We start from the raw sequence: 226,201 nt of genomic DNA on the forward strand, positions 1-226,201 counted from the left end.
GGAGTTCGATCCACGAGTAAGAACAGCAATAGCTGAGTGCGACGTGGTAATCGTGAATGGAGAAGGCAGCATTCACCATTCTAATCGTAGGGCGAGGTCTCTGTCTCGGTTAGGTAAGCTGGCAAAATCAATGGGTAAGCCGGCTGTTTTGTTGAACTGTACCTTATTCAAGAATAAAAAAAGGCTGTACAAGGATCTGGCGTACTTTGATCAAATTTACGCTAGGGATTTGTATAGCGTGAAGGAAGCCGCACAAAACGGGTTGTCTATCGCCTATGCGCCGGATCTTACTTTTTTTTCTGACTTTGGTGTTGCCCCGAAAGAACATCAAGGAAATGACGTTGATGCTAGGGTTCTGGTTGGAGACAGCGTCATAGAAGAAGTTGCCAATGAACTGTCCGCCTTCGCGGCTCGGGGAAATGCCTGTTTTCTCGACATAGTACATGGCGGTGATGAAACCACATCAGTCGAAAGCCATGTGGAGCGAATGAGAGCGTCTGATTTGGTGGTTACTGGCAGGTTCCATACGGTTTGTTTTTGCCTCAATGCCGGAGTTCCGTTTGTTGCGCTGGAATCCAATACAAATAAAATCAGTAGCCTGTTAGATGACTGCTTGAAAGAACAGCGTAGGGTGATAACTGTTGATGAGTTAAAAAACCTGGCTGTGTCGGACTTTTTACATTTTACAGAGGGTGAAGTCGCAGCAATCTGCGCCTTCAAGGACAGGGCCCGAGCGGCATTTTCTGACATGCAATCTGATGTGTCCGACATGCTGTAGGCATCCAGCGCTTCTCTTGGCGGAGTTAACGGTAGCCCGATTGGTTAGAGGTTGGTCTGGTGATAAAGCATACAGCCGTGGCGATGTGTGCAAGAAGCTGATGTATGTCAGGGTCTCCAACCTTCATTGCCGTTAGCACTGCACCTAGCTTGGCTTCTGGCAAGGTCCGGCTCGATGCCGGAAACAGCGAAAAGACGAGCTATCGATCGGATTAGGGTGCTGGTTTTCGAAGCGAACTGGACACGCGCTCTAAGCATTGTTGTACATACTTGAGCATAGAGTGCCTTGATGACGGGTGTCGGAAACTGAGTAGACAATGATGATGCGGCTTGTTTTTTTGTATGAAGTGGGATGATACTTTGGCTTTATGTTGACGGCAATTGAATTGTGAGCCGGTCGTCGGATAAACATCTTTTTTCGACCCAAGCTTTTTCGGCGGTGAAGTCGTGTGGTATAGAACCGGGGTTCTCATGCCCCGACAAGGAGAATGACTGGAAAAAGTCAAATCCGTAGACTGTGATCTTTTTTGCTTCGCTACGGAGCAAAAAATCAATCAGCATGATGCCGGTGGAAGGTCTTGCGCTAAGCGCTTTTCGCAACTCGTAATTGTGGCTCGCGGGATAAAAGGCAAGTTTTCCAGAAGTCCATAACGGATAAGATAATTTGCGTCTTTTGTTTGACATCCAGATTACAAAATCCAAGTCCTCCATTACCTCTGAAGAGAGGCTGGGAGGTATGGAAGTGGCGAGCCAGGTGATTCTGCAACCTCTTCCCGTCTCGCCCAAGCCTGGTGCAGAGTTTATTCTTATGACAACATCGTGGCGATCTATTTCCTCGCCAAAATGTTGAGGCTGAGGGTGCTGTGCGTTGCCTACAATCGCAACATTTTTTCCTGAAAGATGCTCGTCGAGAACGCTTTGGGGTATACCGTTTCTTTCGATGTAAGCATCTGCCCATGGCTGCTCCACTCGCTTTTTAGCTAAGTGAAAGATGATATGCTTTAGCAATTTTTCCCTCCTTGCAGGCTACTAATTAACCCACGAGTCTAATAGAAAGCGCGAAAGTCTTGGATTGCCTGGAACACCGCGGGCGAGAACTCTGCACCAGGGATCGGGTCGAGCCGGTGATCGAGAATCTGCCACTGGCCGGCGCCGTCGATCACGGTGATCCGCGACGGCTCGATGATGCCGTAATCCAGGTAGCTGCTGGCCTGAACCCAGGGTTGGTCGATACCCGGGGTGAGCAGGTCGACGCCCTGGGCATAGTCGGATAGCGGGTTGGTGCAGCCGAGCGCATGGCGCATCAGCATCGGTGCCACGTCGAGATGGCTGGTCATGCCGTCGACCCTGCCGGGGTCGACGCCAGGGCCGTGCAAGATCATTGGGACGTGGGTCTGGGGCGCGGCGAAGTTGCTGTTGTGGCCCCAGTAGTTCTTGCCGAAGTCGTTGAACGACTGGCCATGATCGGCGGTGACTACCAGCAGGGTGTTATCCCACTCACCCCTGGCCTTGAGATCGTCGATCACCTCGCCGAGCAGGGTGTCGTCGTAGTGCACGGCATTGCGGTGGCGATTGAAGTAGGGCGTCGGGTCGGTATCCGGCCCCAGCTTCAGATAGTTCATATCCTGGACCGAAGGCTGATAAGGCTGTTCTGCATCAGCCGGTACGTCGTAGCCATGCGGGGCGTCGTAGAACAGCATGCCGAACCACGGCTGCGTATCTTTATGCTCCTGCTGCGATAGCCAGGCCAGCCAGTCGTCGGTCATCTGGCGGTCGCGGGCGGCGGGCGTCGGCCCCTGGGTGCGCAGACGCAGCGACTTGATCGAGGAGAAAATGGTGCGATCGAAGCCGATACCGTTGAGGCTGGCCGAGGCGAAGATGCCCATGGCGTAGCCCTGCTTCTGCATCTGCGTGATCAAAAGCGCCGGGGTCTGGGTATTGTCCAGATAGGCGTAGTAGTTGCCGGTCAGCCCGTAGAACAGGCTCATGGTGCCGTTGCGGGTGGCGTTGCCGCCGCTGAAGTGATCGAGATAGCGTCGGCCGCTGGCGTCGAGTGCGGCGTAGAGGTTGGGGGTGTTCTTGGGGCCATACTCATCGGCGCGCCAGGAGTCGATCAGCACCACCAGCACGTTGGGCGGCGAGTCGGCCTGGCAGCTCAGCGGATGCTTGGGCCAGTCGAGATTCTGAGCCTGCTTGCCGTCGATGTCGGCGCGTTCGGCGCGTGCCGCGCGCGGGTCGAGCCAGCCATGCTTCTCCATGAAGTCCTTGGCGGTGGCCGGGAACAGCAGCGGGTAGATGCCCACCTGCTGGGTGACGCTGCGCATGTAACGGGCATCCGCGATCAGGTGCACGACGTGGCTGCCGATCAGCGTCAGCAGAATCACGCCGCAGATCAGGCCCTTGGGCAGGCGGCGCCCGCGATCACCGATGATCACCCGCCGGGCGAGCCAGGCTTCCAGCGCCAGCGCCACCACGACACAGGCACCGACCACCAGCCAGGTGGAGGTGGTGAAGTCGAAGATCTCGCCATTCTTGTCGTTCAGGAACAGCGACACCATGAACAGGTTCACGTGGAAACGGTACTGGGCGTAGACCACCGTATCGAGTAGCAGCGCACACAGCCCCAGCGCGCCAAGCAGCGTGGCCGGTAGCCATAGCCAGCGCGACTTGAGCACCAACGCCAGTATGCCCAGCGGCAGCCAGCCGAGCAGCACCAGCATGCCGAAGTGCCCGATCCAGGTCAGGACCAGGTAGGCGATACCCATGGCATCGTGCGGCAGCGCCAGATAGGGGGTGTAGCGCAGGGCGACCAGCCACACCAGCGGTAGCTGCAACAGGGCGAAGACCAGCGTGGTACGCCAGCGGCGTCTCAGAGTGTCGTGCATGGGACTAACCTTGATCAGGAGCGTCGGCGCCGTGATAGCCATCGCAGATGGCGGCGAAGAGAGCGCTGGCGTTCGCGGTGGAGAAGCGCGTCAGGGAGCGTTCCAGACGTGCCAGGTTGCGCTGCTGCCAGGCCCCGGCCGGGCGTAGGCGGCAGCGGTCGAAATCTATCATCCATACCTTGTCGCGACCTGAAGCCGGGTCGGTCGATATCAGCAGGTTGCGTGCGTTGAGATCGACATGGTCGAGGCCAACGTCGTGGAAGCGCCGAATGACCCGCCCCACGTCATGCAGCAGCGCGGTCGCATCCGGATCCAGGCAGTCGGCCAGCGCACGCGAGTGCGCCAGTCGCTGGGTCAGCAGTGCCGCACGGTAGGTAGGACCCTGGCGGCAGACCAGCGCTGCCACCGGGGCCGGTACCGGCAGGCCGCGCTCGTAGAGCGCTAGGGTCAGGCGCATCTCGCGGAAGGCCCGGGTGCGCTCGAGGCCCTGCCATAGATAGCGCTGCTCATTGACGCGGGCGACCATGCCGCCGCGCCGATAGGGGCGCAGTACCCAGGCCTGGTCTTCCACCTGCAGGAACTGGCTCGCCCCACGTCCGGGGGCCGAGCCCACCACCAGCCCCTTGGCTTGCCACGCTGCTGGGTTCAGCCAGGCCGGGCCCGGGGCGGGCAGCAGCGCGTGATCGGGCTGAGCGAGGTATGCCGGATCGTATAAGATATGGGTGCCGCGGTGATGATACGTCGAAAGGGCCATGGCCGGATCCCGTTGGCGCCGCCATGTTCTGCCGGCGGTTTGACTGACGGCCAGGCGCCGTCCACTGTTCGTGCGGTATTGTAAAGGTTTTTGGGTGCCTTTGCCTGGTGTCAAGGCCAATGCTTAAGAAGCGCTCATTGTATTGACAGGGACAAGAGTAGGGATCTTGGCTTCCTAGTAATGTTTTTTTACCATAGGTTGCCAATTTCGTTCGCGCTGTTAGATGTAACAGGCGTTTATCAAGGAAATAGAAATGCCGGAAAGCATCTTTGAAACACCTGAAAAGCTGCTGAATATGCTCACTGCGACCCAGCGTGTAGTGTTGGTCGCCAGCAACCCTAACATCAGGAGGCGACATGTCAAAAGCGCGGGAATTACACCCGACTCGGTCGTGTTCAGCTTCAATAAATGTAGGCAGCTGCATAAGCTCCCCTTCGATACCCATCACTGTCTAATTCACCGATATGGTTATAAGACGGAGAATGGCGTTCGCGAAGAGGAGGTTCCTGGCTATCCACATAAACTGAGAGTTAGACTTTTTGAGCTTTTTGCGAAAAGCAGTGCTGCTTTTGTTTTAGGGGGGGAGGGAGATGTGGGAGGCGAGGGTGTTTCTCGAATACCGATGATTAACAGCCTCAACCTGCTTAAGGAATACCCGTTCGAGGCGTTACCCGAACGGGGCGGTGTTTCCTCTGGGTTTTACATGATTGCGCTTCTGGAAGAGCTCAAGCGTAATTTGGGCTTGGATTTTACAATTGTGCTGCTGGGCTTCACTGAGGGGGGCGGAGGTAGACAGTGGTACGGTCACGCATGGGATTTCGAGCGTCGTATGACCGCGCAGCTAGAAGGATTGGAAAAAATCGATGTCACGTCGAAGAAAAGTTAACGCTTACGTTTGATCGCTAACACTCCGCTCGCTCGCCATACAAGCTTTGCAACGTTGCATCGATTGCTAGAGTCGCTCGTGTCGCTGCTCTTGAGCTAGCCCTCACCGAAGCAATGCTGTTAGTGCAAGGACCGGCGGCTATGTCTTGCACGGTGGCTTTCGCTAGAATGTACGCTTTACCTAGCGGGAAGTCAGTCGACCACATGAAACACTCCCTCCCGGCACATCCTCGCCATATCGCCATTCTGCGCCTGTCGGCGCTGGGCGATGTGTGCAATCTGGTGCCCACGGTGCGTGCCCTGCAGCGCCAGTGGCCGGATGCGCGTATCACCTGGATCGTGGGCAAGACCGAGCACGCGCTGCTCGAGGGGCTCTCTGGTGTCGAGTTCGTGGTCTACGACAAGGCTACCGGCTTCGGCGGCATGCGCCAGATCTGGCGCCAACTGCGCGGCACGCGCTTCGACGTGTTGCTGCACATGCAGCAGGCGCTGCGAGCCAGCGCGCTGTCGCTGGGGCTTGAGTGTGACCTGCGCGTGGGCTACGACAAGGCGCGGGCCAAGGATTGGCAGCACTGGTTCACCCAGCGCCAGCTGGCGCCGCACCCGCGCGCCCACGTACTCGAATCGTTCATGGATTTCGCCCGTCTGCTGGGGGTCGAGGACACCTCGCTCGACTGGTCGCTGCCGATCCCCGACGCCGCCTATATCGAGGCCGCCCGCCTCAGCGGTGAAGCGCCCTATCTGGTGATCAGCCCTTGCGCCAATCCGCGGCTGCGCAATTTCCGCAACTGGTCGGCCGAAGGCTATGCCGCGGTGATCGCGCATGCCTGGGAGCGCCACGGCCTGGTCAGCGTGTTGAGCGGCGGCGGCAGCCCCCAGGAGCGCGAGATGGGCGAGCAGATTCGGCGTCTCTGCCCGCAGGTCGAGATCGTCGATGCGATTGGGCGTACCTCGCTCAAGGGACTCCTGGCGCTGCTCGATCGCGCCCGTGCCGTGATCGCGCCGGACTCCGGCCCGGTGCACATGGCCAACGCCTTGGGTACACCGACGCTGGGGCTCTACGCCACCACCAACCCGGATCGCGCCGCACCTTACTGCTGGCGTCGCCATGTGGTCGACCGCTATCCCGATGCGCTGGCGCACTATCTGCACCAGACTCCGGAGTCGGTGAACTGGGGCACCCGCGTGCGTCATGCCGATGCCATGAGCCTGATCACCCTCGATGACGTGGTTGGTCAACTGGATCGGCTGCTGGCGGAGACCGCGATGAATCGGGATGATGGCGGGATTCACCGGCCTGAGGATGGGCCGGCGACCCAGGACGACAGGGAGCCCAACGCATGAAAGTCGATCTTTCCCAGCTCGAGCACGCCCGTCTGCTGGTGGTCGGTGACGTGATGCTCGACCGCTACTGGCATGGCGGCACGTCGCGCATTTCGCCCGAGGCGCCGGTGCCGGTGGTCAAGGTGGAGGAGGCCGATGATCGCCCGGGCGGCGCGGCCAACGTGGCGCTCAATATCGCGGCATTGGGCGGGCGGGCGAGTCTCGCCGGCGTGGTCGGCGATGACGACAACGCCGAGCGTCTCGAGCGCGCGCTGGATGCCGCCAATGTGAGCACTCACTTCCAGCGTAGCCCCGAGGTGCCGACGATCACCAAGCTGCGGGTGATGAGCCGTAACCAGCAACTGATCCGTCTCGATTTCGAGAGCTCGCTGTGGAACGTCGATACCGCACCGCTCGGCGCCCAGGTCGAGCAGGCGCTGACCGAGGCCGACGTGGTGATTCTCTCCGACTACGGCAAGGGCAGCCTCAACCGGGTCGAGCAGTTGATCGCCACGGCACGGGCGGCGGGCAAGCGTGTGCTGGTGGACCCCAAGGGCGGCGACTTCACCCGCTACCGCGGCGCCAGCGTGATCACCCCCAATCTGGGCGAGTTCGAGGCGATCGTCGGCCCCTGCGCCAGTGATGCCGAGCTGGCCGAGAAGGGCGAGCGGCTGCGCGCCGAACTGGCGCTGGAAGCGCTGCTGGTGACCCGCAGCGAGCGTGGCATGACGCTGATCCGCGAGGGGTACGCGCCGCTGCATCTGCCGACCCATGCGCGGGAGGTCTACGACGTCACCGGGGCCGGCGACACCGTGATCGGCGTGCTGGGGCTGGCCCTGGCCGCCGGGCATGGTTTCGGCGAGGCGGTGATGCTGGCCAATCTGGCCGCCGGCCTGGTAGTGGCCAAGCCCGGCACCGCGGTGCTCTCGGTGGCCGAGCTCTACACCGCACTGCACGGCGACAAGCTGGCCGAATTCGGCGTGATCGCCGAAGCTCCCCTGATCGCAGCGGTGCGGGCAGCCCAGGCGCGTGGCGAGAAGGTGGTGATGACCAACGGCTGCTTCGACATTCTCCACGCCGGCCACGTGGCTTACCTGGAGCAGGCGCGCAAGCTCGGTGACCGGCTGATCGTAGCGGTCAACGACGACGCTTCGGTGGCCCGGCTCAAGGGGCCCAAGCGACCGATCAACACCCTGGCGAGACGCGCCCAGGTGCTGGCTGGGCTGGCCGCGGTCGACTGGGTGGTGGGCTTTGCCGAGGACACACCGGCGCGGCTGATCGAGGCGGTGCTGCCCGACCTGCTGGTCAAGGGCGGCGACTACCTGCCCGAGCAGATCGCCGGCGGTGCGGCGGTGGTCGCCAACGGCGGCGAGGTACGCGTGTTGGGGTTCGAGGATGGCGTCTCGACCACCACCATGATCGATACCATTCTCGACCGCGAGCGTTGAGCGGCGATGTCTCCCCGGCTGGCACGGCGGCTCTACTCGCTGCTGCTCTATCTGCTCGCACCGTTGATCTGGTGGCGGGTGTGGCGTGAGTGGCTGCCCACTCACCCGCGTCGCGAGCGGCTCGGCTACGTGCCCGCGGTGGGCGTTCACCGCTGTCTCTGGCTGCATGCGGCCTCGGTCGGCGAGGTGGTCACCGCCACCCCGCTGATTCGCGCCCTGCTCGATGACTATCCCGATCACGCCCTGATCGTCACCACCATGACCGCCACCGGGGCCCGGCAGCTGCAGCAGACCTTCGGCGACCGCGTGCGCCACCACTTCCTGCCGCTCGATTTCCCCGGTGCGACCCGGCGCTTCGTCGCGCGTATCAATCCGCGCCTGGCGATCATCGCCGAGACCGAGCTGTGGCCCAATCTGTTGGCGGCCTGTTACCGCCGCGGCGTGCCGGTGGCGGTGGCCAACGCGCGCCTCAGTCCAGGCGCCTTCCGGCTCTATCGGCGTCTCGGCGCGCTGTGTCGCGGCATGCTCGCGCCGCTCGACTGGGTCGGGGCTAAGTCGCAAAGCGATGCCGAGCGCTTCCGGGCCCTTGGTGCGCGTCCCGAGGCGGTGGCGATGACCGGTGCGCTCAAGTTCGATCTCAATGTCGACGAGAGCGTGCTGGCGGCCAGCCGGCGCCTGCGCCAGCGCTGGGGGCCGCGACCGGTCTGGATCGCTGGTTCCACCCACCCGGGCGAGGATGAGCAGGTGCTCGCCGCCCATGCCCAGGTGCGGCGCCATCTTCCCGAGGCGCTGCTGATCCTGGTGCCGCGTCATCCCCAGCGCTTCGAGGCCGTGGCCGAGCTGTGCGAGGCCGCCGGCGAGCGCCTGGTGCGGCTCAGTGCCGGCGCCCGGGTGGATGCCGAGACCACGCTGCTGCTGGGCGACACCATGGGCGATCTGATCAAGCTCTACGGTTGCGCCGATGTCGCTTTCGTCGGCGGCTCGCTGGTGACGGTCGGCGGCCACAACCTGCTCGAGCCCGCTGCCCTTGGCGTGGCGGTGGTGAGCGGGCCCCACCTCGACAACCTGCGTGAGATCGCCGACACCCTGGCCGAGCACGAGGCGCGCTGTGAAGTCGCCGATGGCGAGGCCCTGGGACAGGCGGTGGCGGTGCTGCTCGACGATGCCCCGCGGCGCGAGCGGCTGGGTGCTGCCGGCCGCCAGGTGGTCGCTGCCAACCGTGGTGCGCTCGCCGCTACGCGCCGGCGTCTCGCCGCCTACCTGACGGATACCGCCAGCAACAATTCTTGACGGCCATCGCGGGAATATTGCGCGGTGATGCTTGTCAGACGCTTGTCATGTCTGAAACCAACAATCGTCCCTGAACAAGAATCTTTGCCGGTGACCGCCGATGGATATCCGCTTCAAGAGCCGCAAGCTGCGCTTCTACAGCGCTGGTGCCGCGCGTCTGCTGATCCCCGATGCGTACTATCGTCGGCGTCTGGCGCAGTGGCTGGATGGCCTCTCCGAGCCGACGTGGCAGCGGCTCGCCTCACGCGTCGACTACTACAACCGCCTGGGGGAGGCGTTCGACCCCAGCGAGGGTGCGGTCGCCGTCGGTGACTTCCACTACGAGCGGCGTGGCGCCTACTATCTCGACGCCAAGCAGATCGTGCGCCACTTCGCGCCGCAGCATTGCTTCGATTACCGTTTCGGCGACGTCACCTGGGTGCCGGAGCGGCCCACGCTGGTCAAGAGCCGCCCGATCTGTCGCGCCACGCCGCCCAGCAATGCCAACGGGGTGCTGCTCAAGCTCAACAGCGTGCGTCATTTCCAGTTCGTCGATGACCGCCTGGCGTTTCGCGACAAGCGTTCGGGCGTGGTGTGGCGGGGCAAGTGTTTCCATGCGCATCGCGCCGCGGTGCTGCGGGAGTTCTGCGACCATCCACGCATGGATATCGGCCAGAGCAACCCCAAACGCCGCCATCAACGCGACTATCGGCCCTATCTGTCGATCCGTGAACAGCTGCGCTATCGCTACGTGCTGAGCCTCGAAGGCAAGGACGTGGCGACCAACCTCAAGTGGATTCTCGCCTCCAACTCCCTCTGCTTCATGCCGCCGCCGCGCTTCGAGACCTGGTTCATGGAGGGCACGCTCGAACCCTACGTGCACTATGTGCCGCTGGCGGAGGACTGCAGCGACATGGAAGCCCAGATGGCCTATTACGATGCCCACCCCGCCGAGGCCGAGGCGATCGTGCGCCGGGCCAACGCCCATGTTGCGCAGTTTCGCGACCCGCGCCAGGAGCTGCTGCTGGGGCTTTTGGTGATGCACAAGTATCTGGTGCTCTCGGGTCAGCTGGATCCCGCGAGCTCGAGGGTGGCCAGCCCGGCCTGGAACAGCTGGGCGTGCCGTCCGGCGAGTGCATTCAGGTCACGGTCGTAACCGCCACCGATCACCCCCGCCACGGGGATGCCTGCACGGCGACAGCGGGTGAGTACCAGGCGATCCCGCGCCAACAGACCCGCGTCGCTCAGACACAGATGCCCCAGGCGATCGTCGGTATGTACGTCGACCCCGGCGTCGTAGAGCACGCACTGCGGCGCGAACTGGGTGAGAGCCTGCTCGAGCGCTGCGCTCAATGCGGCGAGATAGGCGCCGTCGCCGGTGCCACGCGGCAGGGCCAGGTCGTGGTCGCTGCACTGCTTGGTGAAGGGGAAATTGTCGGCGCCGTGGAGCGAGAGGGTGAACACCCGTGATTCGTGGCGGAAGATCCAGGCCGTGCCGTCGCCCTGGTGCACGTCGCAGTCGACGATCAGCACACGTTCCAGACCGTGCACCGTGAGCAGATGACGTGCAGCGACCGCCAGGTCGTTGAGCAGACAGTAGCCGCTGGCGCGATCCGGGTAGGCGTGATGGGTGCCGCCGGGGGTGTTCAGGGCCAGACCCTCGCGCAGCGCCGCCTCCACCGTGGCCAGCGTGCCGCCGACCTCGAGCAGGGTGCGCGTCACCAGCGCCGGTGACCAGGGGAAGCCGCTGGGCGTGCGCCGCGACGGGCTGGTGTCGCCCAGGGCGAAGCGTTGCAGGTACTCCGGGGTGTGCACCCGCAGCAGCGAGTCGCTGGCTGCCGGGCCGGGGGTGAGCCAGCGTACCGCCGGGTGATGGTCGAAACCCTGTGCCGTCAGGTGTTCGCGCAGCACGCGGAACTTGGCCATGGGGAAAGGATGACGCTCTGGCCAGACGCAGCTGTAGCCCGGGTGATGGATGAGCGGCAGCGGGGCGAGAGGCCGGGTCACGGGTTGCGGCGTCCTGTCACTGGTGAGGCCATGGGGATCGATTACGATAGGGGCTCTTCGATTGCCGTGCGAGCGTTGCCATGCGAGTCACCGTCTACAGTGCCCAGCCCTACGACCGTCGTTTTCTCGACGCGGTCGGCGCCACCCAGTTTGCCGATGCCGGGATCGAGTGGCACTACCAGTCCGTCGCGCTGACCCGGCAGACGGTGGCGCTGGCGGCGGGCAGCGACGCGGTCTGCGTGTTCGTCAACGACGCCCTCGAAGCGGCCGTGCTCGAAGCCCTGGCCGCCCAGGGCGTGGGTGCCGTGGTGCTGCGCTGCGCCGGCTTCAACAACGTCGATCTGGTGGCCGCACGAAGACTCGGTATGTTCGTGGCGCGGGTGCCGGCCTACTCGCCGGAGGCGGTGGCCGAACACGCGCTGGCCATGATCATGACCCTCAACCGCAAGACCCACCGCGCCTACAACCGGGTGCGCGAGGGCAATTTCGCCCTCGACGGGCTGCTCGGGGTGACCCTGCACGGCAAGACCGCAGGCGTGGTCGGCAGCGGGCGCATCGGCCTGGCCATGGCGCGTATCCTGCACGGGCTGGGCTGCGAGGTGCTGGGTTACGATCCCGCCCCTGCGGCCGCCTTCGAGGCCTACGGCGAGAGCGTGCCGCTGGCGGCACTGCTGGCGCGTTCGGATATCGTCTCGCTGCACTGCCCGCTGAACGAGGCGACCCACCACCTGATCGACGCCGCCGCGCTGGACGGCATGAAGCCCGGTGCCATGCTGGTCAATACTTCGCGCGGGGCGCTGATCGATACCCCGGCGGTGATCGCCGCGCTGAAGTCGCGCCAGCTCGGCGCGCTGGCGATCGATGTCTACGAGCAGGAGAGCGAGCTGTTCTTCCGCGACCACTCGGCGGAGATCATCGAAGACGACGTCTTCGCCCGGCTGGCCAGCTTCCCCAATGTGCTGATCACCGGCCACCAGGGCTTCTTCACCGCCGAGGCGCTGGACGAGATCGCACAGGTCACCTGCGCCAATCTGGTCGCCTATGACCGCGATCTGGAGTGTCCCAATCGGCTCTGACTCGGTCTCAGCGGGTGAAGCGCTCCACCCCCGCGGCGGCGCCGAGCAGCAGCACGTCGGCCGGGCGCTTGGCGAACAGGCCGTTGGTGACCACGCCGACGATGGCATCGAGGGCCGCTTCCATCGCTTCCGGATCGTCGAACAGCTTGTCGTAGCCATCCAGAATGCGGTTGCCGTTGTCGGTCAGCACGCCGTCGCGGTAGACCGGCGTGATGCCGAGCTTGACCATCTCACGGGCGACGTAGGAGCGCGCCATGGGAATCACCTCGACCGGAAGCGGGAAGCCGCCGAGCACCTCGACCCGCTTGCTGGTATCGGCGATGCAGACGAAGCGCTCGGCGCAGGCGGCGACGATCTTCTCGCGGGTGAGCGCAGCACCGCCGCCCTTGATCATGCGCAGGCGGCCATCGACTTCGTCGGCACCATCCACATAGACCGGCACCGTGCCCACGTGGTTGAGTTCGAGCACGTCGATCCCGTTGGCCTTCAGGCGCTGCGCACTGGCCTCCGAGCTGGCCACGGCACCGCGAAAATCGTGGCGCCGTGCGGCGAGCAGGTCGATGAAGTGGTTGGCGGTGGAGCCGGTACCGATGCCGATCACCGCATCCGGCGTCAGCAGGCTATCGATGTCTTCGAGCGCCGCGGCGGCCACCGCGCGTTTGAGGTCGTCCTGGGTCATGTCGGCTCTGGCAGGCTGGCAAAAGAGAGCCGCCAGTATAGAGCAAGCCGCCTGCGCTGCCGATGGCGCTGACGCGCGGGGCGGGCATCTGTTAACGCTGGACGCTCGGGGCTGGCGTCTGTTAACAATGTCGATCCGCCACGTTCATCGCCGCCGCCGGGCTCTCCGCGGCGCGCTCAGGCAGCCACCCGTGGTGCGATACGCCAGGACACCTCAATGCTACTCGAAGACATCGTCAAGAAGATCCTCCAGGCCCGCGTCTACGAAGCGGCCCGGGAGACCCCCATTTCGCCCATGCCCTCGCTCTCGCGCCGTTTCGGCAATCGCATTCTGATCAAGCGCGAAGATCTGCAGCCGGTGTTCTCGTTCAAGATTCGCGGTGCCTACAACAAGATGGCGCAGCTCGACGAGACCCAGAAGGAGAAGGGTGTGATCGCCGCCTCGGCCGGTAATCACGCCCAGGGGCTGGCGATGGCGGCGCGCCAGATGGGTGTCAAGGCGGTGATCGTGATGCCCCGGGTGACACCCGAGATCAAGGTGGCCGCGGTGCGTGGCTGGGGCGCCAAGGTGGTACTCAAGGGAGACGCCTTCGGCGAGGCGCTGGCACACGCCAAGACGCTGATCGCCGAGCACGGCTACACCTATATTCCGCCCTATGACGACAACGACGTCATTGCCGGTCAGGGCACCGTGGCGATGGAGATCCTGCGCCAGCACTCCGGGCCGCTGGATGCGGTATTCGTGCCGGTGGGTGGCGGCGGGCTGCTGGCCGGGGTCGCTGCCTACATCAAGTATCTGCGCCCGGAGGTCAAGGTCTACGGCGTCGAGGCGGAGGATTCGGCCTGTCTCAAGGCGGCGCTGGAGGCCGGCGAACGGGTGGTGCTGGATCAGGTCGGCGTGTTCGCCGAGGGGGTGGCGGTGGCCCAGATCGGCGAGGCGCCGTTCGAGATCCTGCGCCACACCGTGGATGGCGTCATTACCGTCAACACCGACGAGATGTGCGCCGCGGTCAAGGACACCTTCGATGACACCCGCGCGGTCGCAGAGACTTCCGGGGCGCTGTCGCTGGCCGGGCTCAAGAAGTACGTGCAGCAGACCCAGGTGCGCGACCAGTCGCTGTTATGCATCAACTCCGGCGCCAACATCAATTTCGACCGGCTCCAGCATATCGCCGAGCGCACCGAACTCGGCGAGCAGCGCGAGGCGATTCTGGCGGTCGAGATCCCCGAGCGCCCGGGCAGCTTCAAGCAGTTCTGTCGCGCCATCGGGCGGCGTATGGTGACCGAGTTCAACTACCGCTACGCCGATGACGACCGCGCCCATATCTTCGTCGGTGTGCAGGTCAAGCCGGGTGGCGAGGATCGCGCCGAGGTGATCCAAAAGCTGCGCGACGCGGACTATCCGGTCGAGGATCTCACCGATAACGAACTGGCCAAGCTGCATATTCGCCACCTCGGCGGCGGCCGGCCCAAGGTCGATTTCTCGGAGGAGGTCTATCGCTTCGAGTTCCCCGAGCGTCCCGGTGCGCTGATGAACTTCCTGACCCATCTACCCGCCGACTGGAATATCTCGCTGTTCCACTACCGCAACCATGGCGCCGCCTACGGTCGCGTGCTGGTCGGGCTGCAGATGCCCAACGGTGACCGGGCCCACGCCGAGGAGCACTTCGATCGGATTGGCTACCGCTACTGGAAAGAGACCGACAATACCGCCTATCGGCTGTTCATGGCCTGAACGTCCCCGCGCGGTCCTGTTGCCTTCGCCATCGCTCACGCCGCGGGTCTCTGCATGAGGCCAGCGGCGTTTTCACGACGATGAAATAGCCTCTTTTTCGGGGTTAATTCGGGCTAAACCTTTTTCGGTAACAACCGATAATCTTCAGTAACGAAAAAGGGGGGTAGTCTGCCTGGCAAGCGTCTTGTCAAGCTTTTAGCCTGACCCTATAGTCGTGCGCGTCGCCGCGGGGGCGGAGACCGAACCGAATCTCTGGGAGTCGAAATGAAACGCAAGCCCGACCTGGTCATGGCACTGGTACTGATTTTCGGCGTGGGTGTGGTTGCGACGGGGTATGCGCAGACGCTGCTCGGCGCTTGAGGCTATATCAATACGGTAATACGGCGGGCACACCCGCGGGTCGTGCGCTCGCCGGTAGTAGCTGGTAGTAGCTGGTAGTAGATAGACCAGATCGACTCGATACACCCGATCAGTGATCGCCCGCCGGAGGGCACTGATCGCACGACGGCCGGTAGCGACTTGCGCGCTACCGGCCGTCGCCGTTTCTACCCTTGGTGCGGCTGCGGGCGGAGCACCTCGCGGTCGCTGACGATCGCATTCAGCGGTACGTCCCAGGCGGCCACGGGCAGCGCCGTCACCCGCTGGCAGGCGTGGGCCAGGCCGATCAGTCGTGGCGCCGGGCGGCGCAGGCGGGTGAAGGCGAAGGTGCGGTCGTAGAAGCCGCCGCCCATGCCGATACGCTCACCGGCCCCATCGTATCCCACCAGTGGCATCAGCACGGTATCGAGCGCCCAGGCCGGCAGCCGTCGTTGGCGTCTGGCACCGAAGCGGGTGTGTGGCTCGGCGATGCCGAAGCGGTTGCGGCGCATGCGTGTGTCGCTGTCGTAGCGCACGAACCACAGTCGGTTCTCGACCAGCGGGCGCAGCACCGGCAGGTAGACCTCGGCGCCACGCCGTCGCAGCCAGGCGATCAGCGGGGTGGGGTCGATTTCACCATCGTTGGGCAGATAGAGCGCCACACGGCGGGCGCGCTGGAGCTCCGGCAGCCGGCGCAGGCGCCGACACAGCGCGCGCGAGGCGATGCGCTGCTGGTGCGGGCTCAGCGCCCGGCGCGCACGGCGCAGGTCGCGCCGCAGGCGACGCCGATCGCCCGAGAGGGCAAGCGCGGTGGGTCCGTCAGCGGTGGACCCGTCATCGAGAGCGCTGGTGATCGACGTCGAAGACAAGAAGAGTTCCCCAGAGTGCCGCTGTCGTTCTGGCCCTTGAACCCATTGGTTCAAGGTGGGTGGCCGCAGGCAGGCCGTTAGGCTTTCCGTCGCGCGGACATGCACACGGGCCTGCCTAGCTATTGGCCCCCTGGGTACTGCGCATAGGCTCGAGGGACTTGTAACGACTGGCGCACACCCCAGGGAACGACTCTATCGTAGCAGAGGGGGCGGCGTTGCCCAATCGCAATCGCCGCCGGCGGGCTGGCGGCTCAACGGGAGGCGTTCGCCGTGTCGGTGCCGATACCGCTCAGGGCGCGCTCCAGGCGTTCACCCAGCTCGCTCAAGTTCTGCTCGCCGGCGCGGTTGGCATCCAGCGCGCTGAGCAGCTCGTGGGTGATGTTGAGCGCCGCCATGATCGCGATCTTCTCTGCGCCCAGCACCTTGCCGCGGGAGTGGATGCCATGCATGGCGCGATCGAGGTAGCGCGCGGCGCGCTTCAACTGCTCCTGCTCTTCCGGCGGGCAGGCGATCACGTAGGGTTTGCCCAAAAGGGTCACTTCGGTGGTCGGGCGAGACGTGTCGCTCATGGTTCGCTCCGGGGTGGGCCTTGAAGACCGATCGGGTAAAATGGGGGGATTCGCGGCGCCAGCGGCTATGCTGATGGCCGCCGGCGACGACGCTGGGGCTGCGGTCGCAGGCGCCGCTGGCCCTCGGCCGCCGCGATTGATCAGTCACTATAGAGAGCCGCCCACACCCGGTCAACGCGCTGCCGGCGCGGGCCGCAGGGCGGCCCGCCACCACGGATGCCGACATGTCGATCATCAACGAGCAACTCGATTTCTCCACCGTCGCCAATGTATTCCTGGCCCATGGCAGCCTGCAGTCACCGGCCTTCTTCGATGGGCGGCTGTGTGCCGAGCTGGCGCTCGAGGACCTGAGCGCCGAGCGCTGGCTGGAGGAGGTGAGCCTGGCGCTCAACGTCGAGCAGCCGGAGAGCCGCGAGGATGCCGACGTGCTGCTGGGCTGGCGGCGCCAGACCCTGGACGCGCTGGCCGCGGCAGAGCTCAACTTCGAGCCGCTGCTGCCCGACGAGTTGTTCTCGCTGGGCGAGCGTGCCCAGGGGCTCAAGGAGTGGGTGCAGGGCTTCACCGAAGTGGTCAACGAAGTCGATGGCGAGACCTACGAACGCTGGTCGAGCCCACTGCGAGAAGCGCTCGAGGATCTCGGCCAGCTGGCGGCGATCGAGGTCGAGATCGATGACGACCCGGAGAACGAGAACGATCTGTTCGCCCTCACCGAGCACGCGCGCATGGCAGCGATGCTGCTGTATACCGAGCAGCACCCCGGCCAGCCCCAGGTCGAGCAGAGCGAACAGGGCAGCTCGGCTGGCGCGGACACCACTGACGACGACTCGCAGACGCTGCACTGAGCCGCCCGCACGATCGCCACCCTGTACGATCGCAACACCGCACATGGAGAGAGCATGCCGACAGCCGCTGGTTTGACACAAGATGCCGTGACGACAGAGGACCTGCGCCCCGGGCCCGCCCCGATCACCCAGGAGGAGTATGCCGCCCGGCGCGAGCGCCTGATGGCCGAGCTGCCGCAGGACTCGGCGGTGCTGTTGCCCGGCGCCGTGCTCAAGACCCGCAATCACGACAGCGACTACGCCTTCCGCCAGCACAGCGACTTCCACTACCTGTGCGGTTTTCCCGAGCCGGATGCCTTGCTGGTGCTGCTGCCCGGCCGCGAGGCCGGTGAGTCGCTGCTGTTCTGCCAGGAGAAGGACCCCGAGAAAGAGGCCTGGACCGGCATCCGTATCGGCCCCGAGGGTGCGGTGCGCGACTACGGCATGGATCAGGCCTTCGACAATGCCAGTCGCGGCGATCTGGCCGATCTGCTGGAGGGGCGGCGCACGCTCTACCTGCCGCTGGCGGATACCCATGCCATGGCCCTGGCCGACGGCATCCGCGCCCGGCTGCAGGCGCGCGCGCGGCGCGGCGCGGCGGCCCCGAGCGGCTTCGTCGATGTCAGCGCGCTGATCCACGAGCTGCGCCTGACCAAGAGCGAGAGTGAGCTGGCGCTGATGCGCCATGCCGCCGAGATCAGCGCCCAGGCCCACTGCCGCGCCATGCGCGACAGCCGCCCGGGACGCTTCGAGTATCAGCTGCAGGCGTCGATCGAGCACGAGTTCGCCTGGCACGGCGCCCGCTCGCCCGCCTACGGCACCATCGTCGGCGGCGGCATCAACGCCTGTGTGCTGCACTATGTGGAGAATGACGCCCGGCTGGCCGACGGCGACCTGGTGTTGATCGATGCGGGTGCCGAGTTCGATCTCTACGCCGGCGACATCACCCGCACCTTTCCGGTCAACGGCCGCTTCAGCCAGGCCCAGCGCGCGCTCTACGACGTCGTCCTGGCGGCGGAGGCGCGCGCCGTGGCCGCGGTCGCACCGGGCACCACCCTGGACGCGATCCACGACGGCGTGGTGCGTGATCTCACCGCCGGGCTGCTGGCGCTGGGGCTGCTCGAGGGCGAACTCGACGCGTGCATCGAGACCAAGGCCTACCGACGCTTCTATCTCCACTCCACCTCGCACTGGCTGGGGCTGGATGTGCACGATGTCGGCAGCTACCGGGTCGATGGCGAGCCGCGCGCACTCGAGCCGGGCATGGTGCTGACCATCGAGCCGGGGCTCTACATCCCCGACGCCGAGGATATCCCCGCGGCCTATCGCGGCATCGGCATCCGCATCGAGGATGACGTGGTGGTGACCGCCGACGGTGGCGAGGTACTGACCGCCGGCGTGCCCAAGGCGGCCGACGAGATCGAAGCGCTGATGGCGGCGGCCCGGGCGTGAACAAGATGCCGGGGATCATTGGCCGGTGCGGAGGAGACGAGTGCCCATGAGTGAAGCGACGCAACCGGCGCAGGTCGATGTGGCGATCATCGGCGGCGGCCTGGTCGGCGCCAGTCTGGCCTGCGCGCTGGGCGAGCTGGCCCGCGAGCAGGGGCTGCGCATCGCCATCGTCGAGGCCCAGCCGCTGCCCGCCACCGATGCGGATCGTCCGCAGCCGAGTTTCGACGTGCGTGCCAGCGCCATCGCCTATGGCTCACGGCGCCATTTCGAACGTCTGGCGCTGTGGTCGGCGGCGGAGGGTGAGGGCATGGCGGCGCAGGCCGCGCCGATCCGCCATATCCACATCAGCGAGCGTGGCCGGCTGGGGGTGACCCGGCTGCACGCCGAGGACGTCGGCGCCGAGGCCCTGGGCTATGTGATTCCCAACGCCTGGATGGGCCGGGTGCTGCACCGCCGGCTCGCCGAGCTGCCACTCGACTGGCACTGTCCGGCCCGGGTCGAGGCGCTCGATGCCACGTCCGCCGGCTATCGGCTGACCCTGGACGACGGCCAGGTGGTGGAAGCCGGGCTGACCGTACTCGCTGATGGTGGCCGCTCCGGCCTCAAGGAGCGCCTGGGGATCGAGAGCGAGCACCACGCCTATGGCCAGAGTGCGCTGATCGCCACGGTCGAGACCAGCCGGGCGCATCAGGGCTGGGCCTTCGAGCGCTTCAGTGCCGACGGGCCGATCGCGCTGCTGCCGCTGTCGGGGCGGCGCATGACACTGGTGTGGACCTTCGAGCAGGGCGCCGAGCAGGCCGCGCTGGCGCTCTCCGATGATGCCTTCCTGGCGCGTCTGCAGCACGCCTTCGGCGACCGGGCCGGGCGCTTCCAGCGGGTCGGCCAGCGCCATGCCTATCCGCTGTCGCTGGTCACCGCGCGCGAGACGATTCGCCCCGGCCTGGCGGTGCTCGGCAACGCCGCCCATGCGCTGCACCCGGTGGCAGGGCAGGGCTTCAACCTGGCCCTGCGCGGGGTGATGGACCTGGCTGCCGAGATCAAAGGTGCCCTGGCCGAAGGGCGCGCCCCGGGGGACGCCAGCATGCTGGCGGCGTTCGAGGCGCGGCGCAGCGCCGACTATCGCCAGATCGTGCGCTTCAGTGATGGTCTGATCCGGCTGTTCGGCCTGACACATCCGCTGATGGGCCAGGCTCGCGGGCTCGGGCTCGGGGGGCTCAACGCCCTGGGGCCGCTCAAGCGGATGGTGGCCAGGCGGGCCATGGGCATAGAGAGATGACGACGAGCAAGGGAAACGCTGCATCAATGCCTGCGCTAGCGAATCGCTGTGTTGCGTGGTACTCGAGCACTCGCTTGACCCCCTGTCATGTCCCGTGCTCTGTGTTCCATGCGCCTTGCGCTTCATCTCGCGCGTCGATGTATTCAGCGTTTCCCAAGACGGGAGATCCGACATGACACAGCCAACCAACGACGTGTTGATCGTCGGCGGCGGGATGGTGGGCGCCACGCTGGCGCTGCTGCTGGGCGAGGCCGGCTGGCGGGTCGCGCTGTTCGATGCCGCGCCGGCCGTCGAACGGGCGACGCCGCCGGGCGAGGGCGCGCCGGCCCTGCGGGTGAGCGCGTTGACCGCCGCTTCGCAGCGCCTGTTGGCGTCGCTCGGCGTCTGGCCCTGGGTCGCCGCCCGGCGCGTCGCGCCCTATCGGCGTATGCAGGTATGGGATGGCGAGGGCGGCGGCGAGATCCACTTCGATGCCGACGATGTCGGCGTCGAGGCGCTGGGACACATCGTCGAGAACGAACTGCTGGTCGCCGGGCTCGAGGCGCGGCTCGAAGCGCTGCCCCAGGTCACCTGCCTACGTGGCGTGCGCCTGACCGGCTACACCCGCGAGGCGGGGCAGGCGGTGGTCACGCTGGACACCGGCGAGCAGTGGCGCGCGCCGCTGGTGGTGGGGGCCGATGGGGCCCACTCGCCACTGCGTAACCTGGCGGGTATCGCGCTGACCGCCCGCGACACCGGCCAGGCGGCGGTGGTCACCAGCGTGCGCTGCGCGCATGGTCATGCCGGCACCGCGCGTCAGGTCTTTCTGCCCAGCGGCCCGCTGGCATTTCTGCCGCTGGCGATCGAGGGGGGCGATGCTCACTGCTCGATCGTCTGGTCGACCACGCCGACGGAGGCGCGCCGGCTCACCGCTTTGGGTGAGCGCGAGGATGGGCGCGCGGCGCTGGCCGAGGCGCTCGAACGGGCCGTCGACGGGCGTCTGGGGCGGCTCGAGGTGATCGACGCCGCGCCTCATTTTCCCATCGTGCAGCGTCATGCCAGCGACTATGTCGCCGAGGGTCTGGCGCTGATCGGCGATGCCGCCCACACCCTGCATCCGCTGGCCGGGCAGGGGGTCAATCTGGGCCTGATGGACGCCGCGGTACTGGCCGAGGAGTGGGTGCGTGCGCGGCAGCGCGGGGCCGAGCCCGGCGATCCGCGCATTCTGGCGCGCTATGCGCGGCGTCGGCGGGGAGAGAACGCGGCGATGCTCGCCGCCATGCAGGGCTTTCAGCGGCTCTTCGGCAGCCGTCAGCCGGCGCTGCGGCTGGCGCGCAACTGGGGGCTCTCCGGGGTCGACCGGCTGCCGCTGCTCAAGCGGCTGTTGATCCGTCAGGCCCTGGGCGAGTATGGCGACGTGCCGCAGCGGTGCCGGTGAGCGGTCGCCGCCGCTCCGCTCGCGACTTGACGCTCCCCCTCGCCGCTCTTCTCGTACGCCCGGACCGCCGCTAGGCCGGCGGTCGGCTCATTTGGCGTTGCCGCTCTCGCTGCTGCCAGGCGTGGCCGGCACGCGGGCCGAGTGAACCACGTTGAGTGCCTTGAGCAGATTGAGCGCTTCGCTCAACTGGTAGTCGTTGGCGGCGATGGGCGTATCCGGAGCGTTGCGCTGTGCGCTCGGGTTGGCGTTCTGCAGATGGCCGCGCAGGTCGGATTCCCGCAGCTGGAAGCCCGGGGTGGCGTCGACCTCCAGCCGGCCGCGCACCACACGCACGTCCGGGGTGATGCCCTCGGCCTGGATCGAACGCCCGCTGGGGGTGTAGTAACGCGCGGTGGTCAGCTTGAGGCCGTCGCCGTTGCCCAGCGGCAGCACCTGCTGCACCGACCCCTTGCCGAAACTCTGGGTGCCCATCAGCACTGCCCGCTGCTGGTCCTGCAGCGCGCCGGCGACGATCTCCGCCGCCGAGGCGCTGCCGCCGTTGATCAGCACCACCAGCGGCACGTCCGGCGCCAGGGTGGCGGGGTGGGCGGTGAAGCGCATGTCGTCGTCGACCAGCCGGCCCTGGGTGTAGACGATCAGCCCGCTGGAGAGGAACTGGTCGGCGACCTCGGTGGCGCTGGAGAGTACGCCGCCGGGGTTGTTGCGCAGGTCCAGCACCAGCCCCCTGAGCGGGCCCTTGGCGGTGAGCGATTGGAGTGCCGCACGGGTCTGGTCGCCGGTTCGGCTCTGGAACTGGCTGATGCGTAAATAGCCGTAGCCGGGTTCGAGCTCGCGCTGAGTGACGCTCTCCGACTGGATCGCCTCGCGTTTCAAATCGAAGGTGCGTGGCGCCTGCTCGTTGTCGCGCAGGATGGTCAACTGGATCTGGCTGCCGGGCTCGCCGCGCATCAGGTCGACCGCCTCCTGCAGCGTCAGATTGTCGGTGGGCGTGCCGTCGATGGCGACGATACGGTCGCCGGGCTGGATCCCCGCCTTGGCCGCCGGGGTGTCGTCGAGGGGCGAGATCACCGTGAGCTGGTCATCGCGCAGCCCGACCTCGATGCCGACGCCGCTGAACTCGCCCTCGGTGGTTTCACGCAGCGCCTCGAAGGCGTCGGCATCCAGATACTCCGAGTGCGGATCGAGCTGGCTCAGCATGCCGTGCATGGCGTTGCGCAGCAGGGTCTTGTCGTCGACCTCCTCGACATAGGCGCGCTTGATGCGTTCGAAGACCTCGGCGAAGGTCTGCACGTCCTTGACCGGCAGGTCATCGTCGGCGGGCTGGCGTGTCGCGGCCGGCTCGGCGGCCAGCGTCGCCCCGGGCGTGGCGAAGGCCAGGCCCAGCGCGCAGGCGACAGGAGCGAGCCGCAGGCGACGGGCCAGGGTGTTCGGACGGGTGGGTGTCATGCGGTCTCCGCGACTCGAGCTGGATGAGGGGCCGCTGGCGCCGGCGGGGGCTGCCACCCGGCGCGACGTGGGTGCGGCTGGCCGGATGATGGAACGGCGTTTGATAACCCCAGCATAGCGTCTCCCGGGGCGGATGTTAACGCGCGTGAGCCGGGGTGGGCTCAGCGCTTGGCCATCCAGCGGTTGGGATTGATCGGGTCGCCGTTCTGGCGCACCTCGAAGTAGAGCGCGGGGCGGGCCTGGCCGCCGGTATCGCCCACCGCGCCCACGGTCTGGCCGTTGGCCACCTGCTGGCCGGGGTTGACCGTGAACTGCTGCAGATGGGCGTAGAGCGTGAGCACGCCGTCGCCGTGGTCGAGGATCAGCAGGTTGCCGAAGCCGCGCATCCAGTTGGCGAACACCACGCGCCCGGCATGCACCGCCTTGACCGCGCTGCCGGCGGCGGCACCGATCAGCACGCCGTTGCGATTGACCCCGTCGCCATCGCCATAGCCCGAGAGCAGGCGACCCTGCACCGGCCACGGCAGGTCGCCGCGGGTCTTGCGGATGGCGGTGGAGGGCGGCGGCTGCTTGAGCTTGGCCAGCTCCTCCTGCATGCGATCGAGCAGTCGCTCGACGTGGGCGCGATCCTGATTGAGATCCTCCAGCCGCGACTGCTCGCTGGCGTAGCGCGAGTCGAGCTTGTCGACCAGTGTCTGGCGCTCGCGCAGGCTGGCGGCCAGGCGTTCACGCTGCTGATCGAGATCGCGCTGCACCTGATCGAGCCGCTGGCGGCGCTGGTCGATCGCGGCGAGGTTCTGGTCGAGCTGATGGTTGAGATCGCGCAGTGTGTCGAGGCGTGCCTGGCGCGCCTGCGAGATGGCGTTGAGATAGTGCTGCAGACGGTCGACCTCGGCAGGGTCGTCCTGATTGAGCAGCAGCTTGAGCTGCGGCGTGGTGCCGAGGCGGTAGAGAGCATCGAACTGCTGGGCCAGGGCCTGGCGCTGGCGGTGGCGCTCGGCGTCCAGGGTCTGGCGCTGGGCGGTGAGCGTGGCGACCTGTTCGTCGAGGTCGTGGCGCTCGTCCTGAAGCGTGTCCATCCGCTGGTGGGTGGCGCCGATCGCGGTCTCCACCGTCTCCAGCTGGCTCTGGGCGTCGCCGCGCGCCGCCTGGGTCTGCTTGAGCTTGCCCTGCAGCGCCTCGATGTCGGTGGCCAGGCTATCGAGACGCGCGCGCGCCTCCTGCGGGTTGGCCTGCCCCCACACCTGGCCGGCCAGCAGCAGGCTGCCGGCCAGCAGGATCACCCCCAGCCGCTGACCACCGCGCGTCACGAGCGCCGGGGTCCTGCGGTGTCACGTCGCGCTGCCGCCATGCCCGCTTCAGGCCCCCTTGATCAGCACGTGGCCGGTCATCTCCTCGGGGACCGGCTGGCGCAAGAGATGCAGCAGCGTCGGTGCGAGGTCGCACAGGCGGCCATCCGCCTGCAGCTCGGCCGAGTCGTGATCCCGAGGCACGTAGACCAGCGGCACCATGAAGGTGGTGTGAGCGGTGTGCGGATTGCCGGTCTCGGGATCGGTCATCAGCTCGGCGTTACCGTGGTCGGCGGTGACCAGGCACTCGCCGCCGGCCTTCTGGATCGCCTCGACCACTCGGCCGAGACAGACGTCGACCGCTTCCACCGCCTTGGTGGCGGCGTCGAGATCGCCGGTGTGCCCGACCATGTCGCCGTTGGCGTAGTTGCAGATGATCAGGTCGTACTTGCCGCTCTCGATCGCGCCGACCAGGGTGTCGGTCAGTTCAAAGGCGCTCATCTCCGGCTTCTCGTCGTAGGTCCTGACATCCTTGGGCGAGGGGATCAGCTCGCGATCCTCGCCGTCGAACGGCTCCTCGCGGCCACCGGAGAAGAAGAAGGTGACGTGGGCGTACTTCTCGGTCTCGGCGATGCGCAGTTGCTTGAGCCCATGGCTTGCGGCCACTTCGCCCAGGGTGTTGACCAGATCCTTGGGCGGGAAGGCGACCGGAGTGTCGATGTCATCGGCGTACTGGGTCAACATCACCAGCCCATCGCCCGCGAGGGTCAGCCGCTCGCCGCGGTCGAAACCATCGAAATCCGGATTGACGAAGGCGCGGGTCAGCTCGCGGGCGCGGTCGGCACGGAAGTTGAGGAACAGCGCGGCGTCACCCTTGGCAATGGCGAGCTTGTCACCGTTCGGGCGTACCGCGGTGGCGCTGACGAACTCGTCGGTCTCGCCGCGCTCGTAGGCCGCTTCCAGACCCGCCTCGGCGCTCTCGGCGACCTGCTCGGCCTCGCCGAAGGCGATCAGGCGGTAGGCTTGTTCGACCCGATCCCAGCGGTTGTCGCGGTCCATGGCGTAGTAGCGGCCCACCAGCGAGGCGACGAAGCCGTTGTCGCTGCCGACCAGCTCGGCGAGCTTGGCGTTGGCGCGCTCGATCGAGGCACCGGCGCTCTTGGGCGCGGTGTCGCGGCCATCGGTGAAGGCGTGCAGGTAGATGCGCTTGGCGCCGCGGGCGGCGGCGAGCTCGGCCACCGCCAGCAGGTGATCTTCGTGGCTATGCACGCCACCCGGCGAGAGCAGGCCCATCAGATGCACGGCACGGTCGTTGGCGACTGCGTCGTCGATCGGCGTGGTCAGGGCCGCGATCTGGCCCAGCTCGTCGTCCTCGATCGCCTTGGTGATCCGGGTGAAGTCCTGGTAGACGATGCGCCCGGCGCCGATGTTCATGTGGCCGACCTCGGAGTTGCCCATCTGCCCCTCGGGCAGACCGACATAGGGACCATCGGTGTGGATCAGGGTGTTGGGGTAGTCGCGCTTGAGCCGATCCATTACCGGCGTCCTGGCCCTGGCGACCGCATTGGCGGTGCTATCGTCGTTCTGGCCATAGCCGTCGAGAATCAAGAGCGCCACGGGGCGCGGCGTGGATGTCTCTGTCATGACAAGCCTCGGTAAAATCGGATGAACGGAAAACACTCAGGGCGACGATACGCAGGGCGGCGGGCACGGCCACGCCCCGGCCTCGCAGCATAGCGCACCCGCGGCATCGGGTCAGCCTGCGTGCGCCTCGTCTCGGCTGCCGCCTCGTGTATAATGGCCGGCGCCCGAAAACGGGCCGTGAGGAAAGCGCTGAATAGATCGCCGAACCCGCGGAAAGGCACGGCGCACGGCACGCACAGAACGAGACATGACACGGTGTCAGGCGAGTTCTCGCGTACCGCGCAGCGCAGCCATTCGCGCGTGCAGGCGTTTATGCAGTCATTTTTGAGTGTCAGCCAGCGTGGTGCTTTTGCCTGGGTTCAGGTGCCGCGCCAGCGCATGGCCACGCGCGCCGGGAGCCGCGCCGCCGCGTCTTGCGGCCCGGTGCTTCCGGCCCCAGCATTCCCGCTTTGAGAGTGTCGGCAGACCCATGATCGATCAGTTGTTCGAATTCGTTGAAAATCATCCGCTGCTGGTCAGCGCCTTCCTGGTCGTACTGCTCGCGTGGCTGGCGTTCGAGGCCAAGCGTGGCAGCGCCTCCGGCGTCTCCACCAGCGAAGCGACCACGCTGATCAACCGCGAAGATGGCGTCGTCATCGATATCCGCGACAGCGCCGAGTTCAAGGCCGGCCATATCGCCGGCGCCAAGAACGTCCCCCAGGCCCGGCTCAAGGAGCGCCTGGGCCAGTTGGAGAAGCACAAGGACCAACCCGTGGTGGTGGTCTGCAAGCATGGCCAGAGCTCGGCGACCGCGGTCACCGAGCTGAGCCAGGCGGGCTTCTCGCGGGTCTACAAGCTCAAGGGCGGCATGGCCCAGTGGCAGGCCGACAGCCTGCCGGTGGTCAAGCGCTGAGCCGACCCGATACGCGCTCGTCGGCGGATGAGGGCGGCCCGTGCTAGCCAGCCGGGCCCGCTACCGACCGCGGGCCACACGCCAACCGCTCCGATCTAACCCAAAGGAAACGCACCATGGCGGAAGACAACAATCAGCAGGGCACGCAGGAACAGCCGCAGCTCCAGTTCTCCCTGCAGCGTATCTACGTGAAGGACATCTCGTTCGAGGCCCCGAACTCACCGCGCGTGTTCCAGCAGCCGTTCAAGCCCAAGGTCGGCCTCGATCTGGATACCACCAGCGAGTCGGTCGGTGAGGATCTCTACGAGGTCGTGGTCAAGGTGACGGCTCAGGTCTCCAACAACGAAGACGACGCCACCGCCTTCCTGGTCGAGGTCGAGCAGGCTGGCCTGTTCCGCATCTCGGGCCTCGACGGGGCGCAGCTCGACCACACCCTGGGCGCCTTCTGCCCCAACGTGCTCTTCCCCTATGCGCGGGAGTGCATCGATAGCCTGGTCGGGCGCGGCAGCTTCCCGCCGCTGATGCTGGCGCCGGTCAACTTCGAGGCGATGTACGCCCAGAAGCAGCAGCGCGCCGCCCAGGCCAGCGACACCACGCAGTAAGCGCGCCATGGCCATACCGCGCATTCATGTCGCCGCCGACTTCCGGGTCGGCGGCGACGTCGTTCTGCCCGAGGGCGCCGCGCGTCACGTGGCGCTGGTGCTGCGTCTGGGCGTGGGCGCCCCGCTCAAGCTTTTCGACGGTGCCGGGCTCGAGGCCCAGGCCAGCCTGATCGAAGCCGGGCGCAAGCGCGTCGTCGCGCGGATCGAGACGCTCGAACCCGGCCGCGGCGAGTCGCCGCTGGCGGTGCATCTGGGGCAGGCGATCTCCAAGGGCGACCGCATGGATTACGCGATCCAGAAAGCGGTGGAGCTGGGCGTGGCGGCGATCACCCCGCTCTACGTCGAGCGCGGCGACGTGCGCCTGAAGGGCGAACGCGAGGCCAAGAAGCTTGCCCACTGGCAGGGGGTGGCGGTCAGCGCCTGCGAACAGTGCGGGCGTGCCAGCATACCGCCGGTGCACCCGCCGCAGCCGCTGGAGGCCTGGCTCGGTGCCCGCGACGAGCAGCTGCGCCTGGTGCTCCACCCCGCCACCGACGACAGCTGGCGCCACGCGGATGCGCTCGATAGCGCCGCGCTGCTGATCGGCCCCGAAGGCGGTCTCACCGACGCCGAGGTCGCGGCCGCACGCCATGCCGGCTTCCAGCCCCTCACCCTCGGTCCGCGCATCCTGCGCACCGAAACCGCCCCGGTGGTGGCACTGACGCTGCTGCAGCATTACTTCGGCGATCTCTAGATTCGGTCTGAACACTGGCCACCCGTGGGACAGTCGGCGGCCGGCGGTGACGCGCATCCAGGGAGCATCGCCCCGGGCCCGGAGGCTCAAGACGTGGCGTGCTCGCGGCGATAGTCCCGCGGTGCCACGCCCATCACTTTCTTGAACTGACGCGAAAAATAGTAGGGATCGTCGTAGCCCAGGTCGGCGGCGATCTGGCCCACGCTGAGCGTGGTGACATCGAGCAGGTAGCAGGCGCGGCTGATCTTGAAGTGCTGGAACGCCTGCATCGGCGTCTGCCCGGTCTGGCGCTTGTACTCGCGGATGAACTGGCAGCGCGACAGCTCGCTGGTGGCGTCGACCAGGGTGGCGAGCTCCACCCGGCGGTCGAGGTGCGCCTGCAGCCAGGCGTTGACCCGGGAGACGTCCAGCGCCGCGTGGCGTGCGTCGCGCTGGTGGCGCACCAGGGCGATGTAGGTCAGCAGCGCCTTGAGCTGATTGGCGGCGTGGATCAGCGGCAGTGTGCGAAAGCGTGTCACCACCGACAGCAGCAGCTCCCACTCGGCGACGATCCGCGGATGGTGGCCGATCTTGATGCACACCTCGTCCTGCGGCTCGGCGATGGCATCGAAATAGTCCGCCGCCGCCGTGCCGCCCAGGTGCACCCAATAGATCGTCCACGGATCGCGCGGGTTGGCACGATAGCGATGCCCCCGCTGCGGGCGCAGCAGCAGCACGTCGCCGGCGCGCACCGGAGAGAGCTTACCCGCGCACTCCACCATTCCCGAACCCGCTTCACAGTAGATCAGCAGATGATCGCGCGGTGCCGACCGCTGCATATGGTGGCCGGCCGCGTGGGGGTATAAGCCGACCCCGTGGGGCAGGCACTCGCGGCACAGCGGGTGGGTCTCCAGCGCCGCGATCGCAGTCTGAGGGATCACCACCCGGCGTCCACTCAGCGGCAGCGGCCAGGGCGAGGTCTGGGCCGACAATGGTGGCAGGGACTGGCGCAACATTGTCCATCTCCCGGCAATTTACGCCATCTTATGGCCGCCAGGGGCGTGTTACACCTTAGCCATTGATCGAAGATCCCCTGCGCGACGGGGCTCGAGATCGCCCTCGCAGACGGACCGAGCGGCGCCGGCGGTGACACGCATGCCCTCCACGCCCACCCGCGCCAGCGCGGTTCGCCAGCGCTTCAGGAGCGGACCATGACCCTACGACTACCCCAACTGATCGCGGGCGCCTTCGCCCAGAGCGACAGCGAACACTGGATGGCGGTCACCGACCCCGCCACACAGCAGGTGCTGTGCGAGGCGCCAGCGGCGACCCCGGACGAGATCGAGCGCGCCGTGACCTCGGCGCGGGCGGCCTTCGAGCGCTGGCGCGAGGTGCCGGTGAGCGAGCGGGCGCGCTTGATGATGCGCTACCAGGCGCTGCTCAAGGCCCATCAGGAGGAGATCGCCGTGGGGCTCTCGCGGGAGACCGGCAAGACCTTCGAGGATGCCAAGGGCGATGTGTGGCGCGGGATCGAGGTGGTCGAGCAGGCCGCCAACGTGCCGGCGCTGATGATGGGCGAGACGCTGGGGAACGTGGCCCGCGGCATCGATACCCATTCGTGGACCCAGCCGCTGGGCGTGTGCGCGGGGATCACCCCGTTCAACTTCCCGGCGATGATCCCGCTGTGGATGTTTCCGCTGGCGATCGCCTGCGGCAACGCCTTCGTGCTCAAGCCGTCGGAGCAGGACCCGATGACCCCCAACCGGCTGGCCGAGCTGTTTCTCGAAGCCGGCGCGCCGCCGGACCTGCTGCAGGTGATCCATGGTGGCCGTGAGCAGGTCGATGCGCTGCTCACCCATCCGCAGATCGCAGCGGTCTCGTTCGTCGGCTCGGTGGCGGTGGGCCAGCACGTCTACCGCACCGCCACCGACCACCTCAAGCGCGCCCAGTGCTTCGCCGGGGCCAAGAACCATATGGTGGTGATGCCGGACGCCGACCCGAAGCAGGTGGTCAACGCGCTGGTGGGGGCCGCCTGCGGCGCCGCCGGTCAGCGCTGCATGGCGATCAGCGTGGCGGTGTTCGTCGGTAGCGCGCGGGAGTGCATCGAGCCGCTCACCGCCGCCTTCGCGGACCTGCGCCCCGGCGCCTGGGACGACCCCGACGCCGCCTATGGCCCACAGATCAGCCCCCAGGCCAAGGCGCGGATTCTCGACCTGATCGCCCGCGGCAAGGCGGAGGGCGCCACCTGCCGGCTCGATGGCAGCGACTGCCAGGTGGCCGGGCTGCCCGATGGCAACTGGGTGGGGCCGACGCTGTTCACCGAGGTCACCCCGAAGATGTCGATCTACCGCGAGGAGATCTTCGGCCCGGTGCTCTGCTGTCTCTGTGTCGACACCCTCGATGAGGCGATCGCGCTGGTCAACGAAAGTCCCTACGGCAACGGCACCTCGATATTCACCGCCAGTGGGGCGGCGGCGCGGCGCTACCAGCAGCAGGTCGAGGTGGGCCAGGTGGGCGTCAACGTACCGATTCCGGTGCCGCTGCCCTTCTTCAGCTTCACCGGCTGGAAGGGGTCGTTCTATGGCGATCAGCACGCCTACGGCAAGCAGGCGGTGCGCTTCTACACCGAGACCAAGACGGTCACCAGCCGCTGGTTCGAGGAGGAAGCCGTGGCCGGGCCCAATCTTTCCATACAGCTGCAGTGAGACGTCGCCACAACGGATGAGCCCGGCCCTGGGCGGACAGGTCAGGGCCTGGGGCAGATACGTGAGAACGAGAGAGACGGGTAGGTCAGGACGAGAGACGAATACGCCATCTCAGGGGAGAGCGGACGATGAATATCGCATTTTTCGGTGTCGGCAACATGGGCGGGCCCATGGCCGCCAATCTGATCCAGGCGGGCCATACGGTACGCGTCTTCGACCTGCTGCCGGCGCTGGTCGAGGCGGCGGTGGCCAGCGGCGCGACGGCCGCGGCCTCGCCGCGTGAGGCGGTCACCGGGGCCGAGGTGGTGATCAGCATGCTGCCCTCGGCGGCGGCGGCCCAGGGGCTCTATCTGGGCGATGGCGCGGCTGATGCCGGTATTCTGGACGCGATCGACCCGGCGGCGCTGATCGTCGACTGCTCCACCATCGATGCCGCCACCTCGCGGGCGCTGGCGGCGCGTGCCGACGAACTGGGGCGGGTGCTGATCGATGCCCCGGTCTCCGGCGGCGTGGGTGGGGCCCGCGCCGGCACCCTGACCTTCATCTGCGGCGGCCCGGCGGAAGCGGTCGAGCGCGCCCGGCCGCTGCTGGAGACGATGGGGCGCAACGTCTTCCACGCCGGCGACAGCGGTGCCGGGCAGACCGCCAAGATCTGCAACAACATGCTGCTGGGCATTCTCATGGCGGGTACTGCCGAGGCGCTGCAGCTCGGTGTCGACAATGGTCTCGATCCCGCCGTGCTCTCGGCGATCATGGCCGAGAGTTCCGGCAGCAACTGGGCGCTCAAGGTCTACAACCCCTGGCCCGGGGTGATGCCCGAGGCGCCGGCCAGCCATGACTATCAGGGGGGATTCGGTGTGGCGCTGATGAACAAGGATCTACGTCTGGCCCAGGAGGCCGCGCTGAGGAGCTGCTCGACCACGCCGCTGGGGGCGCTGGCCAAGAGTCTCTACGGCTTTCACGCCGCCGCCGGTGGCGAGGGTTACGACTTCTCCAGCATTCAACGCTTCTACGCCCGCGGGCATGAGCCATCGGGCCAGGCGTGAGTCGTGCCGATATTCGCGACGATACGCAGACGCCCCGGCGCGTGGCCGGGGCGTCTGTAGGCTGCCCGTATCGGGCACTGATGATGCCTGCCGGCCGGATCAGAACAGCAGGTAGACGACGCCGGCCAGGAGGAAGCCGACCATCGACTCCAGCGCCTGCTGCACGGTCCAGGTCATCAGCGTGGTCTTGACGTCCATGCCCAACAGCCGCCCCACCAGCCAGAAGCCGGAGTCGTTGACGTGGCCGGCGAACACCGAGCCGGCGGCGGTGGCGAGGGTGATCGCGACCACCTGCATGGCGGAGAAGTCGCCGCTGGCCACCGCCGGCGCCATCAGCCCGGCGGCGGTGACCAGCGCCACCGTGGCCGAACCCTGGGCCAGGCGCATGACCACCGCGACCAGATAGGCGGCGACGATCACCGGCATGCCCAGGTTGCTCATCGAATCGGAGAGCGCATCGCCGATACCCGAGGCCTGCAGCACCCCGCCGAACATGCCGCCGGCGCCGGTGATCAGGATCACCGAGCAGATCGGCCCCAGCGAGGAGTCGACGATCTTCTCCAGCGCGCTGCCACCTTCACCGCGGCGGCTGCCCAGCACGTAGATCGCCACCAATACCGAGATCAGCAGCGCGATCGGCGTCTCACCCAGCGAGGAGAGGAACTGGAACCAGGTGGCGTCGCTGTCGGCTACGCCGGCGGCGCGGGCGAAATCGAGCCCGGTATTGAGAAAGATCAGCGCCAGCGGCAGCAGCAGCAGCGCGATGACCGTGCCCACGCTGGGCGGATTCTCGATCGTGTCGTTGTCCTGGCCGCCGAACAGGCTGACTTCCAGCTTGAAGTCGAAGCGGCTGGCGGCGAAACGCCCCCACAGGTAACCCGAGAGGTACCACATCGGGAAGGCGATGAGGATCCCCACCAGCAGCACCAGGCCCAGGTTGGCGCCATAGAGCTCGGTGGCGGTGACCGGGCCGGGGTGGGGCGGCACGAACACGTGCATCACCGAGAAGGCCGCCGCCGCCGGCAGGGCGTAGAGCAGCACCGGGCCGCCGAGGCGCTTGGCCACCGCGAAGATGATCGGCAGCATCACGATCAGGCCGGCATCGAAGAAGATCGGAAAGCCCATGATCAGCGAGGCGATACCCAGCGCGAACGGCGCGCGGGACTCGCCGAACAGCGACACCATGCGTTCGGCCAGCACCTGGGCGCCGCCGGAGTGCTCCACCAGCTTGCCGAGCATGGCGCCGAAGCCGACCAGCAGCGCCACCGAGCCCAGCGTACCGGCGAAGCTGTCGGTCATGGTATCGACGATGGCGCCGGCGGGGATGCCGGTGGCAAAGGCGGTCAGCAGGCTGACCAGCACCAGGGTGGGGAAGGCGTGCAGATGAAAGCGAATGATCAGGACCAGTAGCAGGGCGATCGCGGCGGCGGCGATGCCGAGCAGCGGCCCGGCCGACAGGGTTTGCGTCCAGCCGTCCATTAGAGATACCTCCATGATGTGAAGCTTCAAAGTGGCACGAAGCGGGCAAGGACGACAGTCGACGATGGTCTTTATGTCAGATATTGAGTGATTAATGTCGGACAAATACGCGTATCGAAGGGCGAACACAGCGGTCGAGGATCGAACAGCGAAGGAGAAGGCGCCTCGGGTAGGCGGAGGGTGACGGACACACCGTGATGAATGCGAGGTTACCGATTTGAACAATCGGTCACCGCGACCAACACTGAAGGTCCGACTCCTCGGATGGACACCACGACATGTACCGTCGACTCTTTTACCTCCTCGTCCCCGTGACGCTGGCGCTGATTCTCGCCGTCGGCGTGGTCTGGCACCCCTGGCTCTGGCTGCTGCTGCTGTGGGTGCCGCTGGCGCTGATTGGCTGGCGCGATCTGCGCTCCACCGCCAACGTGCTCTACAACTACCCGCTGATCGGGCATCTGCGCTACATGCTCGAGTTCGTGCGCCCCGAGCTACGGCAGTACTTCTTCGAATCCGAGACCAGCGGGCGGCCCTTCTCCCGCGAGCAGCGCAACCTGATCAACGCCCGCGCCGATGGCACCGGCGATACCTCGCCCTTCGGCACCATCCGTGACGTCGATGCCGCCGGCTACAACTTCTCCTTCCACTCGATGGCGCCGCGCAAAGTGGCCGACGAGCAGCGCTTCATCACCATCGGCGGCCCCCAGTGCACGCGGCCCTACCGCTCGTCGCGCCTCAACATCTCGGCGATGAGCTTCGGCTCGCTCTCGGGCAACGCCATCGAGGCGATGAACCTGGGGGCCAAGCAGGGCGGCTTTGCCCACGATACCGGCGAGGGGGCGATCAGCCCCTACCATGAGAAGCACGGCGGCGACCTGATCTGGGAGCTGGGGACCGCCTACTTCGGCTGCCGCCACAAGAATGGCCGCTTCGATGCCGAGACCTTCCGCGACAAGGCGCGCCTCGAGCAGGTCAAGATGGTCGAGATCAAGATCTCCCAGGGGGCCAAGCCCTCTCACGGTGGGCTGCTGCCGGGGGCCAAGGTCAATCAGGAGATCGCCAGCACCCGCCAGATCGAGGCCGGCCAGGATTGTGCCTCGCCCCCCGGGCATCCGGAGTTCTCCAACCCGCGTGAACTGATGGCGTTCGTCGCCCAGCTGCGCGAGCTCTGCGATGGCAAGCCGGTGGGCATCAAACTGTGTCTCGGCGTGCGCCACGAGTTTCTGGGTATCTGCAAGGCGATGATCGAGACCGGCACGCTGGTCGATTTCATCGTCATCGATGGCGCCGAGGGCGGCACCGGTGCGGCGCCCCAGGAGTTCTCGGACCGCCTCGGTGTCTTCATCGACGAGGCGCTGCCGTTCGTCGACAACGCTCTGCGCGGCGCCGGGCTGCGTGACAAGATCCGCCTCGTCGCCAGCGGTAAGGTCGCCCTGGGCTACGACATGGTGGTCAAGACCGCGCTCGGCGCCGATATGTGCAACGCCGCGCGCCCGTTCATGTTTGCGGTCGGCTGTATCCAGGCCCGGCGCTGCCACACCAACAAGTGCCCCACGGGCGTGGCAACCCAGGACCCCAAGCGGGCGCGGGCGATCAACGTGCCGGAGAAGGCGGAGCGGGTGGCGCGCTACCACCGCGCAACCCTGGATGGCTTCGCCGCGATCACCGGTGCCATGGGGCTCGAGCGCTTCGATGCGCTGACTCCGGACCATATCCGCCACCGCAGCAGCTATGCGCCAGCGCGTGGCTATGCGGCGTTCGAGCTGCCGCGGCTGCAAGATGGCCAACTGCTGGGGGATGAGATTCCCGAGGCGTGGCAGGCCGACTGGCGCGCCGCCGCCGTCGACCACTTCTGAGCCAGCGTCACGGTAAGCACGTGGGGGCTATTGTGAAGGTCTCGGCGCGCAGGTCCTGGTGAACAGATCCTGGTGAGAAAGTTCTTGGCGCGAAGATCGGTACTCGGTGGAACTCTGGCTGTGGCGTAGGCTCTGAGGCTCGACCCCCACGATGACAAGCAGGAGACTATCGATGCGGCGCTTTCCCGGATTTGCCTATCTTGCCGAGACGCCCGATGCAGCGGGCGCAGGCTCGAGCGCCGAGGCCGACGCGCACCGCTGGCTGGAGGCGATCGACGACCCCGAGGCGCTGGCCTGGGTCGAGGCGCACAATCGCGATACCCTCGACGCCCTGGGCGGCCCTGAGCTCGATCACCTGACCGCCGAGCTGCGCGAGATCCTCGATGCCGACGATCGTATCCCCTTCGTGGTCAAGCGCGGCGAGCACTACTACAACTTCTGGCAGGATGCCGATCACCCCCGCGGGGTGTGGCGGCGGACCCACTGGACCTCCTACTGCCAGGCCAAGCCCGAGTGGGAAGTGCTGATCGATGTCGACGCCCTCAACGCTGCCGAGGGCGAGAGCTGGGTGTGGCATGGCGCGCGCTGCCTCGAGCCCGAGGCGCCGGCGGGCGTCTGGGAACGGGCGCTGGTGGCGCTCTCCCCGGGTGGCACCGATGCCGACGTGACCCGCGAGTTCGATCTCATCAACAAGCGCTGGGTCGAGGAGGGTTTTCAGCGGCCCGCGGCCAAGGGCGGTCTGAGCTGGATCGACCGTGACAGTGTCTACGTCTATACCGATTTCGGCCCCGATGCCGCGGGGCAGAGCGCGCTCACCAGCTCGGGGTATCCGCGCTGCGTCAAACGCTGGCGGCGGGGGCAGCCGCTGGCCGCGGCGGAGACGCTGTTCGAGGCGGCGGAGAGTGACCTGATGGCGATCGCCTTTCGCGATCGCACCCGCGGCTTCGAGCGCGACTTCATCCAGCACGCCCTGGCGTTCTACGAGCAGCGCTTGATCGAGCGGCTGCCCGATGGCACCCAGGTCCCGCTCGACCTGCCGCTTTCGGCCCAGGCCAGCGTGCACCGCGAGTGGCTGCTGGTGCTGCTGCGCGATGACTGGGCCCCGGCGGCGACGTGCTATCCCGGCGGGGCGCTGCTGGCGATCGACTACGCCGCGTTCAAGGCCGGTGCCCGTGATTTCCGCGTGCTCTTCACGCCGGATGCCCGGCGCTCGCTGGAGGGGTTCGAGTGGACCCGGCACTATCTGGTGCTGGATATTCTCGAAGACGTCAAACACCGCTTCGTGCGCCTCGAACCTCGCGCCGGGGCTGCATGGGCAAGCCTGGCGCTCGATACCCTACCGCCCACCGGCGAGGTGGGTCTCTCAGCGGTGGACGACGAGACCAGCGACGAGGTCTTCGTCGTGGTCACCGACTATCTGACGCCGACCACGCTGTCGCGCCTCGACCTGGCCCAGGCCGAGACCGCCAACGCGGGACCCAGCCCGATCAAGCAGGCACCGGCTCTCTTCGACGCCAGTGGCATGCGGGTCGAGCAGCGCTTCGCCACCAGCGACGATGGCACCCGCGTGCCCTATTTCCTGGTGCTGCCGGCGGGCATCGACGACGTTTCACGTGAAACAGCGCTGCCCACGCTGCTCTACGGCTATGGCGGGTTCGAAATCTCGCTCACGCCGCACTATGCCCCCGATGTGGGGCGCTGCTGGCTCGCCCGTGGCGGTGCCTATGCGGTGGCCAACATCCGGGGCGGCGGTGAATATGGCCCGCGCTGGCACCGTGCCGCGCTCAAGGCGGATCGCCACAAGGCGTTCGAGGATTTCGCCGCGGTGGCCGCGGACCTGGTCGCCAGCGGCGTGACCACACCGCGCCAGCTGGGCATCCAAGGCGGCTCCAACGGCGGCCTGCTGGTGGGCAACATGATCACCCGCTACCCGGATCACTTCGCCGCCGCGGTATGTGAAGTGCCGCTGCTCGACATGCGCCGCTACCACCAGCTGCTCGCCGGCGCTTCATGGATGGCCGAGTACGGCGATCCGGATAGCGACGACTGGGAACGCTTCCTGAAGGACTACTCGCCCTATCACAACCTGCGCGGGGGCGTGGACTATCCGGCGGTACTATTCACCACCTCGACCCGCGACGACCGCGTGCACCCCGGGCATGCGCGCAAGATGATGGCGAAGATGGAAGCGATGAACGTAGGCGATATCCACTACTATGAGAACACCGAAGGCGGCCACGGTGGCGCTGCGGACAGCGCCCAACGGGCGCGGTTGAGCGCGCTGGCCTGGCGTTTTCTGTGGCAGCGGCTGGGGGCGGACTAGGGCGCCGGTGTCTTGGTGCTGCGCGTGGCGCTCGGGCATACTGAGCGCCACGCTTCTCCCGTCCGGCCTGCCGGCGGGACACACCGACATGGAAGACCTCACCGATGAGTCAGAACACCGTCAAGCTGGGCGTGGTGATGGATCCCATCGCCGATATCGCCTACAAGAAGGACACCACCCTGGCACTGCTGTGGGCGGCCAAGGCCAAGGGCTGGTCGCTCTACTATCTCGAGCAGGAGGATCTCTACCTCTACGAGGGGCGCGCCATGGGCAGCGTGCGCACGCTCGATGTGCACCACGATCCGGATCACTGGTTCGACCTCGGCGAGCGCGAGGCGATGCCGCTGGGTGAGCTCGACGTGATCCTGATGCGCAAGGATCCGCCGGTGGACGGACACTTCCTCAACGCCGTGCACCTGCTGGCGTTCGCCGAGCGCGAGGGAACCCTGGTGGTCAACCCGACCCGGGCGCTATTCGAGTGCAACGAGAAGCTGTTCGCCCAGCAGTTCACCCACTGCATCCCGCCCAGTGTGGTCTCCGCCAATGCGGCGGTGCTGCGCGCCTTCCAGGCCGAGCATGGCGATACCATCTTCAAGCCGCTCGATGGCATGGGGGGCACCGGGATCTTTCATATCGGCCCCGAGGGGCGCAACCTCGGCGCGGTGATCGAGCAGCTCACCGAGCGCGGCCAGCGCCAGATCATGGCCCAGCGCTATCTGCCGGAGATCAAGGACGGCGACACCCGCATTCTGCTGGTCGACGGCGAGCCGGTGCCCTTTGGCCTGGCGCGCATTCCCAGTGCCGGCGAGACCCGCGGCAACCTGGCCGCTGGCGGTCGCGGGGTCTCCCGCGAGCTGACCGAGCGCGACTACTGGCTGGTGGAGCAGGTCAAGCCGGCGATCCGCGAGCGCGGGCTGCTGTTCGTCGGGCTCGACGTGATCGGCGACTACATCACCGAGATCAATGTCACCAGCCCGACCTGCGTCCGCGAGATCGACGACCAGCGCGGTACCGACATCCCCGGGCTGCTGATGGCCGCGATCGAGAAGCGTCTGGCTTGATTCCGCCGCGACACGACCCCATCTCGGCGTGTCCTGTCACGCCGCGTGGCCGTGAGCGACGCGCGGCTCCCGGTGCCGCTGCGACATCCGTCGCCCCGACGACAACGTCGGGATACGCGGGTGTTACACTGCAAGCTGACCTCAGGCGTGCCGGCAGGCCGGCGGCGCGCTGCGATTTCGACGGAGTCTCATGCAAAGCCTGAAACACTACTTCCTGATGGCGATGCCGCACCTGGAAGATCCCAATTTCGCCGGCACCCTGACCTATCTGTGCGATCACGATGACGATGGCACCCTGGGGGTGATCGTCAACCGGCCCTCCGAACTCACCCTCCAGGGGCTGTTCGAGCAGCTCGACATCGAGTCCGAGCCGGGGCCGCACAACGAGATCCTGGTCTACGACGGTGGCCCGACCTATCGCGACCGCGGGTTCATCCTGCATCGCGGCAGCGCCGACGAGTGGGACTCCAGCATCCAGGTGGCCGAGGACATCGCTCTGACGACCTCGATGGACATGCTCCAAGCGATCGCCCAGCGGCGTGGCCCGGAGCACTTTCTGGTCACCCTGGGCTGCGCCGGCTGGAAGGCTGGCCAGCTCGAGGACGAGCTCAAGCAAAACACCTGGCTGACGGTCGAAGGCGACGGCGACATCCTGTTCCGGCAACCGCCGGAGCAGCGCCTGGCGGCTGCCGCCGGGCGTCTCGGGGTCGACCTCAACCTGATGACCCGCGACGCCGGACATGCCTGATGACCTGCCTCGGCGGTAGCGCCAGCGACAAGCTCGGCCAACGTCTGGTGATGGCCTTCGACTACGGTACCCGGCGGATCGGTGTGGCGGTGGGCAACGAGATGCTGGGCTCGGCGAGCGGGCTCGACCCGCTGCCGGCGCGGGACGGCATTCCCGACTGGGCGCAGATCGAGCGACTGCTGGCGGAGTGGCAGCCGGACCTGCTGGTGGTGGGGCTACCGATCCATGACGACGGCAGCGAGTCCGAGATGAGCGTGCGGGCGCGCAAGTTCGGCAACCGCCTGCACGGGCGCTTCGGCAAGCCTGTCGAGATGTTCGATGAGCGCGGCACCACCCAGGCGGCCAAGCAGATCGCCGCCCAGGGTGGCCACCGCGGCAACTACCGCGACCGCGGTGTCGACGGCATCGCCGCGCAGCTCATCCTGGAGAACTGGTTCACCCGCGCGCAGGCGTGACACTGCATCCGGGTGTCACGCCTGCCGCTCGATCCCGCCTGTCTTAGAAGACCTTTCACAACCGCCAGACCACGTGGGCAGGGCGTCGCGAGGGCGCTGTGACCCCCTCCCTGGGCGCTACCTTTGCCATCCCTGGCAAAGGACCCTCGCTTTGTCCTGCCCCCGGCGCCCAGTGTCAGAAGGTTTGGACATGCGCTCTTATTGGGCCTTCAGCGCGCGATCGTCGACGCCGAAGGTCTCCGGCACGAACCAGCGCACTTCGCGCAGGTCGCGGGCGATCTCCTCTTCCACTTTGAGCAGATGGGCGAAGATTGCCATACGCATGGGGATGCCGTTGTCGGTCTGGCGGAAGATCGCCAGGCGCGGGTCGCCATTGAGATCGGTGGAGAGGTCGTTGGCACCGGGGCGGCTGTCCCGCGGCAGCGGGTGCATGACCACGGTGGTGGGGGAGCAGCGGCGGTCGAGGAAGCCGCGGTCGACCACGAAGTCGGCGGTCAGCTCGGTGAAGCTTTCGGTCATCTCGGCGGTGAAGCGCTCGCGCTGGATGCGCGTGGCGTAGATCACGTCGACATCGGCGAAATCCTCGGCCAGGCTTGGCCGGGTCTCGATCCGGTGCCCGCGGGAAGCCACCAGGTCGACCAGATGCTGCGGCATCTCCAGCCCCGGCGGCGACACCAGGGTGATGCGCAGGGGGGCGTAGAGCGAGAGCAGCTTGATCAGCGAGTGCACCGTGCGCCCATACTTGAGATCCCCGGTCAGCAGCAGATGCGCCCCCGCCAGCGGCTTGCCCAGCCGCGCGAACTCCTTGCTGATGGTATAGACGTCGAGCAGCGCCTGGCTGGGGTGCTCGCCGGGGCCGTCGCCACCGTTGATCACCGGCACCCGGGTCGCCTCGGCGAATTCCGCCACCGAGCCCTGCTCCGGGTGACGCATGACGATGGCGTCGACATAGCCGCCCATCACCCGGCTGGTGTCGTAGAGCGACTCGCCCTTGGCCATCGAGGAGAAGGTGAAGCCGGTGGTGTCGCAGACGCTGCCGCCGAGGCGACAGAAGGCGGCGTTGAAGCTGATTCGCGTGCGCGTGCTGGCCTCGAAGAAGAGGTTGCCGAGCACCGCCCCCTCCAGCACCCGCGTCACCTGGCGCCGCTGAGCGATCGGTTCCATGCGCTCGGCGAGGCGGATCAGATGATCCACGGCGTCGCGATTGAGAGAGTCGACGGAGAGCAGGTGCGGGGACATGGCGGACCTCACTGGCGGGTGGCGGTATCGGGGCCGGTCTGGCCGGGCGATAGTGTAGCGCCGAGGCTCTCCGGGATCATCCGTCGCGCGTCGCGGTGCCCGCCCCGCGCCTCAGGCCGGTGGTTCGCTGGGCGTCTTGCCGCCGAGTCTGGCGGTGATCTCGCGGGCGGTATCGGCGACCAGCGCGGCCAGCTTGGGCAGGCGCGAGTCGTCGATCCGTGCCACCGGGCCGGAGACCGAGATCGCCGCCAGCGGCAGGCCGCTCTCGTCGTGCAGGGTGGCGGCGACACAGTTGAGACCGATGGCGTGCTCCTCGCGGTCGACCGCATAGCCCTGGCGCCGGATCGTCTCCAACTGGGCGCGCAGCGTCTCCAGGTCGGTGAGGGTGTTGGGGGTCTCGCCTTCGAGGACGCGCCCCCCCATGACGCGCTCGAACTCCTGCTCGGGCATCCACGCCAGCAGCGCCTTGCCCACGCCCGAGGCGTGCAGCGGCGCGCGCGAGCCCAGGCGGGTGATCATGCGCATCATCTGTTGCGACTCGCTCTGGGCCAGATAGACCACCATGCCGTCGTCACGAATGCCCAGGTTGGCGGTCTCGCCGCTGAGTGCGGTGAGCCGGCGCAGGAAGGGGCGTGCGGTGGCGACGAAATCGCGCGCCTCGAGGAAGCTGTTGCCGATACGGAAGGTCTTGACGTCGATCCGCCACAGGCCGTTGGTGCCATCCTGGGTGATGAAGCCCTGCTGGTGCAGCGCCTGCAGCAGCCGGTGGGCGGTGGAAGGGGCGAGGCCGAGGGCATCGGCGACCTCCGAGAGCGCGAGCCCGTTGGGCGCGGCGGCCAGCGCTTCGAGGATGGTCAGACCGCGCACCAGCGACTGGCTGTGGCCGCCGGCGCTCTTGCCACCGGCGGCCGGGCGGCCGACCGCCCGGCGCTTCTCGCCGCTGCCGCCGGTAGCCCGTCGCTGGGCTGTCTCCGGCTCCTGCTGCTGGGTCGTGTCTTGCGCCGTGTCGCTCGCCCGCTGCCGCTTTTGTTCCGTCACCCGCTGCCGCTCTCGTGGTTGAGATTCGTGGTTGAGAAAGAGACCCGGCGCGTGCCATGGGGCAGCGCCGGGCATTGTTCAGGATAACCCGATCGATGGTGAGCTGTCTTTGCCGGCGGCTGGCGTCATGCGCTGATGCTGCGTGCCTCCAGGCGCAGCAGGGCGATCCGGTGGATCTGTGCGATGGCGGTATGGCGCTCCGCTTCCGGGGTCTGTTCCAGGCGCTGTGCGAAGGCGTCGAGAATGGCGTGGCGATCGAGACCGCGTACGGCGATCACGAAGGGAAAGCCGAAGCGCTCGCGATAGGCGGCGTTGAGCTGCTCGAAGCGGGCAAACTCCTCCGGGGTACACTGGTCGAGCCCGGCACCGGCCTGTTCGCGGCGGGAATCCGCGGTCAGGGTCGCGGCTACGGCGGCCTTGGCGGCCAGATCCGGGTGGGCCCGGATCAGTGCCAGCTGGGCCTCGGGGGAGGCGGCGTCGACCGGCTCGCGCAGCCGCGCGGCGAGTCCCGCGGGAGTGTCGTGGCGGTCATCGAGGCCGCTGTCCCAGGCGGCGGCGGCGATCCACGCCGAGTGTTCGTAGATATCGCCGTAGGTGGCGATGAAATCCTCGCGCGTGAGCTGGCTCGGGCGCGGGTGCAGACGATCCGGCATATGGGCTTTCCCTTGAATCTTGTATACGAACCGCTTTGAATGAAGTCACTGACAACGGGGCATATTCTGGTGGTCGTCTGACACGTCGACGAGCGCCGTACGGGTCAGATAGTGCCAAAGCTACCGCCAAGTGTCCGCGTCGATCCAGCCTTTCCCCTGCGATGGGCGGTGGGCGCGCGCCGGTGGCCCCCTTTTCTCCGCTCCCGATCGCGAGGCGTGCATGAGCGATACCGACTCTGGTTACCTGACCACCCACGTGCTGGACACCGCCCGCGGCTGCCCGGCCGCCGATCTGTGCATCGATCTCTACCGACTCGAGGGCGAGCGTCGCACCCGGCTGGCCAGGCTGAGGACCAATGCCGATGGGCGCAGTGATGCGCCCCTGCTGGCCGGCGCCGAGTTCCGCGCCGGCTGCTACGAGCTGATCTTCCAGGCCGGCGACTATCTCGCCGCCAGCGGTGCGCCCGGAGGGTTTCTCGGCGATATCCCGATCCGTTTCACGGTCGATGCCCCCGACGAGCACTATCACGTGCCGCTGCTGCTGTCGCCGTTCGGCTACTCGACCTACCGCGGCAGCTGAGTCGCCGCGACGTGGGCATCCCACCGCCCGGCCGATACAATCGCAAGGACGCACTCAGGGAGTCTGACAGCATGGGGAAACGCGCCGATGCCACTATGGCGGCGGGCCAGCCGCCTGCGGCCACGCCTGCGCGTCGTCGCAGGGCGGGCAAGGACGGCGATGGCGCGGAGCGCCACGAGGTCATCTACCAGTCGATCAGCGACGCCATCATCGAGCATCGCCTGAGGCCGGGGGCCCGACTCCGGGAGGATGCCCTGGCCGATGTCTTCGACATCAGCCGTACCGGTATCCGCAAGATTCTGCAGCGTCTCGCCCTCGAGGAGCTGGTGACCCTGACGCCGCGTCGTGGGGCCAGCGTGACGCGCCCCTCTGCTGATGAGGCCAAGGACGTCTTCGATGCCCGGCAGATGATCGAGTGCGGCCTGATGCCCGAGATCACCCGGCGTATCACCCGCGAGGATATCCGTGCCCTGCGCGACATGGCGACCCGCGAGCGCGAGGCGCTGCGCGCCGGCGAACAGAGTACAGCCATCAAGCTCTCGGCGGCCTTTCATGGCCATCTGGCGCGCCTGTCCGGCAATGCCACCCTGGCGGCTTTCGTCGAGCGCCTGTGCTCACGCTCTTCGCTGATTCTCGCCGTCTATGGCAATGCGGGCCATCTGGGCTGCGAGTCCCATGATCACGATGATCTGGTGGGCTATCTGGAAAAGGGTAACGGCGAACGCGCCCAGGCCTTCATGGGGCGCCACCTCAAGGCTATCGAGGCTTCGCTCTCCCTCCATGGCGAAGAGGATGAGACGCCGGATCTCTACACGATATTTTCGCGCTGACAGGCGATCTGCCGAGAGCGTCATCAACACGCCTCAAGATGCACAGCCCCCGCCGATGGCGGGGGCTTTTTTGTGGCGGGGGAGAGATGGCCCGGTCAGGTGGTGACCGCGTTCCGGTCGCTCTGTTTCCTCATCAGCAGATAGTAGATGCCTCCGCCCAGGGCGGCGCCAATCAGCCAGGCGTAGCCGCCCAGTACGTCCAGCGCCGGTACCCACACCGAGGAAATGGAGAACAGCGCGGCCAGGCCAAACGCTACCAGGGCTCGCCGGTTCCAGCCCTTCACATAATGATAGGCGCCGTCGGGGTCGCTGGAGAACATGTCCTGAATATCCAGCCGCTGGTGTCTCACCAGGTAGTAGTCGGCCACGATGATGCCGTAGAAGGGGGCGATCACCGCGCCGAGGGCATTGACGAAGCCGGGGATGCCGATATGGCTGATCACGGCGATCCACAGGGCGCCGACGAAGAAGGCGATCACTGCGGTGATCAGCCCGCCGATGCGAAAGCTGATCCGTCGGGGGAAGAGGTTGGCCAGGTCATAGGCCGGCGGAATGAAGTTGGCCACCAGGTTGATGCCAATGGTCGCGGCGAAGAAGGTGACCGCGGCCAGCAGCGTCAGCGGCAGCGAGTCGACCTGCTCGATTATCGCAGAGGGGTTGGTCAGCGGCTCGCCGAACAGCACCAGGGTGCCGGCGGTGATGATCAGGGCGATGAAGGAGAAGATGGCCACATTGAGCGGCAGGCCCAGCAGGTTGCCCAGCTTCATGTCGCGCTCGCTTTTGACGAAGCGCGAGAAGTCGCCGAAGTTGATCACTACCGCGGCGAAGTAGGCGATCATGGTGCCGGTGATGGTCAGGAAGGCGCCGATTGCGCTGCCCTGATAGTCGCTGCTGGTGCTGAAGACAGTGCTGATGGCGGGCAGCAGGTCGCTACCGGCTTGATACCAGACGATGATCATCAGCAGGACCATGACGGCATAGACCAGCGGTCCTGCCCAGTTGAGGAAGTGCTTGATCTTGTCGACACCCTGCCAGAACAGGGCGATCTGAAAGAGCCAGACGACCACGAACGACAGCCAGCCGATGGCCGACATGCCCAGCCATTGGCCACCCGGGTCGCCGAACAGCGCCGTCAGCAGCAGGGTCAGCGCCGTCGAGGCGAAGTAGGTCTGCACCCCGTACCAGAAGATGCCGATGATGGCGCGCAGCATGGCCGGCAGGTTGGCACCTCGGACGCCCATGCTGGCGCGGATCATCACCGGAAAGGGGATGCCGTATTTGACGCTGGGTCTGCCGCTCAGGTTGACCAGCCACATCACCACGAAGCCGGACAGAATGATCGCCGCCATCACGGCCCAGCCGTTGAGGCCATAGGAGATGAACAGCGAGGCGGCCAGGGTATAGCCGAACAGACTCTGGATGTCGTTCGCCCAGACATTGAAGATCTCGAACCAGCCCCAGCTGCGCTTGCTCTTCGCCAGGGGGGCCAGGTCGTCGTTGTATAGCGTCCGGTCGATATGCCGGATGTTCAATTCTTGATCGGTCATGATGAAGGCCCGTTGTCATTGTGATTCATGCCAGGCCCTGCGTTGCGGCGAGCCCGCTCCAGGAGGGCAACCTTACCCTCCCTGTCTTTAACCTTGATGTCGTGGCCTCAGCTGCAGAAGCGCTGGCATGGAGACCAGTACTTCATCAGCAGGAAGTAGGTCAGCCCAGCCGGAATCAGGCTGGCGTACCAGGAGACGGTGGAGAGACTGAAGGCCGCGATCACGCCTACCAGGGTAGCGATCACCGCTCCGAGGTTGACGCCGCGGTAGGGCCCGCTTTCGTCGTACAACTTGCCGAGATCCAGGGTGCGGCGGCGGATCAGATAGTAGTCGACCACCAGGATGGCGAAGATAGGGCCGAGAAAGGCGGAGTAGGTCTGCACGAACACCTGCAGGCCGGCGGCGGACTCATCCTTGACCAGTTCCCAGGGGAAAGTGGCAAAGGCCAGCAGACCGACGACCACCGTGGCCGTGCGGTACTTCAGCTTGAAGGTATCCATCAGCACATAGGTCGGCGGCACCACGTTGTTGAGCACGTTGGTGGTGACCTGGGCGAAGGCGATGAACAGCAGGGTGGTCATCAAAAGCGGCGTGTTGTCGACCGCATTGGCGAACACCTTGATGGGATCGGCGACGCCGGTGGCTTCGGAGACCATATAGCCGATCAGCCCCATGAACAGGGTACAGGGCAGGATCGACATGGCGTAGAGGGTGGTCAGAAGGCCCGGGCCGCTACCCTCCTTGTGCTCGCGGGAGTAGTCGCTGACGTTGAGCATCATGGTGCTGTAGATGCCCAGGAACAGCATGGTGGCACCCCAGAACGGCATGCCCCAGGAGCCGTCCATGGTCAGCATGCTGGTCGAGAGCTGGTCGCCGTAGCGCTGCACGGTGCTGTAGAACATGTAGACCAGCGAGGCCAGAATGAAGGCGCTGCCGATGTTCTCCAGCCATTTGATGCCCTGAAAGCCCGTCACCGACAGGGCGATCTGCAGGAACTGGAAGGCGATGAAGTAGAAGATCAGGTTGTCGAAGCCGAACAGGGTCGCCGAGACCATGTTCAGGGCGCCGGCACCGATCCAGCTCTGGAAGCCGTACCAGACGATGGCGGGCACCGCGCGTACCAGCCCCGGTAGCCGGGTGCCACTGAAGCCGAAGGCGCTGCGTGCCTGGACCATGAAGGGAATGCCGTACTTGTAGCCGGCGGCACCGTTCAACGCCAGTGCGATGCCGATCACGAAGCAGCCGATGGCGATGGCCAGCGTCGCCTGCACCAGGTTCAGCGTGCCGACCACGCTGGAGCCCATGGTGAAGGTACCGATCGACACGCAGCCGCCGAACCAGGCCAGCAGATAGGAGGTACGACCCATGATGCGGGTCTGCTGTGGGGCCAGCGATTCCTGGCCGGCGGCCTTGGTGGCCGTGTCGGATAGCCCGGCCGATAGAGTCTGGGCCGGGTTGGGGTCATGGCTCATGCTGTCGTCCTCGCAAGAAGGGGATCACTGTTGTTGTTGTCCCGGTCGGGAGCCGGGAGGACTCTTGCGGCGTGCTACTCGGGTTTTAGTTTTTGCTGTGACGCTATTTTTCGTGCTGACGGTGCGGCCCGGGGCGCGTTATGGATCGGCCCTCATGGCGTGTGTCACTCGCTCGGGGTCATGTGAGACAGGTGCTCGAAGCGCCCGGTGAAGGCCTTGGGGCGCGGGAAGGCCAGATCGCCGAACTTGCTGGTGCCCAGCCCCAGCCCCACCAGGGCCTCGCTGAGCTTGACCGCAGCGGTCACGCCCTCGACCACCGGCAGGCCGACGGCGTCGCTGATCTCAGCGGTCAGGTCGGCCATGCCGCCGCAGCCCAGTACGATAGCGCCGATACCATCTTCGTCACGGGCGCGGCGACACTCCGTGATGATGCGGTTGAGCGCCGCCTCGCCGTCATGCTCCAGGTCCAGCACTGGGATCTCGGCCGCGCGCACGCGGCGACAGTGGTGGCGAAAGCCATACTGGTCGAGCAGGTGCTCGGCGATGATGCCGGTGCGGCCCAGGGTGGTGACGATGGAGAAGCGGGTGCTGATCAGCGAGGCCATGTGAAAGGCCGCCTCGGCGATGCCGATGACCGGTGCTCGGGTCAGCTCGCGGGCGGCCAGCAGGCCTGGGTCGCCGAAACAGGCGATGATGTAGGCATCCACGCCCTCGCGCTCGCCGGCCATCACCTCCTCCAGCACGCCGACGGCGCTGATGGCCTCATCGAAGTGGCTCTCGATGGAGACCGGGCCACTCTTGGGGGTCGTGGCCACGATCTCGGTGCCCGGCGAAGCGATACGCGAAGCCGCTTCGCCGATGGTCGTGGTCATGCTGGCCGTGGTGTTGGGATTGATGACGCGAATCCGCATCGTGGCGTGACTCCTGAACGGCGCTCGACGGAGCAGCAGGGCATCGAGGCCTGGCGCATGGGCGGCAAGCTATAGTCTTTGTATACAAAAAATCTATGGGAGATTTTTTCGGAATGCAAGCAGGATAGGCTCGCCAATGGGTGCTAACGACACCTCTGTGGCGCCGAAAAGACTGTTTCTTAGGCCATGTCAGCAGGTTGGCGTTGTACTACAGACGATGCCCGGATGGTTTTTTCGTATACAGCGCCTGATGCAGTATCTGACAGCGAGGCAACAGGTTCGCATCAGTGCCTCATGGAGCAGGCTTGCAGAGTGAATGGATACAATTCATGTTGTTATTGTATTCATGGATATTCGTGTCGCCGACCACGCACCGGCATTGGACACGGGCACGAGAACAACAGGAATCCTGCAATGAATTCTCCCGCGCATGATGGCTATCCCCGCGATCTGATCGGCTACGGCCGCAACCCGCCCCAGGCCAACTGGCCCGGCCAGGCCCGCGTCGCGGTGCAGTTCGTGCTCAACTACGAAGAGGGCGCGGAGAACTGCGTGCTGCACGGCGATGCGCACTCCGAGCAGTTCCTCTCCGAGATCGCCGGGGCCGAGGCCTATCCCGATCGCCACCTGAGCATGGAGTCGATCTACGAGTACGGCTCTCGGGCCGGCGTATGGCGGGTGCTCAAGGAGTTCGAACGCCGCGGTCTGCCGCTGACGGTGTTCGGCGTGGCGATGGCGCTGGAGCGCAATCCGGAAGCCGCCCAGGCGTTCCGCGAGCTGGGCCACGAGGTGGCCTGCCACGGCTATCGCTGGATCCACTACCAGCATGTGCCGGAGGCAGTGGAGCGGGCGCACATGCAGCGCGCGCTGGCGATCTTCGAGTCGCTCTACGGCGAGCGCCCGCTGGGCTGGTATACCGGCCGCGATAGCCCCAATACCCGGCGGCTGCTGGTGGACGAGGGTGGTTTCCTCTACGACAGCGACTACTACGGCGACGATCTACCGTTCTGGAGCGATGTCGACGACAGCCAGGGGCGCAGCCAGCGCCATCTGATCGTGCCCTACACCCTGGACAGCAACGACATGCGCTTCGCCTCGCCCACCGGCTTCGATCATGGCGAGCCGTTCTTCCAGTATCTGCGTGACGCCTTCGACGTGCTCTATGCGGAGGGGGCCGAGACGCCCAAGATGCTCTCGATCGGCCTGCACTGCCGACTGATCGGGCGTCCCGGGCGCTTCCGCGCGCTGCAGCGCTTCCTCGATCATCTCGAGGCCCACGACCGGGTGTGGATAACCCGACGTGTGGATATCGCCCGCCACTGGGCCAGCCACCACCCGGCCTGAGCGCAGAGCGGGAGAGATCGTCGAGGGCAGCGTCTGGGGCGCTGGCATCGGTGATAGAGTGGCCGCAGCCATCGTCAGGGAACGCATGTATGCAGGGCCATATCGGGCGTCAGCTCCAGCAGCGCTTCGGCGAGCTGGCGCCGCAGGAGCGGCGCGTCGCCAGCTTCATTCTGGATCACTTCGAGGATCTCGCGATCTACAGCGCCGCCGACCTGGCGCGCCTCTCGGGGGTCTCCAAGGCCACCGTGACGCGGCTGTTCCGGCGTCTGGGCTACGCCGACTTCAAGGCGGTCAAGGCCCACGCCCGCGAGCTGCGCCATTTCGGTGTGCCGCTGGCGGCGGGCAGCGATGCCCTGGGTGAGGGTGCCGAGCGCTGTGCCCGGCACCTGGCCCGCGAGCAGGAGAATCTACAGCACTGCTTCGAGGGGCTCTCGGCGGCCAGCTTCGAAGCGGTGATCGGTGCGCTCGACAGCGCGCCGCGGCTGGCGGTGGTGGGGTATCGCAACAGCTATCCGCTGGCGCTGCATCTGCGCCAGCAGCTGCTGCAGTGCCGCCCCGGTGTGGCGCTGTGGCCGGCGCCCAACCAGTCGCTGGCCGAGGAGCTCGCCGAGCTCGATGCCGATGCGCTGGTGGTACTGTTCGGCTTTCGTCGCCGGCCGCGGGTGTTCGACGCCCTGGTCGAGACCCTGGCGGCGCGCGGACAACCCTGCCTGCTGATCGGCGATGCCACCACCGCGCGCTACGCCGAGCGTGTCACCTGGCGGTTGGCGTGTCCGCTGGACAGCGTCTCGGCCTTCGACAGCTACGCCGCGCCGATGAGCCTGATCTGCCTGCTGGCCAACGCCCTGCTGCACCGCCGGCTGGCATCGGGGCGGGCGCGGATCGATGGCATCACCGACCTCTATGAGTCACTCGACGAGCTGGCCCCCTGAAGGGCTGCCCGAACCCTGCGCCCGACTCACGAGCGCAGGCCGCTCTCGTATAGCGCCTAGCCCTGCCAGCCGGTGGCCTGGGCAAACAGCAGCAGGGCCACGGCGATCGCCACCCAGGCACCGAACAGCGGCAGGAAGAAGCGCACCCAGCGCTGCCACGGCACGCCGGCCAGCGCCAGGGTGGCCATGAAGTAGCCGGAGGTGGGGTAGAGAATGTTGCCGATACCGTCACCCAACTGATAGGCGAGGACCGCGGTCTGGCGGGTCACCCCGAGGAGATCCGAGAGCGGCGCCATGATCGGCATGGTCACCAGCGCCTGGCCGCTGCCGGAGGGCACCACGAAGTTGAAGCCGAGCTGGGCGAGATACATGCCCAGCGCCGAGAACAGCGTGGGCAGGCCGCCCACCGCGACCCCGAGGCCGTGGACCATGGTGTCGAGCACCTGGCCATCTTCCAGCACCACGGCCACGGCGCGCGCGATACCGGCGATCATGGCGCCGACCATGACGTCGCGGAAGCCCTCGTTGAAGCCTTCGCAGATGGCGTCGACCTTGAGCCCGGCGATCAGGCCGACGGCGATCCCCATGATGATGAACAGCCCCGCCATCTCGAGCATGAACCAGCCCTGCCCGAGCACGCCGTAGACCAGGATGGCGAAGAAGCCGAAGGCGGCCAGGATGGCGGCTTTCTGACGCCCGCTGGCGCGCGGCTTGTCGGCCTCCAGCGCATGCTGGTAGTGGTGACGTTTGTCGTGCTCGCCGGTGTCGTCAGCGAGCAGACTGGCGCTGGCATCGTCACGCACCCGGCGGGCGTAGCGCAGCACCCACACCACGGCCACCGCGAGCATGGCGATGAGCGCAACCAGGCGCAGACCGAAGCCCGAATAGAGCGGCAGGTGGGAGAGCTGCTGGCCGAGCCCGGTGTTGATCGGATTGAGCACCCCGGCGGTGAAGCCGACAGTGGTGGCACACAGCGCGACCGCGGCAGCCACTACCGAGTCGAAGCGCAGCGCGATCATCAGCGGCAGGATCACCGGCACATAGACCAGCGACAGCTCCTGGGTGCCGATCAGCGTGGCGATGACGGCGAACAGGGTCATCAGCACCGGAATCACCCACAGGCTGCGGCCGGCAAAGTGGCGCGTCAGGTTATCCACACCCAGTTCGATGATGCCGGTACGCCGCAGCACCGCGAACATGCCACCGATGATCAGGGTGAAGAACACCACCTGACCGGCACTCATCAGGCCGTTGGGGATCGCCAGCAGAAAATCGGTCAGCCCGGTCGGCGTGGCGGGCACGTAGTGGAACGAGGCCGGGTCGATGGTGGTGCGTCCCGCTGGCCCCGGCACGCGCTCGTAGACGCCGGCGGGGATCAGGTAGGTGGCGATGGCCGCGAGGACGATGAAGGGGAAAAGGATGGCGTAGATATGCGGGATGTGAAACGATCGTTTCTTATGCGAACGGTCAAGATCCGCCTCGGATGATGGGCTCATGGACGCTTCGTCTTCTCTGTCGTGTTGATGTTGTGATTGCCGGCCGAGCCGGCGGAGAGCGCGTGTCTGCGGGGTGTGATGCCATCCCCGTATTATCCTTGTGGTGATCCCTTGGGCCTGCGTGGGTCGCGGAGGCGCTCGGGTTTGATCGATAGTTTCACAACTCGATGGCCGCGAAAAGCCCTCTTCCGTTACGCTGGTTTCATTGCCGTTTCATCCGCGTTTCATTGATGTTTCATTGGCGTGTGCTGGCCCGGGTATCGCGCCCGAGCGCGACCCATTCGGGCGGCGCCGTGACTTCACCGAGGAGAACCCATGTCGCAACCTGACGCCCCCCGCAGCGCCCAGCCGCCACGCCGCTACTACGCCCCCCATGGCGGCCTGCCGCCGCAGAGCCAGCTGATCCATGACCGCGCGGTGTTCACCGAGGCCTATGCGGTGATCCCCAAGGGGGTGATGAGCGATATCGTCGTGAGCTACCTGCCGCATTGGGAGAAGACCCGCCTGTGGGTGTTGGCACGCCCGCTCTCCGGCTTCGCCGAAACCTTCTCCCAGAGCATCATGGAGGTCGCCCCCGGCGGCGGCAGCCAGCGCCCCGAGCTGGACCCGGAGGCCGAGGGGGTGCTGTTCGTGGTCGAAGGGGAGATGACCCTGACCCTGGCCGGCCAGGCGCATGTCATGACGCCGGGGGGCTACGCCTACCTGCCGCCGGGGTGCGACTGGCAGCTTCACAACCACGCCGCCGAGGCGGTGCGCTTTCACTGGATCCGCAAGGCCTACGAGGTGGTCGAGGGAATCGAGGTGCCGCCGGCCTTCGTCACCAACGAGCAGGAGATCGCACCGACGCCGATGCCGGATACCGACGGCCGCTGGGCGACCACGCGTTTCGTCGACCCCGCCGATCTGCGCCACGACATGCACGTCACCATCGTCACCTTCCAGCCGGGCGGGGTGATTCCGTTCGATGAGACCCATGTGATGGAGCACGGCCTCTACGTGCTGGAGGGGCGTGCGGTCTATCACCTCAATCAGGAGTGGGTCGAGGTCGAGGCCGGCGACTTCATGTGGCTACGCGCCTTCTGCCCGCAGTCCTGCTACGCCGGCGGGCCGGGGCCGTTCCGCTATCTGCTCTACAAGGACGTCAATCGACAGATGCCGCTGCGGCTATCGCGCCGCTGAGTCCAAGGCCCGGCGTCCATCACTTCAGCGCTCGCGGCCGAAGCGCGTCAGGCGGTAGGGCGCGAACGCCGGCAGGTCGTGCGCGGGTGATGCGGCGCTCGGGCCCGAGGTGGCGCTGGTGTCATCGCCTGAGCGCGCCAGGGCGGCGATCATCTCGGCGCTGATCGCCGCCTGGGTCAGCCCCAGGTGCTGGTGGCCGAACGCCAGCAGCACACGACCGCCGCGGGCGCGATCGATGATCGGCAGGGAGTCCGGCAGCGAGGGGCGAAAGCCCATCCAGGCGCTGGCATCGGTGATGTCGAGTTGATGCGTGAACAGCCCCTTGCTGAGGCGGTGTAGCTGCCAGGCACGCTCCAGGTTGGGCGGGCGTTCGAGCCCGGCGAACTCCACCGTGCCGGCCAGGCGCAGGCCGTCGGGCAGCGGTGTCATGATGAAGCGGCGCTCGAAGGCGGTGACCGCGAACGGCAGCTGCGCCTGCTCGCGGGGTAGCATCAGATGGTAGCCGCGCTCGGTGTCCAGCGGCACGCGGATGCCGGTCAGCGCCGCGGTGAGCGGCGCCGAGTGGGCGCCGCAGGCGATCAGCACGCGGGCGACCCGCAGCGTGCGCTGAGTGGTGGTCAGCGTCACGCCCTCCGTTGTGGTGTGGCCGTCGCTCACCCGCTCGCGGAGAAAACGCACGCCTTCGCGCCGGGCTGCCTCGGCCAGGGTTTCCACCACCCGCAGCGGATTGAGGAAGTGTCCGGTGGCGGGAAAGAAGAGCCCGCCCCGCAGGCGCGGCGAGAGCTCCGGTGCGGCGGCGTGAAGCGCAGCGGCATCCCAGCTCTCCACCGGCACCCCCTGGGCTCGGGTGCGCTTGGCCAGCGCCTCCAGCAGCGGCAGCGATGCCGGCTTCTCGTAGGCCAGGACCGACCCCTGCTGGTGCAGCAGCGTGCCGGCATCCACCGAGGCCAGCAGGCGCTGCCACGCGTCCAGGCTGGCGCCGTTGAGCGCGCTCAGTCCGGCCACGCTGGCGCGGTAGGGGGCCGCACGCAGGTTCCACAGCAGGCGCGCAAACCACGGCAGCCCGCGCGGCAGGTGGCGCCAGTCCAGGCGCAGCGGCCCCAGCGGGTCGAGCAGCATGCATGGCAGGCGCTTGAGGATGCTGGCATCGGCGATGGGGAAGACCTGCTCGGTGGCCAGGTGACCGGCGTTGCCGAAGGAGGCGCCCATGCCCGGCGGCTGGGGGTCGAGCACCAGCACACGCTGGCCCTGGCGCGCCAGGGCCAGCGCACAGCAGACGCCGACGACGCCCGCGCCGATCACGGCGATATCGGCATCCGACGAGGCCGGGGCGTCCAGCGAGTCGGAGGCGGTGGCGGTAGTGGGCATGGGCAGGCTTCTCGCGGTGGGTAGTTCGCCGACGACTCGTCCTGGCGAGCATCACGATGATGGTTTTGTAGATTGTATAAAATCAATATGCCCGACGTCTCGGCGCTTGTCGATCTCTCCCGCTGGGCATGGGTAAGCCAGCGCCCAGGGCCGCGGAAGGCGGGTGGCAGCGGGCGGTTGCCGGGAAAATGACGGCGCAGGGCACAGCCCGGTGCCCTGGCGTTAGGCGTTCATGCCTGGCTGGCCAGATTGCGCTCCAGCACCGCCACGATACCCTCGCAGGCGTCGAGGATATGCCGTTCGAGTACGCGACAGGCGCCCTTGACGTCACCCTGGCGGGCGAGATCGAGCAAGGCGTGGTGCTCGCGCTCGGCCTTTTCGATCTGGCGGGTGTAGAGCAGCTGCATGCGGATGTAGCGATCCGACTTGGTATTGAGCTGGCCGATCATCGCCAGCGCCTCGGGCAGCTCGGCGGGGGCGTAGAGGGCGCGATGAAAGGCGAAGTTGAAATCGCTCCAGTTGTCGATCTGGCTTCCGGCGTCCAGGGCGGCGTCGTAGTCGCTCAGGATCGCCTCGGCCTGGGCCAGGTCCGTCGGGGTCAGCCGCGGAATGGCGCGCTCGAGCACATAGCCCTCGACCAGTACGCGCAGATCGAACAGCTCGCGGATCTTGGCCACCGAGAGCTCGGTGGTGAAGGCGCCGCGGTGGGCGTGGAACTCGACCAGCCCCTCCGCTTCCAGGGTCAGCAGCGCCTCGCGCACCGGAATCCGGCTGACGCCGTAATCCTTGGCCAGGCCATCCTGCCGCAGCTGGGTACCGCCGGTGAACTCGCCGCCGAGAATGCGTCGCCGCAGGTCGTCGGCGACGTACTGGGCCCGGGTCTTGAATGGCATGATGTGAGGACTGTGTGGGGATTTTGCATATTGTGTACAAATGCCCCGATGGCGTCCATCCGCCGGCGGCGCTCGGGGGCGAAGGCCCGCGCTAGCGCGGGCCAAGGGGACGGTCAGAGCGGGCCTTGGCGCGGCAGAAGATCGCGCCGTTCGCTCGAACTCACTCGATGATATGGAACTGCTCGAGATAGTGCTGATTGAGTGTCAGCCCCAGGCCAGGGGTGGCGTCGTCCAGATCGAGCAGGCCATCGACCGGTGCCGGGTCGCCCTCGAACAGGTAGTAGAACAGCTCGTTGCCGATCTCGACATCGTGGACCGGGAAGAACTCCGCCATCGGTGAGGCCAGCGAGGCCATGGTCAGGTGATAGTTGTGCATCTGGCCGGCGTGGGGGATGACCGGCACGCAGAACGCCTCGGCCAGGGCGTTGATCTTGCGCGCCGCGGTGATGCCACCGACCCGGTTGGTGTCGTACTGGATTACCGCCACTGCGCGCTTCTCCAGCAGCTGGCGGAAGCCGTAGTGGGTGAATTCGTGCTCGCCGCCGGAGATCGGGATGCTGGTGAGCCGGTTGAGTTCGGCGTAGCCGTCGATATCGTCGGCGATCACCGGCTCTTCGACCCAGCGTGGCTGGAAGCGCTCGAGCCGCGGCAGCATGCGCTTGGCGTAGTCCAGGTTCCAGCCCATGTAGCAGTCGATCATCAGATCGACCTCCTCGCCGATCACCTCGCGCACCGCGGCTACCCGGTCGAGATTGGCGCGCATGCCCTCGGGGCCGTCGTTGGGGCCGTAGCCGCAGCGCATCTTCATCGCCTTGAAACCCTGGTCCAGATAGGACTGCGCCTCCTGCTGCATGCTGGCGAGATCGCGGCTGTAGAGCTTGGAGGCGTAGCAGGGGATCTTCTCCTTGGTACGCCCGCCGAGCAGCTTGAACACCGGCTGACCGCTCGCCTTGCCCATCAGATCCCAGAGCGCGATATCGACCCCGGAGATCGCCGCCATGCCGATGCCCTTGCGCCCCCAGGCGAGGGTGGCGCGGTACATGCGCTGCCACAGGTACTCGTAGTCGAACGGGTCCTGGCCGATCACCAGCGGCGCCAGATAGTGATCGATGATCGTCTTGGCCACCCTGGGTGCCAGAGCGACGTTGCCCAGCCCCACCAGACCGCTGTCGGTCTCCACCTCCACCGCGGTCCAGCCGTGGAAGCGGAAGGTGTCCATGGAGTCGCCCTTGTCCCACAGCTCGTCCATGGCGTTGGTGCAGAAGTGCGGCATGGGCGGCACGGTCTCGCCTTTCCATTCGAAGACGCGGGCGCGGACACGGGTGATTTTCATGGCGGCTCCTTAGGGGATGTCGAAAGGGGGGTGTCGAAAGGGGATGTCGAATATCTGGTACGCTGGTAGGCTTTCCAGACCAGTAGGGCGACAGTAAGCCGTGTTGCTGGGCCGCATCAAGCGCCGGCACGATGGTGCTAGACCTATGTCTAGTCCGTCCGGGCTCAGGCTATGCCGGGGCGGGCCCGATGCAGACACGGCCTGGAGCGGTGCAAGGCCGTGAGGCGTCGCGCTACGATATCACGCCTGTTTCAGAGACGAGTTCGATGCCCAACCCCGCTTTCGCCCATGAGAAGACGCTTCAGAGCAAGACCAAGAAAGCGCTCCTCGCCGACAAGCTGATCGACATGATCCTCACCGGATTGCTGCGGGATGGCGACGAGCTGCCCGGGGAGCGCGCGCTGTCGCAGCTATTCGGGGTCAGTCGCGAGACGGTGCGCGGCGCCATGGCGCGGCTCGAGGCCGCCGGGCTGATCGCCGTCGCCCATGGCAGCAAGACGCGGATCGTTGCCGGCGAGGCAGAGCTCGCGCGCTTTCGTGACGTGGTCCCGGCACAGCGTGCGGGCGAGTTCGACCCGCTCGACCTCGACAGCGTGTTCGAGAGCCGGGCGGTGGTGGAAGCGGCGATCGCCCGGCTGGCGGCGCGCCATATCGATGCCGAGGGTGTTGCCCAGCTCCGGCGGCTGCTCGAGGCGCAGCGTGAACTGTTCGCCTCGCCGGTGCACTTCCAGCTCTCGGATCAGCGCTTCCACAAGCTGATCTCGGCGCAGGCCCGCAACCCGATCCTGGCGCGCTACGCCGAAGAGCTCTACGCCTTCGGCCTGCCCCTGCGGCGTCAGGTGATGAACGAGCCGGCGGCCATTGCCCAGAGCTATCGCGAACACGGCGCGATCGTCGCGGCGCTCGCCGAAGGCGACCCCGAGGCGGCCGAGCGCGCCATGCTCACCCATCTGGAGAGCGTGCACCGCACCACGCGGGAGCAGCTCTCCGGCCGCCGCGACTGAGCCGTGCCGGCCCGGCGCCGTTTCAGTGCTTCAGGCAGTGCCCAGGGCAGCCGACCAGCGTGCATACCAGGCACGGAACTGGGCGTACTGGGTCTCGGCGTAGCGCTGCTGGGCCGGGGTGAGGGCGTCGCTCTCATTGAAGTGCAGGCGGTACTCGCTATCGCCGTTGAGCACCATCAGATGCTTGTAGTAGAGCACCAGATCGGCGCCCTCATCGAACGAGGAGAGCACGGCCAGCGCGCGCTCCAGCTCCAGTGCCAGGCGCCGCGCCTCGGGGTCACCGGTGGCGGCCTGGCGGCTGAGCTCGACCAGCTTGAGAACCTCCCGTGGCAGCGCGTTGCCGACCCCGGTGATGGCGCCGCTGGCGTTGCAGTCGACGAAGCCGTGCACCACCTGGGTGTCGACCCCCACCATCAGGCTGACGTCATCGTCCTGGGAGGTGATGTGCTCGGCGGCGTAACGCAGGTCCTCGGCGCCGCCGAACTCCTTGAAGCCGACCAGGTTGGGAAACGCCTCGCGCAGCGCGAAGAACAGCTCGGCGCGGGTGGCGAAGCCGTAGTAGGGGCTGTTGTAGATCACCGCCGGCAGCTCGGGGGCGGCGGCCAGGATCGCCGAGAAGTGCGCGCGCTGGGCGCTGCTGGAGGTACCGCGGGAGAGCACCCGGGGAATCACCATCAACCCTTGCGCGCCGACCTTGGCCGCATGCGCGGCGTGGGAGACCGCCTCCTTCGAATTGACCGCGCCGGTGCCGACGATGACGGGCACGCCGGCGGCGACCAGCCGCGCCACGCCCTCCTGGCGCTGGGCCTCGCTGAGCAGCGGCCAGTCGCCCATGGAGCCGCAGTAGACCACCGCGCGCATGCCGAGATCGACCAGCTCGCGCCCCTTGGCGACCAGGGCGTCATAGTCGGGTGTGCGCTCTGCGGTGCACGGGGTCATCAGCGCGGGGATGCAGCCGCTGAAAATGGAATCGCTCATGGTTGTCCTCTGGGATGTCGGTCAGGGGTGGGGCGTAGGCACCTAGGAGGCGGTGATGCCCCAGGCGAACGGATCGCTATCGCCGATCAGCAGGGTGGCATCGGCGGTGACATAGGCGTTGCCGGTGATGAAGGGCAGGATGCGATCGCCCTGCCATTCGTAGCGCCCTTCGAAGCGGCTGCCGGTGATGCTGGCCTGGACCCAGGTCTCGCCGGGGGCCAGCTTGCCGTCCGCCGCCAGGCAGGCCAGCTTGGCGCTGGTCCCGGTGCCGCAGGGGGAGCGGTCGTAGGCCTTGCCGGGGCAGAGCACGAAGTTGCGGCTGTCGGCTGGCGGGTTGCCGTGGGTGTCCGCGGCGAACAGCTCGATATGGTCGATGTGGCCACCGTTCTCGCCGGTGATGGACTGCGCGTCCAGCGCCTGGCGGATCGCCCAGGTAAAGGCCGTCAGCGCCTCCTCGTTGGCCAGCGTCAGCGCCTGGTCGTGCTCACCCACCAGGAAGAACCAGTTGCCGCCCCAGGCGATATCGCCATGCACCACGCCGTAGCCCGGCACCTCGACCGGTACGCGCTGGCGATAGCGGTAGGCGGGCACGTTGCCCACGGTGACCGCACCGTCGTCGTGGAGGATGGCGCTGACCTGCCCCACTGGGGTATCGATGCGATGGGTGCCCGGACTCAGCTTGCCGAGATGGTAAAGCGACGCCACCAGGCCGATGGTGCCGTGGCCGCACATGCCCAGGTAGCCTGTGTTGTTGAAGAAGATCACCCCGCAGCTGGCCTCCGGCGAGACCGGCTCGCAGTAGAGCGCCCCCACCAGCACGTCGTTGCCCCGCGGTTCGAGTAGACAGGCCCGCCGCCATTGATCGTGGTGCTCGCGCAGCAGATCGCGCTGGGCGGCCATGTCGCCGGTCAGCGCCGGGAAGCCCGACATCACCAGCCGGGTCGGCTCGCCGCCGGTGTGGGAGTCGATGACGTGGATACGCTGCATGGGGGCTCCCGTGCCGAGAGGGCGGTGATGGGTGGGGCAATGTTTGGATGATTTTATATTTTATACAATCACCGAGAAGATAAGGGAAGGGGATGGAAGCTCTAGGTCGTCAGGTCGTGGCAAGAACCGGCGGGGAGCCAGGCGCCGAGATGGGATCGGGAGGCGACAGCCATCGTCGGTAACGTGTCCCGGTGGCACGCTCAGAGGGTGTTGCTTTAGACGATAACTTGGGAAACCGGCGCGACGCGCGCGGCCTCATGGGGTAAAACCGGAGGCGGAACACGATCGTGAGTGATGACAGGAGCAGAGCAGATGCAGGAACTCAACGCGCAGCCGCTGACCGCAGCGGCCTTCGCGCCCTTCGGTGAGGTGATCGATGCCCGCGTCGGCGAGTCGTTCGCGATCAACGGGGGGCGTACCCAGCGCCACCATGCGCTGGCCAAGGTCGATATTCGTGATGCTGCGACGCCGCCGCTGATCAGTATCTTCGTCAGCCAGCCGGTGACGCTGCCGCTGGAGGTCGCACTGCTCGAGCGTCACCCGCTGGGCAGCCAGGCGTTCATGCCGCTGCACGAGGAGCGCTTCGTGGTCGTGGTGGCGCCACCGGGCGATGACATCGATCCGAGCGCGATTCGCGCCTTTGTCACCGACGGCCGCCAGGGGGTCAACTATCGGGCTGGCACCTGGCATGCGATCCACTCGGTGCTGGAGCGCGAAGGGGAGTTTCTGGTCGTCGATCGTGGCGGCGCCGACAATCTCGACGAGCGGGAGATGAACATTCGGATCGTGGTGCCGTGACGAGTCGGTCGCAGGCGATGAGCTAGGGTGCCCGTCAGGGGCACCCCAGCTCGTTGGCGTTGGCGTCAGACCGGTTTGCCGCCAACCGCCTTGGCCGGCATGTCGTCCTGCTCCATGCGTTCGCGTTCGTCGTCGATGATCTTGAGCGCCTGTTCCGGTGTCACCTTCGAGGCGGGCGTGACCAGGCTGACGACGACACCCACGATCAGCGCGACCAGCACGGCGGGGATGCTGGGATTGCCCCAGAACGCCGTCCAGCTGTCGACATTGATCACCGACAGCGAGGTCGCCGAGGCCGCCACCAGGGTAGCGATGGCCCCCTGCCAGGTGTAGCGCGGCCAGAAGCGTCCGAGCACGCCGCAGACGAACATCCCCGCCATCACCGTGGCGATCATGCTGGTGATATAGCTGATGACGTTGTTGGAGGTGAGCGCGAACAGCAGCGCCAGGCCGATGGTGACGACCAGCGCCAGCCGGGAGAGCCCCACGACCTTGCGCGCCGACGGCGTGTGGCCGGTGAACAGCACGTAGATATCGCGCAGCAGGATCGAGACCCCGGCGATGGCATCGGAGCTGGCGCTCGACATGGTCGCCGAAAGCCCCGCCACCAGCAGCAGCAGGCCCAGCCACAGCGGCAGGATCTCGGTGGCGAGGAACGGGAAGGCGAAGTTGCTGTTGTCCAGGTTCGGATTGAGCGCGTGGGTCGCCATGCCGATGATCGCCGGAATGACCGAGAAGAACAGATAGAGCACGCCGGTGATCACGAACGACTTGCGCACCGAGGCCACCGAGTTGCCGGAGTAGATGCGCTGGCGGTAGGAGGGTGTCGCCAGTACACCGACGGCGATGACGGCGGCGAGCGAGATGGCCGGTACCAGGCCGATCTTGCCGATCCCGAGGAAGGTGGTGGCGCTGGCATCCATGTGGGTGCCGAGGCCGGAGAAGCCGCCGACCTCGACCAGGGCGATGATCGCCATCACGATGAAGCCGACGAACAGCACCACCGCCTGCACGGTATCGGTCCAGACCACCGCCATGTAGCCGCCGATCACGCAGTAGATGCCGAAGCCCAGCGCGACCAGGATGCGTGCCGTGGTCAGGTCGATCCCCGCCATCCACGACAGGTAGAGGCCGCCGCCGAGGATATGCGCGCCGAGCCAGCCGATGCAGGCGATATAGATCAGCACCGCGACGACGTTACGCACCAGGCGATTGGCGCCGACATAGTAGGAGAGCTCCTCGCTCATGGTCATGAAGCGCAGGCGTCTCACCGGGGCGAACCAGAACGCCAGCAGCAGCACGCCGATCGCCCCGCCGATACCGTAGAGGGCCCCGGCCCAGCCGTTGGCGTAGCCGAAGCCGACCGCCCCCATGCTCGAACCGGTGCCGACCATGGTCGCCACGGTGGTGCCGATGGTCAGGAAGAGCGGCAGGCTGCGCCCGCCGAGCAGAAAGTCGTCACCGCTACCGCGGCTGTGGCGGGAAACCCAGCAGCCGAATGCGATCATCACGATCACGTAAGCGACGAAGGTGCCGAGGAAGACTTGGCTGTTCATGGCTACCTCTTATAATTGTCGTCCCGGTCGTTGCCGCGACCGGAGCAGTGTGAAATGTCATGTCCTGTGGGGTTTTTCACTGCGGTCGCGCCCTTGCCGGGGCGCGACCACCTTTCGTTACCGCTTTCTCATGTCTTTGCAGTGCCGGGAGGCTTGCCCAGAGAGGCCTCCGCTTGGGCGCTCGTCAGGCGCGGTCGGCGCGATAGCACTTGATATCCACCTCTACCTTGCAGTCGACCACCAGGTCCTGGACGCTGCAGATCCGCGCCGGCGGGTGGTCGCCGAAAACTTCCTTGAACACCTTGTTGAACGAGCTGAAGTAGCGCGCGTCGGTGAGCACGGCGGTGACGTGGACCACGTCTTCCACGCCGTAACCGGCCTCCTCGGCGATCTTCAGACAGTTGGCGAAGGCCAGCCGCGACTGCTCGACGATGCTGCCTTCGACCACTTCGCCGTCGGTCATCGGCGTCTGGCCGGAGACGAACAGCCAGCCACCCGCTTCGGTGGCGCGGGCGAAGGGCAGCTTCTGGCCGCCGGTGCCGACGCCGCCTTCGACGCCATAACGCTTGATGCTCATGGAAAATCTCCTCTCTGGGTCAGGGAAGACCCCGCGCGGCGCGCGGGGCCGATACGGGATATCAGGCGGTGGTGGGGCGCGAGGGGCGCGGCGATAGCTGCACCTCGCGTCGCAGCAGGCGTCCGGCGCGGGTGGCGCTGGCCTGGCCGTGGCGATAGCCGATTACGCCATTGACCACCACCAGCTCGATGCCGCTGGCCTTGGCGATCGGCGCGCTGTAGGTGGCGGTGTCCTCGAGCTTGTCGAGGTCGAGCAGCACCAGGTCGGCGAAGGCGCCGACACGAATCTCACCGCGGTCGGTCAGGCCGAAGTTGGCGGCGGAGAGCCCGGTCATCTTGCGAACCGCCTCGGTCAGCGGCAGCAGTTTCAGGTCGCGACTGTAGTGGGCGAGCACCCGCGGGAAGGCACCCCATAGCCGCGGGTGCGGATGCGGATCGTTGGGCAGCCCGTCGGAGCCCACCATCGATAGCGGATGCGCCAGCACCTGGCGCATATCCGCCTCGCTCATGTTGTGGTAGACCGCCCCGGCCGGCTGCAGCCGCCGGGCGGCCTCCAGCAGCGACAGTTCCCACTGCGCGGCGATCGTCTTCAGCGGCTGGCGCGCCATCTCGGGATGGGAGTCGGACCAGGTGATGAAGATCTCGATCTCGTCGGTGACCTGGCCCAGATCCAGCGTCGAGGAGCCGGCGGTGTAGGGGTAGCAGTCGCAGTGCACGCCGTGGCTGTGTGCCGCGGCATCCAGTTTGGCCAGCGCCAGGGGCGCGTTGCCCCAGTTGCCGGCACCGGCGCACTTGAGATGCGAGATCACCAGCGGCGCCTGGCCGTGGGTGGCGGTGGCGAAGGCTTCGTCCATCGCCGCCGGCAGCCCGGCGAACTCGTCGCGCAGATGCGTGGTGTAGACCCCGCCGGCGCGCCCCACCGCGGCGACCAGTGCATTCATCTCCGCGCTGGGGGCGTGGAAGGCGTTGCGGTAGGCGAGCCCCGAGGAGAGCCCCAGTGCGCCCTCGGCCAGGGCGGTCTCGAGCTGGGCGCGCATGGCCGCGATCTCGGCCGGGCTGGCGGGGCGGTCGAAGCGATCCATCACCTGGCTGCGCAGGCTGGTGTGGCCGATCAGCGCGGCGACGTTGACGCTGGGACGCGCCGTGGCCACCGCCTCGGCGTAGGCGGCGAAGGTGGGGTAGCGGAAATCCTCGGCGCGCCCGAGCAGGTTCATCGGGTCCGGTACCTCGCCGTCGAGGCTGACCGGGCTGGCGCTGATGCCGCAGTTGCCGACCACCACCGTGGTCACCCCCTGGGAGAGCTTGGGCAGCATCTCCGGGGTGCGGATGACATTGGTGTCGTCGTGGGTGTGGACGTCGATGAAGCCGGGGGTCAGGGTCAGCCCCTCAGCCGCGATCTCCTCGCGGCCGCGGGCCTCGGCCAGGTCGCCCACGGCGACGATACGCTCGCCGTCGACGGCGACATCGGCGACGAAGGCGTCGCGGCCGCTGCCATCGATGAGATTGGCGCGGCGGATCAGCAGGTCGTGCTGGTGTGACATGGTCGCTCCTGGCGGCTCAGTCGCCGAGCGGCTGGCGATTGTCGCCACCGCGATGGGCATCGAGGGTGATCTTGAGTCGCCGCAGCTTGTCGCGGGTCCGCGCCCGGTGGCGCAGCGCCAGGCCCAGCGCCAGCATGTCCACGGCGGCCATCATGGCGTAGCGTGACGACGACGGAAAATAGATGAAGTCGGTCTCCCGCGAGGCCAGCGGTAGCGCCAGGTCGGCGATGCCGGCCAGCGGCGAGGCCACCGCGGTGATCGCGATCACGCGTGCACCGTATTCGCGGGCCAGCTCGGCGGCATCGTTGATCTCGGGGGTGTAGCCGCTGGCCGAGAGCGCCACCACCACGTCTTCCGGCTCCAGGGTGGCGGCGACCATGCGCGGCAGCAGCGCCTGGGGATAGGCGCTGATCGCATAGCCCAGCCGCACCAGCCGGAACTGCAGCTCCTGGGCCATCACCGTGGAGCCGCCGCCAGCGCCGAAGACCAGAATCTGACGCGCGCCATCGAGCATCTCCACCGCGCCCTCGACGTCGGCCTGCTCCATCAGCGTGCGGTTGAGCGCCAGGGTCTGGGTGGCGCTGTCGTAGATCACGCCGAGGCCATCCTCCTCGTTCGCCTCCTGGATGAAGCGACGGCCGGCGGCCAGGGCGCGGGTCAGGCGGGTCTTGAGGTCGCGCACGTTACGGCACTCCACCGCCCGGGCGAAGCGGGTCACCGTGGCGTCGCTGACCCCGGCGCGAGCGGCGATCTCGCCGATGCTCGCCTCGGCGACGAAATCGATATCGTCGAAGATCAGTCCGGCGACCTTGCGCTCGGCGGCGCGCAGGCTGGGAAGACGGGCGGTGATCAACGATAGGATGTCGACCTGCTGGCTCACGAAGCTCTCCTTTGGCGGGGCCGGTCTCGGGCGGGAAATGCATGCCTGTTAGTTTCTATCCTAATTTCTGAATTCGTGAAAGTTATTTTCTTTTAACCTTCGTCGACAGCCAGCACCGGCCCCGTCCCGCCGGGGCGAAGCGCTCGCGGTCACAGTGACGAGGTCTTGAGAAACGCCTGCAGCCGCGCTGACTCTGGGGTCGAGAACAGCGTCGCCGGCGGGCCCTGCTCGGCGATGCGGCCGCCATCCATGAACACCACCTTGTCGGAGACATCGCGGGCGAAGCGCATCTCATGGGTGACCAGCACCATGGTCATGCCCTCCTGGGCGAGGCTGCGAATGGTCTCGAGCACCTCGCCGACCCGCTCCGGATCGAGCGCCGAGGTCGCCTCGTCGAACAGCATCACGCGGGGATTCATGGCGATGGCGCGGGCGATCGCGACCCGCTGCTGCTGGCCGCCGGAGAGCTGGGCGGGGCGATGATCGCGGCGCTCCCGCATGCCCACCCGCTCCAGCCAGTGGTCGGCCAGCTCCACCGCCTGGCGCCGGGACATGCCACGCACCCGGGTGAGGCCGAGGGTGACGTTGTCCAGCGCGCTCATGTGCGGAAACAGGTTGAACGCCTGGAACACCATGCCGGTCATCGCCCGCTGGCCGGCGATCTCGCGCTCGCTGGCGCGCACGCGCTGGCCGTTGCGCTGGCGATAGCCGATGCTCTCGCCGCCGATCCGCACCTCGCCCTGGTGGAACTCCTCGAGCAGATTGAGGCAGCGCAGCAGGGTGGTCTTGCCCGAACCGCTGGAGCCGATGATGGAGACTACCTCGCCCTCGTTCACCACGAGGTCGATGCCTTTGAGCACCTCGAGTTCGCCGAAGCGTTTGTGCAGCGCGCGCACTTCCACGATGGGAGTCATGTCGTTCTCCTGGCGGGGCGGTCGAGGCGCCGGCCGACGTAGCGTCCGACCTGCTCGATGGCGAAGTCGATCAGGAAATAGATCAGCCCCGCGAGCAGGTAGAACTGCATGTTGAGAAAATTGTTGCTGATGATCTGCTGGGTGGTGAGCAGCAGCTCGGCGACGCCGATCACGGAGAGCAGCGTGGACGCCTTGACCATCTCCACTGCGGCGGTGATCCAGGTCGGTAGCGCATAGCGCAGCGCCTGGGGGAACAGGATGTGGCGGAAGATGCCGCCGAAGGTGAGGCCGATGGCGCGGCCGGCTTCGATCTGCCCGCGCGGCAGCGCCTGCAGGGCGCCGCGCAGGATCTCGCCGACATGCGAGGCGCAGAACAGCGTCAGCGCCAGCACCCCGGCCTGGAAGGCGCCCAGATCGAGGCCCACGGCGGACGAGATATAGAAGGTGGCGAGCACCAGGACCAGCACCGGGGTACCACGGATGATGTCGATGTAGGCGCGCGCCGGCCAGCGCAGCGGCTTGATGCCGTAGGTCACGGCGACCCCGATCGCGATGCCCAGCAGGGTGCCCGCGACGATGGCCGAGAGTGAGACGCCGATGGTGACCGCGGTGCCCTGCAGCAGCGCATCCCGGTGGCTGAGCACCTGGTCGAAGAAGTAGTCCCACTGCATCTCAGTTCGCCTCCAGGACCAGGCGCTTTTCCAGCGCCCGCAGAATCAGCGTGATGGCGTAGCAGCAGACGATGTAGAGCAGCGAAGCGACCAGCCAGACCTCGATCACGCGGAAGGTCTCGGAGTTGATCTTGCGCGCATAGTAGGTCAGCTCCGGCACCGCGATGGTGGCGGCCAGCGAAGTGTCCTTGAACAGCGAGACGAAGTTGTTGCCGAACGCCGGCAGCGCGTTGCGGAACATGATCGGCAGCACGATATCGCGCTGGATGCGGGACCGGGTCAGGCCGATCGCCTGGCCCGCCTCGATCAGACCCGGTGGCACGCTCAGCAGCCCGGCACGGAAGACTTCGGCCATGTAGGCGCTGGTATAGAGCGACAGCGCGAGGATGAAGCTGTTGATCTTGTCCAGCGACAGCCCCAGCTGGGGCATGCCGAAGAACAGAAACAGCACGATCACCAGAATCGGCAGATTGCGCAGGGTCGAGATCCAGGCGAAGGCGAGGCCCGCGAGCCAGCGGCTCGGTGCCCGGGTGGCGAAGGCGACGACCAGACCCAGCAGCGAGCCGATCGCGATGGAGACCAGCGCCAGCAGCAGGCCCAGCCCGATACCGCTCAACAGCAGCGGCCACTGCGCCAGGATCGGGGCGAAGTTGAAGTGATAGCTCATGGCAGTTCATTCACCGGCGGTGATTCGAGGACCGGCCGCCGCGCCAGATGCCGGCGCGGCGGCCCCGGGGCTCAGCGCATCTCGCTGGGGAAACCGGTCTCGGGCGCCGGCGGACGCTCGCCGAACCACTGTTCGAAGGCCGCGGCATAACGCTCGAACTCGACCCCGTTCATCGCCTGTTCGAGGGTGGTGTTGACGAACTGCAGCCAGCGGGCGTCGTCCGGCGAGACCGCGCAGGCGTAGGACTGCGGGTTCCAGGCGTAGCCGGCGTCGGTATAGCGGCCGCTGTTGTTCTTCATGTACCACTTCAGCGTGGAGAGATCGGTGGCCACGGCGTCGGCGCGGTGGGAGTTGAGCGCCTGATAGATCAGGTTCTGGCTCTCGTACTGGTCCACCTTCGCCTCGGGCAGGGCCTGATGCACCATCTGCTCGGCGTAGACGTTCTGCAGCACCGCCACCGTGATGTCGCTGCCGGCCGCCTTGAGCGCGGGGTAGTCGGCGTAGTCTCCGCCGTCGAGCATCAGCAGGCCGACCCCTTCGCGGTAGTAGGGCACGGTGAACGCGACCTGCTGGGCCCGCGCCGCGGTCACGGTCATCGCCTGGCAGGAGATATCGACCTTGTTGGTCAGCAGGTTGGGAATGCGCGCATCGGAAGATTGATTGACGAAGCGCACCTTGCTGGGGTCGTTGAACAGCCCCTGGGCCAGGATATGACCGATATCGGCATCGAAGCCCACGGTCTGGCCATCCTGGGTGAAGTGCCAGGGCGGATTGGCGCTGCCGGTACCGACGATCAGCTCGCCGCGCGCCAGCACGTCCTGCAGGGTGTCGGCGTGCACGTCGGCGACGCTCAGGGAGGAGAGGGCAAATACCGAGATGGCGCCCAGCATCTTGTGGATCGTGGTCATGGGTAGGCTCACCTGTTGTTGATGTTGTTTGCGGCTGCTGGTGTGCGGCTGCGATCCGGTGTCCCTATTCGTTGTCGTCCGATATATCGGACGGTTGTCTGGTTTACCGGATAAATCTATACTGCGCGCATTCCCGTCCGCCGCGCAAGAGGGGCGTATCCAGGCGATCACCGCCTGGATACCATGGCCTCTCATGCCGGCCAGCCATGAGGCGATATGCGTCAACCCACGACATCGACGTCCCGGGCGCGCGGCGTCGACCGCGTCATCTCGCTGTGCGAGCAGCTCCATCTGCATCGCGAACCGATGACGCCCAAGGAGCTGATGGCGGCGACCGGCGCGCCGCGCTCCAGCGTCTACGAGCTGATCAATCTGCTCAGCGAGGCCGGCTGGCTGGAGACCGGCAGCGACGGACGCATCTTCTTCGGCCGCGCGATGCACTACTTCGGTCTCGACTACGCCGACCACAACGATCTGCTGCGCCGGGCGCGGCCGGTGATGCGCCAACTCTCGGCGCGCTTCGACGAGACCACGCAGCTGTGCATGCTCGACGGCGACAAGTACACCGTCATGCTCAACGAGAATGGCGCGCGGCCGTTTCGGATCAGTTCCGAGGTCGGGGTCAAGGTGCCGATCCCCTGGACCGCCTCGGGGCGCGTACTGCTCGGCGGCATGCCGCGGGAGGCGATCCTGGGGCTGGTGCCGGAGGCCGATTTCGTGCTGCCCAGCGGTGAGCAGATCGATATCGACGCGTTTCTCGCCGAGATCGAACACACGCGCCAGCGCGGCTATGCGCTCACCGAAGGGCTGGTGGACAGCTTTGCCTGCTGCATGGCGGTACCCATTCACGAAGGCGATACCGTCGCCCGGGCGACGCTCTGTTTCACCGTGGGGCGCAATGCCGATCAGGCACGCCGCGAGGCTCTCGTCGAGGCTCTGCGCGAGGCCGCGGCGACGCTCTCCCACGGCGACTGAGCATGGCCCTGGCGCTGCGTGTTCCCTTCTCCTGCGTTGTCATCTTTCGCTCTGCCTCTGGAGACCCGTCATGCACGACCCGCTCACTCCTGTTTCCGTGATCAGCAGTGTCCCCGTGATCGAGAAGGGCACGCCCTACGCTGCTTCGGCGTCGACGCCGAAGCAGCTGCTGCGCGACGTGCCGCTGCCGGCGGCGGCGGTGCTGGCGCCGGCGCTGGCCCACAACATCGCCTGGATGCAGCGCTTTGCCGCCGACCATGGCGCCGAACTGGCACCCCACGGCAAGACCACCATGACGCCTGAGCTGTTCAAGCGTCAGCTGGCGGCGGGGGCCTGGGGCATTACCCTGGCCACCGCGGTACAGACGGCGGCAGCCCACGCCCACGGCATCGAGCGCGTGCTGATGGTCAATCAGCTGATCGGCGAGCCCAACATGGCACTGGTGGCGGATGCCATCGCCGCAGGGCTGGACTACTACTGCGTGGTGGATGGGGTCGACAACGTACGCGCGCTGGGGGCTTTCTTCGCCGCCCGCGGCCTGCGTCTGCAGGTTCTGGTGGAGCTGGGTGTCGCCGGTGGGCGCTGCGGCTGTCGCGACGCCGATCAGGTCGCGGCGGTGGTGGCGGCGATCGCCGCCGAGCCGGCGCTGGCGCTGGTGGGGGTCGAGGGCTACGAAGGGCTGATCCACGGCGGCGACGAGGTCGCGGCGGTACGCGCCTACGCCGCGCGGCTGGTGGAGACGGTGCGCAGCCTGCGCGAGAGCGGGGCGCTGGCGCGCGAGGCACCGATCGTCACCGCCTCGGGATCCAAGTGGTTCGATCTGATCGCCGAGGGTTTCGACCGCGCCGAGCTGCGCCAGCACTACACGCCGGTGCTGCGCCCCGGCTGCTACGTGGTCCACGACCACAAGCTCTACGCCGGCGCCATGGCCGAGATCAAGTCACGCCATCCGCAGCTCGCCGGCGAGCTGCAGCCAGCACTGGAGGTGTTCGCCCAGGTGCAGTCGCTGCCCGAGCCGGGGCGCGCGATCGTCGCCCTGGGCAAGCGCGACATCGGTCATGAGCCGGATCTGCCCATCGTCCTGCGCCGCTATCCGCAGGGGCAGGCGACGCCGTGCGCGGTCGACGGCTGGCGCAGCGTGCACATCATGGACCAGCACCTGTTCCTTGAGCTGCCTGCCGGTACCGAGGTCGCGGTGGGTGACGTGATCGCCTTCGGCACCTCGCACCCCTGTCTGACCTTCGACAAGTGGCGTCGCCTGCTGCTGGTGGATGCCGACCTGAACGTCGAGGAGACCCTGGAAACCTGCTTCTGATGCTGCCCTGACATGCCGCATCACAAAATTGGAAATCCTTTCCATAAATATTGACGCCAGCATCCCGCTCGCTTAACTTGGCACCGGCGAGCGATGCCGGTGCCCTGTGCCCGACGTCGACGCCTCTCTACTTGCGGGCCATGACTGCCGACTGCGGCGGTGGTGGCCCACCCGAGCGCTCTTCCGTCGGGTAAGAGACCTTATTCACAGACGGAAGCTTGGCGAGCCATTGGCTCGCTTTTTTTTGCCCCAACGGCACTGCCGGCTCGACACGACGCTCACGCTCGCCGACTTTTCGTAGGCCCCTGGGCGCTGTTGCACCTTCTAAAGCTTTGGTTGTCTATACCTCTCGTTTTCGCCTGTCCGCCCGCGCCACCACCGGGCGAGCGCGGGTCGCGGCGATCTTCATGCCGGGCAGCCACGTGCCTGCCGGCATGAGCGTTCATGGCAGTCAGAAAGGAGGCGTACGTGATGCATCAAGGACGACCGAAGACGCGGAAGCGGGCTCGGCAGTGGCTGCTGGGCGCCGGGTTGCTGGCACTGGCTGGCGGCGCCCAGGCCCAGCTCGAGGATTTCGAGGCGCTGGGCAATCCGGCCGAGGCCGAGAAGCCGTTCGAGGGGCAGGCCGAGCTGGGCTACAACAAGATCAGCGGCAACAGCCATAGTGAAAGCCTGCGCGCCGCCGCCGACATGACCTGGTTCGATGCGCCCTGGTCCTACAACCTCAAGCTGGGGGCCAAGAGCGCCAGCGACGAGGACGAGACCTCCGCCGAGGAGTACTTCGTCCAGGGGCGCACGCGCTACAACCTCTCCCGTGCCAACTACCTGTTCGGGCTGGCGCGCTGGGACAAGGATCGTTTCTCCGGCTACGACTCCCAGAGCACGCTGATCGGTGGCTACGGCCGCCAGATCCTGGAGGGGCCGCCGCATTCGCTCTCGGTCGAGGTCGGCCCCGGGGTACGTCACGACGAGTACACCGGTGACGGCAGTGACGACCTGGCGCTGTTCTACGCCGGGCTGGACTACGGCTGGCAGTTCTCCGATAACTCGCGCTTCAGCCAGACCCTGGCCACCGAGTCGTCGCGGGAGAACATCATCGGGCGTTCCGAGACGGCGCTGATCGTGTCGATGAACGACGCCCTGGCGCTCAAGCTCTCCTACGAGGCCGATTTCAACGACAACCCGCCGCCGGGGGCCTCCAGCCAGACCGATACCACTACCGGAGTGTCGCTGGTCTATCACCTGTGAGCACCCGCACTGACATGTTAGCACCCGCACTGTCGGCATCGCCCGCGCTGGTGTGACCATCGGTGCGGGCTCTGGTGTCAGTGCTGGCTTCGGCTCCGGCGTCAGTTCTGGACCGACATCACCGCCCCGCCATCGACGCGCAGATTGCTGCCGTTGACGAAGGAGGCGTGGGGGGAGAGCAGCATCGCGATGATGTAGGCGACCTCGTCCGCCTCGCCGCGGCGCTTGGCGACGATGCCCGGGCGCTCCTCGTCGAGAAAGCTCTCCACCGCCTCGTCGAATGAGCAGTTCAGCGCTTCGGCGCGCTGGTGCATCATGCCGTCGGTCATCGGCGAGGCGATGAAGGCCGGTGCCACGGTGTTGCACAGCACCCCGTGCGCCGCTTCGCGGTAGGAGAGGTTCTTGATGAAGGCGCTCAGCGCGGCCTTGGCAGTGTTGTAGACCGCCTCCTCCCAGTAGGGCTGCACGGTGTTCTCCGAGGTGAGGCAGACGAAGCGCCCCCAGCCCTGCTCGCGCATGGCGGGGATGGTCGCCCGCGCCAGTCGCACGGCGGAGAAGAAGTCGATCTGCCATGCCTCTTCGTAATCGGCGTCCGTCAGTGTCAGCGGGTCGCCCTTGGCGCCGGTGATGCCGGCGGCGTGGACCACCATGTCGATATGGCCGAAGCGTTCGCGGCCGCGGGCGACGAGCGCGTCGACCTGCGCCTGATCGGTGACGTCGGCGGTGACGCAGAGCGTCGCGGCATCGAGGTCGGCGGCGGCTGCCTCGAGCGCCTCGGCGTCGATGTCGCTGAGGACGAGATTGACGCCCTCGGCGGCCAGCCGCCGCGCGGTCGCCAGACCGATACCGCCCTGGGCGCCGGTGACCAGGGCGGTCTTGCCGCTGATGGCGAGATCCATGCTATGCCTCCTTGCAGACGATTGAGATGCCGTCGCGCAGGCGACGACACCAGCTCTGTACGAAAACTGGCTGCGCTCGGCAATACGGTGTTAAAAATCGGCTCAAAATGCTCATTTACACCCCGTAAACTCCGCGTTTTCACCGATTTTTGCCTTGTCTTGCCTTCGCTCGCTGACTTTTCGTACAAACCCTAGAGCCTTGAGCATGGCCACGATTGGCGTGCGGCGCCAACCCGGCTTTGTCAGCCCGGACAGGCTGCGGCATAGTGGGCGCTTCTCGCCATCATCACCAGACAACCCCGCACAGCGGACGACGCCAGGCATCGTCTGCAGGCCGCGCCGTCGTCGCGCCAGAACGGGGGATATCGCAGGGAACGCCATGACAATCCGAATTCTCTCCCCGGCGCTCGGCGCCGGGGTGCTGCTCGCGCCTTTGAGTGCGCTGGCCCAGGCCGGCAGTACCGCGCCCATGGCCCAGCCGGTCATCGAGGTGACCGCGCCACGCCTGGCGCGGGAACTCTACGCGACGCCGGCGGCCGTCTCCGTGGTCGACCGCGAAGCGATCCAGCAGGGCCAGCAGCGGGTCAGGCTGGACGAGTCGCTCGATCTCGTCCCCGGCCTCTATCTGCAAAACCGCAACAACTTCGCCCAGGGGCAGCGCATCGCCATCCGCGGTTTCGGCGCGCGGGCGCCGTTCGGTGTGCGCGGTATCACCGTGATGGTCGACGGTATCCCCTATACGCTGCCCGACGGCCAGGCTCAGCTCGATGCCATCGATCTCGACAGCGCCGAACGCATCGAGGTGATCCGCGGACCGGCCGCGGTGCAGTACGGCAATGCTGCCGGTGGGGTGATCAGCGTGACCACGGCGAATGGGCGCGACGATCCGGGTAGCCATATTCGTATGGAGGGGGGCAGTCACGGTTATCGCAAGTTCGCGGTGAGCAACGGCGGGGTCAATGGCCCCTGGTCGCACCATGTCAGCCTCTCCGCCCTCGACTATTCGGGCTACCGCGACCACAGTGCCACCGAGAAGTACCTGCTCAACGCCAAACTGCGCCGGGAGCTGGGCAGCGACCGTGCGCTCACCGCCATCGTCAATCTGCTCGACAATCCCGAGTCCGAGGATCCGGGCGGGCTGACCCGGGCGCAGGTGCATGCCGACCGCGATCAGGCCGGGGCCTTCACCGAGAAGTACGACACCGGCCAGAACGTCGATCAGCAGGTGTTCGGCCTGCAGTACGAGGATCTCTCGGCGGGGCCCGGCGCGCTCTATCTCAAGGGCTTCTATCTGCGCCGCGACTTCGAGCAGCAGCTGCCCTATCCCGGCGACAGCCTGATCGACTATCAGCGTGACTACTATGGCGGCAGCGCCGAGTATCACCAGACCGTGCACCTGGGGCAGATGCCGCTGCGCTATGTCGCCGGGGTCGATATCGCCCGCCAGCGCGATGATCGCGGACGCAAGAACGTCGCCTTCAGTGGCGCGGTCACCGGCACGGCGGCCGACGAGACGCAGACCGCAACCTCGCTGGGGACCTTCGTGCAGGGCGATCTCGATCTCGACGAGCGCTGGACGCTCTCCCTTGGCGGGCGCTACGACCGGGTCAGGATGAAGATCGACGACGCCTATATCGACTCCGCCAACGGTGACGGCGACGACAGCGGCGAGCGCACCTTCGATCAGTGGAGCGGCAGTGCCGGCATCAGCTATCGCTACCGTGCCAACCATCAGCTCTACGCCAACACCGGCACCGCCTACGAGACGCCGACCTTCTCCGAGTTCGCCAACCCCAGCGGGGCCGGCGGCTTCAATGGCGATATCGAGCCGCAGAAGGCGTGGAATCGCGAGCTGGGGCTGCGCGGCAGCTTCGCCAACGGCTTCGACTACGACGTCGCGCTGTTCTCGGTGCGGGTGCGCGACGAGCTGGTGCCCTACGAGGGTGAGTCCGGGCGCACCTTCTACCAGAACGCCGGCGACAGCGAGCGCGATGGGCTCGAAGTCGCGCTCGGCTGGCAGTTCACCCCCAGCTGGCGCCTCGACAGCGCCCTGACGCTGGCGCGCTACCACTTCGACCACTTCTCCGATACCCAGGGTCGCTACGACGGCAAGCGCATCCCCGGCCTGCCGCAGCAGACCTGGGTCAACCGGCTGAGCTGGGAGGGGCTGGGGGAGCGTTTCGCCAGCATCGAGACCCAGTACGTGGGCGATATGGTGGCGGACAACGCCGGCGAGGTAACGGTCGGCGACTACTGGCTGGTCAATCTGCGCGGTGGCGACGGCTGGCATCTCGGCGGCGATACCTGGCTGAAGACCTATGTCGGTATCCGCAATCTGTTCGCGGTGGAGCACTATGCCAACGTGCGCATCAACGCCAGCAATGCGCGCTACTTCGAGCCAGCGCCGGGCCGAACGGTCTATGCTGGTATAGGTCTGGACTTCTAGGCTTTGTCCGAAAACGGCCTGTGCTCGCCGGCTGTTCGTACACCCCCTAGGCATCAAGCATAACGACACCGGGCTACCCGAGGGGTGCCCGACGGGATCACGAGGAACCTAACATGCGTCATCTGCTCTCTTTTGCCCTGGCTGCGCTGCTGCTGTCACTGCTGGCCGGCTGTACCGTCAACACTTACGCCGATGGCCAGCGCGAGGTCCAGCCCGGCGTGCCCCAGGACGGCCCCACCGCCAATCCGGCGGATGCCACGCGGGGTCAGGAGGGGAGTGGCGAGCTGCCCTGATGAGCGCTGGAGTCTAAGTCAAGTTTGGGGCCGGGCGGCCGATATCGTGCTATGTATCTGCCACCCCTTGAGGCGAGCGGTGCGCGGAGCGTGATCGGCGGTTGGTCGCGCTCGCCGCGCGCCGCCGCCGAGCGAGAGCGCCGAGATGTGCCTGACCCCTTCCCACCGATGGACCCTGAGCGCGCCGCTGGCGTCGCTGATGCTGCTGGCGTGGGCGACCCCCGCGGCCAGCGCGCAGCTACAGATCACCGATGTCGCCACCGGCACGCCGCTCGGCGACGCGGTGGTCGAGGTCTATGCGCCATCCACGGCGGGCTCGGTCAGCGCCGCCGACCACTACCAGATCGTGCAGCGCCAGGCCACGTTCATCCCGCACGTACTGCTGGTACCGGTGGGTGCCGAGGTCAGCTTTCCCAATCGTGACACCACGCGCCATCACGTCTACTCCTTCTCGCCGGCGCACCCGTTCAGACTCGATCTCTATCTCCAGGAGACGCCGCCGCCGGAGCGCTTCGACCACGCCGGCGTGGTCGTGCTCGGCTGCAATATCCATGATGCGATGGAAGCGTTCATCGTGGTCAGCGATGCGCCCTATCGCACGCTCACCGGTGACGATGGTCGCGCCATCTTCGATCTGCCGCCGGGCCAGCATCGGCTGCGTGTGTGGCACCCCCGCCTGGAGGATACGCATCTCGAGTGGTGGGAGGGGGAGATCGTGGCCGATCAGTCCCGTGAGGTGGCGCTCACCCTCGCGGCGAGTCTGCCCCCGGTACCCGCGCCCTCGGCGCTGCAGCAGCGCTTCCAGCGCGCGCTCGAACAGACGCAGGCCAACTGAGTGTCGTTTCGCCGACGCTTGCTGCTGATCATGCTGGCGGTGATGGCCGTGGCCCAGCTGGTCGCCGCCATCGCCACCCTGGGCACGATCCATCGCGACATCATGCAGAAGGGGGGGCGCGAGCTGGAGGTGGGGCTCGGGGTGATGCGCCAACTGCTCGACGAGCGCGGCAAGCAGCTGCGCAACAGCGTCGGCATCCTGACCTCGGACTTCGGCTTCAAGAGCGCGATCGCCTCTCTGGACCTGAACACGCTGGCCAGCGTGCTGGCCAATCAGGGCGAACGGGTGGGAGCCGACATGGCGCTGCTGGCGGCGCCGGATGGCACCATCGTGGCCAGCAGCCACCATGCCCCGGGCACGCCGATGCCATTCCCGCGACTGTGGCAGCAGGTGCGCCAGTCCGGCGAGGCGACCGGCGTGGTGCTGCAGGACCAGCGCCCCTATCAGTTCGTCATGCTGCCGGTGCGGGCGCCCAATCTGATCGGCTGGGTCGGCATGGGGTTCCTGCTCGACACGCCGCTGGCCGAGGAGATTGCCCAGTTGACCCGGCTGCAGGTCAGTTTTCTGGTGAGTGATGCAGAGCCGGCATCCGGTGCGTCGGGCGAACATGCTGCGGGCTATGTCGCCGGCGCGCTGGCGCAGGCGCCGCCCGAGGCGGTGAGCGCGCTGCGCGTGGATCTGGCGCGGGGTGACTATCTGCATCACAGCGGCGTCGACGCCAGGCTGGACGCCCTGGTGCTCGCCTCGCCGCTGATGGTCTCTGGGATCACCCCCGGTGCCGGTCAGGGCAAGGTGCCGGGTCAAGGCCAGGGCCAGGTCTATGCGGTGGTGGAGCACCCTCGTGCGGATCTGCTGGTGGTGTTCCAGGCACTCGGCTGGCGGCTGGCAACGATCTTTGCGCTGACCCTGGCGCTGACCGCGCTGGTGGCCGCCTTCAGCGCCCGCGGCATGTCGCAGCCGCTGATCCAGCTGGCCCGGGTCGCCCAGCGTATCGGACGCGGCGAGCGGGTCACCGAGGTGCCGACCGGCAGCGGCGGCGAGATCGGGCTGCTCGGCCGCACGCTGGTGGCGATGCAGAACGATATCGAGACCCGCGAGCGGCAGCAGCGTCATCAGACGCGGCACGATCAACTCACTGCGCTGGCCAACCGCCACTCGGCGCAGCAGGACATTGCCGAAGCGGTCGCGGCGGGGCAGCCGTTCACGCTGCTGCGGCTATCGATCTACGGCTTCCGCCATATCAACGACACCTTCGGCTACGCCGTCGGCGACCAGGCGTTGCGCCAGTTGGCGAAGCGCCTCGCCAGCTGCCCGGCACCGGTGCATCACGCCTACCGCCTGGGCGGCGACGAGTTCCTGCTGCTGGTCGACTCAGCGGCCGTCGATGCCCGCTGGCTGGCATCGCTGCGCGAGGGGTTGGCGCGGCCGATCGAGCTCGACCACTCGCCGCTGCGCCTGCAGCTCGTCTATGGCGAGGTCAATTTCCCTGAACACGGGCGTGAGACGCCGCTGCTGCTGCGCCGGGCCGAGATCGCCATGGCCATGGCCAAGCAGCAGCGGCTCGGCTATCTGCGCTACGTGGAGGGGCAGGATGAGAAGCGCCTGCGCGAGATGACGCTGGTACGCGATCTGCAACTGGCGGCCGAGCGCGGGCAGCTGAGCATGGTCTACCAGCCCAAGATCGCCGCCGCCGACGGGGCGCTGGTCGAGCTCGAGGCGCTGATGCGCTGGCAGCATCCGGAGTTCGGTTTCATCCCGCCGGACGAGTTCATCACCCTGGCCGAGAGCGCCGGCCTCATGTCCCAACTGACCGGCTGGATGCTGACCACGGTGTGCCGGCAACTGGCCGCCTGGGAGGCCGAGGAGGGGCTGTGCCTGGCCGTGGCGGTGAATCTGTCGGCGCAGGATGTGATCGATCCGGCCCTGCCGCAGCAGCTCGCGCAGGTACTGGCGACCCACGGCCTGGAACCGGCCCGGCTGGGGCTGGAGGTGACCGAGAGTGCGATCATGTCCGATCCGGAGACATCCCGCCGGGTGCTGGCCGACCTGTCGCAGCGCGGTGCCAGCACCGCGATCGACGATTTCGGCACCGGCTACTCCTCGCTGGCCCAGCTCAAGCGGCTGGCGGTACGCCAGCTCAAGATCGACAAATCCTTCATTCTCAAGCTCGAGCAGCAGTCCGACGACCGCATCATCGTGCACTCGACGATCGAACTCGGTCACAACCTGGGGCTCGAGGTGGTCGCCGAGGGCGTCGAGACCGAGGCCGCGCGGGCGCTGCTGGTCGAGCTCGGCTGCGATTATCTGCAGGGCTATGGCATCTCGCGCCCTTTACCCGCGGCCGCCGTGGTCGGGTGGATCGCTGCCTATACCCCCGGCGTGCGCCAACCCCTGCGGGCCACCCCGGAGTCGACACCATGATCCTGCGAGGCACCGTCTGATGGCGAGACGCATATCCCGCTGGGGCCGGCGCCTGGCCCTGGGTATCACCGCGCTGCTGGCCGCCGCGCTGGTCACCCCGGTACAGGCGGGGAGCCGCCTGCTGGGCACCGGCGGCGTGACCCAGATCGAGGGCGCCGCCGGTGGCGGGCTATCACCCTGGGGCGTGCTCGCCGGTACCGCCAGCGATACCGAGGTGGCGGTGACCGTGGCCGCCAGCGAAGCGTGGCTGGACGACTACGGCCTGCGCGTGCGCGGGGTGGGGGTCAACTGGCACGACCGGGTGGAGCTCTCCTACGCCCGCCAGCGGCTGGCGCTCGACACCCTGGGCGGCGTGCTGGCGCAGGATATCTATGGGGTCAAGCTGCGCCTGTTCGGCGACCCGCTCTACCACCCCTGGGGTAGCTGGAGTCTCGGCGTGCAGCACAAGCGGCTCGATCAGGGGCAGGCGCTGGCGCGGGCCGTGGGCGCCAAGTCGACCCAGGGCAACGATCTCTATCTGGCCGGCAGCAAGCTGTTCTTCGACGCGGTGGCCGGACGCAACCTGCTGGCCAACCTGACGCTGCGCTCGACCCGCGCCAATCAGGGTGGGCTGCTCGGCTTCGGTGGCGATCGCGACAGCGGCCGTTCGCTGGTGGCCGAGGGCTCAATGGGGCTGTTCCTGACCCCGGCCTGGGTGGTCGGGGTGGAGTATCGACAGAAGCCGGACAATCTCGGCTTTGCCCAGGAGCAGGCGTGGCAGGACCTGTTCACCGCACTGTTCCTGACTCGCCACCTCTCGCTGACCGGTGCCTGGCTCGACCTTGGTGATATCGCCGGGCTCGAGAACCAGCGTGGCGGCTATCTGTCGCTGCAACTGGCGCTTTGACGGGGGGCTTGTGATGTATCCGATCTTGACGCGTGGGTACCTGGCCGCGCTACTGCTGGCGTGGGCCCTGAGCGGCTGTGCCGGGGCGAAGCCGCAGCCCGCGCCGACCCTCTATCAGCAACTCGGCGGCGAGCAGGGCATCCACGCCATCGTCGAGGACTTCGCCTATCGTCTCGCCGATGACCCCGAGCTGGTGGGTTTCTTCGCCAACACCAATATCGACTACTTCGTCGGCTCTCTGGCGGACTACCTGTGCGTGGTCAGCGATGGGCCCTGCGTCTACCAGGGCGCGCCGATGGACAAGGCGCACCAGCACATGGGCATTCATGAGGCCGACTTCAACCGCCTGGTCGATGCGCTCCAGGCGACGCTGCTCGCCCAGCCGATCTCCGCGTCGGCGCGCAACCAGTTGTTGAAACGGCTGGCGGCGCAGCACGCCGCGGTGATGCGCTATCAGTGAGGTGTCGGTCAGAGGCACCAAGGCCCGCGCCGGGTGGCGCGGGCCTTGGTAGGTAGAGATCGACCTGGCAGTGCGCGCGCCTCGACCCTGTGGCCGGGCTCAGGCGCGATAGTCGGGCTCAGGTGCGGTAGTCGGTCTCTGAGTAGAGCACGCGCAGGCGCACGGTGTGGTTGACCTGCTTGAGCGCGTCGAGCGCCTGCGGGCCGTAGGCCTTGTCGACGTCGATCACCACGTAGCCGACCTTGTCGTTGGTCTGCAGGAACTGGCCGGCGATGTTGATGCCGTTCTCCGACAGCACGCGGTTGATCTCGGAGAGCACGCCGGGCACGTTCTCGTGGATGTGCAGCAGGCGGTGCTTGTCCGGGTGCGAGGGCAGCGCCACCTCGGGGAAGTTGACCGAGGTGATGGTGGTGCCGTTGTCGGAGTAGGTGACCAGCTTCTCGGCCACTTCGATGCCGATGTTCTCCTGCGCTTCCAGGGTCGAGCCCCCGATGTGCGGGGTCAGGATCACGTTCTCCAGACCGCGCAGCGGCGAGACGAACTCCTCGCTGGTGCCCTTGGGTTCGACCGGGAAGACGTCGATCGCCGCGCCCAGCAGCTTGCCGCTCTGGAGCGCTTGTGCCAGCGGCTCGATCTCGACCACCGAACCGCGCGAGGCGTTGATCAGAATGCCGCCCTGCTTCATCAGCGCGATCTGCTCGGCGCCGATCATCCAGCGGGTGGCGGGCAGGTCGGGCACGTGCAGGCTGACCACGTCGGCGCGCGCCAGCAGCTCCTCGAGGCTACCCACCTGGCGGGCATTGCCCAGCGCCAGCTTGGTGACCACGTCGTAGTAGATCACGTCGAGGCCGAGGGACTCGGCGAGCACGGAGAGCTGTGCGCCGATGCTACCGTAGCCGACGATCCCCAGGGTCTTGCCGCGCGCCTCGTGGGAGTTCTTGGCCGACTTGAGCCAGCCACCCTGATGGGCGCGGGCGTTCTTCTCCGGGATGCCGCGCAGCAGCATGATGGTCTCGGCCAGCACCAGCTCGGCGACCGAGCGGGTGTTGGAGAAGGGCGCGTTGAACACCGGGATCGCGCGCGCCAGGGCGGCGTCGAGATCGACCTGGTTGGTGCCGATGCAGAAACAGCCCACCGCGGTGAGCTTCTCGGCGGCGGCGAAGACGCGCTCGGTGAGCTGCGTGCGCGAGCGGATGCCGATGAAGTGGACGTCACGGATCTTGTCGATCAGCTCGTCTTCGCTGAGCGACGTCGAGAGCGTTTCGATGTTGGTGTAGCCCGCATTGAGCAGCGAATCCACGGCGGACTGATGAATGCCCTCGAGCAGCAGAAACTTGATCTTGCTCTTGTCCAGAGACGTCTTGGCCATTGGGGGATCAACCTTTCTTCATCGGCTTGTCGCGAGCGCGTCGCGGTGATGGGAAATCCGTCGGCAGGCGCGGGCGTCGCGCGAGCTCACACACTGTCGGGAGGCCGCCGCCGGCGGGCGCATAGCGTAACACAGACGTCGCGGGTGAGGATGAAAATGACGCACGCAGACATGAATGCCGTGCAATCGTGACAGCATTGTGGCACGCGCCGGGGCCTGTGCCTCCGCGCCGACTCAACCTGTGCCCCTGCGGCGAACAAAATGGGCAAGCAGCGCGACGATTTCACCCCGAGGGCAGACGACCCCCGGGGGCGGCGGTGTATACTCGAAGACCGTTTTCGCTTGGTGCCGGTGGCTTCGCCGCCGCGCCCTCGACCCGGCTCCCGCTCGCGCCCGCGCGAGGCACTGGGAGCGACGCTATGAGTGCACCATGTCTGACAAGATGGCCGAACAGGACGTTCCCCAGGACTTCGCCACCACGCTGACCCAGCTGGAGCGGCTGGTGGCGCAGCTCGAATCCGGCGAACTGACGCTGGAAGCCTCACTGGCCGCCTTCGAGCGCGGTATCCGTCTGACCCGCGATGCCCAGAGCCGCCTCGATGGCGCCGAGCTCAAGGTGCAGGCCCTGCTCGAACAGGCCGACGGCACGCTGCAGTCGGTGCCGTTCGAGACCACCGGAGAGCCACCGCATGCCCCCTGAGACCGTGCTCGAGCAGGTGCCGCCGGAAGCCGCCGTCGCCGCCGCACGAGCGCGCAGCGAACAGGTGCTCGCGGCCTGGCTGGAGCGCTCGCCGGGGGTGTCGGCGGCGCTCGACGAGGCGCTGCGCTACAGCGTGCTCGGCAGCGGCAAGCGGCTGCGCCCGGTGCTGGTCTACCTCGCCGGCCAGGCGCTGGGGGCGCAGCCCGTGGCTCTCGATCCCGCCGCCGCCGCGCTGGAGATGATCCACGCCTACTCGCTGGTCCACGACGATTTGCCGGCGATGGACGACGACGATCTGCGTCGCGGCCGGCCTACGGTGCACCGCGCCTTCGACGAGCCGCTGGCGATTCTCGCCGGCGATGCGCTGCAGACGCTGGCCTTCGAGGTGCTCGCCTCCCGCGAGCACCCGCGCCTCGCCGCGCTCGTCACCACCCTGGCCCAGGCCGCCGGCCGTGACGGCATGGCGGCGGGGCAAGCGATCGATCTCGCTGCGGTGGGTACGCCGCTCGATCTCGCGGCGCTCCAGGCGATGCACCAGCACAAGACCGGCGCGCTGATCCGCGCCGGGGTGCGTCTGGGGGCGCTGGTGGCGGTGGCCGAGAGCGACCCGCGGGTGGCGGCGCTCGACCGCTACGCCGCCGCCATCGGCCTGGCGTTCCAGATCCACGACGACGTGCTCGACGTCACCGGTGATACCCAGACCCTGGGCAAGACCTCGGGCGCCGATGCGCACCGCGACAAGCCGACCTATCCTGCGCTGCTGGGGCTGGAGCGCGCCCAGGCACGGGCCCGCGAGCTCCTCGATGAAGCCCTCGCGGCGCTGGCGCCGCTGGGTGACGCGGGCGCGCCGCTGGCGTGGCTGGCCCGTTTCATGATCGATCGCGATCACTGACCGGTAACGACCTATTCTATGAAGCTGTTCGACGAGATCCCCACGCAGCGCCCGCTGACGCCGCTGCTAGACACGCTCGATGCGCCGGAGGGGCTGCGCCAGATGACGCTGGCGCAGCTGCGCCAGGTCGCCGACGAGCTGCGTGCCTACCTGCTCTACAGCGTCGGTGTCAGCGGCGGCCATTTCGGCGCCGGGCTCGGCGTGGTCGAACTCACGGTGGCGCTGCACCGCGCGCTGCAGACCCCCCACGACCGGCTGGTGTGGGACGTCGGCCACCAGGCCTATCCGCACAAGGTGCTCACCGGCCGCCGCGATGCCCTCACCGGCATCCGTCAGTACGGCGGTCTTGCGGCCTTCCCGCGGCGCGAGGAGTCGCCCTACGACACCTTCGGCGTGGGCCACTCGAGCACCTCGATCTCGGCCGCGCTGGGCATGGCGCTGAGCGCCCGCGCCAAGGGCGAGAAGCGCCGCGCCTGCGCGGTGATCGGTGACGGTGCGCTGACCGCCGGCATGGCCTTCGAGGCGCTGGCGCACGCCGGCCACGTCAAGGCCAACCTGCTGGTGGTGCTCAACGACAACGAGATGTCGATCTCCGAGAACGTCGGCGGCATGGCCAGCTACCTGACCCGCATTCTCACCAGCAAGCCCTATGCGGCGGTGCGCGAGAACGGCAAGCGGGTACTCTCGCATCTGCCCGGCGCGCTGGAGCTGGCGCGGCGCACCGAGGAGCACGTCAAGGGCATGATCAGCCCGGCGACGCTGTTCGAGGAGATGGGTTTTCACTACATCGGCCCCATCGACGGCCACGATCTGGCCGCGCTCAACCAGGCGCTGGAGGCGCTGCGCGACCAGGAGGGGCCGCAGTTCCTGCACGTGCGCACGCGCAAGGGTCGCGGCTTCCGGCCCGCCGAGGCCGACCCGATCGGCTTCCACGCCATCACCAAGCTCGAGCGCAAGCCGCCGGCGCCGCCGCGGGTCGATGCCGAGCGCGCGCCCGCTGCGGCAGCGCCGACGTCCCAGGCCAAACCCGACGATTCATTGCCCCCGAAGCCGCGCAGCGAAGAGATGTTGCGCCCGAAACCGCGCAAGTACTGCAACGTCTTCGGCGACTGGCTGTGCGATATGGCAGCGGCAGATGCACGCCTGATCGGTATCACGCCGGCGATGCGCGAGGGCTCCGATCTGATCCGGTTCTCGCAGACCTACCCCGAGCGCTACTACGATGTGGCGATCGCCGAGCAGCACGCGGTGACGCTGGCCGCCGGCATGGCCTGCGAGGCAATGAAGCCGGTGGTGGCGATCTACTCGACCTTCCTGCAGCGCGGCTATGACCAGCTGGTGCACGACGTCGCGGTGCAGCACCTCGATGTCACCTTCGCCATCGACCGGGCCGGACTGGTGGGCGAGGATGGCCCGACCCACCATGGGGCGCTGGATCTCTCCTATCTGCGCTGTGTGCCCGGCCTGGTGGTTCTCGCGCCGGCGGACGAAGCCGAATGCCGCGCCATGCTCACCACCGCCTATCACCATTCCGGCCCGGCGGCGGTGCGCTATCCCCGAGGGACCGGCCCCGGCAGCGAGCTGCCTCAGGATCTCGAGGCGCAGGTGCCGATCGGCCGCGCGCAGACCCGGCGCGAAGGCGAGCGCGTGGCGCTGCTCGCCTTCGGCAGCCTGAACACACCGGCGGCCGAGGTCGCCGAGCGGCTCGGGGCGACGCATCTCAACATGCGTTCGGTCAAGCCGCTGGATCGCGAGGCCATCGTCGCCGCGGCGCAGACCCACGAGCTGCTGGTCACGCTGGAGGAGAACGTGGTCGCCGGCGGCGCCGGCAGCGGCGTCAACGAGCTGCTGGCGGCGGAGGGGCTGACACCGGCGGTGCTCAATCTGGGCATCCCCGATGCCTTCGTCGAGCATGGCAAGCCGGCCGAGCTGCTGCGCGACTGCGGGCTGGACGCCGCCGGCATCGAGGCGGCGATCCGCGCCCGCCTGAACGTCAACGACAACTGATAGGACTTCCATGTCTATTGCCATTCTGATCGGCGCCTTCATCGGCTACCTCGCCGGCAAGCTGCCGGGTCTCTTGATCGGGGCCGGGATCGGCTGGTGGATCAGCCGCAAGCTGCGCCAATCCGTGGTGGGGCGGGTGGTGGGCATCCAGCACCAGTTTCTCGAATCCACCTTCGCGGTGATGGGCTGCATCTGCAAGGCCGATGGCCATGTCACCCGCGACGAGATCCGCACCGCCGAGATGCTGTTCGATCGTCTGCACCTCAATGGCGAGATGCGCGAGCGGGCCAAGGCGGCGTTCAACCGTGGCAAGGGTTCCGATTTCGATCTCGACGCCGAGGTCGCCACCATTCGCCGGGTCACCGGCGGCCAGCGCGCACTGCTGCAGGTGTTCCTGCAGGTGCAGCTGGCGGCGATCGCCGCCGACGGCCAGATGCACGAAGCCGAGCACACCATGCTGTTGCGCGTGGCCCGCGGCCTGGGCTTCTCGGAGGCCGAGATCCAGCAGATCGAGGCGATGCTGCGCGGTGGCCCGAACCAGGCCGGTGGCAGCCAGGCGAGCAGCGGCCAGACCCTGGAGGACGCCTATCGTGTGCTGGGGATCTCCGAGGAGGCCAGCGACGCCGAGGTCAAGCGCGCCTACCGCAAGCTGATGAGCGAGAACCACCCCGACAAGCTGGCCGGCAAGGGGCTGCCGGAGAGCATGCGCGAGATGGCCAAGGAGCGTACCGCCGAGATCAGCAACGCCTACGAGCTGATCCGCAAGCAGCGCGACAGCCGCGCCTGACGCCGCCCGCCGCGGCCGGCATCGACGCCGCGCCCCGGCTTGGATAGGATCGAGCCGGATCGTCGCGGCCACAGGACGTCCTGCATGCCAGGGAAAGCCGGTTTCTATCGCACCACCGCCAGACTGCTCGGCGCCATCGACCGACGCGGCCTGGTCCTGCGCTACCGCTACGGCGATCGCCGCCTGCTCGAGGAGTGCGTGTTGCCGGCGCTCGATGCCGATCCGGCGGTGGTGTCTGTGCTGCTGGTCGGCTGTGCCTGGTACACCCGCCACTACCCCGCGCTGCTGCCCTCGGCCGAGGTGATCACCATGGAGATCGACCCGGCCAAGGCGGTCTTCGGCGGGGCGCGCCATATCGTCGCCGACATGGCCCATGTGGATGCGCATATCGCCCCCGCCTCGCTGGACGCGGTGATCTGCAACGGCGTGCTGGGCTGGGGGCTCGACCATCCGGCGGCGATCGAGGCCGCCTTTGCCGGCGCCAGCCGCTGCCTGCGTCCGGGCGGGCTGTTCCTGCTCGGCTGGAACGACATCGCCCCGCGCAACGCCTGCCCGCCGGATACCATCGCGGCGCTCGACGGCCTGGCCACCGCCGATATCCCCGGCCTGCGTACCCACTCGGTGGTGGCCCAGGCACGCAACCGGCACTGCTATCAGGCCTGGCGCAAACCGCTGCCGGCCTGAGTAGTGCCATTCAGCCTGCGCGCACGCCGCGCCAGAAGACCTGCCACACGCCCTCGAAGCGTCGCGCCAGCGCGGCCTTGTCGTACATGAAGGTTTCCGACAGCAGCCCGTCCACCAGGCAGTAGAAAGCGGCGATGAAGGCCGCTTCGTCCAGTGCCGGGTGCAGGGCGGCATCCGCCTGGCCGGCGCTGAAGATCTCGCCCAGACGCTGGTCGAGGCGCTGTTCGGCGCGGGCGCTGAGCGCCCGCGCCTCGACGCTGAGCTCCTGGGGCGGAAAGAGCAGGAAGCGCTTGTAGAAAACCCCCTGATGCTCGCGGTAGGAGATGGTGCAGCAGCACTCGACCAGGTGGCGCAGGCGCTGCTCGAAGGGCGCCTGGCGCTGGCTGGCCAGGCTCTCCGCCACCAGCGCCAGGATGGCGTTCTCGGCGTCGTCGGCGAGCTCGAGGAAGAGGGCGGCCTTGCTCTCGAAATGGTTGTAGATCGAGGGCTTCTTGATACCCGCCTCGGCGGCGATCTGGGCCAGGCTGACGCCTTCGTAGCCGTGACGGGCGAAGCGCGACAGGGCGATCTGCTTGAGATGGCTGCGGGTGTCCAAGCGGCACTCCTGGGCGAGGGGCGGGAAAAGCGAGAGCTTGCCAGAGTCGGTAGGCGTGAATAAACTAACGACCGTTAGTTAGTAGTGTCTGCCATGAATACAGAAAGGTCTATCGCGAACGTAGAAAGATCTGCCGTGAACACAGAAAGGTCTGTCGCGCGTTCGTCGGGCCTGTCGCCAGGCAGCAAGGTCGGTAGCAAGGGCCATCGGCCCATGGAGCAGGAGAGGGGAGACGTCAGCATGAGTCGCACAAGCCAATGTCGAGTTCCCCGGGCAGCCGTGCGCTGGGGCATCCTGCCGCTGGCCGGTCTTGCCGAGGTGGGCTGGGCCGCCGGGCTCAAGCACGCCGACAGCGTGATCGAGTGGGGGCTCACGGCCGGACTGGCGGTGGCCAGCCTGTGGCTGGCCTCACGGGCGGTGCGCTATCTGCCCACCAGCACCGTCTATACCGTCTTCGTCGGCATGGGCGCGGCGGGCACCGTGATCGCCGACTGGCTGCTGTTCGGGGTGGCCTTCCAGTGGCCGGTGCTGGGCTGTCTGGTGCTGCTGATGGTGGGCGTGATCGGACTGCAGCGGGTGAGCGCATGAACCTGGATATCACCACCTGGCACTGGCTGGCGCTGCTCGCCTCCGGCGCCTGCGAGATCGTCGGCGTGAGCGGCTTCGCACGTCTGCACCGCGGCCAGCGCGCCAGCGGCATCGCGCTGCTCGGCGTGGGTTTCGGCTGCTCGCTGGGGCTTTTGTCGATCGCCATGCGCTCGATCGACATGGGCATCGCCTACGCCGTCTTCACCGGTATCGGCACCCTCGGCAGCACGCTGATGGGCATGTGGCTGTGGGGCGAATCCCGCCGGCCGCTGCGGCTCGCTTTCGTCGGCCTGATCGTGGTGGCGGTGGTCGGGCTGAAACTGGCGAGCTAGGCGCCCGGGGTGGTGCACCGGATTGATGCGTTTGCCGCTGGCGGCGTGCCACCCTGGCGCATCGGCGCCACGCGCAGACAGCGACGCGGCCTGCCTCTGACAGCTAGACCCATGTTAATGAAGGATTATTCGTTTCTGGCCGGGTTCTTGCTTGAGCATGATGCAGCAAGAGAACGAACTGGGAGTGATCGGTAGCACTCGCTACCGTGGATGAACAATTCGGTTTCAATGGGTGGCTAGGGTTCCGGTCGTGAGGGAGTCGCGCACGATGGCTGGTCCGAGAGCTACCGACCTGATGTAGACCGAGCCTGTCGAAGGGCGCGGTGGATCAGGTTACACGGCGGGACAAAAGCCCGGGAGGATCAGGTGCAGCTTGCTGCTACCGATACTCCCAGCGCTTTGTCCATCACCGCCGTCGGAGACTCGAATCCATGACCCTACGCCACGCCCTCCTGAGCTTGCTCACCGCCGCCTCGCTGGCTGCGACCCCTGCCGCTTTCGCGCAGTCGCGCGATCACTTCTCGATCTGCTGGTCGATCTATGCCGGCTGGATGCCCTGGGGCTATGCCGACACCCAAGGCATCGTCGACAAATGGGCCCACAAGTACGGTATCGACATCGATGTGGTGCAGGTCAACGACTACATCGAATCGGTCAATCAGTACACCGCCGGCAATGTCGACGGCTGTGCGATGACCAACATGGATGCCCTGACCCTGCCCGCCGCCAGCGGCGTCGACTCCACCGCGCTGATCGTCAATGACTACTCCGACGGCAACGATGGCGTCGTGCTCAAGGGCAGCGACGACCTCGCCGACATCAAGGGCCGCAAGGTCAATCTGGTGCAGTTCAGCGTCTCGCACTATCTGCTGGCGCGGGCGCTGGAGAGCGTCGGGCTGAGCGAGCGCGACATCGAGACCGTCAACACCACGGATGCCGACATCGTTTCGATCTTCCCCCATGGCGATGTCGAGGCGGTGGTGACCTGGAACCCCCAACTGAGCGCGATCGAGCAGCTCGACGACGCCCATCTGGTCTACAGCTCGCACCAGATCCCGCGTGAAATCCTCGATCTGATGGTGGTCAATACCGACACCCTGAAGGCCAACCCCGATTTCGGCCGGGCTCTGGTCGGTGCCTGGTACGAGGTGATGCAGAAGATGGCGGCGGGCGACGAGGCGGCGCTGGCGCAGATGGCCGAGGCCGCCGGCACCGATCTTGCCGGTTATCGCCATCAGCTCGCCGCGACCCACCTGTATACCGACCCCGTCGAAGCGGCGTCACTGCTGCGCGGCCAGTCGCTGCTGGAGACCATGCGGCGCGTCGCCGAATTCAGCTTCAAGCACGGCCTGCTGGGCGAGATGGCGCCCAACCCCGGCTTCGTTGGCATTCAGAACCCCAGTGGGGTGTTCGGCAATGCGGACAACATCAAGCTGCGTTTCGACCCGACCTATACGGAAGCCTACGCCGCCTCGCAGAAGTGAGCGACGCCACGCCATCGACCTGACGAGGCTCCGTCCATGAAACGACTCATCAACATCCGGCCGTCGCGCGGCGGCCGCTGGCTGCTGGGGGCGTTACCCTTCGTGCTGCTGGGGCTGGTCTACCTCGGCCTCTCCCGGGCCAGGCTCGCCGCCAGCCCCAACGAGCGCCTGCTGCCGGCGCCCAGCACCATGCTGGAGACCTTTCACCAACTGGCGACCGAGGCCAGTGTGCGCACCGGCACCATTCCGCTGTGGGGCGATACCCTGGCGAGTCTCGAGCGGCTGGGGCTCGGGGTCGCCATCAGCGCCTTGATCGGCCTGACGATCGGGCTGCTGACGGGCGGCCTGCCGCTGCTGCGGGCCAAGCTGTCGCCGCTGGTCACGGTGCTCTCGCTGGTGCCGCCTATGGCCATTCTGCCGGTGCTGTTCATCGCCTTCGGCACCGGTGAGATGGCCAAGGTGGCGCTGATCGTCATCGGTGTCACGCCGTTTCTGATTCGCGATCTGCAGAGCCATGCGCTGCGCCTGCCGGATGAACAGCTGATCAAGGCGCAGACCCTGGGCGCCAACTCCTGGCAGGTCCTGCTGCGGGTACTGCTGCCCCAGCTCACGCCGCGCCTGCTCGCCTCGACCCGACTGGCGCTGGGCAGCGCCTGGCTGTTCCTGATCGCCGCCGAAGCGATCGCCGCCCAGGATGGGCTGGGTTATCGCATCTTTCTGGTGCGCCGCTATCTGGCCATGGATGTGATCCTGCCCTACGTGGCCTGGATCACGCTGCTGGCGTTCCTCCTCGACCGCGCCCTGGCACGGGTCTCGCAGCGCGCCTTCCCCTGGTATCACGCCGAGGAGGGCGATGCGTCATGAGTCAGACAGAGAGACAGCCCGCGCTGCTGGAAGCGCAGCACCTGGAGAAGCGCTACGGCGATCAGCTGGTGCTCGAGCGCTTGAGCTTCCGCGTCGAGCGCGGTGAGTTCGTCACCCTGGTCGGCGCGTCCGGCTGCGGCAAGACCACCTTCCTCAAGCTGCTGCTGGGCACCGAGCGCATCTCGCGCGGCAGCCTGCGTCTGGATGGCCGCCCGCTGCCCGACGAACCCGGCCCGGATCGCGGGGTGGTGTTCCAGAAGTACTCGGTGTTCCCGCACCTCAGCGTGCTCGGCAACGTGACCATGGCCGAGGAGCTCGCCCGTTCGCCGCTGCTGGGCAAGCTCTACGGCGCGGCCCGCCGACGGGCCCGCGACAACGCCGTCGCCAGGCTCACCGAGGTGGGATTGGCAGGCGCGCTGGAGAAGTACCCGCACGAGCTCTCCGGTGGCATGCAGCAGCGTCTGGCCATCGCCCAGGCGCTGATGATGAAGCCGCGCATCCTGCTCCTCGACGAGCCCTTCGGCGCGCTGGACCCCGGTATCCGCCAGGACATGCACGGCCTGATCACGCGGCTGTGGCGTGAGCAGCAGCTGACCATCTTCATGATCACCCACGACGTCAAGGAGGCGTTCGCGCTGGGCACCCGGCTCTGGGTGTTCGACAAGGTTCGCCACGACCCCCAGGCACCCAACGCCTACGGCGCCACCATCACCTACGACCTGCCGGTCGGGGCGCAGCAGCGCCCTCCCGAGGCGCTCGTCGAGCGTCTCGATGCCACCGGCCGCTTTCACCCGACCTCCCAGGAGACGCTGACATGAGTACGCACTCCGGCGACGACGCGCGCTATACCACGCACCTGCCCGGCGGCCACCACTGGTCGCTGCGCCTGCGCCGCGGCACCACGCTGACACTGACGGCCCGCGAGGCCGACACCAACGTCGGTCTGCTCTGCTACAACCCCGAGAATCTGCTCGAACGCCTCAATCTGCCGGATACGCTGAAGGCCCAGCACACCTTCAAGCTGACCCGCGGTCACTGCCTCTACTCCGACATGGGGCGCATCTTCGCCTCGATCGTTGCCGACGACCTGGGCTGGCACGACAGCGTCGGCGGCAACCTGATGCCGCACCATCTGCTCGCCAAGGGTTGGCAGGCGGTCAGCTATCAACAGGCGCACAACGCCTGGACCCGCAGCGGCTACGACAGCTTCCTGGTCGAGCTGGCCAAGTACGGCCTCGGTCGGCGCGACATGGCTGCCAACCTCAACCTGTTCTCGAAGGTGGAGAGCGATACCCAGGGGCGCCTGCGCTATGTCCCGGGGCACTGTCAGCCCGGTGCCAGCGTCACCCTGCGCCTGGAGATGGACACCCTGGTGATCCTGCACACCTGCCCGCACCCGCTCGATCCCAGCCCCGACTATCCACACCGCGGGGTGGAGATCGCGCTGGGGACCGCGCCGGCGCCCACCGAGGAGGACATCTGCTACCGCTCGCGGCCGGAGAACGCCCGTGGCTTCGCCAACAATCGCCTCTATCACCTCGGCCTGTAAGGGAGCACCGCGACATGATCATCGAGAGTAACCAGCGCCCCGAGAACGCCGTCAGCCGCACCACGGTCGAGGCCGGCGATCACTACATCGGCATCGTCCGGGCCGGCCAGACCCTGCGTCTGCTCGACCTGGAGGGCAACCAGGCCGCGGACACGCTGTTCTTCAACGCCCACGACACCGCCGAGCGCTACAGCGCCATGGACACCCTGCGCGAGCAGGGCGAGGTCTACCTGAGCGCCGGCTCGAAGCTGCGCTCCAACGAGGGCCGGGTACTGCTGACCATCACCGCCGACACCTGCGGTCGTCACGACACCCTGGGTGGCGCCTGTGCCAGCGAGAGCAACACCGTGCGCTACGACCTGGAAAAGCGCCACATGCACTCATGCCGCGACAACTGGATGCAGGCGATTTCCGATCATCCCGAATACGGTCTGACCAAGCGCGACATTACCCACAATATCAACTTCTTCATGAACGTCCCGGTGACCGAAGAGGGGGGGCTGACCTTCGAGGATGGCATCTCGGCGCCGGGCAAGTACGTGGAGATGGTCGCCGAGATGGACGTGGTGGTGCTGATCTCCAACTGCCCGCAGCTCAACAACCCGTGCAATGGGTATGACCCGACGCCGATCGAGCTGCTGATCTGGGATTAGCGAGACCGACCTGTCTGGCCAGCCTTCGCGACGACTTGCCAGCCTCGCAGGCAGCGTCATTGGTCATGGAGACGACTCCATGACGACCCCAGTCCTGGCGGGACGGCCCGCCGAGTCATGGACCGATGTCATGTTCCGTAAAGTTCTGATCGCCAATCGCGGGGCCATCGCCGCGCGTATTCAGCGCACGCTCGTGCGCCTGGGTATCGGCTCGGTGGTGGTCTACGCCGAAGCCGACCGCGACGCGCCCTATGTGTTCGCCGCCGACGAGGCCTACTCCCTCGGTGAGGGCGGCGCCGCCGATACCTATCTCGCCATCGACAAGCTGATCGATATCGCTCGGCGCAGTGGCGCCGAGGCAGTGCACCCCGGTTACGGCTTTCTCTCCGAGAACACCTCTTTCATCCAGGCCTGCGAGGCGGCCGGGCTGGTCTTTCTCGGCCCCACCCCCGAGCAGATTCGCGACTTCGGCCTGAAGCACGAGGCGAGGGCGCTGGCCGAACGCGCCGGAGTGCCGCTGGTGCCCGGCTCCGGGCTGCTCGAAGATCTCGATGCGGCCCGGCGGGAGGCCACCTGCATCGGCTACCCGGTGATGCTCAAGTCCACCGCCGGCGGCGGCGGCATCGGCATGCAGGTGTGCGCCGATGCCAGCGAGCTCGAACGCGCCTTCGACTCGGTACGTGGCCTCGGTGAGCGCAACTTTGGCGATGCCGGCGTCTTCGTCGAGGCCTACATCGCCCGGGCGCGGCATCTGGAGGTCCAGCTGTTCGGCGACGGCCAGGGCCAGGTGGTCGCCCTCGGTGAGCGCGACTGCTCCACCCAGCGCCGCCATCAGAAGGTGATCGAGGAGAGCCCGGCACCCGATCTGCCCCAGGCCGTGCGGCGTGAACTGCACGCCACCGCCGTGCGCCTGGGCGAGGCCGTCGCCTATCGCAACGCCGGCACCGTGGAGTTCATCTACGATGCCGAGCGCGAGCGCTTCTATTTCCTCGAGGTCAACACCCGCCTGCAGGTCGAGCACGGCGTCACCGAGGCCGTCTGGGGCGTCGATCTCGTCGAGTGGATGATCCGCCTCGGCGCCGGCGAGCTGGCGCCGCTCGAGACGCTGGTTCAAGCACTCGAGCCGCGCGGCCATGCCATCCAGGCACGTCTCTACGCCGAGGACCCGAGCCACGATTTTCGGCCCAGCGCCGGTCTGCTCACCGAGGTCGCCTTCCCCGAGGCGCCGGGGCTGCGCATCGACCACGCCATCGAGGCGGGGCTGGAGATCTCGGCGCTGTTCGATCCGATGCTGGCCAAGGTGATCGTCCACGCCGAGGATCGCGACAGCGCCCGCACGCGCCTGGCCGACGCCCTGGCGGGTGCCAGCGTCTACGGTTTCGAGACCAACCGTACCTGGCTGTCCCATGTGCTGCGGGATGCCCGCTTCCGTGATGCCGAGCTGCACACCCGCTGGCTGGCCGATCTCGCCTGGGCGCCGCCGGCCATCGAGGTGCTCACTGCCGGCACGCTGACCACGATTCAGGACTACCCCGGACGCCAGGGCCACTGGGATGTGGGGGTCCCCCCCTCGGGGCCCTTCGACGACTGGTCGTTTCGTCTCGGTAACCGCCTGCTCGACAACCCGGCCGATGCGGCGGGGCTGGAGATCACCCTGACCGGCCCGGCGCTGCGCTTCCACCGTGCCACCCAGATCGCGCTCACCGGCTGCGAGCTGCCCGCCGATCTCGACGGTGAGTCGGTGGCCTTCTGGCAGGTGCTGGAGATCCCCGCCGGCGCTACCCTGGCCCTGGGCAAGGCGCGTGCCGGCGCGCGTGCCTACCTGCTGGTACGCGGCGGCATCGACTGCCCGCGCTATCTCGGCTCGCGCAGCACCTTCACCCTGGGCCAGTTCGGCGGCCATGCAGGCCGCGCGCTGCGTAGCGGCGACATGCTGGCCCTGCCCGAGCTGGCGCCCACCGCGCCGCGCATTCTGCCTGAAGCACTCAGACCGGGGATCGGCGGCGCCGACGCCCCGGTGCGCGAGATTGCCGTGCTCTATGGCCCGCACGGGGCGCCGGACTTCTTCACCGAGGCGGATATCGACACGCTCTTCGCCCACGAGTGGGAGGTGCACTACAACTCCAGCCGAACCGGGGTACGCCTGATCGGCCCGCGCCCCGAGTGGGCGCGGGCCGACGGCGGCGAGGCCGGGCTGCACCCGTCGAACATCCATGACAACGCCTACGCCTTCGGCACCATCGACTTCACCGGCGACATGCCGGTGATCCTCGGCCCGGACGGCCCCTCGCTGGGGGGCTTCGTCTGCCCGGCGACGGTGGTGCGCGCCGAGCGCTGGAAACTCGGACAGCTCACCGCCGGTGATCGTGTTCGCTTCGTGCCGGTGGATCTGGCCACTGCCCGCGCCCTCGAGGCGTGCCAGCAGGCCCAGCTGGCAACGCTGAACGGCGGCGACAGCGTGGCCTTGACCGCGCAGCGCGGCAGCCCGGTGCTGCGCGAGGTGGCGGCCGCCAGTGCCGGCGAACGACTCGTCTACCGGCGCGCCGGCGATGACTTCCTGCTGGTCGAGTTCGGCGCCATGGAGCTCGACATCGCGCTGCGCTTTCGCGCCCACGCCTGGATGCTGTGGCTGCGCGACAACCCGCTGCCCGGCCTGCGGGAACTCACTCCGGGCATCCGCTCGCTGCAGATTCACTACGAGCCCGACGAACTCCACCTGGGTGAGATGCTGGCGCATCTCGAACGGGCCGAGGGGGAGCTGCGCGATGTGGCGTCGCTGGAGGTCGAAGCGCGCACCGTGAACCTGCCGCTCTCCTGGGACGACCCCGCCTGCCAGGAAGCGATCGACAAGTACCAGCGCAGCGTGCGTCCGGACGCGCCCTGGTGTCCCAGCAACCTGGAGTTCATCCGCCGCATCAACGCGCTCGACAGTATCGAGCAGGTCCGCAAGATCGTCTTCGACGCCCGCTATCTGGTGATGGGGCTGGGCGACGTCTATCTCGGCGCCCCGGTGGCCACCCCGCTCGATCCGGCCCAGCGCCTGGTCACCACCAAGTACAACCCGGCGCGCACCTGGACGGCGGAGAACTCGGTGGGGATCGGCGGGGCCTACCTGTGCGTCTATGGCATGGAGGGCCCCGGCGGCTATCAGTTCGTCGGGCGCACCCTGCAGATGTGGAACCGCTATCGTCGCACCGAGCACTTCGACAACCCCTGGCTGCTGCGCTTCTTCGATCAGCTGCGCTTCTTCGAGGTCAGCCATGAGGAGTTGATGCGCATCCGCCGTGACTTCCCCCACGGGCGCTATCCGCTCGAGATCGAGCGCACGCGCTTCCGGCTCGCCGACTACCAGGCCGAGATCGACGCCCACGCCGAGCGCATCGACCGCTTCCGCGAACGCCGCGAGGCCGCTTTCCAGCAGGAGATGGCCGCCTGGCGCGCCAACGGCCAGTTCACCTTCGAGGACCAGACGCCGGAGGCCGGCGAAGCGACAGAGCTCGACGGCGATGAGTCGGGTGTCGACAGCCCGGTCACCGGCAGTCTGTGGAAGCTGATGGTCGACGTCGGCGATGTCGTGACGCCCGGCCAGGTCGTCGCCCTGGTCGAATCGATGAAGATGGAGGTTGAGATCACCGCCCGCGAGGCGGGCACGGTGACCCGCCTACCGCTGGGTGAGGGCGGCGCCGTCGCCCCGGGCCAGCCGATCGTGATTCTCGAACAGAGCGCCCACCAGGAGACCTCGGCATGAGTGCCATCGACATGACCCTCACCGCGCTGCTGGCGCGCTATCGTGCCCATGCACTGACCCCGCGGGAGCTGATCGCCGAGCTGCTGGCGGATACCGAGGCGCGCGCCGCCGATCCCGCCTGGATCACACGGCTGTCGCGCGAGCAGCTCGAGCCCTATCTGCTGCGCCTGGATGACGCCGATCCGGCCGACCTGCCGCTCTATGGCATCCCCTTCGCGATCAAGGACAACATCGATCTCGCCGGGGTACCCACCACGGCGGGCTGCCCGGCCTACGCCTATACGCCCGCGGCGTCGGCCTTCGTCGTGCAGCGCCTGATCGAGGCCGGCGCCATTCCGCTGGGCAAGACCAACCTCGATCAGTTCGCCACCGGATTGGTCGGCGAGCGAGCCCCGGACGACTACGGCGTGCCCGCCAACGCTTTCTCCGCCGAGCGCATCCCCGGCGGCTCTAGCAGCGGCTCGGCGGTCGTCACCGCCCAGGGCCAGGTGAGCTTCGCCCTGGGCACCGATACCGCCGGCTCCGGGCGCGTCCCGGCCTGTTTCCACAATCTGTTCGGGGTCAAGCCGACGCTGGGGCTGCTGAGCACCGCCGGCGTGGTGCCGGCCTGCGCCACTCTGGATACCATCAGCCTGTTCGCGCTGAGCGCCGACGATGCCCATGCGGTGCTGAACGTGGCCTCTGCGTACGATCCCGACTGTGCCTGGTCGCGGCGTCACGACTTCGCCGTGGCCGGTCAGACCTACGGTGCGGCGCCTGCGCGCTTTCGCTTCGGCGTACCCCTCGCCTCACAGTGGCACACCGACGCCGACTACAGCGCCGGCATGCGCCAGGCCATCGCAGAGCTCGAGTCATTGGGAGGCGAAAAGGTCGAGCTGGACTGCGCGCCGCTACTCGCCGCCGCGCGTCTGCTCTACGAGGGCCCCTGGGTCGCCGAGCGCTACCATGCGGTGCGCGAGTGGATCGAGACGCGTCCCGAGGTGCTGCACCCGGTGACCCGCCGGGTGATCGAGGGCGGTGGCGAGCCGCGGGCGGTGGACGCCTTCGCCGCCCGCTACCAGCTCGCCGAGTACAAGCGTCAGGCCGATGTCCTGCTCGCCGGGGTCGACGTCATGCTCGCACCGACCACCGTGACCCATCCGACCAAGGCCGAGGTGGCCGCGGCGCCCATCGCCGTCAACTCGCAGCTGGGTACCTGGACCAACTTCATGAACCTGCTCGACTACAGCGCCCTGGCCGTGCCCACCGGTTTCACCGAGAGTGGCCTGCCGTTTGGCGTCACGCTGTTCGGGCCGGCCTTTGCCGATCTCTCGCTGCTGAGCCTGGGGCGTGCGCTGGAGCGACGTCTCGAGCTGCCGCTGGGCGCCACCGGTCTCGCGCGGGTGCCTACCCCGGCGCTGCCGGAGGCCCGTGACGGCAGCCTGGCGCTGGTAGTGTGCGGCGCGCATCTCGACGGTCTGGCGCTCAATCATCAGCTCAGGCAGCGGGGCGCGGTGAAGGTCGCCACGACCCGCTCCAGCCCGCGCTATCGGCTCTATGCGCTGGCCGGCGGCCCGCCGGCACGCCCGGCCATGGTGCGCGACGACGTCGATGGCGCCGCCATCGAGGTGGAGGTCTGGCGCCTGCCGATCGCCAGCGTCGGCAGTTTTCTCGCCGGCATTCCCGCGCCGCTGGGGCTGGGGAAGGTCGAGCTGGAGGACGGTGCCTGGCACTGCGGCTTCATCGCCGCCGCCGGGGCCCTGGAGCATGACGGGCCGGCCGAGGACGTGACCCGCTTCGGCGGATGGCGAGGGTGGCTCGCCGCGACGGATTGAGCGTTGGCGGCGGGCGTAGCGGAGAGAAAGGGGAAGCTGCCGACCCGGAGGGAAAGGGGGGTAAGGGCGCGAGAGGCGGTGCGGCAGTTAGCGCGGGCCCGACCCAGGACCTAGGCTGAGGGGATATCGTCTTCAGCGGAGCCTGCTCGTGTCCCCCATTGCCCATACCCTCGTCATCGGGTTTCTGAGCTTCGTCGCGCTGGTCGTGATCATCCGTCTCTCCGGCAAGCGCACGCTGTCGAAGTGGAACGCCTTCGACTTCGTGATCACCATCGCCCTGGGCTCGACCCTCTCCACGGCGCTGATCACGCCGACAGTGTCGCTGGCGCAGAGCGTGGTGGCGTTCGTGCTGATCGTCGCGCTGCAGTTCGTGATCACCTTCACCTCGGTGCGCTCGAAGCGGGTCGAGAACCTGGTCAAGTCGCGCCCGACCCTGCTGCTCTATGAAGGTACCCTGCGCCAGGCGGCGATGGCCCGCGAGCGGGTGGTGGCGGTGGAGATCCTGGCCGCGCTGCGTGAGCACGGCATCGCCGACGTCGAGAGCGTTCACGCCGTGGTGCTGGAGACCGACGGCACCTTCAGCGTGATCCCCGACGCCGGGACCAGCGATTCGGCGCTGGCCGGCGTCGAGGGCGTGCCGTCGCGCTGAGCGCCGTTCACACGCTGGCGTCGAGGGCCTCGCTCTCCAGAAAGCCGCCGGACTGGCGCTGCCACAGCCGCGCGTAGAGGCCGTTGGCGCGGATCAGCTCGGCGTGGCTGCCCTGTTCGACGATGTGCCCCTGTTCCATCACCACCAGCCGGTCCATGGCGGCGATGGTGGAGAGGCGGTGGGCGATGGCGATCACCGTCTTGCCCTGCATCAGCCGGTCCAGATTTTCCTGAATGGCGGCCTCGACGTCGGAGTCCAGCGCCGAGGTCGCCTCGTCGAGAATCAGGATCGGGGCGTCCTTGAGCATCACCCGGGCGATCGCCAGGCGCTGACGCTGGCCGCCGGAGAGCTTGACCCCGCGCTCGCCGACATGGGCATCGAAGCCGGCGCGACCCTGGATGTCGCGCAGCCCCTCGATGAATTCCGCCACGTGGGCCTCGCGGGCGGCGCGCCAGGCCATCTCGTCACTGGCGTCCGGGCGGCCGTAGAGCAGGTTGTCGCGCACCGAGCGGTGCAGCAGCGAGGTGTCCTGGGTGACCATGCCGATCTTGGCGCGCAGGCTCTCCTGGGTGACCGCGGCGATGTCCTGGCCGTCGATGCGGATGGCCCCATCCTCCAGCTCGTAGAAGCGCAGCAGCAGGTTGACCAGGGTCGACTTGCCCGCGCCGGAGGGGCCGATCAGGCCGATCTTCTCCCCCGGACGAATGGTCAGCGCCAGATCGTCGATCACGCCGCTGCCCTTGCCGTAGTGGAAGCGGATATGGTCGAACACGATCTCGCCACGGGCGACCTCGAGTGAAGGGGCGTCATCGCGATCCTCGATCTGGTGCGGCAGCGACAGCGTCGCCATGCCGTCCTGCACCGTACCGATATTCTCGAACAGCCCCGAGACCTCCCACATGATCCACTGCGACATGCCCCACAGGCGCATCACCAGCCCCAGTGCCACGGCGACCGCGCCCACGCTCACCGCCTCGTCGAGCCACAGCGCCAGTGCAAGCCAGCCGATGCTGAACAGCAGTAGCGCGTTGAGCAGGTAGAGCAGCCCGTAGAGGCCGGTGACCAGCCGCATCTGGCGGTAGACCGTGACCAGGAAGCCGGCCATGCCCTCGCGGGCGAAGGCCGCCTCGCGGCTGGCGTGGGAGAACAGCTTGACCGTCTGGATGTTGCTGTAGCTGTCGACGATGCGTCCGGTCATGCGCGAGCGGGCGTCGGCCTGGGATTTCGATACCCGGCCCATGATCGGCACGAACACCTTCAGCAGCACCAGATAGCCACCCAGCCACACCACCAGCGGCACGGCCAGGCGCCAGTCGGCGTTGCCCACCAGCAGCAGCGTGCCCAGGAAGTAGACGATCACGTAGTTGAGCACGTCGAACAGCTTGATCACGCACTCGCGCACCGCCAGCGAGGTCTGCATCACCTTGGTCGCGATGCGCCCGGCGAACTCGTCCTGATAGAACCCCATCGACTGGCGCAGCAGATAGCGGTGGGCCTGCCAGCGGATGCGCATGGGGTAGTTGCCCATCATCGTCTGCTGCTGGAACAGCGAGTGCAGCCACACCATGCCCGGTAGCCCCACCAGTACCACCAGGGCCATTCCCGCGAGCTTCCAGCCCTGATCGGCGAGGAAGGTGGCGCGATTCTGATCGGCGAGCCAGTCGACGATATTGCCGAGGAAGCCGAACATCCACACCTCGACCCCGGCGATCAGCGCCATCAGCGTGGTCGCCGCCAGCAGATAGGGCCAGGCGCCGCGGGTGTAGTGCAGGCAGAAGGCGACCAGGGTATCGGGCGGGCGCTGCGGCTCCGCCGGCGGGAAGGGATCGAGACGTTTTTCGAACCAGCGGAACATGGCAATCCTGCAGTGTCTTGGGAGAGAGGGCGACGGCCGGCTGGGCAGCGCGTGGCGCTGGTCGGCTCGAATCTGGAAGCATAGTACGCCCTGGGCGAGCGCATCGATCAGCTCACCCTGCTGCGTGATCAGCTCGATGGCTGTATCGGCTGCGGCTGCCTGTCGCTGTCGCAGTGCCCGCTACGCACCCCCGGCGACGTGCTCGGCGCCGACGGTGAGGGCGCGCAGCGGTTGGGGTAGGGCGATGTCCGCGTGGCTCGCGTGAAGAGATATTCGCGTCGCGCCGGGACAGCGAGACCGGGGCAGTATCACGACTCGAAACAGGCCAGCCACTTACCTAGCAGGCGGTCCAGCTCCGCACGCTCGTCGTCGGATAGGCATCGAGTCATGGCGTGCTGATTGTCGACGTGGCTGTCCACGGCCTCATCGATCAGTTCAAGTCCCTGTGGCGTCAATCGAATCTGGAATCCGCGGCCATCTTCGGGGTTGCGAATGCGCTCCACGTAACCGGGTTTGACCAGGCGATCGATGCGATGGGTCATGGTGCCGGAGGTGACCATGGTCCAAGCGATCAGTGTCGACGGTGTCAGCGTATAGGGACTCCCGGCGCGGCGCAGCGTCGCCAGCACGTCGAAATCCGCGGGGGTCAGGCCGTGCTCGGCCAGTACCGCCTCCGTACGTTGGGAGAGATGTTGCGTCAGGCGCTTCAGGCGGCCCAGTAGGCCCATGGGCACGACATCGAGATCGGGCCGCTCGGCGTGCCACTGACGCAGAATGTGATCGACTTGGTCCATGTCGCGTAGCATCGGACGTTTTTATCTTGACGTCAAACAATAACGATGTATCTTGACGTCAAGCCATATTGTTTGATGTCAAACTAATTAGAGTACAGGGAGAGAGACGATGCGAGAGGCGTGGACGTTGGCCGGTGCAGCGCTGGCGCCGGCGATCTGGGGTTCGACCTATCTGGTGACCACCGAGCTGTTGCCGCCGGGTTTTCCGCTGATGGCGGGGGTGTTGCGTGCCCTGCCCGCCGGCTTATTGCTGCTGCTCTGTGTCAGGCGTCTGCCGCCTTGGTCGTGGGTCGGACGACTGTTGCTGCTGGGTGGTTTGAACTTCGCCGTCTTCTGGGCGCTGCTATTCGTGGCCGCCTATCGGCTTCCCGGAGGGATCGCCGCCACGCTGGGTGCGACGCAGCCGCTGATGGTGCTGGTGCTATCGCAATGGCTACTGGGCGCGCCCTGGCGCGGTGCGAGCGTCATCGCGGCATTGGCTGGGCTGTTCGGGGTTGCGCTACTGCTGATCGAGCCGGACATGCAGCTGGATAGTACCGGAGTGGTGGCCGCACTGGGGGCTGCCGGTTCGATGGCGCTGGGTAGCGTGCTGACCAAACGTTGGCGGCCGCCCGTCTCGGCGCTCACCTTTACCGCCTGGCAACTGGTTGCCGGTGGACTCTTGCTACTACCGGTCGCACTACTGCTGGAGCCCGGCTTTCCTGCGCCGTCCTGGCGTAATGTCGCGGGCTACCTCTGGTTGGGGGGGGCGGGGGCTGCCTTGACTTACTGGCTGTGGTTTCGCGGCATCGAGACATTCGGCCCCGCGCGGGTCTCGGCCCTGGGCTTTCTGAGTCCTCTCAGTGCTGTGCTGTTGGGCTGGCTATGGCTGGATCAAAGCCTCTCCGCCCTGCAGCTTTTCGGTACCGGTGTCGTATTGCTCAGCGTCTGGGGCAGTCAGCGCGTGGCGCGTTCGGCGCGCGCATCCCAGGGGGAAAGCGGGGGGAGTCGCGCATGAAGCTCGTGCCCGGTGAGCGAACCGGGAACTCTGTGCTGGGACGGAGTCGGTTGGTGAGGGATGCCCAAGGGCGGTCACGCATCTCGGTCGAAGATGATGCGGTTGCCATGCTCGACCTGGTCGTTGCTCCAGGGCCTTGGCAGGCCCTGCTGGCAGTGGGCTGGGGATGACGCTCACCACCCTGGCGCCGGATCACGTCTCGAACGGCAGCACCGCGGTGTAGATGGCGAGGAAGTGGCAGACGCTGCCGCCGATCACGAACAGGTGCCAGATGGCGTGGTGGAAGGGAATCACGCGCAGGGCGTAGAACAGCACGCCGACCGTGTAGGTGATGCCGCCGGCGACCAGCAGAGCGAGGCCGGTAGGGGATAGCTGGGTGGTCAGACTGTCAGAAGCGATCACGATCAGCCAGCCCATGATCAGGTAGATGAACACCCGCAGCAGATTGAAGCGCTGGGGCCAGATCAGGCGCAGGGCGATCCCGCCCAGGGCCAGCCCCCAGATCACGCCGAACAGCGCCCAGCCCATCGGCCCGCGCAGGTTGACCAGCAGAAAGGGGGTGTAGGTGCCGGCGATGAGCAGATAGATGGCGCAGTGGTCGAAGGTCTGGAAGACGCGCTTCAGGCGCTGGCTGCGAAAACCGTGGTAGAGGGTCGAGACGGTGTAGAGCAGCAGCAGGCAGCTGCCGTAGAGCGAGACGCTGACGATCTTCCACGGGTCGACCTCGGCGGCAATGCTGGCCAGCACGATCAGTACGATCATGCCGGCGAGGCTCAGCGCCGCGCCGATCCCGTGGCTGATGCTGTGCAGCCACTCCTCCAGCCGGGTGTACTCCTCCTCGCCCGAGGTCTGGGGAGGCGAGACTTGTGCCGGGGGCGTGTCTTGAGAGTGCGAGAGATGGCGTGAGTCGGAGTCGAGCATGATGGCTGAGCCTCCTGCGGAGGTGAGGCAGGATCGAGAGCGGGGATACCGTTTGGACCGGCACGCCGGGCCAGTATTCAGTCTCCCGTCTCATGATGACGCAACGATGACGTCGCCGGAAGGCCCGGCGATGCCGATTCAGGCGTCGCGCTCGATGTCGACGTCGCTGGCGGGGGTGAAGTCGTCGAGCGCCATCATGTGGCCGAGCTTGCCGACCTTGGTGGTCAGGTAGTGCTCGTTGAAGGGGTTGCGCCCGGTGGTGATCGCAAGACGCTCGTGAATGCGCACGCCATCGCGGCTGAGTGCTTCGACCTTGCGCGGATTGTTGGTCATCAGACGCAGCGCGGGGATGCCGAGATGTTCGAGCATCGGGACGCAGATGTCGTAGCGGCGCTGATCGGCACCGAAGCCGAGACGCTCGTTGGCTTCCACGGTGTCGGCGCCGGCGTCCTGCAGGGCATAGGCGCGGATCTTGTTGAGCAGGCCGATGCCGCGCCCCTCCTGGCGCAGGTAGAGCAGCGCGCCGCGCCCCTCGTCGGCGATGCGCTTGAGCGCTTCCTGCAGCTGATAGCCGCAGTCGCAGCGCATCGAGAACAGGGCGTCACCGGTCAGACACTCGGAGTGGACGCGGGCCAGCACCGGCTCCGGCGTGGTGACGTCGCCAAGGGTGAGCACGACGTGCTCCTTGCCGGTGGACTCTTCCTGGAAGCCGTGCAGCGTGAAGGTCGCCCAGGGTGTGGGCAGCTGCGATGCGGCGATGAAACGGATCGACACGATGACCTCGCGATACGGGCCCTGCGGTTAAGGTGCGGGCTCACCCCTGACGTTGAGGGGCAGCATTATATCAGGCTTGCGCGTCTATCCGTTACACTGCTGGCAAATCTCCCGTGCGAAGAGCGCTATGACACTGCAAAACGATCGCCTGCTGCGGGCCCTGGCTCGCCAACCGGTTGACCGCACACCGGTCTGGATGATGCGCCAGGCCGGCCGCTATCTGCCGGAGTACCGCGCGACCCGCGCCGAGGCCGGTAGTTTCATGGATCTGTGCCGCAACGCCGAGATGGCCTGCGAGGTGACGCTGCAGCCGCTGGCGCGCTATCCGCTCGATGCCGCGATCCTGTTCTCCGATATCCTCACCATTCCCGACGCCATGGGCCTGGGGCTCTATTTCGAGACCGGTGAGGGGCCCAAGTTCCGCCATCCGGTGCGGACCGCCGCCGAGGTCGCCGCGCTGAGTGCGCCGGATGCCGAGCACGATCTCGACTACGTGATGAACGCGGTGCGCACCATTCGCCGCGAGCTCAACGGCCGGGTGCCGCTGATCGGCTTCTCCGGCAGCCCCTGGACCCTGGCGACCTACATGGTCGAGGGCGGCTCGAGCAAGGATTTCCGCCATATCAAGGCGATGCTCTACGGTGACCCGCAGACCCTGCACACTCTGCTGGGCCTGCTCGCCACGGCGGTGACCGACTATCTCAACGCCCAGATCCGTGCCGGCGCCCAGGTGGTGCAGATCTTCGACACCTGGGGCGGGGCGCTGTCGACCCCGGCCTATGAGGCGTTCTCGTTGGCCTACATGCGGCGCATCGTCGGCGGGCTGATCCGCGAGCACGATGGCCGCCGGGTGCCGGTGATCCTGTTCACCAAGAACGGTGGGCAGTGGCTGGAGTCGATCGCCGACAGCGGCTGCGACGCCGTCGGCCTCGACTGGACCACCGAGCTCGGCGACGCGCGGCGGCGGGTCGGCGAGCGCGTGGCGCTGCAGGGTAACCTCGACCCCAACGTGCTGTTTGCACCGCCCGAACAGATCGGCACCGAGGTCAAGCGGGTGCTGGAGAGCTTCGGCCACGGTCCGGGGCATGTGTTCAATCTGGGCCACGGTATCAGCCAGTTCACCAACCCCGATCACGTCACCGCCTTCTTCGACGCGCTGCATGAATCGAGCCCGGCCTATCACCGCTGATGCGGTCGATGACGGCGTCGACGGCCTGCTGCTGTTCGATGCCGAGTGCCCGTTCTGCCGGCGCGCGGTGCGCTGGCTGCTGGCGCATGAACGCGAGTCTGGCGCCGGCCTGGTGCTGAGTGGGCTCGATACCGCGCTGGGGCGGCGCGTGGGGCACCACTTCGGGCGTGATCTCGAACGCTGCGACACGATCCGGTATGTCACCGGCGGTGAGCTTCACGAGGAGAGCGAGGCGCTGTGGCGGTTAGGGAGCCGGCTCCGCTCGGGCTGGCGGCTGCTGGCATGGCTGCGCTGGGTGCCGGCGCCGCTGCGCAACGCCGTCTATCGCGGGATCGGGCGCTATCGTCGGCGTCTGGCACCGGACAACGACGCGCGGCTGGAGGACGACCCGCGCTGGCGCGAACGGCTCGATGCCACGCTCTGCACGCGGCTGGGGCTACCGTCCACGCTTTGCGAGGTCAGCCGATGACACGACAACGCCGCGGCGCCTGGCGCAGGTTGGCCCTGCTGGCCGTGATGGCCTGGGCTATCGGGGTGGCCTGGGGCAGCCTGACGCCGGGGGCCGAGATGCCGCGATACCTGCCGTGGGACAAGTTCAATCACGTCGTCGGCTACGCCGGGCTGACCCTGTGGCTGGGACTCGCCGTACGGCGCTGGGCCTGGGCACGCGCCTGGATGATCGCGCTCGTATTCGGCATCGTCATCGAGTATCTGCAGCTGTGGGTCCCTGGCCGCGCCGGCGGCGATTGGGAGGATATCCTGGCCAATGCGCTGGGGGCCACAGTGGCCGCGCTGCTCGGCGCGAGGATACGCCGCTGTCGTCGGCGACGCGCTGCCGCGGCCAGTACCGGCGCCCCCTGAGGCGCTTCCCCGTCGTCTATGCCAGGCACGTGGTAGCGCTGCCCCTGCCGCCTGTACTCTCTGCGCAGGCGTTGATCGACGTCTTCTTATCCATTGGTGGCATCGTCGCCATCACCGGTGGCTCGATTCAACGCTAGTGCCATCCCTCGACGCCTTCTTTTGGTGCGCAACGCTATCCCGCGCACGCTTTTGAAACAGAATGTTGCCCGTGTTTTCGCAGTTTGCGTCATGCCGAGAGTGTAGGTAGAGATCGTAAGCGTCCTAGGCGAGCGTTGAATCCAGGATTTTCAGGCGCTAGCGCGAAAGTGGAACGGACTTTGCTAATTTGTTTTGGGCATGCTTCGACATGCACTTAAATGACAACGCAAGGGAGTGGATTCCACCATGCGCCACAAGAACAAAAGCCTGTCTCTTCTCTCCGCTGCCGCATTGACGGCACTGGCGACGTCCCAGGCTCAGGCTGCCACCTTGGATAACGTGAAAAGCAACGGCGAGTTCAAGTGCGGCGTCAGCACGGGGCTCACCGGTTTCTCCTCTCCCGATGAGAACGGCAAGTGGACCGGCATCGATGTCGAAGTGTGCCGTGCCGTCGCCGCCGCCGTGCTGGGTGATCCGACCAAGGTGGTGTTCTCGCCGCTGACCGCCAAGGAGCGCTTTACCGCGCTGCAGTCGGGCGAGATCGATGTGCTCTCGCGCAACACCACCTGGACCGCTACCCGCGACAACTCGCTGGGGCTCAACTTCACCGGGGTCAACTTCTACGATGGCCAGGGCTTCCTGGTGCGCAAGGATCTCGGCATCAAGAGCGCCAAGGAGCTGGACGGCGCTTCCATCTGCGTACAGGCGGGTACCACCACCGAACTCAACATGGCCGACTACTTCAAGGCCAACGACATGAAGTTCCAGCAGGTCGCCTTCGATACCTCCGACCAGACCGCCCAGGGCTTCGACAGCGGGCGCTGTGACGTGCTCACCTCCGACTCCTCGCAGCTGGCGGCGCTGCGCCTGCAGCTGGCCGACCCCAGCAGCGTCGAGATCCTGCCCGAGCGTATCTCCAAGGAGCCGCTGGGTCCGGTGGTGCGCCAGGGTGACGACCAGTGGTTCGACATCGTCAAGTGGACCCTGTTCGCGATGCTCGACGCCGAAGAGCTGGGGGTGACCAGCCAGAACGTCGATCAGATGCGCGACAACCCGCCCAATCCGGACATCGCCCGCCTGCTGGGCAAGGATGGCAACTACGGCGAGCAGATGGGTATCAGCAACGACTGGGCCTACAACATCGTCAAGATGGTGGGCAACTACGGTGAAGTGTTCGACCGCACCGTGGGCAAGGACTCGCCGATGGGGCTCGAGCGTGGCATCAACGCCTTGTGGAACCAGGGCGGTATCCAGTACGCACCGCCGATTCGCTGAGTGCGCGACGCCGCCCGCCGGCTGCCCGAGAGGGCGCTGGCGGCGCGGCTAGCTGGCGTTTCCTGACGTCGTCTCCCGGCCTGTGTGCCGGGAGCCGTTGCCGCTCACCGCTCGAGTAGAGACACGACTTCTCATGCTGCGTCCATCCACCTCGCTGCCACGCCGAGGGCAGGGGCCGCTGTGGCGGAATCCCACCGTTCGTGCGCTGATCGTCCAGGCCGTGCTGTTTCTGATCCTGGCCGGTTTCATCGGTTATCTCGTCCACAACACCCTCAATAACCTGGAATCCCGCGGTATCCAGACCGGCTTCGGTTTCCTCGAAGGGCGTGCAGGCTTCTCGATCCCGCAAACGCTGATCGACTACACCAGCGACTCCAGCTACGGCACCACCTTCGTCGTCGGCCTGCTCAACACCCTGCTGGTCTCGGCCCTGGGCATTGTCGCCGCGACCCTGATCGGTTTCGCGGTCGGCATCGCTCGGCTGTCGACCAACTGGCTGCTGGCGCGGCTGGCCACCATCTACGTCGAGATCTTCCGCAACATCCCGCTGCTGGTGCAGATTCTATTCTGGTACTACGCGGTACTGCGGGCACTGCCCTCGCCACGCGACAGCATGTCGCTGTTCGATCTGTTCTTCTTCAACGTGCGTGGGGTGGTGATGCCCGACCCGCAGCCGCTGCCGGGGTTCTCCGCCACGCTCTGGGCGCTGCTGATCGCAGTGGTCGCCACGCTGCTCTTCGCGCGCTTCGCCAAGCGCCGGCAGATGGCCACCGGCCAGGCGCTGCCGGTCTACTGGATCGGGGCGGCCATCGTCATCGGCCTGCCGCTGATCGTGTTCCTGGCCAGCGGCGCCCCGCTGGCGTGGACCCTCCCCGAACTCAGGGGCTTCAACTTCCGCGGCGGGATCAACATCCTGCCTGAGCTGGTGGCACTGTGGCTGGCGCTGTCGATCTACACCGCGGCGTTCATCGCCGAGATCGTGCGCTCCGGCATCCTCTCGGTCTCCCACGGCCAGACCGAAGCGGCGCGCTCGCTGAGCCTGCCCGGTGGCATCACTCTGCGCAAGATCGTGATTCCGCAGGCGATGCGGGTGATCGTGCCGCAGATGACCAGCCAGTATCTCAACCTGATCAAGAACTCGTCGCTGGCCACGGCGATCGGCTATCCCGATCTGGTGGCGGTCTTCGCCGGTACCACCCTGAACCAGACCGGGCAGGCGATCGAGATCATCGCCATGACCATGGCGGTCTATCTGGTGATCAGCCTGACGGTGTCGTTCCTGATGAACCTCTACAACGCCCGCACGCTGCTGAAGGAGCGATGAGATGCGTGAATCGACATTTCGCACTCAGATGACCGAGGCGCGCGAGGCCCCGGATCAGCGCCGCGGGATCAGCGGCTGGCTGCGCGCCAACCTGTTCAACGGGCCGCTCAACAGCGTGGTCTCGGTGGTGGTGATCGGCCTGCTGGCGTGGATCCTGTGGCCATTCTTGAAGTGGGCGGTGGTCGATGCCAACTTCCTCGGCTCGACCCGCGCGGACTGCACCGGCAGCGGTGCCTGCTGGGTGTTCATCTCGGCCCGCTTCGAGTCGATCATCTATGGCTTTTACCCGGCCGCCGAGCGCTGGCGGGTGGATATCGTGTTCGCCTTGATGGCGGTGCTGGTGGCGTGGCTGGCGATCCCGCGGCTGCCCAAGAAGCGCCTGGTCGGCCTGTTTACGCTGATCGGCTTCCCGATCATCGCCTGGTTCCTGCTGCTGGGCGGCCACTTCGGCCTGCCCGAGGTGCCCACCCGCGCCTGGGGCGGGCTGATGCTGACCCTGACCGTGGCCACGGTGGGCATCGTCGGCTCGCTGCCGCTGGGGGTGATCCTGGCCCTGGGGCGGCGCTCCAAGATGCCGTTCGTCAAGAGCGTGTGCGTCATCTTCATCGAGTTCTGGCGCGGTGTGCCGCTGATCACGGTGCTGTTCATGGCTTCGGTGATGCTGCCGCTGTTCGTGCCCGGCAACGTCGAGTTCGACAAGCTGCTGCGGGCGCTGATCGGCATCATGTTCTTCTGGAGCGCCTACATGGCCGAGGTGGTCCGCGGTGGGCTGCAGGCGATCGGCAAGGGACAGAACGAGGCCGGGCAGGCGCTGGGTCTGGGCTACTGGCAGCGGATGGGGCTGATCATCCTGCCGCAGGCGTTGAAGCTGGTGATCCCGGGGATCGTCAACACCTTCATCGCGCTGTTCAAGGACACCTCGCTGGTGCTGATCATCGGGCTGTTCGATCTGCTGGCTATCATCCGCGCCGGGCTCACCGATTCCAACTGGCTGGGCTTCTCCACCGAGGGCTATGTATTCGCGGCGCTGGTGTTCTGGATCTTCTGTTTCAGCATGTCGCGCTACAGCCAGTACATCGAGCGGCGCCTCAATACCAGCTATCGGCGCTGAGCCCGCCAGCGGCCAGCACCTGGAACGTGACGCCCCGGGCCGCCGAGTGCCGCCCGGGGCATGGGCGAGACAATGACAATGAAGGCAGGAATCAAGCCATGAGTGAAGCGCAAGCGGTCGCGGGTTCGGCCTCCGGCGACGAGCCGATGATCCAGATCGAGCATCTCAACAAGTGGTACGGCAGCTTCCACGTGCTGCGCGACATCGACCTGACCGTGGCTCGGGGCGAGCGCATCGTCATCTGCGGCCCCTCGGGCTCGGGCAAGTCGACCATGATCCGCTGCATCAACCATCTGGAGGAGCATCAGCAGGGCTCGATCGCGGTCAACGGCATCCCCATGAACCACGACATCAAGCGGATCGAGCAGATCCGGCGCAATGTCGGCATGGTGTTCCAGCACTTCAACCTGTTCCCGCACCTGACAGTGCTGGAGAACTGCTGCCTGGCGCAGATCTGGGTACAGAAGAAGCCGCGCGCGGAAGCCGAGAAGACCGCCATGGAGTACCTCGAACGGGTGCAGATCGCCAACCAGGCGCGCAAGTACCCGGGGCAGCTCTCCGGCGGTCAGCAGCAGCGCGTGGCGATCGCCCGGGCGCTCTGCATGCGCCCGGAGGTGATGCTGTTCGACGAGCCCACTTCGGCGCTCGACCCGGAGATGATCAAGGAGGTGCTCGATGTCATGATCGAGCTCGCCCACGAGGGCATGACCATGCTCTGCGTGACCCACGAGATGGGCTTCGCCAAGACCGTGGCCGACCGGGTGATCTTCATGGACCAGGGCCAGATCATCGAGGAGGCGCCGCCGGAGACCTTCTTCAACCATCCCCGCTCGGAGCGTACGCAGCTGTTCCTGAGCCAGATCCTGGGGCACTGACATGGGCATCGACAAACGCATGGTCGCCGGCGCGCCGCAGCCGATCGCGCCCTTTTCCCACGCCTGTCGGGTGAATGACCTGGTGTTCATCACCGGGCAGATGCCGACGGTGCCGGAGACCAACGAGATGCTGCTGGGAACCTTCACCGAGCAGACCCACCGCGTGATGCAGAATCTGGCGATCGTGCTGGAAGCGGTGGGCAGCAGCTTCGAGCACGTGGTCCAGAGCCGGGTCTTCATCACCAACATGGGGCACTTCGACGAGGTCAACGGCGTCTACGCCAGCTACTTCGAGGCGCCGCTGCCGACGCGTACCTGCATCGGTGTGACCGGGCTCGCCGGGGGCGCTGACGTCGAGGTCGACATGATCGCCTGGATCCCGCCCGCCGCGAGCTGAAGACGCCGCCGTGGGCGCCCGCTGCGGCCGCGGCCGCCGCAACGGGCCTGCGCACGGTGATGTCTTGAGGCTATGACGCGCGCCGGCTGCGTGGCGCGGAATCCACCAGCATCAAGTTCGTTTCCGAGAGGCCGATGATAGTTGAGCCGAACTTCTCAACGGACCCTCCCAACGGACCTTAGCATGCTGAAATCCTTCAAGATTCGTATCATGGCCGGCTGTCTGGCGATGATCCTGGTTGCGCTCGCGGCTACCGGCGGTATCAGCTACTGGCTGGTCAGCCGTCACCAGCAGTCGGTCAATCAGGATCTGCTCGAATCGGTGGCCAAGGGGCATCGTGATGCGATCGCCGCCTGGGCCGCGTCGAAGCGCAAGCTGATCGAGGCGGTGGCGCCGGCGGTGGGCAGCGATACCCTGATTCCCGCACTGCAGCAGACCGCCAGCGCCGGCGGTTTCAGTCAGGTCTATCTGGGCACGCCGGACAAGCGTCTGATCACCAACGATGGCTGGGAGCCGCCGGCGGACTACGATCCGACCCAGCGGCCCTGGTACCGCAAGACGGTGGCGGCGGGGCAGACCACCGCCAGTGATCCCTATCTCGATATGGTGACGAACAAGCTGGTCGTCGCCTTCGCCACCCCGATCCTGCGTGACGGCAAGCTGCTGGGCGTGGCCGGTGCCGACGTGCCCCTCGACGAGGTGCAGGAGAACGTGCTCTCGATCCAGCCCACGCCGAAGAGCTTTGCCTTCCTGGCCGATGCCGACGGCACCATCGTCGCCTACCGCGATGCCGCGCTGAGCCTGAAGCCGGCGAACGAGATCGATCCTGGACTCGATGCGGCGAAGCTCAAGGCCTTGACCCGGAGTCCGCTACCGACGCCGAGCGTGATCGACGGGCGCACGGTGCTGCTCTACGCGGTCGAGGTGCCCGGTACGAGCTGGCGCCTGGTGATCGCGCTGGATCGCGCCGAGGCCAATGCTGGCGCCAGTAGCCTGTTCAAGACCACCCTGGTGTCGCTGCTGGTGGCGGCGCTGATCGTCTCGCTGCTGCTGTGGCTGCTGGTGTCGCCGGGCTTTCGCCGGCTCGAGGCGGCGCGCGACGCCATGGCCGACATTGCTGACGGTGACGGTGATCTGAGCCGCCGGCTGGTGATCGAGGGTCGCGACGAGATCGCCCAGATCGCGATGGCGTTCAACGCCTTCGCCGGCAAGATCTCCGAGGTGCTGAGGCAGGTCAACGTCACCAGCCAGTCGGTGCGCCAGGCTTCCGAGGAGATCGCCCGCGCCAGTCAGGATCTGTCGCGCCAGACCGAGACCGCGGCGAGCCACCTGCAGGAGACCTCCACGGCCATGGAGCAGATCTCCGGCACGGTGGAGAACACCGCCAATGCCGCCAGCGAGACCGACCAGCTGGCCCGTGATGCCAGCGAGCGTGCCGTACGTGGCGGCGAGGTGGTGGGGCGTGCGGTGGAGACCATCGAGCAGCTCAACGGGCGCACCGAAGAGATTGCCGATATCGTGCGGCTGATCGAGGAGATCGCGTTCCAGACCAATCTGCTCGCCCTCAACGCCTCGGTGGAGGCCGCGCGCGCCGGCGAGCAAGGTCGCGGCTTCGCGGTGGTCGCCGGTGAGGTACGCCAGCTGGCGAGCCGCTCTGCCACCGCCGCCACCGAGATCAAGACGCTGATCGGGACCTCGGTGGCGCAGACCCGCGAAGGCACCGAGCTGATGCGCTCCGCCGGCGACAGCATGAGCGCGATCGTCGATGCCATTTCGCGCGTGGCGGCGACGCTCTCCGAGATCAACGTTGCCGCCCAGGAGCAGAGCCAGGGGGTGGGGCAGGTCAATCAGGCGGTGGGCGAGCTCGACCAGATGACCCAGCAGAATGCGGCCATGGTGGCGCAGTCCACCGCCGCCGCCGAGCAGCTCCACGATCAGGCGACCCAGCTGGCAGCGATCGTCGGCGGTTTCAAGCTCGACGCCGACAGCGCGCAGCCGGCGCTGAGCCATGCTTGAGCGTAGCGCCATTCTCGACCACGCTTAGAGCGTGCTATCCACGGGCATGTGCTACCCACGGACATGCCCTATCCACGGAAAAGGAGAATGGCTCATGGACAAGGTCTACGTGGTGGTCGCCGATGCGGCGCGTGCCCGCATCTTCGCCCGCGAGGCGCGGGTCATGCGCGAGATCGAGACGCTGACGCATCCGGAGTCGCAGCTGCACACCGGTGACTTGCGCACCGGTGGCAAGGGTGAGTCGACTTCGGGGCCGAGCCGGCGCCAGACCGGCAACGAGGACACCACCTCGGAGAAGCAGGCGATGTTCTTCGCCAAGGAGGTGGCGAGCTACCTGCGCGATGCGCGTACCCAGGGCAAGGCCGACGAGCTGGTGCTGATCGCCGCGCCGCAGTTCCTGGGACAGCTTCGCGACAAGCTCGACAAGCCCACCCTCGAGATGGTCACCCAGTCCATCGACAAGGATCTCTCCAAGGCCAGCGAGGCGGATATCGCCGCACAGCTCGGCTGGCACTGAGACCCGCCCACGTCTGGGGTCTCGAACACCCCAGGTGGTGACGATACGCGGATGGCGTCTGGCGCCATCCGCGTTTCTGTTTTCTGTATTCCGGTGGCGGCCCCGCCCCGCAGGTCCGCTTCGCCTGCCGAGGTCACGGCACCGGCGGCAGGTCTATCTCGTCGCTGCGTCGGGCGTCGGCGGTCATCTCGCGACATAGCCTGAGAAACTCGCGCATCGCCGTGGTGAGATACTTGTGGCGATGCCAGATGAAGGCGAAGCTGCGCGTCAGGTCGAGCTCCGGTGTTGCGATGGGTACCAGGCTGCCGCGGCGGAAGGCGTCGCGCAGCGCCAGCCGCGAGACGCAGCCGATGCCCAGCCCCGACTCCACTGCGCGCTTGATCCCTTCGGTATGCTCCAGCTCCAGCAGGATGTCGAAGCGGCCACGCCGGTGGCGCATGGCGTGCTCCAGGGTGCGCCGCGTGCCCGATCCCACCTCGCGCATGATCCACGATTCACGCAGCAGGCGCTCGATATCGGCGCTGCCCTCGGCGGCCAGCGGATGGCGGGGGGAGCAGAACACGGTCAGATCGTCATCGATCCACGGCTGAATGACGATATCGTCGTGCTGACAGTCACCCTCGATCAGGCCCAGGTCGAGCTCGTGCAGGGCGATCCGCTCGACGATCGAGGCGGTATTGCGCACCTGCAGGCGTACCCGGCTCTCGGGATAGCGCTGCATGAAGTCGCTGATCAGCAGGGTGGCCAGGTAGTTGCCGATGGTCAGTGTGGCACCGACCTCCAGCGAGCCGATGCCGCGCTGGCCCTTGAGCAGCTCCTCGATCTCTTCGCCACGGTCGAGCAGCGCCACCGCCTTGGGCAGCAGCTGGAAGCCCAGGGCGTTGAGCTTGAGCCGCTTGCCGATGCGGTCGAGCAACTGGCAGTCGAACTGGCGCTCCAGCTCGGCCAGTGCGGCGCTGGTCGCCGACTGGGACAGCGCCAGGGTCTCGGCCGCCCGCGAGACGCTCTGATGCTGGGCGATGGCGACGAACACCTCGAGCTGACGCAGGGTGTAGCGCATGGCGAGCTCCTATATCGATAGGCTCGATAAACCTTATCCAAACAATCCACTTAACAGAATAGCATCCGCTTCTTATAGTCTCGGCATCTACTCAGGTCATCCACTTATTCTTTTTCGATCTGTTCTATTCTCGATCCGTTCAAAGGAGCCTTTCATGAGCAAGTTCGCGCTGGAAGAAGTCCTCAGCGTTCATCACTGGAACGACACCCTGTTCAGCTTCCGCACTACCCGCGATCGCGGTCTGCGCTTCAAGAACGGTCAGTTCGTGATGATCGGACTGGAAGTGGAAGGCAAGCCGCTGGTGCGGGCCTACTCCATCGCCAGCCCCAACTACGAGGATCACCTCGAGTTCTTCAGCATCAAGGTGCCCGATGGCCCGCTCACCTCGCGCCTGCAGCACCTGCAGGTCGGTGACCAGGTCATGGTCAGCCGCAAGCCCACCGGCACACTGGTGTGCGACGACCTGCTGCCGGGTCGCAACCTCTACATGCTCTCCACCGGGACCGGGCTGGCACCCTTCATGAGCCTGATCCAGGACCCGGAGGTCTACGAGCGCTTCGAGAAGGTGGTGCTGATTCACGGTGTGCGTCACGTGAGCGAGCTCGCCTATGCCGATTTCATCGGCAAGGAGTTACCGGCACACGAATATCTGGGCGAAGAGATCAGCGAAAAGCTGGTCTACTACCCCACGGTGACCCGCGAGGATTTCCACACCACCGGACGCCTGACCGATCATATCCGCAGCGGCAAGCTGTTTGCAGATACCGGCCTGCCGCCGCTGGATCCCAAGCAGGATCGCGCCATGATCTGCGGCAGCCCGGCGATGCTCGACGAGACCAGCGACCTGCTCGACGAGCTGGGCTTCTCCATCTCGCCGCGCATGGGCGAGCCGGGGGATTACGTGATCGAGCGCGCCTTCGTCGAGAAGTGATCTCACCCCGGGCATGACCGCCCGGGGCACGCAATGCAGCGCAAAAAAAGCCCTCGTCGACGCACTGTCTACGAGGGCTTTTTCGCGGTTGCGGGGTGAGCGCTTGCGCTTACACCGCGTCCTTGCCGGTCTCACCGGTACGGATACGAATCACCTGCTCCAGCGGCGAGACGAAGATCTTGCCGTCGCCGATCTTGCCGGTATTGGCGACCTTGGTGATGGCATCGATCACCTGGTCGCTCATGCTGTCGTCCACGGCCACTTCCAGCTTGATCTTGGGCAGGAAGTCGACCACGTACTCGGCACCACGATAGAGCTCGGTGTGGCCCTTCTGACGCCCGAAGCCCTTGACCTCGGTGACGGTGACGCCCTGCACCCCGATCTCGGACAGGGACTCTCGCACATCGTCCAGCTTGAAGGGTTTGATGATGGCGGTGACCAGTTTCATGGGGGAATTCTCCTCGCGTGCGTGGCGCTCTGTCTGAACGGATCGTCTCGTCGCGGTGTGCGGACGAGGCCTGTGCGAATGGGTGTAGCTCCAGGCTTGGCCCAGCCCTGGCCTAGCGCCTCTGACGACTGCCCGGCGACTCTCTCTATCTTAAACATACACCGCGATGGGCGGGAATGAAAAAAGGCCCCCCGAAGGGGGCCAGGGGAGCACGCCAGCTCACTCGGTGAATCGGCTTACTTCTTGCCGACATTGAATTCAGGATAGGCTTCCATACCGCACTCGGCGATATCGACACCTTCGTACTCTTCCTCTGCGGAGACGCGCAGTCCCATGACCGCCTTGAGGATGCCCCAGACCACCAGACTGGCGATGAAGGTCCAGGCGAAGATCGAGGCGATACCCAGCAGCTGTGCGCCGAAGGACGCATCGCTATTGGAGAACGGCACCGCGATCAGGCCCCAGATACCCACCACGCCGTGCACCGAAATGGCGCCCACCGGGTCGTCGATCTTGAGCTTGTCGAGGGTGACGATGGCGAAGACCACCAGCAGGCCACCGACGGCACCGATCAGCGTCGCACCCAGTGCGGTAGGGGCCAGCGGTTCGGCGGTGATCGCGACCAGACCGGCCAGGGCGCCGTTGAGGGCCATGGTCAGGTCGGCCTTGCGGAACCACAGCTTGGCCAGGATGATCGCGGCGATCACACCACCGGCAGCGGCGGCGTTGGTGTTGACGAAGACCTGAGCGACCGCGTTGGCTTCGTCGACGTTGGAGACCATCAGCTCGGAGCCGCCGTTGAAGCCGAACCAGCCCAGCCACAGGATGAAGGTACCCAGCGTGGCCAGCGGCAGGTTGGCGCCCGGGATGGCGTAGATGGCGCCGTTCTTGCCGTACTTGCCCTTGCGTGCACCCAGCAGCAGCACGCCTGCCAGCGCGGCGGTGGCGCCACACAGGTGAACCACACCGGAGCCGGCGAAATCCTGGAAGCCGGCGGCGTCGAGGAAGCCACCGCCCCATTTCCAGTAGCCCTGAACCGGGTAGATGAAGCCGGTCATGACCACTGCGAAGGCCATGAACGCCCACAGCTTCATGCGTTCGGCCACGGCGCCGGAAACGATCGACATGGCGGTCGCGACGAACACCACCTGGAAGAAGAAGTCGGAGCGGGCCGAGTAGTAGACGTCGCCGCCGCTGCTCATCACGTCACTGACGCTGTGCTCGGCACCGATCAGGAAGCCCAGGCTGGGGATGACGCCGCCGCTCTCGCTGGAGTACATGATGTGGTAGCCGACCAGCAGATACATGGTACAGGCGATGGCATAGAGGACGACGTTCTTGGTCAGGATCTCGGTGGTGTTCTTGGCGCGCACCAGGCCGGCCTCGAGCATGGCGAACCCCGCCGCCATCCACATCACCAGCGCCCCGGTCACCAGGAAATAGAAGGTGTCGAGCGCATAGGAAAGTTGTACGACTTGATCGTTCATTCTGTGTGTCTCCTCGTTCCGCGCCGTTTTATACGGCGTCGGCCCCGCGTTCCCCGGTGCGAATCCGGATGACGTCTTCGAGTGGCGTGACGAACAGCTTGCCGTCACCGATCTTGCCGCTGTTGGCGGCCTCTCGGATGGCGTCCAGTACCCCGTCGACACGATCGTCCTCGACGGCGACCTCGATCTTCACCTTGGGCAGGAAGTCGACGACGTATTCCGCGCCGCGATAGAGTTCGGTGTGGCCTTTCTGACGGCCGAAGCCCTTTACCTCGGTGACCGTGATGCCCTGGACGCCGTTATCGGCCAGCGCCTCGCGTACGTCATCGAGCTTGAAGGGTTTGATGATGGCGGTGATGAGCTTCATCCCTTGTCTCCCGTAGTCGGCTTGCGCCTGAACGGACCACGCAGAAGCCATGCCAGTTGGTGATAACGTCTTTACAATCATTCACTTATTTCTTGTCTTGAAGGTTGTCAGGTCTGCCATGGCGAGCTTGCCTCGGTTGCCCGCACCAAATTGATGCGCGGTGCGTGGTCCGCTGCACTGAGAAAGAGCGGCGGCCGGGCCATGGCGTCGGCAGGCATCCGGCGCGCGCCGGTGGCGCAGTTTGCGTATGCTGAAGGGCAGTCACGAATCAGGAGATCACACCATGTCGACACACGACCGTTTCGAGCGTCTGGCCAAGCAGCTCGGCGACAAGCTGCAGGGCGCCTCCCAGGCCCCGGGCGACATCCAGCGCAACGTCCAGGGGGTGCTGCGCGGCGCCATGGAGCGCATGGATATCGTCTCGCGCGAGGACTTCGACATCATGATGGACGTGCTCACCCGCACCCGGGAGCGGGTCGAGGCGCTGGAAACGCAGGTGGCGGCGCTCGAGAACGCCCTGCACAGCGAGCGCGCCTCCCAACCCGACACGGCGGCGCTGGCTGAGGACGATACCGACGGCAGCCGCGATGGCGCCCAGCCCTGAGCGGGTTGATAGACAGCCCTGAGCGGGGTGATGGACAGCCCTGGGCGGGGTGATAGACAGCCCTGAGCGGCGTCTTGACTCACCCGCGCTAAAGGGCCGGGCGGTAAAGGCGATAACAGGATAATCGGCCCCTTATCCTGTCCGGGCCGGCGGTGACGAGCCGCCGGTCCGCCTGTGTCCCGGGCATCCGCCGGGACGCGCCGTCACGGAGGCGACATGAGCCTAGCCATCGTGCGCACGCGCGCCAGCCTCGGGCTGGAGGCGCCGCAAGTGCTGATCGAAGTGCACCTCAGCAACGGCCTGCCGGGGGTGACCCTGGTGGGGCTGCCGGAGACCGCCGTGCGCGAGAGCCGCGAGCGGGTGCGCAGCGCACTGCTCACCGCCGGCTTCGAGTTCCCCACCCGTCGTATCACCCTCAATCTGGCGCCCGCCGACCTGCCCAAGGATGGCGGCCGCTTCGACCTGCCGATCGCGCTGGGTATCTTGATGGCCTCTGGCCAGATACCGGTAGAAGCGGCGCAGCAGCTGGAGGTGATCGGCGAGCTGGCGCTGGATGGCACGCTGCGCCCGGTCACCGGTGTACTGCCGACAGCGCTGGCTGCGCGGGCCGCTGGTCGGGGTTTGATCGTGCCCTCGGCCAATGCCGACGAGGCGGCGTTGGCCGAGGGGTGCCAGGTGTTCGCGGCGGCGCATCTGCTGGCGGTGGTGGGGCATCTGCTGGGTCGCGAGCGGCTCGCGGCGCACCAACTTGGGACACCGCCGCGCGCCGAGATGGTTCAGCCTGACATGGCCGACGTCAAAGGCCAGCACCAGGCGCGCCGGGCGCTGGAAGTGGCTGCGGCCGGTGGTCACAACCTGCTGCTGGCGGGTCCGCCGGGCACCGGCAAGACCATGCTGGCGAGCCGGCTGGCCGGCATCCTGCCGCCGCTGAGCGGTGACGAGGCGCTGGAGGTGGCGGCGGTGCGCTCGGTGTGCGGGCTCTCGATCATGGATCGCTGGGGCCAGCGCCCGTTTCGTAACCCGCACCACACCTCGAGCAGCGTGGCGCTGGTGGGTGGCGGCTCCAAGCCGCGCCCCGGCGAGATCTCGCTGGCGCATCACGGCGTGCTGTTTCTGGATGAGCTGCCCGAGTTCGACCGCCACGTGCTGGAGGTGCTGCGCGAACCGCTGGAGTCGGCCCAGATCCTGATCTCGCGGGCCAATCACCAGCGCCGTTTTCCGGCCCGATTCCAACTGGTGGCGGCGATGAACCCGTGCCCCTGTGGCCACCTTGGCGATCCGCGCCAGCGCTGCCACTGCAGCCCGGCGCAGATCCAGCGCTATCAGTCGCGGCTCTCCGGGCCGCTGCTCGACCGTATCGATCTGCAGGTGGAGGTGCCGGCGCTACCGGCTACCCAGTTGACCGACCAGACGCCGGGCGAGTCCTCGGCCAGCGTGCGTCAGCGGGTGCTGGCGGCGCGCGAGCGTCAACGCGCCCGGGGCTGGCTCAACGCCCAGCTGCCCGGGCCCGAGCTGGAAGCTGCCTGTGCCCTCAGCGTGGCCGAGCGCGAGTGGTTCGCCGGCGTGCTGGACCGGCTCAAGCTCTCGGCCCGCGCCTACCACCGGGTGCTGCGCGTCGCCCTGACCCTGACCGATCTGGGCGAAGAGTCGCGGGTCGGGCGACCCCAACTGATGGAAGCGATCGGCTACCGTCAGTTGGACCGGCTGCTCAACGCTGGCGATCCGCTGCGGGGGGGATAGGTGGGTCTCATCAGGAATGAGGCGTCATGCTCTGGTCTATGCGTTGTCATGAGCCGGGGGTAAGTTTCCGTCCAGCATCGGCTTGCTATCAGTTTTCATGGCTCAAGGCTGACTCAGGCGATGCCCGATACCTTCTCAACCAGGAACCGATCATCCATGGCAGCAGAGATCCAGCACATCGTCTTCGACATCGGCAAGGTGTTGATCCATTACGATCCGCACCTGCCCTATGCCCGGCTCATTCCGGACGAGGCCGAACGGCAGTGGTTCTTCGACCATGTCTGCACCCACGCCTGGAACATAGAGCAGGACCGCGGCCGCCGTTGGGAGGATGCCGAAGCCTTGCTGATTGCCGAGCATCCCGACCGGGCCGAGGAGATTCGCCATTTCCGTCGCCATTGGCACGAGATGGTGCCCCATGCCTATGACGACAGCGTCGCGCTGATGCTGGGGCTCATCGAGGCGGGCCACGATGTGACGCTGCTGACCAATTTCGCCGCAGACACCTTCGTCGAGGCGCGCGGCCGGTTTCCGTTCCTCGATCGGCCCCGCGGCGTCACCGTGTCCGGCGAAGTCGGCCTGATCAAACCCGATATCGCTATCTACGAAACCCACGCGACATCGTTCGGCCTCGATCCGCAAAAGAGCCTTTTCATCGACGATGCGCTGGTGAACGTCGAGGGCGCGCGCGCCGCCGGCTGGCATGCCGTCCATTTCACCGGCGCAGAGACGCTGAAGCGCGACCTCGCCGGCTACGGGATCAGGGCCTGACCTGCGTTGCCGATCGGGGCCGCCGGTCGGTGCGCATCTGGACGCCATCGTTCGCGGCGCAGCGTCGGGTTGTGCACCCATCCTGAGCTGTCTTGTCTGGCGCCTGTGGCGAGCACATACGTGCCTTGGGTGTCCCAAGCGGTCATTGCCCACCGGTAGACTAAATCCCCCCTACGATGGAGAGAGTAAGACGATGACCTTTGGCGTCTGGCTGACCTTTCTGCTGGCGGCTTGTCTGGTGAGCCTGTCTCCCGGCGCCGGTGCCATCAACACCATGAACAGCGGCATGACCCGAGGTATTCGCGCCACCCTGCCCACCATTCTGGGGCTGCAGCTGGGTTATGCGATCCAGATCCTGGTGGTGGCGGTCGGTCTCGGAGCGGTGTTGGCCTCTTCGACCACCGCTTTCCTGGTGATCAAGTGGATCGGGGTCGCCTACCTGGTGTGGCTGGGTATCCAGAAGTGGCGCACGAGCGGCGCGATCTTGACCCAGCGCGGCGCGCACCGAACCCCGCACCGGCAGTTCTGGCAGTCCGCGCTGGTCAATCTGACCAACCCCAAGGCGACGGTGTTTCTGGTCGCGCTGTTCCCGCAGTTTCTCAGCGCGGGCGAGCCAGGATCCCACGCCACCCAGCTACTGGTGATGGGTGCCACGCTGCTGGGGGTCGATATCCTTGTCATGGGCGGCTATGCGGCGCTGGCCAGCCAGTTCAAGGCCTTCATCACCTCGGCCGCACGCATGCGCCTCATCAACCGTGTCTTTGGTTCGTTCTTCATCCTGGCGGCTGGGGTGCTGGCACTCTATCGTCGTACCTGAGCCGGAATCGAGAGGTTCAGCGCAGTGCCTCGGCGATGCCATCGAGCCGCCCCGGCACCAGGGCGTCTTCCAGCGCGCTGATCCGCAGCAGATGACCCAGGGCCGGATGCGCCGGGCGATGGATCAGGGTGCCCTCGTCGAGCAGACGGCGGTGCACGGCCGCGGCGCGCTCGGCGCTGTCGAGTCGCACGGCCACGAAGTTGGTGGCGCTGGGCAGCACCTCGGCGCCCTGCGCTGCGAGCCAGCCGGCAAGGGCCTCGCGCCGCTGGATGACCGCGGCGACATGGGCGCGGGTCTCCTGCGGGTTTGCCAGCAGGGTCTCGGCCGCCGCCAGCGCCAGCGACGAAACCGCGTAGTGAATCCTCACTTTCATCAAGACGGCCAGGATCTCCGGCGGGGCGATGGCGTAGCCGACGCGCAGCCCGGCCAGCCCATGGGCCTTGGAGAAGGTGCGCAGGCGTATCACCCCCGGCCACACCGCACTCGCCGCCGGTGCCCAGGCGTCGTCGCGGAAGTCGTGATAGGCCTCGTCGAGCACCAGGGTGCAGTCGTCGGGCAGGGCGTCACGCAGGGCCAGGATGTCGGCGTCTTGGTGGAGATGGCCGCTGGGATTGTCAGGGTTGGCCAGATAGACCACCCGCGCGCCTTCGCGCACCGCCGCTGCGGCCAGGGCGTCGAGATCCGGCGCCAGGCGACCGGTGGCGCTGGCGTAGTCGACCTCGATCTCGCGGCAGCCGTGGCCGCGCACGAAGTAGCTCCAGGTGGGATAGGTGCCGGCGCTGGTGATCACCGGGCTGCCGGTGTCGCATGGTCCGGAATCACAGGGTCCAGAGTCACAGGGGCCAGAGTCACAGGGTCCAGAGTCACATAGTGCGCGCAGCGTCAGCGCCATCAGGCTGTCGGCACCGGCGTCCACCAGCAGGGCGTCGCGGGGCAGGTCGAGGGCCTGGCCCAGGCAGGTGCGCAGTGACCACGCCTCGGCGTCGCCGTAGGTGCGCGCCAGGGCTGCGAGCTCGGGGCCGAAGCGGGCGTTGAGCGCCTGGTGCGGCATGTCGAGCCCTTCATTGGAGCCGATCCGGTGCGGCAGCGCATGGCCGAGCCTGCGCTCCAGCGCGGGTAGCCCGGGGAAGGGGTTGTGCGGTCCATCCTGGGTGTCGAGGTGGCGGGCAAAGCGTGACATGGGCTCTCGGTCTGGCTGGAAATGAAATTGGAGATGGTTCAGGGCGCGCCGCGGGAGCCGGGCAGGGCGTCGAGATCGAGCGCGCCGCTGGCCTGCCACTGCCAGTGCTCGGACGGCGTGGCGACATGCGTCAGGTCGAAGCGTAGCCGGTAGGGTTGCAGGGTGCGGTCGCTCAGGGCCAGCGGCGGTGAGTCGGCGCTCAAGCTGGCCTGCAGCAGCCACTGGTCCGGGGTGGCGCCGTCGAGCTGTGCCGGCACCCAGTCGAGCACGTGGGGGGAGTCCTGCTGGCTCAGCAGGGCGCGCCCGAGGGCCTCGTTGAGTGCCGCGGCCGAGATCGGCAGGCGCGCGGCGACCTCCGCCGGACCCAGCAGCACGGTGATCGTCGGCGTACGCGCGGCGGGCCAGGGCGGTTTCTCCAGCAGCCCCGTGGCGGCGCTCGCCGCCAGGCCGCGCAGTGCCTGGCGCGGCGTCTCGGGGGCGCTCGAGAGGCCGCTGCAGGCGCTCAGCAGTGTCATCAGGCCAAGCCCGACGAGGGCTCTGGGCGCCCAGCGGCTCACGGTGTCGCTTCCGGGGGCTGTCCCGGCGGTGATGCCTGCGCCGCGTCTGGCGTGCCGGGATCGGCGAGAAAGCGGTCGAGCTGGCCGAACAGGGTGTCGCGGATGGCGGCGGATTCGTTGACCAGGTGGTGGCGCGCTTCGGGGTGGCGGATGATCTCGGCGCGGGGAAACTTGCGCTTGAGCGCCTTGAGATTCCAGCGCCAGTCGACTGTCATGTCCTGCTCGCCCTGCAGGATCAGCACCGGCAGCTCGGCCGGCGGGCGCTTGAGCAGGGTCGGCATCCAGCGGCGCATGGCACTGACCCAGGTCAAGGCCAGGCGGTCGTCCTGCAGCGGATCGTGCAGGCGCAGAAAGTCGGCGAAGGCGATATTGTTGGTATTGGGGCGGTACTTGCGCGGGATGGTATCGACGAACGGGCTGGCCAGGCTGTGCAGCCAGCGCGACTGATTCCAGCCCCAGGGTCGCACCAGCGGTGCCAGCAGCACCAGCGACTGCCACGGCGCCTCGCTACCGCGGGCCAGGGTGTCGGTGGCGACGATCGAGGCGCCGGTGCTCTGGCCGATCGCCAGCCACGGCCCCGGCGCCAGTTCGCGCGCCTGTATGGCGGCTTCGACGGCGTTGAAACAGAGCACGTAGTCGGTGAAGTCGTCGATGGTCGAGCGCGCGCCGCTGGAGAGACCGTGGCCGGGCAGGTCCCACAGCACCACCTGCCACTGCTGGGCCAGCAGGCGTGCGAGCAGATGGCCGTAGAGCCCCAGATGGTCGAAGTAGCCGTGGACCACGAACAGGGTGCCGCGCGGCGCCGGGGGGGCCCATACCTGGCACCACAGCTCGTAGGTCTTGCCCGCGTCACCCGAGGCGCTCAGAAAGCCGGCGTGGAGCTGGGTGCCGGGATGGACGTCGAGCAGCGGCGTCAGATGATAGTGGTCCAGGTAGGCGGCGAGTGGCGAGGTGCCGGGCGACGCGATACGGTGGATAGGACCGAGGGCCTTCAATGGCGAAAAGTCGAGCATGCGCGAGTCTCCTGAGGCCTCTCATGCTAACCGCCAGTGGCCTGCGAAACCATGACAGAGGTTACCGCGCACCGGCGTTGTCGCGCCGGTCTCGATGAGATGGACCAAGGTCGAACGAGACATCGTCGGCAGTGCGCTCTATCATGTGGGAATGATTTATGTGGAAATGATTTCCATAAACTGATTTCCGGGGCGCCGCCCGCGCGGCGCCCGTCTCTTCTGACGCCGGGCCGCGGCCCGCACTGGAGGCTAGTATGACGCAGCGTGTTTCCCACCACCGTCTGCAGGTGGCGACCGAGCTCGAACGCTTTCTCAACCAGGAAGCGCTGCCCGGTACCGGGGTCGATCCCGACACCTTCTGGCGCGGCTTCGATGCGCTGATCCACGAACTGGCGCCGCGCAACCGCGAGTTGCTCGCCGAGCGCGACCGGCTGCAGGCGGAGCTCGACCGCTGGCATGCCGAGCACCCGGGCGAGATTCGCGACATGGCCGCCTACCGCCAGTTTCTCTCCGATATCGGCTACCTGGTCAAGGCGCCGGCCAGCGTGACGGCGAGCACCGCCAACGTCGATGCCGAGATCGCGCGCCAGGCCGGCCCGCAGCTGGTGGTGCCGGTGAGCAACGCGCGCTATGCGCTCAACGCCGCCAATGCGCGCTGGGGCAGCCTGTATGACGCGCTCTATGGCACCGACGTCATCGCCGAGAGCGACGGCGCCGAGAAGGGCAGCGGCTACAACCCCAAGCGCGGCGAGAAGGTGATCGCCTATGCACGTAACGTGCTCGACATGGCGGCACCGTTGGCCACCGGCTCGCACCGCGATGCCACGCGCTACCTGATCCGCGACGGCCGGCTGACGGTGGCGCTGGAGGGCGGGCGCGAGACCGGGCTCCAGCACCCCAGCCAGTTCGTCGGCTATCGCGGCGACGCCGCCGCGCCCGAGGCGGTGCTGCTCTCGAATCACGGCCTGCACCTGGAGATCCAGATCGATGCGAGCCACGCCATCGGCAAGACCGATCCGGCCGGGGTCAAGGATCTGCTGGTCGAGGCTGCGGTGACCACGATCATGGATTGCGAGGACTCGGTCGCTGCGGTCGACGCCGAGGACAAGACCCTGGTCTACCGCAACTGGCTGGGGCTGATGAAGGGCGATCTCGAAGAGCGCTTCGACAAGGGCGGCAAGACGGTCACCCGCCAGCTCGCCGCCGACCGCGAGTATACCCAGCCCGACGGCGGCAGCCTGACCCTGCCGGGGCGTTCACTGATGTTCGTGCGTAACGTCGGCCACCTGATGACCACGCCGGCGATCCTCGACGGCGACGGCAACGAGATTCCTGAAGGCATGCTCGATGCGGTGGTCACTGCGCTGGTCGCCATGCACGATCTGGCGCGCGACGGCGGCAACTCGCGCACCGGCTCGGTCTATATCGTCAAGCCGAAGATGCACGGCCCCCAGGAGGTCGCCTTCGCCGACGAGCTGTTCGCCCGCGTCGAAACGCTGCTCGGGCTGGCCGAGCACACCCTCAAGATGGGCATCATGGACGAGGAGCGGCGCACCTCGGTCAACCTCAAGGCGTGTATCGACGCCGCCCGCGAGCGGGTCGCCTTCATCAATACCGGCTTCCTCGACCGCACCGGCGACGAGATGCACACGGCGATGAACGCCGGGCCGATGTTGCGCAAGGGTGACATGAAGGGCAGCCGCTGGATCGCCGCCTACGAGCGCAGCAACGTGCAGATCGGGCTGGCCTGCGGCCTGCGTGGACGTGCCCAGATCGGCAAGGGCATGTGGGCGATGCCGGACCTGATGGCGGCGATGCTGGAGCAGAAGAGCGGGCACCCCAAGGCCGGTGCCAATACCGCCTGGGTGCCGTCGCCCACCGCTGCGGTGCTGCATGCGCTGCACTACCACCAGATCGATGTCGCCGCGATCCAGCGCGAGCTCGAGGAGCAGGGCGAGAGCGATCTGCTCGACGATCTGCTGACGGTGCCGGTGGACCCCCAGGCGGCCTGGAGCGCCGAGGAGATCCAGCAGGAGCTCGACAACAACTGCCAGGGCATCCTCGGCTACGTGGTGCGCTGGGTCGAGCATGGCGTGGGCTGCTCCAAGGTGCCGGACATCCATGACGTGGGGCTGATGGAGGATCGCGCCACCCTGCGTATCTCCAGCCAGCACATCGCCAACTGGCTGCACCACGGCATCGTCAACGAGGCCCAGGTGCGCGCGACGCTGGAGCGCATGGCCAAGGTGGTCGACGAGCAGAACGCGCATGATCCGGACTACACCCCGATGACCTCGCACCTGGCCGACTCCAGTGCCTTCCAGGCGGCCTCCGAGCTGATCTTCAAGGGGCGCGAGCAGCCCTCCGGCTACACCGAGCCGCTGCTGCATCACTGGCGCGCGGTGGACAAGGCCAAGGGCTGAGAACGCATTGCCAAACGCCTGTATGGGCGTCGGGGGCACGGCGAAGCGAGGGTCCTTTGCCAGGGATGGCAAAGGTAGCGCCCAGGGATGGGTTCACAGCGCCCTCGCAATGCCTTGCTACCGAGTCAGCCCATCCCAGCCACCGGTGTGAAAGAAACACTAGGTAAAGCCGGCAACCGCCCGATCTCGACGCCAGCGACCCCGGTCGCTGGCGTCGGTGTTATTGGGGACAGCGAGTGCGCGGCGGCGAGTGTGGGGCGGCGCTACGCTCGCGATGTTCGTCGGAATGATCTTAGGCTTTGTACGAAAACTACCTGCGCTCGGCAATACGGCGTTAAAAATCGGCTCAAAATGCTCATTTACACCCCGTAAACTCCGCGTTTTCGCCGATTTTTGCCTTGTCTTGCCTTCGCTCGCTGACTTTTCGTACAAACCCTAGGGACAGGCCAGAGCGCCTGGCTGTGCCTGGTGCGCGGCTTGCGCTATCTTGGGCGCAACGTTCTCGAGCGTCCTGTGCCTGGGCATGAGGTCCGGCGTGCCGAGAACCGCTGCCCGGGGGAGAGTTCGATGACCGTGATGACCGCCGCCGAGATCGAGGATTACCTCGACGACGTCTTTCCACATCGCCAGGGGACCATCGAAGCGGTCGACCATATGCGCGCCACCATGAGCCTGGCGATCGAGGACGAACATCTGCGTCCCGGCGCCAGCGTATCGGGGCCGTCGATGATGGGGCTGGCCGATGTCTGCCTCTATGTGGCGATCCTGGCCGAGATCGGCCCCGAGGCGATGGCCGTGACCAGCAGCCTCAACTGCCACTTCCTGCGCCGCGCCCGCGGCGACCGCGACCTGATCGCCAATGCGCGCATCCTCAAGCTGGGCCGCCGCCTGGCGGTGGGGGAGGTGCAGCTCTTCTCCACCGGCGACAACGACCCGGTGGCGCTGGTCACCGCGACCTATGTGCTGCCCGACCGCGACGACTGAGACCCGGCCCCGGGCCGAGTCTCAGGCCGGCGCCTGCTGGCGCCAGGCGGCGATCGCCAGCATCACCCAGCCCGCCATCAGCAAGAGTCCGCCGAACGGGGTGACGACGCCCAGTGCGGTGATCCCGCTCAGGGTGAGCAGGTAGAGCGAGCCGCTGAACAGCACCATCCCCGCGAACCACAGCACGACCGCTGCGAGCTGACCGCGCAGCGGCCGCTGCGCGCGCCACGCCAGCAGCGCCATGATCGCCAGGGTGTGCCAGGCCTGGTAACGCACTGCGGTATGGAAGACCTCGAGATAGCGTGGTGAAAGGCGATCGGCCAGGGCGTGGGCACCGAAGGCGCCGGCGACCACCACCAGCAGGCCACTGATGGCCACGCCGACCCAGGCGCCGCGCCCGGAACTACACTTTTGGGGCATGTTGCGATTTCCTTGCGCTGACTATGCTGTAAGGCACTCCCGAGGTATCAGGCCAGGTGCCGGCAGCTGGCGGCGTATGCCTGCGACGCCAGGGCGGGAGATTTTCTGCGGAGTTCGTGCGCGTTGCAGGCGGCTTCGATGAGCGGCCCTGCCCGCCACGCGGCGCGGGCCGCGATTTGACGCTTGTCAGTCTAGCGCGTAAAAAGCCGCTTCGGCAGCCGTCTCGGACGGCTCGGCGTCACCGCTTTCCACCAAGGATCTCCGAAATGGAATTCATCGACACGCTCCGTGACGCGATTTACGCGATCATGAATCCGATCAGCAATTTCGTCTGGACCTATATCCTGCTCTACCTGCTGCTGGGGGCGGGCATCCTGTTTACCGTGCTGACCCGGGGCATGCAGTTCCGCCTGTTCGCGCACATGGCCAAGGTCACTTTCACCAGCCGCGGCTCCGGCTCCGGCGTCAGCGGCTTTCAGGCCTTCGCCACCTCGCTGGCCGCCAGGGTCGGCACCGGCAACCTGGCCGGCGTGGCGATCGCCCTGTGGGTCGGCGGCCCCGGCGCGATCTTCTGGATGTGGATGACCGCCTTGGTGGGCTTCGCCACCTCGTTCATCGAGTCGACCCTGGCTCAGGTCTACAAGCAGCGCAATGCCGATGGCGTCTACCGCGGTGGGCCGGCTTACTATATCGAGCGGGCGCTGGGGCAGCGCTGGATGAGCGTGCTGTTCGCGATCTTCCTGCTCATCGCCTATGGCCTGGCGTTCAACGGCGCCCAGTCCAACACCATCGCCCAGGGCATGGCGCAGGCGTTCTCGATCCCCAACTGGGTCACCGGCCTGGTACTGGTGGCGTTCACCGCGCTGGTCATCTACGGCGGGCTCAAGTCGGTGGCGCGCACCGCCGAGAAGATCGTGCCGATCATGGCCATCGGCTACTTCCTGGTGGCGCTGTGGGTGCTGCTCTCCAACCTCTCCGAAGTGCCGGCGATGCTGGCGCTGATCGTCAAGAGCGCCTTCGGCTATGGTCCGGCGGTGGGCGGTGCCGTGGGCTATACCATCAAGATCGCGATGGAGAACGGTATCAAGCGTGGCCTGTTCTCCAACGAGGCGGGCATGGGGTCGGCGCCCAACGCCGCCGCCCAGGCCGACGTCAAGCACCCGGCGGCGCAGGGGCTGGTGCAGTCGTTCGGGGTGTTCATCGATACCCTGGTGATCTGCAGCTGCACCGCGGTGGTGATTCTGCTCTCCGGGGTCTACGAGCAGCTGATGACCACCTCGCCGGGCAAGGATATCGTCGGTATCCAACTGACCCAGGACGCCATGGTCGATCACCTAGGCAGCTTCGGCGAGATCTTCATCGCCATCGCCATCCTGCTGTTCGCCTTCACCTCGATCATCGCCAACTTCTCCTACTCGCAGATCAACATCGAGTATCTGTTCAAGCGTCATGCCAAGAGCGCGGTATCGGTGCTGCGTATCGCCGTGCTGGCGATGGTGATGATCGGCTCGATCGCCAAGCTGCAGTTCGTGTGGGACTTCGCCGATCTCGCCATGGGCCTGATGGCGACCACCAACCTGATCGCCATCCTGCTGCTGTGCCCCATCGCCCTGCGCGTGCTGCGTGACTACGAGACCCAGCGGCGCCAGGGCGTACGCGAGCCGACCTTCGATCCCAAGGGGGTGCTCAAGCGTCCGGAGCAGGTCGAGGCCGACGTCTGGCCGCGCCGCGACGACTGAGACGCGCCATGCACGCTTGCCAGCCGGCCCCAGGGCCGGCTTTTTGTTGGCGCGCGTAGCCTCCGCGGCGGGGCTGACGAAGCGGTGGCGCGGGCGTGCCGTGTCCGGCGCAAGACGCTACAATACGCCCCCACGACTGGAGACCTCTGGAGCGTCGTCATGCAGATCCAGCTCAACGGTGAACCCCACCAGCTCGATCACGACCCCACGCTCGCGCGCCTGGTCGAGGCGCTGGGCCTGGGCGGGCGCCGTGTCGCCATCGAGCTCAACGAAGAGATCGTGCCACGCAGCCAGCATGCGCAGACCGCGCTTGCCGAGGGCGACCGCGTGGAGATCGTGCATGCCATCGGTGGCGGCTGAGCGCCGTCACGTCTATCAGGAGTCACGCATGTCGCAGCTGATCGAGGACACCCCGCTGACGGTCGCCGGCCGTCGCTTCCACTCCCGCCTGCTGGTGGGCACGGGCAAGTATCGCGATTTCGACGAGACCGCGGCCGCGGTCGCGGCCAGCGGGGCCGACGTGGTCACCTTCGCCGTGCGGCGCACCAATCTGGGCCAGGACGCGGCAGCGCCCAATCTGCTCGACGTGATCTCGCCCGAGCGCTACACCCTGCTGCCCAATACCGCTGGCTGCTACACCGCCAAGGATGCGGTGCGCACCTGCCGTCTGGCGCGGGAGCTGCTCGATGGCCACAACCTGGTCAAGCTCGAGGTGCTCGGCGACGAGCACACCCTCTACCCCAACGTGGTCGAAACCCTGGCCGCGGCCGAGACGCTGGTCAACGACGGCTTCGATGTCATGGTCTATACCAGCGACGACCCGATCGTGGCCAAGGAGCTCGAGCGTCGCGGCTGCTGTGCGGTGATGCCCCTGGGTTCGCTGATCGGCTCCGGCAACGGCCTGCTCAACCCGGCCACGCTGCGGCTGATTCTCGAGCAGGCCGAGGTGCCGGTGCTGGTGGATGCCGGTATCGGTACCGCTTCTGACGCCGCCCTGGCGATGGAGATGGGCTGCGCCGGGGTGCTGATGAACTCGGCCATTGCCCATGCCCGGCAGCCGGTGATGATGGCCGGCGCCATGCGCAAGGCGATCGAAGCGGGGCGCGAGGCGTTCCTCGCCGAGCGCATGCCGCGCCGCGACAGCGCCAGCCCCTCGTCGCCGTTCGCCGGGCGTATCAACCCCTGACCTGCTTATGTCCGCCGCCCACGCGGCGGGCCTCTTTCACCGACCAAGACGATAGCCACGCCGCATGACCGACAAGCCGACGGACCCCACCGACATCGCCACCGACACCCCGCATCAGCGCGGCATCAAGAGCTATGTGCTGCGCGCCGGGCGCATGACCGCTGCCCAGGAGCGGGGCCTCAAGGAGGTCTGGCCGCGCTGGGGGCTGACCCTGGATGCCGGGCTGCAGGACCCGGTGGTGCTGTTCGGGCGCGACGCGCCGCGGGTGGTCGAGATCGGCTTCGGGATGGGGCAGTCGCTGGTCGAGCAGGCCGAGACTCACCCGGAGACCGATTTCATCGGTATCGAAGTGCACGCCCCCGGCGTCGGCAAGCTGCTCGACGAAGCCGACAAGCGTGGGCTCACCAACCTGCGGGTCTATCGCGAAGACGCCCTGGCGGTGCTGGCTCAATGTCTGCCGGCGGAGAGCATCGATACCCTGCAGCTGTTCTTCCCCGACCCCTGGCCGAAGAAGAAGCACCACAAGCGACGGATCGTGCAGCTGCCGTTCGTCGAGCTGGTGCGTACCCGGCTCAAGCCTGGCGGCACCCTGCACATGGCCACCGACTGGGAAGCCTATGCCGAGCACATGGCTGAGGTGATGGCAACGGCGCCGGGCTATACCAACACCGCCCCCGCGGAGAGTGCGCCATACGTGGCGCGACCCGCCTTCCGTCCGCTGACTAAGTTCGAGAGCCGCGGCGAGCGTCTGGGACATGGGGTCTGGGACCTGATCTTTCGCCGCGACTGAGCCGCTAGGCTCTGTAGGAAAACTACCTGCGCTCGGCAATACGGCGTTAACAATCGGCTGGAGCGCCAGCCCGGTCCGTTTTCGCCGATGTTTGCCTTGGCTACGCGCCCCGGTCTGGCCTTCGCTCGCTGACTTTTCTTACCAATCCTAGCTCAGGCGCACTCGCCGCCTCCGGGGCGGCGCGGATAGTGCGCCGCGCCGCGGGTGTGGCGGCCGCTGCGCTGGGCGAGCAGGGCCAGTGCCACCCCGGCCAGCGCCAGCGCCATGCCGCCCAGCTGGAGTGGCGCCACGCGCTCGCCGAACATCCCCGCACTCCATGCCAGGGTCACCGGTGGCGTCAGGTAGATGGCGCTGGAGACCGCATTGACGCCGAGACGCCGCAGGCAGACGGTGAAGAAACCGTAGCCGCCGAAGCTCGACAGCAGCACCAGCCAGCCCAGCGTCTGCCAGGTCAGTAGCGCGCTGCCGGGTAGCGCCAGGCCCCCCGTGCTTGCCGCGGCCACACCGAAGATCAGCGCCGCCGCACTCAGTTGCGCGGTCAGCGAGGCCGCCAGCCCCAGCCCCGACGGGCGCCGGGCGGCGAGTACGCTGCCCAGGGTCACGCTGATCACCGCCAGCAGCGGCAGGGCATAGGCCCCTCCACCGGCGCTGCCTGACCCCTGCCAGTCCCCCGCGACGCACAGCACCACGCCGCTGCCGGCCACACCCAGGCCCAGCCAGGCCGCCGCCGGCAGCTGCTCGCGCAGCCACAGCGTGGCGATCGCCGCCGCCAGCAGCGGCTGCTGGGCGGTGATCAGCGCAGTGACGCTGGCGCTGACGCCCTCGCCGATGGCGAGCATCACGCACAGCAGATAGCCCCCCATGGTGAGAGCACCGACCGCCATCTCGCGCAGCCAGGCTGACAGCGCCAGCGGGCGCCGATCGAGAAGACGCCACCACAGCGCGGCCAGTGCGGCGGCGATGACGAAGCGCCAGGCGAACAGGTCCAGCGCGTTCAAAGGGGCGCGGCTGGCCAGTTCGCTGCCAATGAAACCTGAGCTCCAGCAGAGAACGAAGCCGGTCATCAGGGCTGCGTTCAGCGTCGCGGTGCGCATGCCAACTCCTCCTCTCGTCCCGGGGCGATGCGGCTTGAGTCTGGACGCTATGCAGGCTTCAATGAATCGAATAAAAATCGACAAGGGTTCAATATGTTTGAAGTCGGATCGACGCTCGACCTGGAGCTGTTGCGCACCTTCCAGGTGGTCGCCCAGAGCGGCTCACTGGCGGCCACCGCCGAGGTACGCCATCGCACATTGAGTGCCATCAGCATGCAGATGAAGCGGCTGGAGACTGAGCTCGACGTGCGTCTGCTGGAGCGTGGGCCGCGCGGCGTGACCCTGACCGCCAGCGGCGAGCTGCTGCTGCGCGAGGCGCAGGCGTTGCTGCGGGCACACGACACCCTGGTCAGCCGCTTCAGTCGCGAGCGTCTGAGCGGGCGCGTGCGCCTGGGTATTCCCGAGGACTATGCACGCGAGCTGCTCGACGACACCCTGCCGCAGTTCATGGCACGCCACCCGGGCATCCTGCTCGATGTCACCACCGACACCAGCGGTCGGCTGGCACGGGGGCTGCGGGCGCGGCGTCTGGATCTGGCGGTGGTGCTCGACCACGCCGCCGGGCTGGAGGGTGGCGAGACTCTGTGGCACCCCACGCCGGTCTGGGCGGGGCCGGCCCAGGGCGCGCTGCACCAGGAGGCGATCGTGCCGCTGGCGGTGCATCCGGCAGAGTGCCCTTATCGCCAGCTGGCGGCCGATGCCCTCGATGCGGCGCAGCGGCCGTGGCGGGCGATCTTCACCAGCACCAGCATTCACGCGGTGGAGAAGGCGATCGAGACCGGCATGGCGATCGGGGTGCTCGATCGCGAGCGGGTGACCGGCGCCATGCGCGCGCTGGATGAGAACGACGGCCTGCCTGCGCTGCGGCGCTGCGTGGCGCGCCTGCACTTCGCCCGCACCATCGCTGCCGCCTCCCAGCCCGCGGTGGAGGCGCTGGCGGAGCTGCTGCGTCAGCGCCTGAGCGGGCGCGGGCCGTGGCAGTGGGATGCCCTGAGCGCGCGCAGCCCCGGCTAGGCACTGCCTGACCGCGTCGACTTGTCAGGCTGAGCCTGGCGTTGCCACCCCGCAGGAGGCGTATCCGTCGCAGCGACGGCCCGAAGGGTGGGCGCCAGGGATGACGGCCATAAAAAAGGCCGCCCTGGGCAGGGCGGCACTAAGGACCGTGACTAGCTTGATGAGGAGATAACCATGGCAGGAACCTGACATTCCTGACGTTGGTCAGTGGCGTTTGGCGACGCCACAACTCAAAGGTAATTATTCTCATTTGTGATTGCAAGCGAAACGAGAATCTTTTTTATTTGGGTGCTCAGCCGACCCCGAGCAGTGGCAGCAGCAGCGGCAGCGAGAGCATCGCCAGCAGCGTCTGACCGGTGATCGTCGCCGCCATCAGTTCGGCGTCGCCGCCCAGTTGGCGCGCCAGGATATAGGCGGATGTTGCCGTCGGCAGGGCGGCGAACAGCAGCACCACGTCGCGCTCGATGCCGGAGAGACCCGCCAGCGCGGCCAGTGCAGCCACTACCAGCGGCGTGAGGATCAGCTTTAGCGCACTCGAGGTCCAGAACGCTCGCCCGCCGCGCCACAGCGCCTGCGGGCGCAGCGCCACGCCCACGGCGACCAGCCCCAGCGGCAGCGCGGCGCGTCCGAGCAGTTCCACGGCGGCCGCGCTCCAGCCGGGCAGGCCGAGGCCGCTGAGATTGAGCGCGACCCCCAGCAGGCAGGCGAGGATCAGCGGATTGCGTGCCAGTGCCAGGGCGCTGCGGCCCAGGCTGGCGCGACCGAGGGTGCCGCTGGCGATGAACGCCAGCACGCAGAGCAGATTGGCGGTAGGCACCATCAGTGCCACTGCGACTGCGGCCACGGTGGTGCCGGCGCTGCCGTGCAGGGCTGCAGCCCCGGCCACCCCGACATAGGTGTTGAAGCGCACCACGCCCTGGAAGGTGGAGGTGAAGGCGGCGGCCTCCAGCGCCAGGTGCCGGCGCGACAGCCACACCAGCAGCGCCAGCGCCAGCATCCCGCCGAGCAGTGCCACCGCCAGGCGCAGTACCGGCACCTGGGCGACATCGGCATCGGCTAGCGTCGCCACCAGCATGGCGGGGAACAGCAGGTAATAGATCAGGCGTTCCAGCTGGGGCCAGAAATTGCCGCCGGGAAAACGTGCCCAACCCAGGCCCGCACCGAGTAGAATCAGAAGGAAAAGCGGGCCGAGTGCCCCTGCGATATCGCTCATCTAGCGTCCTGAGTGTGGTTGTCGTCACGCTGCCTCGAACAGCTATGATAGCGATCCCCTCTTTTTGCCGGGAGCCCCGTCACGTCCATGGCTGTTTATGACGAAGACACTGCGCGGCCACGCATGCTCACGCTGCTGATCGGTGTCACCCTGGCGACCATCGTCGTCGCCCTGTGGTATCTGCTCGACTACTATCTGCGCGAGTCCGATAGCGAGGTCACCTGGTACCCGCCAGAGCACGGTTGCGTGCTGCTCGACGGCGGTTGCCAGGCCGGGCTGGGGCTCGACTCCGGATTGAGCTATTCGCTGCGCGAGGCGTCCGGGCACGACGGTCTGCGCTTCGAGGTCGATGTCTACGGGCTGGCGGCGAAGCAGGTCTACGTGGAGTTCATTGGACGCCACATGAACATCCGCTCCCAGCGCTTCACTCTGACGCGACTGCCGGGTAAGGGCGAGCGTTTCGTCGGCTTCGGCGATCTGGGGTTGTGCAGCGCCTACGTGGAGGCATGGCGCGCCCAGGTGGTGGTGGTCAGCGACCATGGCCTCAAGGGCAGTTGGTTCGACTTCGACAGCGCCGGGCTGGCCGATGCGCTGTCGCGGCGCGAGGCCACGCGCAGCGCCGATGAGAAGGACTGCTTGTGGACACAGACGCCGGCCTAGACCATGTCTGAAAAGTACTGCGCTTGCCTATCCAGCGTTAAAAATCGGCTCCAGATGCTCATTTACACTGCGTAAACTGGAACGCCAGCCCGGTCCGTTCTTTCGCCGATTTTTGTCTTGCCTGGACTTCGCTCGTCGACTTTTCCAGACGCCGGCCTGAGGGCCGGCGTCCGAAGAGGCAGGGCGGGATTGAGAGAGCGGCTTACTGGCTGTCGCTGCTCGCCTTGGCATCGCTGCCCTTGGCCGCCTTGTCGCCCTTGGCGTCACCCTCGTCCGGGTTGATGCCGAGCAGCTCGACCTTGAACTGCAGCGCCTGGTTGGGACCGATCGGGCCACCGGTGCCGGCCGCGCCGTAGGCCAGGTCGGAGGGCACGGTGATCAGCCAGGTGTCGCCGACGTGCATCATCTTGAGCGCTTCCTGCCAGCCCGGGATGACCTGGCCGACCTTGAACGAGATCGGCTCGCCGCGCTTGTAGGAGCTGTCGAACACGGTGCCGTCGGGGAGCTTGCCTTCGTAGTTGACCTTGACCGTGTCGTCGTCGCTGGGCGAGGCGCCGTCACCGGACTTCAGCACCTGGTACTGCAGGCCCGAATCGGTGGTCTTCACGCCCTTCTTCTTGGCGTTCTCGGCGAGGAAGGCTTCGCTCTTCTTACGGTTGGCGTCGGCGACCTTCTTCTGCTCGGCCTTCTGCTCGGCGATCTTCTGCTGCTGGTACTGGGTCAGCGCTTTGCTGATCTCATCGTCACTCATCTGCAGCTTTTGATCGCCGTAGACGTCACGAATCGCTGCCGCGAAGGCGTCGACATCCAGATTCTTGACGTCCTGCGACAGACCCTGGCCCAGGGTGGCGCCGATGCTGTAGCTCAGCTTGGCCTGGTCGCTATCGAGGTCGACCTTGTCCTGGGCGAAAGCCGCCAGCGGTAGAGTCATCATGCTGCCGATCGCGACGGCGGTTACCAAACGTTTCATGCAGTCTCCTTGGGGAGTCGGGGTTGAAGCCGATGCTGGCTCAGAGTGAAAACGCCTCAGGCATCGGTATAGCGCTGCTGTTGGGACTCTAACAGCTGGGGTTTGGTTCCGCATCCGGCGTCGCAGCCAGCCACAGCGTCAGCAGTGGCTGTAACGTCGCGTAAGCCGGTGGTGCCGTGTCAGCGTCTGCCATCGGCGCCTGTGCCCGCGTCGGCGTGGCCCAGGTGGCGCATAGCGCCAGCGCCGCGGCCACCCGGTCGTGCGGCGCCGTCAGCTCGCTTGCGGCGCTGCTCCGGCGGCTCGGCAGTTCGGCCAGACGGGCCAGGGTTTCGCGCTCTGCCAGCAGCTCCGCCTGCTGCAGGCGCTGGCGCAGCTCGCTCAGACGTGGGCGGGTCTCCAGCGTCGGCTTGAGTTCACGCCGACGCTGGCGCAGCGGCCGGGTCATCGTCTCTTGCCAGTGGCGTACCCCGGCCAGCCCCGGGGCCGCCTCGGGCGCGGGCTCGCGGCGCTGCTCGGCGAGCCAGGCGAGCCACAGCAGCTCGCACACGTCGTAGCCGTGGTCGTCCTGCAGGCTCAGGCAGCGTGCCTGGGCGCCGGGGCGGGCATAGCGTGCCAGGGCGAAATCCCACAGGGCGTCCGCGGCGTCGGCGGTGGTCATCGGCACTCCGTGTCGGCGGCGTTGGCTGATAGAATGAGCGCCCATTCGATGCGCTCTGGAGCCCGGCATGATTGCATTCCGCCAACTCGCCCTGCAACGCGGCACGCGCCGGCTGATCGAGGGTGCCGACCTGATGCTGCACGAGGGCCACAAGGTGGGCATCGTCGGCGCCAACGGGGCCGGCAAGTCGAGCCTGTTCGCGCTGATCCGCGGTGAGCTCGGCGCCGACGCCGGCAGCGTCGAGATTGCCGGCGGCAAGCGCATTGCGCACATGGCGCAGGAGGTGTCGGCGATCGAGCGCGCCCTGGTCGAGTTCGTGCTCGACGGCGACGTCGCCCTGCGCCAGGCGGAGCAGGCGCTGGCAGCGGCCCAGGCCGCGGGCGAGCATGATCGCGAGGCGGCGCTGCACGGCCAGATCGAGGCGCTCGACGGCTATACCGCGCGGGCCCGGGCAGAGCAGCTGCTGGCCGGGCTGGGCTTCGCCCAGAGCGACCTCTACCGTCCGCTGGCAGACTTCTCCGGCGGCTGGCGCATGCGCGTGGGGCTGGCCCGGACCCTGTTCACGCCGTCGGAGATCCTGCTGCTCGACGAGCCCACCAACCACCTCGATCTCGATGCGCTGCTGTGGCTGGAGCAGTGGCTCACCCGCTACCCCGGCACCCTGATGCTGATCTCCCACGATCGCGACTTCCTGAATGCGGTGTGCGACCACATCCTGCATATCGACCAGGCGCGGTTGACTCTCTACCGCGGCAACTACAGCGCCTTCGAGCGCGCCCGCGCCGAACGCCAGGCCCAGCAGCAGGCCGAGTTCGAGAAGCAGCAGGCGCGGCGTGCCGAGATCGAGCGCTTCGTCGAGCGCTTCCGGGCCAAGGCGACCAAGGCGCGTCAGGCCCAGAGCCGGCTCAAGATGCTCGAGCGCATGGAGACCATCGCCGCGGCGCGTGCCGACTCGCCGTTCCGTTTCGAGTTGCCCTGCGCCGACAAGATCTCCAGCCCGCTGCTGTCACTGGATCGCGCCGATCTCGGCTATCCGGAGTCACGCATTCTCGAGGGGGTCAATGTCTCGATTCTGCCCGGGGAGCGGATCGGGCTGCTCGGCCCCAACGGCGCCGGCAAGTCGACCCTGATCAAGACCCTGATCGGCGAGCTTTCGCCCCAGGCGGGTGCGCGGGTGCCGGGGGAGAACCTGGTGGTGGGCTATTTCGCCCAGCACCAGCTGGAGCATCTCGACCTCGGCGCCACGCCCTTCACCCATGTGCAGCGTCTCTCGCCCACCGCCAGTGACCAGTCGATCCGTGACTTCCTGGGCGGCTTCGGCTTCCGTGGCGATGACGTCTTCGGTGATGTGTCGCGCTTCTCCGGGGGCGAGAAGGCGCGGCTGGCGCTGTCGCTGGTGGCATGGGAGAAACCCAACCTGCTGCTGCTCGATGAGCCCACCAACCACCTTGATCTGGATATGCGCGAGGCGCTGGCCGAGGCCCTGGCGGCCTACGAGGGCGCGGTGGTGATCGTCTCCCACGACCGCCATCTGCTGCGTGCCAGCGTCGATCTGTTCTGGCGCGTGGTCGACGGTCGGGTGACCCCGTTCGATGGCGATCTCGATGACTACCACCAGTGGCTCAAGGTGCGCGAGAGCGAGCAGCGCCAGGCCGCCCGCGACGAGCGTCGCCCCAGCGACAGCGGCGACCGCAAGGCGGCGCGGCGTGCCGCCGCCGAACTGCGCGAGCAGACCAAGCCGCTGCGCAAGCGCCGGGACGCCGCGGAAAAAGCGCTCGAGCGCGCCCAGGGCGAACTCTCCGCCCTGGAGACGCAGCTCGCCGATCCCACGCTCTACGACGCCGCGCGCAAGGAGGAGCTGACCCGACTGGTGCGCGAGCAGGGTGAATTGCAGGGGCGGGTCGAGGCGCTCGAAGCCGAGTGGCTGGCGGCGGAGGAGGCGCTGGAGACGCTCGAGGCCGAGCTGCAGACGGCCTCCTGAGGCGGCCCGCAGGTGGGCCTGTCGTGGGCTGGCGTTGACACCGCTGAGGCGGGGCTACACTGGAAGTCGCACTCGACAGCCAGGTGAAGACCCATGCCCTACGACAGCCGTGACGACATTCCGGAGAGCGCGCGCAAGGTACTGCCGCCCCATGCTCGCACCATCTACAAGGAGGCGTTCAACAGCGCCTGGGCGCAGTACAAGGACCCCGAGGATCGCCGCGGCGACAGCTCCCGCGAGGAGGTCGCCCATGCCGTGGCGTGGAAGGCCGTCGAAGCCAAGTACGCCAAGGGCGACGACGGCAAGTGGCATCCTAAGGAGTGACGCTGCCCCGCCGAGTGCAATGGATTGCCGTCCGGCTTAGAGGGTGTTTACAAATTCGACGAGCGAAGACGAGACAAGGCGAAATCGGCCGAAAAGAGGACCGGGCTGGCGTTCCAGTTTACGTGGTTTAAATGAGTACTTTACTCGCTCCGCTCGCCCTTCGGGCCGTCCTTCGGACGTTCTGAACTTCGTTCAGTGAGGTCGATGTCAACGCCGTATCGTCGAGTGCAGGCATTTTGTGAACACCCTCTTACTCGGCGTAGATCATCTTCCTGGTCATCCCCCCATCGACACTGATGTGCTGCCCGGTGATGAACCCTGCCTTGTCGCTGGCCAGAAAGGCCACGGTGGCCGCGACGTCCTGCGGCTCGCCCACACGCCCCACCGGATGCTGCGCGCGGTCGATGTCGCGGTGCTCGGGGTGAGTGCGCTTGGCCGCCTTCTGCCACGGGCCGGTCTCGATCCAGCCGGGGCAGATCGCATTGACCCGAATCTCCGGCCCCAGGCTGACCGCCAGCGCGTGGGTCATTGCCAGCAGCCCGCCCTTGGCCGCGGCATAGGACTCGCAGTGGGGCTCTGACTGCAACGCGCGGGTCGAGGCGATGTTGACGATCGCACCGTGACGCTGACGCAGCCCGGGGATGGCGGCGCGGGTACACAGGAAGGCGCCGGTCAGGTGACTCTCCTGCCAGCGGCGCCAGTCGGCCAGCGCCAGCGTCTCCAGCGGTCCGCACTCGGGATCGGCGAGACCGGCATTGTTGACCAGCAGGTCGAAGCCGTCGGCCTTGCCGTGCTCCTGTTGCCAGCCGTTGATATGGGTGAACGCCTCCTGCACCTGCAGCTCGTCGCTGACATCGACCGCCATCGCCAGCAGCGGTGCGCTGGCGTGCGCTTCGTCGAGTTCGGCGACCGCCTCGGGGTCGCGATCCAGGGCGGCGACGCGCCAGCCCTCCGTCAGCAGCAGCTCGACCGTGGCGCGGCCGATGCCCTGGGCGCCGCCGGTGATAATGGCGAGCGGTGTGGTCATGTGTTGGCTTCCTCTGCGTGGCGGCCGTGGCCGCGTTCCCTGTTGCTATATGTTGCTATTGTGCGGTGTGGCACCGTCGAAGTGCCGTCGTTGTCTTCGCGGCTGTGCCGGGCCAGGGATGGCCCGGTATGAGTGGGGCCACGACAGTGCTCAGGTCTCCAGCAGAAAGGTGACCGGCCCATCGTTGAGCAGCGAGACCTGCATGTCGGCGCCGAACTCGCCGCTGGCGACCTGCGGCCAGGCGGCACGTGCCTGATCCAGCAGGTAGTCGAACAGCTCGCGCCCCAGCGCCGGCGGCGCGGCGCTGGAGAAGCTCGGCCGCAGCCCCTTGTCGGTGGCCGCCACCAGGGTGAACTGCGACACCAGCAAGAGCCCACCCTCGGCCTGCTGCAGGTTACGGTTCATGCGCCCCTCGGCGTCGCTGAAGACGCGATAGTGGAGCAGCTTGTGCAGCAGGCGATCGGCGCGGGCGCGGTCGTCATCGGCGGCGACGCCGACCAGCGCCAGCAGCCCGTGGTCGATCGCGCCGACGCGCTCGCCGTCGACCTCCACGCTGGCGTGGGTGACGCGTTGAATCAGGGCTCGCATGGTATGGCGGGGGCTCCATCAGGGGACACTGAACGATATCGAAGCTTAGCACCGCTTGGCATCGACGGCAGCGCGTGTACCTCAGTCTCGAATTGGTAGAAACGCGGCTCGGCAAGGAGTTGCGTGGCAGACACCCGGGTTTACGCGTTAACCTTGGATACGCGCCCCCGCAGCCCTGGTGTCGCGCCTCGTTCTCCGGTGACGTATTCGCAGGGGGCGCAGGTGGTGGGCTCCGAGGTGCGGCGGCGCGGGCAATGACTTCCCTCCACAACAAGGACAACGTCATGAACTCGACTTCTGCCAAGCGCGACGAGCAGCGTTCTCGAGGCGGGTTTATCGGGGCTCTGCTGGCGTTCGATCGGCTGTTGGGTCTGCTCGAGCGCGTGGTGATCGGTGGCTGCATTCTGGCCATGGCACTGCTGATGAGCGCCCACGTGGTCGGCAATCTTCTGTTCAGCCAGGGTATCGCCGGCACCTACGAGATCACCGAGATGCTGATCGTGGTGATCACCTTCGTCGGGGTGAGCTACGCCGCCCGCCACGCCCGCCACATCAGCATGTCCGCGATCTACGACCAGCTCGGCGGTCGCGCGCGCAAGGTGCTGCTGATCGTGATCTCGCTGGGCACGGCGCTGTTGATGTTCTATTTCTGCTTCAAGTCCCTCGAGTACGTGGTGGCGCTGCAAGAGCGTGGTCGCACCAGCGCGGCGCTGCACATTCCCTTCTGGATGATCTATACCGCACTGCCGATCGGCTTCGTGCTGGCGGGTATTCAGTATGTACTCACCGCGGTGCGCAACATGATCAGCCCCGGCGTGTGGCGCTCGCTGACCGAGCGCGAGGGCTACGATGACAGCGTATTGGAAGACGCGGCCGCCGAGCGTACCGCCGACACCCAGCCGTGAGACGGGCAGCGCAGGGCACGGGAACGGGCATGCCGCGAGGCATCAGGCCGCCCCCGCGCCGGCCGCGACGATGACGATGCCAATGACGACCACGCCAATAATGACAATCGAAGAAGGATGCCTCTCATGCTGATGGGATTAGGCTTGATCATGCTGGTGCTGCTACTGCTGGGCTTCCCCATGATGGTGCCGCTGGCAGCCGGCACGCTCTACATGATGTTCACCGGCATGACGTTCTTCGGCCCCGACCAGGCGGTCAGCTGGATGATCAGCGGCGTCGGCAGCTGGGTGCTGGCGGCGGTGCCGATGTTCATCTTTGCCGCGGATATCCTGACCAAGGGGCACACCGCCAATCGTCTGCTCGACGTGGTCGATGCCTTCACCCGGCATCTGCGCGGCGGCCTGCCGATCACCACTGCGGCCTCCTGCGCCCTGTTCGGCGCAGTCTCCGGCTCGACCCAGGCGACGGTGGTGGCGATGGGTGGGCCGATGCGTCCGCGGCTGTTGAAGAAGGGCTACTCGGACGACTTCACCCTGGCCCTGATCATCAATGCCAGCGACATCGCGCTGCTGATCCCACCGAGTATCGGCTTCATCATCTATGGCGTGGCGATGCAGACCTCGATCGGCGATCTGTTCCTCGCCGGTATCCTGCCGGGGCTGCTGATCCTGGCCCTGTTCGCGCTCTACTGCTGGATCGACTCGCGGATCAAGGGGATCGAGCCCGAGCCCAAGGCGAGCTGGGGCGAACGCGCCCAGGCGCTGAAGCGGGTGATCCTGCCCATGGGCTTCCCGCTGCTGGTGGTGGGCGGCATCTACGGCGGCTTCTTCAGTGCGGTAGAAGCGTCGGCGGTGGCGGTGGCCTATGCGCTGCTGCTGGAGGTGGTGATCTATCGTCAGGTGTCGATTCGCGATCTCGGCAGCATTGCGCTCTCCACCGGCCTGATCACCGCGGTGGTGTTCATCCTGGTGGCGATCGGTGCCGCCTTCTCCCAGGCGCTGGCGACCGCCGGGGTGCCGAACCAGATTCTCGGGCCGCTGATCGCCTCGATCGGCGACAACCAGTTCCTGGCGCTGCTGTTGATCGCCGCGGCGTTCTTCGTCGGTTGCATGTTCGTCGACCCGATCGTGGTGATCCTGATCCTGGTGCCGATCTTCAAGCCGCTGGTGCAGTCCGCCGGGCTCGATCCGATTCATGTCGGCGTGATCGTCACCCTGCAGGCGGCGATCGGCTCGGCGACGCCGCCCTTCGGCTGCGATATCTTCACCGCCATCGCGGTGTTCCGGCGTCCCTACATCGATGTGATCCGCGGCACGCCGCCGTTCATCGTCATTCTGCTGCTGGCGACGCTGATCCTGATCGCCTTCCCCGAGATTTCGCTGCTGCTGCCGTCGCTTGGCGGTGACTAAGGGGTCAGGGGGAAGTCGCCGTGTCCGGCAGGTGCCGGGCACGGCGCACCCCTGAGGGGCGCTCTCGATCGACTGGCCCCAGGCGGCCCGACCCGGCAGCAAGGGCGCCCGGGCGGGGAGACAGGGCGAGCCTGAGGCCGGCGGCGGGGGCTGCGGAGAGACCGGGAGATACAGGGGGAGTCAGCAGGATGAGATGGTAAGTTGAGGCCGCAGGAAAAGCGCCCCGCCAGCATGATGCTGGCGGGGCGCTTTCGGTTTCGGCTTGCAGAGTAGCGAGGGCCGGGCGCTCAGGCGAGCGCCCGGCGACGGGTCGATCAGCTGCTCTGGCTGTCGCCGTCCGACTTGTCGCCGCGCGCTTTTTCCTGCTCGAGCAGAATGTCCAGCGCCTTGCCACCACGCTCGCCGACCAGATTGACGAAGTCGTCGCGGATCGGCTTGGCGAGCTTGCGGAACTCGTCGCGCTGCGCCTGATCGAGACGAATGATCTTGATGTCACTCTTGTCTTCGATGGTCTTCAGACGATCCTGGTTGAGCTGCTTCTGGATCTCGTCACCTTTCTTGACCATCTCGTGGATGGTGGTGTCGAGCAGCTTGCGCTGATCGTCGGAGAGGCCGTCGTACCAATCTTCGTTGGCGATCAGGTTGGCGATGAACTGCGACTGCTCGGCGAAGATCATGTAATCCTGAACTTCGTAGAAGCCCATGTTCTCGTGGGCCCAGACCGGCTGGATGTTGCCCTCGGCCTGACCCTGCTGCAGGGCGCTGTAGAGCTCGCCGTAGGCGATGGTGATGGGCGAGGCACCGTAGGCCTGATAGGTCGCGCGCAGCAGGCTGTTGTCCATCACTCGGATCTGCAGCCCCTTCATGTCCGCCGGGGTGTGGATGGCCTTGTTGGCGGTCCACACCTGATAGCCCTCGGGCAGTGCCGCCAACGGTACCAGCCCACGTGTGCGGAAGGACTGCTGCCAGGCATCGCTCTTCATGAAGGCGTCGGAGTTGAGGATCTCGGCCGTCTCCAACTGGTCGTTGGGCATGACGTAGTTGAGGCTCATCAACTGGCTCTCGGGCACCGTGCCGCCGAGGAAGCCCGAGCCGAAGGAGAGCGGGATGGAGCCGTTCTGGATGGCATCGTAGAGCGTCGAGTAGCTCGACCCCCAGACGCCGTAGGGCAGGATCTGTACGGTGATATCACCGTCGCTCTTCTTTTCGATGAGCTGCTTGAAAGCCTGCGCGTATTCGTACTGCACGCTGCCTTCCGTCTCTTCGAGGCCGAACCGCCAGGTGTCGGCGAGGGCTACCGAAGCGCTGCCCATCATGCTCAGGGCAAGAATACCGGTGGCGATCTGTCGCGTTTGCATACGGATACCTCAAGTAGGTCGTTGTATTTAATCGTTCTTTCAATCCCATTTCAGAAGATAACAGGAAGCCCGGAGTGTCAAATTGCGTGACGCCAAGGTGGCTTCCCGTGATCGCGCCGTTTCACTGTATCACGTTAGCCGTTATCTGCCGGTCGTGCCCGGTGACCCCCTCGGGGCGTGCCACGGCGCCCGAATCCGGCGTTACCACCAGGCGTGAAAAGACGTTACCACCAGGCGTGGAAATGGTGCGGCGGCCCCTTGCCTTGACCCACGTCGAGACGCTCGCCCGCCGCCAGGGCCGCGTGCAGCCACTGCTTTGCGGCCTCGATGGCGCTCTCCACCCGGGGCTCCGGGCAGGCCGTCGCGAGCTCGCCTGTCGTGCTCGCCCGGGCCAGCTCGGCGGCGATCGCCGAGGAGAGGGCGCAGCCCGCGCCATGTAGGTTGCGCGTCTCCAGCCGCGGCGCGTCGAGCCAGCGGCTGCCGTGGGGTGTCCATAGCAGGTCGGGGCAGCGCGCCTGGGCCAGGTGGCCACCCTTGAGCAGACCATAGGGGGCGCCGAGCGCGGCCAGCTCATCGAGCAGCGCCTCCATGTCCGCGGCCGAGCGTGGTGTGTCGCGGCCGAGCAGGGCGGCGGCTTCCGGTAGGTTGGGGGTGATCACGTCGGCCAGCGGTACCAGGATGTCGCGTACCGCGGCCAGCCCGGCGTCGTCGACCAGGCGGTCGCCGCTCTTGGCCACCATCACCGGATCGAGCACGATCCAGCGCGGGCGTCGTGCGGCGAGCCCGGCGGCCAGGGTTTCGGCCACCTCGCGGCTGGTGACCATGCCGATCTTGACCGCGTCGATGGCGACGTCGTCGAGCAGGTTGTCGAGCTGGGTGCGGATCATCGTCGCGGAGACCGGCTCCACCCGCGCGACGCCACAGGTGTTCTGGGCGATGACCGCAGTGATCACGCTGGTGGCGTAGGCACCGAGGGCGGAAAAGGTCTTGATGTCAGCCTGCAGACCGGCACCGCCGGAGGGGTCGGAGCCGGCGATGGTGAGGACATTGGGAGGGCGGGAAAAAAGCATGTCGGGTCGTTGCAACAGTGGCTAAAAGGTCTAGCCTAAGGTAAAGCAAATCGCGGCATGGCCGATAGATCGCTTGTTCCCGGAGTCTGTCGTCCAGAGCATGCGCCGACGCAAGAGCGTGCCCACCAGCGTCACCAGCCGTACCGTGATGGCCGCCGTCGAGGCGTGCTCGAGTCGTTTGCGAGGTCTTTTGACAGTTTTGCAATTGGACGAATTAGCAAGCTGACGCCACCGTGGAATGGGCGTAAAGTAGTAAAATTACGAACACGCACGTGCTTGCCCGCGCGCCGTTCGGTCAGTCATATCACCCCGCCATTGCCGGCGTGTGCCGCATGGCCTTCGTGTGAGGGAGCACATGTCCGACCAAGTCACCGCCTGGATCGCTGAATATTGGGCCACGGGGCTTTTCGTGGTCGCGGTCATCGCACTGTGTGGCTTCATGATCGGTGCCGCCAGCCTGCTCGGTGGCAAGAGTCACGGACGCAGCAAATCCCTCCCGTTCGAATCCGGCATCGTCGGTACCGGCAGCGCGCGCCAGCGCTTCTCGGTCAAGTTCTACCTCGTCGCCATGCTCTTCGTGATTTTCGATATCGAGGCCGTCTACCTGTTCGGCTGGGCCGTCTCCGTGCGTGAGGTGGGCTGGACGGGATTCGCCGCGGCGGCGGTATTCATCCTCATTCTACTGGCAGGCCTGGTCTACGACGCCCGCGTCGGCGCCCTCGACTGGGCGCCGCGCAAGCGTGGGCGCGAAGACGCGCCGCGTGCCCGCGAGCTGTCTGCCGTGCCCGGTGCCGAGCGCCATGCGCGCTGAACCGGGCGAGAACGACCGCGTGAACGGTCGTCGATCAACGATTATTCGGCATGCCGGCGTCCTGACCGGCCGACATGCCCATGACCGCTACTTTATCTGGCTTGTCGAGGCTGACCATGCAATACACCCTGACCCGAGCGGAGGGAGGCGACACCGCGTCTGATCGCTATCCTCTCGATCAACGCCAACGCGTCGACGACCCCATGCGTGAACAGGTTCATCGCAACGTGTTCATGGGCAAGCTCGAAGACGTCCTCAACTCGGCGGTGAACTGGGGCCGCAAGAACTCGCTGTGGCCCTACAACTTCGGCCTCTCCTGCTGCTACGTGGAGATGACCACGGCGTTCACCGCGCCCCACGACGTCGCCCGCTTCGGCGCCGAGGTCATTCGTGCCTCCCCGCGCCAGGCCGACTTCATGGTCATCGCTGGTACCTGCTTCATCAAGATGGCGCCCGTCATCCAGCAGCTCTACGACCAGATGCTCGAGCCCAAGTGGGTCATCTCGATGGGCTCCTGCGCCAACTCCGGCGGCATGTACGACATCTATTCGGTGGTTCAGGGTGTGGACAAGTTCCTGCCCATCGATGTCTATGTGCCCGGCTGCCCGCCCCGCCCGGAGGCCTTCCTGCAAGGGCTGCAGCTGCTCCAGGACTCGATCCAGGAAGAGCGGCGCCCGCTCTCCTGGGTGGTTGGCGACCAGGGCGTCTACCGCGCGGAGATGCCCTCCCAGCGCGAGAAGCATCGCGACCGGCGGATTGCGGTCAAGGAGCTGCGGACCCCGGACGGCATCTAGGCGACGCCTGGCGTGCATCACTGACGCTGATTTTCGTGGCCATCGCTGAGATGACCGTTGGTTGATCTATCTACCGGGACCGCCTGCCATGACCGCAGCCGATGACACCATGAATTCCCGTGCCACCGCGCCCGCCGCCGACGTGGTGGCGGAGCTTTGCCGGCACTTCGGCGACGCCGTGTTCACGCCGCAGGAGACGCTCACCGGCATGCCGGTGGTCTGGGTCGCCCGCGAGCGCCTGCGCGAGGTGCTCGAGCGCCTGCGCCGGCTCGAGGGCCCGTTCTCGATGCTCTTCGACCTGAGCGCGGTCGACGAGCGTCTGCGCACTCACCGCCGCGGCCTGCCGCCGGCGGACTTCACCGTCTTCTACCAGCTGCTCTCGGTGGAGCGTAACGCCGACATCATGCTCAAGGTGGCGCTCTCCGAGCGCGATCTGACGCTGCCCTCGATCAGCGATATCTTCCTCAACGCCAACTGGTACGAGCGCGAGGTCTTCGACCTTTTCGGCATCCACTTCAGCGGCCACCCGCATCTGACCCGGATCATGATGCCGCCGACCTGGAGCGGCCATCCGCTGCGCAAGGACTACTCTGCCCGCGCCACCGAGTTCGACCCCTATACCCTGACCGTCAAGGGCCAGGAGGTGGAGCAGGAGGCGCTGCGCTTCGACCCCGAGGCGTGGGGCATGCGGCGCCAGGGCGAAGAGACCGAGTTCATGTTCCTGAACCTCGGGCCCAACCACCCCTCGGCCCACGGTGCCTTCCGCATCGTGCTGCAGCTCGACGGCGAGGAGGTGGTCGACTGCGTGCCGGACATCGGCTATCACCACCGCGGTGCCGAGAAGATGGCCGAGCGCCAGTCGTGGCACAGCTTCATCCCCTATACCGACCGTATCGACTACACCGGCGGGGTGATGAACAACCTGCCCTACGTGCTGGCGGTGGAGAAGCTGGCCGGCATCACCGTCACCGATCGCGCCAAGACCATCCGCGTGATGATGGCGGAGATGTTCCGCATCAACAGCCACCTGCTGTTCCTGGGGACCTATCTGCAGGATCTGGGGGCGATGACCCCGGTCTTCTTCACCTTCACCGACCGCCAGAAGGCCTACGAGGTGATCGAGGCGATCACCGGGTTCCGCATGCACCCGGCGTGGTATCGCATCGGCGGTACCGCCCACGACCTGCCCCAGGGCTGGGACAAACTGGTGCAGGGCTTCGTCGACTGGATGCCCAAGCGTCTGGCCGAGTACGAGAAGGCGATGATGGACAACGCCATCGTGCGCGACCGCACCCGCTTCGTCGCTGCCTTCAATACCCGCGAGGCGCTCGACTGGGGCGTTACCGGCCCCAATCTGCGGGCCACCGGTCTCGACTTCGACCTGCGCAAGAAGCGTCCCTACTCCGGCTACGAGAACTTCGACTTCGAGGTGCCCACGGCGGCCAATGGCGATGCCTTCGACCGTGGCATGATGCGGATCGAGGAGATGCGCCAGAGCGTGCGCATCCTCAAGCAGTGCATCGATCACATGCCCGCCGGCGACTACAAGGCGGACCATCCGCTGACCACGCCGCCGCCGCGGGAAAAGATGCTGCAGCACATCGAGACCCTGATCACCCACTTTCTGCAGGTCTCGTGGGGTCCGGTGCTGCCGGCCAACGAATCCTTCCAGATGATCGAGGCGACCAAGGGCATCAACAGCTACTACCTGACCAGCGACGGCAGCACCATGAGCTACCGCACCCGGATTCGCACGCCGAGCTTCCCCCATCTGCAGCAGATTCCGGCGGTGATGCGCGGCGGTTTCGTGCCGGACCTGATCGCGCATCTGGGCAGTATCGACTTCGTCATGGCCGACGTGGATCGGTGAGGCCGCTGGAGAGACCGTTATGACGCAACATACAGCCACCATCGCCAGCGACGCCTTCGCCCTCGACCCCGCCGACCGTGCGGCGATCCTCGAGGAGCGGGCGCACTACCCCTATCCGCAGGCGGCCAGCATCGGGGCGCTCAAGATCGTCCAGCAGCGCCACGGCTACGTGCCCGACGGCGCGATCCCGGCAATCGCCGAGACCCTGGGCATCGGGGTCGCCGACGTCGAGGGCGTGGCCACCTTCTACAGCCTGATCTTCCGTCAGCCGGTGGGGCGCCACGTGATTCTGATCTGTGACAGCAGCTCGTGCTTTCTCACCGACTACGAGCAGCTGCGCGATGCGCTGATCGACCACCTTGGCATCCAGATGGGCCAGACCACGGCGGACGGGCGTTTCACCCTGCTGCCGGTGTGCTGCCTGGGGGCCTGCGACCGCGGGCCGACGCTGCTGATCGGCGAGGACCTGCACGGCCCGGTCACCCCCGAGGCGCTGCCGGCCCTGCTGGAGGCCTACGCATGAGCCCGATGCCCAAGACGCGGGAGAATCCGAGATGAGCCGCATTCTGCAGCCGGCCAGCGAACGCCGTGCCGAGACCCATCCGCTGACCTGGCGTCTGCACGACGACGCCAGCCCAGTGCTGTTGGCCGAGTATCGCGATACCGGCGGCTACGCCGCGGTGGCCAAGGCGCTGGAACAGCACACCTACGAGAGCCTCACTGCCGAGGTGAAGAGTGCCAACCTGCGAGGGCGCGGCGGCGCCGGCTTCTCCGCCGGCATGAAGTGGAGTCTGACCGCCAAGGGCGACGACGTGCCGCGCGGCTATATCGTCTGCAACGCCGACGAAATGGAGCCGGGTACCTTCAAGGATCGCCTGCTGATGGAGCAGCAGCCGCACCTGCTGATCGAAGGCATGATCCTGGCCGGCTACGCCAACCGCTCGAAGCAGGGCTATATCTTCCTGCGCGGCGAGTATCACCGCGCTGCCGCCTCGATCCTGCGCGCGCTCGACGACGCGCGGGCCGATGGCTGGCTGGGCGCAGACGTTCGCGGCAGCGGTTGGGACTTCGATATCGCCCTGCACACCGGTGCCGGGCGCTATATCTGCGGCGAAGAGACCGCGCTGATCAACTCGCTGGAGGGCAAGCGCGCCAACCCGCGGGCCAAGCCGCCCTTCCCGGGGCAGTCCGGCGCCTGGGGGCTGCCCACCGTGGTCAACAACGTCGAGACCCTGTGCAACGTGCCGGGCATCGTCAACCACGGCGCCGACTGGTTCCAGGCGCTCTCCGGCGAGCGCAGCAGTGACGGCGGTACCAAGCTCTACGGCGCTTCGGGCAAGGTCCAGCACCCGGGGCTGTGGGAGCTGCCGATGGGTACCACCGGGCGTGAGCTGTTCGAGCTCGCCGGTGGCATGCGCGATGGACTCACGCTCAAGAGCTGGCTCCCCGGTGGTGGCAGTACCGGCTTTCTGCTGCCGGAGCACCTCGATCTGGCGCTCGACTTCGACACCATCGGCAAGACCGGCAGCCGCCTCGGCACCGGGTTGATCACCGTGGTTGCCGACGACCAGAGCATGGTCTCGTTGACCCGCAACCTGGAGGAGTTCTTCGCCCGCGAGTCCTGCGGCTGGTGCACCCCGTGCCGCGACGGCCTGCCGTGGAGCGTCAAGCTGCTGCGCGCGCTGGAGGCGGGTGCGGGCGAGCCCGGCGATATCGAGCTGCTCGAGCAGATGGCGCGGGACCTGGGCCCCGGCAAGACCTTCTGCGCTCATGCGCCAGGCGCGGCGATGCCGCTTTCCTCGGCGATCCACTATTTCCGTGACGAGTTCGAGCGCGGCATCACCCGGCCCCGGGGCGAAGCGCACGCGGACCCGATTCCGGTCGGCAGCATCTAGGAGGCGCGTGACGCTATGGCCACCATTCATGTCGACGGCAACGACTACGAGGTCGAAGACAGCGACAACCTGCTCCACGCCTGTCTCTCGCTGGGCCTGGACATCCCCTATTTCTGCTGGCATCCGGCGATGGGCAGCGTGGGGGCCTGCCGCCAGTGTGCGGTGAAACAGTACAAGGACGCCGACGACACCCGCGGCATGCTGGTGATGTCGTGCATGGCGCCGGTGAAGGATGACGCCTATATCTCGATCGACGACGAGGAGGCCAAGGCCTTCCGCGAGACGGTGATCGAGTGGCTGATGGTCAACCACCCGCACGACTGCCCGGTGTGCGAGGAGGGAGGCCACTGCCACCTGCAGGACATGACGGTGATGACCGGCCACGACCGGCGCCGCTACCGCTTTCGCAAGCGCACCCACCGTAACCAGTACCTGGGGCCCTTCGTCGCCCACGAGATGAACCGCTGCATCACCTGCTACCGCTGCGTGCGCTTCTACAAGGACTACGCCGGCGGCGAGGATCTCGGCGCCTTCGGTGCCCACGACAACGTCTATTTCGGGCGCTATGAAGAGGGCACCCTGGAGAGCGAGTTCTCCGGCAACCTCACCGAGGTGTGTCCGACCGGGGTGTTCACCGACCAGACCCACTCCGATCACTACACCCGCAAGTGGGATCTGCAGTTCGCCCCCAGCATCTGTCATCAGTGCGCCAGCGGCTGCAACATCAGCCCCGGCGAGCGCTACGGTGATATCCGGCGCATCGAGAATCGCTACAACGGTGACGTCAACCGCTACTTCCTGTGCGACCGTGGTCGCTTCGGTTACGGCTACGTCAACCGCAAGGATCGTCCGACCCGGCCCGAGCTGTTCCAGCGCAGCCAGCGCGGCGTTGCCGCCCAGGGCGTGACCCTGATGGAGGTCGACGAAGCGCTCGACCGTGCCGCCGACGCGCTGCGCGGCGCCACCCGTCTGATCGGTATCGGCTCGCCCCGGGCCAGTCTCGAGAGCAACCACCGCCTGCGCGAGCTGGTCGGTGCGGATCGCTTCTCCACCGGTATCGAGGCCGGTGAGCTCGAGCGGCTGCGGCGCATGGAAGCGCTCAACCGCGACAGCGGCGTGGCCACGCCGAGCCTGCGCGAGATCGAAGCGTGCGATGCGGTGCTGGTGCTGGGCGAGGACCTGCTGCAGAGCGCCGCGCGACTCGCGCTGTCGGTGCGCCAGGCGGTGCGCGGCAAGGGCGTCGAGCTGGGCGCCGAGCGCGGCATCCCCGAGTGGAACGCCGAGGCGGTCAAGACCATTGCCCAGGACGCGGCCCATCCGCTGTTCCTGGCCACCCCGGAAGCGACCAAGCTCGATGCCATCGCCACCCGCACCCGGCGTGCGGCACCCGACGACATCGCGCGACTGGGCTTCGCCGTGGCCCACGCCCTCGACCCCACCGCACCGGCGGTGGGGGGCCTCGATGACGACACCCAGGCCCTGGTCGGTGAGATCGCCGATGCGCTGCTGGCCGCCGAGCGGCCGCTGGTGATCGCCGGTGAGGCGCTCGCCTCGCTGGCGGTGATCGAGGCCGCGGGCAACGTGGCCCGGGCCCTGGCGCGGCGGCAGAAAGCCGGCGCCGGGCTCACCCTGGTGCGCCGCGAGGCCAACAGTGTCGGCCTCGGCATGCTCGGCGGCGAGTCCCTGGATTGGGCCCTGGCCCAGCTCGAGCAGGGCGATGCCGACGGCGTGGTGATTCTGGAGAACGATCTCTATGCGCGGCTGCCGGCGGCGAAGATCGACGCCGCACTGGATCGGGCCAGCGCGGTGGTGGTGATCGACCACCAGCGCACCCCGACCTGGGAGCAGGCCGACATCGGCCTGCCGGCGGGTACCTTTGCCGAGAGCGATGGCACCCTGGTCAGCCTGGAAGGCCGCGCCCAGCGCTTCTACCAGGTCTTCGACCCGAGCTATTTGCGTCCCGATACGCGCATCCGCGAGAGCTGGCGCTGGCTGCACGCGCTGCAGGCGACCCTCGAGCGCCAGCCGGTGACCACGATACTGCTCGACGATCTGACCGAGGCGGTTGCCGGCGACATGGCCGCCTTCGCTCCGCTGCACCACGCCATGCCCGAGGCCCAGTTCCGTATCCACGGTCTCAAGCTGGCGCGGGAACCGCACCGCTACAGCGGGCGCACCTCCATGCGCGCCAACCTGGATGTCAACGAGCCGCGGGCGCCGGTGGATCTGGATACCCCCTTCGCGTTCTCGATGGAGGGCTACGCCGGCTACCGCGAGCCGCGCCGCGAGGTGCCTTTCGCCTGGGCCCCGGGCTGGAACTCGCCGCAGGCGTGGAACAAGTTCCAGGACGAGGTCGGTGGCCACCTGCGCGCAGGCGACCCGGGCGTGCGACTGTTCCGGGATGCGGCTGCGACCCGCGATGAGGCGAGCTACTGTGACCGGATCCCCGCGGCCTTCGCCCCGCGCGACGGCGAGTGGCAGATGATCGCACTGCCGCAGCTGTTCGGCGGCGACGAGACCTCGCGCCGCGCCGAGCCGATCCAGGCACGCATGGCGCCGCCGGCGGTGACGCTGAACGACGACGACGCCGCGGCGCTGGGCATTGCCGCCGGCGACCCGGTGGCGGTGAGCCTCGACGATACCCGGGTCACGCTGCCGGCACAGCTCGGACGTGACCTGCCACGGGGTCTGGTGGCACTGCCCCAGGGCACGCTCGAGCCGCTGGTGGGGGCGTTGCCCGCCGCGCTTGGCTGGGGGCGTATCGCCCTCGACACCTCGGCCGCTGATGGGGAGGCGCGCGCATGAGCTGGTGGACACCTCAGGTCGAGGCGAGCCTGATCGCGGTCATCCAGGCGGTGGTGATCCTGCTCGCGGTGGTGATCTCCGGGGCGCTGCTGAGCATGATCGAGCGGCGTCTGCTGGCGCTGTGGCAGGATCGCTACGGTCCCAACCGGGTCGGCCCCTTCGGGCTTCTGCAGATCGCCGCCGACATGCTCAAGATCTTCTTCAAGGAGGATTGGATCCCGCCGTTCGCCGATCGCACTTTCTTCGTGCTGGCGCCGGCCATCGCCATGGCGTCGCTGCTGCTGTCGTTCATGGTGATCCCGATCACCCCGAGCTGGGGCGTGGCGGATCTCAACATCGGTATCCTGTTCTTCTTCGCCATGGCCGGCATCAACGTCTATGCGGTGCTCTTCGCCGGTTGGGCCAGCGGCAACAAGTACGCCCTGCTGGGGGCGCTGCGTGCTTCGGCGCAGACGCTCTCCTACGAGGTCTTCATGGGCCTGGCGCTGATGGGCATCGTCGCCATGACCGGCTCGTTCAACATGCGCGACATCGTCAACGCCCAGGAGAACCTGTGGTTCATCGTGCCGCAGTTCTTCGGGTTCTGTACCTTCGTCATCGCCGGCATCGCGGTCACCCACCGCCATCCGTTCGATCAGCCGGAGGCGGAGCAGGAGCTGGCCGACGGCTACCACATCGAGTATTCGGGGATGAAGTGGGGCATGTTCTTCGTCGGCGAGTACATCGGCATCGTGCTGATCTCGGCGCTGCTGGTGACGCTGTTCTTCGGCGGCTGGCACGGGCCGCTGCTGCCGCCGATCGTCTGGTTCCTGCTCAAGACGGTGTTCTTCGTCGTGCTGTTCGTGCTGCTGCGCGCGGCGCTGCCGCGGCCACGCTACGACAAGGTGATGAGCTTCGGCTGGAAGGTCTGCCTGCCGCTGACGCTGATCAATCTGCTGGTTACCGGGGCGATGATTCTGCTCATCGACCCGAGCACATAAGGGAGGGAGCTCATGCTGAGTCAGATCAAGAAGATCGTCACCGGTACCGGGACGCAGCTGCGCACCCTGTGGATGGTGTTCAGCCACGCCTGGCGCAAGCGCGAGACGCTCTCGTATCCCGAGGAGCAGGTCTATCTGCCGCCGCGCTACCGCGGGCGTATCGTGCTCACCCGCGACCCCGACGGTGAGGAGCGCTGTGTTGCCTGCAACCTGTGTGCGGTGGCCTGCCCGGTGGCGTGCATTTCGCTGCAGAAGGGCGAACGCGACGACGGCCGCTGGTACCCGGAGTTCTTTCGCATCAACTTCTCGCGCTGCATCTTCTGCGGCATGTGCGAGGAGGCGTGTCCGACCTCGGCGATCCAGCTGACGCCGGACTTCGAGATGAGCGAGTTCAGACGTCAGGAGCTGGTCTACGAGAAGCAGGATCTGCTGATCGACGGGTCGGGCAAGGATCACAACACCAACTTCTACCGTGTCGCCGGGCTATCTATCGCGGGCAAGGACAAGGGGCAGGCGCAGAACGAGGCCGAGCCGATCGATGTGAAGTCGCTGCTGCCGTGAGGCGTTGTCCACGCGCTGCCGTGCGTCGGCCGGTGGCGGGCGTGGCGAGTCGCGCCAGCGCCGCTGAGCGGGACGCTGCGGGGCAGGCGAGAGTCGGGTAGCCAGTTTGTCGGGGAGAAAGTCATGCAACTCGCGTTTTACTTGAGCGGTCTGGTCGCGATACTGGCGACCCTGCGCGTGGTCACCGGGACCCATCCGGTACACGCGCTGCTCTATCTGATCGTGTCGCTGATCAGCGTGGCGATGGTGTTCTTCGCCCTCGGCGCCCCCTTCGCCGGGGCGCTCGAGATCATCGTCTATGCCGGCGCGATCATGGTGCTGTTCGTGTTCGTGGTGATGATGCTCAACCTGGGCGAGTCGGCGGTGGAGCAGGAGCGCGCCTGGCTCGCGCCCAGACTGTGGGTGGGGCCGGCGGTGCTCGCCGGGGTGCTACTGGTGGTGATGGTGGTGACCCTGGCACGTGGCGCCTATGACGGCACCATCAGCGGTGAGACGCTGACTGCCAAGATGGTCGGCATCACGCTGTTCGGCCCCTATCTGGTGGTGGTCGAGCTGGCGGCGATGCTGCTGCTGGCGGCGCTGGTGGCCGCCTCGCACCTGGGCCGCAGCGAGGCCCACGACGAGGCGGATCTGGCGCGCGAGCGCCAGCGTGAGCGGGCCGAGAAGATGGCGGCGGCCAACACGGCTTCCCACAACGCGGCGGCCAGCGCGCGGCCGAGCGCCGCGGCAGGCGACGAGACGGTGGATCGACAGGGGAGAGGGGCATGAGCGGCATACCCATGGAGCATGGTCTGCTACTGGCGGCGATTCTGTTCGTGCTGGGGCTGGCCGGATTGATGACGCGGCGTAACATGCTGTTCGTGCTGATGAGCCTGGAGATCATGATGAACGCCGCGGGGCTGGCGTTCATCGTCGGCGGTACCCACTGGCACCAGGCCGACGGCCAGGTGATGTTCCTGATGGTGATCACCCTGGCGGCGGCGGAAGCGAGCGTGGGGCTGGCGCTGCTGATGCAGCTCTACCGGCGCTTCAAGACTCTCGATATCGATGCGGCGAGCAGGTTGCGCGGATGAACCACTTCACAGACATATTGCTGACGGGCACCTTTCTCTTCCCGCTGCTGGGGGGCGTGATCCTGGCGCTCTCCTTCGGAAGCCTGAGCGAGCGCGCCAGCGCCACGGTCGGGGTGGTCTCGATCGGGCTCGCCGCGCTCTGCACCCTGGGGGTCGGTCTCGATTTCTACGACCACGGCCAGGCGGCGCACACGCTGACCCTGTGGCACTGGATCTCGGTGGACAATTTCCAGCCCACCGTGGGGCTGATGCTCGACGGCCTGTCGCTGACCATGCTCGGGGTGATCACCGGGGTCGGCTTCCTCATCCATCTGTTCGCCGCCTGGTACATGCGCGGCGAAGAGGGGGTGACGCGCTTCTTCTGCCACATGAACCTGTTCGTGTTCAGCATGATCCTGCTGGTGCTGGGCGACAACCTGCTGCTGCTCTACTTCGGCTGGGAGGGTGTGGGGCTGTGCAGCTATCTGCTGATCGGCTACTACTACCGCACTCCGGCCAACGGCTGGGCGGCGTTCAAGGCGTTCGTGATCACCCGTACCGGTGATGTCTTCCTCGCCATCGGCATGTTCCTGCTGTTCGTCCAGCTCGGTTCGCTCAACCTGCAGACGCTGCTGGCGCGGGCGCCGGAGCTGTGGGTCCAGGGCGACCCGATGGCGCAGCTGACGGCGCTGATGCTGCTCGGTGGCGCGGTGGGCAAGTCGGCCCAGCTACCGCTGCAGACCTGGCTCGCCGACGCCATGGCCGGCCCCACGCCGGTATCGGCGCTGATCCACGCGGCGACCATGGTCACCGCCGGGGTCTATCTGATCGCGCGCACCCATGGGTTGTTCGAGCTGGCCCCGGACGTGATGCTGCTGGTCGGCGTGATCGGGGCGCTGACACTGACGCTTGCCGGCTTCGCCGCCCTGGCGCAGACCGACATCAAACGCGTGCTCGCCTACTCGACCATGAGCCAGATCGGCTACATGTTCCTGGCGTTGGGCGTGGGCGCCTACAGCGCGGCGATCTTCCACCTGATGATTCACGCCTTCTTCAAGGCGCTGCTGTTCCTCTCCGCCGGCTCGGTGATCATCTGTACCCACCACGAGCAGGACATGCGCCGGCTCGGCGGGCTGTGGCGCAAGTTGCCGCTCACCTACGCCGGTTTCGTGGTGGGCGGGGCGGCGCTGGCGGCGCTGCCGCTGGTCTCCGCCGGCTTCTACAGCAAGGATGCGATCCTGGTCTCGGCGCTGGGCGCCGGACACTCGGTGCTGATGGCGGCGGGGGTGTTCGGTGCGCTGCTCACCTCGATCTACACCGTGCGCCTGATCCTCGGCACCTTCCACGGTCAGCCGAAGAGCGATCACGCCCGCGAGGCGCGCGCTGACAAGGGGCTGGTCCACGGTGTGCCGCTGGTGGTGCTGATCGTGCTGTCCACCGCGATCGGTGCCCAGATCACTCAGCCGCTGGGCAATGTGCTGCCGGCCGGTCCCAACACCGAGGGGGCCGGCGAACACATCCTCGAGCTGGTGGCCATGGCGGTGTCGGTCGGCGGCGTGCTGCTGGCGCTGTGGCTGTTCCGCCGCCGGCGCGATCTGATCCGGCGCGCGGTGGCCGATCGACGCGGCAACTGGCTGTGGCACTTCTGGCACGACGCCTGGGGATTCGATGCGCTCTACGACTGGCTGTTCGTGCGCCCTTATCGCGGCCTGGTACGGATCAACCGCGGCGACTGGATCAACTCGCTGTGCAATCTGCTGCCGTGGCTGGCGCGCCTCTCCCACGACGGACTGCGCCTGACCCAGACCGGACGGCTGCGCCACTACGCGGTATCGATGGTGCTCGGCGCCACGCTGCTGCTCGTCTATCTGCTGGTGGGGTGAGGCGATGCGCGTGCAGCAAGCAAGAGAGACGGGACGTTTGGCGGTGAACGCTCGAACGACGCTTTTCACATCATCGCGGGTGGCTGATTCATGATTCTGGTCTGGCTGATTCTGATCCCTTTCATCGGCGGGCTGCTGTGCTGGCAGGCCGAACGTTTCGGCGACCGGGCACCGCGCTGGATCGCCCTCGCTACCATGCTCCTGGAGCTGGTGATGGTGCTCGGGATCTGGGCGGGCAGCGACTTCTCGTTGCCCGCCCAGGGCGCTACCCACGCCTGGGTGCTGGAGTGGCAGGCGGACTGGATTCCACGCTTCGGTATCAAGCTGCACCTGGCGCTGGATGGGCTGTCGCTGCTGATGATCGCGCTGACCGGGCTGCTCGGGGCGATGGCGGTGGTCTGCTCGTGGAACGAGATCGTGCGCCGGGTCGGCTTCTTCCACCTCAACCTGCTGTGGATCCTCGGCGGGGTGGTCGGGGTCTTCCTCTCCATCGATCTGTTCCTGTTCTTCCTGTTCTGGGAAATGATGCTGGTGCCGATGTACTTCCTGATCGCGCTGTGGGGCCACAGCGGCTCCAAGGGGAGTTCGCGCATCGGGGCGGCGACCAAGTTCTTCATCTACACCCAGGCCAGCGGCCTGATGATGCTGATCGCGATCCTCGGGCTGGTGTTCGTCCACCATTCGGCGACCGGGGTCTACACCTTCGCCTACGGCGACCTGTTGAATACGCCGATGGACCCGCAGGTGGCGTGGTGGCTGATGCTCGGTTTCTTCGTTGCCTTCGCGGTCAAGCTGCCGGTGGTGCCGCTGCACGGCTGGCTGCCCGACGCCCACGCCCAGGCGCCGACCGCGGGCAGCGTCGACCTCGCTGGTATCCTGCTCAAGACGGCGGCCTACGGCATGCTGCGCTTCGCGCTGCCGCTGTTCCCCGAGGCGTCCCAGGCGTTCGCGCCGGTGGCGATGACGCTGGGGCTGATCGGGATCTTCTACGGTGCCATCCTGGCCTGCGGCCAGCAGGACCTGAAGCGCCTGATCGCCTACACCAGCATCTCCCACATGGGCTTCGTGCTGATCGGGATCTACGCCGGTACCGAGCTGGCACTGCAGGGCGTGGTTGCGCTGATGGTGGCCCACGCCTTCTCCGCCGCCGGTCTGTTCATTCTCTCCGGCCAGCTCTACGAGCGGCTGCACACCCGCGACATGCGTCAGATGGGGGGGCTCTGGGGGCGTATTCGCGGGCTGCCGGGCTTCGCCCTGGTGTTCGTGGCGGCCTCGCTGGGGCTGCCGGGCACCGCCAACTTCGTCGGCGAGTTCATGGTCATGTTCGGCAGCTTCGGCGTCGCTCCCTGGACCGTGGCGATCGCCAGCGTGGGGCTGGTCCTGGCCGCGGTCTACTCGCTGTTCATCATGCAGCGGGTCTACTATGGGCCACCCCAGGAGGAGAGCTCGCTGGGCGGGCTGGATCGACGTGAGCTGGCGCTGCTATTCGGGATCGTGGCGCTGGTGATCTTCTTCGGGGTCTATCCGCAGCCCATGCTGGAGACCTCGGCCGGGGCGATGCAGGTGGTACAGCAGAGCTTTCAGCAAGCCGGTGCGATGATGGGAGGTGCACAATGATGGCGGCGCTGATGGCGATCTCTCCGCTGATTCTGGTCTGTCTCACCGTCATCGTGGTGATGCTCTCGATCGCCTGGCGGCGACACCATGCGCTAAGCGCCGTCATCACTGCGGTTGGCCTCAACGCCGCGCTGCTGGCGCTGCTGTTCGGCTGGTCCCAGGGCACGGTGGCGGTCACCGATCTGCTGGTGGTCGACGACCTGGCGCGCTTCGGCGGTGTGCTGGTGCTGATATCGACGCTTGCCTGCGTGACCCTGGCGCACCACTATCTGGAGGGCTATGACGGGCCGCGGGACGAGTTCTACCTGCTGCTGACGAGCGCCGCCGCCGGGGGCCTGGTGCTGGTCTCGGCGCGCCACATGGCGACGCTGTTCTTCGGTATCGAGCTGTTGTCGATGCCGCTGTTCGGGATGCTCGCCTACACCCTGCGTGACCGCGGCGCGCTGGAGAGCGGCATCAAGTACATGGTGCTGTCGGCGGCGGCCACCGCCTTTTTGCTCTTCGGCATGGCGCTGCTCTATGCCATGACCGGGACCCTCGACTTCGACGCCCTGGGCCAGGCGCTGGCGACCCAGGGCAGCGATCCCTGGCTGCTGGCCGGGGCCGGGCTGCTGCTGGTGGGGCTGGCGTTCAAGCTGTCGATCGTACCGTTCCACCTGTGGACGCCGGACGTCTATCAGGGCGGGCCGGGGCCGGCGACCACCTTCCTCGCCACTGCGAGCAAGGTGGCGGTGTTCCTGGTCCTGCTGCGCCTGTTCCAGTCGGCGCTGGCGCTGCACGAGAACTGGTGGCACGACCTGCTCGGGGTCATCGCCGTGGTGACCATGCTGGTGGGCAACCTGCTGGCGCTGACCCAGAACGACCTCAAGCGGCTGCTCGGCTACTCCTCGATCGCCCACTTCGGCTATCTGCTGGTGGCGCTGGTGGTCAACGACGGCCTGGCGGTGGAGACAGTGGGGATCTACCTGGTGACCTATGTGATCACCACCCTGGGCGCCTTCGGCGTGGTCACGCTGGTCTCCAGCCCCTACACCCCCACCGGGGGGCCTGCCGACGCCAGCTCGCTGCACCACTACCGTGGCCTGTTCTGGCGCCGCCCCTACCTGACCGCGGTGATGACCGTGTCGATGCTGTCGCTGGCGGGGATCCCCTTCACCGCCGGTTTCATCGGCAAGTTCTACATCATTGCCGTGGGGGTGGAGGCGCATCGCTGGTGGCTGGTCGGCAGTGTGGTGCTGGGCAGCGCCATCGGGCTCTACTACTACCTGCGGGTGATGGTGACGCTGTTCCTGCACGAGCCGGGCATGCAGAGCCGCGACGCCACCCACGACTGGGCCGAACGCGCGGGGGGCATGGTGGTGCTCGGGGTGGCCACGCTGGTGATTCTGCTGGGACTCTACCCCACGCCGATGATCGACTGGGTCCACTGGGTCGCCGGCAACAGCGCCTATTGACGCCGCGAGCCGCCGTTTGCCCGCTCACTCAAGCGCCTCTTCGGAGGCGCTTTTGCGTGGTGCGTGGTGGGAGGTGGCTTGGGCGATGAGGGGCGTGCGCCTCATGGGCCCCACGGTGGGGGTGTCCGCAAGCGGGGTGAGGCGTCGAGAGGGTGATGTCTCTAGAGGGCCACGTATCGAGAGGGTCACACATCGACAGGGCCTGGCGTCGAGCGACCGGAGCCGTCGAGCAGGAGGGCTCGGCCCAACGCGGTGTGAGTCAGCCGGTCAAGCGTGATCGGGCTGCTCTGGTGCGTGCTCAGGCGGGGTCGTCGTGGCGCCGATCCTGGCGCCCCAGGCCGATGCTGACGCGGCAGGCGGCGGGCAGATGGACATCGACGGCGACCGGCAGGTGATCCGAGAACATCGCGTCGAGCACCCGCGAGCCTTCCGGCTTGAGCGAGGCCGACAGCAGGATATGATCGAGCGCGCGCCGCGGCTGCCAGGCGGGGTAGCTCGGCAGCGGCTTGAGCGGTTCGAGCTCGAGGGCTTGGCAGAAGCGGGTGTGGCTCTGCAACTGATCGGGGGTGCAGTTGAGATCGCCCATCACCACCACGTGGCGCAGCGGGCGGATGATCTCGCCGAGATAGTCGAGTTGACGCGCCTGCCCGCGCTGGCTCAGGGCGAGATGGGCGACGAACACATGCAGCGCGTCAGGGCCACTGCCGTAGCGCGCATGGATGGCACCGCGGCCGCGCATCCCGGGCAGGCGGTGCTCGTCGATCTGGTTGGGCGAGAGTCGCGAGAGCAGCCCGTTGCTGTGCTGGGCGACCCGGCCCAGATTGCGGTTGAGCTGCTGGAAGTGGTACTCGAAGGCCGAGCGCCGGGCCAGATACTCGACCTGATTGACGTGGCTGGAGCGGAAGCTGCCGCCGTCGACCTCCTGCAGGCCGACGATGTCGAAGCCGGCCAGCGCGCCGGCGACCCGGTCCAGGCGCGAGCTGCGCTTGGGATGCGGCAGCAGGTGCTGCCAGCTGCGGGTCAGATAGTGGTGGTAGGCCGAGGTGTGAATGCCGACCTGCAGATTGCAGGTCAGCAGCTTCAGCGTCGGCGCGATCTCGCTGGCGGGCGTCGAGGCGGCTACGGACATGGTGTCACTTGGCCTCCTGGCGCTCCTCGCGCACCTTCTCGATCAGCGCGCTGGCGATTTTCGGCATGTTCTCGAGCGAGCCTGCGGAGTCCGGGGTCACCACATAGTGGTTGTCGACGATCAGGTCGGGCACGCCCATCAACTGATACGAGCGCATCTTGGCCGCCGCCTGCTGGATCTGGCTCTTCACGCCGAAGGAGTCGAGCGCCTTGAGCGCCTGCTCCTTGGTCACCCCGTAGTGGGTGAAGAACTCGGCGATGTCATCCTCGTCGGTCAGGCGCTTGCCCTGCTTGTGGATCGCGTCCATGAAGTCCTGGCGCATCTCGTGCTCGATGCCCAGCGACTTGGCGGCGTAGAAGGCCTTGGCATGCTGTTCCCACACCCTGCCCAGCGGCGCCGCCATACGGTCGAACTCGACATCGTCGGGGAGGCTGGCGACCCACTCGTTGAGCGGCTTCTCGAGCGCGTAGCAGTGCGGGCAGCCGTACCAGAACACCTCGGTGACTTCGATCTTGTTCGCCGGTGCCTCGGACTTCATCGGTTGCTCGATGACCTGATAATCCTTGCCTTCGACGATGCCGGCGGCCATCACGGCGCCGGAGAAGGTGAGACCTGCCATTAGCGCCACAAGCGACTTGATCATGCGTGTACTGCTCCTGATGGATCGAAAACGGACGTCTCGACGCGGGATCGATTCGGCGGCGAGCCATGGGGTTTTGAGCGCCCGGGATGCCGGAGGTTCCCTGGGCGTCGCGGCCGACGTCTCCTCATGTCACTGAGGGTAGCCTGCCAGAATGACACGTGAAAGTAGAGGGGCATACCCGGGCAGACACCTGGCGTGCCTGCCGCTGGCGCAGCACTCGCCCGCCCAGCAGGGCGTGATACACTGCGCGCGACCGATCACGCCCGCCCGTAGAGCCCTTGCCATGACCTCGACGCCCCCGCGCCGCAACTACCAGACGGCCCGCTTTCTGATCAGCGCCCCCAAGCTGGCCCTGTGCCCGCCGGACGATGGTATCGAGATCGCCTTTGCCGGGCGCTCCAACGCCGGCAAGTCGAGCGCGATCAATGCGCTCACCCAGCAGAATGCGCTGGCGCGTACCTCCAAGACCCCGGGGCGGACCCAGTTGATCAACTTCTTCGGTCTGGAGAACGGTGACACCCTGCGCCTGGTGGACCTGCCCGGCTACGGCTACGCCAAGGTGCCCGAGGCGATGAAGAAGGAGTGGCAGTCGCACCTCGCCGACTATCTGCGAAGGCGCAGCGGCCTCGCCGGCCTGATTCTGCTGATGGACGTGCGCCACCCGCTGAGCGACTTCGACATCCAGCTGCTGGAGCTGGCCGATGCCCGCGAACTGCCGGTGCATATCCTGCTGACCAAGGCCGACAAGCTGAAGCAGGGGCCGGCGAAGGCCTCGCTGCAGCAGGTCAAGCGCCAGCTCGCCGAGTGGGAGGATCTGGTCAGCGTGCAGCTGTTCTCCGCGCTCAAGCGCCAGGGGCTCGACCAGACCTACGCGGTGATGGATCGCTGGCTGGCTGCACGCTGAGCCCCCGGCGCCCGCGGCACGAGGCTCTCCCCGCGACGCACTACTCGCCTCGATCGAGCCGGTCGACCACCGCCGGCAGCTCTCTGACATGGGTGATCCGCGTCACCCGCGGCGGTAGTTCGCGCTCTCCCTCCTGCTTGGCATCGATCCACACCGCGTGCATGCCCAGGCGCTGCGCCGCGAGCACGTCCTCCTGCCAGTGATCGCCCACGTGCAGCGCCCGGTGCGGCTGGGTGCCGAGACGCGCCATGGCGGTAAGAAACGGGCGGGTGTCGGGTTTGGGGGCATGCATTTCGCCGGCCAGGATGATCACGTCGAAGTAGTCGCCCAGCGCCAGGCGGCGCACGTCGACGTTGCCGTTGGTGACCACTCCCAGGCGGTAGCGCCGCGCCCAGGCCTCGAACATCGGCACCACTTCCGGGAAGGGCGTCACCGCGTGGCGCAGCTGCATGAAGCGCTCGAAGCCGGTGGCGGCCCAGCGCTGCGCCTCCGCCTCGGGCAGGCCGTGCTCGCGCAGCAGCTCGAGCATGGCGCGCTCGCGAATCCAGCTATGGTCGCCGCGGCTGAGCGGGAAGCGCTGCATCAGTTGCTGGCGCACCTGCTGGTAGGCCTCCAGCGGAAAGGTCTCGGCCAGGCGCCGGCCTTCCGCCTCCGGCCGGCCGTCGATCTGCTCGAGCAGCCAGGTGTAGTGGGTCGGTTCGGCATGGGCCATGACGGGCCCGTTGTGCCACAGGGTGTCGTCGAGATCGAAGGTGATGGCGTCGAGCGGCATGGCGATCAGGGTTCGTCGTGGGCAGCACCCGGCTTGCGCCGGGCCCGCGGGTGGGCTTGATCGTAGACCTCGGCGAGCTGCTGCCAGTCGAGGCGGGTATAGATCTGGGTCGTCGAAAGATTGGCATGGCCGAGCAGCTCCTGCACCGCGCGCAGGTCCTGGCTCGACTCGAGCAGGTGGCTGGCGAAGGAGTGGCGCAGGCGGTGCGGGTGCAGGTGTTCGGGCAGACCGCGGCGCTTGGCGCACTCGTCCAGGCGGCTCTGGATTGCGCGGTGGCCGATCCGGCCGCCGTGCTGAGCCACGAACAGCGCACGTTCGCCGTCGCCGGCGAGCGTGCTGCGCACCCCCAGCCAGTCGCGAATGGCCGCCGCCGCGCGCCGTCCCAGCGGCACCTGGCGCGGCTTGCCGCCCTTGCCCAGCACGCGGACATGGCGGGCGTCGAGGGCCTCCAGGTCGAGCCCTGCCAGCTCCGCCAGGCGCAGCCCGCAGGAGTAGAACAGCTCGAGCATGGCCTGATCGCGGATGGCCAGCGGTTCGCCGTCGTGGGGCGTGTCGAGGAAACGACCGAGCAGGTCGACATCGACCGGGCTGGGCAGATGGCGCGGCTGGCGCGGTGCCTGGGTCAGCTTGACCGGATTGTGGTCGAGCTCGCCCTGGCTGACCAGGAAGTCGGCGAAGCGCGACAGCGCCGCACGGCGCCGGGCCAGGGTGCGCGGCGCCAGGCCGCGGGTGCGCTCATGCGCCAGGTAACGCCGTATCAGGGCGACGTCGAGTGCCTGCCAGGTGGCAATGCCCTGGGTGTCGAGCCAGGCCGCGAGCTGAGCCACGTCGCGCCGATAGGCATCGAGCGTGGCCGGACTGGCGCGCCGGGCCAGGCGCGCCAGGAAGGCGTCAAGCGTCGCCTGCATGGGGGCGCTCGGCGCGCTTGAGCAGGCGGCTGACCACCTCGCCGAGATACTCGGTGAAGAGGGTGTCGAGGGTGGCCCGGAAGTGCTCGCTGTCGTGGCTGGCCAGGATCAGAAAGCCCAGCGTCTCGCCCTGGGTGAGCCGGGTGATGGCGCAGGAGCCGGCACCCTCGGGTGCCTTGCAGTGGGGCAGCAGATGCGCCCAGTCGGCCTGCGACAGCGTGGTGCAGCGGCTGCTCTGCTCGTTGAGCAGAAGTTCCAGGCGCTGGCGCGCCTCGGCGTCGAGACGAAAACGCGGCGGCTGCCACTGGCGCGTGTCTCGGGGCGTGGCGTGGCACGCTGGCGGAGCGTCCAGCCACAGCCCGATGGCCTGGGTGCGAAAGCGTTCGGCGAGCTGGGTCGACAGCGCCTCGGCCAGGGCGTCGGCGTCCTCGGCTTCGATCAGCCCCAGCACCAGTTCGCGGGTGCGCCGATACTGCGCCTCGTTGTAGCGCGCCGACTCGAGCAGGTTCTCCAGCCGCCACTCGGCGCTCTCGGCACGCTGGCGCAGATCGACCACCAGGCGTTCGAGCAGCGAGACGGCGCCGGGGATATGCGGGTGCGGCACCTTGAGTTGCTGCAGCAGCCCCTCGCGACCGACAAAGAAGTCGGTGTGCTGGGCCAGCCACTCGGCGACCCGATCGGGGTCGAGCGTCTGACGCGGCTCGGGGACCTGGACACGTGACATGCGGCTGTTCTCCTGTCGTCCCGGGTGAAGTCGTGGCAGGGCGCCCTGTGGGAGCGCCCGGTCTCACCGGTGGTTGTCCGATCGTTGTTATAGGGCCGGCAAGGTGGCCGGCGCACGGCGGCGGCCGGGTTCAGCTCAGCGGCACGCGCCCCTCGAAGACCCGCTCGGCCGGGCCGGTCATGATCATCGGGGTGTCGCCCCCGGCCCACTCCAGGGTCAGCCGCCCGCCGCGCAGGGTCACCTCGACCGGACTCGCGAGCACGCCGCGGCGGATACCGCAGGCCACCGCCGCGCAGGCACCGGTACCGCAGGCCAGGGTCTCGCCGGCGCCGCGCTCGTAGACGCGCAGGCGGATGGCGTGGGGCGATTCGATCTGCATGAAGCCGACATTGACCTGACGCGGGAAGCTCGGGTGGCGCTGCAGCGCCGGGCCGAGGGTCTCGACCGGGGCGCTGTCGACGTCTTCGACCTCGATCACCGCGTGCGGGTTGCCCATCGAGGCGACGCTCAGTGCCAGCGGCTGGCCGTCGACCTCGAGCGGGTGCAGCGGGACATCTTCCTCGGCGCTGAACGGCAGCGCCGCCGGGGCGAAGCGCGGCGCGCCCATATCCACCCGCACCCGGCCATCGGGGTCGACCTTGAGCGTCAGCGGGCCACCCAGGGTCTCGACGCGCAGCTCGCGCTTGTGAGTCAGGCGCTGATCGATCACGAAGCGCGCGAAGCAGCGCGCACCGTTGCCGCAGTTCTCCACTTCACCGCCATCGGCGTTGAAGATGCGATAGCGAAAATCCATGTCGGGTTGCCGCGGTGGCTCCACCAGCAGCAGCTGGTCGAAGCCGATCCCGAAGTGCCGGTCGGCGAGGCGGCGGATCTGCTCGTCGCGCAGGTAGGCGCGCTGACTGATCAGATCGACCACCATGAAGTCGTTGCCGAGGCCGTGCATCTTGGTGAAATTCAACAGCATCAAGACGTCTCCGGCAGCCGCGACTCGAGGGCCCACAGCGACGCGAGCGACTCCCGCTGGCGCACCAGATGGCAGGTCTCGCCATCCACCAGCACCTCCGGCGGGCGGCCGCGGCTGTTGTAGTTCGAGGCCATGACGAAACCATAGGCGCCAGCGGCGTGCACCACCAGCAGATCGCCCTCGGCCACGGCGAGTTCGCGCGCCTTGCCCAGGAAGTCGCCGCTTTCGCATACCGGGCCGACCACGTCGTAGCAGGCGCTAGGGCGCGGGGCGCGGGTATCGACCGCCTCGATGCGCTGCCACGCCTGATAGAGCGAGGGACGGATCATGTCGTTCATGCCGGCGTCGACGATGGCGAAGTTCTTGCTTTCGCCCGGCTTGAGGTACTCGATCCGGGTCAGCAGCACGCCGGCGTTGGCGGCGATCGAGCGGCCCGGTTCGAAGATCAGGGTCAGCTCGCGTCCGGCCAGCCGCTCGCGCACGGCGGCTACCAGCGCCTGGGCCGGCGGCGGCGTCTCGTCCTGATAGACCACGCCGAGGCCGCCACCCAGATCGAGATGCTCGAGGGTGATGCCGCGCTCGGCGAGGCGATCGACCAGTGCGAGCAAGCGGTCGAGGGCATCCAGGAAGGGCGCCAGCTCGGTGAGCTGGGAGCCGATATGGCAGTCCAGCCCCACCACCCTGAGATGGTCGCGCCCGGCCGCCCAGGTATAGAGATCGAGCACCTCGTCGGCGGCGACGCCGAACTTGTTGTCCTTGAGACCGGTGGAGATATAGGGGTGAGTGCCGGCGTCGACGTCCGGATTGACCCGGATCGAGACGTTGGCCACCTGGCCGCGTTCGGCGGCGACACGTTCGAGGCGCTCGAGTTCGGGGCGCGACTCGACGTTGAAGCACTTGATGCCGACCTCCAGCGCCCGTGCCATCTCGTCGGCCTGCTTGGCGACCCCGGAGAAGACCACCTTGGCCGGGTCGCCGCCGGCGGCCAGTACCCGCTCCAGTTCACCCTGGGAGACGATGTCGAATCCGGCGCCGAGGCGCGCCAGCAGGTCGATCACCGCCAGGTTGGAGTTGGTCTTCAGCGCGTAGCAGACCAGATGTGGCATATCGCCCAGGGCATCGCTGTAGGCGCGGAACTGCTGCGTCAGCGCGGCGCGCGAGTAGACGTAGCAGGGCGTGCCGTAGTCGGCGGCGATCTGCGCCAGGGGGACCGATTCGGCGTGCAGCACGCCGTCATGCCGGGGGAAGGCTTCGAACGTCACGGCTGTGCCTCCGCCTGGGGTGTCTGGGACGGATGCTGAGGCTGGGCCTGCGCGGTGTCACCCTGCCGTGCGGGCTCGCCCTGCTGGGCGTCGTCGTGGGTGCCCTGGGGATCGTAGGTCTTGGCCGCCTGGTTGTCCTCGGGCAGATAGAGCGGGCCTTTCTGGCCGCAGCCGGCCACCGCCAGCCCGGTCAGGGCGAGCAGGGCGACGAGAAGCAGATTACGCGACATGCTGGGCCTCCTGAAGCGCGTCGAGGGCCGTGCGGGCGCGGCTGGCCGCGGCGCGCACCTGATCCGGAGCGGTACCGCCGATATGGTTGCGCGCCGCCACCGAGCCTTCCAGGGTCAGCACCTCGAAGACGTCTGCGCCGATGGTGGTGGAGAAGCGCTGGAGCTCGTCGAGGGACATCTCGGAGAGATCCTTGCCCGACTCGATGCCGTAGGCCACCGCCTTGCCGACGATCTCGTGGGCATCGCGGAAGGCCACCCCGGCGCGTACCAGGTAGTCGGCCAGGTCGGTGGCGGTGGAGAAGCCGCGGCGCGCCGCTTCGAGCATGTTGGCGCGCTTGGCGCGCAGCGCCGGCGCCATGTCGGCGAAGGCGCGCAGGCAGCCCTTGACCGTGTCGAGGGTGTCGAACAGCGGCTCCTTGTCCTCCTGATTGTCCTTGTTGTAGGCCAGCGGCTGCGACTTCATCAGCGTCAGCAGGCTCATCAGGTGGCCATAGACGCGGCCGGTCTTGCCGCGCACCAGCTCGGGCACGTCCGGGTTCTTCTTCTGCGGCATGATCGAGGAGCCGGTGCAGAAGCGGTCGGGAAGATCGACGAAGTCGAACTGGGCGCTGGCCCACAGCACCATCTCTTCGCTCATGCGCGACATGTGCATCAGCAGGATGCTGGCGAAGGCGGTGAACTCGATCGCGAAGTCGCGATCGCTGACCGCGTCCAGCGAGTTCTCCGCCGGGCGCTCGAAGCCGAGCAGCTCGGCGGTGACGTGGCGGTCGATCGGGTAGGTGGTGCCGGCCAGGGCCGCGGCACCCAGCGGCAGCACGTTGACCCGCTTGCGGCAGTCGTAGAGACGCTCGTGGTCGCGGGCGAGCATCTCCTGCCACGCCAGCAGGTGGTGGCCGAAGGTCACCGGCTGCGCGGTCTGCAGGTGGGTGAAGCCGGGCATGATGGTGTCGGCTTCGGCTTCGGCGAGTTCGATCAGGCCGCGTCGCAGGCGCGCCAGCTCCGCCGCCACGGCGTCGATCTCGTCGCGCAGGTAGAGGCGGATGTCGGTGGCGATCTGGTCGTTGCGCGAGCGTCCGGTGTGCAGCTTCTTGCCGGTAATGCCGATCTTGTCGGTGAGCCGCGCTTCCACGTTCATGTGGATATCTTCCAGGTCGACCGACCACTCGATCTCGCCGCGCTCGATCTCGGCTTCGATCTCGCCCAGGCCCTGAATGATGCGATCACGCTCCGCCTCGGTCAGCACGCCGACCCGTGCCAGCATGGTGGCATGGGCCACGGAGCCGCGGATGTCGTGATGGTAGAGCCGCTTGTCGAAGGAGATCGAAGCGGTGAAGGCGGCGACGAATGCGTCGGTGGGCTCGCTGAAACGTCCGCCCCAGGATTGGTTGGTTGCCTGCGTCATCGAATACGAACTCTGCCTAGGTTGACCGGGTATGGGTGCCGGGTGGCCGGGTGTGATCGCGGGTCGCGCATGGCGCGCGCGGGCCGGCGAAACGCTGTCTGGAGTGTACCAGAGTCGTGGCCGCGTGGGACGGGGGCGAGCGCCGCCGGGGCCAGGTCGAGGGGGCGTGATTTTTCCTGGCAGGGTGACTGCTTTATCATGCCTACAAGGTTCGTGCCGACGAACGTACACCCCGCGGCGGGTGGTCTTTGCCCCCGCGCCCCAGACTTCGGAGACCCGCGTGCTCGACGCTAACAGATTGAGAATCGCCACCCGCAAGAGTGCGCTGGCGCTATGGCAGGCCGAACACGTCAAGGCGCTGCTGGCGCAGCAGCACCCGCATCTGGAGATCGAACTGGTGCCGCTCTCCACGCGCGGCGACAAGATCCTCGACACGCCGCTGGCCAAGATCGGCGGCAAGGCGCTGTTCGTCAAGGAGCTGGAGGAGGCGATGCTCGATGGCCGCGCCGATCTCGCCGTGCACTCGATGAAGGATGTGCCGATGCACTTCCCCGACGGCCTGGGGCTGTCGGTGATTCTCGAAAGCGGGGCGCCGACCGACGCCTTCGTCTCCAACACCTACGCTAGTGTCGATGCCCTGCCCCAGGGGGCCCGGGTCGGCACCTCCAGCCTGCGCCGCGGGCTGCAGGTGGCCGCGCGGCGCCCGGATCTGGAGGTGCTGCCGCTGCGTGGCAATGTCCAGACCCGCCTGGGCAAGCTCGATGCCGGTGATTTCGAGGCGATCATTCTGGCCACCGCCGGGCTCCAGCGTCTGCAGCTGGGTGAGCGGATCACCGCCGAACTGTCGCCGGAGGAGAGCCTGCCCGCCTGCGGCCAGGGCGCACTGGGCATCGAATGCCGCCATGACGATGCCGATCTGGTGGCGCTGCTGGCGACCCTGGATCACGGCCCCACGGCGACCCGGGTGCGCGCCGAGCGCGCCATGAACACGCGTCTCGATGGTGGTTGCCAGGTGCCGATCGGCGGCTATGCGGTACTCGAGAACGATGGCGACACCCTGTGGCTGCGTGGGCTCGTCGGGCATCCGGATGGCTCCCAGGTGCTGCGCGCCGAGGGGCGCGGCTCGGCGATGGAGCCGGAGGCGCTGGGTATCCGCATTGCCGAGTCGCTGCTGGAGCAGGGCGCTGGCGATATTCTGGCCGAGGTCTACGGGAGCGCCTGATGGCTGCCCGGGTCCTGATCACGCGCCCCGGCGAGCGTGGCGCGGTGCTGGCCCAGGCCCTGCGCGCGGCCGGCTGCGAGCCGGTGGCGCTCGAGGTGCTGGCGTTCGAGCCACTGCCGCTGGCCCATGCCGCGCGCGCGCTGGTGCTCGATCTCGACGCTTTTCAGGGCATCATCGTGGTGAGTCCGCAGGCGGCCGTATCTCTGGCCGAGGCGATTGCGTCATACTGGCCGCAGCTACCCCAGCGGCTACGCTTCTATGCAGTGGGGCAGGCTACGGCGGCAACCCTGCATCAGGAGCTTGGGGTGCCCTGCGTGCTGCCCCCGGCGGGGGCCGGCGAGCATAGCGAGGGGTTGCTCGATACGCCGTCGCTGCGGGCGGTGGCGGGCAAGCGACTGCTGCTGGCCCGCGGTGAGGGCGGTCGCGAGGTGCTGGCCGAGCAGTTGACGGCGCGCGGCGCGATGCTCGACACGCTGACGCTCTACCGCCGCTGCTACCGCCCGCCGGCGCCCCCGGCGGCGACCTGGCTGGCCCAGGGCGACTATGCGGCGCTGGTGGTGACCAGCGGGGAAATATTGCAACATCTGGCCACCGGGTGTGGCCCGATAGCGTTGAACCAACCGCTAATCGTCTCGAGTGGACGGTTGGCTACACTGGCGAGACAGCTGGGATTCGGCTCGCTTCACGTGGCGTCCGGGCCTACGCCGGAGGCGCTGGCTGCGGCGGTGACTGCGCTGCGCGCGAGCTGATCTCGCGTGTTCGGTGGGGCCGGCCTTCCGGCCCGCCGCCCAGGGCCGGTTCGATCCTGCTCCGATGGCACCGTCGCCAACCCGACGCGCCGTCCGGGCGCCACCTTCGATCAGGGTGATCACGAGTAAAGGCAGCGTAGATGAGCAAGCAACGAAACGATCAACAACCGCAGTCGGCCACCGCTTCCGGCAATCAGGCCGACGGCGACGCTCGGAAAGCCGAGCAGGACAAGACCGCTTCGTCGACTGCCGCGTCGACACCCGAGACCACCAGCGCTGCCGATACCGCCGAGCGTACCGATCCGGTCAAGCCGGACGTGACCCGGCCGGATGCCAGCGGCGAACCCAGCACCTCCCGCACCAGTGGCAAGGCCGCCAGCGCCGCCAAGAACGAGACGGCTCCTGCCGGCGATGGCCAGGCCGACACGACCCAGAACGCGGGTGCCAAGACTGCCGGCGCCAAGAGTGATGGCCCCAAGACCGCTGGCGCCGGTAGCCAAGGCAGTGGTGGCAAGCGCGACGCCGCCAAGAGCCAGGACAAGGCGAGCGCCAGGTCGGCCAAGTCCAGCGGGCCGCTGTCGCGTGACGGCGGCGGTGCACCGCCATCGGGTGCCAAGCCCGTCGGCAGTGGCGGTAGCAGCGGTGGCGGGAAGGGCGGCAAGCTCGGACTGCTGGCGCTGATCCTGGTCATCGTGCTGGCGGTCGCGGTGGCGGCCATCGGCTACCGCGGCTGGCAACTGCTGCAGCAACAGCAGCAGAAGCTGGATCAGGTCCAGTCCAACCGCGGCGCCATCGACGATCTGCGCTCGCGCGTCGGCGACCTCGACCAGAACCGCCAGCAGTCGCTGAAGATGATGCGCGGCGAGTTCGATCAGTATCGCCAGAGCCTCGACAAGACGCTGGACAAGGTGCTCGCGGAGCTGGCCAAGCAGCAGCAGGCCGACCCGCGCGAGTGGCTCCACGCCGAAGCCGAATATCTGCTGCGGCTGGCCAATCAGCGGCTGCAGCTGGAGCGCGACGTGCCCGGCGCCAAGGCGCTGCTCAACGCCGCCGATGCGCGCCTGCGCGATGCCGACAACCCGGCGCTGGTACCGATCCGCCGCGCGATCCAGTCGGAGCTGGCGGCGCTCGACTCGGTGCCGGTGATCGACCGCACCGGCATCTACCTGGCGCTGATGGCGCAGCAGGAGCAGCTGGCACGCCTGCCGCTGAAGCAGGACATCGAGCAGATCGCCGCCGGCAAGGGCGACGCCCAGCCCAGCGGTGGCTGGCGCGATCAGCTCGCCACTCTGGGGCGTGAGCTCAAGGATCTGGTCACCGTGCGTCGCCACGACCAGCCGCTGGAGGCGCTGATCACCCCGGAGCAGGAGTCCTACCTGCGCCAGAACGTGCGCATGCTGCTGGAACAGGCGCAGCTGGCGCTGCTCAAGGCCGAGCCCAAGCTCTACCAGGCCAGCCTGGGCAAGGCGATCGAACTGATCAAGGGCTACTACGACACCGACAATCAGGGTGTCGAGAATGCCCTCGACAAGCTCTCTTCGCTGCGTGACGAGAACGTGCGTCCGGAGCTGCCGGACATCAGCCAGTCGTCGCAGCTGCTCAAGCAGTTCATCGAGAAGCGCTTCGGTAACGGCACGGGTAGCGGTAACGCGAACGGTGGCGGTCAGGCGACGCAGAACGGATCGGCACAGGGAGAGGGCGCATGAGAAAGCTGATCCTGCTGATCGTCTTCGGTCTGGCGGTCGGCGCGCTGTTCGGGCAGCTGATGCAGTCGCTGCCGGGGTACTGGTTCGTCCGCGTCGGTGACACCTCGATCCAGACCTCATTCTGGTTCGGTTGCGTGCTGCTGCTGATCGCCTTCCTGGTGCTGCACTTCGGCCTGCGCGCGCTGATGCGCCTGCGCCGGCCGATGAGCCGGCTCAAGGTGTGGAACAGCCGCACTCGCCACCGCACCGCCATGAAGCGCACCGTGCGTGGCCTGGTGGCGCTGGCCGAGGGGCGCTGGAAGCGTGCCGAAAAGGCCTTGACCAAGGCCGCCGATGACTCCGGCACGCCGCTGGTCAACTATCTCTCGGCAGCCCTGGCGGCGCACTATCAGGGCCGCTACGAGCAGGCCGACGTGCTGCTCAAGCGCGCCCACCACAGCACCGAGGGCGCCGATACCGCGGTCGGCCTGGTGCAGGCGCAACTGATGCTCGACCGGCAGCAGTTCGAGGAGGCGCTGGCCACTCTGACCCGTCTCGAGCAGCAGCTACCGGAGCATCCGCAGGTGCTCAAGCTGCTCAAGCAGGCCTATCTCAGCGTCAACGACTGGGACGGCCTGCGCCGGCTGCTGCCGCGGCTCGACAAGCATCACCTGATCACCGACGACGAGCGCCGCGAACTCGAGCAGCGCGCCAATCGCGAGCTGCTGATCCACGCTGCCCAGCAGGAGGGCAATCTGCAGCGGGTGCGCTCGCTATGGGCGGACATGCCCGATGCACTGCGCAGCGACGTCGAGCTGGTCCTGCTCTACAGCGATGCGCTGATCAAGGGCGGCGAGGAGGGCGACGCCGAGCGCCTGCTGCGCAACGCCCTGAAAGAGCACTGGGACACGCGTCTGGTACTGCGCTACGGCCTGCTCAATGTCGATGCCGCGCGCCAGCTGGCGTATGCCGAGAAGTGGCTGCAGGAGCGGCCCAACGACCCCGATCTGCTGCTCACCCTGGGCCGGCTGTCGCTGCGCAACGCCTACTGGGGCAAGGCGCAGGAGTACTTCGAGGCGAGCCAGCGCCAGCGCCCGAGCGGGGTGGTGTGTGCGGAGCTGGCGCGGCTGTATGCCAACCTCGGTGACCACAGCAAGAGCCAGCTCTACTATCGGCAGAGCGTCACGCTGCTGGACAAGTCGCTGCCGGCGCTGCCGCAGCCCAGCGACGTGACGCGCTGATCCCGGTCACCGATTGCTCTCCTGGGCGCCCGTGGGCGCCCTTTTTTATCGCCGCGAGGCGCTCACCAGAGGAGTTGGCATGCACTACGGCATCGATGTCGGCGGTACCAAGATCGAACTCGGGGTCTTCGACTCCCAGTGGCAGCGGCTTGCCACCTGGCGCGAGGCGACTCCCGCGGCGGATGGTCCGGCACTGCTGGCGCGGCTGGCGGCGATGGTCGCCGTGGCCGATGCGCAGGGCGGCGCGCGTGGCACCCTGGGGCTCGGCCTGCCCGGTGTGATCGACGCCGGAGGGCGGCTCGTCGCCGCCAATCTGCCCGGCCTGCGTGAGCTACCGCTGGCGGCGTCACTCAGCGAGCACTTCGACCGCCCGGTGGCGTTCGACAACGACAGCCGCTGCTTCATTCTTTCGGAGGTCGGCCCCGGTGGTGCCGCTGCGGGCGAGCGCCACGCCTTCGGCGCGATCCTGGGTACCGGTGCCGGCGGTGGGGCGATCGTCGAGGGGCGGCTGCTCGGCGGGCACGGCGGCCTGGCCGGCGAATGGGGGCATCTCCCGCTCTCGGCGGCGGCGAGCGAGCGTTATCATCTACCGCGTCTGGCCTGTGGCTGTGGTCTGCACGGCTGTCTCGAGCGTTATATCTCCGGCCCGGGGCTGGTGACGCTGTTCCGTCACTTCGGCGGCGAGGCGGAGCGTGCCGAGACCTGGTATGCCGCCTGGCAAGCGGGCGACCCCGCGGCGGAGCTGGCCCACCGCTGCCATGTCGATCTGATCGGCGAGGCGTTGGCCAACGTCACCAAGCTGCTGGCCCCGGCGGCGATCGTGATCGGTGGCGGGCTCTCCACCCTGCCGGAAGTGGTCGCCGAGCTGCCGGCGGCGCTCGGGCGTCATCTCTTTCCTGGTGTGGCCATGCCGCGGGTGGTGGCCTCGCGCCTGGGCGCTGCCAGCGGCGTGCGCGGTGCCGCCATGCTGGGTGCCGGCGCCTCCGCCTAGACCCTGTCTGACCGGGAGGGCGCGCGTCGACCTGGCAGGCTGCGCCTGGCGGTCACCTCGAGATCGCCGGCGCTTCCCCCTCAGGTCTGGCCCGTTGGTGTAACGCCTTGCACAAAAAAGGCCGCCCCGAAGGGCGGCCTCTTTGTTTCACGTTGTCGCGTTCAGCGCGGATCGTCACCGGCATCGTCATCGACGTCGTCGTGGGTCGGTTTGTTGTGCGTGGCATCTTGCGACTCGGTGTCGGGCCGCTTCGCGCTCGAGGTCTCCTGGGCGGTGCCGGGAATGTCGCGTTTTTCATCGCGCAGCACGCGCACGTGGGCCGGCGGCGCCGAGCCATCCCGATCTTCACCGAAGTAGAGCGTGGTGTGCGGGAACGGGATCTCGATGCCCGCCTTGTCGAAGTAGAGCTTGACCAGGCGGTTGTAGGCGCGGCCCACGCCCCACTGGTCGCCCGGGGTGGTCTTGATCACCACGCGGATATTGACCGAGCTGTCGGCCAGGGCGATCACGCCGGCCACGGTCATCGGCGCCAGCAGCTTGTGGCCGTGCTCTTCGCTCGCCTTGAGCTCCTCGAACGCCGCCTGCAGCTGCTCGATGGCGTAATCGATGTTCTCGCGGTAGGCGATGCCGTACTCGCCGACATGGTTGCCGTATTCACGCATGAAGTTGGACACCGTGCCCACCGACGAGAACGGCACGATATGGTAGGTACCGGAGAGGTCGCGGATTGCCACCGAGCGGATGCTGACGCGCTCGGCGGTGCCGGTGACGCCGCCCACGGAGACCACGTCGCCGGTGTTCATGGCGTTCTCGAGCTGGATGAAGATCCCGGTGATGACGTCCTGGACCAGCTTCTGGGCACCGAAACCGATGGCCAGACCCAGTACCCCGGCGCCGGCGATCAGCGGGCCGATGTTGATGCCGATCTGCGACAGCACGATCATCACCGTCATGATGATCAGGGTGATCGCCAGAGCGTTGCGGAACAGGCTCATCAGGGTCTGGGCGCGGGCGGTCGGGGCGCCGCCGCCGGTTTCCGGATTGAGATAGTTCTCGATCAGGCTCGCCAGGCCGATCCACACGATGGCAGCCATGGCCAGGATCAGCAGCACCTGGATCACCGCGGCGACGGTGTGCGCGCCGGCTTCGCTGGCGTACCAGGCGGCCAGGTCGAAGGCGCCCCAGGCATCCAGGGTGTAAAGCGCCACCGCGATCAGGATGATGATCCGGATCACCTTGAGGAAGCTCGGCACATAGGCGTTGAGCCGGCCCTCGAGCATCGGCAGGCGTCGGCGCAGCTCATCGGAGAGCGTGATGCGCCGCCCGATCAACTGGGTCAGCAGACCCGAGACCAGCATGCCGATACCGATGTAGAGGATCGTCTTCAGAGTGGCGATCAGCACGAACGGCAGGGCGGTTTCCGGATGCAGCAGGGTCACCCCGAACACCATCAACGCATAGAGAATGGCAAGGATGTGCCACACCCCGGCCAGCATCCGCAGGGCGACGCGGGAGGCGGCCATGCCCGCCTGCTCCGCCTTGCCCAGGATCAGGTCACGCACCGCGAGGCGCTTCTTGAGGATCACGGTCATCGCCGCGAGCAGGGCGATCAGCATGATCAGCACGCTGATGACCTTGCCGAAGGCCGGCGACAGGTTGAGGTTCAGAATCGGCACCACGACCAGCATGCCGTAGCCGACGAAGCCGGCCAGGCTGGCCAGGAAGCCGTTGCAGTAGCGTGCCTGGGCGGCGCTGATGGGCACCAGGCGCAGGCCTTCGTGGCTGGAGGCGAACAGTATGCGCAGCGCGCACTTGAACAGTTCGATCATCAGGAAGGCGTTGAGGAACAGCGAGAAGCGCGTGCTCAAGGTGCCGCTCTCGCCGACCAGGAAGGTGGCGACGAGGTTGCCGGCGACATAGGCGAGCGCCACCACCACCACGTCGACCACGGCGGCCAGGATCACGCCGACGATCACCCGCAGCAGATGCCCGCGCCCTTCACCCTGTAGCGACCAGCGGCTGAAGCGGTTGAACAGCGGTCCGGCGATGCCACGCAGCACGAAGAAGGCGCCCACGGTGGCGACGATCACCATGCCCAGCTCCAGCGCGGCATCGAGGAAGTCGCTCAGGCTGAAGGCGGGGCCGCTGCTGGCGGCAGCGTCGCCGCTGGCGAAGAAGCCGCTGACCAGCGCCGCCACGGCGGTGAACTGACCGCCGATGTCATCGGCGAAAGCGCTGGTGATATGCGCCATGCGGCGCGGAAAGGAGGCGATTTCGGCGCTCTCGGTGCTTTTGGCGCTGTCGCCGGAGGCCTGGCTGGCGCTCGCTTCAGCGGGCGCGCTGCCCTGGGACTCACTGGCGCCGGCCCGGGGCTGCTCGGCGGCGAGCTTGCGCAGCTGATCGATCAACGCCTGACGCGACTGCGGATTCTCCAACAGGTCGGCCATCGTCGAGTAGGCCGGCCCTTCCTGGGCCTGCTGCTCGGTGGGCGCGCTCGACGACTCACCCGAGCCGGCGCTCTGTTGTGCCATCAGCGGGGCTGCAAAAAACAGCAGTATCAAGAGTAGCCAGCGGCTCGGCCAGCGATCGGGGCGAGGGGTGGGCACGCTTCAACCTCCTTGTCTGAAGGGCAGGGTCATAAGGGCTGTGTCTCAAGGGCCATGTCGTCAGGCCAGAGCGGTGAACGGATGTTCGCGCAGCGCGCGACGACGGCCGGCATCCAGCTTAAACATCCTTAGGGTAACATTTTATCGTCACACGGAAATTCAGTCGTCGCCGGACCTCTTTGAGGCTAGTCCATCCGTGCCCGCTGGCCACTGGTGGTGGCGATGGGACTGGACAAGACGCGATTCTTTGCCACGCTCAGTCGAGCCGTCGGCTCGGATGCCGTCGCGCTGTCTCCTCCAACCTCAAGTCTGGTGCCAGCCTTCGCTGGTGCCCCGTCAGGGATCGATCATGCTCAATGTGACCCTCGAAATGCGCTGTAACGTCTGCGGCGGCGAGCGCTTTCTGCTGCCGACGCTCGACGAGACGGCACAGGATGTACGCTGCGCCGGCTGCTCTGCCTTCAAATGCAAGAACCAGGACCTGGAGCGCGCCATGGCCGCAGCCGGGCCGCGCCGGAGCGGGCGTCATCCCGCGCTGTAGACGCCCATGGCACGCTGATCGGGCACGATACGAAATGCCCGGGCGCCGAGCGTCCGGGCACAAAAAAAGCACCTCTCTCGAGGTGCTTTTTTCTGGTGTTGGTGGAGGCGGGGGGAATTGAACCCCCGTCCGCCGGCACTCACCCATCGGCTCTACATGCTTAGTTCCGTCTTTTGATTTAGCGCAGTGACCTCCGACGGGCAGGATGACACCTTGCGATCTCTCTAAGGTTTAACGCATGTCAGGAGAGCGCTGACATACGCGGTCCCATCAGCTTTAGCTCGTATCCTCTCCGCGATGAATGGGCACATCGCTTCGAGGCCAGACAACAGCTAGCAGTTCTTAGGCTGCCAGTGCGCCTTGAGCGTAGTTTTCGTCGTTTGCGACTATTTAATCGTAACGTTGGATTTACGAGATACGTTACGCTCTCGGCATGCACCTCAGGGATTGTCACCGGCGTCGAAGCCATGTCGCCCCCGTGGAACCCCGGTATTCTATCAGTTGGGGGTGACCCCACGCCATCTCAATCGTCGAATCGAAACCTCGGCACCACACGCCACCGCGAAGCACTCTCTCGGCACCGCGTCAGGCGTGGTCGCGCATCACGCGGGCCTTCTCGCGGTTCCAGTCGCGCTCCTTCTGGGTCGCGCGCTTGTCGTGGAGCTGCTTGCCGCGCACCAGCGCCAGCTCGCACTTGACCAGATTCTTCTTCCAGTAGAGCTTGAGCGGCACACAGGTGTGACCCTTTTCCTGGGTCCGCGAGAAGATCCTGGCGATCTCCTTGCGGTGCAGCAGCAGCTTGCGTGTACGGTCGGGCTCGGCCACCACGTGGGTACTGGCGGTATTGAGCGGCGTGATGTGGCTGCCCAGCAGCCAGGCCTCGCCGTTCTTGATCAGGATATAGGTGTCGGTGAGCTGGGCCTTGCCGGCGCGCAGGCTCTTGACCTCCCAACCGCTCAGCGAGAGACCCGCCTCGAAGGTTTCGTCGATGTGATACTCGAAACGAGCCTTCTTGTTCTGGGCGATCGTGTTGTTGCCGGGCACGTTGCCTTTCTTCTTACCCATGACACCTCTTCGCGGCGATATCCGGTACGCCCGCAGACCTTGGGGCGAGCGTGCTACCATTCAAGCATGTGAGAAATGGCCCCCATGATACGCGCATCGGGGCGATAAATCAGTGGAGAGCTACATGCCAAGCGTGCACCGGTCTGCTTTTGTCCGGCATACCCCGGAACAGATGTTCGAGCTGGTCAATGACTTCGAACGCTACCCGGAATTCCTCCCCGGCTGTCGTCGGGCCCGCGTGGTCGAGCGTGGAGAGGACTATCTGATCGGCAGCATGACCCTGGCCAAGGGCGGCGTCGAGCAGAGCGTGACCACGCGCAACGATCTACAGCGCCCCGGGCGTATCGACCTGTCGCTGGTCGACGGCCCGTTCAAGCGTCTCGACGGACGCTGGCACTTCCGTGACATGGGCGAGAACGCCTGCAAGGTCGAGCTGGAAATGGAGTTCGAGTTCAGCAACCGCCTGCTGGGCATGGCCTTCGGGCGGCTGTTCCAGCAGGTGGCGGGGCAGTTGATCGATGCCTTCACCCGGCGCGCCGATCAGGTCTACGGGCGCTGACGCCATGCCTTTTGCAGTCAACGCCCCCGAGGTCAGCGGCTCTGAGTCCAGCGATGCGCCGGCGTGTACATGGGTCGAGGTGGCCTACGCCACACCGGAGCGCCAGCGTATCGTCACCCTGGTCTGGGCGCCAGGACTCACCGCCCGCGCGGCGGTGATCCGCGCCAACCTGACCGCGCACTTCGCCGAGCTCGATGACGCCTGGCTGGCCGGCGCGCCGCTGGGGATCTTCGGCGAACGCCTGGAAGCTCCCGAGCAGCGCGAGTTGCTGCCGGGGGAGCGGGTCGAGGTCTATCGTCCGCTGCAGCTCGATCCCAAGCAGGCACGGCGCGAGCGGGCGGCCCGCAGGCCGCCGCGCTGACTCGCACTCGATAGAGAGGGGAGACTAGAGGCCTGTGGGACCGACCTGCGGCACCGCGGCACCTTCACCGGCACCCTCGACCGCCGGGCCGGGGCCGCTGTCCTGGTCGAGCTCGACGTCGGAGTCCATGTCACCGGACTTCTGGATGTCGACCACCTGGTCGTTGGCGAAGGTGAGCGTGACCCGCTTCTCCACTGTGCCGCCGTAGGCCTTGTCGAGATAGAAGACGTAGTCCCACTGGTCGGAGGAGAAGGGCGCTTCCATCAGCGGCGTTCCCATGACCTGAACGACCTGGGCGCGGCTCATGCCGGTATGGAGCTGAGACACCATGTCCTGGGTAATGAGGTTGCCCTGGACGAGGTCGCGTTTGTAGACGCCAAAGTAGCTGCAGCCAGCGATGAGCGACGCTGCGAGCACGAGTACGGCCGTTCTGATCAGGTTTTGCATTTGAGTCCGTCTTTCACTATCGTTGCGTGGATTGATCATACCCGACACGGGACGCCACTGCGAAGAGCGACCATGGCCGACGAAAACCAAGAATTGCGCAAGGCGGGACTCAAGGTCACTCTGCCGCGTGTCAAGATCCTGCAGATCCTCGAAGCGACACGTATGGAAGAAGAGCTCCATATGAGTGCCGAGGACGTCTACAAGGCGCTGCTGGAGTCGGGAGAAGATGTCGGCCTCGCTACCGTATACCGTGTGCTGACTCAGTTCGAGGCCGCCGGCCTGGTGGTGCGTCACAATTTCGACGGCGGCCATGCCGTGTTCGAGATGACCCAGGAAGAGCACCATGACCATATGGTGGACCTGGAGTCCGGTGATATCGTCGAGTTCTACGACGAAGAGATCGAACGGCGCCAGCGCGAGATCGTCGAGGAGCACGGTTACGAACTGGTCGAGCATGCACTGGTGCTCTACGTTCGCCCGCGCGGCTCCAAGGCGACACGTCAGGACAGCAGCAAGAAGTAAAATGGCCGCGGCCAGGCGCCCACGGCGCTTGCCGGACGGAAACGACGAATATCATCAAAACGCCGACCCCCAGGGGTCGGCGTTTTGCGTCTGTGTATGCGTGTCATGCCGAAGGCGAGGGCATGTGTGATGGTGTGAGTGATGAACGATGGTGGGGCGGCGTGAACGCCGCCAGGGCGCTCAGTGCGCCCCGGTCTGGCTCGCCGCCAGCATCTCGCGGGCGTGGGCCAGGGTGCGCTCGGAGAGCTTGACGCCGCCGAGCATACGCGCGATCTCGCGCACTCTGCCTGCCTCGTCGAGCTGCGCCATCCGGGTGCGGGTGGCCTCGTCGCTCGACTGCTTCTCGATATGCAGGTGCTGGTGCGCCTGGGCGGCGACCTGCGGCAGGTGGGTCACGGTCATGATCTGGGCCTTGTGGCCCAGCCGGCGCAGCAGCTGGCCGACGATCTCGGCGGTGGCGCCGGAGATACCGACGTCGACCTCGTCGAATACCAGCGTGGCCAGGGTGCTGTGGCTGGCCGCCACCACCTGGATCGCAAGGCTGACGCGGGAGAGCTCACCGCCTGAGGCGACCTTGGCCAGCGGTCGCGGTGGCTGGCCGGGGTTGGCGCTGATCAGCAGGCTGACGCGGTCGACCCCGTGGGGCTGCGGCGTCTCCAGCGGGGTGACCTCGACCGCGAAGCGTGCCTTCTCCATGCCCAGGAAGGCGAGCTGCTCCTGCACCTGACGGGCGAACTCGGTGGCGCTGGTCTGGCGCGCCTCGCTGATCTGGCGGGCGGCGTCGCGGTAGTGCTGGCGCGTCTCCTCGAGTCGCGCGCGCAGGCTGTCGAGATCCTCGTCGCCGCCCTCGAGGGTCGCCAGCTCGGCACTCAGGCGCTGGTGCAGCTCGACCAGCTCGTCGGGCATGACGTGGTGCTTGCGGGCGATGCGATGAATCTCGCCGAGGCGCTCGTCGACCCATGCCAGCCGCTGCGGATCGAGCTCGGTGGACTCGACGAAGTGGTGCAGTTCGCGGGCCGCCTCCTCGAGCTGGATCTGGGCATCATTGAGCATGCCGAGCGCTTCCGCCAGGCTGCCGCGGTCGCTGCCCGGCACCCGTGACAGGCGCGTGTGCGCCTGCAGCAGCAGGCCCAGCGCGCCGCCCTCGTCATGGTCGCAGCAGTCGGCGGCGAACTGCGCCTCGCGCAGGCTCTCCTCGAGGTGCGCCAGGGTCTCCTGCTCCTGCTCCAGCGCTTCCAGTTCGTCCGCCTGCAGGGCCAGCTGATCCAGCTCCTCCACCTGATAGCGCAGCAGCTGGCGCTTGGCCTCGCGCTCTTCGTCGTTCTCGCTGCGCTGGCGATACTGCTTGCGCAGGCTCTGCCACTGGCGGTGCAGCGCCGCCAGCTCGTCCACCGCGCGGCGCTGGCCGGCGGCGTCATCGAGCAGGCGACGGTGGGTCTCCTCGTTGAGCAGCGCTTGGTGGGCGTGCTGACTGTGGACGTCGATCAGGCACTCGCCGAGCTCGCGCAGATCGGCGATGGTGCAGGGCTGGCCGTTGATCCACGCCTTGGAGCGCCCGGACGCGGTGACCACCCGGCGCAGCAGGCACTCCTCGCTCGGCAGTTCGCGCGCGGCGAGCCAGGCCCGCGCCTCGGCGCGGCCGCTGAGATCGAAGCGTGCGCTGAGATCGGCGCGTTCGGCACCGTGCCGCACGCCGCCGGCATCGGCGCGTTCGCCCAGGCAGAGCCCGAGGGCACCGAGCAGGATCGACTTGCCCGCCCCGGTCTCGCCGGTGATGGCGGTCATGCCGGCCTGGAACTCCAGGTCGAGGGTGTCGACGATGGCGAAGTCGCGAATGGCGAGTTGGATCAGCATGCTGCCTCCCGAGGATCGATGGCGGCCATACAGTGGTCTGTTCGTTTATACAGTAGTCGGTTCGGCGCTTCAATCCACCTCGCGGTGCCTGATGGACGCGTGTCGCCTGTCGGCGTTCACGCAAAGCGCACCAACGCTTGAGATCGTGGCGGGCAGCCCCATATAGGCAGTCACTTGGACGTCAATAGCGATCGTCGATGACGCAGGCGCCGAGCAGACCCTACGCGGAAGCGTCGCCATGGTGTGACGCTGCCCGGCCCAGGGGCTCGCCGGTGCTGCGCCGACGCTGTCTTCATACTGGTGCTTTCATCACATCTATATCGGGAGAGACTCATGTCCAGAGATCCGCAGAAGCCCGTCGACGAAGAGATCGAGCGCGCCGAGCGCGACGGTGAACCGCAGCCGACCCAGGCGCCGCTCGAGGGCGATCTCGACGCGGTCGCCGACGAGCTCGAGCACGAGCCGGGCGAGAACGGCGGTGACGCCAACCCCGAGGCAGAAGTGCTGGCCGCGCGGGTGGAGGAGCTGGAGCAGGCGCTCACCGAGGCCAAGGATCAGTCGATGCGTGCCGCCGCCGAGGCCCAGAATGCCCGCCGGCGCGCCGAGCAGGATGCCGAGAAGGCCAGGAAGTTCGCGCTGGAGAAGTTCGTCAAGGAGCTGCTGCCGGTGGTCGACAGCCTGGAGAAGGGGCTGGAGAGCATGCAGGAGGTCGACGAGACCCACCGCGAAGGGGTGTCGATGACCCTGAAGATGCAGCTCGACGTGCTCGCCAAGTTCGGCGTCGAGCAGATCGACCCGCAGGGTGAACCGTTCGATCCGCAGTTCCACGAGGCGATGAGCATGGTGCCCAATCCGGAACTCGACCCCAACACGGTCATGGATGTGATGCAGAAGGGTTACACCCTGAACGGGCGGCTGGTGCGGCCGGCGATGGTCATCGTCAGCAAGTCGGCCTGACGCAATCTGGGCCGGCGGGGCTTGAAAGGCGCCCGAAAGCCCCCAGATAGCAGTCAATCGCGCGACACGCGCCGCCAAGACAACGTATCGAATCGTCAACGAATTGTTAGAGGTGAGGAATTATGGGACGCATCATCGGTATCGACCTGGGTACGACCAACTCCTGCGTCGCCGTGCTCGACGGTGACAAGACTCGCGTGATCGAGAACGCCGAAGGCGCTCGCACCACGCCGTCGATCATTGGCTACACCGACGACGGCGAGACTCTTGTCGGTCAGGCGGCCAAGCGTCAGGCGGTCACCAACCCGACCAACACGCTCTACGCCGTCAAGCGTCTGATCGGCCGCAAGTTCAAGGACGACGTCGTCCAGAAGGACATCAAGATGGTGCCCTACCGCATCGTCGAGGCCGACAACGGCGACGCCTGGGTGCAGGTGAACGACAAGAAGCTGGCACCGCCGCAGGTCAGCGCGGAAGTGCTCAAGAAGATGAAGAAGACCGCCGAGGACTATCTCGGTGAAGAAGTGACCGAAGCGGTCATCACCGTGCCGGCTTACTTCAACGACTCTCAGCGTCAGGCGACCAAGGATGCCGGCCGCATCGCCGGTCTCGAGGTCAAGCGCATCATCAACGAGCCGACCGCGGCTGCGCTGGCTTACGGTATGGACCGTTCCACCGGCGACCGCACCATCGCGGTCTACGACCTGGGTGGCGGTACCTTTGACATCTCGATCATCGAAGTGGCCGATGTCGACGGCGAGAAGCAGTTCGAGGTGCTGGCGACCAACGGTGACACCTTCCTGGGTGGCGAGGACTTCGACCTCAAGCTGATCGACTACCTGGTGCAGCAGTTCAAGAGCGATTCGGGCATCGACCTGTCCGGCGACAGCCTGGCCATGCAGCGTCTGAAGGAAGCTGCCGAGAAGGCCAAGATCGAGCTCTCCTCGGCCCAGCAGACCGAAGTCAATCTGCCCTACATCACCGCCGACAACACCGGTCCCAAGCACCTGGCGATCAAGGTCACCCGGGCCAAGCTCGAGTCGCTGGTCGAAGATCTGGTCAGCCGTTCGCTGGGTCCGTGCAAGACCGCCATGGACGATGCCGGTCTCTCCAACAGCGAGATCCACGACGTCATCCTGGTGGGCGGCCAGACCCGCATGCCGCTGGTGCAGCAGAAGGTCGCCGAGTTCTTCGGCAAGGACGCCCGCAAGGACGTCAACCCGGACGAAGCCGTGGCCATGGGTGCTGCGATTCAGGGCGGCGTGCTCGGCGGTGACGTCAAGGACGTACTGCTCCTCGACGTGACCCCGCTGACGCTGGGTATCGAGACCCTGGGTGGCGTGATGACGCCGCTGATCGAGAAGAACACCACGATCCCGACCAAGAAGACCCAGACCTTCTCGACCGCCGAAGACAACCAGACCGCCGTGACCATCCACGCGCTGCAGGGTGAGCGCAAGCAGGCGGCACAGAACAAGTCGCTGGGTCGCTTCGACCTCGCCGACATTCCGCCGGCACCGCGCGGCGTGCCGCAGATCGAAGTCGCCTTCGATCTCGACGCCAACGGTATCCTCAACATCACGGCCAAGGACAAGGCGACCGGCAAAGAGCAGTCGATCGTGATCAAGTCCTCCAGCGGTCTCTCCGACGATGAGATCGATCAGATGGTCAAGGATGCCGAGGCACACGAGGCCGAGGACAAGAAGTTCGAAGAGCTGGTGGCCCTGCGCAACCAGGCTGACGGCATGATCCACGCTTCGCGCAAGACGCTGGAAGAGGCTGGTGACAAGGTCGACGCCGACGAGAAGAGCAAGATCGAGACCGCCATCAGCGAGCTCGAAGAAGCGCTCAAGGGTGACGACAAGGACGCCATCCAGGGCAAGCTCGACGCGCTCACCGAAGCGTCCGGCAACCTGGCGCAGAAGATGTACGCCGAGCAGGGCGAAGGCGCCGGTCAGGAAGCGGGTGCCCAGGCCGACGACGCCCAGGCCAGCGGCAAGAAAGAGGATGACGTGGTTGACGCCGAGTTCGAGGAAGTCAACGACGATCAGAAAAAGCAATAATCACGACGTCTGACGTCGTGTGACGGCAGCAGCGCGGGAGCCCGACACGACTCCCGCGTTGTCGTTTGCACGGCATCGATACGGAGGCGAACAACGTCATGTCCAAGCGTGACTACTACGAAGTGCTGGGCGTCGACAAGGGCGCCGACGGCAAGGAGATCAAGAAGGCCTATCGCCGGCTGGCACAGAAGTACCATCCGGACCGCAATCCGGACGACCAGCAGGCCGCGGAGAAATTCCGCGAGGTCTCCGACGCCTACGAGGTGCTGTCCGACGACCAGAAGCGCGCGGCCTATGACCAGTTCGGCCATGCCGGCGTCGATGGCCAGGCCGGTGGCGGTTTCGGCGGCGGCGGTTTCGGCGGTGCCGGAGCGGGTGGCTTCAGCGACATCTTCGGCGATGTCTTCGGCGATATCTTCGGTGGCGGCGGCGGTGGTCGGCGCAACCCCAACGCGCCCCAGCGCGGCAGCGATCTGCGCTACAACCTGGAGCTCGATCTCGAGGACGCCGTCTTCGGCACCACCGTCGACATCCGCGTGCCGCGTCATATCGAGTGCGAGCACTGCGACGGCAGCGGCGCCGAGCCGGGGTCGAGCAAGGAGACCTGCCCGACCTGTCACGGCCAGGGTCAGGTGCGCATGCAGCAGGGCTTCTTCGCCGTGCAGCAGACCTGCCCCACCTGCCACGGCAGCGGCCAGGTGATCAAGGTGCCGTGTCGCAAGTGCCACGGCGAAGGCCGCGTACGCGAGACGCGCACACTGTCGGTGAAGATCCCGGCCGGGGTGGATACCGGCGACCGCATTCGTCTCAACGGCGAGGGCGAGTCCGGGCTCAACGGTGGTCCGGCGGGCGACCTCTACGTCCAGGCCGACATCAAGCCGCACCCGATCTTCGAGCGCGACGGGCGCCATCTGCACTGCGAAGTGCCGATCAACTTCGTCGACGCTGCCCTGGGTGGCGAGCTTGAGGTGCCGACCCTGGAGGGCCGTGTCAAGCTCAAGATCCCCCCCGAGACCCAGACCGGCAAGCTGTTCCGGCTGCGTGGCAAGGGCGTCAAGCCGGTGCGCGGCGGCCCCGCCGGCGATCTGCTGTGCAAGGTCGTGGTGGAAACCCCGGTCAACCTCTCCGAGGAGCAGAAAGAGCTGCTGCGCAAGTTCCAGGAGAGCCTGGGTAGTGCCAGCCGCCATTCGCCCAAGAAAGAGGGCTGGTTCGACGGCGTCAAACGCTTCTTCGAAGATATGAAGCCCTGATCCGAGCGCGCCGATCCTGGCGCGCGGGTCATGACCTTCGGATCCTGCCAAAGCCCCGTCCGGTTTCGCCCGGGCGGGGCTTTTTCTGTGTGGTCGTGGGCGCTACAGTCGAGGGTCTCACCCTGGAGATGGCATCATCATGGATCCGCTCACCTTTGCCCTGGCCGCGCTGGGCTTCGCTTATCTGCCTGGGCCGGCCATGCTCTATACCGCCGCGCAGACCCTGGGGCGTGGCAAGCGCGCCGGCTGGTTCGCGGTACTGGGCGTGCATCTTGGCTGCTACGTGCATGTGGTGGCGGCGACGCTGGGGCTGGCGGCGCTGTTTGCGGCAGTGCCACCGGCCTATGTGGCGATGAAGGTGATTGGCGGGGTGTATCTGCTCTGGGCGGGTGTACGGCTGTGGCGTCAGGGCCTGGGGGGCGAGGCGCCGCAGCTCGACTCACACGCCAGCGCACGGCGAGTGCTGCGTGACAGTTTCCTGGTCGAGGTGCTCAACCCCAAGACCGCGCTGTTTTTCGTCGCCTTTCTGCCGCAGTTCGTGCAGCCCCAGGCCGATCTCGCCATGACCTGGCAACTGCTCGGCCTGGGTGTGGCCTCCAACCTGATCTTCTCCTCCGCCGACGTGGTCACGGTACTGCTGGCGGCGCCGCTGCGGCGTTGGTTCACCGCCGGCAATAGCCGCGGTTCGCGCTGGCTGCAGCGGCTCGGCGGTGGTGTGCTGGGTGGTCTGGGCGTCAATACCCTGGTCCACGCCAGCCGCTAGCCCGCGTCCGAGGTCTCCTCCCAATCCTTGACCGTCGTCGAGAGTGCCTTGAGCCGCTCGACGGCCAGCTTCGACACCGGGTCGAGCTGGCTGCCGTCCTCTTCGGCGTAGGCGATGATGTCGCGCTTCATCGGGCGCGCCCAGAACTTCTTGAGATGGGTGGCGACCTGCTCGGCCGCCTGGGTGTCGTCGCCGTGATGGCGGTTGTTGAGGCTGATCTGGTTGATCATCTTGATCAACGATGCCGTGTTATCGCTCATGTCCGTCTCTCCCCGGTTGGCCGACTCCTGCCGCGCTCACTTGAGCGCGGCCGGGGCGTCGTCGGCGGCGGCCAGATAGTGCTGCTGGCGCGCGTCGAAGTGCTGGAAGTGCTGCTGCCACGACGAGGGCTGCGACACCTTCTCCACCTGCACCGCCGTCACCTTGTACTCGGGGCAGTTGGTGGCCCAGTCTGAGTTGTCGGTGGTGATTACGTTGGCCCCGCTGCCAGGGTGGTGGAAGGTGGTGTAGACCACCCCCGGTGCCATGCGCTCGCTGATGCGGCAGCGCAGCACGGTCTGGCCCACGCGGCTGCTGATGCCCAGCCAGTCGCCATCCGCGATACCGCGCAGCTCGGCGTCGCTGGGGTGGATCTCGAGCACGTCCTCGGCATGCCAGGCACTGTTGGCGGTGCGCCGCGTCTGGGCACCGACGTTGTACTGGCTGAGAATGCGCCCGGTGGTCAGCAGCAGCGGGTAGCGCCGGCTGGTGCGCTCCTCGGTGGCGACGTACTCGGTGATCGCGAAGTGCCCCTTGCCGATGGGGAAGTCCAGCGCGTGCATAGTCGGCGTGCCGTCGGGGAAGGCGTCGTTGCAGGGCCACTGGATACTGCCCTGTTTTTCCAGCTTGGCGTAGCTGACGCCGGTGAAGGTCGGCGTGAGGCTGGCGATCTCGTCCATGATCTCGGACGGATGGGTGTAGTGCATGGGGTAACCCAGGGCGTTGGCCAGGTCCTGGGTGACCTCCCAATCCTCCTTGCCGGCCACCGGCGGCATCACCCGGCGCACCCGGTTGATGCGGCGCTCGGCGTTGGTGAAGGTGCCGTTCTTCTCGAGGAAAGTGGCGCCCGGCAACAGCACGTGGGCGTACTTGGCGGTCTCGTTGAGGAAGATGTCCTGCACGATCAGGCAGTCCAGCGCACGCAGGGCCGACTCCACATGCTGGGTGTTGGGGTCCGACTGGGCGATATCCTCGCCCTGGACGTAGAGCGCCTTGAAGGTGCCGGCGATCGCGGCGTCGAACATGTTGGGGATGCGCAACCCCGGCTCGTCGTCCAGCGGGGTGTGCCAGACCGCCTCGAACTTCTCGCGCACCGCCGGATCGGCGACGTGCTGGTAGCCGGGCAGCTCATGCGGGAAGGAGCCCATGTCGCAGGAGCCCTGGACGTTGTTCTGGCCGCGCAGCGGATTGACGCCGACCCCTTCGCGGCCGATGTTGCCGGTGGCCATGGCGAGGTTGGCGATCCCCATCACCATGGTCGAGCCCTGGCTGTGCTCGGTCACGCCGAGGCCGTAATAGATCGCCCCGTTGCCGGCATTGGCGTAGGCGCGGGCGGCTTCTCGAACCCTGGCTGCCGGCACGCCGGTTTCGGCTTCCAGCGCCTCGGGGGCGTTGCGCGGCTCGCTGATGAAGGCGCGCCACTGCTGGTAGGCGTCACCCTCGCAACGACGGGCGATGAAGTCATGATCCTCCAGCCCCTCGGTGACCACCACGTGGGCCAGGGCATTGACCAGTGCCACGTTGGTGCCGGGCTTGAGCGGCAGGTGCAGGCTGGTACCGCCGTGGGGCGTCTTGAGCAGATCGATACGCCGCGGGTCGGCGACGATCAGCGTCGCGCCCTGGCGCAGGCGACGGCGCATCTGCGAGGCGAACACCGGGTGGGCATCGGTGGGGTTGGCCCCGATCACCAGGATGGTGTCGGCTTGCATCACCGAGTCGAAGGTCTGGGTGCCGGCGGATTCTCCCAGGGTGGTCTTCAGCCCGTAGCCGGTGGGCGAGTGGCAGACCCGCGCACAGGTATCGGTGTTGTTGTTGCCGAAGGCGGCGCGGATCAGCTTCTGCACCAGATAGGTCTCCTCGTTGGTGCAGCGCGAGGAGGTGATGCCGCCGACGCTTTCGCGCCCGTACTGGGTCTGGATCTCGCGCAGACGCCGGGCGGCGAAGCCGATCGCCTCTTCCCAGGAGACGGCGCGCCACGGCTGATCGATCGCGTCGCGGATCATCGGCTCCTTGATGCGATCCTTGTGGGTGGCGTAGCCGAAGGCGAAGCGCCCCTTGACGCAGGAGTGGCCGTGATTCGCGTCGCCGCCCTTGTAGGGCACCATGCGCACCAGCTTATCGCCCTTCATCTGCGCCTCGAACGAGCAGCCCACGCCGCAGTAGGCGCAGGTGGTGACCACGCTGTGCTCGGGCACGCCCTGCTCGATCACGCTCTTCTCCATCAGCGTCGAGGTCGGGCAGGCCTGCACGCAGGCGCCACAGGAGACGCACTCGGAGTCCATGAACGGCTCGTTCTGGCCGGCGGCGACCTTGGAGTCGAAGCCGCGCCCCTCGATGGTCAGGGCGAAGGTGCCCTGGACCTCGTTGCAGGCGCGCACGCAGCGCGAGCAGACGATGCACTTGCTCGGGTCGAAGCTGAAGTAGGGGTTGGAGTCGTCGGTTTCGGCGTCGAGATGATTGTCACCCTCGAAGCCGTAGCGCACCTCGCGCAGGCCCACCGCACCGGCCATGTCCTGCAGCTCGCAGTCGCCGTTGGCGGGGCAGGTGAGGCAGTCCAGCGGGTGATCGGAGATGTAGAGCTCCATCACGTTGCGGCGCAGCTTGGCCAGTCGGGCGTTCTGGGTAGTGACCGCCATGCCCTCGGCGACCGGCGTGGTGCAGGAGGCCGGCAGGCCGCGTCGGCCTTCGATCTCCACCGCGCACAGGCGGCACGAGCCGAACGCTTCCAGGTTGTCGGAGGCGCACAGCTTGGGAATGGTGATGCCGGCCAGCGCCGCGGCGCGCAGCACCGAGGTGCCCTCCGGCACGCTGATGCTGTGGCCGTCGATGCTCAGCTCGACCTGGGTCTCGGACAGCCGCGGCGGGGTGCCCAGATCACGGGCGAACTGCGCGGCATGGGTCGCATCGGGTTCGAAATATTGCAACATGCTTACCTCCCGCCTTCGGCCTGGGGCCGGGTCAGGTCATCGGGAAAGTGCTTCATCACGCTCTGCACCGGGAAGGGGGTCATGCCCCCCATGGCGCACAGCGAACCATCCACCATGGTCTCGCACAGATCGGCGAGCAGCACCAGATTGTCGTCGGCCGCGTCGCCGGCGCGGATACGGTCGATCACCTCGACGCCGCGCACGGCGCCAATGCGGCACGGGGTGCACTTGCCGCAGGACTCCACCGCGCAGAACTCCATGGCGAAGCGCGCCTGGGCGCCCATGTCGACGCTGTCGTCGAACATCACCACGCCGCCGTGGCCGACCACGCCACCGAAGGCGGCGAAGGCTTCATAGTCGAGCGGGGTGTCCCACTGGCTCTCCGGCAGATAGGCGCCCAGCGGCCCGCCCACCTGCACCGCCTTGAGCGGGCGGCCGCTACGCGTGCCGCCACCGAAGCTCTCCATCAGCTCGCGCAGGGTGGTGCCGAAGGCCAGCTCGACCAGCCCGCCGCGGGCGACGTTGCCAGCCAGCTGCAGCGCCAGGGTGCCGCGGGACTTACCCATGCCGTAGTCGGCGTAGGCCTGGCCGCCCTGGTCGAGAATGAACGGTACGGCGGCCAGCGAGAGCACGTTGTTGACCACGGTGGGCTGGCCGAACAGGCCCTCGATCGCCGGTAGCGGCGGTTTGGCGCGCACCAGCCCGCGCTTGCCCTCCAGGCTCTCCAGCAGCGAGGTCTCCTCGCCGCAGATATAGGCACCGGCGCCCAGGCGCACTTCGAGATGGAAGGCCTGGCCGCTGTCGAGGATGTCGTCGCCCAGATAGCCGGCCGCCTCGGCGCGAAGGATCGCCTCGTCGAGCATCGCCTGGGCCAGCGGATACTCCGAGCGCAGATAGATATAGCCCTGGGTGGCTCCCACGGCGAGCCCGGCGATGGTCATGCCCTCGATCAGCATGAAGGGGTCGCACTCCATCACCAGACGGTCGGCGAAGGTGCCGGAGTCGCCTTCGTCGGCATTGCAGACGATGTACTTCTGCGCCGCCGGGGTGTCGTGCACCGTTTGCCACTTGATGCCGGTGGGGAAGGCCGCACCGCCACGCCCGCGCAGCCCCGAGGCCTTGACCTCGTCGACGATACCCTGGGGCGCCAGCGTCAGCGCCTGCTTCAGGCCGGCGAAGCCTTGCCGTGCGGTGTAATCCTCGAGCGACAGCGGGTCGGTCAGACCGATACGCGAGAAGGTCAGGCGCTGCTGGCGTGCCAGATAGGGGTGCACCTCGATGTCGCCGAGGGCCAGGTCGTGCTCCTGCCGGCCTTCGAACAGGCCGGCGTCGACCAGAGCGTCGACGTCGGTGGGCGCCACCGGACCATAGGCCACCCGGCCCGCCGCGGTCTCGACCTCCACCAGCGGCTCCAGCCAGAAGAGCCCGCGGGAGCCGTTGCGCTTGAGCTGGATCGCCACGCCCAGACGCTCGGCGGCCCGCGTCAGGCGTGCCGCCACGGCGTCGGCGCCGAGGGAGCGGGCGGTGGTGTCGCAGGGCACATAGATCGTGGTCGTCATCACTTCACCTCCACCACGGTGGCGCTGAGCTGGGCCGTCAGGCGGTCGAAGCCGGCGGCGTCCATGCGCCCGTGGATCTCGTCGTCGACCCGCAGCGACGGCCCGCAGGCACAGTTGCCGAGGCAGTAGACCGGCTCCAGGGTGAATTCGCGATCCGCCGTAGTCTCATGATAGTCGACCCCCAGCGCGGACTTGACGTGGCCTTCCAGCGCCCGCGCGCCCACCGCCTGGCAGGCCTCGGCGCGGCACACCTGGATCACGTGGCGCCCCGGTGGATGCGTGCGGAAATGGTGATAGAAGCTGATGATGCCGTGCACTTCGGCGCGGGTATGGCGCAGTGCCTCGGCGATCATGGGTACGGCGGCGTCGGGGATATAGCCGTGCTGCGCCTGGATGGCGTGCAACAATGGCAGCATGGCCCCGGGGCGCGCGGCGTGCTGGTCGATCACGGCCTGGAGCTGCGCCGCCAGCGCCGTATCGGCGGGCTGCGGAGTGGGATGTGACATGGCCTGTTTCTCATCGAGTCGGTGGCTGGTCGGGTGCATGGCCTGCCGCGATCGGTGCTTGTCAGGAGCCCGCGTCAGTCCATCGTCTTGGAAATCACTGCCTCAATGCCTGCACCCGCGAAGGGCTGCGTTGCGCGGTACTGGTGCGCCAGCCCGGTCGAGAACTCGCCTAACAACCTGTTATGTCTCGTTCTCTGCGTGCCGTGCGCCTTGCCTTTCATCGCGTTCGGCGACTGATGCAGCGCTTCCCTTATATGAAATATTGTTCTTAACTGATTTAAGTGGATGCCGCTGAAGCCCAAACTAGCACTCCCATCGAGCGCGCAAAATATGAACGAAAATGCTTAGAAAAAAGTTGAATATCACCCCCGCATGGCTGTTTCGCAGCGACGAGGGCGAGCTGCTCGACCCGGTGCTGTTCGCACTGCTGGCGGATCTGCGCGAGAGCGGCAAGCTCACCCATGCGGCGCAGGCCGCAGGGATCTCCTATCGCCACGCCTGGAATCTGCTCAATCGCGCCGAAAACTTTTTCGGCATGGCGCTGGTGGACATGCGCAAGGGGCACGGCACCGGGCTGTCGCCGCTGGGTGAGACGCTGCTGTGGTCCGAGCAGCGGGTCAAGGCGCGCCTGGGGCCCCAGATCGACAGCATGGCCTCGGAGCTCAATCATCAGCTGCAGCAGCTGGTCGCGGGCGCCCACCCGGTACTGCGCCTGCACGCCACCCACGGCTACGCCGTGGCGCTGCTGCCGGGCTTCGCCGGTGAACTCGACCTGCGCTACTGCCAGCCGGAAGAGGCGCTGAGTGCACTGGAGCGTGGCGACTGCGACCTGGCCAGCTTTCACCTGCCCACCTCGCCGCGCCTGGCGGCACAGGTGATGGAGGCCTATCGCCCGGCGCTGGCGCGGCAGCGGTTGCGGGTGATCCGTTTCGTCACCCGGCGCCAGGGGCTGATCCTGCGTCGCGGCGAGCGCGAGCGGATCACCGGGCTGACCGACCTGACCCGCCCCGGCGAGCGCTTCATCAATCGCGACGTCCACTCGGGCACGCGGCTGCTGTTCAGGCTGCTGCTGGCCGAGGCGGGGATTGCCGAAGCGCAGATCCAGGGGGCCGAGCAGGAGGAGTTCACCCACACCGCGGTGGCGGCCTACGTCGCCTCCGGCATGGCCGATGTCGGTTTCGGCCTCGAGGCTGCGGCGGCGCAGTTCGGGCTCGATTTCCTGGGGCTGGCCAGCGAGCACTATCTGCTGGTGTGTCCCGAGGAGCGTCTGCGACGTCACAACATCCAGGAGCTGCTGGCGTTCATGAGTTCGGCGCCGTTTCGCACCCGGCTGGAGGCGCTCACCGGCTATGCACCGGATCGCTGCGGTGAGGTGCAGACCTTCGAGGCGCTGCTGGCGGAGGATGGGGCGGACGAGGGCGACGCCTGAGCGCTACCTGAAACGCCAAAGGCGCCCGTGGAGGGCGCCTTTGGTTAGGGCGGTACCCGCGCCGGCGCACGCCCTCGGTACGCCGGAACGGGTGGGTGAAGCGCTGCCTCAGAACAGTGCGGCGGCCTTGGCCAGGGCGATGTAGAGCCCGATCAGGAACGGCACACCGACGCCCAGCCAGGCGAGCACGCCGCCGATGCCGAAGCTGCCACGAGCGGCGGTCTCGGCGTTGGCGGCGACGGTGTCTTCCTTCTGCAGCGCGCGCTCGCGGGCCAGCTCCTCGTCGCTCATCTGCTGCTCCGGCTTGACCGGCTTGACCAGGGCGTTGCAGATCAGGCCCAGGAACAGCAGGCCGGCCATGATGTAGAGCGTGCGGTCGTAGACCAGGCTGGCCTCGACGCCGGCATCGAGCTGGGCCTGACGCAGCGCGGCGATGATCAGCGGGCCGACCAGGCCGGCAGCGGTCCAGGCGGTGAGCAGGCGGCCGTGAATGGCGCCGACCATCTGGGTGCCGAAGATATCGGCGAGATAGGCCGGCACCGTGGCGAAGCCGCCGCCGTACATGCTCAGGATGACGCAGATCGAGATCACGAACAGCCCGGCCATGCCCAGGTGGCCCCACATCGGCAGCAGGCAGTACATCACGATGCCGATGATGAAGAAGCAGTAGTAGGTATTCTTGCGCCCGATCTTGTCCGACAGCGAGGCCCAGAACAGGCGTCCGACGCTGTTGAACAGGCTGATCAGACCCACCAGGCCGGCGGCGGCGGCCACCACGGCGGCTTTCTGTGCGGCGCTGAGCACCGCGTCGCGGTCATCCAGACCCACCAGGGCGCCGCCGAAGACATCCTGCAGCATGGGGCTGGCCATCGAGATCACCGCGATCCCGGCGGTCACGTTGAGGAACAGCACGCCCCAGATCAGCCAGAACTGCTTGGTCTTCCAGGCGGTGTTCAGGTGCACGTGGCCGTGGGCGATCATGGCGTTGGCATTCGATTTCTGCGGCGGCACCCAGCCGGCCGGCTTCCAGCCATTGGGCGGTACGCGGAAACCGATGGCGCCGCAGGCCATGACGATGGCGTAGATCACGCCCATGGTGATCAGGGTCATGGCCACACCGGTGCCGCCGTCGCCGGCGTAGTGCTTCATCAGCACCACTGCCAGCGGCGCGCCGACCATGGCGCCGCCGCCATAGCCCATGATGGCGAAGCCGGTGGCCATGCCGCGACGGTCCGGGAACCACTTGATCAGGGTCGAGACCGGGGTGATATAGCCCAGCCCCTGGCCGATGCCGCCGAGCACGCCGCAGCCGAGATAGATCAGCCACAGCTGATGCTGCATGACCCCGATGCCGCCGACGATCAGGCCGCCGCCCCAGCAAGCCGCGGCGATACAGCCGGCCTTGCGCGGGCCGGCATGCTCGAGCCAGGCGCCCCAGATCGCCGCGGAGACACCGAGCATGGCAATGAAGATGCCGAAGACATAGGTGACCTGGGCCACGCTCCAGTTACAGCTGGTGGTGGTCAGTGCCTGCAACAGGCCGAGATTGCTGCAACTGGCCGGGGCGTCGGCGATCTGCTGGCTCATCGGCAGCCAGAACACCGAGAAGCCATAGGCCATGCCGATACACAGGTGAATGGCCAGTGCCGCGGTCGGCACCAGCCAGCGGTTGAAATTGGGGCCCGCGATGGTGCGTTCGCGGGAGAAGAACCCCGCACCGGCACTGCCGCTGGCGCCCTGGGCGGCTTGGTTGATCCCACTCATGCTCGATCCTCTTTTCGTTTTTCGTATTGTCGGCGCTGACGCGGTGGCCGGATGGCATCCGCGTGCACTACATCGGCCGCGGGCGGGCCGTCTTGAGGAAGTCATTGCCTATGAAAAGCTGTGCCTATCAGGTCGCAGACAGTCATGGAAGACGTCGTGCGCAGGATCGAATCTAGTCGGGGTGGCTGGCAACTAGCGGAAATTATTATGCACGGGCATGCATAGGGGCAGGCGTGGGGTGGGCGTGCGTACAGGAACGGGGGAGAAGTGATGGGTAGAGGAGAGGCGTAGAAGAGAGGCGTAGAAGAGAGGCGTAGAAGAGAGGCGTAGAAGAGAGGCGTAGAAGAGAGGCGTAGAGAGAGGCGCGCGTCCCGGCGGCTCGCCGCGTGCCGTTGCCACGCCTGGCAGCGGTGGGACAGCGCGCGGGGGCGCGCTCAGGGCCCGGTGTCCGGGGTGACCACGGCGAAGCAGGTCAGCAGGGTGCGCTGCATCAGGCTGAAATTGTCGTCGCTCACCATCAGGTAGCGCTGGCCCCCGAGGCGAGTCAGCCCTTCGAAGTTGTCCACCGACCAGCCGTCGCCGTTGGCCAGCCGGGCCAGATCGGTGACCGTGACGCTGCCGTCACTGGCGAGATGGGCGCGGCGCAGCCGTATCACCAGTGAGGCCGGCGGGGTGAAGGCGCGCTCTAGGGTGAGCAGGTCGCCGTCGAGGGTCTCCAGGGCGGTCAGCGCGGCGTGGGGATCGTCGCTGAGCGGGTAGCGCCAGGTGTGCTGGCCGTCGAGGGTGAACAGCCGGGTCAGCTTGGGGGGCCAGCCCGCCGGCGGCTCCTCGATACCCCCGATCAGGCCGTGATCGGGAGTATCGGTCAGCGCCTCGAGGCCACCGTTGGCGTTGACGTCGGCTAGCGCCGCGGGGCGGTGGGGCGGCTCGCTGGCCAGCCCCGAGGGGTAGAAACGCTGCCAGCGGGCGTCGCCTGTGTCGTCTCCCGTCGCCGCGGCGCCTTCGAAGCCGATGACCAGCTGGGTATTGCCGCGAATGCCGTCGTCGGCGTGGATCAGCGCCAGCGCCTCGGCATCGCTGCGGCGGCTTTTGAGAATCGCGCCGTTGACGTCGCGCAGCGGATAGGTGTCGAGCGGTTCGTAGCCGCGCAGTTCGCCGCTGCCGCTGAAGTTGAGCCGGGCGCGGTGCAGCCAGCCGCGGTCGGAGATCAGGAACAGCAGCGATTCGTCGGCATCCCAGCCGAGGTCGGAGAGCCCGCCCACCGGGGTGCCATCCTGCCATTTGCCGGGCAGCGCCAGGGTGCCGCACCAGCGGATGTTGGGGGTGCTCGCGAGCAACGCGTCGGGTGCCAGGGCGGTGCGTTGCGGGGTGGCGCTGCAGCCGCCCAGCCCCAGTGCGGCGAGGGTCAGCAGGGCGATGGGGGCGAGCGGGGAGCGAGAGCGGAAACGCGCGGACATGACGGCTCCGATGATCAGGGGACTGTCTTACTCTAGCCCAAGGCCGTGCGGGTCGTTGCCCCGGCGAGGCGAGACGCTCCCGGGTATAATGGCGCCCGCTCGCCGAAGCCGAATCATCCTGCCCCCAAGGAGGCACCTTTCCATGCAAGACACCACGGACCGGCCGCTGGCCGGCATTCTGCTGCGGCTGCTATCGGGGCTGCTGTTCGCCGGCATGCTGGTCTGCGTCAAGGCGGTCAGCGACGAGGTGCCGCTGGGGCAGACCGTGTTCTTTCGCTCCGCCTTCGCACTGCTGCCGATCGTGCTCTTCATGCTGTGGCGGCGCGAGTTCCCGCGCGCCCTGGCCACCCGGCGGCCGCTCGGCCATCTGCTGCGCTCGGGGCTGGGGGCGGCGGCAATGTTCGCCTCCTTCGCGGCGGTGGCGCGGCTGCCGGTGGCGGAGGCGACCCTGCTGGCCCAGCTGGCGCCGGTGGCCCTGGCACTGGGCGGAATCCTGCTGCTGGGCGAACGCCTCACCCGCCACCGCCTGGCGGCGCTGACACTGGTGCTGGTCGGGGTGGGGGTGCTGATCCTGCCCGAACTGCGCGGCGGCCCGACCCCGGCGCGGATCACCGGTTACGCCTTGGGCATCGGCGCCGCCCTGCTCACGGCCGGGGCGCTGCTCACGGTGCGGCGCATCTCGCGCACCGAGACGCCCGCCTCGATCGCGTTCTACTTCGTGCTGGTGACCACCCTGGCGGGGCTGGCGACCGCTGCCCTGGGCTGGGTCACGGTGGCCTGGCCGACGCTGCTGCTGCTGGTGCTGGCGGGGCTGTTCGGCGGCGCGGCGCATATCTGCATGACGCTGGCGCTGCGCATGACCGAGGTATCCAAGCTGGCGCCGTTCGAATACGTGGCGCTGATCTGGCCGCTGCTGGCGGATCTGTGGCTGTTCGGGCAGCCGCTCTCCAGCGGTTTCGTGCTGGCCCTGCCGCTGGTGCTGGGGGGCGCCATGCTGGCGGCGCTGGAGGGGCGTCGGTTGGGATGGAGACGGCGGCGGCTTGGCGCCAGTGACTAGCGCGCCGGGTGCAGGGATATGGGGGCTTCACCGCCAGCCCTGACCAGGGCGTCGCTAGATGGCGGCTTCGACGATCAACTGCGGTCTCCCCTGGGAGCAGGGCTCGATGCGTGCCTCGACCTGGAAGGTGCGGCGCAGCATCTGCGGTGTCACCACCTGTTCGCAGGGCCCGCAATCGACCAGCCGCCCGCTCTCGATCACCAGCGCCTGATCGGCGAAACGCAGGGCGTGGCCGAGATCGTGGAGCGCGGCGATGATCAGCATGTTCCGCTCCTGCGCCAGCCGGCGCAGGATGCTGAGCAGGCTGATCTGGCGGTGGAGGTCGAGCGCCGAGGTGGGCTCGTCGAGCAGCAGGATGTCGGGGGACTGCACCAGCGCCTGGGCTGCGCCCACCAGCTGCCGCTGGCCGCCGCTCAGATTGCCGATGTCGCGCCCGGCCAGGGTGTCGATGCCGAGCGCCGCCAGCGCTTTGTCGACCTCCTTGAGGTCGGCATCCGCCACCTTGAGGCGGCGCCCCTGCATGCGTGCCAGCAGGACCGCCTCGTAGACCGTCAGCACGGCGGTGGCGCCGTTGTCCTGGGGCATGTAGGCGACCGGACGCTCACTGCTGGTGCCCGTGATGCGTACCTCGCCATCCCCCTCGAGCAGCCCCAGGATGCGCCGGAACAGGGTCGACTTGCCCGCCGCGTTGGGGCCGAGCAGCGCCACTACCTGGCCACCGTGCAGCGGCGGGGTGGAGATATCGTCGAGGATCTGGCGGCGGCCGTAGCGCGCCGAGAGGCGGTCGAGCGTCAGCGTTACCATGCGTTCTTCTTGTGGTTGAGGATCAAGAACAGGAAAAACGGAATCCCCACCAGCGAGGTGATGATGCCGATCGGAATGATGGTGCCGGGGATGATCACCTTCGACAGCACCGAGCCCACCGACAGCATCAGTGCCCCGCACAGCGCCGAACCGGGCAGGAAGAAGCGCTGATCCTCACCCAGCAGCAGACGCGCGATGTGCGGCCCGACCAGCCCGACGAAGCCGATGGTGCCGACGAAGGAGACGGCGATCGCGGCCAGCAGCGAGACCATGATCAGCACCTCCAGACGCAGCGCCCGCGGCTTGACGCCCAGGCTCTCGGCCTTGGCATCGCCCAGGCGCATGGCGGTCAGTGCCCAGCCGTGGCGGGCCAGCAGCGGTACCACCACCGCGAGCACGGCGAAGGCGATGCCGAGCTTGGGCCAGGTCGCCTTGGTCAGGCTGCCCATGGTCCAGAACACCACTGCGGAGACCGCCTGCTGGCTGGCGAAGAACTGGATCAGTGCCATCAGCGAGTTGAAGATGAACACCATGGCGATGCCCAGCAGCACGATGGTCTCGATCGTCACCCCGCGGCGCATGCTCAGGAAGTGGATCGCCAGCGCGGTCAGCATCGCCATGATGAAGGCGTTGAGCGGGATCGCGTAGTCGACCAGTGCCGGCACCAGGGTCACCCCGAAGGCCAGCGCCAGCGCGGCGCCGAAACTGGCGCCGGCGGAGATGCCGAGGGTGAAGGGGCTGGCCAGCGGATTGCTGAGGATGGTCTGCATCTGGGCGCCGGCGATCGACAAGCTGGCGCCCACCACCAGCGCCATCAGCGCCACTGGCATGCGGATCTGCCACAGGATCACCCGCAGCGAATCCTCCACCGAGCCGGGGGTGAAGAGCGCCGCGATCACCTGGTCGAGGCCGAAGCGCGCCGGGCCCAGGGCGAGGTCGACGCACAGACTGGCGAACAGCGCCAGGGCCAGCGCGGCCAGGATCAGTTGGCGCCGCAGCACCAGCCGGCGATAGAGGTTGGCGTCCTCGGCCGCGGCCGGCGCGAAGGCGACCGGACGCGGCGGCTCGGCGCTCGCGCGGGAACTCTCACTCGTCATGCAGGGATACCCAGTAGCCGGGGGCGTAGTCCACCGGCAGGAAGCGCTGATGCAGCTCGCGCAGGGTGGCCTCGGGATCGAGATCGGCGAACAGCTCCGGGTGGAACCACTTGGCCAGCTGCTGCACCGCCACGAAGTAGTAGGGGCTGTTGTAGAACTGGTGCCAGATGGCGTGGACCTGGCCGGTCTTCACCGCCTCGATGCCGGTCATGGCGGTGCGGTGGGTCAGTTGCTCGAGCTTGGCCCGGGCCTTCTGCATGTCCGCCCCCGGGCCCACGCCGACCCAGTTGCCGCCGGGCACGTAGGCGCCCCAGTTGCCGCCGGTGACCACCACCTGATCGGGGTTGGCGGCGATGATCTGCTCCGGATTGAGGGTGCCGAAGGTCGACGGGATGATGCCGTCGGCGATGTTGTGGCCGCCGGCGAGCTCGACGTACTCGCCGAAGTTGCCGGGACCGAAGCTCATGCAGCAGTCGTCGGAGTAGCCGCCGGCGCGATCGATGAACACCTTGGGTCGCGCCGGATCGGCGGCGGCGATCTTGTCGGTGACCCGGGCCAGCTGCGCCTCGGCGAAATCGATGAAGGCGTCGGCGCGCTGGGTGTCGCCGAGCAGGCGCCCCATCAGACGCATCGAGGGGATGGTGTGCGCGAGCGGTTTCTCGCGGAAATCGACATAGACGATCGGGATGCCCAGCGCGGCCAGCTTGGTGTCGTAGCCGGCGTCCTCGGTGGCGGCCTTGGCCTCGAGGTTCATCAGCACCACGTCGGGGTGCAGGCTGGCGGCCTGCTCGACGTCGAAGGTGCCATCCTTGAAGCCGCCGAAGGTGGGGATCTGCTTCATCTCGGGAAACTTGGCGGCGTAGGCGGCGTAGTTGTCCGGGTCGGCCTCGGCGAGGTCGTGGCGCCAGCCCACCACGTGGGCGAACGGGTTGTCGGGCTCGAGCGCGGCGAGCAGATAGATCTGGCGCCCCTCACCCAAGATGACGCGCTGTACCGGCGCCTCGACGGTCACCTGACGGCCGGCGATGTCGGTCACCGTGATCGGGTCGGCCCAGGCGCTGGAGGCGCCGCCGAGGGCGAGGGTGATGACGGCGAGACGAACGAGCCTCGCGGCGTATCCGGCGAAGAGGGAACGTGGCTGAGTCACGGCGAGATCCGGCAGAGTGGCGAATGGGTTAGTTACGCATGATTCTTATTTGCGAAAGGAGGCTAGTATGTCGCAGTGATTCCGGGGCGTCCAGCGCTGCACCCAGGCTTGCCGGGGGCTGCCGACAGGCGTCGCGCGGGCCCCGGCGGCAGTTGTTATACTGCCGCGACTTACCCTACCGCTGGAGATTGCATGTCTTCTCACGCCCCCCGTATCGCCATTGTCGGCGCCGCCGGCCGCATGGGCCGCAATCTGGTCAGTGCCGTGCAGCAGGATGACGGGGCCAGTCTGGCCGGCGGCAGCGTCTCCACCGGCAGCTCGCTGGTCGGCGCAGACCTGGGTGAACTCGCCGGCATCGGCCGCCTGGGCGTGGCTGCCACGGATGACCTGGCCGCCATCGCCGACGACTTCGATGTGCTGATCGACTTCACCTCGCCCGCCACCACCCTGGCCAATCTCGCTTTCTGCGCCGAGCACGGCAAGGCGATCGTGATCGGCACCACCGGCCTCGACGAGGCCCAACTGGCCGAACTCGATGGCTATCGCGAGCGGGTGGCGATGGTCTTTGCACCCAACATGAGCGTCGGCGTCAACCTGACCCTCAATCTGCTTGCCACCGCCGCTCGCGCGCTGGGCGACGAGGGCTACGACATCGAGGTGATCGAGGCCCACCATCGCCACAAGGTCGATGCGCCTTCGGGCACCGCGCTGAGGATGGGCGAGGTGATGGCCGATGCCCTGGCGCGTCCGCTCAAGGAGTACGGCGTGTTCGAGCGGGTCGGCCAGTGCGGGCCGCGCACCGACAAGGAGATCGGCTTCGCCACCGTGCGTGCCGGCGATATCGTCGGTGAGCACACGGTGATGTTCGCCACCGAAGGTGAGCGCATCGAGATCACCCACAAGGCCTCCAGCCGCATGACCTTCGCCAAGGGCGCGGTACGCGCGGCGCGCTGGCTCGCACCGCGCGATGTCGGGCGCTACGACATGCAGGATGTGCTCGGCCTCAAGGCCTGAGTGCGCTGACGCCGGCGCTTACCGCCAAGGTGGCATTGACTCCGGGGGTAGAGCCGGCGGCCGCTTTCCGGTATCATCGCGCCAATTTGGCCGGGCGAACGCCGCAGCGAGAGAGCAGCCGCAGGCAATGCAGTCGATGAGCACGTCGACCAGGATAGCGTCGATCAGGACAAGCAAGCGGGATGGAACCGGTTTTCCGGATTTCGTCCCGCTTTTTTACGACCTGGCTTTGCCCGACGACCTGACTGCGTGCCCCGCGACCTCGCGCTTGGCGACGGCCGGCAGACCCTAGGGCAGGGGGTGTCGTTCCCTTGCCATTCGTTGGTGACCCGCTGAGGAGGATGAGGCCTTGAATAGACCTGCGATACTGGCGCTCGAAGATGGCAGTGTATTCCACGGCACTGCGCTGGGTGCCGACGGGCAGACCAGCGGCGAGGTGGTGTTCAACACCGCCATGACCGGCTATCAGGAAATCCTCACCGACCCCTCCTATACCCGCCAGATCGTCACGCTGACCTACCCGCACATCGGCAATACCGGCATCAATCGCGAGGACGTCGAGTCCGGCGCGATCGCGGCGGCCGGGCTGGTGATCCGCGATCTACCGCTGCTGGCCAGCAACTTCCGCAGCGAGCAGAGCCTCTCCGACTACCTCGCCGCCAATGGCGTGCTCGGCATCGCCGATATCGACACCCGCCGCCTGACCCGGCTGCTGCGCAGCAAGGGCTCGCTCAACGGCGCCATCCTGGCGGGCACCGAGGCCACCGGCGACGACGCGGTGGCGCGGGCGCTGGCCGCGGCGCGGGCATTCCCCGGGCTCAAGGGCATGGATCTGGCCAAGGTGGTGTCGTGCCGCGAGACCTATGAGTGGCACGAAGGCGAGTGGGCGCTGGGGCAGGGCTATGCCGACACCGCCCAGGACCCGCGTCCGTATCACGTGGTGGCCTACGACTATGGCGTCAAGCGCAACATCCTGCGCATGCTCGCCTCGCGCGGCTGCCGCCTGACCGTGGTGCCGGCGCAGACGCCGGCCGGCGAGGTGCTGGCGATGAGCCCCGACGGCGTGTTCCTGGCCAATGGCCCCGGTGACCCGGAGCCGTGCGACTACGCCATCACCGCCATCCGCGAGATCCTGGAGAGCGGGATTCCGGTGTTCGGCATCTGTCTCGGTCACCAGCTACTGGCGCTCGCCGCCGGTGCGCGCACGCTCAAGATGAACCACGGCCACCACGGCGCCAACCACCCGGTGCAGGATCTCGACAGCGGTCATGTCATGATCACCAGCCAGAACCACGGGTTCGCGGTGGACGAGTCGAGCCTGCCGGACAACGTGCGTGCGATCCATCGCTCGCTGTTCGACGGCACCCTGCAGGGCATCGAGCTCAGCGACCGGCCGGCCTTCAGCTTCCAGGGTCACCCGGAAGCGAGCCCCGGACCGCAGGACGTGGCGCCGCTGTTCGATCGCTTCGTGTCGATGATGCAGCAGCATCAGCAGGGCGCTGCGTAAGGCGCCGGCGCGAACGGCCAGCAGCGGGATTTGACTCTTTCAGGGCCGGCGGCCGCCGCCGGCACCACCTTATTCGACGAGTGTTAGCGCATGCCAAAACGTACGGATCTCGACAGCATTCTGATCATCGGCGCCGGCCCCATCGTCATCGGGCAGGCGTGCGAATTCGACTACTCCGGGGCCCAGGCCTGTAAGGCGCTGCGCGAAGAGGGCTACCGCGTCATCCTGGTCAACTCCAACCCGGCCACCATCATGACCGACCCGGTGATGGCCGACGCCACCTATATCGAGCCGATCACCTGGCAGGCGGTGGAGAAGATCATCGAGCGCGAGCGCCCCTCGGCGATCCTGCCGACCATGGGCGGACAGACCGCGCTCAACTGTGCGCTGGACCTGGACAAGCACGGCGTGCTGGAGAAGCACGGCGTGGAGATGATCGGTGCCAACGCCGATGCCATCAACAAGGCCGAAGATCGCGATCTGTTCGACAAGGCGATGAAGAACATCGGCCTGGAGTGCCCCAAGGCCAAGGTCGCCCACACCATGGACGAGGCGTGGGAGATCCAGGGCGAGCTGGGCTTCCCGGTGATCATCCGTCCCTCCTACACCATGGGCGGCTCCGGCGGCGGCGTGGCCTACAACAAGGAGGAGTTCGAGGAGATCTGCGGTCGCGGGTTCGAGCTCTCCAACAACCACGAGCTGCTGATCGACGAATCCTTGCTGGGGTGGAAGGAGTACGAGATGGAGGTCGTTCGTGACAAGAACGACAACTGCATCATCGTCTGCGCGATCGAGAACTTCGACCCCATGGGCGTGCACACCGGCGACTCCATCACCGTGGCCCCGGCGCAGACGCTGACCGACAAGGAGTACCAGATCATGCGTAACGCATCGCTTGCGGTGCTGCGCGAGATCGGCGTCGAGACCGGCGGCTCCAACGTCCAGTTCGGCGTCGATCCGAACACCGGGCGCATGGTGGTGATCGAGATGAACCCGCGGGTGTCGCGCTCCTCGGCGCTGGCCTCCAAGGCCACCGGCTTCCCGATCGCCAAGATCGCCGCCAAGCTGGCGGTGGGTTACACCCTGGACGAGCTGCAGAACGACATCACCGGCGGTGCCACGCCGGCCTCCTTCGAGCCGTCGATCGACTACGTGGTCACCAAGATCCCGCGTTTCACCTTCGAGAAGTTCCCCCAGGCCAACGACCGGTTGACCACCCAGATGAAGTCGGTGGGTGAGGTGATGGCGATCGGCCGCACCTTCCAGGAGTCGATGCAGAAAGCGCTGCGCGGCCTGGAGATCGGTGTCGACGGGCTCGATCCCAAGGTCACCGACTTCGGCCCCGAGAACATGGCGCTGATCCAAGGCGAGCTGCAGGCCGCCGGCGCCGACCGTATCTTCTACGTCGCCGACGCCATGCGCAGTGGCATGAGCGTGGACGAGGTGTTCGCGCTGACCAACATCGACCGCTGGTTCCTGGTCCAGCTCGAGGAGCTGGTGCGTCTGGAAGGTGAGGTGGCCAAGCGTGCGCTGCACGACTTCGATGCCGACGAGCTGTTCCGGCTCAAGCGCAAGGGCTTCTCCGACGCGCGTCTGGCGGCCCTGCTGGGCGTGGCCGAGAGCGAGGTTCGCACACGGCGCCACCAGCTCGATATTCGCCCGGTCTACAAGCGCGTCGACACCTGTGCCGCCGAGTTCGCTTCGAGCACCGCTTACATGTACTCCACTTACGAAGAGGAGTGCGAGGCCGAGCCCTCCAGCCGCCAGAAGATCATGGTGCTCGGTGGTGGTCCCAACCGGATCGGCCAGGGCATCGAGTTCGACTACTGCTGCGTCCACGCCGCCCTCGCCATGCGCGAAGACGGCTATGAGACGATCATGGTCAACTGCAACCCGGAGACCGTCTCCACCGACTACGACACCTCGGATCGCCTCTACTTCGAGCCGGTGACCCTGGAGGACGTGCTCGAGATCGCCGACAAGGAGCAGCCGGTCGGGGTGATCGTGCAGTTCGGCGGCCAGACCCCGCTGAAGCTGGCCCGGGCCCTGGAAGCCGCCGGCGTGCCGATCATCGGCACCACGCCCGATGCGATCGATCGCGCCGAGGACCGCGAACGCTTCCAGCAGATGATCGACAAGCTGGGTCTCAAGCAGCCGCCCAACGCCACCGCGCGCAGCTTCGAGGACGCCTTCGCCAAGGCCGAGAAGATCGGCTACCCGCTGGTGGTGCGTCCCAGCTACGTGCTCGGCGGCCGGGCGATGGAGATCGTCTACTCGGCCGAGGAGCTGGAGCGCTACATGACCCATGCGGTCAAGGTCTCCAACGACTCGCCGGTGCTGCTCGACCACTTCCTCAAGGCCGCGGTGGAGATCGACATCGACGCCGTCTCCGACGGCGAACAGGTGGTGATCGGCGGCATCATGCAGCACATCGAACAGGCCGGCGTGCACTCCGGTGACTCCGCCTGCTCGCTGCCGCCCTACTCGTTGCCCGCCGACGTCCAGGACGCGATGCGCGATCAGGTCAAGCAGATGGCGGTCGAGCTCAACGTGGTCGGGCTGATGAACGTGCAGCTGGCGTGGCAGGATGGCGAGATCTACGTCATCGAGGTCAACCCGCGCGCCTCGCGCACGGTGCCGTTCGTCTCCAAGTGCATCGGCACCTCGCTGGCCCAGGTAGCGGCACGCTGCATGGCTGGCAAGACGCTGGCGGCGCAGAACTTCACCCGCGAGATCATTCCGGGTTACTACAGCGTCAAGGAAGCGGTCTTCCCGTTCAACAAGTTCCCCGGCGTCGATCCGATCCTGTCGCCGGAGATGAAGTCCACCGGTGAGGTGATGGGCAGCGGTACCACCTTTGCCGAGGCCTTCTACAAGGCACAGCTGGGCGCGGGAGAAGCGATTCCCAAGCTCAGCGGCGAGCGCAAGGCATTTCTGTCGGTGCGTGAGCCGGACAAGCAGGGTGTTATCGAGGTTGCCCAATCTCTGCTAGCCTTGGGCTTCGATCTCGTGGCGACCCGTGGCACGGCCCAGGCTCTGGAGCAGGCTGGGCTGACGGTCGCCGTCGTCAACAAGGTTTATGAAGGCCGTCCGCATATCGTCGATCTGCTCAAGAACGACGAGATCGCCTATATCGTGAACACCACGGAAGGCCGTCAGGCGATCAATGATTCCTCGGTCATCCGGCGTACCGCACTGGCGCGCAAGGTTCCCTATGCCACGACGCTGGCAGGGGCGCGTGCCGTCTGCATGGCGCTGGAGTATGGCAACGAGATCACGGTGCGGCGGCTTCAGGAACAGCATGCAGGAGCAGTCAATGAATAAGGTCCCGATGACCGTCCACGGCGAGCAGTCGCTGCGCGAAGAGCTCAACCATCTCAAGGGCGAGGAGCGCCCACGGGTGATCGCGGCGATCGCCGAGGCGCGCGAGCATGGCGATCTCAAGGAGAACGCCGAGTACCATGCCGCGCGCGAGCAGCAGGGCTTCATCGAAGGGCGCATCCAGGAGATCGAGGGCAAGCTCTCCAACGCCCAGGTGATCGACGTGGCCAAGATGCCGCGCACCGGCAAGGTGATCTTCGGGGTCACCGTGGATCTGCTCAACCTGGAAACCGACGAAGAGGTGCGTTACCGCATCGTCGGTGAGGACGAGGCCAACATCAAGGCGGGCAAGATCTCGGTCACCTCCCCGATCGCCCGGGCCTTGATCGGCAAGAGCGAAGGCGATGTGGTCAACGTGCGTACGCCGGGTGGCGATGTGGAGTATGAGATCTCGGGCGTCGAGCATATCTGATCGCACGCGCGCCGCTGCGCGTCGGTCAAGTGGCGTTGAAAGCGAAAGAAGCCGCGACACTGTCGCGGCTTCTTTTTGTGCTGAAGTACGCTGCTTTTTGCGGCCCGCGGATGTCAGGCTCAGTGGCGGCCGTGATGGTTCTCGGCGCGGGCGATGTTGGAGAGTTTGGGGTTGGCCTTGGGGTTGTGGCGGTAGAGCAGCGCCACCTTGCCCAGACTCTGGACCAGCTCTGCGCCGGAGACCGCGACCAGCTCCTCGATCATCGCCTGGCGATCCTCGCGCTCGGGGATCGCCAGCTTGACCTTGATCAGCTCGTGGTCGCGCAGGGCGCGCTCGAGTTCCTGCTGGGCGCCTTCGCCGAGACCGTTCTCGCTCACGGTGACGACCGGCTGGAGATGGTGGCCGATGCTGCGAAAGGCTTTCTTTTGTGCCGATGACAAGCTCATGGTAACCTGACCGTTGGACTTCACTAATAAGATTTAGCGGTGCTGCAATCGGTCCCACCACCGCACTGTCGAAACGCGCATGGTACGGGTTTCGGCAGCGCCAGGAAAGGCGGCAGGCGCCAAAGCACCCTGTGACACGGCCGATTCCGGCGTGTATCCGGCCGCCTCGCCGGCTTCTCCCCCTTGGTTTTGTGGTCTGGCAGCATCCAGCGGCCCCGTTCCGGCGGCCGATTCCCGTTTCGTTCCATCATTTTCCGTATCCGCAGGTGGCCATTCGTGACCCGCTCCTCGACCCCAGGCAAGACCGGCGCCGCGACGCGGCAGAGCAAGAGCAGTGCCGGCTGGCTCAAAGAGCACTTCGACGACCGTTACGTGCAGCAGTCGTGGAAGGATGGCTATCGTTCGCGGGCCAGCTACAAGCTGCTCGAGCTCGACCAGCGCGATGCGCTGCTGCGTCCGGGAATGGGGGTGATCGACCTGGGTGCGGCGCCGGGCGGCTGGAGCCAGGTGGCGGCGGAGAAGGTCGGCCCCGAAGGCGTGGTGATCGCCTCCGATATCCTCGAGATGGATGCGCTGGCCGGCGTCAGCTTCATCCAGGGCGACTTCACCGAAGAGAGTGTGCTCGAGGCGATTCTGGCCGAGCTCGGGGAGCGCCCCGTCGACCTAGTGCTGTCGGATATGGCGCCCAATATGAGCGGTATGGCGGCGATCGACCAGCCGCAGGCGATGTATCTGGTCGAGCTGGCGCTCGACCTGGCTCGGCAGACGCTCTCGCCGGGTGGCAACTTCCTGGCCAAGGTGTTCCAGGGAGAGGGCTTCGATGACTACCTGCGCGAGCTGCGCGCCAGCTTCACCAAGGTGGTCACGCGCAAGCCGGAGGCGTCGCGGGCCCGGTCACGTGAAGTCTATCTGCTGGCCCAGGGGTTCAAGGGCTAGCTCGAGCGTGAGGCCGAGGTGCGAAAGACCGGTCGGTGTTCGAGAGATCGGCGTTCGACAGATAGGGTAGTTTCGAAGCGCAACACATTTCAGGGCCGGTTCGGCGCGGCGTTCGCCGCTTCGGAGGGCCGATACATGATGTCTACTTGGCCGACTTTCGCGCGGACACGGCTTGCAAGCATGGCCGCGAGCCCCCATCTGAGGTAGGGTCGAGAGCATGGCAGACGCAGGCGGCGAGATTCGTACTATGAGGGTGGTGTCTTGAACGACATGGCGAAGAATCTAATTCTCTGGTTGGTCATCGCAGCCGTGCTGCTGACGGTGTTCAACAATTTCAGCGTGGATAGCTCGCCGCATACGATGAGCTACTCCCAATTCGTGGAGCAGGTGCAGAAAGATCAGGTGCGCAGCGTGACCATCGATGGCTACACCATCAGTGGTGAGCGCAGCGACGGCACCCAGTTCCAGACCATCCGTCCGGCTGCGCAGGATCCCAAGCTGATGGATGACCTGCTGTCGCACAAGGTCACCGTGGTCGGCAAGAAGCCGGAAGAGCAGAGCCTGTGGACGCGGCTGCTGATCGCCAGCTTCCCGATTCTGCTGATCCTGGCGATCTTCTTCTTCTTCATGCGCCAGATGCAGGGCGGCGGCAGCGGTCGCGGCGGCCCCATGAGCTTCGGCAAGTCCAAGGCCAAGCTGCTCAGCCAGGACCAGATCAAGAGCACCTTCGCCGACGTCGCCGGTTGCGACGAGGCCAAGGAAGAAGTGGTCGAGCTGGTCGACTTCCTCAAGGACCCCTCCAAGTTCCAGCGCCTGGGTGGTCAGATCCCCCGCGGCGTGCTGATGGTGGGGCCGCCCGGGACGGGCAAGACGCTGCTGGCCAAGGCGATCGCCGGCGAGGCCAAGGTGCCGTTCTTCTCCATTTCCGGCTCCGACTTCGTCGAGATGTTCGTGGGTGTCGGCGCCTCGCGCGTGCGTGACATGTTCGAGCAGGCCAAGAAGCAGGCGCCCTGCATCATCTTCATCGACGAGATCGACGCCGTCGGCCGCCATCGCGGCTCCGGCATGGGCGGCGGTCACGACGAGCGTGAGCAGACCCTCAACCAGCTGCTGGTCGAGATGGACGGCTTCGAGGCCAACGACGGCATCATCGTGATCGCCGCCACCAACCGCCCCGACGTGCTCGACCCGGCGCTGCTGCGCCCGGGGCGCTTCGACCGCCAGGTCACCGTGCCGCTGCCGGACATCCGTGGGCGTGAGCACATCCTCAACGTGCACCTGCGCAAGGTGCCGATGGGCGATGGCGTGAAGTCGAGCCTGATCGCACGTGGCACACCGGGCTTCTCGGGCGCCGATCTGGCCAACCTGGTCAACGAGGCGGCACTGTTCGCGGCGCGCCGCAATCGTCGCACCGTGGGCATGGAGGAGCTTGAGCTGGCCAAGGACAAGATCATGATGGGCGCCGAGCGGCGTTCGATGGTGATGTCCGAGAAAGAGAAGCTCAACACCGCCTATCACGAGTCCGGGCACGCCATCATCGGCCTGCTGATGCCGGAGCACGATCCGGTCTACAAGGTCACCATCATTCCGCGCGGTCGTGCGCTGGGGGTGACCATGTTCCTGCCGCTGGAAGATCGCTACAGCTATTCGCGGCAGCAGATCATCAGCCAGATCTGTTCGCTGTTCGGTGGGCGCATCGCCGAGGAGATGACGCTGGGCCCCAACGGTGTCACCACCGGTGCCTCCAACGACATCAAGCGAGCGACCGAGCTGGCCCACAGCATGGTGGCCAAGTGGGGCCTGTCCGACGAGATGGGGCCGCTGATGTACGACGAGGACGAATCGCACCAGTTCCTCGGTGGGCCGGGCCAGGGTGGCGGCAAGCTCAACTCGGGCGAGACCTCGACGCGTCTCGACAAGGAGATCCGCCGCATCATCGACGAGTGCTATGCCACGGCAGAGAAGATCCTTTCGGACAACCGCGACAAGCTGGACCTGATGGCCGAAGCGCTGATGCAGTACGAGACCATCGATGCCGATCAGCTCAAGGACATCATGGAAGGGCGCAAGCCGCGTCCGCCGAAGGACTGGGACGACCAGGGGCCGAGCACCGGCACCGGCGAGCCGGTCAGCAGCGCCGAGGCGCAGCCGGACGAGGACGAGCCCAAGGACGAGGAGCCGGGCAACCGGCGCCCCTCCGATCCGCTGGGCGGGCCCGCCGGCTCCTGAGCCGGTCGCGGCTGACGACGTTCCACTCACAGCAGGGCGCCGATACGGCGCCCTGTTGCGTTATCGGCCCCGCGAATGCGCCAGGGCCGTGGCGCTTGCGTCCGGCGGCGGTGCTGCTTAGAGTGACTCTCTTTTTTCGAGTCATTCCCTTTTTTCCCGCTTCTTGGCGAGCCGAGGCCCATGACGGAAACGCCCCACGCCGGATCGATGCTGCGCTGCGGCAAGCACCTCCTCGACCTCACCCGTCCCCGCGTGATGGGGATTCTCAACGTCACTCCGGATTCGTTCTCCGATGGCGGCCGTCATCAACGCCTCGACGACGCCCGGCGCCATGCCGAGCGCATGCTCGCCGAAGGCGCCGATATCATCGATGTCGGTGGCGAGTCGACCCGACCCGGGGCGCAACCGGTGGCGCTCGACGCCGAGCGCGAGCGGGTGCTGCCGGTGGTCGAAATGTTGACCCGCGAGTTCGACGCCCTGGTCTCGGTGGATACCAGTGCGCCGCAGATCATCACCGAGGCGGCGCGGGCCGGAGCAGGGCTGATCAACGACGTGCGCGCGCTGACCCGCGACGGTGCTCTCGCCGCGGCGGCGCAGAGCGCGCTTCCGGTGTGCCTGATGCACATGCAGGGCGAGCCTCAGACCATGCAGCAGGCGCCGCACTATGCCGAGCCGATCGAGGCGGCGGTGATCGATTTCTTGCGCCAGCGCGTCGCTGCCTGCGAGCAGGCGGGCATCCCGCGGGCGCGGCTGCTGCTCGACCCGGGCTTCGGTTTCGCCAAGACACTGGAACACAATCTTCAACTGCTCAACCGGCTGAGCGCCCTCGACGCGCTCGACCTGCCGCTGCTGGTGGGGATGTCGCGCAAGCGCATGATCGGCGAGGCGCTGGGACGCGAGGTCAGTCAGCGTCTCCCCGGTGGGCTGGCGCTGGCGGTGATGGCGCTCGAGCGCGGCGCGCGGATCCTGCGCGTGCACGACGTCGCCCCCACGCGTGACGCGATCGACATGGCTTGGGCAGTACTGCAGGAGCGAGTGGAAAATGAGTAGACGCTATTTTGGTACCGACGGCATTCGCGGCACGGTTGGCGAGGCGCCGATCACCGCCGATTTCATTCTCAAGCTGGGCTGGGCCATGGGGCGCGTGCTGGCGCGCCGGGTCGCCGACCAGCAGACGCGGCAAAAATCCCACCAGGTGCCGCGGCCCAAGGTGGTGATCGGCAAGGACACGCGTATCTCGGGCTACATGTTCGAGTCGGCGCTGGAGGCCGGGCTGTCGGCGGCGGGGGCGGATGTCTCGCTGCTGGGGCCGATGCCCACGCCGGGGATCGCTTACCTGACGCGGACCTTCCGCGCCGACGCCGGCATCGTCATCTCGGCCTCGCACAATCCCTATCAGGACAACGGCATCAAGTTCTTCTCGGCGGAGGGGCTCAAGCTCGCCGATGCGGTCGAGCTGGAGATCGAGGCCGAGCTCGACAAACCGCTCGAGACCATGGCGCCCCATCGTCTGGGGCGTGCGGTGCGCATCAACGATGCCGCCGGGCGCTACATCGAGTTCTGCAAGTCGACGGTGCCCAATCGGCTCGAGCTGCACGGCCTGCGCATCGTGCTCGACTGCGCCCATGGCGCGACCTATCACATCGCGCCCAATGTCTTCCGCGAGCTGGGCGCCGATGTCAGCGTGATCGGGGCCGAGCCGGATGGCCTCAACATCAACAGTGGCGTCGGCTCGACCCATCCCGAGCGTTTACAGACGGCGGTACGCGAGCGCGAAGCGGACCTCGGTATCGCCTTCGACGGGGATGGCGATCGCGTGCTGCTGGTCGGTGCCGACGGTACCCTGGTCGACGGCGACGAGATTCTCTATATCATTGCCCGCGATCTGCACGCCCGCGACAAGCTGCGTGGCGGCGTGGTGGGGACGCTGATGAGCAACTTCGGCCTGGCCGCGGCCTTCGAGCGCCAGGGGATTCCATTCGAGCGTGCCAAGGTCGGCGACCGCTATGTCACCGAACGCCTGCTGGCCAACGACTGGCTGCTGGGGGGAGAATCCTCCGGGCACATCCTCTGTCGTCACGTGCAGACCACCGGCGACGGCATCGTCTCGGCGCTGCAGGTGCTCGCGGTGATGGTGCGCGAAAGTGCTACCCTGTCTCAGCTGCTGGAAGGCTTCGAAAAGGCGCCCCAGGCGCTGGTCAACGTGCGTCTGCCCAGCGGTAGCGATGCCAAGGCGCTGCTGGAGAGCCCCGAGCTGCACCAGAGCGTGGCGGCGGTGGAGCAGGAGCTCGGCGATGGCGGCCGGGTGCTGCTGCGTCCCTCTGGCACCGAACCGCTGATTCGGGTGATGGTGGAGGGGCGTCCGCGCTTCGACGTTGCGGCGATGGCCGGGCGGATCGCAGCGAGCGTCGAGAATCTGATCACGTGAGGCGGCAGGGGCGAGGGGCGCGAGTTCTCTTGTTGTCTTGCTGTCAAGGCTTTTATACCATGTCGCACCACCGACGGGAGGTAGCATGCGCAAGCCGCTGATCGCGGGTAACTGGAAGATGAATGGCTCGGCGGAACTGGTCGAGACCTTCGCGCGGGCGTTTGCCGAGACGACGCTGCCGGCGTCGGTCGAGGTACTGATCCATCCTCCCTTCCCCTATCTGCAGGCCGCGTCGGAAGCCTTCGCCGCCACGCCGATCGGGCTCGGCGCGCAGACGCTCAATCCGCTGCATGCGGGGGCGCGTACCGGTGAGGTGAGCGGGCAGATGCTCAAGGAGTTCGGCGTCGAGTGGGTGCTCGTCGGCCACTCCGAGCGGCGTCAGCTCTACCACGAGGGCGACGAGGCGGTATTCGATCGCGTGATCGCGGCGCTGGGCGTCGGCATTCGTCCGATACTGTGCGTCGGTGAGACCCTCGAGGAGCGTGATGCCGGGCGTACCGAGGAGGTGGTGCTGCGCCAGGTGGGCTATGTCATGTCGCGGCTCGAGCCGGCGCAGCGGCGTCAGCTGACGCTCGCCTACGAGCCGGTATGGGCGATCGGCACCGGGCGCACGGCGACCCCGGCGCAGGCCCAGGAGGTGATGGCGGCGATCCGCGCCTATCAGGCGGGGTTCGACCGTGAACTCGCCGCGGAGCTGCGCCTGCTCTACGGCGGGAGCATGAATGCGAGCAATGCCGCCGAGCTGCTCGCACAGCAGGATATCGACGGCGGCCTGATCGGCGGTGCGTCGCTCAAGGTCGACGATTTCATAGCGATTTGTCAGTCAGCAGGTTGATTTCATGCAGATAGCAGTTTTGATGATCCACGTACTCATCGCCATCGCACTGGTGGTGCTCGTCCTGCTGCAGCAGGGCAAGGGCGCCGAGGCCGGTGCGGCCTTCGGCGGTGGCTCCTCGCAGACGGTGTTCGGTTCGCGCGGCAGCGGCGGCTTTCTGTCCAAGCTGACCGGTGGCCTGGCCGCCCTGTTCTTCGTGACCTCGCTGGCGCTGGCCTACTTCGCGACCAACGCCAGCAGTTCGCCGCAGACCGGTATTCCCGACGCCCAAGTGATCGAGCAGCAACATAATGGCGCGCCGACCCTTGACGACGGCGATCAAACCGGGAATAATGCTGCGCCAGCACTCGAGGAAGGGACGCAGCAAAAATCGTCAAATCCTTGAGTGAAAAGGAAAACTCGTGAGCGCCAAGTTTGGGTTCTCGAGTCGGTGTCAACGCTCTCGGGCGTGACACTCCCCTGATGCCGAAGTGGTGGAATTGGTAGACACGCTATCTTGAGGGGGTAGTGACCTTACGGTCGTGCGGGTTCAAGTCCCGCCTTCGGCACCATCGTCAAGCCTGGGAATCGAACTGGATTCCAGACCTCTGAACGAAACCGGTTGATTGCGTGAATAGCGGCGTTCCTTGACCCATCGTGGGGCCGTTCCTATAATCGCCAACCTGATGTTGCGGGGTGGAGCAGTCTGGTAGCTCGTCGGGCTCATAACCCGAAGGTCGTCGGTTCAAATCCGGCCCCCGCTACCAAGTTTTTTGAAAGGCCCCTTCTTGAGAAGGGGCTTTTTGTTAGCGGCTTTGTCGTTCTCAACTTAGCCTGCTGACGCCAACGTCAGTCAGCCACCTAGCACCTTGCATGTCTCTCAACTCCCGGTCAGGTGCCTGATGCAACTGCTGTAGGAGTCGTCTGTGGTCACCAAGGACGCAGCACTATATGCGATCATCGAACCCGTGGTCACTGCCATGGGTTTCGAGCTGTGGGGCCTGGAGTATCTGGCTCAGGGCAAGCACTCCAAGTTGATGATCTTCATCGACGGCCCCAACGGTATCTCGGTGGACGACTGCGCCGATGTCAGCCGCCAGGTGAGCGGTGTGCTCGATGTCGAGGATCCGATCTCGAGCCATTACAGCCTGGAAGTTTCCTCTCCTGGGCTCGACCGCCCGCTCTATACCCTGGATCACTTTTCGCGTTTTCGTGGCCACGTCGTGCAGTTGAAGCTGCGCACGGCGTTCGATGGCCGGCGCAAGTTCCAGGGCCTGCTGGCCGGCGTCGAGGATGACGACGTGCTGCTGCAGATCGATGGCGAAGAGTACTGCTTCCCCATCGAGAGCATCGATCAAGCGCGCGTCGTGCCGCAGTTCGACGACTGACGCCGAACATCATTGTCGGTGGATCGGTAGCCGCCGATCGCGCTGTCGACACCACCCATCGATCACAAGAAGAGGCGCCGGATCCACGCTTCGAAGCGAGCAAGGCGTTTCCACAGAACCGGTTTTTCGGCGAGGCATAGGCATGAGCAAAGAGATACTGCTGGTCGTTGACGCCATCTCCAACGAGAAGAGCGTTCCCCGAGACGTGATCTTCGAAGCCGTCGAGGCGGCGCTCGCGAGCGCCTCGCGCAAGCGTTTCGAAGGTCAGGACGTGAGCGTTCGGGTCGAGATCGACCGGCGCACCGGTGAGTACGACACCTTCCGTCGCTGGACCGTGGTCGAGGACGAGGAGTATCTCAGCGAAGAGCGCGAGATTCCGCTGTCCGAAGCCGAACAGCGCGATCCGCCGCTGGCCCTCGGCGATGTCGTCGAAGAGCAGATCGAATCGGTGGCCTTCGGCCGCATCGCGGCGCAGACCGCCAAGCAGGTCATCGTGCAGAAGGTGCGCGAGGCCGAGCGGGCGCAGATCGTCAAGCAGTATGCCGAGCGCGAAGGCGAGCTGGTTGCCGGTATCGTCAAGAAGACGACACGCGATGGCCTTATCATCGACCTGGGCGAGAATGCCGAGGGCTTTCTGCCGCGCGGCGAGATGATTCCCGGCGAGCGCTACCGCATGAACGAGCGCGTGCGCGCGCTGCTGTGGAAGGTCGATCCGGAAGCCCGCGGCTCCCAGCTGATCCTGTCGCGGACCAAGCCCGGCATGCTGGTCGAGCTGTTCAAGATCGAGGTGCCCGAGATCGCCGAGCAGCTGATCGAGATCAAGGGCGCGGCACGCGATCCGGGCGCCCGCGCCAAGATCGCGGTCAAGACCAACGACAAGCGCATCGACCCGGTCGGTGCCTGCGTCGGTATGCGCGGTTCGCGCGTACAAGCGGTGTCCAACGAACTGCGCAACGAGCGCGTGGACATCATTCTATGGGACGACAACCCCGCCCAGCTGGTGATCAACGCCATGGCGCCGGCGGAAGTCGCTTCCATTCTCGTCGATGAGGACGCTCATTCGATGGACGTCGCCGTCGCCGAGGACAACCTCGCTCAGGCCATCGGCCGCAGCGGTCAGAACGTTCGGCTCGCCAGCGAGCTGACGGCCTGGACGCTCAACGTCATGACCGTTGACGAGGCCGAGGGTAAACGCGAACAGGAAGTCGACAGCCTGATCGAATATTTCATCAACCATCTCGAGATCGACGAAGACGTCGCCCGCATCCTGGTCGAGGAAGGGTTCACGACGATCGAAGAGCTGGCCTACGTGCCGCTCGAGGAGATGCTGGAGATCGAAGAGTTCGATGAGGATCTGATCGAGGAACTGCGAGCAAGGGCCAAGGATGAGCTGCTCAACCTGGCTATCGCCTCGGAAGAGGAACTGGACGGCGCTCAGCCCGCCGAAGACCTTCTCACGATGGACGGCATGGACCGCCACCTGGCATTCATTCTCGCCAGCCGTGGCATCGTCACCATGGAGGACCTTGCGGAACAGTCCATCGAGGATTTGAAGGATATCGACGACGTGGACGAGGAGCGCGCAGCGGCACTGATCATGACTGCCCGTGCGCCTTGGTTTCAGAGCGAAGAGTAACGTGGTCACGGGTTCAGGAGGGTCGTAATGTCAGACATGACCGTAAAAGAGTTTGCCGGCAAGGTGGGACGCGATGTCTCCCGCTTGCTAGAACAGATGAAGGATGCAGGCCTCCCGCACAAGCAGGAGAGTGACGCCGTATCCGAAGAAGACAAGCAGCGCCTGCTCGACCACCTGACCAAGAGTCATGGTGGGGGTCGGGGTCCGCGCAATCGGATCACGTTGACGCGCAATACCCGCAGCAAGATTCGTTCGGGCGAGCGCGGCAAGACCATCGAGGTTCAGGTGCGCAAGAAGCGCACCTACGTCAAGCGCGACGCCGAGCCGACCGAAGAGGCGCCGGTCGAGGAGTCCGGTCCGCGTCAGCTGGTCGGCGACATGGCCGATCATCAGGCGCAGCAGGCCGAGCAGCAGGCGCACGCCGAAGCGGCCGCGAAGGCAGCCGCCGCCGAGAGCGCAGGCCAGGAGAGCTCCAACAAGGCAGCCGCGCCGTCGCCGGCCCCCGCCGCCCCGGGGGATGATATTCCCCAGGAGCCGCAGGTCGAGGACGTGGAGCCGGTCTCCAACAGCCAGCCGTTCGTCGAGCCGCCGCCCAAGGAGCAGCGTACCGAAAACCGTCGCGCGCATCCCAAGAAGGAGAAGGAGCGCGACAGCACCCGGCGTGGCCGTCGTGATGACGACGACGATCGCGGTGAGCGGCGTCGTGGTGGCAAGAAGGTCAAGCGTGCCGAGCGTCGTGGTACCCGCCGTGGGCGTGGTGACAACCAGCACGGTTTCCAGAAGCCGACCCAGCCGATCGTGCGTGAAGTGGCGATCCCCGAGTCGATCAGCGTGGCCGAGCTCGCCGACAAGATGTCGATCAAGGCCAACGAAGTGATCAAGGCCATGTTCAGCATGGGCGCGGCGGTGACCATCAACCAGACCATCGACCAGGACACGGCTGCGATCGTGGTCGAAGAGATGGGCCACAAGCCGCGTCTGGTCAAGGAAGATGCGCTCGAGACCGAAGTGCTCGAGAACATCTCCTACGAGGGCGATGAGATTACCCGCTCGCCGGTCGTGACGGTGATGGGTCACGTCGACCACGGCAAGACCTCGCTGCTCGACTTCATCCGTCGTACCAAGGTGGCGACCGGTGAAGCCGGCGGGATCACCCAGCACATCGGCGCCTACCACGTCGAAGGCGAGCACGGCGGCGTGACCTTCCTCGACACCCCCGGACACGCGGCCTTTACCGCCATGCGTGCCCGTGGTGCCCAGGCGACCGACGTGGTCATCCTGGTGGTGGCTGCCGACGACGGCGTGATGCCGCAGACGATCGAAGCGGTCGAACACGCCAAGGCGGCCGGTGTGCCGCTGGTGGTGGCGATCAACAAGATCGACAAAGAGGGTGCCGATCTCGATCGCATCCGCAACGAGCTCTCCCAGCACGGCGTGATCTCGGAAGAGTGGGGCGGCGACACCCAGTTCGTGCCCGTCTCGGCCAAGACCGGTGATGGCATCGATCAGCTGCTCGAGTCCGTGCTGCTGGTCTCCGAAGTGCTCGAGCTCAAGGCCGTTCCCGAAGCGCCCGGCAAGGGTGTGGTGGTCGAGTCGCGGCTCGACCGTGGCCGCGGTCCGGTCGCCACCGTGCTGGTTCAGAACGGTACCCTGAGCCGCGGTGACATCGTGCTCGCTGGCCTGCACTACGGCCGCGTGCGTGCGCTGACCAACGAACTCGGCCAGCAGGTCGAGTCGGTGGGTCCGTCGATGCCGGTGGAGATCCAGGGTCTCGACGGTACGCCGGAAGCCGGCGAGGACTTCATGGTGCTGGCCGACGAGAAGAAGGCGCGTGAAATCGCCAACTTCCGTCAGGGCAAATACCGCGAAGTGCGTCTGGCGCGGCAGCAGAAGGCCAAGCTGGAGAACATGTTCAGCCAGATGGGCCAGGACGAGGTGGCCAAGGTCAACGTCGTGCTCAAGGCCGACGTCCAGGGCTCGCTGGAAGCGATCCGTGGCGCTCTGGAAGAGCTCTCCACCGACGAAGTCCAGGTCGCCGTGGTCTCCTCCGGGGTTGGTGGCATCACCGGCACCGATGCCAACCTGGCGCTCGCCAGCGAGGCGATTCTGGTCGGCTTCAACGTGCGTGCCGATGCCTCCGCCCGGGAGATCGTCGAGCGTGAAGGGCTGGATCTGCGCTACTACAGCGTCATCTACCAGCTCATCGACGAGGTCAAGCAGGCCATGAGTGGCATGCTGGCACCGGAGTGGAAGGAAGAGATCGTCGGTATCGCCGAAGTGCGTGATGTGTTCAAGGCGCCGAAGATCGGCGCGATCGCTGGCTGTATGGTCATCGAGGGCACCGTCCACCGCAACAAGAAGATCCGTGTCCTGCGCGACAACGTGGTCATCTACGAAGGCGATCTGGAGTCCCTGCGTCGCTTCAAGGATGACGTCAACGAAGTGCGTAACGGCATGGAGTGCGGTATCGGCGTCAAGAACTACAACGACGTTCAGGTCGGCGACAAGATCGAGGTCTTCGATCAGGTCAAGGTCGAACGGTCGCTGTAAGCGGCGATACCCGGGGGCCTGGCCCCCGGGGCCACGGAGCTAACGATGCGCGAATTCAAACGAACCGACCGGGTCGCCGACCAGCTCCAGCAGGAGCTGGCCGTGCTGATCCAGCGCGAGATCAAGGATCCGCGGCTGGGCATGGTCACCGTCAGTTCGGTGAAGGTCAGCCGGGATCTCGGTTACGCCGATGTCTTCGTCACCCTGCTGGGCGAGAACGACGCCGAGCGGGTGCGCGAGAACCTGGGCGTGCTCAAGCGTGCGGCCGGCTTCCTGCGCTCGCAGATCGCGCGTCGCATCAAGCTGCGTCACGTGCCGGAGCTGCGCTTTCACTACGACGAAAGCGTGCTGCGGGGCCATCACCTCTCGGCGCTGATCGACGAGGCGGTGGCCAGCGATCAGCGCCAAGACGCGGCTGACGACGCATCGTCCGACGATAACGCGTCGCAGCGGGATGATGACGCGCCGCAGCGGGACGATGACGCGTCGCAGCGGGGTGATGGAGCGCCGCAGCGGGGTGATGGAGAGCCGCGCTGATGGCCAGGCGTCGCAAGGGCCTGCCGATCGATGGCGTGCTGCTGCTGGACAAGCCCCAGGGCATGTCCAGCAACCACGCGCTGCAGCGGGTCCGACGTCTCTATCAGGCGCGCAAGGCGGGGCACACCGGTACGCTGGACCCCATGGCGACCGGGCTGCTGCCGGTCTGCCTCGGCGAGGCGACCAAGTTCTCCGCGCACCTGCTGGAGGCCGACAAGGTCTACCGTACCCGGGTCAAGCTGGGTGAGATCACCGACACCGGCGATGCCGAGGGGGAAGTGATCGCACGTCAGGCGCTCCCCGAGCGGCTGGACCACGACGCCATCGAGGCGCTGCTCGCGCGTTTTCGTGGCGAGATCGAGCAGGTGCCGCCGATGTACTCCGCGCTCAAGCATCAGGGGCGCAAGCTCTACGAGCTGGCGCGGGAAGGCAAGACGGTGGCACGTGCGCCGCGCCGCGTGACGGTGTATGATATTCGGCCGCTCGGCTGGGAGCCCGATGGCTTCTGGCTCGAGGTGCGCTGTAGCAAGGGTACCTATATCCGCACGCTGGCCGAGGATATCGGCCGCGAAGCCGGTTTCGGCGCGCATATCACGGCGCTGGAGCGGCTGCAGACGGGGCCTTTCGACAGCGCGCGGCGGGTGACGCTCGAGGCGCTCGAGGGGATGGACGACGACGCCCGGCTGGCACAGCTGTTGCCGGCCGATGCGATGCTCGACCATCTGCCCCCGCTCGCGGTGGCCGCCGAGACGGCTGATCGCCTGCTTCACGGGCAGCGTGCTGCGGTGGCCGCCGGTACGCTGGCGCCCGGCACCACGGCAAGACTCTATCTCGACCACGCCTTTCTGGGGCTGGTCGAGGCGACCGGGGCGACGGAGATCGCGCCCAAGCGCCTGGTCGATACCGCGGCTCTGGCATCGGGCTGAGTCCCGACACCAGGGTGGCAACGGCGGCGAGCCCTGGCTCGACGCCACACGCTGGAGTTCGCTCCGGCGATCATCGGGAGACTGCAAATATGCGTGGTCTCCGACATTCATCACTCAAGCATATTGCTTAGGAGAGTGTTTCATGGCACTGACTGCCGAGAAGAAAGCCGAAATCGTCAAAGAGTTCGGCCAGGGTGAAAACGACACCGGTTCCCCGGAAGTGCAGGTTGCCCTGCTGAGCGCCAACATCGATGGCCTGCAGAGCCACTTCAAGGATCACAAGCAGGATCACCACTCCCGTCGTGGTCTGATCCGCATGGTCAACCAGCGCCGCAAGCTGCTGGACTACCTCAAGGGCAAGGACTTCGACCGCTATCAGTCGCTGATCAAGAAACTCGGTCTGCGTCGCTGATACCGTCTGCCGGCACGCTTGCCGGCAGCGCGTGCTCGAGACAGGCAATCCCGTTCGGGATTGCCTGTTTTTTTATGCCCACTCGCCTGTCTTTGTCGCGGCTTTGCCCCGCCCCCTGGCTCACCTCTTCGGCCTCTGCTTCGGCCCCTTTTCGCGCTCCTGAGCCTGTGCCCGCAGCGTGTGTCACGCAGGCGACGTCGGTAGCTCTCGCCAGCGCGAACGCCTAGAATGGTCGCCGAGTCAAAAGACCCACATGAATCCGACAAGTTGAAGGAATACCCGTGAATCCGGTCGAAACCACCTTCCAGTACGGTGCCAGCACCGTCACTCTCGAAACCGGGCGCGTCGCCCGTCAAGCTACCGGCGCCGTGCTGGTCACCATGGATGATACCGTGGTGCTGTGTACCGTCGTCGGCCGCAAGGATCTCAAGCCTGGCCAGGACTTTTTCCCGCTCTCCGTGCACTACCAGGAGAAGACTTACTCGGTCGGCAAGATCCCCGGCGGCTTCTTCAAGCGTGAAGGGCGCCCCACCGAGAAAGAGACGCTGACCTCGCGTCTGATCGATCGTCCGATCCGCCCGCTGTTTCCCAAAGGCTTCATGAACGAAGTCCAGGTCATCTGTACCGTACTCTCCGCCGACCGTAACCAGGACCCGGACATCGCTGCGATGCTCGGCACCTCGGCCGCGTTGGCGATCTCCGGGCTGCCGTTCAACGGCCCGATCGGCGCCGCCCGTGTCGGTTTCACCGAGTCGCGTGGCTACTTCCTCAATCCCAAGGTGGATGAGCTCGCCACCACCGAGCTCAACATGGTCGTGGCCGGTACCGACAAGGCGGTACTGATGGTCGAGTCCGAGGCCAAGGAGCTGAGCGAAGACGAGATGCTCGGCGGCGTGCTCTATGCCCATCAGGAGATGCAGGTCGCGGTGGACGCGATCAAGGCATTCGCCCAGGAAGCCGGCAAGCCCAAGTGGGACTGGCAGCCGGCGGCCGACAACGCCGCCCTCAAGAGCGCCATCGCCGGCGCCTTCGAAGCCAAAATCGGCGAGGCTTATCGCATCACCGACAAGATGGCGCGTCAGGATGCCCTGGCCGCGATCCGCAGCGATGCGCTGGCCCAGTTCGCCGCTGGCGACAGCCCGCAGTTCAGCGCCGACGAGGTGAGCGGTGCCCTGGCCAGCCTCGAGAAGCACACCGTGCGGCGTCGCGTCATCGCCGGCGAGCCGCGCATCGATGGCCGTGATCACAAGACCGTGCGTCCGCTCGACGTCAAGGTCGGCGTGCTGCCGCGTACCCACGGCTCGGCGCTGTTCACCCGCGGCGAGACCCAGGCCGTGGTCATCGCCACCCTGGGCACGCTGCGTGACGCCCAGCTGATCGAGTCGCTGGAAGGGGAGCGCAAGGATCGCTTCCTGCTGCACTACAACTTCCCCCCCTACAGCGTCGGCGAAGCCGGCTTCATGGGTGGCCCCAAGCGCCGCGAGATCGGTCACGGCCGACTGGCACGCCGTGGCGTGCAGGCGATGCTGCCCAGCGAAGAGGACTTCCCGTACACCATCCGCGTGGT

204 protein-coding genes, 2 tRNA genes, 2 other RNA genes, 1 pseudogene and 1 riboswitch (2 of these 210 cut by a window edge) are annotated in these 226,201 nt (G+C 66.9%); of the genes and pseudogenes, 129 read left to right on the plus strand and 80 right to left on the minus strand.

The features are described 5' to 3' along the window. Positions 1-778 carry the 3' portion of a polysaccharide pyruvyl transferase family protein gene (locus tag DOM66_RS08310; protein WP_110689841.1) on the plus strand. 215 nt of this gene lie to the left of the window's left edge, so only the last 778 of its 993 coding nucleotides appear in the window; the start codon falls outside the window, past its left edge; its stop codon occupies positions 776-778. A 365-nt stretch (positions 779-1,143) separates the two neighbouring features. On the opposite strand, the gene DOM66_RS08315 is transcribed toward DOM66_RS08310, so the two are convergent. Genes DOM66_RS08315 through DOM66_RS08325 form a run of 3 tightly spaced genes read right to left on the minus strand, consistent with a single transcriptional unit; the run spans position 1,144 to position 4,416 of the window. After that, entirely contained in the window at positions 1,144-1,785 is a 642-nt protein-coding gene (locus DOM66_RS08315) for a glycosyltransferase family 29 protein (RefSeq protein WP_110689842.1), read from the minus strand. Positions 1,786-1,823: 38 nt separating this feature from the next. Next, positions 1,824-3,662, minus strand: coding sequence for a DUF3413 domain-containing protein (locus DOM66_RS08320; RefSeq protein ID WP_110689843.1), 1,839 nt, complete (start codon positions 3,660-3,662; stop codon positions 1,824-1,826). Between the two features lie 4 nt (positions 3,663-3,666). Continuing rightward, positions 3,667-4,416, minus strand: a complete 750-nt coding sequence (locus DOM66_RS08325) for a 3-deoxy-D-manno-octulosonic acid kinase (RefSeq protein ID WP_110689844.1) — start codon at positions 4,414-4,416, stop codon at positions 3,667-3,669. A gap of 253 nt (positions 4,417-4,669) precedes the next feature. On the opposite strand from DOM66_RS08325, the gene DOM66_RS19545 reads away from it, so the two are divergent. From DOM66_RS19545 to DOM66_RS08350, 5 genes are all read left to right on the plus strand, one after another. After that, complete coding sequence (locus DOM66_RS19545; RefSeq protein WP_157959021.1) at positions 4,670-5,302, plus strand: hypothetical protein; 633 nt, start codon at positions 4,670-4,672, stop codon at positions 5,300-5,302. 203 nt (positions 5,303-5,505) lie between these two features. Further along, positions 5,506-6,645 (plus strand): glycosyltransferase family 9 protein, encoded by a 1,140-nt coding sequence (locus DOM66_RS08335; RefSeq protein WP_110673685.1) that lies wholly within the window; start codon positions 5,506-5,508, stop codon positions 6,643-6,645. Next, the gene (hldE, locus tag DOM66_RS08340; protein WP_110689846.1) at positions 6,642-8,072 is read left to right on the plus strand and encodes a bifunctional D-glycero-beta-D-manno-heptose-7-phosphate kinase/D-glycero-beta-D-manno-heptose 1-phosphate adenylyltransferase HldE; all 1,431 of its coding nucleotides are present in this window, start codon (positions 6,642-6,644) and stop codon (positions 8,070-8,072) included. Before DOM66_RS08335 ends, hldE begins: the two co-directional genes overlap by 4 nt. A 6-nt stretch (positions 8,073-8,078) precedes the next feature. Then, positions 8,079-9,362: a lipid IV(A) 3-deoxy-D-manno-octulosonic acid transferase gene (gene waaA / locus DOM66_RS08345; protein ID WP_110689847.1), complete on the plus strand. Its 1,284-nt coding sequence runs from the start codon at positions 8,079-8,081 to the stop codon at positions 9,360-9,362. Positions 9,363-9,462: 100 nt separating this feature from the next. Next, positions 9,463-10,497, plus strand: coding sequence for a glycosyl transferase family 90 (locus tag DOM66_RS08350; RefSeq protein ID WP_110689848.1), 1,035 nt, complete (start codon positions 9,463-9,465; stop codon positions 10,495-10,497). On the opposite strand, the gene DOM66_RS08355 is transcribed toward DOM66_RS08350, so the two are convergent. Then, on the minus strand, positions 10,407-11,348 hold the full coding sequence (locus DOM66_RS08355) for a histone deacetylase family protein (RefSeq protein WP_245392398.1): 942 nt from the start codon (positions 11,346-11,348) through the stop codon (positions 10,407-10,409). The genes DOM66_RS08350 and DOM66_RS08355 overlap by 91 nt on opposite strands. Positions 11,349-11,428: 80 nt before the next feature. Here DOM66_RS08355 and DOM66_RS08360 point away from each other — a divergent pair, with 80 nt between their 5' ends. Then, the gene (locus tag DOM66_RS08360; RefSeq protein WP_110689850.1) at positions 11,429-12,424 is read left to right on the plus strand and encodes a 2-hydroxyacid dehydrogenase; all 996 of its coding nucleotides are present in this window, start codon (positions 11,429-11,431) and stop codon (positions 12,422-12,424) included. A gap of 7 nt (positions 12,425-12,431) precedes the next feature. Here DOM66_RS08360 and rpiA read toward each other — a convergent pair whose 3' ends face one another. Continuing rightward, positions 12,432-13,103: a ribose-5-phosphate isomerase RpiA gene (gene rpiA / locus DOM66_RS08365; protein WP_110689851.1), complete on the minus strand. Its 672-nt coding sequence runs from the start codon at positions 13,101-13,103 to the stop codon at positions 12,432-12,434. Between the two features lie 198 nt (positions 13,104-13,301). Between rpiA and ilvA the strand changes: the two genes are divergently transcribed. Then, positions 13,302-14,837 (plus strand): threonine ammonia-lyase, biosynthetic, encoded by a 1,536-nt coding sequence (gene ilvA, locus DOM66_RS08370; RefSeq protein WP_280951028.1) that lies wholly within the window; start codon positions 13,302-13,304, stop codon positions 14,835-14,837. A 545-nt stretch (positions 14,838-15,382) separates the two neighbouring features. Here ilvA and DOM66_RS08375 read toward each other — a convergent pair. The 3 genes from DOM66_RS08375 to DOM66_RS08385 all read right to left on the minus strand — a co-directional run bounded on the left by DOM66_RS08375 (position 15,383) and on the right by DOM66_RS08385 (position 16,632). After that, complete coding sequence (locus DOM66_RS08375; protein WP_232825104.1) at positions 15,383-15,973, minus strand: 5-formyltetrahydrofolate cyclo-ligase; 591 nt, start codon at positions 15,971-15,973, stop codon at positions 15,383-15,385. Between the two features lie 93 nt (positions 15,974-16,066). Then, a non-coding RNA gene (gene ssrS / locus DOM66_RS08380) (6S RNA) lies at positions 16,067-16,252 on the minus strand. A 62-nt stretch (positions 16,253-16,314) separates the two neighbouring features. Then, positions 16,315-16,632 (minus strand): cell division protein ZapA, encoded by a 318-nt coding sequence (locus tag DOM66_RS08385; protein WP_110673678.1) that lies wholly within the window; start codon positions 16,630-16,632, stop codon positions 16,315-16,317. A gap of 224 nt (positions 16,633-16,856) precedes the next feature. On the opposite strand from DOM66_RS08385, the gene DOM66_RS08390 reads away from it, so the two are divergent. The 4 genes from DOM66_RS08390 (at position 16,857) to DOM66_RS08405 (ending at position 21,598) form a co-directional block, all read left to right on the plus strand. Then, positions 16,857-17,474, plus strand: coding sequence for a UPF0149 family protein (locus DOM66_RS08390; protein WP_110689852.1), 618 nt, complete (start codon positions 16,857-16,859; stop codon positions 17,472-17,474). Positions 17,475-17,561: 87 nt separating this feature from the next. Then, positions 17,562-18,905 carry a Xaa-Pro aminopeptidase gene (gene pepP, locus DOM66_RS08395; protein ID WP_245392399.1) on the plus strand — a complete coding sequence of 448 codons (1,344 nt, stop codon included), beginning with the start codon at positions 17,562-17,564 and terminating at the stop codon, positions 18,903-18,905. Positions 18,906-18,951: 46 nt separating this feature from the next. After that, on the plus strand, positions 18,952-20,181 hold the full coding sequence (gene ubiH / locus DOM66_RS08400; protein WP_110689854.1) for a 2-octaprenyl-6-methoxyphenyl hydroxylase: 1,230 nt from the start codon (positions 18,952-18,954) through the stop codon (positions 20,179-20,181). Between the two features lie 172 nt (positions 20,182-20,353). Continuing rightward, positions 20,354-21,598, plus strand: a complete 1,245-nt coding sequence (locus DOM66_RS08405; protein ID WP_110673674.1) for a UbiH/UbiF/VisC/COQ6 family ubiquinone biosynthesis hydroxylase — start codon at positions 20,354-20,356, stop codon at positions 21,596-21,598. Between the two features lie 87 nt (positions 21,599-21,685). On the opposite strand, the gene DOM66_RS08410 is transcribed toward DOM66_RS08405, so the two are convergent. From DOM66_RS08410 to gpmI, 3 genes are all read right to left on the minus strand, one after another. Then, complete coding sequence (locus tag DOM66_RS08410; protein WP_110673673.1) at positions 21,686-23,044, minus strand: S41 family peptidase; 1,359 nt, start codon at positions 23,042-23,044, stop codon at positions 21,686-21,688. Positions 23,045-23,205: 161 nt separating this feature from the next. Further along, the gene (locus DOM66_RS08415) at positions 23,206-24,354 is read right to left on the minus strand and encodes a murein hydrolase activator EnvC family protein (RefSeq protein ID WP_232825077.1); all 1,149 of its coding nucleotides are present in this window, start codon (positions 24,352-24,354) and stop codon (positions 23,206-23,208) included. 48 nt (positions 24,355-24,402) lie between these two features. After that, the gene (gpmI, locus tag DOM66_RS08420) at positions 24,403-25,977 is read right to left on the minus strand and encodes a 2,3-bisphosphoglycerate-independent phosphoglycerate mutase (RefSeq protein ID WP_110689855.1); all 1,575 of its coding nucleotides are present in this window, start codon (positions 25,975-25,977) and stop codon (positions 24,403-24,405) included. A 469-nt stretch (positions 25,978-26,446) separates the two neighbouring features. On the opposite strand from gpmI, the gene DOM66_RS08425 reads away from it, so the two are divergent. The 3 genes from DOM66_RS08425 to DOM66_RS08435 all read left to right on the plus strand — a co-directional run bounded on the left by DOM66_RS08425 (position 26,447) and on the right by DOM66_RS08435 (position 28,204). Further along, positions 26,447-26,869, plus strand: coding sequence for a rhodanese-like domain-containing protein (locus tag DOM66_RS08425; RefSeq protein WP_110689856.1), 423 nt, complete (start codon positions 26,447-26,449; stop codon positions 26,867-26,869). 116 nt (positions 26,870-26,985) lie between these two features. After that, positions 26,986-27,471 (plus strand): protein-export chaperone SecB, encoded by a 486-nt coding sequence (gene secB, locus DOM66_RS08430; RefSeq protein WP_110673670.1) that lies wholly within the window; start codon positions 26,986-26,988, stop codon positions 27,469-27,471. Between the two features lie 7 nt (positions 27,472-27,478). Beyond that, on the plus strand, positions 27,479-28,204 hold the full coding sequence (locus tag DOM66_RS08435) for a 16S rRNA (uracil(1498)-N(3))-methyltransferase (RefSeq protein WP_110689857.1): 726 nt from the start codon (positions 27,479-27,481) through the stop codon (positions 28,202-28,204). Positions 28,205-28,290: 86 nt separating this feature from the next. Here DOM66_RS08435 and DOM66_RS08440 read toward each other — a convergent pair whose 3' ends face one another. Further along, positions 28,291-29,199: an AraC family transcriptional regulator gene (locus DOM66_RS08440; RefSeq protein WP_110689858.1), complete on the minus strand. Its 909-nt coding sequence runs from the start codon at positions 29,197-29,199 to the stop codon at positions 28,291-28,293. Positions 29,200-29,394: 195 nt separating this feature from the next. Here DOM66_RS08440 and DOM66_RS08445 point away from each other — a divergent pair, with 195 nt between their 5' ends. Both DOM66_RS08445 and mmsB read left to right on the plus strand, forming a co-directional pair. Continuing rightward, positions 29,395-30,888 (plus strand): CoA-acylating methylmalonate-semialdehyde dehydrogenase, encoded by a 1,494-nt coding sequence (locus DOM66_RS08445; RefSeq protein ID WP_110673667.1) that lies wholly within the window; start codon positions 29,395-29,397, stop codon positions 30,886-30,888. A gap of 128 nt (positions 30,889-31,016) precedes the next feature. Then, complete coding sequence (gene mmsB / locus DOM66_RS08450) at positions 31,017-31,934, plus strand: 3-hydroxyisobutyrate dehydrogenase (RefSeq protein ID WP_110689859.1); 918 nt, start codon at positions 31,017-31,019, stop codon at positions 31,932-31,934. 99 nt (positions 31,935-32,033) lie between these two features. On the opposite strand, the gene DOM66_RS08455 is transcribed toward mmsB, so the two are convergent. Next, entirely contained in the window at positions 32,034-33,413 is a 1,380-nt protein-coding gene (locus tag DOM66_RS08455) for a GntP family permease (RefSeq protein ID WP_110673665.1), read from the minus strand. Between the two features lie 278 nt (positions 33,414-33,691). On the opposite strand from DOM66_RS08455, the gene DOM66_RS08460 reads away from it, so the two are divergent. The 5 genes from DOM66_RS08460 to ruvX all read left to right on the plus strand — a co-directional run bounded on the left by DOM66_RS08460 (position 33,692) and on the right by ruvX (position 39,856). Further along, positions 33,692-35,269: an FMN-binding glutamate synthase family protein gene (locus tag DOM66_RS08460; protein WP_110689860.1), complete on the plus strand. Its 1,578-nt coding sequence runs from the start codon at positions 33,692-33,694 to the stop codon at positions 35,267-35,269. 172 nt (positions 35,270-35,441) lie between these two features. Beyond that, complete coding sequence (locus tag DOM66_RS08465; RefSeq protein WP_110689861.1) at positions 35,442-37,592, plus strand: prolyl oligopeptidase family serine peptidase; 2,151 nt, start codon at positions 35,442-35,444, stop codon at positions 37,590-37,592. Positions 37,593-37,696: 104 nt separating this feature from the next. Beyond that, positions 37,697-38,653 carry a glutathione synthase gene (gene gshB / locus DOM66_RS08470; protein ID WP_110673662.1) on the plus strand — a complete coding sequence of 319 codons (957 nt, stop codon included), beginning with the start codon at positions 37,697-37,699 and terminating at the stop codon, positions 38,651-38,653. Between the two features lie 190 nt (positions 38,654-38,843). Continuing rightward, positions 38,844-39,401 (plus strand): YqgE/AlgH family protein, encoded by a 558-nt coding sequence (locus DOM66_RS08475; protein WP_110689862.1) that lies wholly within the window; start codon positions 38,844-38,846, stop codon positions 39,399-39,401. Continuing rightward, the gene (gene ruvX / locus DOM66_RS08480) at positions 39,401-39,856 is read left to right on the plus strand and encodes a Holliday junction resolvase RuvX (RefSeq protein ID WP_110689863.1); all 456 of its coding nucleotides are present in this window, start codon (positions 39,401-39,403) and stop codon (positions 39,854-39,856) included. The genes DOM66_RS08475 and ruvX overlap by 1 nt, the downstream gene beginning before the upstream one ends. Before the next feature lie 198 nt (positions 39,857-40,054). Here ruvX and pyrB read toward each other — a convergent pair whose 3' ends face one another. From pyrB to uraD, 3 genes are all read right to left on the minus strand, one after another. Then, positions 40,055-41,095: an aspartate carbamoyltransferase gene (gene pyrB / locus DOM66_RS08485; protein WP_110689864.1), complete on the minus strand. Its 1,041-nt coding sequence runs from the start codon at positions 41,093-41,095 to the stop codon at positions 40,055-40,057. Positions 41,096-41,206: 111 nt separating this feature from the next. Then, complete coding sequence (locus tag DOM66_RS08490) at positions 41,207-42,133, minus strand: IclR family transcriptional regulator (protein ID WP_245392400.1); 927 nt, start codon at positions 42,131-42,133, stop codon at positions 41,207-41,209. Positions 42,134-42,258: 125 nt separating this feature from the next. Further along, the gene (uraD, locus tag DOM66_RS08495) at positions 42,259-42,786 is read right to left on the minus strand and encodes a 2-oxo-4-hydroxy-4-carboxy-5-ureidoimidazoline decarboxylase (protein ID WP_110673657.1); all 528 of its coding nucleotides are present in this window, start codon (positions 42,784-42,786) and stop codon (positions 42,259-42,261) included. Between the two features lie 220 nt (positions 42,787-43,006). On the opposite strand from uraD, the gene uraH reads away from it, so the two are divergent. Both uraH and DOM66_RS08505 read left to right on the plus strand, forming a co-directional pair. Continuing rightward, complete coding sequence (gene uraH, locus DOM66_RS08500) at positions 43,007-43,366, plus strand: hydroxyisourate hydrolase (protein WP_110689866.1); 360 nt, start codon at positions 43,007-43,009, stop codon at positions 43,364-43,366. Positions 43,367-43,461: 95 nt separating this feature from the next. Continuing rightward, positions 43,462-44,196: a GntR family transcriptional regulator gene (locus tag DOM66_RS08505; RefSeq protein WP_110673985.1), complete on the plus strand. Its 735-nt coding sequence runs from the start codon at positions 43,462-43,464 to the stop codon at positions 44,194-44,196. A gap of 95 nt (positions 44,197-44,291) precedes the next feature. On the opposite strand, the gene DOM66_RS08510 is transcribed toward DOM66_RS08505, so the two are convergent. The 3 genes from DOM66_RS08510 to DOM66_RS08520 form a co-directional block, all read right to left on the minus strand. After that, positions 44,292-45,743, minus strand: a complete 1,452-nt coding sequence (locus DOM66_RS08510; protein ID WP_110689867.1) for an NCS1 family nucleobase:cation symporter-1 — start codon at positions 45,741-45,743, stop codon at positions 44,292-44,294. Between the two features lie 107 nt (positions 45,744-45,850). Then, complete coding sequence (locus tag DOM66_RS08515; protein WP_110673654.1) at positions 45,851-47,215, minus strand: NCS1 family transporter; 1,365 nt, start codon at positions 47,213-47,215, stop codon at positions 45,851-45,853. Positions 47,216-47,379: 164 nt separating this feature from the next. Then, entirely contained in the window at positions 47,380-48,126 is a 747-nt protein-coding gene (locus DOM66_RS08520) for an aspartate/glutamate racemase family protein (RefSeq protein ID WP_110689868.1), read from the minus strand. Positions 48,127-48,540: 414 nt separating this feature from the next. On the opposite strand from DOM66_RS08520, the gene puuE reads away from it, so the two are divergent. Further along, positions 48,541-49,470: an allantoinase PuuE gene (gene puuE / locus DOM66_RS08525; RefSeq protein WP_110689869.1), complete on the plus strand. Its 930-nt coding sequence runs from the start codon at positions 48,541-48,543 to the stop codon at positions 49,468-49,470. Between the two features lie 89 nt (positions 49,471-49,559). After that, positions 49,560-50,402, plus strand: a complete 843-nt coding sequence (locus DOM66_RS08530) for a MurR/RpiR family transcriptional regulator (RefSeq protein ID WP_110673651.1) — start codon at positions 49,560-49,562, stop codon at positions 50,400-50,402. Positions 50,403-50,458: 56 nt separating this feature from the next. On the opposite strand, the gene DOM66_RS08535 is transcribed toward DOM66_RS08530, so the two are convergent. Then, positions 50,459-51,898 (minus strand): YfcC family protein, encoded by a 1,440-nt coding sequence (locus DOM66_RS08535; RefSeq protein WP_110689870.1) that lies wholly within the window; start codon positions 51,896-51,898, stop codon positions 50,459-50,461. Positions 51,899-52,213: 315 nt separating this feature from the next. On the opposite strand from DOM66_RS08535, the gene DOM66_RS08540 reads away from it, so the two are divergent. Next, positions 52,214-53,077 (plus strand): bifunctional allantoicase/(S)-ureidoglycine aminohydrolase, encoded by an 864-nt coding sequence (locus tag DOM66_RS08540; protein ID WP_110673649.1) that lies wholly within the window; start codon positions 52,214-52,216, stop codon positions 53,075-53,077. A gap of 24 nt (positions 53,078-53,101) precedes the next feature. Here the strand turns inward: DOM66_RS08540 and DOM66_RS08545 are convergent, their stop codons facing one another. The 3 genes from DOM66_RS08545 to DOM66_RS08555 all read right to left on the minus strand — a co-directional run bounded on the left by DOM66_RS08545 (position 53,102) and on the right by DOM66_RS08555 (position 56,671). Beyond that, positions 53,102-54,445: an NAD(P)/FAD-dependent oxidoreductase gene (locus DOM66_RS08545; RefSeq protein ID WP_110689871.1), complete on the minus strand. Its 1,344-nt coding sequence runs from the start codon at positions 54,443-54,445 to the stop codon at positions 53,102-53,104. A gap of 230 nt (positions 54,446-54,675) precedes the next feature. Beyond that, positions 54,676-55,338: a GntR family transcriptional regulator gene (locus DOM66_RS08550; RefSeq protein WP_110689872.1), complete on the minus strand. Its 663-nt coding sequence runs from the start codon at positions 55,336-55,338 to the stop codon at positions 54,676-54,678. A 160-nt stretch (positions 55,339-55,498) separates the two neighbouring features. Beyond that, positions 55,499-56,671 (minus strand): L-rhamnonate dehydratase, encoded by a 1,173-nt coding sequence (locus DOM66_RS08555; protein ID WP_110673646.1) that lies wholly within the window; start codon positions 56,669-56,671, stop codon positions 55,499-55,501. 266 nt (positions 56,672-56,937) lie between these two features. Here DOM66_RS08555 and DOM66_RS08560 point away from each other — a divergent pair, with 266 nt between their 5' ends. Beyond that, positions 56,938-57,675, plus strand: coding sequence for a FadR/GntR family transcriptional regulator (locus DOM66_RS08560; RefSeq protein ID WP_110689873.1), 738 nt, complete (start codon positions 56,938-56,940; stop codon positions 57,673-57,675). A gap of 30 nt (positions 57,676-57,705) precedes the next feature. Here DOM66_RS08560 and DOM66_RS08565 read toward each other — a convergent pair whose 3' ends face one another. Together DOM66_RS08565 and DOM66_RS08570 are read right to left on the minus strand one after the other, a co-directional pair. Next, entirely contained in the window at positions 57,706-58,653 is a 948-nt protein-coding gene (locus DOM66_RS08565) for a dihydrodipicolinate synthase family protein (protein ID WP_110689874.1), read from the minus strand. Between the two features lie 42 nt (positions 58,654-58,695). After that, a complete protein-coding gene (locus DOM66_RS08570) occupies positions 58,696-59,640 on the minus strand; it encodes a 4-hydroxyproline epimerase (protein ID WP_110689875.1) in 945 nt (314 codons plus the stop codon). A 312-nt stretch (positions 59,641-59,952) separates the two neighbouring features. On the opposite strand from DOM66_RS08570, the gene DOM66_RS08575 reads away from it, so the two are divergent. Next, positions 59,953-60,438: an ureidoglycolate lyase gene (locus tag DOM66_RS08575; RefSeq protein ID WP_110689876.1), complete on the plus strand. Its 486-nt coding sequence runs from the start codon at positions 59,953-59,955 to the stop codon at positions 60,436-60,438. 65 nt (positions 60,439-60,503) lie between these two features. Here the strand turns inward: DOM66_RS08575 and DOM66_RS08580 are convergent, their stop codons facing one another. The 8 genes from DOM66_RS08580 to DOM66_RS08615 form a co-directional block, all read right to left on the minus strand. Further along, entirely contained in the window at positions 60,504-61,994 is a 1,491-nt protein-coding gene (locus DOM66_RS08580; RefSeq protein WP_110673641.1) for a sodium:solute symporter family protein, read from the minus strand. Positions 61,995-62,178: 184 nt separating this feature from the next. After that, complete coding sequence (locus DOM66_RS08585; RefSeq protein WP_110650929.1) at positions 62,179-62,571, minus strand: RidA family protein; 393 nt, start codon at positions 62,569-62,571, stop codon at positions 62,179-62,181. A 61-nt stretch (positions 62,572-62,632) separates the two neighbouring features. Next, positions 62,633-64,111: an N-acyl-D-amino-acid deacylase family protein gene (locus DOM66_RS08590; protein WP_110689877.1), complete on the minus strand. Its 1,479-nt coding sequence runs from the start codon at positions 64,109-64,111 to the stop codon at positions 62,633-62,635. A gap of 16 nt (positions 64,112-64,127) precedes the next feature. Beyond that, entirely contained in the window at positions 64,128-64,991 is an 864-nt protein-coding gene (locus DOM66_RS08595; RefSeq protein ID WP_110689878.1) for a MurR/RpiR family transcriptional regulator, read from the minus strand. A 149-nt stretch (positions 64,992-65,140) separates the two neighbouring features. After that, positions 65,141-65,905 carry an amino acid ABC transporter ATP-binding protein gene (locus DOM66_RS08600; RefSeq protein WP_110673638.1) on the minus strand — a complete coding sequence of 255 codons (765 nt, stop codon included), beginning with the start codon at positions 65,903-65,905 and terminating at the stop codon, positions 65,141-65,143. Continuing rightward, positions 65,902-66,576, minus strand: a complete 675-nt coding sequence (locus tag DOM66_RS08605; RefSeq protein WP_106420567.1) for an amino acid ABC transporter permease — start codon at positions 66,574-66,576, stop codon at positions 65,902-65,904. Before DOM66_RS08605 ends, DOM66_RS08600 begins: the two co-directional genes overlap by 4 nt. A gap of 1 nt (position 66,577) precedes the next feature. After that, positions 66,578-67,243, minus strand: a complete 666-nt coding sequence (locus DOM66_RS08610) for an amino acid ABC transporter permease (RefSeq protein WP_110673637.1) — start codon at positions 67,241-67,243, stop codon at positions 66,578-66,580. A 71-nt stretch (positions 67,244-67,314) separates the two neighbouring features. Beyond that, a complete protein-coding gene (locus DOM66_RS08615) occupies positions 67,315-68,151 on the minus strand; it encodes a transporter substrate-binding domain-containing protein (protein WP_110673636.1) in 837 nt (278 codons plus the stop codon). A 216-nt stretch (positions 68,152-68,367) separates the two neighbouring features. Here DOM66_RS08615 and DOM66_RS08620 point away from each other — a divergent pair, with 216 nt between their 5' ends. From DOM66_RS08620 to DOM66_RS08630, 3 genes are all read left to right on the plus strand, one after another. Then, positions 68,368-69,126 carry an IclR family transcriptional regulator gene (locus DOM66_RS08620; protein ID WP_110689879.1) on the plus strand — a complete coding sequence of 253 codons (759 nt, stop codon included), beginning with the start codon at positions 68,368-68,370 and terminating at the stop codon, positions 69,124-69,126. Between the two features lie 70 nt (positions 69,127-69,196). Next, complete coding sequence (locus DOM66_RS08625; protein WP_110689880.1) at positions 69,197-70,441, plus strand: amino acid deaminase; 1,245 nt, start codon at positions 69,197-69,199, stop codon at positions 70,439-70,441. Positions 70,442-70,912: 471 nt separating this feature from the next. Further along, positions 70,913-71,689, plus strand: coding sequence for a DUF481 domain-containing protein (locus DOM66_RS08630; protein ID WP_157959022.1), 777 nt, complete (start codon positions 70,913-70,915; stop codon positions 71,687-71,689). A gap of 101 nt (positions 71,690-71,790) precedes the next feature. Here the strand turns inward: DOM66_RS08630 and DOM66_RS08635 are convergent, their stop codons facing one another. Then, on the minus strand, positions 71,791-72,588 hold the full coding sequence (locus DOM66_RS08635) for an SDR family NAD(P)-dependent oxidoreductase (protein ID WP_110678028.1): 798 nt from the start codon (positions 72,586-72,588) through the stop codon (positions 71,791-71,793). Between the two features lie 379 nt (positions 72,589-72,967). Here DOM66_RS08635 and DOM66_RS08640 point away from each other — a divergent pair, with 379 nt between their 5' ends. The 6 genes from DOM66_RS08640 to DOM66_RS08665 all read left to right on the plus strand — a co-directional run bounded on the left by DOM66_RS08640 (position 72,968) and on the right by DOM66_RS08665 (position 79,929). Continuing rightward, the gene (locus tag DOM66_RS08640) at positions 72,968-75,034 is read left to right on the plus strand and encodes a TonB-dependent receptor family protein (RefSeq protein WP_110689882.1); all 2,067 of its coding nucleotides are present in this window, start codon (positions 72,968-72,970) and stop codon (positions 75,032-75,034) included. A gap of 113 nt (positions 75,035-75,147) precedes the next feature. After that, positions 75,148-75,327 carry a hypothetical protein gene (locus tag DOM66_RS08645; protein ID WP_106418905.1) on the plus strand — a complete coding sequence of 60 codons (180 nt, stop codon included), beginning with the start codon at positions 75,148-75,150 and terminating at the stop codon, positions 75,325-75,327. Between the two features lie 145 nt (positions 75,328-75,472). Continuing rightward, positions 75,473-76,162, plus strand: a complete 690-nt coding sequence (locus DOM66_RS08650) for a cupredoxin domain-containing protein (RefSeq protein ID WP_110689883.1) — start codon at positions 75,473-75,475, stop codon at positions 76,160-76,162. Further along, on the plus strand, positions 76,163-78,583 hold the full coding sequence (locus DOM66_RS08655) for a bifunctional diguanylate cyclase/phosphodiesterase (RefSeq protein ID WP_110689884.1): 2,421 nt from the start codon (positions 76,163-76,165) through the stop codon (positions 78,581-78,583). Between the two features lie 19 nt (positions 78,584-78,602). After that, entirely contained in the window at positions 78,603-79,469 is an 867-nt protein-coding gene (locus DOM66_RS08660; protein WP_110689885.1) for a DUF3034 family protein, read from the plus strand. Between the two features lie 13 nt (positions 79,470-79,482). Beyond that, positions 79,483-79,929 (plus strand): group I truncated hemoglobin, encoded by a 447-nt coding sequence (locus DOM66_RS08665; protein ID WP_110678036.1) that lies wholly within the window; start codon positions 79,483-79,485, stop codon positions 79,927-79,929. Between the two features lie 118 nt (positions 79,930-80,047). On the opposite strand, the gene serA is transcribed toward DOM66_RS08665, so the two are convergent. Further along, the gene (gene serA / locus DOM66_RS08670) at positions 80,048-81,298 is read right to left on the minus strand and encodes a phosphoglycerate dehydrogenase (RefSeq protein ID WP_110678039.1); all 1,251 of its coding nucleotides are present in this window, start codon (positions 81,296-81,298) and stop codon (positions 80,048-80,050) included. Between the two features lie 430 nt (positions 81,299-81,728). Here serA and DOM66_RS08675 point away from each other — a divergent pair, with 430 nt between their 5' ends. The 5 genes from DOM66_RS08675 to DOM66_RS08695 all read left to right on the plus strand — a co-directional run bounded on the left by DOM66_RS08675 (position 81,729) and on the right by DOM66_RS08695 (position 86,368). Beyond that, positions 81,729-81,998 (plus strand): exodeoxyribonuclease VII small subunit, encoded by a 270-nt coding sequence (locus tag DOM66_RS08675; protein WP_110678041.1) that lies wholly within the window; start codon positions 81,729-81,731, stop codon positions 81,996-81,998. Then, entirely contained in the window at positions 81,988-82,890 is a 903-nt protein-coding gene (locus tag DOM66_RS08680; protein ID WP_110678043.1) for a polyprenyl synthetase family protein, read from the plus strand. Before DOM66_RS08675 ends, DOM66_RS08680 begins: the two co-directional genes overlap by 11 nt. Positions 82,891-82,908: 18 nt before the next feature. Next, the gene (locus tag DOM66_RS08685; protein ID WP_110689886.1) at positions 82,909-84,897 is read left to right on the plus strand and encodes a 1-deoxy-D-xylulose-5-phosphate synthase; all 1,989 of its coding nucleotides are present in this window, start codon (positions 82,909-82,911) and stop codon (positions 84,895-84,897) included. Positions 84,898-84,907: 10 nt separating this feature from the next. Beyond that, positions 84,908-85,684, plus strand: a complete 777-nt coding sequence (gene djlA / locus DOM66_RS08690; protein WP_110689887.1) for a co-chaperone DjlA — start codon at positions 84,908-84,910, stop codon at positions 85,682-85,684. Positions 85,685-85,768: 84 nt separating this feature from the next. Next, positions 85,769-86,368: a methyltransferase domain-containing protein gene (locus DOM66_RS08695; protein WP_110678049.1), complete on the plus strand. Its 600-nt coding sequence runs from the start codon at positions 85,769-85,771 to the stop codon at positions 86,366-86,368. Positions 86,369-86,378: 10 nt separating this feature from the next. On the opposite strand, the gene DOM66_RS08700 is transcribed toward DOM66_RS08695, so the two are convergent. After that, positions 86,379-86,963, minus strand: a complete 585-nt coding sequence (locus tag DOM66_RS08700) for a TetR/AcrR family transcriptional regulator (RefSeq protein WP_110678051.1) — start codon at positions 86,961-86,963, stop codon at positions 86,379-86,381. A gap of 240 nt (positions 86,964-87,203) precedes the next feature. Between DOM66_RS08700 and DOM66_RS08705 the strand changes: the two genes are divergently transcribed. The 10 genes from DOM66_RS08705 (at position 87,204) to DOM66_RS08750 (ending at position 98,644) form a co-directional block, all read left to right on the plus strand. After that, positions 87,204-87,551, plus strand: a complete 348-nt coding sequence (locus DOM66_RS08705; protein WP_110678053.1) for a DMT family transporter — start codon at positions 87,204-87,206, stop codon at positions 87,549-87,551. Continuing rightward, the gene (locus DOM66_RS08710) at positions 87,548-87,883 is read left to right on the plus strand and encodes a DMT family transporter (RefSeq protein ID WP_110678055.1); all 336 of its coding nucleotides are present in this window, start codon (positions 87,548-87,550) and stop codon (positions 87,881-87,883) included. Before DOM66_RS08705 ends, DOM66_RS08710 begins: the two co-directional genes overlap by 4 nt. 225 nt (positions 87,884-88,108) lie before the next feature. Beyond that, positions 88,109-88,245, plus strand: a riboswitch (guanidine-I (ykkC/yxkD leader). Between the two features lie 69 nt (positions 88,246-88,314). Beyond that, entirely contained in the window at positions 88,315-89,367 is a 1,053-nt protein-coding gene (locus tag DOM66_RS08715) for a putative urea ABC transporter substrate-binding protein (protein WP_110689888.1), read from the plus strand. A 36-nt stretch (positions 89,368-89,403) separates the two neighbouring features. Then, positions 89,404-90,231, plus strand: a complete 828-nt coding sequence (locus DOM66_RS08720) for an ABC transporter permease (protein WP_110689889.1) — start codon at positions 89,404-89,406, stop codon at positions 90,229-90,231. Continuing rightward, positions 90,228-91,049, plus strand: coding sequence for an ATP-binding cassette domain-containing protein (locus DOM66_RS08725; protein ID WP_110678061.1), 822 nt, complete (start codon positions 90,228-90,230; stop codon positions 91,047-91,049). The genes DOM66_RS08720 and DOM66_RS08725 overlap by 4 nt, the downstream gene beginning before the upstream one ends. Then, the gene (locus tag DOM66_RS08730; protein ID WP_110689890.1) at positions 91,046-91,780 is read left to right on the plus strand and encodes an urea amidolyase associated protein UAAP1; all 735 of its coding nucleotides are present in this window, start codon (positions 91,046-91,048) and stop codon (positions 91,778-91,780) included. Before DOM66_RS08725 ends, DOM66_RS08730 begins: the two co-directional genes overlap by 4 nt. A 14-nt stretch (positions 91,781-91,794) precedes the next feature. Beyond that, positions 91,795-92,433: an urea amidolyase associated protein UAAP2 gene (locus DOM66_RS08735; RefSeq protein ID WP_110689891.1), complete on the plus strand. Its 639-nt coding sequence runs from the start codon at positions 91,795-91,797 to the stop codon at positions 92,431-92,433. A 130-nt stretch (positions 92,434-92,563) separates the two neighbouring features. Continuing rightward, positions 92,564-96,181: an urea carboxylase gene (gene uca / locus DOM66_RS08740; RefSeq protein ID WP_110689892.1), complete on the plus strand. Its 3,618-nt coding sequence runs from the start codon at positions 92,564-92,566 to the stop codon at positions 96,179-96,181. Beyond that, on the plus strand, positions 96,178-97,995 hold the full coding sequence (gene atzF, locus DOM66_RS08745) for an allophanate hydrolase (RefSeq protein WP_110689893.1): 1,818 nt from the start codon (positions 96,178-96,180) through the stop codon (positions 97,993-97,995). The genes uca and atzF overlap by 4 nt, the downstream gene beginning before the upstream one ends. Before the next feature lie 148 nt (positions 97,996-98,143). Continuing rightward, a complete protein-coding gene (locus tag DOM66_RS08750; protein ID WP_110689894.1) occupies positions 98,144-98,644 on the plus strand; it encodes a DUF421 domain-containing protein in 501 nt (166 codons plus the stop codon). Positions 98,645-98,651: 7 nt separating this feature from the next. Here the strand turns inward: DOM66_RS08750 and DOM66_RS08755 are convergent, their stop codons facing one another. Together DOM66_RS08755 and DOM66_RS08765 are read right to left on the minus strand one after the other, a co-directional pair. Then, positions 98,652-100,499 carry an ABC transporter ATP-binding protein gene (locus tag DOM66_RS08755; protein WP_110678074.1) on the minus strand — a complete coding sequence of 616 codons (1,848 nt, stop codon included), beginning with the start codon at positions 100,497-100,499 and terminating at the stop codon, positions 98,652-98,654. 308 nt (positions 100,500-100,807) lie between these two features. After that, the gene (locus DOM66_RS08765) at positions 100,808-101,293 is read right to left on the minus strand and encodes a MarR family winged helix-turn-helix transcriptional regulator (RefSeq protein ID WP_110678100.1); all 486 of its coding nucleotides are present in this window, start codon (positions 101,291-101,293) and stop codon (positions 100,808-100,810) included. Between the two features lie 109 nt (positions 101,294-101,402). Here DOM66_RS08765 and DOM66_RS08770 point away from each other — a divergent pair, with 109 nt between their 5' ends. Beyond that, positions 101,403-102,290 (plus strand): EamA family transporter, encoded by an 888-nt coding sequence (locus DOM66_RS08770; protein ID WP_110689895.1) that lies wholly within the window; start codon positions 101,403-101,405, stop codon positions 102,288-102,290. Positions 102,291-102,482: 192 nt separating this feature from the next. On the opposite strand, the gene trhA is transcribed toward DOM66_RS08770, so the two are convergent. Both trhA and ribA read right to left on the minus strand, forming a co-directional pair. Continuing rightward, positions 102,483-103,211, minus strand: a complete 729-nt coding sequence (trhA, locus tag DOM66_RS08775) for a PAQR family membrane homeostasis protein TrhA (protein ID WP_110689896.1) — start codon at positions 103,209-103,211, stop codon at positions 102,483-102,485. A 138-nt stretch (positions 103,212-103,349) separates the two neighbouring features. Beyond that, complete coding sequence (ribA, locus tag DOM66_RS08780) at positions 103,350-103,985, minus strand: GTP cyclohydrolase II (protein ID WP_110678080.1); 636 nt, start codon at positions 103,983-103,985, stop codon at positions 103,350-103,352. A 127-nt stretch (positions 103,986-104,112) separates the two neighbouring features. On the opposite strand from ribA, the gene hemE reads away from it, so the two are divergent. The 10 genes from hemE (at position 104,113) to DOM66_RS08830 (ending at position 113,688) form a co-directional block, all read left to right on the plus strand. Then, positions 104,113-105,174 (plus strand): uroporphyrinogen decarboxylase, encoded by a 1,062-nt coding sequence (gene hemE, locus DOM66_RS08785; RefSeq protein WP_110678082.1) that lies wholly within the window; start codon positions 104,113-104,115, stop codon positions 105,172-105,174. Then, positions 105,146-105,643 carry a thiol-disulfide oxidoreductase DCC family protein gene (locus DOM66_RS08790; protein WP_157959023.1) on the plus strand — a complete coding sequence of 166 codons (498 nt, stop codon included), beginning with the start codon at positions 105,146-105,148 and terminating at the stop codon, positions 105,641-105,643. Before hemE ends, DOM66_RS08790 begins: the two co-directional genes overlap by 29 nt. After that, entirely contained in the window at positions 105,640-106,035 is a 396-nt protein-coding gene (locus DOM66_RS08795; protein ID WP_110678086.1) for a VanZ family protein, read from the plus strand. Before DOM66_RS08790 ends, DOM66_RS08795 begins: the two co-directional genes overlap by 4 nt. A 384-nt stretch (positions 106,036-106,419) precedes the next feature. Continuing rightward, positions 106,420-107,448: an amino acid ABC transporter substrate-binding protein gene (locus DOM66_RS08800; protein ID WP_110689898.1), complete on the plus strand. Its 1,029-nt coding sequence runs from the start codon at positions 106,420-106,422 to the stop codon at positions 107,446-107,448. A 133-nt stretch (positions 107,449-107,581) separates the two neighbouring features. Beyond that, positions 107,582-108,772 carry an amino acid ABC transporter permease gene (locus DOM66_RS08805; protein ID WP_110678090.1) on the plus strand — a complete coding sequence of 397 codons (1,191 nt, stop codon included), beginning with the start codon at positions 107,582-107,584 and terminating at the stop codon, positions 108,770-108,772. 1 nt (position 108,773) lies between these two features. Continuing rightward, positions 108,774-109,883, plus strand: coding sequence for an amino acid ABC transporter permease (locus tag DOM66_RS08810; RefSeq protein ID WP_188115157.1), 1,110 nt, complete (start codon positions 108,774-108,776; stop codon positions 109,881-109,883). Positions 109,884-110,029: 146 nt separating this feature from the next. Further along, positions 110,030-110,758 (plus strand): amino acid ABC transporter ATP-binding protein, encoded by a 729-nt coding sequence (locus tag DOM66_RS08815; RefSeq protein WP_110678104.1) that lies wholly within the window; start codon positions 110,030-110,032, stop codon positions 110,756-110,758. A gap of 1 nt (position 110,759) precedes the next feature. After that, complete coding sequence (locus DOM66_RS08820; protein WP_245392401.1) at positions 110,760-111,155, plus strand: RidA family protein; 396 nt, start codon at positions 110,760-110,762, stop codon at positions 111,153-111,155. 183 nt (positions 111,156-111,338) lie between these two features. After that, positions 111,339-113,171, plus strand: a complete 1,833-nt coding sequence (locus DOM66_RS08825; protein ID WP_110689899.1) for a methyl-accepting chemotaxis protein — start codon at positions 111,339-111,341, stop codon at positions 113,169-113,171. A gap of 94 nt (positions 113,172-113,265) precedes the next feature. Beyond that, complete coding sequence (locus DOM66_RS08830) at positions 113,266-113,688, plus strand: baeRF12 domain-containing protein (protein WP_110689900.1); 423 nt, start codon at positions 113,266-113,268, stop codon at positions 113,686-113,688. A gap of 133 nt (positions 113,689-113,821) precedes the next feature. Here DOM66_RS08830 and DOM66_RS08835 read toward each other — a convergent pair whose 3' ends face one another. Further along, positions 113,822-114,748 (minus strand): LysR family transcriptional regulator, encoded by a 927-nt coding sequence (locus DOM66_RS08835; protein ID WP_035476357.1) that lies wholly within the window; start codon positions 114,746-114,748, stop codon positions 113,822-113,824. 154 nt (positions 114,749-114,902) lie between these two features. Between DOM66_RS08835 and DOM66_RS08840 the strand changes: the two genes are divergently transcribed. Next, complete coding sequence (locus tag DOM66_RS08840) at positions 114,903-115,679, plus strand: ferredoxin--NADP reductase (protein WP_110678096.1); 777 nt, start codon at positions 114,903-114,905, stop codon at positions 115,677-115,679. A gap of 109 nt (positions 115,680-115,788) precedes the next feature. Here DOM66_RS08840 and glnK read toward each other — a convergent pair whose 3' ends face one another. The 3 genes from glnK to DOM66_RS08855 all read right to left on the minus strand — a co-directional run bounded on the left by glnK (position 115,789) and on the right by DOM66_RS08855 (position 117,981). Further along, the gene (gene glnK / locus DOM66_RS08845) at positions 115,789-116,127 is read right to left on the minus strand and encodes a P-II family nitrogen regulator (RefSeq protein WP_035476361.1); all 339 of its coding nucleotides are present in this window, start codon (positions 116,125-116,127) and stop codon (positions 115,789-115,791) included. 236 nt (positions 116,128-116,363) lie between these two features. Continuing rightward, entirely contained in the window at positions 116,364-117,614 is a 1,251-nt protein-coding gene (locus DOM66_RS08850) for an ammonium transporter (protein ID WP_110689901.1), read from the minus strand. A gap of 28 nt (positions 117,615-117,642) precedes the next feature. Continuing rightward, positions 117,643-117,981, minus strand: coding sequence for a P-II family nitrogen regulator (locus tag DOM66_RS08855; protein ID WP_035476366.1), 339 nt, complete (start codon positions 117,979-117,981; stop codon positions 117,643-117,645). Between the two features lie 283 nt (positions 117,982-118,264). On the opposite strand from DOM66_RS08855, the gene DOM66_RS08860 reads away from it, so the two are divergent. From DOM66_RS08860 to rhtB, 4 genes are all read left to right on the plus strand, one after another. After that, positions 118,265-118,585 (plus strand): accessory factor UbiK family protein, encoded by a 321-nt coding sequence (locus DOM66_RS08860; RefSeq protein ID WP_110674058.1) that lies wholly within the window; start codon positions 118,265-118,267, stop codon positions 118,583-118,585. Positions 118,586-118,801: 216 nt separating this feature from the next. Then, complete coding sequence (locus DOM66_RS08865) at positions 118,802-120,325, plus strand: YifB family Mg chelatase-like AAA ATPase (RefSeq protein WP_110674059.1); 1,524 nt, start codon at positions 118,802-118,804, stop codon at positions 120,323-120,325. A gap of 156 nt (positions 120,326-120,481) precedes the next feature. Then, entirely contained in the window at positions 120,482-121,096 is a 615-nt protein-coding gene (locus tag DOM66_RS08870; RefSeq protein ID WP_110689902.1) for an HAD family hydrolase, read from the plus strand. Positions 121,097-121,289: 193 nt separating this feature from the next. Beyond that, positions 121,290-121,913: a homoserine/homoserine lactone efflux protein gene (rhtB, locus tag DOM66_RS08875; protein WP_110689903.1), complete on the plus strand. Its 624-nt coding sequence runs from the start codon at positions 121,290-121,292 to the stop codon at positions 121,911-121,913. A 16-nt stretch (positions 121,914-121,929) separates the two neighbouring features. Here rhtB and DOM66_RS08880 read toward each other — a convergent pair whose 3' ends face one another. From DOM66_RS08880 to DOM66_RS08890, 3 genes are read right to left on the minus strand one after another with little or no spacing between them, the layout of a single operon-like run. Then, a complete protein-coding gene (locus DOM66_RS08880; protein ID WP_110689972.1) occupies positions 121,930-123,093 on the minus strand; it encodes an aminotransferase class I/II-fold pyridoxal phosphate-dependent enzyme in 1,164 nt (387 codons plus the stop codon). A gap of 38 nt (positions 123,094-123,131) precedes the next feature. Continuing rightward, positions 123,132-123,608, minus strand: coding sequence for a hypothetical protein (locus DOM66_RS19550; RefSeq protein ID WP_157958771.1), 477 nt, complete (start codon positions 123,606-123,608; stop codon positions 123,132-123,134). Positions 123,609-123,646: 38 nt separating this feature from the next. Continuing rightward, positions 123,647-124,663, minus strand: a complete 1,017-nt coding sequence (locus tag DOM66_RS08890; RefSeq protein ID WP_110689904.1) for an alpha/beta hydrolase — start codon at positions 124,661-124,663, stop codon at positions 123,647-123,649. A gap of 254 nt (positions 124,664-124,917) precedes the next feature. Between DOM66_RS08890 and DOM66_RS08895 the strand changes: the two genes are divergently transcribed. Both DOM66_RS08895 and DOM66_RS08905 read left to right on the plus strand, forming a co-directional pair. Beyond that, a complete protein-coding gene (locus tag DOM66_RS08895; protein ID WP_110689905.1) occupies positions 124,918-127,086 on the plus strand; it encodes a malate synthase G in 2,169 nt (722 codons plus the stop codon). A 567-nt stretch (positions 127,087-127,653) separates the two neighbouring features. After that, complete coding sequence (locus tag DOM66_RS08905) at positions 127,654-128,070, plus strand: PaaI family thioesterase (RefSeq protein WP_035476385.1); 417 nt, start codon at positions 127,654-127,656, stop codon at positions 128,068-128,070. 21 nt (positions 128,071-128,091) lie between these two features. On the opposite strand, the gene DOM66_RS08910 is transcribed toward DOM66_RS08905, so the two are convergent. Continuing rightward, entirely contained in the window at positions 128,092-128,490 is a 399-nt protein-coding gene (locus DOM66_RS08910; protein ID WP_110689907.1) for a DUF423 domain-containing protein, read from the minus strand. 266 nt (positions 128,491-128,756) lie between these two features. Here DOM66_RS08910 and DOM66_RS08915 point away from each other — a divergent pair, with 266 nt between their 5' ends. The 4 genes from DOM66_RS08915 (at position 128,757) to trmB (ending at position 132,205) form a co-directional block, all read left to right on the plus strand. Next, positions 128,757-130,229 carry an alanine/glycine:cation symporter family protein gene (locus DOM66_RS08915; protein ID WP_110689908.1) on the plus strand — a complete coding sequence of 491 codons (1,473 nt, stop codon included), beginning with the start codon at positions 128,757-128,759 and terminating at the stop codon, positions 130,227-130,229. 159 nt (positions 130,230-130,388) lie between these two features. Then, the gene (gene thiS, locus DOM66_RS08920; protein WP_035476393.1) at positions 130,389-130,589 is read left to right on the plus strand and encodes a sulfur carrier protein ThiS; all 201 of its coding nucleotides are present in this window, start codon (positions 130,389-130,391) and stop codon (positions 130,587-130,589) included. 28 nt (positions 130,590-130,617) lie between these two features. After that, on the plus strand, positions 130,618-131,415 hold the full coding sequence (locus tag DOM66_RS08925) for a thiazole synthase (protein WP_110674066.1): 798 nt from the start codon (positions 130,618-130,620) through the stop codon (positions 131,413-131,415). A 64-nt stretch (positions 131,416-131,479) separates the two neighbouring features. Then, entirely contained in the window at positions 131,480-132,205 is a 726-nt protein-coding gene (gene trmB, locus DOM66_RS08930) for a tRNA (guanosine(46)-N7)-methyltransferase TrmB (protein ID WP_110689909.1), read from the plus strand. A 152-nt stretch (positions 132,206-132,357) separates the two neighbouring features. Here the strand turns inward: trmB and DOM66_RS08935 are convergent, their stop codons facing one another. Continuing rightward, positions 132,358-133,299, minus strand: coding sequence for a DMT family transporter (locus DOM66_RS08935; RefSeq protein WP_110689910.1), 942 nt, complete (start codon positions 133,297-133,299; stop codon positions 132,358-132,360). Positions 133,300-133,392: 93 nt separating this feature from the next. Here DOM66_RS08935 and DOM66_RS08940 point away from each other — a divergent pair, with 93 nt between their 5' ends. Continuing rightward, positions 133,393-134,313 (plus strand): LysR family transcriptional regulator, encoded by a 921-nt coding sequence (locus DOM66_RS08940; protein ID WP_110689911.1) that lies wholly within the window; start codon positions 133,393-133,395, stop codon positions 134,311-134,313. 292 nt (positions 134,314-134,605) lie between these two features. On the opposite strand, the gene DOM66_RS08945 is transcribed toward DOM66_RS08940, so the two are convergent. Beyond that, entirely contained in the window at positions 134,606-135,526 is a 921-nt protein-coding gene (locus DOM66_RS08945) for an AEC family transporter (protein WP_110689912.1), read from the minus strand. Between the two features lie 87 nt (positions 135,527-135,613). Here DOM66_RS08945 and DOM66_RS08950 point away from each other — a divergent pair, with 87 nt between their 5' ends. Beyond that, positions 135,614-136,186 (plus strand): hypothetical protein, encoded by a 573-nt coding sequence (locus DOM66_RS08950; RefSeq protein WP_157959024.1) that lies wholly within the window; start codon positions 135,614-135,616, stop codon positions 136,184-136,186. 202 nt (positions 136,187-136,388) lie between these two features. On the opposite strand, the gene DOM66_RS08955 is transcribed toward DOM66_RS08950, so the two are convergent. Next, entirely contained in the window at positions 136,389-137,156 is a 768-nt protein-coding gene (locus DOM66_RS08955; protein WP_110674072.1) for an FKBP-type peptidyl-prolyl cis-trans isomerase, read from the minus strand. Positions 137,157-137,244: 88 nt separating this feature from the next. After that, positions 137,245-137,814 carry a TIGR02444 family protein gene (locus tag DOM66_RS08960; protein WP_157959025.1) on the minus strand — a complete coding sequence of 190 codons (570 nt, stop codon included), beginning with the start codon at positions 137,812-137,814 and terminating at the stop codon, positions 137,245-137,247. A 67-nt stretch (positions 137,815-137,881) separates the two neighbouring features. Between DOM66_RS08960 and DOM66_RS08965 the strand changes: the two genes are divergently transcribed. After that, entirely contained in the window at positions 137,882-139,795 is a 1,914-nt protein-coding gene (locus tag DOM66_RS08965) for an ABC-F family ATP-binding cassette domain-containing protein (RefSeq protein WP_110689914.1), read from the plus strand. A 93-nt stretch (positions 139,796-139,888) separates the two neighbouring features. Next, entirely contained in the window at positions 139,889-140,119 is a 231-nt protein-coding gene (chaB, locus tag DOM66_RS08970) for a putative cation transport regulator ChaB (RefSeq protein WP_110689915.1), read from the plus strand. Between the two features lie 250 nt (positions 140,120-140,369). On the opposite strand, the gene DOM66_RS08975 is transcribed toward chaB, so the two are convergent. Continuing rightward, the gene (locus DOM66_RS08975; protein ID WP_110689916.1) at positions 140,370-141,146 is read right to left on the minus strand and encodes an SDR family NAD(P)-dependent oxidoreductase; all 777 of its coding nucleotides are present in this window, start codon (positions 141,144-141,146) and stop codon (positions 140,370-140,372) included. Positions 141,147-141,296: 150 nt separating this feature from the next. After that, positions 141,297-141,734 (minus strand): D-aminoacyl-tRNA deacylase, encoded by a 438-nt coding sequence (gene dtd, locus DOM66_RS08980; protein ID WP_110689917.1) that lies wholly within the window; start codon positions 141,732-141,734, stop codon positions 141,297-141,299. Positions 141,735-142,018: 284 nt separating this feature from the next. Here dtd and DOM66_RS08985 point away from each other — a divergent pair, with 284 nt between their 5' ends. Together DOM66_RS08985 and DOM66_RS08990 are read left to right on the plus strand one after the other, a co-directional pair. Beyond that, positions 142,019-142,639: a TRAP transporter small permease gene (locus DOM66_RS08985; protein WP_110674077.1), complete on the plus strand. Its 621-nt coding sequence runs from the start codon at positions 142,019-142,021 to the stop codon at positions 142,637-142,639. Positions 142,640-142,765: 126 nt separating this feature from the next. Further along, positions 142,766-144,049, plus strand: coding sequence for a TRAP transporter large permease (locus tag DOM66_RS08990; RefSeq protein WP_110674078.1), 1,284 nt, complete (start codon positions 142,766-142,768; stop codon positions 144,047-144,049). Positions 144,050-144,363: 314 nt separating this feature from the next. On the opposite strand, the gene dctP is transcribed toward DOM66_RS08990, so the two are convergent. Beyond that, positions 144,364-145,407 carry a TRAP transporter substrate-binding protein DctP gene (gene dctP, locus DOM66_RS08995; RefSeq protein ID WP_110689918.1) on the minus strand — a complete coding sequence of 348 codons (1,044 nt, stop codon included), beginning with the start codon at positions 145,405-145,407 and terminating at the stop codon, positions 144,364-144,366. 224 nt (positions 145,408-145,631) lie between these two features. Further along, positions 145,632-146,477, minus strand: a complete 846-nt coding sequence (gene thiD, locus DOM66_RS09000; RefSeq protein ID WP_110689919.1) for a bifunctional hydroxymethylpyrimidine kinase/phosphomethylpyrimidine kinase — start codon at positions 146,475-146,477, stop codon at positions 145,632-145,634. A 355-nt stretch (positions 146,478-146,832) separates the two neighbouring features. On the opposite strand from thiD, the gene DOM66_RS09005 reads away from it, so the two are divergent. The 13 genes from DOM66_RS09005 (at position 146,833) to nuoN (ending at position 162,199) form a co-directional block, all read left to right on the plus strand. Then, on the plus strand, positions 146,833-147,288 hold the full coding sequence (locus tag DOM66_RS09005; RefSeq protein WP_110674081.1) for an NADH-quinone oxidoreductase subunit A: 456 nt from the start codon (positions 146,833-146,835) through the stop codon (positions 147,286-147,288). A gap of 116 nt (positions 147,289-147,404) precedes the next feature. Next, the gene (locus tag DOM66_RS09010) at positions 147,405-148,082 is read left to right on the plus strand and encodes a NuoB/complex I 20 kDa subunit family protein (protein ID WP_035476123.1); all 678 of its coding nucleotides are present in this window, start codon (positions 147,405-147,407) and stop codon (positions 148,080-148,082) included. 88 nt (positions 148,083-148,170) lie between these two features. Further along, positions 148,171-149,952: an NADH-quinone oxidoreductase subunit C/D gene (nuoC, locus tag DOM66_RS09015; RefSeq protein WP_110674082.1), complete on the plus strand. Its 1,782-nt coding sequence runs from the start codon at positions 148,171-148,173 to the stop codon at positions 149,950-149,952. A 19-nt stretch (positions 149,953-149,971) separates the two neighbouring features. Beyond that, on the plus strand, positions 149,972-150,475 hold the full coding sequence (gene nuoE, locus DOM66_RS09020) for an NADH-quinone oxidoreductase subunit NuoE (RefSeq protein WP_110689920.1): 504 nt from the start codon (positions 149,972-149,974) through the stop codon (positions 150,473-150,475). A gap of 31 nt (positions 150,476-150,506) precedes the next feature. Next, complete coding sequence (nuoF, locus tag DOM66_RS09025) at positions 150,507-151,847, plus strand: NADH-quinone oxidoreductase subunit NuoF (RefSeq protein ID WP_110674084.1); 1,341 nt, start codon at positions 150,507-150,509, stop codon at positions 151,845-151,847. A 15-nt stretch (positions 151,848-151,862) separates the two neighbouring features. Beyond that, complete coding sequence (gene nuoG, locus DOM66_RS09030) at positions 151,863-154,652, plus strand: NADH-quinone oxidoreductase subunit NuoG (RefSeq protein WP_110689921.1); 2,790 nt, start codon at positions 151,863-151,865, stop codon at positions 154,650-154,652. Further along, entirely contained in the window at positions 154,649-155,632 is a 984-nt protein-coding gene (gene nuoH / locus DOM66_RS09035; RefSeq protein WP_110689922.1) for an NADH-quinone oxidoreductase subunit NuoH, read from the plus strand. The genes nuoG and nuoH overlap by 4 nt, the downstream gene beginning before the upstream one ends. 12 nt (positions 155,633-155,644) lie before the next feature. Next, complete coding sequence (gene nuoI / locus DOM66_RS09040) at positions 155,645-156,193, plus strand: NADH-quinone oxidoreductase subunit NuoI (RefSeq protein WP_110689923.1); 549 nt, start codon at positions 155,645-155,647, stop codon at positions 156,191-156,193. Between the two features lie 123 nt (positions 156,194-156,316). Continuing rightward, complete coding sequence (gene nuoJ / locus DOM66_RS09045; protein WP_110689924.1) at positions 156,317-156,961, plus strand: NADH-quinone oxidoreductase subunit J; 645 nt, start codon at positions 156,317-156,319, stop codon at positions 156,959-156,961. Continuing rightward, positions 156,958-157,266, plus strand: coding sequence for an NADH-quinone oxidoreductase subunit NuoK (gene nuoK, locus DOM66_RS09050; protein WP_035476129.1), 309 nt, complete (start codon positions 156,958-156,960; stop codon positions 157,264-157,266). The genes nuoJ and nuoK overlap by 4 nt, the downstream gene beginning before the upstream one ends. Next, positions 157,263-159,128 carry an NADH-quinone oxidoreductase subunit L gene (nuoL, locus tag DOM66_RS09055; protein WP_110689925.1) on the plus strand — a complete coding sequence of 622 codons (1,866 nt, stop codon included), beginning with the start codon at positions 157,263-157,265 and terminating at the stop codon, positions 159,126-159,128. The genes nuoK and nuoL overlap by 4 nt, the downstream gene beginning before the upstream one ends. A 90-nt stretch (positions 159,129-159,218) precedes the next feature. Continuing rightward, a complete protein-coding gene (gene nuoM / locus DOM66_RS09060) occupies positions 159,219-160,745 on the plus strand; it encodes an NADH-quinone oxidoreductase subunit M (RefSeq protein ID WP_110689926.1) in 1,527 nt (508 codons plus the stop codon). Beyond that, the gene (nuoN, locus tag DOM66_RS09065) at positions 160,742-162,199 is read left to right on the plus strand and encodes an NADH-quinone oxidoreductase subunit NuoN (RefSeq protein WP_245392402.1); all 1,458 of its coding nucleotides are present in this window, start codon (positions 160,742-160,744) and stop codon (positions 162,197-162,199) included. Before nuoM ends, nuoN begins: the two co-directional genes overlap by 4 nt. Before the next feature lie 298 nt (positions 162,200-162,497). Here the strand turns inward: nuoN and DOM66_RS09070 are convergent, their stop codons facing one another. Then, entirely contained in the window at positions 162,498-163,328 is an 831-nt protein-coding gene (locus DOM66_RS09070; protein ID WP_110674090.1) for an endonuclease/exonuclease/phosphatase family protein, read from the minus strand. Between the two features lie 4 nt (positions 163,329-163,332). Then, entirely contained in the window at positions 163,333-163,971 is a 639-nt protein-coding gene (locus DOM66_RS09075) for a thiol:disulfide interchange protein DsbA/DsbL (RefSeq protein WP_110674091.1), read from the minus strand. Positions 163,972-164,254: 283 nt separating this feature from the next. Between DOM66_RS09075 and yihA the strand changes: the two genes are divergently transcribed. After that, positions 164,255-164,875 carry a ribosome biogenesis GTP-binding protein YihA/YsxC gene (yihA, locus tag DOM66_RS09080; RefSeq protein WP_110674092.1) on the plus strand — a complete coding sequence of 207 codons (621 nt, stop codon included), beginning with the start codon at positions 164,255-164,257 and terminating at the stop codon, positions 164,873-164,875. Between the two features lie 40 nt (positions 164,876-164,915). On the opposite strand, the gene DOM66_RS09085 is transcribed toward yihA, so the two are convergent. The 7 genes and pseudogenes from DOM66_RS09085 to argH form a co-directional block, all read right to left on the minus strand. Next, positions 164,916-165,647, minus strand: a complete 732-nt coding sequence (locus tag DOM66_RS09085) for an HAD family hydrolase (protein ID WP_110689927.1) — start codon at positions 165,645-165,647, stop codon at positions 164,916-164,918. Between the two features lie 5 nt (positions 165,648-165,652). Further along, positions 165,653-166,555, minus strand: coding sequence for a tyrosine recombinase XerC (locus DOM66_RS09090; protein ID WP_110689928.1), 903 nt, complete (start codon positions 166,553-166,555; stop codon positions 165,653-165,655). Beyond that, positions 166,539-167,279, minus strand: a complete 741-nt coding sequence (locus DOM66_RS09095; protein ID WP_110674095.1) for a DUF484 family protein — start codon at positions 167,277-167,279, stop codon at positions 166,539-166,541. The genes DOM66_RS09090 and DOM66_RS09095 overlap by 17 nt, the downstream gene beginning before the upstream one ends. Before the next feature lie 130 nt (positions 167,280-167,409). Further along, entirely contained in the window at positions 167,410-168,243 is an 834-nt protein-coding gene (gene dapF / locus DOM66_RS09100; RefSeq protein ID WP_110674096.1) for a diaminopimelate epimerase, read from the minus strand. Next, positions 168,243-169,505, minus strand: coding sequence for a diaminopimelate decarboxylase (gene lysA, locus DOM66_RS09105; protein WP_110674097.1), 1,263 nt, complete (start codon positions 169,503-169,505; stop codon positions 168,243-168,245). Before lysA ends, dapF begins: the two co-directional genes overlap by 1 nt. A 125-nt stretch (positions 169,506-169,630) precedes the next feature. Next, positions 169,631-169,735: pseudogene (lptM, locus tag DOM66_RS20115) on the minus strand (LPS translocon maturation chaperone LptM); the annotation flags it as partial. Then, positions 169,725-171,137, minus strand: coding sequence for an argininosuccinate lyase (argH, locus tag DOM66_RS09115; RefSeq protein WP_110689929.1), 1,413 nt, complete (start codon positions 171,135-171,137; stop codon positions 169,725-169,727). The pseudogene lptM and the gene argH, both read right to left, overlap by 11 nt. 280 nt (positions 171,138-171,417) lie before the next feature. On the opposite strand from argH, the gene hemC reads away from it, so the two are divergent. From hemC to DOM66_RS09140, 5 genes are all read left to right on the plus strand, one after another. Then, on the plus strand, positions 171,418-172,359 hold the full coding sequence (gene hemC / locus DOM66_RS09120; protein ID WP_110674100.1) for a hydroxymethylbilane synthase: 942 nt from the start codon (positions 171,418-171,420) through the stop codon (positions 172,357-172,359). Further along, positions 172,359-173,108: a uroporphyrinogen-III synthase gene (locus DOM66_RS09125; protein ID WP_110689930.1), complete on the plus strand. Its 750-nt coding sequence runs from the start codon at positions 172,359-172,361 to the stop codon at positions 173,106-173,108. Before hemC ends, DOM66_RS09125 begins: the two co-directional genes overlap by 1 nt. A gap of 140 nt (positions 173,109-173,248) precedes the next feature. Next, positions 173,249-174,814 carry a uroporphyrinogen-III C-methyltransferase gene (locus tag DOM66_RS09130; RefSeq protein ID WP_110689931.1) on the plus strand — a complete coding sequence of 522 codons (1,566 nt, stop codon included), beginning with the start codon at positions 173,249-173,251 and terminating at the stop codon, positions 174,812-174,814. Continuing rightward, on the plus strand, positions 174,811-176,034 hold the full coding sequence (locus DOM66_RS09135) for a heme biosynthesis HemY N-terminal domain-containing protein (protein ID WP_110674103.1): 1,224 nt from the start codon (positions 174,811-174,813) through the stop codon (positions 176,032-176,034). Before DOM66_RS09130 ends, DOM66_RS09135 begins: the two co-directional genes overlap by 4 nt. Before the next feature lie 79 nt (positions 176,035-176,113). Beyond that, a complete protein-coding gene (locus DOM66_RS09140) occupies positions 176,114-177,025 on the plus strand; it encodes an ROK family protein (protein WP_110674104.1) in 912 nt (303 codons plus the stop codon). Between the two features lie 161 nt (positions 177,026-177,186). Here the strand turns inward: DOM66_RS09140 and DOM66_RS09145 are convergent, their stop codons facing one another. Continuing rightward, positions 177,187-179,631 (minus strand): mechanosensitive ion channel domain-containing protein, encoded by a 2,445-nt coding sequence (locus DOM66_RS09145; RefSeq protein WP_342588193.1) that lies wholly within the window; start codon positions 179,629-179,631, stop codon positions 177,187-177,189. Between the two features lie 349 nt (positions 179,632-179,980). Here DOM66_RS09145 and DOM66_RS09150 point away from each other — a divergent pair, with 349 nt between their 5' ends. Continuing rightward, on the plus strand, positions 179,981-180,172 hold the full coding sequence (locus DOM66_RS09150) for a hypothetical protein (RefSeq protein ID WP_110674105.1): 192 nt from the start codon (positions 179,981-179,983) through the stop codon (positions 180,170-180,172). 99 nt (positions 180,173-180,271) lie between these two features. Here the strand turns inward: DOM66_RS09150 and ssrA are convergent. Both ssrA and smpB read right to left on the minus strand, forming a co-directional pair. Further along, positions 180,272-180,650: a transfer-messenger RNA gene (ssrA, locus tag DOM66_RS09155) on the minus strand. Between the two features lie 107 nt (positions 180,651-180,757). Further along, positions 180,758-181,237 (minus strand): SsrA-binding protein SmpB, encoded by a 480-nt coding sequence (smpB, locus tag DOM66_RS09160; RefSeq protein WP_110674106.1) that lies wholly within the window; start codon positions 181,235-181,237, stop codon positions 180,758-180,760. A gap of 124 nt (positions 181,238-181,361) precedes the next feature. On the opposite strand from smpB, the gene DOM66_RS09165 reads away from it, so the two are divergent. Together DOM66_RS09165 and DOM66_RS09170 are read left to right on the plus strand one after the other, a co-directional pair. Then, positions 181,362-181,796 carry a type II toxin-antitoxin system RatA family toxin gene (locus tag DOM66_RS09165; protein WP_110674107.1) on the plus strand — a complete coding sequence of 145 codons (435 nt, stop codon included), beginning with the start codon at positions 181,362-181,364 and terminating at the stop codon, positions 181,794-181,796. A gap of 4 nt (positions 181,797-181,800) precedes the next feature. Next, positions 181,801-182,157: an RnfH family protein gene (locus DOM66_RS09170; protein WP_110689932.1), complete on the plus strand. Its 357-nt coding sequence runs from the start codon at positions 181,801-181,803 to the stop codon at positions 182,155-182,157. Between the two features lie 24 nt (positions 182,158-182,181). Here DOM66_RS09170 and DOM66_RS09175 read toward each other — a convergent pair whose 3' ends face one another. After that, complete coding sequence (locus tag DOM66_RS09175) at positions 182,182-182,604, minus strand: outer membrane protein assembly factor BamE (protein WP_110674109.1); 423 nt, start codon at positions 182,602-182,604, stop codon at positions 182,182-182,184. A 72-nt stretch (positions 182,605-182,676) separates the two neighbouring features. Between DOM66_RS09175 and fur the strand changes: the two genes are divergently transcribed. Further along, positions 182,677-183,126, plus strand: a complete 450-nt coding sequence (fur, locus tag DOM66_RS09180) for a ferric iron uptake transcriptional regulator (RefSeq protein ID WP_035476150.1) — start codon at positions 182,677-182,679, stop codon at positions 183,124-183,126. Positions 183,127-183,306: 180 nt separating this feature from the next. On the opposite strand, the gene recN is transcribed toward fur, so the two are convergent. After that, positions 183,307-184,980 (minus strand): DNA repair protein RecN, encoded by a 1,674-nt coding sequence (recN, locus tag DOM66_RS09185; protein ID WP_110674110.1) that lies wholly within the window; start codon positions 184,978-184,980, stop codon positions 183,307-183,309. 333 nt (positions 184,981-185,313) lie between these two features. On the opposite strand from recN, the gene grpE reads away from it, so the two are divergent. From grpE to DOM66_RS09205, 4 genes are all read left to right on the plus strand, one after another. Further along, positions 185,314-185,937: a nucleotide exchange factor GrpE gene (grpE, locus tag DOM66_RS09190; RefSeq protein WP_110689933.1), complete on the plus strand. Its 624-nt coding sequence runs from the start codon at positions 185,314-185,316 to the stop codon at positions 185,935-185,937. 122 nt (positions 185,938-186,059) lie between these two features. Further along, a complete protein-coding gene (gene dnaK, locus DOM66_RS09195; protein ID WP_110689934.1) occupies positions 186,060-188,000 on the plus strand; it encodes a molecular chaperone DnaK in 1,941 nt (646 codons plus the stop codon). Between the two features lie 98 nt (positions 188,001-188,098). Then, positions 188,099-189,250: a molecular chaperone DnaJ gene (gene dnaJ, locus DOM66_RS09200; RefSeq protein WP_110689976.1), complete on the plus strand. Its 1,152-nt coding sequence runs from the start codon at positions 188,099-188,101 to the stop codon at positions 189,248-189,250. A gap of 139 nt (positions 189,251-189,389) precedes the next feature. Next, a complete protein-coding gene (locus DOM66_RS09205; RefSeq protein WP_110689935.1) occupies positions 189,390-190,013 on the plus strand; it encodes a LysE family translocator in 624 nt (207 codons plus the stop codon). Here the strand turns inward: DOM66_RS09205 and DOM66_RS09210 are convergent. The 4 genes from DOM66_RS09210 to DOM66_RS09225 are packed head-to-tail and all read right to left on the minus strand — an operon-like array spanning position 190,010 to position 195,263. After that, positions 190,010-190,273, minus strand: coding sequence for a formate dehydrogenase subunit delta (locus DOM66_RS09210; RefSeq protein WP_110674114.1), 264 nt, complete (start codon positions 190,271-190,273; stop codon positions 190,010-190,012). The two genes, DOM66_RS09205 and DOM66_RS09210, sit on opposite strands and share 4 nt — an antisense overlap. A gap of 36 nt (positions 190,274-190,309) precedes the next feature. After that, the gene (gene fdhF / locus DOM66_RS09215) at positions 190,310-193,198 is read right to left on the minus strand and encodes a formate dehydrogenase subunit alpha (protein ID WP_110674115.1); all 2,889 of its coding nucleotides are present in this window, start codon (positions 193,196-193,198) and stop codon (positions 190,310-190,312) included. Between the two features lie 2 nt (positions 193,199-193,200). Next, positions 193,201-194,757 (minus strand): formate dehydrogenase beta subunit, encoded by a 1,557-nt coding sequence (locus tag DOM66_RS09220; RefSeq protein WP_110689936.1) that lies wholly within the window; start codon positions 194,755-194,757, stop codon positions 193,201-193,203. Further along, positions 194,757-195,263, minus strand: a complete 507-nt coding sequence (locus DOM66_RS09225) for a formate dehydrogenase subunit gamma (RefSeq protein ID WP_110689937.1) — start codon at positions 195,261-195,263, stop codon at positions 194,757-194,759. Before DOM66_RS09225 ends, DOM66_RS09220 begins: the two co-directional genes overlap by 1 nt. Positions 195,264-195,618: 355 nt before the next feature. On the opposite strand from DOM66_RS09225, the gene DOM66_RS09230 reads away from it, so the two are divergent. Next, positions 195,619-196,692, plus strand: coding sequence for a substrate-binding domain-containing protein (locus DOM66_RS09230; protein WP_245392403.1), 1,074 nt, complete (start codon positions 195,619-195,621; stop codon positions 196,690-196,692). Positions 196,693-196,800: 108 nt separating this feature from the next. Here the strand turns inward: DOM66_RS09230 and DOM66_RS09235 are convergent, their stop codons facing one another. Beyond that, positions 196,801-198,456 (minus strand): OFA family MFS transporter, encoded by a 1,656-nt coding sequence (locus DOM66_RS09235; protein ID WP_110674120.1) that lies wholly within the window; start codon positions 198,454-198,456, stop codon positions 196,801-196,803. Between the two features lie 434 nt (positions 198,457-198,890). Further along, positions 198,891-199,913, minus strand: coding sequence for an esterase-like activity of phytase family protein (locus DOM66_RS09240; RefSeq protein WP_110674121.1), 1,023 nt, complete (start codon positions 199,911-199,913; stop codon positions 198,891-198,893). 142 nt (positions 199,914-200,055) lie between these two features. Here DOM66_RS09240 and DOM66_RS09245 point away from each other — a divergent pair, with 142 nt between their 5' ends. Then, positions 200,056-200,970, plus strand: a complete 915-nt coding sequence (locus tag DOM66_RS09245; protein WP_110674122.1) for a DMT family transporter — start codon at positions 200,056-200,058, stop codon at positions 200,968-200,970. 54 nt (positions 200,971-201,024) lie between these two features. Here the strand turns inward: DOM66_RS09245 and DOM66_RS09250 are convergent, their stop codons facing one another. From DOM66_RS09250 to DOM66_RS09260, 3 genes are read right to left on the minus strand one after another with little or no spacing between them, the layout of a single operon-like run. Beyond that, on the minus strand, positions 201,025-201,774 hold the full coding sequence (locus tag DOM66_RS09250; RefSeq protein WP_110674123.1) for an ABC transporter ATP-binding protein: 750 nt from the start codon (positions 201,772-201,774) through the stop codon (positions 201,025-201,027). Beyond that, positions 201,768-202,871 (minus strand): FecCD family ABC transporter permease, encoded by a 1,104-nt coding sequence (locus DOM66_RS09255; RefSeq protein WP_110674124.1) that lies wholly within the window; start codon positions 202,869-202,871, stop codon positions 201,768-201,770. The genes DOM66_RS09250 and DOM66_RS09255 overlap by 7 nt, the downstream gene beginning before the upstream one ends. Further along, positions 202,861-204,018 (minus strand): ABC transporter substrate-binding protein, encoded by a 1,158-nt coding sequence (locus tag DOM66_RS09260; RefSeq protein WP_407071980.1) that lies wholly within the window; start codon positions 204,016-204,018, stop codon positions 202,861-202,863. Before DOM66_RS09260 ends, DOM66_RS09255 begins: the two co-directional genes overlap by 11 nt. 192 nt (positions 204,019-204,210) lie before the next feature. On the opposite strand from DOM66_RS09260, the gene dapB reads away from it, so the two are divergent. The 4 genes from dapB (at position 204,211) to greA (ending at position 210,332) form a co-directional block, all read left to right on the plus strand. Beyond that, positions 204,211-205,032: a 4-hydroxy-tetrahydrodipicolinate reductase gene (gene dapB, locus DOM66_RS09265; RefSeq protein WP_110689939.1), complete on the plus strand. Its 822-nt coding sequence runs from the start codon at positions 204,211-204,213 to the stop codon at positions 205,030-205,032. Positions 205,033-205,381: 349 nt separating this feature from the next. Beyond that, positions 205,382-206,539 carry a glutamine-hydrolyzing carbamoyl-phosphate synthase small subunit gene (gene carA, locus DOM66_RS09270; RefSeq protein ID WP_110689940.1) on the plus strand — a complete coding sequence of 386 codons (1,158 nt, stop codon included), beginning with the start codon at positions 205,382-205,384 and terminating at the stop codon, positions 206,537-206,539. A gap of 90 nt (positions 206,540-206,629) precedes the next feature. Continuing rightward, positions 206,630-209,863, plus strand: a complete 3,234-nt coding sequence (gene carB, locus DOM66_RS09275; protein ID WP_110689941.1) for a carbamoyl-phosphate synthase large subunit — start codon at positions 206,630-206,632, stop codon at positions 209,861-209,863. After that, entirely contained in the window at positions 209,856-210,332 is a 477-nt protein-coding gene (gene greA / locus DOM66_RS09280; protein ID WP_110674128.1) for a transcription elongation factor GreA, read from the plus strand. The genes carB and greA overlap by 8 nt, the downstream gene beginning before the upstream one ends. A 119-nt stretch (positions 210,333-210,451) precedes the next feature. Here the strand turns inward: greA and yhbY are convergent, their stop codons facing one another. Further along, positions 210,452-210,778, minus strand: coding sequence for a ribosome assembly RNA-binding protein YhbY (yhbY, locus tag DOM66_RS09285; protein WP_035476168.1), 327 nt, complete (start codon positions 210,776-210,778; stop codon positions 210,452-210,454). A 276-nt stretch (positions 210,779-211,054) separates the two neighbouring features. Between yhbY and rlmE the strand changes: the two genes are divergently transcribed. The 15 genes from rlmE to pnp form a co-directional block, all read left to right on the plus strand. Further along, positions 211,055-211,714 carry a 23S rRNA (uridine(2552)-2'-O)-methyltransferase RlmE gene (gene rlmE, locus DOM66_RS09290; RefSeq protein WP_110689942.1) on the plus strand — a complete coding sequence of 220 codons (660 nt, stop codon included), beginning with the start codon at positions 211,055-211,057 and terminating at the stop codon, positions 211,712-211,714. A gap of 261 nt (positions 211,715-211,975) precedes the next feature. Further along, positions 211,976-213,943 (plus strand): ATP-dependent zinc metalloprotease FtsH, encoded by a 1,968-nt coding sequence (ftsH, locus tag DOM66_RS09295; protein WP_110674130.1) that lies wholly within the window; start codon positions 211,976-211,978, stop codon positions 213,941-213,943. Between the two features lie 180 nt (positions 213,944-214,123). Further along, the gene (gene folP, locus DOM66_RS09300) at positions 214,124-214,993 is read left to right on the plus strand and encodes a dihydropteroate synthase (RefSeq protein WP_455431018.1); all 870 of its coding nucleotides are present in this window, start codon (positions 214,124-214,126) and stop codon (positions 214,991-214,993) included. Beyond that, a complete protein-coding gene (glmM, locus tag DOM66_RS09305) occupies positions 214,986-216,371 on the plus strand; it encodes a phosphoglucosamine mutase (protein WP_110689943.1) in 1,386 nt (461 codons plus the stop codon). Before folP ends, glmM begins: the two co-directional genes overlap by 8 nt. A gap of 85 nt (positions 216,372-216,456) precedes the next feature. Next, on the plus strand, positions 216,457-217,206 hold the full coding sequence (gene tpiA, locus DOM66_RS09310; RefSeq protein WP_110674132.1) for a triose-phosphate isomerase: 750 nt from the start codon (positions 216,457-216,459) through the stop codon (positions 217,204-217,206). A 4-nt stretch (positions 217,207-217,210) separates the two neighbouring features. Next, the gene (secG, locus tag DOM66_RS09315; RefSeq protein WP_110674133.1) at positions 217,211-217,591 is read left to right on the plus strand and encodes a preprotein translocase subunit SecG; all 381 of its coding nucleotides are present in this window, start codon (positions 217,211-217,213) and stop codon (positions 217,589-217,591) included. A 79-nt stretch (positions 217,592-217,670) separates the two neighbouring features. Continuing rightward, positions 217,671-217,757, plus strand: a tRNA-Leu gene (locus tag DOM66_RS09320). A gap of 118 nt (positions 217,758-217,875) precedes the next feature. Beyond that, positions 217,876-217,952: transfer RNA gene (locus DOM66_RS09325), tRNA-Met, on the plus strand. Between the two features lie 159 nt (positions 217,953-218,111). Continuing rightward, the gene (gene rimP, locus DOM66_RS09330; RefSeq protein WP_110674134.1) at positions 218,112-218,573 is read left to right on the plus strand and encodes a ribosome maturation factor RimP; all 462 of its coding nucleotides are present in this window, start codon (positions 218,112-218,114) and stop codon (positions 218,571-218,573) included. Positions 218,574-218,715: 142 nt separating this feature from the next. Further along, the gene (nusA, locus tag DOM66_RS09335) at positions 218,716-220,209 is read left to right on the plus strand and encodes a transcription termination factor NusA (RefSeq protein ID WP_110674135.1); all 1,494 of its coding nucleotides are present in this window, start codon (positions 218,716-218,718) and stop codon (positions 220,207-220,209) included. 27 nt (positions 220,210-220,236) lie between these two features. Next, entirely contained in the window at positions 220,237-222,759 is a 2,523-nt protein-coding gene (gene infB, locus DOM66_RS09340) for a translation initiation factor IF-2 (RefSeq protein ID WP_110689944.1), read from the plus strand. Between the two features lie 45 nt (positions 222,760-222,804). Continuing rightward, positions 222,805-223,296, plus strand: a complete 492-nt coding sequence (gene rbfA / locus DOM66_RS09345) for a 30S ribosome-binding factor RbfA (protein ID WP_110689945.1) — start codon at positions 222,805-222,807, stop codon at positions 223,294-223,296. Then, entirely contained in the window at positions 223,296-224,222 is a 927-nt protein-coding gene (gene truB / locus DOM66_RS09350; RefSeq protein WP_110674138.1) for a tRNA pseudouridine(55) synthase TruB, read from the plus strand. Before rbfA ends, truB begins: the two co-directional genes overlap by 1 nt. Before the next feature lie 142 nt (positions 224,223-224,364). Next, the gene (rpsO, locus tag DOM66_RS09355; RefSeq protein ID WP_035476178.1) at positions 224,365-224,634 is read left to right on the plus strand and encodes a 30S ribosomal protein S15; all 270 of its coding nucleotides are present in this window, start codon (positions 224,365-224,367) and stop codon (positions 224,632-224,634) included. Positions 224,635-224,915: 281 nt separating this feature from the next. After that, positions 224,916-226,201, plus strand: partial view of a polyribonucleotide nucleotidyltransferase gene (gene pnp / locus DOM66_RS09360; protein ID WP_110674139.1) — the 5' portion only. It continues 844 nt past the right edge of the window; the window shows 1,286 of its 2,130 coding nt (coding positions 1-1,286); the start codon lies at positions 224,916-224,918; its stop codon lies beyond the right edge, outside the window.

Origin of the sequence: Salinicola endophyticus (assembly GCF_003206575.1) — a bacterium.
Lineage (GTDB): Bacteria > Pseudomonadota > Gammaproteobacteria > Pseudomonadales > Halomonadaceae > Salinicola > Salinicola endophyticus.

Bases quoted from the DNA above. Each gene is read 5' to 3' on its own strand.
- DOM66_RS09125 (WP_110689930.1), top strand. From the start codon at position 172,359: ATGGCTGCCCGGGTCCTGATCACGCGCCCCGGCGAGCGTGGCGCGGTG.
- DOM66_RS08890 (WP_110689904.1), bottom strand. From the start codon at position 124,663: ATGCTCGACTTTTCGCCATTGAAGGCCCTCGGTCCTATCCACCGTATC.
- DOM66_RS08710 (WP_110678055.1), top strand. From the start codon at position 87,548: ATGAACCTGGATATCACCACCTGGCACTGGCTGGCGCTGCTCGCCTCC.
- nuoL (WP_110689925.1), top strand. From the start codon at position 157,263: ATGAACCACTTCACAGACATATTGCTGACGGGCACCTTTCTCTTCCCG.
- puuE (WP_110689869.1), top strand. From the start codon at position 48,541: ATGAATTCTCCCGCGCATGATGGCTATCCCCGCGATCTGATCGGCTAC.
- DOM66_RS08855 (WP_035476366.1), bottom strand. From the start codon at position 117,981: ATGAAGCTCATCACCGCCATCATCAAACCCTTCAAGCTCGATGACGTA.
- DOM66_RS08385 (WP_110673678.1), bottom strand. From the start codon at position 16,632: ATGAGCGACACGTCTCGCCCGACCACCGAAGTGACCCTTTTGGGCAAA.
- DOM66_RS09240 (WP_110674121.1), bottom strand. From the start codon at position 199,913: ATGTCCGCGCGTTTCCGCTCTCGCTCCCCGCTCGCCCCCATCGCCCTG.
- nuoI (WP_110689923.1), top strand. From the start codon at position 155,645: ATGCTGAGTCAGATCAAGAAGATCGTCACCGGTACCGGGACGCAGCTG.
- DOM66_RS08320 (WP_110689843.1), bottom strand. From the start codon at position 3,662: ATGCACGACACTCTGAGACGCCGCTGGCGTACCACGCTGGTCTTCGCC.
- trhA (WP_110689896.1), bottom strand. From the start codon at position 103,211: ATGCTCGACTCCGACTCACGCCATCTCTCGCACTCTCAAGACACGCCC.
- DOM66_RS08630 (WP_157959022.1), top strand. From the start codon at position 70,913: ATGCATCAAGGACGACCGAAGACGCGGAAGCGGGCTCGGCAGTGGCTG.
- dnaK (WP_110689934.1), top strand. From the start codon at position 186,060: ATGGGACGCATCATCGGTATCGACCTGGGTACGACCAACTCCTGCGTC.
- DOM66_RS08460 (WP_110689860.1), top strand. From the start codon at position 33,692: ATGTACCGTCGACTCTTTTACCTCCTCGTCCCCGTGACGCTGGCGCTG.
- DOM66_RS08335 (WP_110673685.1), top strand. From the start codon at position 5,506: ATGAAACACTCCCTCCCGGCACATCCTCGCCATATCGCCATTCTGCGC.
- grpE (WP_110689933.1), top strand. From the start codon at position 185,314: ATGTCCAGAGATCCGCAGAAGCCCGTCGACGAAGAGATCGAGCGCGCC.
- DOM66_RS08600 (WP_110673638.1), bottom strand. From the start codon at position 65,905: ATGACTCCCATCGTGGAAGTGCGCGCGCTGCACAAACGCTTCGGCGAA.
- dctP (WP_110689918.1), bottom strand. From the start codon at position 145,407: ATGCAAACGCGACAGATCGCCACCGGTATTCTTGCCCTGAGCATGATG.
- dapF (WP_110674096.1), bottom strand. From the start codon at position 168,243: ATGCTGTTGAATTTCACCAAGATGCACGGCCTCGGCAACGACTTCATG.
- DOM66_RS08650 (WP_110689883.1), top strand. From the start codon at position 75,473: ATGTGCCTGACCCCTTCCCACCGATGGACCCTGAGCGCGCCGCTGGCG.
- DOM66_RS08475 (WP_110689862.1), top strand. From the start codon at position 38,844: ATGCAAAGCCTGAAACACTACTTCCTGATGGCGATGCCGCACCTGGAA.
- nuoF (WP_110674084.1), top strand. From the start codon at position 150,507: ATGAGCCGCATTCTGCAGCCGGCCAGCGAACGCCGTGCCGAGACCCAT.
- DOM66_RS08940 (WP_110689911.1), top strand. From the start codon at position 133,393: ATGTTTGAAGTCGGATCGACGCTCGACCTGGAGCTGTTGCGCACCTTC.
- rhtB (WP_110689903.1), top strand. From the start codon at position 121,290: ATGACCTTTGGCGTCTGGCTGACCTTTCTGCTGGCGGCTTGTCTGGTG.
- DOM66_RS08570 (WP_110689875.1), bottom strand. From the start codon at position 59,640: ATGCAGCGTATCCACGTCATCGACTCCCACACCGGCGGCGAGCCGACC.
- DOM66_RS08360 (WP_110689850.1), top strand. From the start codon at position 11,429: ATGCGAGTCACCGTCTACAGTGCCCAGCCCTACGACCGTCGTTTTCTC.
- DOM66_RS09250 (WP_110674123.1), bottom strand. From the start codon at position 201,774: ATGGTAACGCTGACGCTCGACCGCCTCTCGGCGCGCTACGGCCGCCGC.
- DOM66_RS08405 (WP_110673674.1), top strand. From the start codon at position 20,354: ATGACACAGCCAACCAACGACGTGTTGATCGTCGGCGGCGGGATGGTG.
- DOM66_RS08665 (WP_110678036.1), top strand. From the start codon at position 79,483: ATGTATCCGATCTTGACGCGTGGGTACCTGGCCGCGCTACTGCTGGCG.
- DOM66_RS08820 (WP_245392401.1), top strand. From the start codon at position 110,760: ATGGGCATCGACAAACGCATGGTCGCCGGCGCGCCGCAGCCGATCGCG.
- djlA (WP_110689887.1), top strand. From the start codon at position 84,908: ATGTCTATTGCCATTCTGATCGGCGCCTTCATCGGCTACCTCGCCGGC.
- carB (WP_110689941.1), top strand. From the start codon at position 206,630: ATGCCAAAACGTACGGATCTCGACAGCATTCTGATCATCGGCGCCGGC.
- waaA (WP_110689847.1), top strand. From the start codon at position 8,079: ATGTCTCCCCGGCTGGCACGGCGGCTCTACTCGCTGCTGCTCTATCTG.
- DOM66_RS09235 (WP_110674120.1), bottom strand. From the start codon at position 198,456: ATGAGTGGGATCAACCAAGCCGCCCAGGGCGCCAGCGGCAGTGCCGGT.
- DOM66_RS08790 (WP_157959023.1), top strand. From the start codon at position 105,146: ATGAATCGAGCCCGGCCTATCACCGCTGATGCGGTCGATGACGGCGTC.
- DOM66_RS09005 (WP_110674081.1), top strand. From the start codon at position 146,833: ATGTCCGACCAAGTCACCGCCTGGATCGCTGAATATTGGGCCACGGGG.
- DOM66_RS08560 (WP_110689873.1), top strand. From the start codon at position 56,938: ATGCCCAACCCCGCTTTCGCCCATGAGAAGACGCTTCAGAGCAAGACC.
- rbfA (WP_110689945.1), top strand. From the start codon at position 222,805: ATGCGCGAATTCAAACGAACCGACCGGGTCGCCGACCAGCTCCAGCAG.
- DOM66_RS09225 (WP_110689937.1), bottom strand. From the start codon at position 195,263: ATGTCACATCCCACTCCGCAGCCCGCCGATACGGCGCTGGCGGCGCAG.
- fur (WP_035476150.1), top strand. From the start codon at position 182,677: ATGGCCGACGAAAACCAAGAATTGCGCAAGGCGGGACTCAAGGTCACT.
- DOM66_RS08680 (WP_110678043.1), top strand. From the start codon at position 81,988: ATGCCCCCTGAGACCGTGCTCGAGCAGGTGCCGCCGGAAGCCGCCGTC.
- nuoG (WP_110689921.1), top strand. From the start codon at position 151,863: ATGGCCACCATTCATGTCGACGGCAACGACTACGAGGTCGAAGACAGC.
- nuoK (WP_035476129.1), top strand. From the start codon at position 156,958: ATGAGCGGCATACCCATGGAGCATGGTCTGCTACTGGCGGCGATTCTG.
- DOM66_RS08825 (WP_110689899.1), top strand. From the start codon at position 111,339: ATGCTGAAATCCTTCAAGATTCGTATCATGGCCGGCTGTCTGGCGATG.
- serA (WP_110678039.1), bottom strand. From the start codon at position 81,298: ATGGCCAAGACGTCTCTGGACAAGAGCAAGATCAAGTTTCTGCTGCTC.
- DOM66_RS08520 (WP_110689868.1), bottom strand. From the start codon at position 48,126: ATGCGGATTCGCGTCATCAATCCCAACACCACGGCCAGCATGACCACG.
- trmB (WP_110689909.1), top strand. From the start codon at position 131,480: ATGACCGACAAGCCGACGGACCCCACCGACATCGCCACCGACACCCCG.
- DOM66_RS09165 (WP_110674107.1), top strand. From the start codon at position 181,362: ATGCCAAGCGTGCACCGGTCTGCTTTTGTCCGGCATACCCCGGAACAG.
- DOM66_RS09205 (WP_110689935.1), top strand. From the start codon at position 189,390: ATGGATCCGCTCACCTTTGCCCTGGCCGCGCTGGGCTTCGCTTATCTG.
- DOM66_RS08535 (WP_110689870.1), bottom strand. From the start codon at position 51,898: ATGAGCCCATCATCCGAGGCGGATCTTGACCGTTCGCATAAGAAACGA.
- DOM66_RS08625 (WP_110689880.1), top strand. From the start codon at position 69,197: ATGCACGACCCGCTCACTCCTGTTTCCGTGATCAGCAGTGTCCCCGTG.
- gpmI (WP_110689855.1), bottom strand. From the start codon at position 25,977: ATGACAGAGACATCCACGCCGCGCCCCGTGGCGCTCTTGATTCTCGAC.
- DOM66_RS08590 (WP_110689877.1), bottom strand. From the start codon at position 64,111: ATGTCACACCAGCACGACCTGCTGATCCGCCGCGCCAATCTCATCGAT.
- nuoC (WP_110674082.1), top strand. From the start codon at position 148,171: ATGACCGCAGCCGATGACACCATGAATTCCCGTGCCACCGCGCCCGCC.
- DOM66_RS08555 (WP_110673646.1), bottom strand. From the start codon at position 56,671: ATGAAAATCACCCGTGTCCGCGCCCGCGTCTTCGAATGGAAAGGCGAG.
- DOM66_RS08425 (WP_110689856.1), top strand. From the start codon at position 26,447: ATGATCGATCAGTTGTTCGAATTCGTTGAAAATCATCCGCTGCTGGTC.
- DOM66_RS08635 (WP_110678028.1), bottom strand. From the start codon at position 72,588: ATGGATCTCGCCATCAGCGGCAAGACCGCCCTGGTCACCGGCGCCCAG.
- DOM66_RS08975 (WP_110689916.1), bottom strand. From the start codon at position 141,146: ATGACCACACCGCTCGCCATTATCACCGGCGGCGCCCAGGGCATCGGC.
- DOM66_RS08755 (WP_110678074.1), bottom strand. From the start codon at position 100,499: ATGTTCCGCTGGTTCGAAAAACGTCTCGATCCCTTCCCGCCGGCGGAG.
- DOM66_RS08640 (WP_110689882.1), top strand. From the start codon at position 72,968: ATGACAATCCGAATTCTCTCCCCGGCGCTCGGCGCCGGGGTGCTGCTC.
- DOM66_RS08545 (WP_110689871.1), bottom strand. From the start codon at position 54,445: ATGCCCACTACCGCCACCGCCTCCGACTCGCTGGACGCCCCGGCCTCG.
- DOM66_RS08620 (WP_110689879.1), top strand. From the start codon at position 68,368: ATGCGTCAACCCACGACATCGACGTCCCGGGCGCGCGGCGTCGACCGC.
- DOM66_RS08865 (WP_110674059.1), top strand. From the start codon at position 118,802: ATGAGCCTAGCCATCGTGCGCACGCGCGCCAGCCTCGGGCTGGAGGCG.
- DOM66_RS09135 (WP_110674103.1), top strand. From the start codon at position 174,811: ATGAGAAAGCTGATCCTGCTGATCGTCTTCGGTCTGGCGGTCGGCGCG.
- dnaJ (WP_110689976.1), top strand. From the start codon at position 188,099: ATGTCCAAGCGTGACTACTACGAAGTGCTGGGCGTCGACAAGGGCGCC.
- uraH (WP_110689866.1), top strand. From the start codon at position 43,007: ATGAGCGATACCGACTCTGGTTACCTGACCACCCACGTGCTGGACACC.
- smpB (WP_110674106.1), bottom strand. From the start codon at position 181,237: ATGGGTAAGAAGAAAGGCAACGTGCCCGGCAACAACACGATCGCCCAG.
- thiD (WP_110689919.1), bottom strand. From the start codon at position 146,477: ATGCTTTTTTCCCGCCCTCCCAATGTCCTCACCATCGCCGGCTCCGAC.
- nuoN (WP_245392402.1), top strand. From the start codon at position 160,742: ATGATGGCGGCGCTGATGGCGATCTCTCCGCTGATTCTGGTCTGTCTC.
- DOM66_RS08350 (WP_110689848.1), top strand. From the start codon at position 9,463: ATGGATATCCGCTTCAAGAGCCGCAAGCTGCGCTTCTACAGCGCTGGT.
- DOM66_RS08685 (WP_110689886.1), top strand. From the start codon at position 82,909: ATGAAGCTGTTCGACGAGATCCCCACGCAGCGCCCGCTGACGCCGCTG.
- rpsO (WP_035476178.1), top strand. From the start codon at position 224,365: ATGGCACTGACTGCCGAGAAGAAAGCCGAAATCGTCAAAGAGTTCGGC.
- DOM66_RS08880 (WP_110689972.1), bottom strand. From the start codon at position 123,093: ATGTCACGCTTTGCCCGCCACCTCGACACCCAGGATGGACCGCACAAC.
- DOM66_RS08720 (WP_110689889.1), top strand. From the start codon at position 89,404: ATGAAACGACTCATCAACATCCGGCCGTCGCGCGGCGGCCGCTGGCTG.
- DOM66_RS19545 (WP_157959021.1), top strand. From the start codon at position 4,670: ATGCCGGAAAGCATCTTTGAAACACCTGAAAAGCTGCTGAATATGCTC.
- DOM66_RS08725 (WP_110678061.1), top strand. From the start codon at position 90,228: ATGAGTCAGACAGAGAGACAGCCCGCGCTGCTGGAAGCGCAGCACCTG.
- DOM66_RS08580 (WP_110673641.1), bottom strand. From the start codon at position 61,994: ATGAACAGCCAAGTCTTCCTCGGCACCTTCGTCGCTTACGTGATCGTG.
- DOM66_RS08440 (WP_110689858.1), bottom strand. From the start codon at position 29,199: ATGTTGCGCCAGTCCCTGCCACCATTGTCGGCCCAGACCTCGCCCTGG.
- nuoJ (WP_110689924.1), top strand. From the start codon at position 156,317: ATGCAACTCGCGTTTTACTTGAGCGGTCTGGTCGCGATACTGGCGACC.
- DOM66_RS08715 (WP_110689888.1), top strand. From the start codon at position 88,315: ATGACCCTACGCCACGCCCTCCTGAGCTTGCTCACCGCCGCCTCGCTG.
- atzF (WP_110689893.1), top strand. From the start codon at position 96,178: ATGAGTGCCATCGACATGACCCTCACCGCGCTGCTGGCGCGCTATCGT.
- DOM66_RS08830 (WP_110689900.1), top strand. From the start codon at position 113,266: ATGGACAAGGTCTACGTGGTGGTCGCCGATGCGGCGCGTGCCCGCATC.
- DOM66_RS08645 (WP_106418905.1), top strand. From the start codon at position 75,148: ATGCGTCATCTGCTCTCTTTTGCCCTGGCTGCGCTGCTGCTGTCACTG.
- DOM66_RS08585 (WP_110650929.1), bottom strand. From the start codon at position 62,571: ATGAGCATCAAGCGTTATGGCGTCGAAGGCGGCGTCGGCACCGGCGGC.
- DOM66_RS08960 (WP_157959025.1), bottom strand. From the start codon at position 137,814: ATGACCACCGCCGACGCCGCGGACGCCCTGTGGGATTTCGCCCTGGCA.
- DOM66_RS08575 (WP_110689876.1), top strand. From the start codon at position 59,953: ATGCAGGAACTCAACGCGCAGCCGCTGACCGCAGCGGCCTTCGCGCCC.
- DOM66_RS08540 (WP_110673649.1), top strand. From the start codon at position 52,214: ATGTCGCAACCTGACGCCCCCCGCAGCGCCCAGCCGCCACGCCGCTAC.
- DOM66_RS08965 (WP_110689914.1), top strand. From the start codon at position 137,882: ATGATTGCATTCCGCCAACTCGCCCTGCAACGCGGCACGCGCCGGCTG.
- DOM66_RS09245 (WP_110674122.1), top strand. From the start codon at position 200,056: ATGCAAGACACCACGGACCGGCCGCTGGCCGGCATTCTGCTGCGGCTG.
- ruvX (WP_110689863.1), top strand. From the start codon at position 39,401: ATGACCTGCCTCGGCGGTAGCGCCAGCGACAAGCTCGGCCAACGTCTG.
- DOM66_RS09090 (WP_110689928.1), bottom strand. From the start codon at position 166,555: ATGCAGGCGACGCTTGACGCCTTCCTGGCGCGCCTGGCCCGGCGCGCC.
- DOM66_RS08675 (WP_110678041.1), top strand. From the start codon at position 81,729: ATGTCTGACAAGATGGCCGAACAGGACGTTCCCCAGGACTTCGCCACC.
- DOM66_RS08660 (WP_110689885.1), top strand. From the start codon at position 78,603: ATGGCGAGACGCATATCCCGCTGGGGCCGGCGCCTGGCCCTGGGTATC.
- glnK (WP_035476361.1), bottom strand. From the start codon at position 116,127: ATGAAACTGGTCACCGCCATCATCAAACCCTTCAAGCTGGACGATGTG.
- DOM66_RS08515 (WP_110673654.1), bottom strand. From the start codon at position 47,215: ATGAGCCATGACCCCAACCCGGCCCAGACTCTATCGGCCGGGCTATCC.
- DOM66_RS08435 (WP_110689857.1), top strand. From the start codon at position 27,479: ATGGCCATACCGCGCATTCATGTCGCCGCCGACTTCCGGGTCGGCGGC.
- pyrB (WP_110689864.1), bottom strand. From the start codon at position 41,095: ATGTCCCCGCACCTGCTCTCCGTCGACTCTCTCAATCGCGACGCCGTG.
- folP (WP_455431018.1), top strand. From the start codon at position 214,124: ATGACGGAAACGCCCCACGCCGGATCGATGCTGCGCTGCGGCAAGCAC.
- secB (WP_110673670.1), top strand. From the start codon at position 26,986: ATGGCGGAAGACAACAATCAGCAGGGCACGCAGGAACAGCCGCAGCTC.
- DOM66_RS08730 (WP_110689890.1), top strand. From the start codon at position 91,046: ATGAGTACGCACTCCGGCGACGACGCGCGCTATACCACGCACCTGCCC.
- greA (WP_110674128.1), top strand. From the start codon at position 209,856: ATGAATAAGGTCCCGATGACCGTCCACGGCGAGCAGTCGCTGCGCGAA.
- DOM66_RS19550 (WP_157958771.1), bottom strand. From the start codon at position 123,608: ATGACACTGCTGAGCGCCTGCAGCGGCCTCTCGAGCGCCCCCGAGACG.
- DOM66_RS09210 (WP_110674114.1), bottom strand. From the start codon at position 190,273: ATGAGCGATAACACGGCATCGTTGATCAAGATGATCAACCAGATCAGC.
- tpiA (WP_110674132.1), top strand. From the start codon at position 216,457: ATGCGCAAGCCGCTGATCGCGGGTAACTGGAAGATGAATGGCTCGGCG.
- DOM66_RS08610 (WP_110673637.1), bottom strand. From the start codon at position 67,243: ATGAGCTATCACTTCAACTTCGCCCCGATCCTGGCGCAGTGGCCGCTG.
- nuoM (WP_110689926.1), top strand. From the start codon at position 159,219: ATGATTCTGGTCTGGCTGATTCTGATCCCTTTCATCGGCGGGCTGCTG.
- DOM66_RS08840 (WP_110678096.1), top strand. From the start codon at position 114,903: ATGAGCAAGTTCGCGCTGGAAGAAGTCCTCAGCGTTCATCACTGGAAC.
- DOM66_RS08935 (WP_110689910.1), bottom strand. From the start codon at position 133,299: ATGCGCACCGCGACGCTGAACGCAGCCCTGATGACCGGCTTCGTTCTC.
- DOM66_RS08705 (WP_110678053.1), top strand. From the start codon at position 87,204: ATGAGTCGCACAAGCCAATGTCGAGTTCCCCGGGCAGCCGTGCGCTGG.
- DOM66_RS08410 (WP_110673673.1), bottom strand. From the start codon at position 23,044: ATGACACCCACCCGTCCGAACACCCTGGCCCGTCGCCTGCGGCTCGCT.
- dapB (WP_110689939.1), top strand. From the start codon at position 204,211: ATGTCTTCTCACGCCCCCCGTATCGCCATTGTCGGCGCCGCCGGCCGC.
- ubiH (WP_110689854.1), top strand. From the start codon at position 18,952: ATGAGTGAAGCGACGCAACCGGCGCAGGTCGATGTGGCGATCATCGGC.
- DOM66_RS08615 (WP_110673636.1), bottom strand. From the start codon at position 68,151: ATGACCACGATCCACAAGATGCTGGGCGCCATCTCGGTATTTGCCCTC.
- DOM66_RS08915 (WP_110689908.1), top strand. From the start codon at position 128,757: ATGGAATTCATCGACACGCTCCGTGACGCGATTTACGCGATCATGAAT.
- DOM66_RS08445 (WP_110673667.1), top strand. From the start codon at position 29,395: ATGACCCTACGACTACCCCAACTGATCGCGGGCGCCTTCGCCCAGAGC.
- DOM66_RS08390 (WP_110689852.1), top strand. From the start codon at position 16,857: ATGTCGATCATCAACGAGCAACTCGATTTCTCCACCGTCGCCAATGTA.
- chaB (WP_110689915.1), top strand. From the start codon at position 139,889: ATGCCCTACGACAGCCGTGACGACATTCCGGAGAGCGCGCGCAAGGTA.
- yihA (WP_110674092.1), top strand. From the start codon at position 164,255: ATGACCTCGACGCCCCCGCGCCGCAACTACCAGACGGCCCGCTTTCTG.
- DOM66_RS08810 (WP_188115157.1), top strand. From the start codon at position 108,774: ATGCGTGAATCGACATTTCGCACTCAGATGACCGAGGCGCGCGAGGCC.
- DOM66_RS08550 (WP_110689872.1), bottom strand. From the start codon at position 55,338: ATGCCATTCAAGACCCGGGCCCAGTACGTCGCCGACGACCTGCGGCGA.
- DOM66_RS08695 (WP_110678049.1), top strand. From the start codon at position 85,769: ATGCCAGGGAAAGCCGGTTTCTATCGCACCACCGCCAGACTGCTCGGC.
- DOM66_RS08565 (WP_110689874.1), bottom strand. From the start codon at position 58,653: ATGAGCGATTCCATTTTCAGCGGCTGCATCCCCGCGCTGATGACCCCG.
- DOM66_RS09130 (WP_110689931.1), top strand. From the start codon at position 173,249: ATGAGCAAGCAACGAAACGATCAACAACCGCAGTCGGCCACCGCTTCC.
- DOM66_RS08990 (WP_110674078.1), top strand. From the start codon at position 142,766: ATGCTGATGGGATTAGGCTTGATCATGCTGGTGCTGCTACTGCTGGGC.
- DOM66_RS08795 (WP_110678086.1), top strand. From the start codon at position 105,640: ATGACACGACAACGCCGCGGCGCCTGGCGCAGGTTGGCCCTGCTGGCC.
- recN (WP_110674110.1), bottom strand. From the start codon at position 184,980: ATGCTGATCCAACTCGCCATTCGCGACTTCGCCATCGTCGACACCCTC.
- DOM66_RS08505 (WP_110673985.1), top strand. From the start codon at position 43,462: ATGGCGGCGGGCCAGCCGCCTGCGGCCACGCCTGCGCGTCGTCGCAGG.
- DOM66_RS09175 (WP_110674109.1), bottom strand. From the start codon at position 182,604: ATGCAAAACCTGATCAGAACGGCCGTACTCGTGCTCGCAGCGTCGCTC.
- thiS (WP_035476393.1), top strand. From the start codon at position 130,389: ATGCAGATCCAGCTCAACGGTGAACCCCACCAGCTCGATCACGACCCC.
- DOM66_RS08850 (WP_110689901.1), bottom strand. From the start codon at position 117,614: ATGAACGATCAAGTCGTACAACTTTCCTATGCGCTCGACACCTTCTAT.
- DOM66_RS09095 (WP_110674095.1), bottom strand. From the start codon at position 167,279: ATGTCACGTGTCCAGGTCCCCGAGCCGCGTCAGACGCTCGACCCCGAT.
- DOM66_RS08985 (WP_110674077.1), top strand. From the start codon at position 142,019: ATGAACTCGACTTCTGCCAAGCGCGACGAGCAGCGTTCTCGAGGCGGG.
- DOM66_RS08530 (WP_110673651.1), top strand. From the start codon at position 49,560: ATGCAGGGCCATATCGGGCGTCAGCTCCAGCAGCGCTTCGGCGAGCTG.
- uraD (WP_110673657.1), bottom strand. From the start codon at position 42,786: ATGCCGGATCGTCTGCACCCGCGCCCGAGCCAGCTCACGCGCGAGGAT.
- DOM66_RS09255 (WP_110674124.1), bottom strand. From the start codon at position 202,871: ATGACGAGTGAGAGTTCCCGCGCGAGCGCCGAGCCGCCGCGTCCGGTC.
- DOM66_RS08950 (WP_157959024.1), top strand. From the start codon at position 135,614: ATGGCTGTTTATGACGAAGACACTGCGCGGCCACGCATGCTCACGCTG.
- DOM66_RS09150 (WP_110674105.1), top strand. From the start codon at position 179,981: ATGCTCAATGTGACCCTCGAAATGCGCTGTAACGTCTGCGGCGGCGAG.
- gshB (WP_110673662.1), top strand. From the start codon at position 37,697: ATGAGTCAGAACACCGTCAAGCTGGGCGTGGTGATGGATCCCATCGCC.
- uca (WP_110689892.1), top strand. From the start codon at position 92,564: ATGTTCCGTAAAGTTCTGATCGCCAATCGCGGGGCCATCGCCGCGCGT.
- DOM66_RS09170 (WP_110689932.1), top strand. From the start codon at position 181,801: ATGCCTTTTGCAGTCAACGCCCCCGAGGTCAGCGGCTCTGAGTCCAGC.
- DOM66_RS09075 (WP_110674091.1), bottom strand. From the start codon at position 163,971: ATGATCAAGTCGCTTGTGGCGCTAATGGCAGGTCTCACCTTCTCCGGC.
- DOM66_RS09140 (WP_110674104.1), top strand. From the start codon at position 176,114: ATGCACTACGGCATCGATGTCGGCGGTACCAAGATCGAACTCGGGGTC.
- DOM66_RS08465 (WP_110689861.1), top strand. From the start codon at position 35,442: ATGCGGCGCTTTCCCGGATTTGCCTATCTTGCCGAGACGCCCGATGCA.
- glmM (WP_110689943.1), top strand. From the start codon at position 214,986: ATGAGTAGACGCTATTTTGGTACCGACGGCATTCGCGGCACGGTTGGC.
- nuoH (WP_110689922.1), top strand. From the start codon at position 154,649: ATGAGCTGGTGGACACCTCAGGTCGAGGCGAGCCTGATCGCGGTCATC.
- rpiA (WP_110689851.1), bottom strand. From the start codon at position 13,103: ATGACCCAGGACGACCTCAAACGCGCGGTGGCCGCCGCGGCGCTCGAA.
- DOM66_RS08925 (WP_110674066.1), top strand. From the start codon at position 130,618: ATGTCGCAGCTGATCGAGGACACCCCGCTGACGGTCGCCGGCCGTCGC.
- DOM66_RS08605 (WP_106420567.1), bottom strand. From the start codon at position 66,576: ATGCAGTGGGACTACTTCTTCGACCAGGTGCTCAGCCACCGGGATGCG.
- DOM66_RS08800 (WP_110689898.1), top strand. From the start codon at position 106,420: ATGCGCCACAAGAACAAAAGCCTGTCTCTTCTCTCCGCTGCCGCATTG.
- DOM66_RS08945 (WP_110689912.1), bottom strand. From the start codon at position 135,526: ATGAGCGATATCGCAGGGGCACTCGGCCCGCTTTTCCTTCTGATTCTA.
- hldE (WP_110689846.1), top strand. From the start codon at position 6,642: ATGAAAGTCGATCTTTCCCAGCTCGAGCACGCCCGTCTGCTGGTGGTC.
- DOM66_RS08895 (WP_110689905.1), top strand. From the start codon at position 124,918: ATGACGCAGCGTGTTTCCCACCACCGTCTGCAGGTGGCGACCGAGCTC.
- DOM66_RS08805 (WP_110678090.1), top strand. From the start codon at position 107,582: ATGCTGCGTCCATCCACCTCGCTGCCACGCCGAGGGCAGGGGCCGCTG.
- infB (WP_110689944.1), top strand. From the start codon at position 220,237: ATGTCAGACATGACCGTAAAAGAGTTTGCCGGCAAGGTGGGACGCGAT.
- mmsB (WP_110689859.1), top strand. From the start codon at position 31,017: ATGAATATCGCATTTTTCGGTGTCGGCAACATGGGCGGGCCCATGGCC.
- DOM66_RS08770 (WP_110689895.1), top strand. From the start codon at position 101,403: ATGCGAGAGGCGTGGACGTTGGCCGGTGCAGCGCTGGCGCCGGCGATC.
- DOM66_RS09010 (WP_035476123.1), top strand. From the start codon at position 147,405: ATGCAATACACCCTGACCCGAGCGGAGGGAGGCGACACCGCGTCTGAT.
- DOM66_RS08510 (WP_110689867.1), bottom strand. From the start codon at position 45,743: ATGACCGATCAAGAATTGAACATCCGGCATATCGACCGGACGCTATAC.
- DOM66_RS08735 (WP_110689891.1), top strand. From the start codon at position 91,795: ATGATCATCGAGAGTAACCAGCGCCCCGAGAACGCCGTCAGCCGCACC.
- argH (WP_110689929.1), bottom strand. From the start codon at position 171,137: ATGACGCAGGCAACCAACCAATCCTGGGGCGGACGTTTCAGCGAGCCC.
- DOM66_RS09070 (WP_110674090.1), bottom strand. From the start codon at position 163,328: ATGTCCGTAGCCGCCTCGACGCCCGCCAGCGAGATCGCGCCGACGCTG.
- secG (WP_110674133.1), top strand. From the start codon at position 217,211: ATGCAGATAGCAGTTTTGATGATCCACGTACTCATCGCCATCGCACTG.
- DOM66_RS08860 (WP_110674058.1), top strand. From the start codon at position 118,265: ATGTCGACACACGACCGTTTCGAGCGTCTGGCCAAGCAGCTCGGCGAC.
- nusA (WP_110674135.1), top strand. From the start codon at position 218,716: ATGAGCAAAGAGATACTGCTGGTCGTTGACGCCATCTCCAACGAGAAG.
- dtd (WP_110689917.1), bottom strand. From the start codon at position 141,734: ATGCGAGCCCTGATTCAACGCGTCACCCACGCCAGCGTGGAGGTCGAC.
- DOM66_RS08765 (WP_110678100.1), bottom strand. From the start codon at position 101,293: ATGGACCAAGTCGATCACATTCTGCGTCAGTGGCACGCCGAGCGGCCC.
- hemE (WP_110678082.1), top strand. From the start codon at position 104,113: ATGACACTGCAAAACGATCGCCTGCTGCGGGCCCTGGCTCGCCAACCG.
- DOM66_RS08835 (WP_035476357.1), bottom strand. From the start codon at position 114,748: ATGCGCTACACCCTGCGTCAGCTCGAGGTGTTCGTCGCCATCGCCCAG.
- fdhF (WP_110674115.1), bottom strand. From the start codon at position 193,198: ATGTTGCAATATTTCGAACCCGATGCGACCCATGCCGCGCAGTTCGCC.
- DOM66_RS08910 (WP_110689907.1), bottom strand. From the start codon at position 128,490: ATGCCCCAAAAGTGTAGTTCCGGGCGCGGCGCCTGGGTCGGCGTGGCC.
- truB (WP_110674138.1), top strand. From the start codon at position 223,296: ATGGCCAGGCGTCGCAAGGGCCTGCCGATCGATGGCGTGCTGCTGCTG.
- DOM66_RS09220 (WP_110689936.1), bottom strand. From the start codon at position 194,757: ATGACGACCACGATCTATGTGCCCTGCGACACCACCGCCCGCTCCCTC.
- DOM66_RS08815 (WP_110678104.1), top strand. From the start codon at position 110,030: ATGATCCAGATCGAGCATCTCAACAAGTGGTACGGCAGCTTCCACGTG.
- DOM66_RS08955 (WP_110674072.1), bottom strand. From the start codon at position 137,156: ATGAAACGTTTGGTAACCGCCGTCGCGATCGGCAGCATGATGACTCTA.
- DOM66_RS08905 (WP_035476385.1), top strand. From the start codon at position 127,654: ATGACCGTGATGACCGCCGCCGAGATCGAGGATTACCTCGACGACGTC.
- DOM66_RS09085 (WP_110689927.1), bottom strand. From the start codon at position 165,647: ATGCCGCTCGACGCCATCACCTTCGATCTCGACGACACCCTGTGGCAC.
- yhbY (WP_035476168.1), bottom strand. From the start codon at position 210,778: ATGAGCTTGTCATCGGCACAAAAGAAAGCCTTTCGCAGCATCGGCCAC.
- DOM66_RS08870 (WP_110689902.1), top strand. From the start codon at position 120,482: ATGGCAGCAGAGATCCAGCACATCGTCTTCGACATCGGCAAGGTGTTG.
- nuoE (WP_110689920.1), top strand. From the start codon at position 149,972: ATGACGCAACATACAGCCACCATCGCCAGCGACGCCTTCGCCCTCGAC.
- DOM66_RS08325 (WP_110689844.1), bottom strand. From the start codon at position 4,416: ATGGCCCTTTCGACGTATCATCACCGCGGCACCCATATCTTATACGAT.
- DOM66_RS08455 (WP_110673665.1), bottom strand. From the start codon at position 33,413: ATGGACGGCTGGACGCAAACCCTGTCGGCCGGGCCGCTGCTCGGCATC.